Source organism: Streptomyces graminofaciens, from assembly GCF_030294945.1.
GTDB lineage: Bacteria > Actinomycetota > Actinomycetes > Streptomycetales > Streptomycetaceae > Streptomyces > Streptomyces graminofaciens.
Genome location: NZ_AP018448.1, coordinates 3,152,853 through 3,383,538, shown reverse-complemented (window position 1 = coordinate 3,383,538; position 230,686 = coordinate 3,152,853). Strand labels below are relative to the sequence as shown.

178 protein-coding genes, 1 tRNA gene and 5 pseudogenes (1 of these 184 running past the window's edge) are annotated in these 230,686 nt (G+C 70.8%); 101 read left to right on the top strand and 83 right to left on the bottom strand.

The window, feature by feature from the left end; all coding sequences use genetic code 11:
• The 3 genes from SGFS_RS14505 to SGFS_RS14495 form a co-directional block, all read left to right on the top strand.
• Positions 1 to 85, top strand: the 3' end of a protein-coding gene (locus SGFS_RS14505) for a gas vesicle protein (RefSeq protein WP_434027059.1). The gene continues 275 nt to the left of window position 1, outside the view; the window shows 85 of its 360 coding nt (coding positions 276–360); its start codon lies beyond the left edge, outside the window; it ends in the stop codon at positions 83 to 85.
• Positions 63 to 470, top strand: a complete 408-nt coding sequence (locus tag SGFS_RS14500) for a gas vesicle protein K (RefSeq protein ID WP_286250482.1) — start codon at positions 63 to 65, stop codon at positions 468 to 470. Before SGFS_RS14505 ends, SGFS_RS14500 begins: the two co-directional genes overlap by 23 nt.
• A 116-nt stretch (positions 471 to 586) precedes the next feature.
• The gene (locus tag SGFS_RS14495) at positions 587 to 1,063 is read left to right on the top strand and encodes an SRPBCC family protein (RefSeq protein WP_286250481.1); all 477 of its coding nucleotides are present in this window, start codon (positions 587 to 589) and stop codon (positions 1,061 to 1,063) included.
• Between the two features lie 265 nt (positions 1,064 to 1,328).
• Here the strand turns inward: SGFS_RS14495 and SGFS_RS14490 are convergent, their stop codons facing one another.
• Entirely contained in the window at positions 1,329 to 1,799 is a 471-nt protein-coding gene (locus tag SGFS_RS14490; RefSeq protein WP_286250479.1) for an Lrp/AsnC family transcriptional regulator, read from the bottom strand.
• A 125-nt stretch (positions 1,800 to 1,924) separates the two neighbouring features.
• On the opposite strand from SGFS_RS14490, the gene SGFS_RS14485 reads away from it, so the two are divergent.
• Complete coding sequence (locus tag SGFS_RS14485; protein ID WP_286250477.1) at positions 1,925 to 3,292, top strand: pyridoxal phosphate-dependent decarboxylase family protein; 1,368 nt, start codon at positions 1,925 to 1,927, stop codon at positions 3,290 to 3,292.
• A gap of 161 nt (positions 3,293 to 3,453) precedes the next feature.
• On the opposite strand, the gene SGFS_RS14480 is transcribed toward SGFS_RS14485, so the two are convergent.
• The gene (locus tag SGFS_RS14480) at positions 3,454 to 4,884 is read right to left on the bottom strand and encodes a glycoside hydrolase family 43 protein (RefSeq protein WP_286250475.1); all 1,431 of its coding nucleotides are present in this window, start codon (positions 4,882 to 4,884) and stop codon (positions 3,454 to 3,456) included.
• 793 nt (positions 4,885 to 5,677) lie between these two features.
• Here SGFS_RS14480 and SGFS_RS14475 point away from each other — a divergent pair.
• Positions 5,678 to 9,040, top strand: a complete 3,363-nt coding sequence (locus tag SGFS_RS14475; RefSeq protein ID WP_286250473.1) for an alpha-L-rhamnosidase-related protein — start codon at positions 5,678 to 5,680, stop codon at positions 9,038 to 9,040.
• A 298-nt stretch (positions 9,041 to 9,338) separates the two neighbouring features.
• Entirely contained in the window at positions 9,339 to 11,441 is a 2,103-nt protein-coding gene (locus tag SGFS_RS14470; protein ID WP_286250472.1) for a ricin-type beta-trefoil lectin domain protein, read from the top strand.
• Positions 11,442 to 11,538: 97 nt separating this feature from the next.
• On the opposite strand, the gene SGFS_RS14460 is transcribed toward SGFS_RS14470, so the two are convergent.
• Positions 11,539 to 13,845 (bottom strand): family 43 glycosylhydrolase, encoded by a 2,307-nt coding sequence (locus SGFS_RS14460; protein WP_434028194.1) that lies wholly within the window; start codon positions 13,843 to 13,845, stop codon positions 11,539 to 11,541.
• Between the two features lie 384 nt (positions 13,846 to 14,229).
• Between SGFS_RS14460 and SGFS_RS14455 the strand changes: the two genes are divergently transcribed.
• The 7 genes from SGFS_RS14455 to SGFS_RS14425 all read left to right on the top strand — a co-directional run bounded on the left by SGFS_RS14455 (position 14,230) and on the right by SGFS_RS14425 (position 23,790).
• Entirely contained in the window at positions 14,230 to 15,063 is an 834-nt protein-coding gene (locus SGFS_RS14455) for a M55 family metallopeptidase (protein WP_286250471.1), read from the top strand.
• Positions 15,056 to 16,375 carry a M20/M25/M40 family metallo-hydrolase gene (locus tag SGFS_RS14450; protein WP_286250470.1) on the top strand — a complete coding sequence of 440 codons (1,320 nt, stop codon included), beginning with the start codon at positions 15,056 to 15,058 and terminating at the stop codon, positions 16,373 to 16,375. The genes SGFS_RS14455 and SGFS_RS14450 overlap by 8 nt, the downstream gene beginning before the upstream one ends.
• Before the next feature lie 73 nt (positions 16,376 to 16,448).
• Positions 16,449 to 18,425: a S9 family peptidase gene (locus tag SGFS_RS14445; protein WP_286250469.1), complete on the top strand. Its 1,977-nt coding sequence runs from the start codon at positions 16,449 to 16,451 to the stop codon at positions 18,423 to 18,425.
• A complete protein-coding gene (locus SGFS_RS14440; RefSeq protein WP_286250468.1) occupies positions 18,422 to 19,372 on the top strand; it encodes a S66 peptidase family protein in 951 nt (316 codons plus the stop codon). Before SGFS_RS14445 ends, SGFS_RS14440 begins: the two co-directional genes overlap by 4 nt.
• 184 nt (positions 19,373 to 19,556) lie before the next feature.
• Positions 19,557 to 22,904 (top strand): NACHT domain-containing protein, encoded by a 3,348-nt coding sequence (locus SGFS_RS14435; RefSeq protein ID WP_286250467.1) that lies wholly within the window; start codon positions 19,557 to 19,559, stop codon positions 22,902 to 22,904.
• A 129-nt stretch (positions 22,905 to 23,033) separates the two neighbouring features.
• A complete protein-coding gene (locus SGFS_RS14430; protein ID WP_350283999.1) occupies positions 23,034 to 23,222 on the top strand; it encodes a LapA family protein in 189 nt (62 codons plus the stop codon).
• Between the two features lie 16 nt (positions 23,223 to 23,238).
• Positions 23,239 to 23,790, top strand: a complete 552-nt coding sequence (locus SGFS_RS14425) for a GNAT family N-acetyltransferase (RefSeq protein ID WP_286250464.1) — start codon at positions 23,239 to 23,241, stop codon at positions 23,788 to 23,790.
• 27 nt (positions 23,791 to 23,817) lie between these two features.
• Here the strand turns inward: SGFS_RS14425 and SGFS_RS14420 are convergent, their stop codons facing one another.
• A complete protein-coding gene (locus SGFS_RS14420; protein ID WP_286250462.1) occupies positions 23,818 to 24,171 on the bottom strand; it encodes a VOC family protein in 354 nt (117 codons plus the stop codon).
• Positions 24,172 to 24,615: 444 nt separating this feature from the next.
• Between SGFS_RS14420 and SGFS_RS14415 the strand changes: the two genes are divergently transcribed.
• Positions 24,616 to 26,463, top strand: coding sequence for a transketolase (locus SGFS_RS14415; protein WP_286250460.1), 1,848 nt, complete (start codon positions 24,616 to 24,618; stop codon positions 26,461 to 26,463).
• Between the two features lie 148 nt (positions 26,464 to 26,611).
• Here the strand turns inward: SGFS_RS14415 and SGFS_RS14410 are convergent, their stop codons facing one another.
• The 3 genes from SGFS_RS14410 to SGFS_RS14400 form a co-directional block, all read right to left on the bottom strand.
• The gene (locus SGFS_RS14410; protein WP_286250459.1) at positions 26,612 to 26,782 is read right to left on the bottom strand and encodes a hydrophobic protein; all 171 of its coding nucleotides are present in this window, start codon (positions 26,780 to 26,782) and stop codon (positions 26,612 to 26,614) included.
• Positions 26,783 to 26,825: 43 nt separating this feature from the next.
• On the bottom strand, positions 26,826 to 27,647 hold the full coding sequence (locus tag SGFS_RS14405; RefSeq protein WP_286250457.1) for a class I SAM-dependent methyltransferase: 822 nt from the start codon (positions 27,645 to 27,647) through the stop codon (positions 26,826 to 26,828).
• 97 nt (positions 27,648 to 27,744) lie between these two features.
• Positions 27,745 to 29,232 carry a bifunctional phosphatase PAP2/diacylglycerol kinase family protein gene (locus SGFS_RS14400; RefSeq protein WP_286250456.1) on the bottom strand — a complete coding sequence of 496 codons (1,488 nt, stop codon included), beginning with the start codon at positions 29,230 to 29,232 and terminating at the stop codon, positions 27,745 to 27,747.
• A 220-nt stretch (positions 29,233 to 29,452) separates the two neighbouring features.
• Between SGFS_RS14400 and SGFS_RS14395 the strand changes: the two genes are divergently transcribed.
• From SGFS_RS14395 to SGFS_RS14385, 3 genes are read left to right on the top strand one after another with little or no spacing between them, the layout of a single operon-like run.
• A complete protein-coding gene (locus SGFS_RS14395) occupies positions 29,453 to 31,072 on the top strand; it encodes an ABC-F family ATP-binding cassette domain-containing protein (RefSeq protein WP_286250455.1) in 1,620 nt (539 codons plus the stop codon).
• A 52-nt stretch (positions 31,073 to 31,124) separates the two neighbouring features.
• Positions 31,125 to 31,397, top strand: coding sequence for a DUF6158 family protein (locus SGFS_RS14390; RefSeq protein ID WP_434027050.1), 273 nt, complete (start codon positions 31,125 to 31,127; stop codon positions 31,395 to 31,397).
• A complete protein-coding gene (locus SGFS_RS14385) occupies positions 31,394 to 32,002 on the top strand; it encodes a TIGR03086 family metal-binding protein (protein ID WP_286250454.1) in 609 nt (202 codons plus the stop codon). The genes SGFS_RS14390 and SGFS_RS14385 overlap by 4 nt, the downstream gene beginning before the upstream one ends.
• Before the next feature lie 256 nt (positions 32,003 to 32,258).
• Here the strand turns inward: SGFS_RS14385 and SGFS_RS14380 are convergent, their stop codons facing one another.
• A complete protein-coding gene (locus tag SGFS_RS14380) occupies positions 32,259 to 32,807 on the bottom strand; it encodes a type 1 glutamine amidotransferase domain-containing protein (protein ID WP_286250453.1) in 549 nt (182 codons plus the stop codon).
• A gap of 88 nt (positions 32,808 to 32,895) precedes the next feature.
• A complete protein-coding gene (locus SGFS_RS14375; RefSeq protein ID WP_286250451.1) occupies positions 32,896 to 33,336 on the bottom strand; it encodes a CBS domain-containing protein in 441 nt (146 codons plus the stop codon).
• Between the two features lie 270 nt (positions 33,337 to 33,606).
• Here SGFS_RS14375 and SGFS_RS51825 point away from each other — a divergent pair.
• The 3 genes and pseudogenes from SGFS_RS51825 to SGFS_RS14360 form a co-directional block, all read left to right on the top strand.
• Positions 33,607 to 33,699: pseudogene (locus SGFS_RS51825) on the top strand (SGNH/GDSL hydrolase family protein); the annotation flags it as partial.
• Between the two features lie 322 nt (positions 33,700 to 34,021).
• A complete protein-coding gene (locus SGFS_RS14365; RefSeq protein ID WP_286250450.1) occupies positions 34,022 to 34,981 on the top strand; it encodes an expansin EXLX1 family cellulose-binding protein in 960 nt (319 codons plus the stop codon).
• 334 nt (positions 34,982 to 35,315) lie between these two features.
• Positions 35,316 to 36,116, top strand: a complete 801-nt coding sequence (locus SGFS_RS14360) for an RNA polymerase sigma factor SigF (RefSeq protein ID WP_286250449.1) — start codon at positions 35,316 to 35,318, stop codon at positions 36,114 to 36,116.
• Positions 36,117 to 36,209: 93 nt separating this feature from the next.
• Here the strand turns inward: SGFS_RS14360 and SGFS_RS14355 are convergent, their stop codons facing one another.
• Positions 36,210 to 37,319, bottom strand: coding sequence for a GAF domain-containing protein (locus SGFS_RS14355; RefSeq protein WP_286250447.1), 1,110 nt, complete (start codon positions 37,317 to 37,319; stop codon positions 36,210 to 36,212).
• A gap of 112 nt (positions 37,320 to 37,431) precedes the next feature.
• Here SGFS_RS14355 and SGFS_RS14350 point away from each other — a divergent pair, with 112 nt between their 5' ends.
• From SGFS_RS14350 to SGFS_RS14340, 3 genes are all read left to right on the top strand, one after another.
• Positions 37,432 to 38,238, top strand: a complete 807-nt coding sequence (locus SGFS_RS14350) for an ANTAR domain-containing response regulator (protein WP_286250445.1) — start codon at positions 37,432 to 37,434, stop codon at positions 38,236 to 38,238.
• Between the two features lie 246 nt (positions 38,239 to 38,484).
• Entirely contained in the window at positions 38,485 to 39,441 is a 957-nt protein-coding gene (locus SGFS_RS14345) for a chromosomal replication initiator protein DnaA (protein ID WP_286260459.1), read from the top strand.
• Positions 39,442 to 39,797: 356 nt separating this feature from the next.
• Complete coding sequence (locus SGFS_RS14340; protein WP_286250444.1) at positions 39,798 to 41,096, top strand: aminotransferase class I/II-fold pyridoxal phosphate-dependent enzyme; 1,299 nt, start codon at positions 39,798 to 39,800, stop codon at positions 41,094 to 41,096.
• A 97-nt stretch (positions 41,097 to 41,193) separates the two neighbouring features.
• On the opposite strand, the gene SGFS_RS14335 is transcribed toward SGFS_RS14340, so the two are convergent.
• Both SGFS_RS14335 and SGFS_RS14330 read right to left on the bottom strand, forming a co-directional pair.
• Positions 41,194 to 41,811 carry a DedA family protein gene (locus tag SGFS_RS14335; RefSeq protein ID WP_286259928.1) on the bottom strand — a complete coding sequence of 206 codons (618 nt, stop codon included), beginning with the start codon at positions 41,809 to 41,811 and terminating at the stop codon, positions 41,194 to 41,196.
• Positions 41,812 to 41,848: 37 nt separating this feature from the next.
• Entirely contained in the window at positions 41,849 to 42,622 is a 774-nt protein-coding gene (locus SGFS_RS14330) for an MBL fold metallo-hydrolase (RefSeq protein WP_286250442.1), read from the bottom strand.
• 119 nt (positions 42,623 to 42,741) lie between these two features.
• Here SGFS_RS14330 and SGFS_RS14325 point away from each other — a divergent pair, with 119 nt between their 5' ends.
• The 6 genes from SGFS_RS14325 (at position 42,742) to dnaK (ending at position 50,948) form a co-directional block, all read left to right on the top strand.
• Entirely contained in the window at positions 42,742 to 43,194 is a 453-nt protein-coding gene (locus SGFS_RS14325) for a hypothetical protein (protein ID WP_286250441.1), read from the top strand.
• A gap of 111 nt (positions 43,195 to 43,305) precedes the next feature.
• Positions 43,306 to 45,357 carry a phage holin family protein gene (locus SGFS_RS14320; RefSeq protein WP_286259925.1) on the top strand — a complete coding sequence of 684 codons (2,052 nt, stop codon included), beginning with the start codon at positions 43,306 to 43,308 and terminating at the stop codon, positions 45,355 to 45,357.
• A gap of 162 nt (positions 45,358 to 45,519) precedes the next feature.
• Entirely contained in the window at positions 45,520 to 46,581 is a 1,062-nt protein-coding gene (locus SGFS_RS14315; RefSeq protein ID WP_286250439.1) for an ATP-binding protein, read from the top strand.
• Between the two features lie 25 nt (positions 46,582 to 46,606).
• Positions 46,607 to 48,421, top strand: a complete 1,815-nt coding sequence (locus SGFS_RS14310) for a vWA domain-containing protein (RefSeq protein ID WP_286250438.1) — start codon at positions 46,607 to 46,609, stop codon at positions 48,419 to 48,421.
• 73 nt (positions 48,422 to 48,494) lie between these two features.
• Positions 48,495 to 48,920: an OsmC family protein gene (locus SGFS_RS14305; RefSeq protein ID WP_286250436.1), complete on the top strand. Its 426-nt coding sequence runs from the start codon at positions 48,495 to 48,497 to the stop codon at positions 48,918 to 48,920.
• Between the two features lie 171 nt (positions 48,921 to 49,091).
• The gene (dnaK, locus tag SGFS_RS14300) at positions 49,092 to 50,948 is read left to right on the top strand and encodes a molecular chaperone DnaK (RefSeq protein WP_286250435.1); all 1,857 of its coding nucleotides are present in this window, start codon (positions 49,092 to 49,094) and stop codon (positions 50,946 to 50,948) included.
• Between the two features lie 95 nt (positions 50,949 to 51,043).
• On the opposite strand, the gene SGFS_RS14295 is transcribed toward dnaK, so the two are convergent.
• Entirely contained in the window at positions 51,044 to 51,907 is an 864-nt protein-coding gene (locus SGFS_RS14295) for a helix-turn-helix domain-containing protein (protein ID WP_286250433.1), read from the bottom strand.
• A 304-nt stretch (positions 51,908 to 52,211) separates the two neighbouring features.
• Here SGFS_RS14295 and SGFS_RS14290 point away from each other — a divergent pair, with 304 nt between their 5' ends.
• Positions 52,212 to 52,628: a hypothetical protein gene (locus SGFS_RS14290; protein WP_286250431.1), complete on the top strand. Its 417-nt coding sequence runs from the start codon at positions 52,212 to 52,214 to the stop codon at positions 52,626 to 52,628.
• Between the two features lie 7 nt (positions 52,629 to 52,635).
• Here the strand turns inward: SGFS_RS14290 and SGFS_RS14285 are convergent, their stop codons facing one another.
• Complete coding sequence (locus SGFS_RS14285; protein WP_286250429.1) at positions 52,636 to 53,478, bottom strand: helix-turn-helix domain-containing protein; 843 nt, start codon at positions 53,476 to 53,478, stop codon at positions 52,636 to 52,638.
• A 261-nt stretch (positions 53,479 to 53,739) separates the two neighbouring features.
• Here SGFS_RS14285 and SGFS_RS14280 point away from each other — a divergent pair, with 261 nt between their 5' ends.
• The 3 genes from SGFS_RS14280 to SGFS_RS14270 all read left to right on the top strand — a co-directional run bounded on the left by SGFS_RS14280 (position 53,740) and on the right by SGFS_RS14270 (position 56,795).
• The gene (locus tag SGFS_RS14280; RefSeq protein WP_286250427.1) at positions 53,740 to 54,045 is read left to right on the top strand and encodes a 4a-hydroxytetrahydrobiopterin dehydratase; all 306 of its coding nucleotides are present in this window, start codon (positions 53,740 to 53,742) and stop codon (positions 54,043 to 54,045) included.
• 5 nt (positions 54,046 to 54,050) lie between these two features.
• Positions 54,051 to 54,791 carry a class I SAM-dependent methyltransferase gene (locus tag SGFS_RS14275; protein WP_286250425.1) on the top strand — a complete coding sequence of 247 codons (741 nt, stop codon included), beginning with the start codon at positions 54,051 to 54,053 and terminating at the stop codon, positions 54,789 to 54,791.
• 138 nt (positions 54,792 to 54,929) lie between these two features.
• On the top strand, positions 54,930 to 56,795 hold the full coding sequence (locus SGFS_RS14270) for a rhamnogalacturonan lyase (RefSeq protein ID WP_286250424.1): 1,866 nt from the start codon (positions 54,930 to 54,932) through the stop codon (positions 56,793 to 56,795).
• Positions 56,796 to 56,867: 72 nt separating this feature from the next.
• Here the strand turns inward: SGFS_RS14270 and SGFS_RS14265 are convergent, their stop codons facing one another.
• Both SGFS_RS14265 and SGFS_RS14260 read right to left on the bottom strand, forming a co-directional pair.
• Positions 56,868 to 59,531: a cellulose binding domain-containing protein gene (locus SGFS_RS14265; RefSeq protein WP_286250422.1), complete on the bottom strand. Its 2,664-nt coding sequence runs from the start codon at positions 59,529 to 59,531 to the stop codon at positions 56,868 to 56,870.
• Positions 59,532 to 59,690: 159 nt separating this feature from the next.
• A complete protein-coding gene (locus SGFS_RS14260; protein ID WP_286250420.1) occupies positions 59,691 to 62,606 on the bottom strand; it encodes a glycoside hydrolase family 48 protein in 2,916 nt (971 codons plus the stop codon).
• A gap of 286 nt (positions 62,607 to 62,892) precedes the next feature.
• Between SGFS_RS14260 and SGFS_RS14255 the strand changes: the two genes are divergently transcribed.
• The 4 genes from SGFS_RS14255 (at position 62,893) to SGFS_RS14240 (ending at position 67,964) form a co-directional block, all read left to right on the top strand.
• Positions 62,893 to 64,401, top strand: coding sequence for a cellulase family glycosylhydrolase (locus SGFS_RS14255; protein ID WP_286250419.1), 1,509 nt, complete (start codon positions 62,893 to 62,895; stop codon positions 64,399 to 64,401).
• Positions 64,402 to 64,441: 40 nt separating this feature from the next.
• Entirely contained in the window at positions 64,442 to 66,187 is a 1,746-nt protein-coding gene (locus SGFS_RS14250) for a glycoside hydrolase family 6 protein (protein ID WP_286250418.1), read from the top strand.
• 173 nt (positions 66,188 to 66,360) lie between these two features.
• Positions 66,361 to 66,957: a dihydrofolate reductase family protein gene (locus SGFS_RS14245; RefSeq protein WP_286250416.1), complete on the top strand. Its 597-nt coding sequence runs from the start codon at positions 66,361 to 66,363 to the stop codon at positions 66,955 to 66,957.
• Positions 66,958 to 67,061: 104 nt separating this feature from the next.
• Positions 67,062 to 67,964: a class I SAM-dependent methyltransferase gene (locus SGFS_RS14240; protein WP_286250414.1), complete on the top strand. Its 903-nt coding sequence runs from the start codon at positions 67,062 to 67,064 to the stop codon at positions 67,962 to 67,964.
• Positions 67,965 to 68,064: 100 nt separating this feature from the next.
• Here the strand turns inward: SGFS_RS14240 and SGFS_RS14235 are convergent, their stop codons facing one another.
• The 6 genes from SGFS_RS14235 to SGFS_RS14210 all read right to left on the bottom strand — a co-directional run bounded on the left by SGFS_RS14235 (position 68,065) and on the right by SGFS_RS14210 (position 77,311).
• Positions 68,065 to 68,901, bottom strand: coding sequence for an aldo/keto reductase (locus tag SGFS_RS14235; protein ID WP_286250413.1), 837 nt, complete (start codon positions 68,899 to 68,901; stop codon positions 68,065 to 68,067).
• Between the two features lie 172 nt (positions 68,902 to 69,073).
• Entirely contained in the window at positions 69,074 to 69,853 is a 780-nt protein-coding gene (locus SGFS_RS14230; RefSeq protein ID WP_286250412.1) for an ABC transporter ATP-binding protein, read from the bottom strand.
• On the bottom strand, positions 69,850 to 72,774 hold the full coding sequence (locus SGFS_RS14225; protein ID WP_286250410.1) for an ABC transporter permease subunit: 2,925 nt from the start codon (positions 72,772 to 72,774) through the stop codon (positions 69,850 to 69,852). The genes SGFS_RS14230 and SGFS_RS14225 overlap by 4 nt, the downstream gene beginning before the upstream one ends.
• 30 nt (positions 72,775 to 72,804) lie before the next feature.
• The gene (locus tag SGFS_RS14220) at positions 72,805 to 74,058 is read right to left on the bottom strand and encodes an ABC transporter substrate-binding protein (protein ID WP_286250408.1); all 1,254 of its coding nucleotides are present in this window, start codon (positions 74,056 to 74,058) and stop codon (positions 72,805 to 72,807) included.
• A gap of 142 nt (positions 74,059 to 74,200) precedes the next feature.
• Positions 74,201 to 76,027: an AMP-dependent synthetase/ligase gene (locus SGFS_RS14215; RefSeq protein WP_286250407.1), complete on the bottom strand. Its 1,827-nt coding sequence runs from the start codon at positions 76,025 to 76,027 to the stop codon at positions 74,201 to 74,203.
• A gap of 408 nt (positions 76,028 to 76,435) precedes the next feature.
• On the bottom strand, positions 76,436 to 77,311 hold the full coding sequence (locus SGFS_RS14210) for a LysR substrate-binding domain-containing protein (RefSeq protein WP_286250406.1): 876 nt from the start codon (positions 77,309 to 77,311) through the stop codon (positions 76,436 to 76,438).
• Between the two features lie 140 nt (positions 77,312 to 77,451).
• Here SGFS_RS14210 and SGFS_RS14205 point away from each other — a divergent pair, with 140 nt between their 5' ends.
• On the top strand, positions 77,452 to 78,492 hold the full coding sequence (locus SGFS_RS14205; protein WP_286250404.1) for a bile acid:sodium symporter family protein: 1,041 nt from the start codon (positions 77,452 to 77,454) through the stop codon (positions 78,490 to 78,492).
• Between the two features lie 274 nt (positions 78,493 to 78,766).
• Here the strand turns inward: SGFS_RS14205 and fdhD are convergent, their stop codons facing one another.
• Genes fdhD through SGFS_RS14180 form a run of 5 tightly spaced genes read right to left on the bottom strand, consistent with a single transcriptional unit; the run spans position 78,767 to position 85,590 of the window.
• Entirely contained in the window at positions 78,767 to 79,630 is an 864-nt protein-coding gene (fdhD, locus tag SGFS_RS14200) for a formate dehydrogenase accessory sulfurtransferase FdhD (RefSeq protein ID WP_286250402.1), read from the bottom strand.
• Between the two features lie 56 nt (positions 79,631 to 79,686).
• Positions 79,687 to 80,547: a 2Fe-2S iron-sulfur cluster-binding protein gene (locus SGFS_RS14195; protein WP_286250400.1), complete on the bottom strand. Its 861-nt coding sequence runs from the start codon at positions 80,545 to 80,547 to the stop codon at positions 79,687 to 79,689.
• Positions 80,544 to 82,670, bottom strand: coding sequence for an NAD(P)H-dependent oxidoreductase subunit E (locus SGFS_RS14190; protein WP_286250398.1), 2,127 nt, complete (start codon positions 82,668 to 82,670; stop codon positions 80,544 to 80,546). Before SGFS_RS14190 ends, SGFS_RS14195 begins: the two co-directional genes overlap by 4 nt.
• Before the next feature lie 8 nt (positions 82,671 to 82,678).
• On the bottom strand, positions 82,679 to 84,622 hold the full coding sequence (locus SGFS_RS14185; protein ID WP_286250397.1) for a molybdopterin oxidoreductase family protein: 1,944 nt from the start codon (positions 84,620 to 84,622) through the stop codon (positions 82,679 to 82,681).
• Positions 84,619 to 85,590: a 2-dehydropantoate 2-reductase gene (locus SGFS_RS14180; RefSeq protein WP_286250396.1), complete on the bottom strand. Its 972-nt coding sequence runs from the start codon at positions 85,588 to 85,590 to the stop codon at positions 84,619 to 84,621. The genes SGFS_RS14185 and SGFS_RS14180 overlap by 4 nt, the downstream gene beginning before the upstream one ends.
• Before the next feature lie 246 nt (positions 85,591 to 85,836).
• On the opposite strand from SGFS_RS14180, the gene SGFS_RS14175 reads away from it, so the two are divergent.
• From SGFS_RS14175 to SGFS_RS14085, 19 genes and pseudogenes are all read left to right on the top strand, one after another.
• Positions 85,837 to 87,177 (top strand): OFA family MFS transporter, encoded by a 1,341-nt coding sequence (locus tag SGFS_RS14175; RefSeq protein ID WP_286250395.1) that lies wholly within the window; start codon positions 85,837 to 85,839, stop codon positions 87,175 to 87,177.
• A complete protein-coding gene (locus tag SGFS_RS14170) occupies positions 87,143 to 87,280 on the top strand; it encodes an MFS transporter small subunit (protein ID WP_286250394.1) in 138 nt (45 codons plus the stop codon). The genes SGFS_RS14175 and SGFS_RS14170 overlap by 35 nt, the downstream gene beginning before the upstream one ends.
• A gap of 153 nt (positions 87,281 to 87,433) precedes the next feature.
• Positions 87,434 to 88,378 (top strand): beta-ketoacyl-ACP synthase III, encoded by a 945-nt coding sequence (locus tag SGFS_RS14165; protein ID WP_286250393.1) that lies wholly within the window; start codon positions 87,434 to 87,436, stop codon positions 88,376 to 88,378.
• Positions 88,379 to 88,550: 172 nt separating this feature from the next.
• Positions 88,551 to 89,225, top strand: coding sequence for a GntR family transcriptional regulator (locus SGFS_RS14160; protein ID WP_286250392.1), 675 nt, complete (start codon positions 88,551 to 88,553; stop codon positions 89,223 to 89,225).
• A gap of 274 nt (positions 89,226 to 89,499) precedes the next feature.
• Positions 89,500 to 90,681 (top strand): ROK family transcriptional regulator, encoded by a 1,182-nt coding sequence (locus SGFS_RS14155; protein WP_286250390.1) that lies wholly within the window; start codon positions 89,500 to 89,502, stop codon positions 90,679 to 90,681.
• Between the two features lie 160 nt (positions 90,682 to 90,841).
• A complete protein-coding gene (locus tag SGFS_RS14150) occupies positions 90,842 to 92,383 on the top strand; it encodes a sugar ABC transporter ATP-binding protein (protein WP_286250388.1) in 1,542 nt (513 codons plus the stop codon).
• A complete protein-coding gene (locus SGFS_RS14145) occupies positions 92,380 to 93,399 on the top strand; it encodes an ABC transporter permease (RefSeq protein WP_286250387.1) in 1,020 nt (339 codons plus the stop codon). The genes SGFS_RS14150 and SGFS_RS14145 overlap by 4 nt, the downstream gene beginning before the upstream one ends.
• Before the next feature lie 45 nt (positions 93,400 to 93,444).
• Positions 93,445 to 94,485, top strand: a complete 1,041-nt coding sequence (locus SGFS_RS14140) for a substrate-binding domain-containing protein (RefSeq protein WP_286250386.1) — start codon at positions 93,445 to 93,447, stop codon at positions 94,483 to 94,485.
• A gap of 772 nt (positions 94,486 to 95,257) precedes the next feature.
• Entirely contained in the window at positions 95,258 to 96,409 is a 1,152-nt protein-coding gene (locus SGFS_RS14135) for a Gfo/Idh/MocA family protein (protein ID WP_286259923.1), read from the top strand.
• 15 nt (positions 96,410 to 96,424) lie between these two features.
• Positions 96,425 to 97,429, top strand: coding sequence for a sugar phosphate isomerase/epimerase family protein (locus SGFS_RS14130; RefSeq protein ID WP_286250385.1), 1,005 nt, complete (start codon positions 96,425 to 96,427; stop codon positions 97,427 to 97,429).
• 140 nt (positions 97,430 to 97,569) lie between these two features.
• Positions 97,570 to 100,104 (top strand): PQQ-dependent sugar dehydrogenase, encoded by a 2,535-nt coding sequence (locus tag SGFS_RS14125; protein ID WP_286259921.1) that lies wholly within the window; start codon positions 97,570 to 97,572, stop codon positions 100,102 to 100,104.
• A gap of 19 nt (positions 100,105 to 100,123) precedes the next feature.
• Positions 100,124 to 101,536 (top strand): ThuA domain-containing protein, encoded by a 1,413-nt coding sequence (locus tag SGFS_RS14120; RefSeq protein ID WP_434027026.1) that lies wholly within the window; start codon positions 100,124 to 100,126, stop codon positions 101,534 to 101,536.
• Positions 101,537 to 101,702: 166 nt separating this feature from the next.
• Positions 101,703 to 102,860, top strand: coding sequence for an inositol-3-phosphate synthase (locus SGFS_RS14115; RefSeq protein ID WP_286250383.1), 1,158 nt, complete (start codon positions 101,703 to 101,705; stop codon positions 102,858 to 102,860).
• A gap of 559 nt (positions 102,861 to 103,419) precedes the next feature.
• Positions 103,420 to 104,370: pseudogene (locus SGFS_RS14110) on the top strand (sugar phosphate isomerase/epimerase family protein); the annotation flags it as partial.
• Between the two features lie 111 nt (positions 104,371 to 104,481).
• Entirely contained in the window at positions 104,482 to 105,405 is a 924-nt protein-coding gene (locus SGFS_RS14105) for an EboA domain-containing protein (RefSeq protein ID WP_286259919.1), read from the top strand.
• A complete protein-coding gene (locus SGFS_RS14100; RefSeq protein ID WP_286250382.1) occupies positions 105,405 to 106,253 on the top strand; it encodes a TatD family hydrolase in 849 nt (282 codons plus the stop codon). The genes SGFS_RS14105 and SGFS_RS14100 overlap by 1 nt, the downstream gene beginning before the upstream one ends.
• Positions 106,254 to 106,256: 3 nt before the next feature.
• Positions 106,257 to 107,426 (top strand): metabolite traffic protein EboE, encoded by a 1,170-nt coding sequence (gene eboE / locus SGFS_RS14095; protein WP_286250381.1) that lies wholly within the window; start codon positions 106,257 to 106,259, stop codon positions 107,424 to 107,426.
• Between the two features lie 85 nt (positions 107,427 to 107,511).
• Positions 107,512 to 108,900 (top strand): annotated as a pseudogene (locus tag SGFS_RS14090) (alkaline phosphatase family protein); the annotation flags it as partial.
• 121 nt (positions 108,901 to 109,021) lie between these two features.
• The gene (locus tag SGFS_RS14085) at positions 109,022 to 110,074 is read left to right on the top strand and encodes a sugar phosphate isomerase/epimerase family protein (RefSeq protein WP_286250377.1); all 1,053 of its coding nucleotides are present in this window, start codon (positions 109,022 to 109,024) and stop codon (positions 110,072 to 110,074) included.
• Between the two features lie 82 nt (positions 110,075 to 110,156).
• Here the strand turns inward: SGFS_RS14085 and SGFS_RS14080 are convergent, their stop codons facing one another.
• The 4 genes from SGFS_RS14080 to SGFS_RS14065 all read right to left on the bottom strand — a co-directional run bounded on the left by SGFS_RS14080 (position 110,157) and on the right by SGFS_RS14065 (position 116,841).
• Entirely contained in the window at positions 110,157 to 111,545 is a 1,389-nt protein-coding gene (locus SGFS_RS14080; RefSeq protein WP_286250375.1) for an OFA family MFS transporter, read from the bottom strand.
• Between the two features lie 123 nt (positions 111,546 to 111,668).
• Positions 111,669 to 113,864 (bottom strand): acetate--CoA ligase family protein, encoded by a 2,196-nt coding sequence (locus SGFS_RS14075; protein ID WP_286250374.1) that lies wholly within the window; start codon positions 113,862 to 113,864, stop codon positions 111,669 to 111,671.
• A gap of 3 nt (positions 113,865 to 113,867) precedes the next feature.
• Complete coding sequence (gene frc / locus SGFS_RS14070) at positions 113,868 to 115,145, bottom strand: formyl-CoA transferase (RefSeq protein ID WP_286250373.1); 1,278 nt, start codon at positions 115,143 to 115,145, stop codon at positions 113,868 to 113,870.
• Positions 115,146 to 115,155: 10 nt separating this feature from the next.
• A complete protein-coding gene (locus SGFS_RS14065; protein ID WP_286250372.1) occupies positions 115,156 to 116,841 on the bottom strand; it encodes a thiamine pyrophosphate-binding protein in 1,686 nt (561 codons plus the stop codon).
• Positions 116,842 to 116,984: 143 nt separating this feature from the next.
• Here SGFS_RS14065 and sucC point away from each other — a divergent pair, with 143 nt between their 5' ends.
• The 6 genes from sucC (at position 116,985) to fusA (ending at position 125,852) form a co-directional block, all read left to right on the top strand.
• Complete coding sequence (gene sucC, locus SGFS_RS14060; protein WP_286250371.1) at positions 116,985 to 118,115, top strand: ADP-forming succinate--CoA ligase subunit beta; 1,131 nt, start codon at positions 116,985 to 116,987, stop codon at positions 118,113 to 118,115.
• Positions 118,116 to 118,126: 11 nt separating this feature from the next.
• The gene (sucD, locus tag SGFS_RS14055; RefSeq protein ID WP_286250370.1) at positions 118,127 to 119,044 is read left to right on the top strand and encodes a succinate--CoA ligase subunit alpha; all 918 of its coding nucleotides are present in this window, start codon (positions 118,127 to 118,129) and stop codon (positions 119,042 to 119,044) included.
• Between the two features lie 107 nt (positions 119,045 to 119,151).
• Positions 119,152 to 120,747: an aldehyde dehydrogenase family protein gene (locus tag SGFS_RS14050; protein ID WP_286250368.1), complete on the top strand. Its 1,596-nt coding sequence runs from the start codon at positions 119,152 to 119,154 to the stop codon at positions 120,745 to 120,747.
• 175 nt (positions 120,748 to 120,922) lie between these two features.
• Positions 120,923 to 121,007 (top strand) — tRNA-Leu (locus tag SGFS_RS14045).
• Positions 121,008 to 121,175: 168 nt separating this feature from the next.
• The gene (locus tag SGFS_RS14040) at positions 121,176 to 123,365 is read left to right on the top strand and encodes an alpha-galactosidase (protein ID WP_286250365.1); all 2,190 of its coding nucleotides are present in this window, start codon (positions 121,176 to 121,178) and stop codon (positions 123,363 to 123,365) included.
• Between the two features lie 405 nt (positions 123,366 to 123,770).
• Entirely contained in the window at positions 123,771 to 125,852 is a 2,082-nt protein-coding gene (gene fusA / locus SGFS_RS14035) for an elongation factor G (RefSeq protein ID WP_286250363.1), read from the top strand.
• Positions 125,853 to 126,159: 307 nt separating this feature from the next.
• On the opposite strand, the gene SGFS_RS14030 is transcribed toward fusA, so the two are convergent.
• Positions 126,160 to 127,530, bottom strand: a complete 1,371-nt coding sequence (locus SGFS_RS14030) for a glycoside hydrolase family 43 protein (protein WP_286250362.1) — start codon at positions 127,528 to 127,530, stop codon at positions 126,160 to 126,162.
• A gap of 377 nt (positions 127,531 to 127,907) precedes the next feature.
• On the opposite strand from SGFS_RS14030, the gene SGFS_RS14025 reads away from it, so the two are divergent.
• The 5 genes from SGFS_RS14025 to SGFS_RS14005 all read left to right on the top strand — a co-directional run bounded on the left by SGFS_RS14025 (position 127,908) and on the right by SGFS_RS14005 (position 135,238).
• On the top strand, positions 127,908 to 128,843 hold the full coding sequence (locus tag SGFS_RS14025; RefSeq protein WP_286250361.1) for a DUF2169 family type VI secretion system accessory protein: 936 nt from the start codon (positions 127,908 to 127,910) through the stop codon (positions 128,841 to 128,843).
• Positions 128,844 to 128,960: 117 nt separating this feature from the next.
• Positions 128,961 to 129,410 (top strand): hypothetical protein, encoded by a 450-nt coding sequence (locus tag SGFS_RS14020; RefSeq protein WP_286250359.1) that lies wholly within the window; start codon positions 128,961 to 128,963, stop codon positions 129,408 to 129,410.
• A gap of 98 nt (positions 129,411 to 129,508) precedes the next feature.
• Positions 129,509 to 129,952 carry a hypothetical protein gene (locus SGFS_RS14015; protein WP_286250357.1) on the top strand — a complete coding sequence of 148 codons (444 nt, stop codon included), beginning with the start codon at positions 129,509 to 129,511 and terminating at the stop codon, positions 129,950 to 129,952.
• 140 nt (positions 129,953 to 130,092) lie between these two features.
• Positions 130,093 to 133,995 carry an nSTAND1 domain-containing NTPase gene (locus SGFS_RS14010; RefSeq protein ID WP_286250355.1) on the top strand — a complete coding sequence of 1,301 codons (3,903 nt, stop codon included), beginning with the start codon at positions 130,093 to 130,095 and terminating at the stop codon, positions 133,993 to 133,995.
• A 355-nt stretch (positions 133,996 to 134,350) separates the two neighbouring features.
• Positions 134,351 to 135,238, top strand: coding sequence for a C40 family peptidase (locus SGFS_RS14005; RefSeq protein WP_286250354.1), 888 nt, complete (start codon positions 134,351 to 134,353; stop codon positions 135,236 to 135,238).
• A 100-nt stretch (positions 135,239 to 135,338) separates the two neighbouring features.
• Here SGFS_RS14005 and SGFS_RS14000 read toward each other — a convergent pair whose 3' ends face one another.
• The 3 genes from SGFS_RS14000 to SGFS_RS13990 form a co-directional block, all read right to left on the bottom strand.
• On the bottom strand, positions 135,339 to 136,352 hold the full coding sequence (locus SGFS_RS14000) for a Gfo/Idh/MocA family protein (protein WP_286250353.1): 1,014 nt from the start codon (positions 136,350 to 136,352) through the stop codon (positions 135,339 to 135,341).
• A gap of 60 nt (positions 136,353 to 136,412) precedes the next feature.
• On the bottom strand, positions 136,413 to 137,174 hold the full coding sequence (locus tag SGFS_RS13995) for an SDR family oxidoreductase (protein WP_286250352.1): 762 nt from the start codon (positions 137,172 to 137,174) through the stop codon (positions 136,413 to 136,415).
• Between the two features lie 77 nt (positions 137,175 to 137,251).
• Positions 137,252 to 138,418: a phytanoyl-CoA dioxygenase family protein gene (locus SGFS_RS13990; RefSeq protein ID WP_286250346.1), complete on the bottom strand. Its 1,167-nt coding sequence runs from the start codon at positions 138,416 to 138,418 to the stop codon at positions 137,252 to 137,254.
• 122 nt (positions 138,419 to 138,540) lie between these two features.
• Here SGFS_RS13990 and SGFS_RS13985 point away from each other — a divergent pair, with 122 nt between their 5' ends.
• Complete coding sequence (locus SGFS_RS13985) at positions 138,541 to 139,572, top strand: LacI family DNA-binding transcriptional regulator (protein WP_286250345.1); 1,032 nt, start codon at positions 138,541 to 138,543, stop codon at positions 139,570 to 139,572.
• 8 nt (positions 139,573 to 139,580) lie between these two features.
• Here the strand turns inward: SGFS_RS13985 and SGFS_RS13980 are convergent, their stop codons facing one another.
• On the bottom strand, positions 139,581 to 140,585 hold the full coding sequence (locus tag SGFS_RS13980) for a GlxA family transcriptional regulator (protein ID WP_286250344.1): 1,005 nt from the start codon (positions 140,583 to 140,585) through the stop codon (positions 139,581 to 139,583).
• A gap of 43 nt (positions 140,586 to 140,628) precedes the next feature.
• Between SGFS_RS13980 and SGFS_RS13975 the strand changes: the two genes are divergently transcribed.
• Complete coding sequence (locus SGFS_RS13975) at positions 140,629 to 141,603, top strand: NADP-dependent oxidoreductase (protein ID WP_286250342.1); 975 nt, start codon at positions 140,629 to 140,631, stop codon at positions 141,601 to 141,603.
• Positions 141,604 to 141,606: 3 nt separating this feature from the next.
• On the opposite strand, the gene SGFS_RS13970 is transcribed toward SGFS_RS13975, so the two are convergent.
• Positions 141,607 to 142,428 (bottom strand): CDP-alcohol phosphatidyltransferase family protein, encoded by an 822-nt coding sequence (locus SGFS_RS13970; protein WP_286250340.1) that lies wholly within the window; start codon positions 142,426 to 142,428, stop codon positions 141,607 to 141,609.
• A gap of 107 nt (positions 142,429 to 142,535) precedes the next feature.
• On the opposite strand from SGFS_RS13970, the gene SGFS_RS13965 reads away from it, so the two are divergent.
• The 5 genes and pseudogenes from SGFS_RS13965 to SGFS_RS13945 form a co-directional block, all read left to right on the top strand.
• The gene (locus SGFS_RS13965; protein ID WP_286250339.1) at positions 142,536 to 143,516 is read left to right on the top strand and encodes a zinc-dependent alcohol dehydrogenase; all 981 of its coding nucleotides are present in this window, start codon (positions 142,536 to 142,538) and stop codon (positions 143,514 to 143,516) included.
• A gap of 168 nt (positions 143,517 to 143,684) precedes the next feature.
• Positions 143,685 to 144,083: a 6-pyruvoyl trahydropterin synthase family protein gene (locus SGFS_RS13960; RefSeq protein ID WP_286250338.1), complete on the top strand. Its 399-nt coding sequence runs from the start codon at positions 143,685 to 143,687 to the stop codon at positions 144,081 to 144,083.
• Complete coding sequence (locus tag SGFS_RS13955) at positions 144,080 to 145,303, top strand: glycosyltransferase family 4 protein (RefSeq protein ID WP_286250337.1); 1,224 nt, start codon at positions 144,080 to 144,082, stop codon at positions 145,301 to 145,303. Before SGFS_RS13960 ends, SGFS_RS13955 begins: the two co-directional genes overlap by 4 nt.
• Positions 145,300 to 146,208, top strand: a complete 909-nt coding sequence (locus tag SGFS_RS13950) for a class I SAM-dependent methyltransferase (RefSeq protein ID WP_286250336.1) — start codon at positions 145,300 to 145,302, stop codon at positions 146,206 to 146,208. Before SGFS_RS13955 ends, SGFS_RS13950 begins: the two co-directional genes overlap by 4 nt.
• A pseudogene (locus SGFS_RS13945) lies at positions 146,205 to 147,245 on the top strand (lysylphosphatidylglycerol synthase transmembrane domain-containing protein); the annotation flags it as partial. The gene SGFS_RS13950 and the pseudogene SGFS_RS13945, both read left to right, overlap by 4 nt.
• Positions 147,246 to 147,310: 65 nt before the next feature.
• Here the strand turns inward: SGFS_RS13945 and SGFS_RS13940 are convergent.
• A complete protein-coding gene (locus SGFS_RS13940) occupies positions 147,311 to 148,072 on the bottom strand; it encodes a creatininase family protein (RefSeq protein ID WP_350283998.1) in 762 nt (253 codons plus the stop codon).
• Between the two features lie 78 nt (positions 148,073 to 148,150).
• Between SGFS_RS13940 and ribA the strand changes: the two genes are divergently transcribed.
• The 4 genes from ribA (at position 148,151) to SGFS_RS13920 (ending at position 152,380) form a co-directional block, all read left to right on the top strand.
• Positions 148,151 to 148,813, top strand: coding sequence for a GTP cyclohydrolase II (gene ribA, locus SGFS_RS13935; RefSeq protein WP_286250333.1), 663 nt, complete (start codon positions 148,151 to 148,153; stop codon positions 148,811 to 148,813).
• Between the two features lie 225 nt (positions 148,814 to 149,038).
• The gene (locus SGFS_RS13930; protein WP_286250331.1) at positions 149,039 to 150,184 is read left to right on the top strand and encodes an NAD(P)/FAD-dependent oxidoreductase; all 1,146 of its coding nucleotides are present in this window, start codon (positions 149,039 to 149,041) and stop codon (positions 150,182 to 150,184) included.
• Entirely contained in the window at positions 150,181 to 151,236 is a 1,056-nt protein-coding gene (locus SGFS_RS13925) for a saccharopine dehydrogenase (RefSeq protein ID WP_286250328.1), read from the top strand. The genes SGFS_RS13930 and SGFS_RS13925 overlap by 4 nt, the downstream gene beginning before the upstream one ends.
• On the top strand, positions 151,229 to 152,380 hold the full coding sequence (locus SGFS_RS13920) for a saccharopine dehydrogenase family protein (protein WP_286250327.1): 1,152 nt from the start codon (positions 151,229 to 151,231) through the stop codon (positions 152,378 to 152,380). Before SGFS_RS13925 ends, SGFS_RS13920 begins: the two co-directional genes overlap by 8 nt.
• Before the next feature lie 52 nt (positions 152,381 to 152,432).
• Here the strand turns inward: SGFS_RS13920 and SGFS_RS13915 are convergent, their stop codons facing one another.
• From SGFS_RS13915 to SGFS_RS13905, 3 genes are read right to left on the bottom strand one after another with little or no spacing between them, the layout of a single operon-like run.
• A complete protein-coding gene (locus SGFS_RS13915) occupies positions 152,433 to 153,659 on the bottom strand; it encodes a serine hydrolase domain-containing protein (protein ID WP_286250326.1) in 1,227 nt (408 codons plus the stop codon).
• A gap of 27 nt (positions 153,660 to 153,686) precedes the next feature.
• On the bottom strand, positions 153,687 to 155,123 hold the full coding sequence (locus SGFS_RS13910) for an MFS transporter (RefSeq protein WP_286259917.1): 1,437 nt from the start codon (positions 155,121 to 155,123) through the stop codon (positions 153,687 to 153,689).
• A gap of 8 nt (positions 155,124 to 155,131) precedes the next feature.
• Positions 155,132 to 155,713: a TetR/AcrR family transcriptional regulator gene (locus SGFS_RS13905; RefSeq protein WP_286250325.1), complete on the bottom strand. Its 582-nt coding sequence runs from the start codon at positions 155,711 to 155,713 to the stop codon at positions 155,132 to 155,134.
• Positions 155,714 to 155,771: 58 nt separating this feature from the next.
• On the opposite strand from SGFS_RS13905, the gene SGFS_RS13900 reads away from it, so the two are divergent.
• The gene (locus tag SGFS_RS13900) at positions 155,772 to 156,263 is read left to right on the top strand and encodes a PPOX class F420-dependent oxidoreductase (protein WP_286250324.1); all 492 of its coding nucleotides are present in this window, start codon (positions 155,772 to 155,774) and stop codon (positions 156,261 to 156,263) included.
• 27 nt (positions 156,264 to 156,290) lie between these two features.
• Here the strand turns inward: SGFS_RS13900 and SGFS_RS13895 are convergent, their stop codons facing one another.
• The 5 genes from SGFS_RS13895 to SGFS_RS13875 form a co-directional block, all read right to left on the bottom strand.
• Positions 156,291 to 156,854: a hypothetical protein gene (locus SGFS_RS13895; protein WP_286250323.1), complete on the bottom strand. Its 564-nt coding sequence runs from the start codon at positions 156,852 to 156,854 to the stop codon at positions 156,291 to 156,293.
• A 117-nt stretch (positions 156,855 to 156,971) separates the two neighbouring features.
• Entirely contained in the window at positions 156,972 to 158,675 is a 1,704-nt protein-coding gene (locus tag SGFS_RS13890) for a hypothetical protein (RefSeq protein ID WP_286250322.1), read from the bottom strand.
• Between the two features lie 279 nt (positions 158,676 to 158,954).
• Entirely contained in the window at positions 158,955 to 159,317 is a 363-nt protein-coding gene (locus tag SGFS_RS13885) for a hypothetical protein (RefSeq protein WP_286250321.1), read from the bottom strand.
• A 196-nt stretch (positions 159,318 to 159,513) separates the two neighbouring features.
• Complete coding sequence (locus SGFS_RS13880) at positions 159,514 to 160,857, bottom strand: MFS transporter (RefSeq protein WP_286250319.1); 1,344 nt, start codon at positions 160,855 to 160,857, stop codon at positions 159,514 to 159,516.
• Between the two features lie 307 nt (positions 160,858 to 161,164).
• Positions 161,165 to 161,830 carry a TetR/AcrR family transcriptional regulator gene (locus SGFS_RS13875; protein WP_286250318.1) on the bottom strand — a complete coding sequence of 222 codons (666 nt, stop codon included), beginning with the start codon at positions 161,828 to 161,830 and terminating at the stop codon, positions 161,165 to 161,167.
• A 159-nt stretch (positions 161,831 to 161,989) separates the two neighbouring features.
• On the opposite strand from SGFS_RS13875, the gene SGFS_RS13870 reads away from it, so the two are divergent.
• Both SGFS_RS13870 and SGFS_RS13865 read left to right on the top strand, forming a co-directional pair.
• Positions 161,990 to 162,865 carry a shikimate dehydrogenase gene (locus tag SGFS_RS13870; RefSeq protein ID WP_286250316.1) on the top strand — a complete coding sequence of 292 codons (876 nt, stop codon included), beginning with the start codon at positions 161,990 to 161,992 and terminating at the stop codon, positions 162,863 to 162,865.
• 115 nt (positions 162,866 to 162,980) lie between these two features.
• Positions 162,981 to 164,774, top strand: coding sequence for a bifunctional sugar phosphate isomerase/epimerase/4-hydroxyphenylpyruvate dioxygenase family protein (locus tag SGFS_RS13865; protein WP_286250315.1), 1,794 nt, complete (start codon positions 162,981 to 162,983; stop codon positions 164,772 to 164,774).
• 19 nt (positions 164,775 to 164,793) lie between these two features.
• Here the strand turns inward: SGFS_RS13865 and SGFS_RS13860 are convergent, their stop codons facing one another.
• The 3 genes from SGFS_RS13860 to SGFS_RS13850 form a co-directional block, all read right to left on the bottom strand.
• Positions 164,794 to 166,257, bottom strand: a complete 1,464-nt coding sequence (locus SGFS_RS13860; RefSeq protein WP_286250314.1) for a membrane-associated oxidoreductase — start codon at positions 166,255 to 166,257, stop codon at positions 164,794 to 164,796.
• A gap of 302 nt (positions 166,258 to 166,559) precedes the next feature.
• A complete protein-coding gene (locus tag SGFS_RS13855) occupies positions 166,560 to 167,966 on the bottom strand; it encodes a hypothetical protein (RefSeq protein ID WP_286250313.1) in 1,407 nt (468 codons plus the stop codon).
• A 43-nt stretch (positions 167,967 to 168,009) separates the two neighbouring features.
• Positions 168,010 to 170,886: a peroxidase family protein gene (locus SGFS_RS13850; protein ID WP_286250312.1), complete on the bottom strand. Its 2,877-nt coding sequence runs from the start codon at positions 170,884 to 170,886 to the stop codon at positions 168,010 to 168,012.
• 259 nt (positions 170,887 to 171,145) lie between these two features.
• Here SGFS_RS13850 and SGFS_RS13845 point away from each other — a divergent pair, with 259 nt between their 5' ends.
• Positions 171,146 to 171,994, top strand: a complete 849-nt coding sequence (locus SGFS_RS13845) for a phosphotransferase (protein WP_286250311.1) — start codon at positions 171,146 to 171,148, stop codon at positions 171,992 to 171,994.
• On the opposite strand, the gene SGFS_RS13840 is transcribed toward SGFS_RS13845, so the two are convergent.
• From SGFS_RS13840 to tkt, 7 genes are all read right to left on the bottom strand, one after another.
• A complete protein-coding gene (locus tag SGFS_RS13840) occupies positions 171,942 to 172,334 on the bottom strand; it encodes a hypothetical protein (protein WP_286250310.1) in 393 nt (130 codons plus the stop codon). The two genes, SGFS_RS13845 and SGFS_RS13840, sit on opposite strands and share 53 nt — an antisense overlap.
• Positions 172,335 to 172,683: 349 nt before the next feature.
• Positions 172,684 to 173,562 (bottom strand): phosphogluconate dehydrogenase (NAD(+)-dependent, decarboxylating), encoded by an 879-nt coding sequence (gnd, locus tag SGFS_RS13835; protein WP_286250309.1) that lies wholly within the window; start codon positions 173,560 to 173,562, stop codon positions 172,684 to 172,686.
• A 1-nt stretch (position 173,563) separates the two neighbouring features.
• Complete coding sequence (gene pgi / locus SGFS_RS13830) at positions 173,564 to 175,213, bottom strand: glucose-6-phosphate isomerase (protein WP_286250308.1); 1,650 nt, start codon at positions 175,211 to 175,213, stop codon at positions 173,564 to 173,566.
• Positions 175,206 to 176,144 carry a glucose-6-phosphate dehydrogenase assembly protein OpcA gene (gene opcA, locus SGFS_RS13825; RefSeq protein ID WP_286250307.1) on the bottom strand — a complete coding sequence of 313 codons (939 nt, stop codon included), beginning with the start codon at positions 176,142 to 176,144 and terminating at the stop codon, positions 175,206 to 175,208. The genes pgi and opcA overlap by 8 nt, the downstream gene beginning before the upstream one ends.
• On the bottom strand, positions 176,141 to 177,688 hold the full coding sequence (zwf, locus tag SGFS_RS13820) for a glucose-6-phosphate dehydrogenase (protein WP_286250306.1): 1,548 nt from the start codon (positions 177,686 to 177,688) through the stop codon (positions 176,141 to 176,143). The genes opcA and zwf overlap by 4 nt, the downstream gene beginning before the upstream one ends.
• Complete coding sequence (tal, locus tag SGFS_RS13815) at positions 177,685 to 178,833, bottom strand: transaldolase (protein ID WP_286250305.1); 1,149 nt, start codon at positions 178,831 to 178,833, stop codon at positions 177,685 to 177,687. Before tal ends, zwf begins: the two co-directional genes overlap by 4 nt.
• Positions 178,834 to 178,852: 19 nt before the next feature.
• Positions 178,853 to 180,904, bottom strand: a complete 2,052-nt coding sequence (tkt, locus tag SGFS_RS13810) for a transketolase (RefSeq protein WP_286250304.1) — start codon at positions 180,902 to 180,904, stop codon at positions 178,853 to 178,855.
• A gap of 143 nt (positions 180,905 to 181,047) precedes the next feature.
• Between tkt and SGFS_RS13805 the strand changes: the two genes are divergently transcribed.
• Positions 181,048 to 181,947 carry a helix-turn-helix domain-containing protein gene (locus SGFS_RS13805; protein WP_286250303.1) on the top strand — a complete coding sequence of 300 codons (900 nt, stop codon included), beginning with the start codon at positions 181,048 to 181,050 and terminating at the stop codon, positions 181,945 to 181,947.
• A gap of 75 nt (positions 181,948 to 182,022) precedes the next feature.
• Here SGFS_RS13805 and SGFS_RS13800 read toward each other — a convergent pair whose 3' ends face one another.
• Positions 182,023 to 183,420 (bottom strand): glycoside hydrolase family 16 protein, encoded by a 1,398-nt coding sequence (locus SGFS_RS13800; protein ID WP_286250302.1) that lies wholly within the window; start codon positions 183,418 to 183,420, stop codon positions 182,023 to 182,025.
• A gap of 216 nt (positions 183,421 to 183,636) precedes the next feature.
• Positions 183,637 to 185,826, bottom strand: coding sequence for a serine/threonine-protein kinase (locus SGFS_RS13795; RefSeq protein WP_286250301.1), 2,190 nt, complete (start codon positions 185,824 to 185,826; stop codon positions 183,637 to 183,639).
• Between the two features lie 331 nt (positions 185,827 to 186,157).
• Between SGFS_RS13795 and SGFS_RS13790 the strand changes: the two genes are divergently transcribed.
• The 3 genes from SGFS_RS13790 to SGFS_RS13780 all read left to right on the top strand — a co-directional run bounded on the left by SGFS_RS13790 (position 186,158) and on the right by SGFS_RS13780 (position 189,433).
• Positions 186,158 to 187,852, top strand: coding sequence for a hypothetical protein (locus SGFS_RS13790; RefSeq protein WP_286250299.1), 1,695 nt, complete (start codon positions 186,158 to 186,160; stop codon positions 187,850 to 187,852).
• A complete protein-coding gene (locus tag SGFS_RS13785; RefSeq protein WP_286250298.1) occupies positions 187,849 to 188,241 on the top strand; it encodes a DUF5955 family protein in 393 nt (130 codons plus the stop codon). The genes SGFS_RS13790 and SGFS_RS13785 overlap by 4 nt, the downstream gene beginning before the upstream one ends.
• A 91-nt stretch (positions 188,242 to 188,332) precedes the next feature.
• Entirely contained in the window at positions 188,333 to 189,433 is a 1,101-nt protein-coding gene (locus SGFS_RS13780) for a serine hydrolase domain-containing protein (RefSeq protein WP_286250297.1), read from the top strand.
• Positions 189,434 to 189,615: 182 nt separating this feature from the next.
• Here SGFS_RS13780 and SGFS_RS13775 read toward each other — a convergent pair whose 3' ends face one another.
• Together SGFS_RS13775 and SGFS_RS13770 are read right to left on the bottom strand one after the other, a co-directional pair.
• Positions 189,616 to 190,431, bottom strand: coding sequence for an IclR family transcriptional regulator (locus SGFS_RS13775; RefSeq protein WP_286250295.1), 816 nt, complete (start codon positions 190,429 to 190,431; stop codon positions 189,616 to 189,618).
• Between the two features lie 25 nt (positions 190,432 to 190,456).
• Positions 190,457 to 190,882, bottom strand: coding sequence for a MarR family winged helix-turn-helix transcriptional regulator (locus SGFS_RS13770; RefSeq protein WP_286259916.1), 426 nt, complete (start codon positions 190,880 to 190,882; stop codon positions 190,457 to 190,459).
• Positions 190,883 to 191,089: 207 nt separating this feature from the next.
• Between SGFS_RS13770 and SGFS_RS13765 the strand changes: the two genes are divergently transcribed.
• From SGFS_RS13765 to SGFS_RS13750, 4 genes are read left to right on the top strand one after another with little or no spacing between them, the layout of a single operon-like run.
• Positions 191,090 to 192,007, top strand: coding sequence for an SDR family NAD(P)-dependent oxidoreductase (locus tag SGFS_RS13765; RefSeq protein ID WP_286250293.1), 918 nt, complete (start codon positions 191,090 to 191,092; stop codon positions 192,005 to 192,007).
• Between the two features lie 20 nt (positions 192,008 to 192,027).
• A complete protein-coding gene (locus tag SGFS_RS13760) occupies positions 192,028 to 192,903 on the top strand; it encodes an amidohydrolase family protein (RefSeq protein WP_286259915.1) in 876 nt (291 codons plus the stop codon).
• A 40-nt stretch (positions 192,904 to 192,943) separates the two neighbouring features.
• Positions 192,944 to 194,446 carry an o-succinylbenzoate--CoA ligase gene (menE, locus tag SGFS_RS13755; protein WP_286250291.1) on the top strand — a complete coding sequence of 501 codons (1,503 nt, stop codon included), beginning with the start codon at positions 192,944 to 192,946 and terminating at the stop codon, positions 194,444 to 194,446.
• 32 nt (positions 194,447 to 194,478) lie between these two features.
• Positions 194,479 to 194,934: a MaoC family dehydratase gene (locus SGFS_RS13750; protein ID WP_286250289.1), complete on the top strand. Its 456-nt coding sequence runs from the start codon at positions 194,479 to 194,481 to the stop codon at positions 194,932 to 194,934.
• A 72-nt stretch (positions 194,935 to 195,006) separates the two neighbouring features.
• Here the strand turns inward: SGFS_RS13750 and SGFS_RS13745 are convergent, their stop codons facing one another.
• The 8 genes from SGFS_RS13745 to SGFS_RS13710 all read right to left on the bottom strand — a co-directional run bounded on the left by SGFS_RS13745 (position 195,007) and on the right by SGFS_RS13710 (position 206,741).
• Complete coding sequence (locus SGFS_RS13745; RefSeq protein WP_286250287.1) at positions 195,007 to 196,674, bottom strand: PHP domain-containing protein; 1,668 nt, start codon at positions 196,672 to 196,674, stop codon at positions 195,007 to 195,009.
• Between the two features lie 30 nt (positions 196,675 to 196,704).
• Positions 196,705 to 198,564: a LamG-like jellyroll fold domain-containing protein gene (locus SGFS_RS13740; protein WP_286250285.1), complete on the bottom strand. Its 1,860-nt coding sequence runs from the start codon at positions 198,562 to 198,564 to the stop codon at positions 196,705 to 196,707.
• Between the two features lie 45 nt (positions 198,565 to 198,609).
• Entirely contained in the window at positions 198,610 to 201,561 is a 2,952-nt protein-coding gene (locus SGFS_RS13735) for a glycoside hydrolase family 2 TIM barrel-domain containing protein (RefSeq protein WP_286250283.1), read from the bottom strand.
• Positions 201,561 to 202,481, bottom strand: a complete 921-nt coding sequence (locus SGFS_RS13730; RefSeq protein WP_286250282.1) for an alkaline phosphatase family protein — start codon at positions 202,479 to 202,481, stop codon at positions 201,561 to 201,563. The genes SGFS_RS13735 and SGFS_RS13730 overlap by 1 nt, the downstream gene beginning before the upstream one ends.
• 30 nt (positions 202,482 to 202,511) lie before the next feature.
• Positions 202,512 to 203,381, bottom strand: a complete 870-nt coding sequence (locus SGFS_RS13725; RefSeq protein ID WP_286250281.1) for a carbohydrate ABC transporter permease — start codon at positions 203,379 to 203,381, stop codon at positions 202,512 to 202,514.
• Positions 203,378 to 204,262: a carbohydrate ABC transporter permease gene (locus SGFS_RS13720; protein WP_286259914.1), complete on the bottom strand. Its 885-nt coding sequence runs from the start codon at positions 204,260 to 204,262 to the stop codon at positions 203,378 to 203,380. Before SGFS_RS13720 ends, SGFS_RS13725 begins: the two co-directional genes overlap by 4 nt.
• 123 nt (positions 204,263 to 204,385) lie before the next feature.
• On the bottom strand, positions 204,386 to 205,666 hold the full coding sequence (locus tag SGFS_RS13715; protein WP_286250280.1) for an ABC transporter substrate-binding protein: 1,281 nt from the start codon (positions 205,664 to 205,666) through the stop codon (positions 204,386 to 204,388).
• Positions 205,667 to 205,721: 55 nt separating this feature from the next.
• Complete coding sequence (locus SGFS_RS13710; RefSeq protein ID WP_286250278.1) at positions 205,722 to 206,741, bottom strand: carbohydrate kinase family protein; 1,020 nt, start codon at positions 206,739 to 206,741, stop codon at positions 205,722 to 205,724.
• 127 nt (positions 206,742 to 206,868) lie between these two features.
• Between SGFS_RS13710 and SGFS_RS13705 the strand changes: the two genes are divergently transcribed.
• From SGFS_RS13705 to SGFS_RS13690, 4 genes are all read left to right on the top strand, one after another.
• On the top strand, positions 206,869 to 207,627 hold the full coding sequence (locus SGFS_RS13705; RefSeq protein WP_286259912.1) for a DeoR/GlpR family DNA-binding transcription regulator: 759 nt from the start codon (positions 206,869 to 206,871) through the stop codon (positions 207,625 to 207,627).
• A 98-nt stretch (positions 207,628 to 207,725) separates the two neighbouring features.
• On the top strand, positions 207,726 to 209,063 hold the full coding sequence (locus tag SGFS_RS13700; protein ID WP_286250277.1) for a 6-phospho-beta-glucosidase: 1,338 nt from the start codon (positions 207,726 to 207,728) through the stop codon (positions 209,061 to 209,063).
• Positions 209,064 to 209,150: 87 nt separating this feature from the next.
• Entirely contained in the window at positions 209,151 to 212,198 is a 3,048-nt protein-coding gene (locus SGFS_RS13695) for an alpha-mannosidase (protein ID WP_286250276.1), read from the top strand.
• Positions 212,199 to 212,352: 154 nt separating this feature from the next.
• Positions 212,353 to 212,568, top strand: a complete 216-nt coding sequence (locus SGFS_RS13690; RefSeq protein WP_286250275.1) for a hypothetical protein — start codon at positions 212,353 to 212,355, stop codon at positions 212,566 to 212,568.
• Between the two features lie 273 nt (positions 212,569 to 212,841).
• On the opposite strand, the gene SGFS_RS13685 is transcribed toward SGFS_RS13690, so the two are convergent.
• Positions 212,842 to 214,023, bottom strand: coding sequence for an ATP-grasp domain-containing protein (locus SGFS_RS13685; protein WP_286259910.1), 1,182 nt, complete (start codon positions 214,021 to 214,023; stop codon positions 212,842 to 212,844).
• A gap of 309 nt (positions 214,024 to 214,332) precedes the next feature.
• Here SGFS_RS13685 and SGFS_RS13680 point away from each other — a divergent pair, with 309 nt between their 5' ends.
• From SGFS_RS13680 to SGFS_RS13670, 3 genes are all read left to right on the top strand, one after another.
• On the top strand, positions 214,333 to 215,241 hold the full coding sequence (locus SGFS_RS13680; protein WP_286250274.1) for a metallophosphoesterase family protein: 909 nt from the start codon (positions 214,333 to 214,335) through the stop codon (positions 215,239 to 215,241).
• The gene (locus tag SGFS_RS13675; RefSeq protein ID WP_286250273.1) at positions 215,189 to 215,881 is read left to right on the top strand and encodes a 4'-phosphopantetheinyl transferase family protein; all 693 of its coding nucleotides are present in this window, start codon (positions 215,189 to 215,191) and stop codon (positions 215,879 to 215,881) included. The genes SGFS_RS13680 and SGFS_RS13675 overlap by 53 nt, the downstream gene beginning before the upstream one ends.
• Positions 215,882 to 216,094: 213 nt before the next feature.
• The gene (locus SGFS_RS13670) at positions 216,095 to 216,958 is read left to right on the top strand and encodes a polyprenyl synthetase family protein (protein ID WP_286250271.1); all 864 of its coding nucleotides are present in this window, start codon (positions 216,095 to 216,097) and stop codon (positions 216,956 to 216,958) included.
• 90 nt (positions 216,959 to 217,048) lie between these two features.
• Here the strand turns inward: SGFS_RS13670 and SGFS_RS13665 are convergent, their stop codons facing one another.
• The 5 genes from SGFS_RS13665 to SGFS_RS13645 form a co-directional block, all read right to left on the bottom strand.
• Positions 217,049 to 217,276 (bottom strand): hypothetical protein, encoded by a 228-nt coding sequence (locus SGFS_RS13665; RefSeq protein WP_286250270.1) that lies wholly within the window; start codon positions 217,274 to 217,276, stop codon positions 217,049 to 217,051.
• 179 nt (positions 217,277 to 217,455) lie between these two features.
• Positions 217,456 to 218,877 (bottom strand): FAD-dependent monooxygenase, encoded by a 1,422-nt coding sequence (locus tag SGFS_RS13660; RefSeq protein ID WP_286250268.1) that lies wholly within the window; start codon positions 218,875 to 218,877, stop codon positions 217,456 to 217,458.
• The gene (locus tag SGFS_RS13655; protein WP_286250266.1) at positions 218,861 to 220,069 is read right to left on the bottom strand and encodes an MAB_1171c family putative transporter; all 1,209 of its coding nucleotides are present in this window, start codon (positions 220,067 to 220,069) and stop codon (positions 218,861 to 218,863) included. Before SGFS_RS13655 ends, SGFS_RS13660 begins: the two co-directional genes overlap by 17 nt.
• A 19-nt stretch (positions 220,070 to 220,088) precedes the next feature.
• On the bottom strand, positions 220,089 to 220,619 hold the full coding sequence (locus SGFS_RS13650; RefSeq protein WP_286259909.1) for a toxin-antitoxin system, toxin component: 531 nt from the start codon (positions 220,617 to 220,619) through the stop codon (positions 220,089 to 220,091).
• A gap of 31 nt (positions 220,620 to 220,650) precedes the next feature.
• The gene (locus SGFS_RS13645; RefSeq protein ID WP_286250265.1) at positions 220,651 to 221,307 is read right to left on the bottom strand and encodes a helix-turn-helix domain-containing protein; all 657 of its coding nucleotides are present in this window, start codon (positions 221,305 to 221,307) and stop codon (positions 220,651 to 220,653) included.
• A 274-nt stretch (positions 221,308 to 221,581) separates the two neighbouring features.
• Between SGFS_RS13645 and SGFS_RS13640 the strand changes: the two genes are divergently transcribed.
• On the top strand, positions 221,582 to 222,265 hold the full coding sequence (locus SGFS_RS13640) for an MmyB family transcriptional regulator (RefSeq protein WP_286250264.1): 684 nt from the start codon (positions 221,582 to 221,584) through the stop codon (positions 222,263 to 222,265).
• Positions 222,266 to 222,337: 72 nt separating this feature from the next.
• Here SGFS_RS13640 and SGFS_RS13635 read toward each other — a convergent pair whose 3' ends face one another.
• From SGFS_RS13635 to SGFS_RS13620, 4 genes are read right to left on the bottom strand one after another with little or no spacing between them, the layout of a single operon-like run.
• On the bottom strand, positions 222,338 to 223,129 hold the full coding sequence (locus SGFS_RS13635; RefSeq protein WP_286250263.1) for an ABC transporter ATP-binding protein: 792 nt from the start codon (positions 223,127 to 223,129) through the stop codon (positions 222,338 to 222,340).
• Between the two features lie 24 nt (positions 223,130 to 223,153).
• Positions 223,154 to 223,930: an ABC transporter permease gene (locus SGFS_RS13630; RefSeq protein WP_286250262.1), complete on the bottom strand. Its 777-nt coding sequence runs from the start codon at positions 223,928 to 223,930 to the stop codon at positions 223,154 to 223,156.
• Positions 223,927 to 224,700 (bottom strand): ABC transporter permease, encoded by a 774-nt coding sequence (locus tag SGFS_RS13625; protein WP_286250261.1) that lies wholly within the window; start codon positions 224,698 to 224,700, stop codon positions 223,927 to 223,929. The genes SGFS_RS13630 and SGFS_RS13625 overlap by 4 nt, the downstream gene beginning before the upstream one ends.
• Entirely contained in the window at positions 224,697 to 225,656 is a 960-nt protein-coding gene (locus SGFS_RS13620; protein WP_286250259.1) for an ABC transporter substrate-binding protein, read from the bottom strand. The genes SGFS_RS13625 and SGFS_RS13620 overlap by 4 nt, the downstream gene beginning before the upstream one ends.
• Positions 225,657 to 225,885: 229 nt before the next feature.
• Here SGFS_RS13620 and SGFS_RS13615 point away from each other — a divergent pair, with 229 nt between their 5' ends.
• Entirely contained in the window at positions 225,886 to 226,773 is an 888-nt protein-coding gene (locus SGFS_RS13615; protein WP_286250258.1) for an IclR family transcriptional regulator domain-containing protein, read from the top strand.
• Here SGFS_RS13615 and SGFS_RS13610 read toward each other — a convergent pair.
• The 3 genes from SGFS_RS13610 to SGFS_RS13600 are packed head-to-tail and all read right to left on the bottom strand — an operon-like array spanning position 226,724 to position 228,893.
• Complete coding sequence (locus tag SGFS_RS13610; protein ID WP_286250255.1) at positions 226,724 to 227,665, bottom strand: PDR/VanB family oxidoreductase; 942 nt, start codon at positions 227,663 to 227,665, stop codon at positions 226,724 to 226,726. The two genes, SGFS_RS13615 and SGFS_RS13610, sit on opposite strands and share 50 nt — an antisense overlap.
• On the bottom strand, positions 227,662 to 227,832 hold the full coding sequence (locus SGFS_RS13605; RefSeq protein WP_286250253.1) for a hypothetical protein: 171 nt from the start codon (positions 227,830 to 227,832) through the stop codon (positions 227,662 to 227,664). The genes SGFS_RS13610 and SGFS_RS13605 overlap by 4 nt, the downstream gene beginning before the upstream one ends.
• A complete protein-coding gene (locus tag SGFS_RS13600) occupies positions 227,829 to 228,893 on the bottom strand; it encodes an aromatic ring-hydroxylating dioxygenase subunit alpha (protein ID WP_286250252.1) in 1,065 nt (354 codons plus the stop codon). The genes SGFS_RS13605 and SGFS_RS13600 overlap by 4 nt, the downstream gene beginning before the upstream one ends.
• Positions 228,894 to 229,600: 707 nt before the next feature.
• Between SGFS_RS13600 and SGFS_RS13595 the strand changes: the two genes are divergently transcribed.
• Complete coding sequence (locus SGFS_RS13595; protein ID WP_286250251.1) at positions 229,601 to 229,945, top strand: winged helix-turn-helix transcriptional regulator; 345 nt, start codon at positions 229,601 to 229,603, stop codon at positions 229,943 to 229,945.
• 127 nt (positions 229,946 to 230,072) lie between these two features.
• On the opposite strand, the gene SGFS_RS13590 is transcribed toward SGFS_RS13595, so the two are convergent.
• On the bottom strand, positions 230,073 to 230,282 hold the full coding sequence (locus tag SGFS_RS13590) for a VOC family protein (protein WP_286260458.1): 210 nt from the start codon (positions 230,280 to 230,282) through the stop codon (positions 230,073 to 230,075).
• A gap of 184 nt (positions 230,283 to 230,466) precedes the next feature.
• Positions 230,467 to 230,664, bottom strand: a pseudogene (locus SGFS_RS13585) (luciferase domain-containing protein); the annotation flags it as partial.
• Positions 230,665 to 230,686 lie beyond the last annotated feature (22 nt).

Below are 230,686 nucleotides of genomic sequence, written 5' to 3'. Positions count from 1 at the left end.
TGTGCTTCCTGGCCTGGCGGCGCCCGAGCTTCCCGGGCGGGCCTCCGGGAGAGGGGTCGACCATGGTGACGAGCAACCCCTCTGACCGGCCGCACGCCGACCGGCTGAGCGAGGTGTCGGAGGCCGCGGCCCGCGCGTTCTCGCTGCTCCCCGCCGGGCCGGACGACGTCGCCCCGCCGCCCACCGGCCGACTCGGGGCCGCGCGGCGCCTGCACACGGATCCCGACACGGTGGAGCGGGACCTCGTCAGGCTGGTCCTCACCATTGTCGAGTTGTTGCGTCAGCTGATGGAGCGGCAGGCCCTGCACCGGGTCGACCAGGGCGATCTGAGCGAGGAGCAGGAGGAACGACTCGGCCTGACCCTGATGATCCTCCACGACCGGATGACCGAACTGTGCGACCGCTACGGCCTGACCATGGAGGACCTCAACCTCGACCTCGGCCCGCTGGGGACGCTGCTGCCACCCTGATGCCGCTTCCACTGCCGGAATGGTCTTCATATGGCTCCACCCGGGTACTCGGTGTCACACGGACAGAAAGTGACCAACTAGGACGAAACGGACGACGCTGAGTAAGGGAGTATGCGATGAGCACGGTGCAGGATGCGGTGGAGGTCGAGGTTCCCCTCCACACGGCCTACAACCAGTGGACGCAGTTCGAGGAGTTCCCGAAGTTCATGGAGGGCGTCGAGGAAGTGAGGCAGCTCGACGACCGCCACAACCACTGGGTCACCAAGATCGGTGGGGTGCGGCGCGAGTTCGACACGGAGATCGTCGACCAGCTGCCGGACGACCGGATCACCTGGCGGGCCGTCGGAGGCGACACCCGCCAACGGGGATCGGTCAGGTTCGAGCGGCTGGACGACACGCACACCCGGGTGGAGCTCACGATGGACCTCGAGCCCTCCGGCATGGCCGAGAAGGGCGCGGACGCGCTTGGCATGATCGACCGTCAGGTCAAGGGAGATCTGCACCGCTTCAAGGAGTACATCGAACACCGTGGTGGCGAGACGGGCTCCTGGCGCGGACGCATCCGGCCGGAGAACCCTGGTTCGCCCCTCTGACGCCCGCAGAGCGGAAGCACGTCTGACGCCCGGAGAGCGGAAACACGTCGCGGACCCGCGCCTGCCCACCGGTGCGGGTCCGCCGGCATGGACCCTCGCGAACCGGGACGACGGACTCGGACCTCCACGAGATCATTCACCGGGGCTGGACCGAGCCGACTGCATCGCTGGCTTCGACGGACTGCGGGAACAGGTCGAACTGTGCACACCGCGATGGGCCGCGCGCAGCCACCGGTTGCTGAACGAGCTGAGTCAAGGAGCGAGGTCAGGGTCCGGCGTGGCGCTCCAGCAGGGGCCGCACGCTGAGCGGTTGGACCTCCAGCAGGACGATGGTGGTGTTGGACCGGACGACACCGGGCACCTCCAGCAGGCTGTTCGTGATGCGATGCAGATCCTCCGTGTCCCGGGCGACGACACGGGCGAGCATGTCGGCCTCGCCGGTGGTCACGAGCAGTTCCACCACCTCCGGGATGCGCAGGATCCCCTCGCGGGTGGCCAGCCCCACCCGCTGACTGACAGAGAGAGTGATCAGGGCCAGCAGCGGATAACCGAGGGCGGCAGGGTCCACGCGCCGACTGGGTTCCCTCAGTCGGCCGCTTTCCTCGAGCCTCCTCAGTCGGCTCTGCACGGTGTTGCGGGCGAGACCGAGTCGGTCGGCCAGCGCGACGGTCGTGGCCTGTGGGTCTGCGTCGAGGGCCAGGAGGATTCGGGCGTCGACGGCGTCCACGTTTCGCATGATGCTCAGTATGACATGCCCCCCAGGGATGGAATTGAGCATTCTGCTCATTAATTCTTCTCGATATTGCGCATATCAATGGGTGTTTCTACCTTCTCGCCATGCAGAAAGCCCAATGCAATGGCATGCCAGTGAAGAGCGTTCCTCCTGCCGACCTCCACGTGTGGGGCGACGAGGACGAGGTCGTGGCAGCCGCCGTGCACTACGCGTGGCGGCGCCTCAAGGAGGAACCGGACCCGAAGACGGGCGCCCGCCCCGCCGCTGACCTCGCGGCCGCGGCCGCTACGGCCGTCAGCCCGCAGGGCATCGGTGGCGCCGCGGCCCTCACCCTGTTCGACCGGGTCCTGTCACCCGCCACCCGTGCCCAGAACGGGCCGATGAACCTCGCGTACATTCCCGCGGCCCCCACCCGTGCCGCACTCGCCTTCGAAGCGGTCACCGGCGCGGCGAACATCTTCGCCGGAACCTGGGAGTCCGGAGCCGGTGCCATCCACGCCGAGAACGAGGCGCTCGCGTGGCTCACCCGGCTCCTCGGCTGGCCCGGCACCGCGGCGGGTTGTTTCGTCAGCGGCGGCACGATCGGCAACCTCTCGGCCCTCGTCGCGGCCCGCGCCGCCGCGGCCACCACCGGGCCCCGGCCGGCGGACGGCTGGAAGGTCGTGTGCGCCGACAGCGCCCACTCCTCGATCAAGTCCGCGGCACGGGCCATGGACGTCGAGGTCGTCACCGCACCGGTGGACGCGCGGGGACACCTCACCGGGGCCGCCGTGAACGAGGTCCTCGACTCCACCCCTGGAGTCTTCGCCGTGGTGGCGACCGCCGGCACCACCAACGCCGGCCTGATCGACGACCTCGACGACATCGCCGACGCCTGCGAACGTCACGGCGTATGGCTGCACGTCGACGGCGCCTACGGTGGTGCCGGCCTGGCGGCAGCCAGTGTGCGGCACCGCTACAACGGCATCGAGCGGGCCGACAGCTTCATCGTCGACCCGCACAAATGGCTCTTCGCACCGTACGACTGCTGCGCACTGCTCTACCGGGACCCCGCACCCGCACGCGCCGCGCACAGCCAGTCGGCGCACTACCTCGACGCCATCGACCGCGCCGTCCACAACCCGGCTGACCTGGCCCTCCACCTCAGCCGACGCGCCCGCGGCCTGCCCTTCTGGTTCAGCCTGGCCGTCCACGGCACCGACCGGTACACGCAAGCCGTGGAGCAGACGCTGACGACCAGCCGACAGGTCGCCGACGCCATACGCGCCAGCGACCACCTCCGCCTGGTGACCGAACCCGAGCTGTCCGTCGTCCTCTTCGAACGGCCGGGCTGGACCGCGCAGGACTACGCGAAGTGGTCCGCGCGAGCCGCGGAAACGGGTGCCATGCTGTGCGTGCCCACCCAGTGGAACGGCGCGACAGTCCTGCGCATGGCCTTCGTCAACCCCGACACCCGCGCGGACGACGTGATCGACGTACTGCGCACCCTCAGCTAGCAGTTCGTCGGGTCACTGACAACCGCTGGACCCCACTGTGACCCATGGCGGCAGGCGTCACGTTGTTGGTCACCGGGACAGCTCGCGCCTGCCGCCGGCACCTCGCTAGAGGGCGGGCAGCAGGCGCGAGATCGGCTGAAGGCGCCGGCATCCCTGTCCGGTCAGCTCGTCACGCGGAAGGTGGCGTCGCTGCGTCCTGTCGCTGTGGTGATGGGGTCGAGCTGCAGTTGGTACGCGTAGTGGCGGATGTATCGGTCCGGGTAGTTGTACGACTGGAACGAGGACCAGGACGAGTCGGCGAGACCGGCGACCTGCCGGAACGTGGCGTCCGCGGCGAACTGGGCGGTGCCGTCGTTGTAGACGAGCTGGAAGTCGAACCCGGCGTGCCGCAGGTAGTAGCCGGGGAAGTTCACCGACTCGAAGGAGACGGTGCCGGAGCCCGCGAGGCCCGGGCGCAGCCGGAACTGGGCGTCCTGGCTGGTGACGTTCTGATCGATGCGCACGTCGAAGTTGGCGTGCCGTACGTAGCGGTCCTGGAAGTTGAAGGACTGAAGCCGCTTGCCCGGGACGTTGGCCCAGCGTGCCTGGATCCGGGCGTCCTCGGCGGCCGTCAGGTTCAGGATCGAGCCGTGGCGCTTCTTGTTGCCGCCCAGGGAGTAGGTGCCCGACGTCGGGAGCTTGAAGGTGCTGGGGGCGGACGGGTTGGTCGTCGAGACCGGCATGTATCCCTTACCGGCCGCGTACTGGTCGAGGTAGAGGGTCCACTCGTTGCGGTCGCGGAACTTCATCCACATCGGACCCTCGACCTGGGAGCCGGTCAGACCGATGCCGGAGAGGTTGCCGAGGTTGGTCCAGGTGCCGAGGATCGAGTTGCTGCCCTCGAGCGTGATCTGGCCGTCACCGGAGGCCCGTACGTAGCGGTAGTTGCCGACGCCGGAGGGCACCTCGACGATCTGGGTGTCGATGATTTCCTGGGTGCCGGGGCGGTCGATGTAGATCTGCGGGGTGGTGATGGAGCGGAAGTCGCTGGTGTGGGCGTAGTAGATGCGGTGCTTCGTCGCGCCGTTGAGGGGCTTGTTCGTCGCCCAGTACAGGACGTAGTCGTTGCTGGCCGGGTCCCAGATCGCTTCCGGCGCCCACGCGTTGCGCCCGTCGGGGATCGCGCCGGCGACATTGAGCAGCCACGGCGCGGACCAGGTGACCAGGTCCGTCGACTCCCACACCACAAGACTGCGGCTGCCGTCGTTGATGGACTGACTCCACGTCTGCCCGCAGTCGATGCACAGGTCGGTCGCGATGATCCAGTACTTGCTGCCGTCGGGTGAACGGACCAGTGCGGGGTCGCGCACCCCGCGCGTGCCGACGGTGGAGCGCAGGGTCATCCCGCCGCCGTTGAGATCGGTCCAGTTCAGACCGTCCGCGCTGTACGAGAAGTACATCTGCTGGCCGGTCGACCCCTCCCCGATGAAGTGCGTCATCAGGTAGCCCGGGTCGGCCGCTGCGGCCCGCTGGGGTGTGGTCAAGGCCTGGCCTGTGAAGAGCAGGCAGGCGGCGACCAATATCGCCGCCAGCCGGGAGAGAACCGCGGACATGTGCGTTCCTGTCTTTCTGCAAGTGCCATGATCGGGTGAAAGTGAGGGGGAGGCTTGCCTCCGTGCCATCGGGGCAGGACCGGCTCCCGCGCGACGTGGGATGTCATGTAATGCCGGTCAGCGGCCGGGGAGCCGCGGTTTCCGCACGGGCGTGCCGGCGACCGGAGACCCCGCGGTGGCGGGCCGGGTGACGAAGGCAGTGGAAAGGGCCGACAGAGCTGTCTCAGGAGTGAGCCAGTGACGGGTGCGGAACACAGGCTGTCCCCTTCGACGACCATGGTTCGAAAATTCGAACAGCGTTCGCAAGTTCGAGCAGAAGATAGATGTCAGCCAAGACCACGTCAATGGAACTGGCCGGTTCGATCCCCGAATCGGCGCACCGGGCGCGACGGTCCGAGGTGGGGCGGGTCGGACCGGCTCCGGTAGTCGAGGTCCTCTGCCTGAATGCCCAGCCGTTGGTCGAGGTCGCTCGCCCATTGCCGCGCCGCGCAGAGGCAAGACCAATAGCGCGGTCATGATCGGCCGCGGCGCTCGCGTTCGTGGGCGCTCATGGTGAGGGTGCGCCCCACGCTTTACTCTCCTGAACTGCAAAGGCTCCCTACGAGCTCGGGCCGCTCGTGAGAAACCCGACTGCGCAACCATTGGCACGGCGCTGCGCCAGGACCAGGATCTCGCCTGCAAACATGCGAGTGAAACGATTCAAAATGCCCCGGATCCGGCAATTGCCTTCCCTCTCCCTCCGGGATGCCATCGCGTTTGCCTACCCTCAACGCACGTCTCCTAGGAGCCCGCGATGCACGACGTAACGCGCCGGTCCGCCCTGTGCTCGGCCATAGCCGTAGCCCTCGCTCCCACTCTGGGATCCCTGATACTGCCCGGGCTGGCGCCTGCGGCGTCCGCGGCGGTCTCGTGGACCGCGAAGTGGATCTGGGCGCCGTCCAGCTCGATCAACCAGTGGGTGGCCTTCCGTAGATCGTTCACCCTGGGCTCCGCGCCATCGAAGGCCGTGACGCAGATCGCGGCCGACTCGAAGTACTGGCTGTGGGTCAACGGCACACTCGTGGTGTTCGAGGGCGGGCTCAAGCGCGGTCCGAACCGTACGGACACGTACTACGACGAGATCGACCTCGCCCAGTACCTGACCAGCGGCACCAACACCGTCGCGCTGCTGGTGCGGTACTTCGGCAAGCAGGGCTTCTCGCACAGCAGCAGCGGCAAGGGCGGTCTGCTGTTCCAGTCGGACATCGAGACCGGTTCCACCACCACCCGGCTGGTCAGCGACACCGGCTGGAAGCACAAGGTCCACCCGGGCTACTCCCACAACACCGGTGGCACCCAGACCAACTTCCGGCTGCCCGAGTCCAATGTCTACTACGACGCCCGCAACGCCACCGCCATGGCCGACTGGCAGTCCTCCGGCTTCGACGACAGCTCCTGGAGCGCGCCCACCGACTTCGGCGCCGCCGGAGCCGCTCCCTGGAACGGCCTGGTCGAGCGGCCGATCCCGCAGTTCCGGTACTCCGGCCTGAAGTCCTACACCAACGCCGCCTCGTTCCCGAGCGTCGGCCAGGGCTCCACGGCCATCTCGGCCACCCTGCCGTCCAACATCCAGGTCACGCCGTACCTGAAGGTCGACGCTCCGGTCGGCACCGTGATCGGCATCCAGACCGACCACTACGACGACGGCAAGGGCCTGGTGGGCATCGACCAGGCCACCATCTTCAACGTCCGCGCCACCTACGTCTGCACCGGCGGGGTCCAGGAGTTCGAGGCGCTGGGCTGGATGAGCGGTACCGCCGTGCGGTACACCATCCCCGCGGGTGTGACGATCGTGGAGCTGAAGTACCGGGAGTCGGGGTACGACACGGACTTCGACGGGGCGTTCAGCAGCAGTGACGCCTTCTTCGACACCTTGTGGACCAAGGCCGCCCGCACCATGTACGTCAACATGCGGGACAACTACATGGACTGCCCGACCCGCGAGCGTGCCCAGTGGTGGGGCGATGTGGTCAACCAGCTGAAGGAAGGTTTCTACACCTTCGACACCAAGTCCTACGACCTCGGCAAGAAGGCCATCGCGCAGCTGGCATCCTGGCAGGAGTCCGGCGGCGTGCTGTACTCCCCGATGCCCTCGACCATCTGGACCGCCGAGCTGCCCAACCAGATGCTCGCCTCGGTGTGGTCGTTCTGGACGTTCCACCTCTACACCGGCGACACGAGCACGGTCACCGGCGCCTACCCGGCGGTGAAGAAGTACCTGGACCTGTGGGGCCTGGGCAGCGACGGCCTGGTGGCCCACCGCACCGGGGACTGGGACTGGCAGGACTGGGGCAGCAACATCGACGCCCGGGTCCTGAACAACTGCTGGTACTACCTGGCCCTGGACACCGCCGCCAAGCTCGCCGACCTCAGTGGCAACACCGGCGACGTCGCCGGATGGCAGGCCCAGCGCGACAGCATCAAGTCCAACTTCGACACCCTGCTGTGGAACTCCACGAAGAACGAGTACCGCTCGCCCGGCTACAACGGCGACACCGACGACCGGGCCAACGCCCTCGCCGTCGTCACGGGCCTGGCCCCCGCCTCCCGCCACCGGGCCGTGACGGAGGTGCTGCGCACCCACCTCAACGCCAGCCCCTACATGGAGTTCTACGTCCTGGAAGCGCTGTATCTGATGGGCGCGGCCACCGTCGCCGAGGAGCGGATGCGCAACCGCTTCGCCGCCCAGGTCGCCGACCCCGCCTGCCACACGCTGTGGGAGGTCTGGGTCAAGTCGGAGGGCACCGACAACCACGCCTGGAACGGCGGCCCCCTGTACGCGCTGTCGGCCTACGCCGCCGGTGTCCGCCCCACCAAGGCGGGCTGGGAGACGTACGAGGTCATCCCGCAGACCGGTACCCTCACGAAGATCAACACGGTGACGCCGACCATCGAGGGTGAGATCCGCTTCGGCATCACACGCGACGGCACCCAGGTGACCCTGACGCTCACCTCGCCGAGCGGAACGACCGCCCGGGTGGGCGTGCCCACCTACGGCGGTTCCCAGCCCGTCATCAAGGCGAACGGCACCACCGTCTTCACCGGCGGCTCCTCCACCGGCGGCGTCAGCGGTCTGAGCTATGACGGCAAGGACTCCTCGTACGTCTACTTCAAGGTCCAGCCGGGCACGTGGACGTTCACGGCGACGGGCACCGGCCGCCTCGACAACCTGGCCCTGGGCCGGACGGTCACCAGCAACAACAGCCTGGAGAACAGCAACTGGGGCAAGAACCGGCTCACCGACGGCAAGCTCACCAGCGTCACCGGAGCCAAGGGGTACACCAGCAACGACTTCGCCTCCGCCGATGTCGGCGCGAACCCGGTGTGGGTGGAGATCGACCTCGGCGCGGACACCGACCTCGACGCCGTACGCCTCTTCCCGCGCACCGACACCGGGGGAGCGGGCGGCGGTACGGCGGGCTTCCCCGTCGACTTCAAGATCCAGACGCGCCCCGACGGATCCGGCGCCTACACCACCGTCCGCACCGTCACCGGCCAGGCCAACCCCGACGGCAAGGTCCAGACGTACGGATTCAAGACCACCACCGCCCGCTATGTCCGCCTCGAGGCCACCAAGCTGGGCACCCCCGCGTCCGACGAGTCCACCAAGTTCCGCCTGCAACTCGCCGAACTCACCGTCCCGACCGCCGCGACGGCCGTGACGGCCAACTACACGCTGGAGAACAGCGACTGGGGCAAGACCCGGATCCTGGAGGGCACCACCACGAGCGTCAGCGGCGCCAAGGGCTTCACCAGCATCAACTTCCCCGCCGCCGATGTCAGTGACACACCCGTGTGGATCGAGGTCGACCTCGGCGCCGACCGGTCCATCGGCTCGGTCACCCTCCACCCGCGCACCGACGCCGGTGGAGCCGGCGGCGGCTCGGCGGGCTTCCCCGTCGACTTCACGCTGCAGACCCGCCCCGAGGGGTCCAGCACCTACACCACCGCCCGTACCGTCACCGGCCAGGCCAACCCGAGCGGAGCCGCCCAGACCTACACCCTCACCTCCACCACCGGCCGCTACCTGCGCCTGACGGCGACCAAACTCGGTACTCCGGCCTCCGACGAGTCCACCAAGTTCCGCCTGCAGCTGGCCGAGATCGGCATCAAGTAGCACGCCACGGCCGCAGTGGCCCGCCCAGCACGCACCCGCGTGCCGGGCGGGCCGCCGGGGCAGGCGGCGGATGACGTGGCCGAGCCGGGCGTGGGTGAAGCGCATGCGGTGCACCGCGCGCCGCCCGTCGTGGTCTGTGTGGTTGCTGTGAATTCAGTGGTGACGATCCGTTGACTTTCGTGTAGCGGGCGTTCTAGCTTCAGCGCCGGTCGATCGGTTCGACGGTTCGTTCATCGTTCGGTATATCGGCCAATTCTTGCGCGTGTTCGCGTTGCCGCGCCTTCCGGAAGGAACCCCTATGCCCCTTCAGCAGTTCGTCCCTCGGGCAAGACGCCTGGGCAGAGCAGTCCTCGTCCGTGCGGCGGTGCTCGCGACGGCCGCAGGTGCGCTGGTCGCCCTCCAGCACCCGCAGGCCACCGAACTCGACCGGGCGCAACCCGTCGCGGTGACGTCCAACCAGATCGCGGTGGACCCGGCGCCGATGGGCTGGGCCTCGTGGAACACGTTCGCCGCGAAGATCGACTACAACGTGATCAAGTCGCAGGTCGACGCGTTCGTCGCGGCCGGACTGCCGGAGGCCGGGTACAAGTACATCAACCTCGACGAGGGCTGGTGGCAGGGCACCCGCGACAGCCAGGGCAACATCACCATCGACGAGTCCGAGTGGCCCGGCGGTATGAGCGCGATCGCCGACTACATCCACAGCAAGGGCCTCAAGGCCGGCATCTACACCGACGCGGGCAAGGACGGCTGCGGCTACTACTTCCCGACCGGCCGCCCGGCCGCGCCCGGCAGCGGCAGCGAGGGCCACTACGAGCGGGACATGCTCCAGTTCTCGCAGTGGGGCTTCGACTACGTCAAGGTCGACTGGTGCGGCGGCGATGTCGAGGGCCTCGACGCGAAGGCCACCTACCAGGCCATCAGCGACGCCGCCGCCAAGGCGACCGCCACCACCGGCCGTGAGCTGAAACTGTCCATCTGCAACTGGGGCAAGCAGAACCCGTGGAACTGGGGCGCCGGCATGGCCGCCCTGTGGCGCACCAACACCGACATCATCTTCCACGGCAACTCGCCGTCGTGGAACAGCATGCTCGCCAACTTCGACACGAACGTGCACCCCTCGGCCCAGCACACCGGCTACTACAACGACCCGGACATGCTCATGGTCGGCCTGGACGGCTTCACCGCCGCCCAGAACCGCAGCCACATGAACCTGTGGGCCATCTCGGGTGCCCCGCTCCTCGCCGGCAACAACCTGACCACCATGTCCACGCAGACGCGTGACATCCTCACCAACCCCGAGGTCATCGCGGTCGACCAGGACCCGCGCGGCCTCCAGGGCGTCAAGGTCGCCGAGGACACCAGCGGACTGCAGGTCTACAACAAGGTCCTGTCCGGCTCCGGCAAGCGGGCCGTCGTCCTGCTCAACCGCACCTCCAGCACGCAGAACATGACCGTCCGCTGGTCCGACCTCGGACTGACAGGCGCCTCCGCCACGGTCCGCAACCTCTGGACGCGCTCCAACGTGGGCAGCTTCGCAACCAGCTACACCGTCTCCGTCCCCGCCAGGGACTCGGTGATGCTCACGGTCACCGGCGGCACCGAGGCCGCGAGCTCGACGTACGAGGCCGAGGCCACCGCCAACACCAAGGGCGGCTCCGCGGCCAACGCGACCTGCGCCAACTGCTCCGGCGGCACCAAGGTCGGCAATGTCGGCAACGGCTCCGCCAACACCCTCCGCTTCAACAACGTGACGGCCGGCGCCACGGGCACCAAGGTCGTCGACATCGCCTACACCAACGGCAGCAACGCGGCCCGTAAGGCCGTCCTCCGGGTCAACGGACAGCAGGCCACGACGGTCCTTTTCCCGCCGACCGGCTCCTGGACCACGCCCGGCACCGTCTCGGTCGAGGTCTCCCTGGCGAAGGGCTCGTCGAACACGCTGACGTTCTCCAACTCCTCCGCCTGGACACCGGACTTCGACGCCATCGAGGTCCGCCCGCTGCCCGGAGCGAACGGCGCCCAGGTGGTCGGACAGCAGTCGAACCGCTGCCTCGACATCAACAACAACACCATCACCAACGGCACCGACGCGCAGCTGTGGGACTGCCACGGCGGCGAGAACCAGTCCTGGAACAACACCTCCCGCAAGCAGCTCGTGGTCTACGGCAACAAGTGCCTGGACGCCTACAACCGCGGCACGACCAACGGCACCCGGGTCGTCATCTGGGACTGCAACGGCCAGACCAACCAGCAGTGGAACGTCAACGCGGACGGCACTATCACCAACGTGAACGGCGGCCTCTGCCTGGCCCCCACCAACGCGGGGACCGCCAACGGCACCAAGCTGGTCCTGTGGACCTGCAACGGTGGCAACGACCAGAAGTGGACCCTGTCGTAGTCCGCACGGCGGCGTGAAGCACGAGGGCCCGATCCGAACCTGGATCGGGCCCTTCGCCGAGGAGGAGCGGGGTCACCTGTCGAGCGAGAGGAGGTGATCAGGCCCAGGGGCTGACCGCCTTGAAGGAACTGTCGGCACGGAAGGTGGCGTTGTCCTGGTAGGGGTCGATGCGCAGCTCGTAGTTGTAGTGGCGCAGGTAGCGGCCGGGGTAGTTGTACGACTCCAGGCTGACCGAGCCGGTGGCCGAACCAGGCCGGGCGCAGTAGGTGGCGTCCTTGTTGAAGGTCGCCGTGCCGTTGCTCGCGTCGAAGCGGATCCGGTAGTCCTTGTGGCGCAGGTAGCGGCCGGACGAGTCACGGAACGAGTAGCAGGTGGGCTCCGCCAGGCCGGGGACCACGGTGAAGGTGGCGCTCTGCTTGACGGCCGTGGTGCTCGAGGAGGTCACCGGGTCGAGGTAGCCGAGGCTGTCGGAGCGGACGGCGACGTAGCGGCCGGGGAAGTTGACCGACTGGAGCGAGCGGGTGGTGTTCGTCGGCAGGGTGGGGATCGGGTCGATGCTGCTCAGGGTGGGGACGACCTTCTTGATCAGGCCGCCTGAGTCGAACTCCAGCTTGTCGATGGTGGTTTCGCGGTGGGTGCCGTCACCGCCGGGGATGGCGAAGCGGTGGTAGGCGATGTACCAGTCGTCGGTGTTCGGGACGTGGACCACCGAGTGGTGGCCGGGGCCCTTGATGCCGAGGGCGAGGTCCTTCTCCAGGATCACGCCTCGCTTGGTCCAGGGGCCGGTGGGCGAGGAGCCGGTGGCGTAGGCGACGCGGTAGTTCTCGTCCCGGGTGTCGTTCTCCGACCACATGAAGTAGTAGGTGCCGTTGCGCTTGATGACGAAGGTGCCCTCGTTGTAGCCGCTGGGGGTGATGTTGGTGACCTTGGAGGCGTCGAAGGAGACCATGTCGTCGTTCAGCGGGACGACGTACGCCCGGCCGTTGCCCCAGTAGAGGTACTGCTTGCCGTCGTCGTCGGTGAAGACCGCCGGGTCGATCATCTGGCCGGTGTAGGCGCCGCGGGCGATCAGCGGCTTGCCCAGGGGGTCGCTGAACGGGCCGGTGGGCGAGTCGGAGACCGCGACGCCGATGTTCGTGTCGGCGGAGTAGTAGAAGTAGTACTTCCCGTTCTTCTCGGCCATTGTCGGCGCCCAGGCCCGGGTGTCGGCCCAGCTGACGTCGGGTCCGAGGTCGAGGATGACGCCGTGGTCCTGCCAGTGGACCAGGTCCTTGGAGGAGTACGCCTTGAACTGCGTGCCGCTCCAGCCCGCGAAGCCGTCGGTGGTCGGGTACATGTAGTAGGTGTCGCCGAACCGGACGATGTTCGGGTCGGCGGTGAGCCCCGGCAGGACCGGGCTCCGCATGACCAGCGCCTCGACGGTCCAGGTGCGCTTCTGGCCGTCGGAGCCGGTCACCTCGTACGTGAGCGGCTTGGTGAAGTCGCGCGGGGTACCTGAGGCCGGGCTGATGGACGCGCCGCTGACGAGGGTGAACTGCGGGGCGAGGGCGGTGAGGTCGGTGCCCTCGGTCACCGGGAGGGTGACCTTGCTGTTGGCGTCGTCGACGATGGCGTCGATCTTCAGTGCGGGGTGGGTGACCTTCGCGATGCCCGTGGTGTTCCCGCTGAGTTCGACGACTTCGCCGGGCGCCAGCGCGCGGTTGTAGACGCGGAAGTCGCGGATCTTGCCCTTGAAGAGCTTGTCACTGTTGTAGACCGACTTGCCGATGTAGTTGGCCGTGGTGATGCCGGACCCGATGGAACCGGGGGTGGTGGTGACCGACGTGTTACGGGCCACCTCCACGCCGTCCTGGTAGAGGACGCCCGTGTTGCCGGTCTGGGTGTAGGTGACGTGCTTCCAGACCGAGCGCTGCAACGCGGCGGAGGTCCGGGTGTTCTGCTCGGTGGTGAAGCCCCCGGAGGTGATGGCGGTCCGGAAGGAATCGCCGGTGGTGAACAGGTACCCGTTGCCGTTGCCGTTGGTGGTGTTGCCGAAGCCGTAGATGAAGTACGGCGTGGTCTGGGTGGCGTCGATCTGCACGTCCATCGAGACGGTGATCGAGTTCATGCCGCTCATGATGTTGTCCGGCACCTTGATGTAGGTGCTCGACCCGTTGAAGGTGAGTCCTTCCCCGGTACCCGACCAGTTCGCGGTGCCGTTGACGGTGCCGTTCCTGCCGTTGCCCGAGGCGTCCGCCGCCACGGTGCCCGAGGTGGCGTCGAGTTTGTACCAGAGAGCCAGGCCGTCGGTGATCTCCGCCGCCTGGGCGGGGGCCGCCGGGCCGACGACGCCCATCAGGAGCGAGGCGGCGGCCACGGCGGCCAGAGCGCCCGGCCGGAATCTTCGGCGGCCCTGAGGTCTCACGCTGTGCATGGGGTTCACATCCCTGAAGAAGACATGCCTGAGGCGGGGTGTGCGAGGCCTCGGCCGAGGTGCTGGGGATCTTCGCCCGCTGACATCGCGTTGGTGAGTGTGAATTGGGGCACGATCGGCGTCAATAGTTTTCGAACAACGTCCGACAGGTCGGACATCCTCCTTCCGGCTCGGCTACTCGTCGCCACCGCAAAGACCGGCCCGGTGCCGAGGTGCCGAGGCCGGGAGCGGCTCAAGTTCCTCCGCCTGTGGGAGGTTCCCTCGCCGACGCGTGACGTCAAGCAGCTTGAAGATCCCCGTCACCGCTGCATGCTGTCGCAAACTGGTGTCACCAGCCGGACGACGAGCCTCTGACCTGTGAGGGAATGGACCCGCATGAAAATCCTCATCAGCGCCGACATGGAAGGCGCCACGGGTGTGACCTGGCCGGCCGATGTGCTGCCGGGAACACCGCAGTGGGAGCGGTGCCGGGGAATGTTCACGTCGGACGTGAACGCCGCCGTGCTCGGGTTCTTCGACGGCGGCGCCGACGAGGTGCTCATCAACGAGGCGCACTGGACGATGCGCAATCTGCTGCTCGAACAGCTCGACGAGCGGGCGCAGATGCTCACCGGCCGCCACAAGGCGCTGTCCATGGTCGAGGGCGTGCAGCACGGTGACGTGGACGGCATCGCGTTCCTCGGCTATCACGCGGGCGCCGGCATGGAGGGCGTCCTCGCCCACACCTATCTGGCGAACTCCATCACCGGGGTGTGGGTCGGCGGCGTACGCGCCGGCGAGGGGTTGTTGAATTCGCATGTCGTCGCCGAGTACGGGGTGCCGATCGTGCTGGTCACGGGCGACGACGTGGCCTGCGAGGACGCCCTCGGGTACGCGCCAGGGGCGCTGAAGGTGGCGGTCAAGGACCATGTGTCGCGGTACGCGGCCGTGTGCCGTACGCCGGCCAGGACCGCCGCCGACATCCGCGCGGCGGCGAAGGAGGCCGCGTCGCTCGCGGTGCGTCACGAACCGGTCCGGGGCGGGCCGTTCACCGTGGCGCTGGAGTTCGACGCCGAGCATCTGGCGATGGCCGCGACGGTCGTGCCGGGTGTGACGCGCGTCGGAGAGCGGAAGGTCTCCTACACCAGCCCGACCATGTACGAGGGAATCCGCACCTTCAAGGCGGTCACCACGCTCGTATCGGCCGCAGTGGAGGAGCAGTATGGCTGAGCAGCAGCACATCGACGAGCAGGCCCTGGACGAAGTCGTCCGCTTCACCTCCGATCTCATCCGGATCGACACCACCAACCGCGGCGGGGGCGACTGCCGGGAGCGTCCGGCCGCCGAGTACGCCGCCGAGCGGCTCGCGGGGGCAGGGCTGGCACCCACCCTCCTGGAGCGCACCGAGGGCCGTACGAACGTCGTCGCGCGTGTCGAGGGCACCGACCCCTCGGCCGACGCGCTGCTGCTCCACGGCCATCTGGACGTGGTGCCCGCGCGGGCCGAGGACTGGAGCGTGCACCCGTTCTCCGGGGAGATCCGCGACGGCGTCGTGTGGGGGCGCGGCGCGGTCGACATGAAGAACATGGACGCGATGATCCTCGCGGTCGTCCGGAACTGGGCCCGGCTCGGCGTACGGCCCCGCAGGGACATCGTCATCGCGTTCACCGCCGACGAGGAGGCGAGCGCGGAGGACGGCTCCGGGTTTCTCGCCGACGCCCACCCCGGCCTCTTCGAGGGCTGCACCGAGGGCGTCAGCGAGGCGGGGGCGTTCACGTTCCACGACGGGAGCGGCCGGGAGATCTACCCGATCGCCGCCGGTGAGCGCGGCACGGCCTGGCTGAAGCTCACCGCGCGCGGCCGGGCCGGCCACGGCTCCAAGCCGAACGGGGAGAACGCGGTGACCCGCCTCGCCAAGGCCATCACCCGGATCGGCGGACACGAGTGGCCCACCCGGCTCACCCCGACCGTACGCGCGGCCCTCACCGAACTCGCCGCGCTGTACGGGGTCGAGGCCGATCTGGACGACGTGGACGGCCTGCTCGGCAAGCTCGGCTCCGCCGCCGCCCTCGTCGAGCCGACGGTCAGGAACAGCGCCAACCCGACGATGCTCGAAGCCGGTTACAAAATCAACGTGGTCCCGGCAGAGGCCGTCGCGTTTGTGGACGGCCGGTTCCTGCCGGGCGGCGAGGACGAGTTCCGGGCCACTCTCGACCGGCTCACCGGGCCGGACGTGGAGTGGGAGTTCCACCACCGGGAGGTGGCCCTGCAGGCGCCGGTCGACTCGGTGACGTACGCGCGGATGCGGGCCGCCGTGGAGGAGTTCGCGCCCGAGGGGCATGTGGTGCCGTTCTGCATGTCGGGCGGCACGGACGCCAAGCAGTTCTCCCGACTCGGCATCACCGGCTACGGCTTCACCCCGCTGAAGCTCCCCGAGGGCTTCGACTACGCGGCCCTCTTCCACGGCGTCGACGAGCGCGTCCCCGTCGAGGCACTCCACTTCGGCGTCCGCGTCCTCGACCGTTTCCTGCGCACGGCCTGACGCGCGCCCCGCCGGGGAAGCAAGTTACAGAGAGCATCAGAACAACAGGTACAACGAACCAATGGGGGACTAGGTGCAGACCTTGGCGTACGGTTCATGGCCATCGCCCATCGACGCGTCACTCGCCGCCGCGCACGACGGATTCCCCGATTTCGTGGGTTTCGTCGGCGACGAGGCCTGGTGGACCGAGCCGAGGCCCACCGAGGGCGGCCGACGCACACTCGTCCGGCGTACGGCCGACGGCACCGAGGAGTCGGTGCTGCCCGCGCCGTGGAACGTGCGCAGCCGCGTCATGGAGTACGGCGGCCACCCCTGGGCCGGGACGATGCGGGACGACGGGCCCCTCGTGGTGTTCGTGAACTTCGCCGACCAGCGGCTCTACCGCTGCGAGCCGGGCGGCGAGCCCCGTCCGCTCACCCCCGTGTCGCCGGTCGGCGGCGGTCTGCGGTGGGTGGACCCGCGGCTGCGCCCGGAGCGGGACGAGGTGTGGTGCGTCCTGGAGGAGTTCACCGGGGACCGGCCCACCGATCTACGGCGCGTGCTGGTCGCCGTTCCGCTGGACGGCTCGGCGGCCGAGGACCGCTCGGCGGTGCGCGAACTCACCGCCGAACGGCACCGGTTCGTCACCGGCGCCCGGCTCTCGCCCGACGGCGGGCAGGCCGTCTGGCTCGCCTGGGACCATCCGCGCATGCCCTGGGACGGCACCTCGCTGATGATCGCCGAGGTCGGCGACGACGGTCTGCTGCACGGGGCGCGCGAGTTCGCGGGCGGCCCGGACGAGTCCATCGCCCAGGCCGAGTGGACCCCCGACGGGGCGCTCGTCTATTCGAGTGACCGTACCGGCTGGTGGAACCTGTACCGCGTCGACCGCATCGACGGCGACGGCGAGGCCAGGGCCCTGTGCGGGCGGGACGAGGAGTTCGGCGGGCCGCTGTGGAAGGTCGGCGCACGCTGGTTCGCTCCCCTGGAGAGCGGGCAGATCGCCGTGGTCCACGGCCGGGGCGCCACATCGCTGGGCATCCTCGACCCCGACACCGGCCAGATCGTCGACACGGCGGGCCCGTGGACCGAGTTCTCCTCGACGCTCGCCGCGCACGGCGACCGCGTCGTCGCCGTCGGGGCCAGCCCCCGCAGCGCCTGCGAGGTGGTCGAACTGGACGCCCGTACCGGCCGGGCACGCGTCGTCGGGGCGACGCACGACGACCCGGTGGACCCCGCGTACTACCCGGAACCCCAGATCCGCACCTTCCACGGCCCCGCCGGGCGCGAGATCCACGCCCATGTCTACCCGCCGCACCACCCCGGCTGTATGGCCCCCGGCACCGAGCTGCCGCCCTACGTCGTCTGGGCGCACGGCGGCCCCACCAGCAGGGCGCCCCTCGTCCTGAACCTGGCGATCGCGTACTTCACCTCGCGCGGCATCGGCGTCGCCGAGGTCAACTACGGCGGGTCCACGGGATACGGACGGGAGTACCGGGGCCGGCTGCGCGAGCAGTGGGGCGTCGTCGACGTCGAGGACTGCGCGGCCGTCGCCCTCGCGCTCGCCGACGAGGGCACCGCCGACCGTCGACGGCTCGCCGTCCGGGGCGGCAGCGCCGGCGGCTGGACGTCGGTCGTGTCCCTCACCACGACCGACGTCTACGCCTGCGGAACCATCCTCTATCCGGTGCTGGACCTCACCACCTGGGGCTCCGACGAGACCCACGACTTCGAATCCCGGTATCTGGAGAGTCTGGTCGGGCCGTTCGCCGAGGTGCCGGCCCGGTACGCGGAGCGCTCGCCCACCGAGCACGCCGACCGGATCACCGCGCCCTTCCTGCTGCTCCAGGGCCTCGACGACGTGATCTGCCCGCCCGTGCAGTGCGAGCGGTTCCTCGCCCGGCTGGACGGACGCGGGGTGCCGCACGCCTACATCGCGTTCGAGGGAGAAGGGCACGGATTCCGGCGGGCGGAGACGATGGTGCGGGCACTGGAGGCCGAGCTTTCGCTCTATGCGCAGGTCTTCGGGTTGAATCCTCCCGGAATCCCTACTCTGGAGCTCGCCAAGTGACGTCGTCCTCGCCCACCAGCCCCACGTCCCTGACCAGACCCGCCCGGCTCGCCCGCGGCGCCCGGGTCGCCGTCGTCGCACCCAGCGGGCCGGTGCCCGAGGAACGGCTCGTCGCGGGGCTCGACATCCTGCGCGGCTGGGACCTCGACCCCGTCGTCGCACCCCATGTGCTCGACCGGCATCCCACCTTCGACTACCTCGCGGGCACGGACGCCGACCGTGCCGCCGACCTCCAGGCCGCCTGGTGCGACCCGTCCGTGTCCGCCGTGGTGTGCGCCCGCGGCGGCTACGGCGTACAGCGGATCGTCGACCTGCTCGACTGGGACGCGATACGGGCGGCCGGGCCCAAGGCGTTCGTCGGGTTCAGCGACATCACCGCGCTCCACGAGGCGTTCGCGACCCGCGCCGGCTTCACCACCCTGCACGGCCCGATGGCCGCCGCCGTCGACTTCATCAAGAACGAGCGGGCGCGGGAGCACCTGCGGGCCACCCTGTTCGAGCCCGACACCGTGCGCACGATCACGGCCCCGCAGAGCACGGCCCTGATACCCGGCCGGGCCCGCGGCGTCGTCATCGGCGGCTGCCTGTGCCTGCTCGCCGCCGACCTCGGCAGCCCGTACGCCCGGCCGTCCGCCCGCGGCGCGCTGCTCTGCCTGGAGGACGTCGGCGAGGAGACGTACCGCCTCGACCGCTACCTCACCCAGCTCCTGCGCGCCGGCTGGTTCGACGGGGTCGCGGGCGTCCTCCTCGGCTCCTGGGCGGAGTGCGCCCCCTACGGGGAGGTCCGCGCCCTGCTCGTGGACCGGATCGGCGGGCTCGGGGTGCCGATCGTGGAGGAGTTCGGATTCGGGCACGGGGAGGGGGCGTTGACGATCCCCTTCGGTGTGACGGCCGAACTCGACGCGGACGCGGGCACGTTGACGCTCGACGAACCGGCGCTGAGGTGAGCGACGGGGCGTGCGGCACCGCAAGGCACTGACCCGAACCACGGTTCCCTTCGCTGCCGTTGGGAATCAAGGGATCGAACGGGTCACGATCGCCGGCGGTCCCGCACGAGCGGGTGAGGCCCGACCGCCGGGCGCGGCCTGCTCGGCGGGCTGAACACGCGAGGGGTCGTCGGGGGGCGATGGGATGCGGCTTCCGGGGTGGGTGGAGTCGCCCGCGGTCAGGAACGAGTTCTCGGGCGGGTCCGCCGAGTACGTCGTGATGACGGGGTCCGTGCAGGGCGGCATCCATGTGCATCTGCACCCCCGGGAGGCGGCCGGGCGGACGAGGTGGCGCGGGCTGCTCCTGCCCCTCGCCCTCGTCGTGGCGGCGCTCACCCTGCTCGTCCGCGTCGATGTGACCATGGCCCGGGTCACAGGCGTGCTGCTGCTGGTCGGCGCCCTCTGGCGGGGGTTCGTCGCACTGCGCGGCGCCAAGGCGGGCGACGTGTTCCTGCCCGACACCCGGCTCGACGCGGCCCAGTCCGCGCTCGCCTCCGGGCTGCGCGCCGTCTACGACCGGGAGGAACGCCTCTCCCGCATCCACGACCCGGTGCCGCTGCGCGTGCGCTGGGCAGGGGGCGACCCGCTGCTCGCCGACCACTGGATCAACATCCGGGACGGTGAGGGCGAGCCGCTCGACCTCACCGGCGAACTGGCCGACGTGGCGGCCGAGTTCGAGGGGCTGCCGATGCGCAGACTGGTCGTGCTCGGCGCGGCCGGAGCCGGAAAGTCCGTCCTCGCCCTGCGCCTCGCACGGACCCTGCTCGACCGAGGCCGGGACCCGGACCCGGATCCGGACTCCGGTGCGTCCCGCAGGGCCGCCCCCGTCCCCGTCGTGCTGCCCCTGGCCGCCTGGGACGCCGCGCGCAGCGGGCCCTGGGAGTGGGCCGCCCGCCAACTCGCCGCACTGCACCCGACGATCGCGGCCACCGACCTCGAACGCCATCTGCTGGCACGCGCGTTGCTGGACACGGGACGCGTCCTGCCCGTGCTGGACGGCTTCGACGAACTGCCCGACGGTGCCCGCGCCACCGCACTGGACCGGCTCAACGCGGGGCTCGGCCCCGGTCGCGGACTCGTCCTCACCAGCCGCCCCGAGGCGTACGCGAAGGCCGTGGACTCCAGCGACGTACTCACCGGCGCGGCCGTCGTCGAACTTCAGCCGCTCACCGTGGAGCAGTTGGCCGAGTTCCTGCCGCGCACCACCCGGCCGACCGGACGCGGGGACACGACGGTGACCAAGTGGGACCCGGTGCTGCGGCGGCTCGGCGACACCACCGGCGGCGACGTCCAGGCCAAGCGGTTGCGGGCAGCGCTCTCCACGCCCCTCATGGTGGGGCTGGCCCGGGCCGCGTACAGCGACACGGACGCCGATCCCATGGATCTGCTGGACGCCGACCGCTTCCCGGACCAGCGGGCGGTGCAGCGGCATCTGCTCGACGCGTACGTCCCCGCCGTGTACCGGATTCCGCTGGACGACCGGGCCGCGCGCGGGCCCTGGAACGGGGAGCAGGCCGGGCTGTGGCTGGGGTTCCTGGCGCGGCATTCGCGGGCCGACGGGATCCAGGCACTGGCGTGGTGGCGACTGCACCTGGCGACCTGGGGGGTCATCGGGGCGGTTCCCTCGGTGCTGGCGGCCGGGGCGCTGTCGGCGGCTCTGTACTGGACCGGCGCCGGGCGCGGGGTGGCCGATACACCGTGGGTGGGCGGGCCCATGTGGCTCGACCTCGGATCCCTGGCAGCCGTCGCCGCGCTCCTGTGGTGGGCGACGCAGCAGCGGACCAAGCTGCCCGGTCCGAGAAAGCTGGCCTCGCCCCGGGCCTGGCGGCCCTGGCAGCCGGTGGAGTCGCTCACCAACCCGGCGGACACCAGAGTCGTACCCGGACCGCGCACGGTTCTGCGCGACGACAGGAAGGCCGCCTTGACGGCCGGCGGCCTGTGGTTCTTCCAGGGGCACAGCCGCGCGTGGGCACAGCTGGCGGCGCTGGGCGCGATGATCGTCGTAGGCATGGTCTGGTGGGCCCGCGCAGGCCGGCTCCGGGGGTACCCGGCCGCTCCGACGGACGTATTGCTGTTCATCGGCGGCTGCGTCGTCGCCGTGATCCTGTACGGCTGGGGCACCACCGCGTGGGTGCGCTACACCCAGGCTCGCGTATGGCTCGCGCTGCGCGGGCGGTTGCCCTGGCGGCTCCAGGGCTTCCTGGAGGACGCTCACCGGCGCGGGGTGCTGCGGCAGAGCGGAGGGGTGTACCAGTTCCGCCACCTGGAGCTGCGCGATCGGCTCGCGGGGGAGGAGAACGAGGAGGAACGGCGGGATTTCGCCCCGCGACCGGCCGTCCGGGTCGCCGGATCCGTGGGCCAGATCGTGCTCGCCGTCCTGCTGGTCGGGACCGCGTTGGTGCCCAGGGTCTGGTCGCCGCCGCCCGGCCCGTACGCCTCCCCACATGACGTCTGCGCCCTGCTCACCAAGGCCTGGCTGCGTCCCCTCATGTCCCGGCCGCAGATGGACCGTCCGAGTGCCGACCAGTGCCGATGGGCCGAATCGGGGCCGGGGCGTGACGCCGAGCTGCGACTGGGAGTCGCCGCGGCCGAACCGGAACAGGGCTACGCCGGCGCGATCGTGGCCGACTCCTGGCTGGGGTCCGCCGGCAGTCGGCGGTCCGCGCCCCTGCCGGGCGTCGGCGACCGGGCCATGCAGCAGGTGCAGGGCGCGGCCGGCACCCTCTACGGGGACCGCGCCTTCGTCGAGGACGGCCGCAGGGCGGTCGTCCGCGCCCGCGTGGGCAACCTGTACGTCGAGCTCAGCTACCAGGAGGAACTCGCCGACGCCGGACGCGTCCTGACCCTTGCCGTGGCACTCACCCGGGAGGTACTGCACAACGCGGCCGGCACCCCGCCGCCCGCGGGCTCCCTGGCCGACGTACCGACCCCCACGATCCCCGACGACTCCCGGTTCGCCCGTCACCGCACGGTCACCACCGCCTCGGCCGTTCTGGGCGGTGAGACGTGGGGGCCCGGCGAGCGGTCCGAGCTGCACGATCTGCCCGGGTTCCCCTTCGTCTTCCGCGGCCCGAGACTGCTGTGCGGCGAACCGACCGAGTCCGGTGTGCTGCTCTGCCAGCCGGCCGAAGGCCCGGGCGATCCGGGCTACGCCGGTCTCCGGGCAGTGATCGAGCGGTGCGGCAGCACACCGTGCTCCAAGAAGCGGGCCGACCGCCTCAGCCGTCCGTCGGAGTGGTACTTGGAGTCCCCCTCGGACTTCCAGCGCCTCGACGGAGCGACCCGGTACAACGACGTCGAGTTCGGCGTGGAGCCGCTCGACGGGTGGCCGGACGTACACCGCCTGTACGCCGCGCAGCTGCTGCGGCACATCAAGGCGGACGGCGTGTACTACCTCCTCGCCCTCCAGATCTACACCGAGGTCGACCAGGCGGCGCTGGCCCGCAAGACCCTCAACGACGTCCTGGCCCAGAGCGTCCCGGCGGCCCCCTGACCCCCATCGCCCTCATCCGGAGGAACCTCCCGCCGGGCGCCCCGCACGCCTGTGACGCATCCTGATTCCATGAGCCCGAAGAAGTCCGAAGGCGGCCGGAGGCGCGGGGGACGGAGCTGGAGAGAGGTGATGACGCCCGGCAACGTGGCCGTGACCGTGGTCGTCGTGCTCGCACTCGTGTTCATCTTCGAGAACACCCAGAGCACCAAGATCCGGCTGCTGATCTCCGAGGTCACCATGCCGCTGTGGATGGCCCTGCTGGGCATGGGCGTGGTCGGGGCGCTGTGCGGGATCTTCTTGGGGCGAAGGCGGGGCTGACGCGTACGGTGACGTGGTGTCCGACACCATTCGCTTTCTCGCCGAAGGCCCCCGCGTGGGCATACGGCACTTCACCCTCGACGACAGTGCCGAGTTCACCGCCCGGGTGCGGGAGAGCAGGGAACTGCACCACCCGTGGCTGTCGCCGCCGGCCAACGCGACCGCCTATGCCTCGTACGCCGGTCGGCTGATCGAGGATCCGGCGAAGGCCGGGTTCCTGGTGTGCGAGAAGGACGGCGGAGGGATCGCCGGGTTCGTCAACATCAACAACATCGTCGAGGGCGCGTTCCAGTGCGGAGCCCTCGGGTACGGCGCGTTCGCGCACGGCGCCGGGCGGGGCCTGATGCGCGAAGGGCTCGGGCTCGTCGTCGCGTACGCGTTCGGGGCCATGGGGCTGCACCGGCTGGAGATCAACGTGCAGCCCGGGAACGCCGCCTCCATCGCACTGGCCAAGCGCTGCGGGTTCCGGCTGGAGGGGTTCTCCCCGAACTTCCTGTTCATCGACGGGGCCTGGCGGGACCACGAGAGGTGGGCCGTCACCGCCGAGATGATCGCCGCACGTACATGACCCCGACTCCGACCCCGGACGGCCTGGTCACCCGGCCGCGCGGCGGTCCGCGTACTCGTACACCGAGCCGTCCGGATGCATCGCGATCAGGTTGCGGCCCACCGGGGTGGGCACCGGGCCCGCCAGGACGTGGGCGCCGGAGGCCGTGAGGACCTGGTGGGCCTCGTCGACGTCCTTGACCGCGATGGTGGCGGTGACCTTGCGCAGGACCTCCAGTTCCGACTCGGGGCCGCTCATCAGCAGGAAGCAGCCGACGGCGGCGACCCGGACGCCACCGCGTTCGAAACGCTGGGCCGGTCCGCCCGCGAGTCTCTCGTAGAACGGGACCGTGGCCTCCAGGGCGTCGACGCAGATACGGAGCGTGGTGCCGAGAATCTCCATACGGACGAGCCTAGTTGGGGTCGAGGGGGAGAGCAGATCGTTTCGGACGGTTCGGGCCGATCTCTCGCCGTTGTCGCCGGCCCACGGCAGGAACGACGCGAAGAAAGGTGGCTACTGCATCTGTCCGATCGTGCCGCGGTTCCCCTGACGGGCGGGTACGGCCCGGGGGTCCGGTGGTGGCCGGGTCGCGGTCCCGGTGGCCGGGGGTCACAGTGGAAGGCGGACGTCCGAGCCCGGGGAGCCCGGGACCTCGGAGTCCGAGGACCCATGGACGTTTGGGTGCGGTGACCAGGGGGACGCGGTAGGCCCGTATCCGCGACCCCGTCGGAGGCGAACCGTGAGTCGAGCCCGCATCGTGACCGCCGGTGTCCGCGTCACCCCGCTCGACCCGACCGACCACTTCCCGTGTCCGCCCAAACCCGGCAAGGGTTCGGAAGGAGCCTCATGAACACCCGCCAACTCACCGAACTCGCACAGCAGTTGCGCGTCGACAGCGTCCGCGCCTCGGCCGCCGCCGGGTCCGGGCATCCCACGTCCTCCATGTCGGCCGCCGAACTGATGGCGGTGCTGCTCGCCCGTCACCTCCACTACGACTTCGAACGCCCCCAGCACCCCGCCAACGACCGCTTCGTGCTCTCCAAGGGCCATGCCTCGCCGCTGCTGTACTCCATGTACAAGGCGGCCGGCGCGATCAACGACACCGAGCTGCTGACCTTCCGGCGGCTCGGCAGCCGTCTGGAGGGCCATCCGACGCCGCGGCGGCTGCCCTGGGTCGAGACGGCCACCGGCTCGCTCGGCCAGGGGCTGCCCGTCGGCGTCGGCATCGCCATGGCGGGGAAGCGGATCGACCGCACCGGGTACCGGGTGTGGGTGCTGTGCGGCGACAGCGAACTCGCCGAGGGCTCCATCTGGGAGGCCGCCGAGCACGCAGCGTACGAGCATCTCGACAACCTCACCGCGGTCGTCGACGTCAACCGGCTCGGCCAGCGCGGGCCCACCCGGCACGGGCACGATCTCGGCGCATACGCCCGCCGCTTCGCGGCCTTCGGCTGGCACACCATCGTGATCGACGGGCACGACGTGGACGCCGTCGACCGCGCCTACGCCGAGGCCGGGTCCACCAGGGGCCAGCCCACGGTGATCCTCGCCCGCACCCTCAAGGGCAAGGGCGTCGAGGCCGCCCAGGACCGCGAGGGCCTGCACGGCAAGCCCCTCAAGGACCCCGAGGCGGCCGTCGAGGAACTCGGCGGCGTACGGGACATCCGTGTCGAGGTCCAACCGCCGCCCGCCGCCCGGATGTTGCACGCCGTACGGACCGGGCATCTGGAACTGCCGCGCTACGAGACCGGCGAACGGGCAGCCACCCGGGACGCGTTCGGGCAGGCGCTCGCCGCGCTCGGCACCGCACGCGGTGACGTCGTCGCCCTCGACGGCGAGGTCGGCGACTCGACTCGCGCCGAACTGTTCGCCAAGGAGCACCCCGACCGGTACTTCGAGTGCTACATCGCCGAGCAGCAACTGGTGGCCGCGGCCGTCGGGTTCGCGTCCCGCGGCTGGGTGCCGTACGCGGCCACGTTCGCCGCGTTCCTCACCCGCGCCCACGACTTCATCCGCATGGCCTCGGTCAGCGGCGCCGGGATCAACCTCGTCGGCTCGCACGCGGGCGTCTCCATCGGCCAGGACGGGCCCTCGCAGATGGGCCTGGAGGACCTCGCGATGATGCGCGCGGTGCACGGCTCGACCGTGCTGTACCCGTGCGACGCCAACCAGACAGCCAAGCTGGTCGGCGCCATGGCGGGCCGCGACGGCGTCCGGTATCTGCGGACCACGCGCGGCGAGACCCCGGTCCTCTACAGCCCGACGGAGGAGTTCCCCATCGGCGGCAGCAAGGTGCTGCGCGCCTCGGACACCGACCGGCTCACCGTCGTCGCGGCCGGGATCACCGTCCACGAGGCGCTGAAGGCCGCCGACGCGCTGGACGCGGAGGGCATCCAGGTCCGGGTGATCGACCTGTACTCGGTCAAGCCCGTCGACCGCCGCACCCTGCGCGAGGCCGCCGAACGCACCGGGTGCCTGCTCACCGTGGAGGACCACCACGAGGAGGGCGGCCTCGGCGACGCCGTGCTCGACGCCTTCCTCGACGGGCGTCCACTGCCCCGCCTGGTCCGCCTCGCCGTCCGTACGATGCCGGGCTCGGCCACTCCGGACGAGCAGCTGCACGCCGCGGGCATCGACGCCGAGGCGATCGCGGCCGCCGGCCGACTGCTGGTGGAGACAGCCATCGTGCACTGAGCCTTATCGGCACGACCTTTCGACCATTTCCACGAACGCAGAAACGCAAAACACCGATAAACGCAAAACGCGGAAAAAAGCAAAACACAGACACAAGCAAAGGGGATTCCGGGTCCCATTCGCAGGACCCGGAATCCCCTGATTCAATTCACCACCTGTACCAGCGGCCGCGGCCCCCGGTGGCGTTCGTCCCGCGGAGCAGGAAGCCGAGAAGCCACAGGACGAGGACGGCCAGCGCGAGCCACCAAAGAATTTTTACTGCGAATCCGGCACCGAAGAGAATCAGAACCAGCAGCAGCACCAGCAGGATGGCAATCATATTGTGAACCTCCTAATGGTGCGAGTTTCCAGAATCGTCGCAATCAGGCCGGCAAACGACAGAGAATTTCTCCGTGCAGGACGGCGAACCAGCCGTCCTGCCGCAGCCCCCACTCCCGCCACGCCCCGGCGATCGCCTCCAACTGCTCGCCGGTCGCGTGACCGCCCTCGGTGGCCCGGTCGGCGTACGCGGAGGCGACCGTGCGGTCCGCCCACAGGCCGCTCCACCAGGCCCGCTCCTCCGCCGTGGCGTAGGTCCAGGTGGCGGAGGTGGCCGTGATGTCCGTGAGGCCGGCCCGCAGCGCCCATGACTTCAGCCGGCGACCGGCGTCCGGCTCGCCGCCGTTGCCGCGGGCCACCCGCCGGTACAGGTCCAGCCAGTCGTCCATGCCCGGCGAGGCCGGGAACCAGGTCATCGCCGCGTAGTCCGAATCCCGGACGGCGACGAGACCGCCGGGCCTGGTCACCCGGCGCATCTCGCGCAGCGCCTGCACGGGATCGCCCACGTGTTGGAGCACCTGATGCGCGTGGACCACGCAGAACGTGTCGTCCGGGTAGTCCAGCGCGTGGACGTCCGCGACCGCGAAGTCGACGTTCTCCAGGCCGCGTTCGGCGGCCGTGGCCCTGGCCTGGTCCAGGATGCCGGGCGCGTGGTCGACGCCGGTCACATGGCCGTCCGGGACCAGGGCGGCCAGGTCGGCGGTGATGGTGCCCGGGCCGCAGCCGATGTCCAGGATCTTCATGTGCGGCCTCAGCGAACCGAGGAGGTAGGCCGCCGAGTTGGCGGCCGTCCGCCAGGTGTGCGAGCGCAGCACCGACTCGTGGTGCCCGTGCGTGTAGACGGCCGTCTCCCGTGCCTTCGCCATGACCGTTCCCCTTCCGCGAGGTTCCGTGACGTACTCGAACCGTACGCGGTCATGTCGAATATTGAGACCCACGTCTTGAATTGTGGACAGTCCGGAGTCAGTGGCGGGGGCGGTAGACCGTGAGCGCCTCCGGGAGCTTTCGGAGTGTCAGATCGCCTGCCACGCGGGTGACTTCGCCGTCGTACGCGAGGGGCGTGCCCGGTGCGATCCCTGTCACCCGCAGCCGTCGCACATGGACGGCCTTGTGGGCCGGGGAGCGCGTCAGCGGGCCGGCGACCGCGGCGGCCAGCAGGCGCAGAGCCGGGCGCCGGCCACCGTGCACGACACGGACGTCCAGCAATCCGTCGGCGAGGTCGTAGCGGCGGGCCGGGGAGAGGCCGAGCCGGTGGTAGGTGCCGTTGCCCGCGAAGAGCAGCCACAGCGGGTGCGAGCGCTCCTGGAAGCGGGCCTGGAGCGGATGGTGGTCGGCACGCAGGACGCGCAGCGCCGCGAGCACCCCGGCCGGCCAGGCCCCGAACTTCCGTTCCCAGCGCTCGCGTTCCCGCACCAGCTCGGGGTAGACGCCGAGGCTGCACGTGTTGAGGAAGTGGCCCTCGGTGTCGCCGGAGGCGAAGTGTCCGACGTCCACGCGGACCGCCTCGCCCTGGCGAAGGGCACGGGTCAGACCGAGTACGTCCTCGACGCCGAGGTCCTGCGCGAAGTGGTTGAGGGTGCCGCCGGGGAGTACGGCGAGGGGGATGCCGTGGCGCAGGGCGACCTCGGCGGCCGTGTTCACCGTGCCGTCGCCGCCGCACACGCCGAGCACCCGGGCGCGGGTCGCGGCCTTCTCCAACTCGGCCCGGACGTCCTCCGGTTCGCACTCCACGGTCTCGGTGCGGGGGAGGAAGTCCGTCAGGACGCGTACGCGGTCGGCGGTGCCCGCGGCCGTGTTGGCGACGACGACCAGGCCGTCGCCGTCGGGCAGCGCGGGCGCGTCGGCGTGGGGGTGGCCGGGGAACGGGAGCTGGTCGCGGGTGGGGACGAGGCCCCGTACGGCGTAGGCGGCGCCCGCGCCGAGGGCGGCGCCCACGACGACGTCGCTCGGGAAGTGCACACCGGTGTAGACACGGGACAGGGCGACCGCGGCCGCCAGCGGGGCGATCGCCGCGCCCCAGCCGCGGGACTCCAGGGCGACGCCGGTCGCGAAGGCGGCGGCCGAGGCGGAGTGCCCCGAGGGGAACGACGTGGTGATCGGCTGGCGCTTGAGCTGCCGGACCAGCGGGACGTTGTCGAGGAGCGGGCGGGGGCGGCGGACCGTGCGCTTGCCGAGGGTGTTGATGGTCGCTGAGGCGACGGCGAGGGAGGCGATGCCGCGGGCGGCGGCCCGGCGGGCCCTGGGGCTGCGGGTCGCGGCGAGGGCGGCGGCCGTGGCGAACCACAGGACGCCGTGGTTGGCGGCGCGGCTCAGGCGGGGGAGGAAGGGGTGGGCGCCGGGCCAGTGGCGGGTGGCCACGGCCTCGAACAGGCGGCTGTCGGCGGCGAGGAACTTGTCCCGGAGGATGTGGTGGCCCGGGGGGCGGACGGTGAGGTCGACATCTGGGGTCATGGTCCACGAGTACCCCATGGGAGGCGATGGGTGTCGGGCGGGTCTGTGGTCCGGTCACCCGGCGCCGGGGCTGGGCGGGGGAGGTTCCGCGACTCGGCGGTCACGAGGTGCCGCCGCGCCCGCCCGTGCCGCCCCGGCGGCACGAATGCCCGCAGCCGAGCGTGACCGTCGGCGGATATCGATTTGCTCCCCGCTTCCCGGGGCTCGCACAATGCCGCCCATGGGACACCTCGAAGCCGCTCATCTGGAGTACTACCTGCCGGACGGGAGGGCGCTGCTCGGTGATGTGTCCTTTCGGGTGGGGGAGGGGTCCGTGGTGGCCCTCGTCGGGCCCAACGGGGCCGGGAAGACCACCCTGCTGCGATTGATCTCGGGGGAGCTCAAGCCGCACGGCGGATCGGTCACCGTCACCGGCGGCCTCGGGGTGATGCGGCAGTTCGTGGGGTCCGTGCGGGACGAGTCGACCGTGCGGGACCTGCTCGTGTCCGTGGCGCAGCCCCGGATCCGGGAGGCGGCGCAGGCCGTCGACGCCGCCGAGCACGGGATCATGACCGTGGACGACGAGGCCGCCCAGCTCCGGTACGCGCAGGCCCTCGCCGACTGGGCCGAGGTGCGCGGCTACGAGGCCGAGACGCTGTGGGACATCTGCACCATGGCCGCGCTCGGCGTCTCGTACGAGAAGGCGCAGTGGCGGCAGGTGCGCACGCTGTCCGGCGGTGAGCAGAAGCGGCTGGTGCTGGAGGCCCTGCTGCGCGGCACCGACCAGGTGCTGCTGCTCGACGAGCCCGACAACTACCTCGACGTGCCCGGCAAGCGGTGGCTGGAGGAGCGGCTCAAGGAGACCCGCAAGACCGTGTTGTTCGTCTCGCACGACCGGGAACTGCTCTCCCGCGCCGCCGAGAAGATCGTGAGCGTGGAGCCGGGCCCGGCGGGCGCCGACGCCTGGGTGCACGGCGGAGGCTTCGACACCTACCACGAGGCCCGACGGCAGCGTTTCGAGCGTTTCGAGGAACTGCGGCGCCGCTGGGACGAGAAGCACGCCCAGCTGAAGAAGCTGGTGCTGACGCTCCGTCAAGCCGCTGCGGTCAGCCATGAGATGGCCTCGCGGTACGCCGCCGCCCAGACCCGGCTGCGCAAGTTCGAGGAGGCCGGCCCGCCGCCGGAGCCGCCGCGCGAGCAGGACATCACCATGCGGCTCAAGGGCGGCCGTACCGGAGTAAGGGCCGTCACCTGCAAGGGACTTGAGCTGACGGGGCTGATGAAGCCCTTCGACCTGGAGGTCTTCTACGGCGAAAGGGTCGCCGTCCTCGGCTCCAACGGTTCCGGCAAGTCCCACTTCCTGCGCCTGCTCGCCGGTGACACGGTGGCCCACACGGGGGAGTGGAAGCTCGGCGCCAGAGTCGTACCCGGACACTTCGCGCAGACGCACGCCCACCCGGAGCTGGAGGGCCGGACACTGCTCGACATCCTGTGGACCGAGCACGCCCAGGACCGGGGCGCCGCGATGTCACGACTGCGGCGGTACGAGCTGACCAAGCAGGCCGAGCAGCCCTTCGACCGGCTCTCCGGCGGCCAGCAGGCCCGTTTCCAGATCCTCCTGCTGGAGCTCCAGGGCGTGACGGCCCTGCTGCTCGACGAGCCCACCGACAACCTCGACCTGGAGTCCGCCGAGGCCCTCCAGGAGGGTTTGGAGGCCTTCGACGGTACGGTCCTCGCCGTCACCCACGACCGCTGGTTCGCTCGTTCGTTCGATCGCTATCTGGTCTTCGGTTCCGACGGGCGGGTACGCGAGACTCCGGAGCCGGTCTGGGACGAACGGCGGGTCGAGCGCGTCCGCTGATCCCCGGATCCGGCGGCGGTGAGGCCGGGGACCTCGGATCTTCGTACAGTGGATGGAGACGAGCGAGCTCACCGACGATCGGGGTACGACCATGACCGGAGTCGACCCGGGCCTGCTGGACGACCAGCAGCTGATGAAAGAGCTGGAGTCGATCCACCGCACGCGCCACGACACCCTGCTGCACGGCTCCACCGAGGCGCTGCGTACGCACAACGAACGCATGGCGCAGCTGGAGGGTGAGTACCTGCGCCGCCATCCACGCCGCCCGGTCGTGCCGGGCCGGACGCGTGAGGGGGCCCGGGAGCGAGGACCGGCGACGCCATGACCCATACGCGTATCACCCACAGCCGTATCGCCGGAGCGAATCCGCTGCTCGACCGGCACGCCGAGGCCCTCGATCTGTTCGGCGCCCGGGTCCACGCCGTCCGCGACGACCAGTGGGGGGCGGGCACGCCCTGCGTCGAGTGGACGGTCCGTGACCTCGTCAACCACCTCGTCTCCGAGCAGCTCTGGGTGCCGTCGCTGGTCCGGGACGGCTGCATGATCGAGGAGGTCGGCGGCACGTTCGACGGGGACCTGCTGGGCACCGACCCCGCGGCCTCCTGGGACACGGCGGCCCGCTCGGCGCACGACGCGTTCGCCGCGCCGGGGGCGTTGCACCGGATCGTCCACCTGTCGTACGGGGACACCGCGGCGACCGCGTACTGCGCGCAGATGGTCACCGATCTCGTCGTCCACGCGTGGGATCTGGCGCGGGCGATCGGGGCGGACGAGCGGTTGCCGGGTGTGCTGGTGGAGTTCGCCGTGCGTGAGGTCACGCCCTATGCGGCCGATCTGGAGAAGAGCGGGTTGTTCGGGGCGCCGGTGGAGCCTCCGGCCGGGGCGGATGCGCAGACCGCGTTGTTGTGTCTGCTGGGGCGGCGGCCGTAGTCAGGATCCGTAGAGCTCGGAGAAGTCCTGGAGGAACGCGGCGCAGGTGGTCCCCCCGTCGGCGTCGGCCCGCGCTCGCCCGTCGCCAGGGAGTCGCCGGTGTGGTCGACCGTCACGCCCCGGTCGGTGGTGAACCGTCATGCCCCGGTCGGTGGTGAACCGTCACGCCCCGGTCGGTGGTGAGCGGACCCGACGCCGGGTCCGGCGCGTGGAACGCCTCTCTTCCCTCGCTCCTGTTTGCTGTCGGCTGGCGTGATCACCCGCCCGCCTCCTCGGAGAACACGTCCAGGAACGCCTCGCAGAACGCCTTGAGGTCGTCCGGCCTGCGGCTGGTGATCAGCTTGCTCGGGGCGTGGTCGCAGACTCGCACCTGCTCGTCGACCCAGGTGCCGCCCGCGTTGCGGATGTCCGTGCGCAGACTGGGCCACGAGGTCAGCACGCGCCCCCGTACGACATCGGCCTCCACCAGTGTCCACGGGGCGTGACAGATCGCGGCGACCGGCCGGCCCCGATCGAAGAAGTCCCGTACGAACGACACGGCCTTCTCGTCCATCCGCAGGAAGTCCGGGTTGGCCACCCCGCCCGGCAGGACGAGCGCGTCGAACGACTCGGCGTCGTGGACGTGCGACACGACCTCGTCCACCGGGAACGTGTCCGCCTTGTCGAGATGGTCGAAGGCCCGCACATGACCGGGCTTCGTCGACACCAGCACGGGGTCGTGACCGGCGTCCTTCACCGCCTGCCAGGGGTCGGTCAACTCGATCTGCTCGACACCCTCGGGGGCGGTCAGGAATGCGATACGCATGGCTTCTCGGTCTCCTTGTCTCGGCCTGGGCCGAACCGCCGCCTCGCGACGGCGACCCGACCCGGGCGGCACGGTCTGCTTCGGGGGGTCAGTCCGGGGGCGTTCCCGGCCAGGTGCCGGGCCCCATGCGGTCGATGAAGGCGGGCGCCGGGCGCGAAACCGGGGAGACGGCCAGGTCGCCGAGGCTCACCATGCCCACCAAATGCCCGTTCTCCAGCACCGGCAGGCGCCGCACCGCGTGGTCCCGCATCAGCTCGGCCGCCGCCGACACGGTGTCGTCGGGGCCGACCACCACGGGGTTCGGGGTGCAGACGGCCTGGGCGCTGACCGTGAGCGGATCGGCGCCGTCCGCCACGGCGCGCAGGGTGATGTCCCGGTCGGTCAGGACCCCGAGGACCTGCCCGTCCACGGCGACGAGGACATCGCCGATGCCCTGCGCGCGCATCAACTGGGCCGCTTCCACGAGCGAGGCGTCCGGGCGGACCGCGACGACGCCGGGCGTCATGACTTCCCTGACGAAATCAGCCATGCTCTGGGCCTTTCCTTGCTCCTGCCCGGCTACGGGGCACGAGGGCGACGAACGACGTCGCCCGCAGTACCCCGGGGCGGCTCGACCATGCGCACCGCGCCGGTCACGTCGCCGCAGATCTTCGTGGCCACCGCGTACCCGAAGACCCGGCACCGACACGTCACGACAGGGGGAGCGCGCCTAGGCATGGCTAGGATAGTCAACAATGCGAGTAGGGTATTAGTTGTCTATCTACAGGGAGATCAGATGACCGAGCTGCGCTAAGTCGCCCTGGGCGACAGCCAGACCGAAGGCGTCGGTGACGGTGACGACACCCGGGGACTGCGCGGGTGGGCCGACCGCCTCGCCGAGCGGATGGCCCGGGCCGCGGTCGTGGAACGCGTGGAGCGGGCCGCCGTGAAACTGGCCCGAGAAGCCGACCGGCGCGCGGCGGCGCTCGGCAGCCGGTAAACCGGTCGGTTCGGAACGGGTGGCCCTTGGGGGGACGCGACCTCACCACCCTCGCCGCCGCCGTCGGCGTGCGTTGATCGAGGCGACATCGTCAGCTCGTCCTCGGCAACCATTTCCGCCCCCGGCGGCAACGGGAAGTGGGAGGCTTCCGTCACTGGAGTCTCGTACGCGACACGTGTTTGTTCGGTTCGTCGGACGAACACGTGTTCTTCGGACAACGTAAGGACCTTGACCCGTGGCGTCCTCTTCCCGTCGCCGTCCGCCCCGCGGGCGACGCGTTGTTCTCGTGTCGGCCGCCGTGGCGGCCGTCGTGCTCGTCGTGTCCCTGGTCGTGGCGTTCCTGCCCGGTCACGAGTCCGACGACGGGAAGGGGACGGTCGCCTCGGGTGCCGACCGTCAGGCGTCCGAGTCACCCACGCCCTCGGCCACGGAGTCGGCGCCCGAGCAGTCCAGTGCGTCCCCGACCGCGACGCCCACCGAGACCACCGCCAAGGCCACCCCGAGCGCCCCTGAGGAGACCCCGGCGGCGCGGTCGTCGGCGCCTCGCGCCCCGCAGACGGCTTCCGGCGCGGCACCGCTCGCCGGACGGATACGGCCCGGCGCCGCCCGCCAGGGCGTCGCCACCTCCTACGACGCCGGGAACGGTGACGGCGCCTGCTCGTACGGCCCCAGTGACGACCTCATGATCGCGGCGATGAACACCGCCGACTACGAGACGTCCAAGGCGTGCGGGGCGTACGTCCTCGTCCGTGCGGCGGGCGGAGCCTCCGTCACGGTCCGGATCGTCAACGAATGCCCGGCGCCCTGCGCGGCGGGCCAACTGGACCTCAGCACCCAGGCCTTCGCCAAGCTCGCCCCGCTCTCGGCCGGCCGGATCCCGATCACCTGGAGCCTGCTCAGCCCCCAGAAGTCCGACACGCTCTCGATCCGCTACAAGACCGGGTCCAGCCGATACTGGTGCGGCATCCAGGTGATCGGCCACCGCAATCCACTGGCGCGGCTGGAGGTGCGCACGGGCAGCGGCTGGACCGGCCTGGCGCGTACCGAGTACAACTACTTCCTCTCCGAGCAGGGCGCGGGGTGCGGCGGCGCGCTCAGGATCACCGACATCTACGGCGAGCGGCTGACCGTCGACGGGATCGCGGTACGGCCGGACACAGTGCAGCCGACGCGCGTCCAGTTCGCCGCACGCTGAGGATGTGAAGGGCGGCATTTGCGCCCATACTGGACATCCGGGGGTGGCCCACCACCCCCCGAGTCACCCACCAGACACAGGGGAAACCCACTAGGCGCAGGGAAACCTGAAAAGCGGCAACAGCGCACGGCGCGTTCGCCCGCGAGCATGCTCCGTGGGTGTTTGCCGTGTGTGGTCCGGGGCAGGCGAGACACAGTGCTTCGGACAGGAGGCACGTCCGTGGGACCGGCCATGCGCCGATCGACGGGTGTGCCCCAGTACCCCCTGTGCAGGGCCCGACTCTCCCACGGTGACCGTCCATCCCAAGAGCACCACCTAGGGAGTTGCTCGCACCATGCGTACTCAGGCAAGGGCCAGCGCGAAGCACCACCCTCACGACGACGCCCCCGACACCGCGGAGGCGTTCAGGACACTCGCCAAGCTGCCTCCGGGGCAGGAGCGCGACACATTGCGTGAACAGATCGTGGAGGCCTGGCTCCCGATGGCCGAGCGGCTCGCGGGCCGCTTCCGCAGCCGCGGCGAGAGCTACGAGGACCTGCGCCAGGTCGCCGCGCTCGGCCTCGTCAAGGCCGTCGACCGGTACGACCCGGAGCTCGGCAACGCGTTCGAGAGTTATGCCGTGCCCACCGTCACCGGTGAGATCAAGCGGCACTTCCGCGACCACATGTGGACCCTGCACGTACCGCGCCGTGTGCAGGACCTGCGCAACCGGGTGCGGTTCGCCAGCCAGGACCTGTCCCAGACCGTGTCGGGCCGCAGGCCCACCGTCGCGGAGATCGCCGAGCACGCCGACATGAGCGAGGCGGACGTCAAGGCCGGCCTGGAGGCCCTGGAGAGCTTCACCGCGCTGTCTCTCGACGCGGAGCTGCCGGGGAGCGAGGACGGGTACTCCCTCAGCGACGCGCTGGGGGCGCCCGACCCCGCCCTCGACACGGTGGTGGACCGCGAGGCCGTCAAGTCCCGGCTCGCCGCGCTGCCGGAGCGGGAGCGGACGATTCTGTACATGCGGTTCTTCGGGGACATGACGCAGAGCCGGATCGCCGATGAGCTGGGGATCTCGCAGATGCATGTGTCCCGGTTGATCAGCCGGTGCTGCGATCGGGTGCGGGATCAAGTCATGCGGGATGTGGCGTAGCGCCGTCGGGGCGCGGGGATCCGGCGACTGCGGGTTGCTCGCTGTTGCTCGCGCCCACGCGGCGCCGCCGTGACCGACACAGCCCCGCGTTCCTCAGGGAGCGCTGCTCATCGCCACGGCTATGTGGCGGGCCATCGTGTCCATCACCCGGGCCTCCGCCATGGAGAACGCCAGTCTGGCGCCTGAGCGGAAAAGGGTCAGGACGGCCCTGACGCGGCCGTCGGCCGTGGTGAGAGGCACGGACAGCAGGGATGTCACGTCCGCCCGTACGAGTACGGGCGCGCCCGTCGAGTCGTGGCCGAAGGCGTCCGGGTTCTGGGGGCGGATCTGGAGGGACGTCGAGCCGCCGCGGGCCGCCTCGACCACGAGGGGGCAGGTGGTGGGGTCCTGGGTCGCCAGGAGCTTCGCCTCCTGCTCCGAGGGGGCCAGTACGGTCGTACGAGCCAGTGCGGGGGCGGCGGCGTCGGCGATCACCCAGTCCGCGAAACGGTCGTGCAGCACATGGGCCGCGCGGTCCAGCGCCTCGGCGGCGGGCGCCGTCAGCAGGGCCGTGGTCATCGCGTCCACCAGGTCCATGAGCGCCGCGTGCCGGGTCGCCTCGGTGAGGTCGGGGAGCGGGCGGGACGGGGGCTCGACCGCGGGGACCCGGGTGCCCGTCGGCTGCAGGACGACGAGGACGGTGTTGCGCGGCTCGCCGCTGGGGCGCAGCGCGGTGAGCGTCGCGCGCACCGGTGTCGCGGGGCGCTGCTGGAGATGGACGGTGAGGCTGCGATCGCCGTCACCACGCGCCACGGCCGCCGCCTGGGTACGGAACGCGACCCGGTCGGCATGCGCGAGGAACCCGGTCAGCGGTCTGCCGGTCGCATAGCCCGCGCGTACGCCGGTGAAGGCGGTCGCCGACGGATTGAGCCTGCGCACCACGGTCTCGCGGTCCACCAGCACCACCGGCAGCGGCAGACACTGGAAGACGGCCTTCAGCAGCTGGTTCTCCTGGGCGGTGGGGGAGCCGGTACGGGCCGGCCCCGAGGTGCTGAGCCGTTCGTACTGTGGCCACAACTGGTCGGCCACATGGTCGAGTTCGAAGATCGCGGCGTCCAGCACGGTCGGCAGATCGTCGGCCGGCATCGAACGGGCCGCCTTGAGTTCCGCGACGCGGCGCACGAAGTCCGCAAGTTCCTCACCGAATTCGTCCGTCAGGGTCATACGACGAACGTAACCCGTGCACGGGAGCGAGGGAGTGGAGCATACGGAACCGGCCATGTTCGTTTTCCGCCCGGGTGAGCGGGAAGGCGACCTGAGAGAGGAGGCGTGAAGCATGCCGGATACCGAACACCTCGGCCTACTGGGCGCGGAGTCACCGGAGTCGGCCCTGCCGGGCAGAAGGCTGTCGGAACTCGCCGAGCAGGCCGCCCGCTGCACCAACGACTGCTGCGGCGCCAGCAGCATGGTGTCCGAGAGCGGTTCCGAGGGCGCGTTCGGGGTCGACCGCGGGAGTGACAGGGAGAGCGGGGGCGGTCTCGGAAGCAGTTTAGGAAGCGGGTTCGGGGCAGGCGCGGAACGGCCCGCCGCCGTCACCCATCCCGATCTCGCCGGGCTCGTCTCGGTGCAACTGTGTTCGGGGGACGGGCCGATCCCCACCGCGCTGGAACGCGGCGAACCCGTCGACTCGACGGACCTGCTGCACGAGGAACGCTGGCCGGAGTACCGGGCCGTGGCCCTCGACGCGGGCGTACGGTCCAGTGTCACGATCCCCTTCCGGCGTTCGGGCCTGACCGTCACCCTCAGCCTCTACAGCTTCCGGCCCGGTGCACTCGAGGACGCCCCGCACGGACCCGCCCGCGCACTGGGCGACCTCGCCGCCACCTGTCTGGTGCGCGACCGCTCCTACCGCGCCGCGCTCACCGAGCTCGACCAGCTGGGCACCGCGCTGCGCACCCGGCCGGTCGTCGACCAGGCCTGCGGCATCGTCATGCACGTACTGGCCTGCGACGCGGACGCCGCGTTCACGGTCCTGCGCCGCATCTCCCAGACCACGAACCGCAAGCTGTCCGACGTAGCCGCGGCTGTGGTGGACAGGAGGGGCAGGGGTTTGGAGCGTGAGCTGGCGTCCGTGGCCGATTGACTCCCGGCGGCGTCGAACGACCTCAAGGGCGCGGGAACTGCGTGATCAGCCACGATGAACCCGCACCCCGCGATGAACAGCGGGCCCCCGAGCTCTCGACGGTTCACCCCGACCGTCGCAAGGTCACCCACACGGCCGCCCCCCATCCCGCGAATGGTGCCCGGCCGCGCGCGCAGCGCGCGGTACGGGGCTCTGATGGACCCGCGGGGCGAACTCGCCCCGCAGTCGGCCGAAGGAGCCCCACTCATGCCCCGCAGTGCCCGTGTCCTGTCCGCCACCGTGCTCATCGGTGCCGCCCTGGGCGCCGCCGCGCCGCTCGCGGCGGCGGAATCGGGCGTGGAGGTCAACCCGCACTCCGTCGAGCCCGGCGGCACGATCACCATCTCCGTCGCCTGCGACCCGACGGGCGGCCCCGTACCCGAGACGATCGAAGCCGGATCCGAGGCCTTCGAACAGGGCAGCGTCCAACTGCGACGGGTCCCCGCCAACGACGACGAGGGAGAGCAGGGCGGCCCCTCCTACAACGGCACCGCCCGCCTCGCGCCGGCCGCCGACCTCGAGACCGGCGCCGACGCGAGCGCCGACTCCACCGAGTGGGGCGTCGACGGCACCTGCCCGGCGGCGCCCGGCGGCGCGGGCAAGGAGTGGAGCGGGACCTTCACCGTGCCCCTCGGCGGCTCCGCCCACCACCCGGCAGACGATCAGCCCACCGACCCGGCAGACCCGCAGGCCGATCAACCGGCAGATCTACAGGCCGATCAACCGGCCGACCAGCACACCGATTATCAGGCCGATCAGCAAGCCGTCGAGCAGGCCGATCAGCAGGCCGTCGAGCAGCCCGGTCAGCAGGCAGACCAGCAGCCCACCCACCCGGCAGACCCACAGGCCGACCACCCGGCCGATCAGCAGCCTGCCCACCCGGTGGACCCGCAGGCCGACCACCCGGCCGATCAGCAGCCTGCCCACCCGGTGGATCCTCAGGCCGACCACCCGGCCGATCAGCAGCCTGCCCACCCGGTCGATCCTCAGGCCGATCACCAGGCCGACCGTCAGCCCACCCACCACCCCGCCGTGATCCCGCAGGGCGTCCACGCGGGTGGTGGCGGAGCCTTCACCGACTCCGTGCCCGCGCTCGTCGCCGGCGGACTCCTCATCGTGGGCGCGCTCGGCGCCGCCGTGCACCGGCTGCGCCGCCGGGAGTGAGCCGGCAGAGGGGCGACCGGTTCCCTGGCCCCGGCACAGCCCGGTTGTGTACGTCTCGGCCGGTACGACCGCGATCGTTTCCCCTCGCATGGCGCGACCGCGCCCCTTCCCCCGCGTCCACTTCGACAGCGCCCCTTCCCCCGCGTCCACTTCGACTGCGGCTTCGACTGCGGTCGACCCAACCCGTCCGGGTGCCCATGGCGGCGCGTACGTCTGGGTACTGGCAGGGTGGAGGTGCTCCGTGGCACCCCCCGAGGCGTCACGGAGCACAATCGGCGCACAGCCAAGTCGTCTCGAAGCTCCCCCGGAGTCACTCCGAGCGCCGGACGACCCGACCTCACTGCGCGGAGGCACACATGCGGCGGACGGATCCCGAAGGTCACGGTCCCGTTCGCTACGGGCCGCCCCCACCCGATCAGGGCCTGCCGGTCCTGCCCGAACTCGCCGCCGTACTCGCGGCCGCCGCGGACCGCTCCGACGCCGTACCCCCCGGTGGCCCTCCCGCGCTCCTCGACGCCGCCTGCGGCTACTGGGAGCGGCGCGGTCTGCCCACCGAACCCGACCGGGTCGCCGCCGCCCCCGGCGGCCCCGTCCTGCTGCTGGCGCTGACCGCCGCGCTCGGCGGTGACGTCCTGCTCCCGCGGCCGTGCGCCGCCTGGTGGGAGCCCGAGGCGAGGGCGCTCGGCAGATCCGTCTTCCATGTGGGCACCCCGGCCGACTGCGGGGGCGTCCCGGACCCGTACGCCCTGCTGGAGACCGTGCGGCGGATCCGTGCCGAAGGCGGTGATCCGCGGCTGCTCGTGCTGTGCGTCGCCGACGACCCGACCGCCACCGTGGCGCCGCCCGAGCTGGTGCACGAGACCATGGAGGCCGCCGCGGGCGAGGGGCTGCACCTGGTCAGCGACGAGACCTGGCGCGACACCCTGCACGAGCCGCGGGAGACCGTGCTGCTCAGCCCCGCCGAGATGATGCCCGACCGGGTCACCGTCGTCACCGACCTGGCCGGTGCCCAGCTGCCGCCCGGCTGGCCCGCCGCCGTCGCCCGCTTCCCGGCGAACGCGGCCGGAGCGGAGCTGCACGCCCGCGTCCTCGACGTCCTCACCGCGCTCGGCGCCCGGATCGCCACCCCGGTCGCGGTGGCCGCCGGGTACGCGCTCGACGAGCCCGCCCCCGTCACCGAGCGGCTCGCCGCCGCCGTACGGCTGCACGCGCGCGTGGCCACCGCCGCGCACCGCGCCGTGACGACCGCCGGGGCGCTCGCCCTCCCCCCGCGCGCCGGGCGGCACCTCTATGCCGACCTCAGCCCGCTGCGCTCCGCGCTCACCGCGCACGGTGTCGGCGACGCCCAGGAACTGGAGGACTTCCTCACCGCCCGGCTCGGCATGCCCGCCCCCGGCGGCCACCGCTTCGGCGACGACCTCGGGGCGCTGCGGGTCCGCCTGTCGACGGGCCCGCTGCTCGGCGCGACGGCCGCCGAGCGCATGGCGGCGCTCACGGCACCCGACCCGCTGGAACTCCCGCACGTGGAACGAGCGTTGATCTCCTTCGGAACGGCCTTCGAGGATCTTCGGCAAGACGAACGAGACGAACGAGACGGGCGAGACGAACTAGACGAACGAGACGAGCAGGACGGGCGAGACGGGCGAGACGGATAAGAGGGGCGGCGGGGATGAAGAGACCATGACGCAACAGTCCGAGTGGAGCCGCTGACCCGCGATCAGCCACAACGGAGCCGCACTCCACGATGCACCGTCACCCGGCAGACCGAACCCGCCGCCACACACCGGGCGCCACGCTGATCACCAGGGTCAGCGCGACCGCCGCGACCACACCCTCCCAAGGCTCGCTGAACAGCGACCCGCCCACAATGCCGATCAGCTGATACGTCACCGCCCACGCCAAGCAGGCCGGCAGGTTCCCTCGTGCGAAGCGCCGCATCGGCATCTTCGCCAGCAGACACGCCAGCATTACCGGAATCCGCCCGGCCGGCACCAGCCGGGACAGCACCAGGACGGTCACCCCGTGGTCGTCGAGCCGCTCCTGGGCGCGGGCGAGCCGGTCCTCCGGCGCCCGGCGGCGGATCGCCTCCAGCCACCGGGAGCCGTTCTTCGAGCCCATGCCGCGCCGGCCGAGCCAGTACAGCGCGATGTCCCCGAGGAACGCGGCCAGCGACGCCGTCACGAACACCAGCAGCAGCGAGAACGGCGCCGTCTGGTGGAAGGCCACCACGGCCGCCGAACTGACCAGCGCGCCCGTCGGCACCACCGGCACGAGCGCGCCGATCAGCACCAGCATGAACAGCGTCGGATAGCCGACCGCCTGCTGGGTGGACTCGTGCGGCAGGGTGGTGCCCGCCGCGGACAGGACCATCACCGGGTGCCCTCCGCGACCGCGCTCCGCCGACGCCTCACCGCGTCACCTCCGGCCGCACGGACTCCCCGTGCCCCAGCCGGTGCACGGCCACCTCGGGGGCGTGCGTGGCGGCCAGGCGCACGAACTCCTCGCCGGGGGAGTGGAATTCATGGGGGCGCACGGCGTCCAGGCCGATCGGCCAGTACGTCCCGTAGTGCACCGGCACGGCGCTTCGGGGCGCGAGGAGCGCAAGGGCCTGAGCCGCGCGCCCCGCGTCCAGATGCCCCTCGCCGAGATACGGTCCCCAGCCGCCGACCGGCAGCAGCGCCACGTCGATCCGCCCGACGTCCTCGGCCATCGATTCGAACAGCCCGGTGTCCCCGGCGAAGTACGTCCGCGCCTCGCCCTCGATCACATACCCGAGCGCGGGCGACCGGTGCGGGCCGACCGGGAGGCGCCGCCCGTCGTGCCGCGCGGGCACGGCACGAACGACCAGGTCACCGACCTGGACCTCGTCCCCGGGCGCCACCTCGACGAGTCGTAGACGCGTGAGTCTGCGCAGCCCCGGCACCTGGCGGGGGGCGCCCCTCGGCACCAGCAGACGGGTGCCCGGGGCGAGCCGGGCCAGCGACGGGACGTGTAGATGGTCGGCGTGCAGATGCGACACGAGCGCCACGTCCGCGACCGTCGCCTGCGCCGGGGGCGGCACCCCACGACGCCGGCGCAGATGGGCGAGCCGACGCGCGAAAAGGGGGTCGGTGAGCACGCGAACCCCCGAGTCCTCGACGGTACAGGTGGCATGACCCCACCAGGTGATGTCCACCGGCACTCCGTTCGCCTCCTTCGCGCTACTCCCCCGAGCCTACGGGCTGGAGTAGGGTCTGCGGCCAGGGCTCGTCCGGCATGATCCGGTGGCCCGGCGCTGAACCCGGAGGTGAGGGGGACACCATGGGAGACACGAGTGGCGCCTCTGTCGATGTCGACGCCGATGTCGACTCCGATGTCGTACGGGTCGCGGCCATAGCCAGCCTGACGCCGCTGGAGGAACTCGACGAGGAGCCCTTCCTCGTCGACTCCCGCAGCCAGCACGCGATGTGCGCCCGCTGGGCCGCCGAGCGCGGCTATGTGGTGACCCGCGAACTGCTCGTGGGCGGTCTGCGCTCCGACCACTGCGCCCTGTGGGGCGACGTCGACGCCGGCCTCGTGGACCTGTTCGTCGCCCCCAGCCGCCGCGTCCTCGAACGCGCCCTCACCTCCGTGGACGACTTCACCGCCGAGTGTGCCCGGCGCGGCGTCCGCGTCGAGACCGTGGGTCGCGCGGAACCCGCGTACGACGCCCAGATGAAGGCCAGCGTCCACCGACGTCTGTCGATGCCGACGGCGGGCTACGACGGCCGCTGATCCAGAGCCTCGTCCCCGCCCGTTGTGACAGGCTGGTCCGAGGACCGGGACGTGAGGTGGACGGGCGTGGGCGGCGGGCGTTGGCGGAGGGTGTTGAGCGGGGTCTGGCGGATGCTGGCCGTGTGGGCCGTCTCCGCCGTGACGATGCTGGTGCTCGCGGGGGCGCTGCCCGACTTCCGGCTGCAGTCCGTCGACGGTGACAGCGCGACCCGGATCGCCGTCACCGCCGCCGTGGGCGCCGGCGTCTTCGGTCTGCTGTCCTCCCTCGTGTGGCCCCTGCTCGTACGGGCGTTGCTGCTCGTGCCCGCTCTCGTGCTCGGGCTGCTCGTCTTCTTCCTGAACGGGTCGCTGCTGCTCGTCGCGCTGTGGGTCAACCCCGTCGGGCACGGTGAGGCCGCACCGGAGACCGCCGTGGTCGTCGCCGCCGCGATGTCCGCCGTCGCGTCCGCCACCGGCGGCGCCCTCGCCGTGCGGGACGACGACGCGTACCGACGGCGGCTCTACCGGCTCGCCGACCGTCGCCGCAGGCGCGCCGACGGCGGTCCGGGGCCGGTCGGTCCCGGCATCGTCTTCCTCCAACTCGACGGCGTCGGCCACGAATCACTGCGGCAGGCCGTGGCCGACGGCCTCATGCCGACCGTCGCCCGCTGGCTCGGCGACGTGGTGGACGGACGCCCCACCCACCGCCCCACCCACCGGCTCACCCCGTGGCGCACCGACTGGTCCAGCCAGACCGGCGCCAGCCAGCTCGGCATCCTGCACGGCTCCAACCACGATGTGCCGGCCTTCCGCTGGTACGAGAAGGAGAGCCGGGAGGTGATGGTCTGCAACCGGCCCTCAAGCGCCGCCGAACTCCAGCGCCGGGCCATCGAGCGCACCGGCGACGGCGGCCTCCTCACCGTCGACGGCGCCAGCCGCGGCAACCTCTTCAGCGGCGGCGCCGACCAGCTCGCCCTGGTCCTGTCCATCGCGGCCCGCCGAGGCCGGCGCAACCGCTCCCGCGCCGGGTACTTCGCCTACTTCAGCGACCCCGCCAACGCCGTGCGTACGGCCATGTCGTTCGTCGCCGATGTGCTGCGGGAGATCGGGCAGTCCACCCGGGCCCGGATCGGCAAGCAGCGGCCCCGCGTCAAGCGCGGCGGGCTCTACCCGTTCATCCGGGCCTTCGCGACCGTCGTCGAACGCGATGTCGTCGTCGCCGCGGTCATCGGCGACATGCTCGCGGGCCGCTCCGCCGTCTACGCGGACCTGGTGGCCTACGACGAGGTCGCGCACCACTCCGGGCCGGGCAGCCGGGACGCCGCCCAGGTCCTCGAACGCCTCGACCGTTCCCTCGCGCTGATCGCCCAGGTCGCCGAACACGCCCCGCGCGCCTACCGCATCGTCCTGCTCTCCGACCACGGCCAGAGCCCCGGCGAGACCTTCCTCGGCCGCTACGGCCTCAGCCTCGGCAACCTGGTCCGAGCCGGCTGCGGACTGCCCGTACCGCGCAAGGCGCAGCGCACCCACAGCGGCGCCGAGGCCCGGGCCGCCGTACGGGCCGCGCTGCGCCTGCGCGTCGAGGAGGGCGCCGAACAGCACCGGCCCTCGCGCCGCTCGGAACCCATCGTGCTGGCCTCAGGGAACCTCGGCCTCGTCTCCTTCCCGGACGTACCGCACCGGATGAGCAAGGAGGAGATCGACGCCCGGCACCCCGCGCTGCTGTCCACCCTCGCCAACCACCCGGGCATCGGCTTCGTCCTCGTGCGCAGCGCGGAGCACGGCGGGCTCGTCCTCGGTGCGCACGGTGCCGAGATCCCCGTCGACGAGCTGAGCGACGAACAACCGGGCCCGCTCGCCGACTTCGGGCCGGGCGCCGCCGACGCCGTACGCCGCACGCACACGTTCCCGCATGTCGCCGACATCATGGTCAACTCCTGGTTCGACCCCGCCGACGGCGAAGTCCTCGCGTTCGAGGAGCAGATCGGCTCGCACGGCGGGCTCGGCGGCGCCCAGGGCCGCCCCTTCCTGCTGTCGCCGCTCGCGCTGTCCGAGCCGGTCGGGGACGGCACCGAACTGGTCGGCGCCGAGCACGTCCACCGCGTACTGCGGCGCTGGCTGCGCGAGTCGGACGGGCCGCAGGTGCCGCTGACGGCCCGCGAGGAGGACCGGCGGGCCGCCTGAGCCGGACCCGGTTCAGGTGGGGCCGCGAAAAATGGGCTGCGGTGCGCGGGCCCGGCCGCACACACTGTCGAGGCCGGGCTCGGGCGCATGCGCGCGCCCCGCCTCCGTACCGTCGCCGCGCGTCCGCGCTTTTCTTCTCGCCACCCTCCAGGAGCTGCTGCCTTGCAGGCTGCCACCGCTGTCACGCCTTCCCGTATCCCGGAACTGCTGCTCGGCCTCGCCACCGTGCGGCCCGTCTTCATCTGGGGCGCCCCCGGCATCGGAAAGTCCTCCCTGGTCAGGGAGTTCGCCGAGTCGCTGGGCCTGGAGTGCGTGAGTCTGCTGGGGACGCAGCTCGCCCCGGAGGATCTCATCGGCGTACCCCAGATCCGCGACGGGCGGTCCGTGTTCTGCCCGCCGGAGGCGATCGCCCGCGACGAGCCGTACTGCCTCTTCCTCGACGAGCTGAACGCGGCCACCCCGGACGTCCAGAAGGCCTTCTACTCGCTCATCCTCGACCGCCGTATCGGCAACTACGAGCTGCCGAAGGGCTCGATCGTCATCGGCGCCGGAAACCGGGCGACCGACAACGCGCTCGCCCGCCCCATCGCCTCCGCGCTGGTCAACCGGCTCGCCCACGTCCATCTGGAGGCCTCCCCGAAGGACTGGCTGGTCTGGGCGGCGGGCAACGGCATCCACCCGTGGATCCTCGACCACCTCACCGACCGCCCCGACCACCTGTGGTCGAAACCGCCGAAGACCGAGGAGCCGTTCTCCACGCCCCGCTCGTGGCACATGCTCTCCGACGCGCTGCACTCCTTCGGGCGCGCGCTCGACGAGCAGACCCTGAAGGTCCTCGCCCACGGCACGCTGACGCCCGCGCACGCGGTCGCCTTCTGCGGCTACGTCAAGATCGTGCGCAGCCAGTACGGCATCGAGGCCATCATCAAGGGCGACGCCCGCTGGCCCCACCGCATGGAGGACCGCGACCTGCTGTACTACCTCGCCGAGTCCTTCCGCGGCCGTCTCATCAAGGAGTTGCCCGCCGGCAAGGGGCATCTGTCGGCGAACGGGCGGCAGACCGCGTACCGCGCCAAGTCCCTGCTCGTGCAGCTCGCCGAGATCTCCGTCGAGGTCGCCCAGAGCGTCATCGCCTCCGACGCCGACGGCAACCCCGTCCTGCCCGCCTGGTTCCTGGTCGAGGCGGCGCGGGACATGCCCCGGCTGGTCGAGGCCCGCCGGTGATCACGGCGCTGGGGGAGGGGGCGCGATGAGCGGGCGTACGCGCAAGAAGGCCGCCGACGAGCAGGCAAAGCCGGACCCGGCCACCGAGGCGTTCACGGGCGGGCTGGCGCTCGTGTCGGCCAACTCCGCGCTCGCCGCGCTGAACGCGACGATGTGCCGGAGCAAGGACACCTGTGCCCACGCGCCGGACGCCGGCCTCGTCCGCGTCGACTCCGACGGCGTGCTGCACGCCCACCCGACCCGCCTCGCCGACCCGAAGGAATGGGCCTGGGCCGTCGCGCACGCCCTCATCCACCTCGGCTTCGGCCATGTCCCCGCCGCGACCGGCCGCCGAGTGCAGCCCGACCGCTTCGACCTCGCGGCCCGTTGCGTCGTCGTCAACCGCTTCCTGCTCACCTTCCAGGTCGGCCGCGCCCCGGAGCACCTCCCGGACTCCTATCCCGACGGCGACGAGGAGCGGCTCGCCGCGCGCTGGCGACGCGACGGCATCCCGGCCGCGTACGAGCGCTGCGGCACGGCGGGCGACGAGCCGGACCAGCTCCTGATGCCCTGGAGCAAGTGGATGGGGAACCCGCCGGACCACCAGCTCGCGTTCGCGCACGCCCTGACCCGCGCGATGGCCACGGCGATGGACATGGCGGGCGGCCGCCGGGACTCCATGAGCGGCGAGGCGCTGCCCAGGCAGCCCTGGGACCGGGCGCTGGAGTGGTTCGTCTCCTCGTATCCGCTGCTCGGCGGTCTCGCGGCCGGCATCACCATCGTCGCCGACCTCGAACTCGCCCACGCCTACCGCATCGACATCGCCGCGGTGAACGCCGAGGCCGGGGAGATCTACATCAACCCGTTGTGCCGCTTCGACGACGAGGAGTGGCGGTTCGTCCTCGCCCACGAGATGCTGCACGCCGCCCTGCGCCACGGCGACCGCTGCGGCCCCCGCGATCCGTTCCTGTTCAACATCGCCGCCGACTACGTCATCAACGGCTGGCTGCGCGAGATGCAGGTCGGCACGATGCCCGAGGGGCTGCTCCACGACCCGGCGCTCGCCGGGTTGTCCGCCGAGGAGGTCTACGACCGGATCGCCGCCGACCTGCGGCGGACACGGCGGCTGGCCACCCTGCGCGGCAAGGGCGCCGGCGACATCCTCGGCGGCCCCCTCGGCCCGCCCCGCGACTACGTCGACCTCGACGAGTTCTACCGCCGCGGCCTCGGCCAGGGCCTCGACCTGCACCAGCGGCAGGAGCGCGGCTACCTCCCCGGCGGCCTGGTCGAGGAGATCCGCGCGCTGGTCCACCCTCCGCTGCCCTGGGACGCCCAACTCGCCCGCTGGTTCGACGAGTTCGTGCCCCGCCCCGAACCGCTGCGGACCTACGCGCGCCCCTCGCGCCGCCAGGCGTCCACCCCGGACATCCCGCGCGCCGGACGGTACTTCCCGCCCGAGGAGATCGCCCGCTGCACCTTCGGCGTCGTCCTGGACACCTCCGGCTCCATGGACCGCACGCTGCTCGGCAAGGCGCTGGGCGCGATCGCCTCGTACGCGGAGGCCCGTGACGTACCGGCCGCGCGGGTCGTGTTCTGCGACGCGGCCCCGCACGACGCGGGCTTCGTGCCGGTCACCGAGATCGCAGGGCGGGTACGGGTGCACGGGCGCGGCGGCACGGTGCTGCAGCCCGGGATCGACCTGCTGCAACGGGCGGACGACTTCCCGCCGGGCGCGCCGGTGCTCGTCATCACGGACGGCTGGTGCGATGTGCTGCGGGTGCGGCGCGAGCACGCCTACCTCGTTCCGCAGGGCGCGCGGCTGCCGTTCACGGCGCGTGGGCCGGTGTTCCGTGTGCGATGAGCAGGAGTGCGCCGGAGTGTGATCGGATAGGGTCCGCAACCCGGAAACGGGCCCCCTTGCGAAAGGAATGACCGTGGCTACCACGCGCACCGCACACACCGTCTGGGAAGGCAACCTCCTCGCCGGCAGCGGTAACGTCACCTTCGACTCCTCCGGTATCGGGACGCAGCCGGTGTCGTGGCCGTCGCGCGCCGAGGAGGCGAACGGCAAGACCAGCCCGGAGGAGCTGATCGCCGCCGCCCACTCCAGCTGTTTCTCCATGGCGCTGTCGCACGGTCTGGCCGGTGCGGGCACCCCGCCCACCCGGCTGGAGACCAAGGCCGACGTGACCTTCCAGCCCGGTGAGGGCATCACCGGCATCCACCTCACCGTGCGTGGCGAGGTGCCCGGCCTGGACGCCGACGCCTTCGCCTCGGCCGCCGAGGACGCCAAGAAGAACTGCCCGGTCAGCCAGGCCCTCACGGGTACGACGATCACGCTGACGGCCGAGCTGGCCTGACGCCCGTACGCCGTCCTCCGGTGCCGCGGTCCGTTCCCACGGGCCGCGGCACCGCTGTGTTTCCGCCCCCTGTGCACCCATGCTCCCTTGACAAGAGGGCACTCAAGTTTTGTGCTGGAGTGTGGGACCCCCGGGTGGATTCCTCGCGGGACCGGCGGAAGGGGACAGACGATGGCACGTGCGGTCGGGATCGACCTCGGTACGACGAACTCGGTGGTGGCCGTCCTGGAGGGCGGTGATCCGGCCGTCGTCGCCAACGCGGAGGGCCAGCGCACCACACCCTCGGTGGTGGCCTTCGCGAAGAACGGCGAGGTGCTCGTCGGCGAGGTCGCGAAGCGGCAGGCCGTGACGAATGTGGAGCGGACCGCGCGTTCCGCCAAACGGCACATGGGCGAAGGGAGTTGGCGCTTCCCCGAGCAGGGCGACATCGACGGCACCCGCTACCGGGCGCAGGAACTGTCCGCACGCGTTCTGCAGAAGCTGAGGCGGGACGCGGAGGCCTATCTCGGCGAGGACGTCACCGACGCCGTGATCACCGTGCCCGCGTACTTCGACGACGCCCAGCGGCAGGCGACGAAGGAGGCCGGGGAGATCGCGGGCCTGAAGGTCCTGCGGATCATCAACGAGCCGACGGCAGCGGCCCTCGCCTACGGCCTCGACCGCGGCGAGGAGCAGACCGTCCTCGTCTTCGACCTCGGGGGCGGCACGTTCGACGTCTCGCTGCTCGAGATCGGCGACGGGGTCATCGAGGTCAAGGCGACGAACGGCGACACGCATCTCGGCGGCGACGACTGGGACCAGCGGGTCGTCGAGTACCTCACGAAGAAGTTCAGGGGGCAGCACGGCATCGACCTCGGCAAGGACAAGATGGCCGTGCAACGGCTGCGTGAGGGCGCCGAGAAGGCCAAGATCGAGCTGTCGAGCTCGTCGGAGACGACGATCAACCTCCCCTACGTCACGGCGTCCGCCGAGGGCCCGCTCCACCTGGAGGAGAGGCTGACCCGTGCCCAGTTCCAGGAGCTGACCGCCGATCTGCTCGACCGCTGCCGGACGCCGTTCCACCAGGCCGTCAAGGACGCCAAGGTGAAGGTGTCCGTGATCGACCATGTCATCCTCGTCGGCGGCTCGACCCGGATGCCCGCGGTCACCGACCTGGTGCGGGAGCTGACCGGCAAGGACCCGCACAAGGGGGTGAACCCCGACGAGGTGGTGGCCGTGGGCGCCGCGCTCCAGGCGGGTGTCATCCGCGGCGACGTCAAGGACGTCCTCCTCCTCGATGTCACCCCGCTGTCCCTGGGCATCGAGACCAAGGGCGGCATCATGACGAAGCTCATCGAACGCAACACCACGATCCCCACCCGCCGTTCGGAGATCTTCACCACCGCGGACGACAACCAGGCCTCGGTCGGCATCCAGGTCTACCAGGGCGAGAGGGAGATCGCCGCGTACAACAAGAAGCTCGGCGTCTTCGACCTGACGGGGCTGCCGCCCTCCCCGCGCGGGGTGCCGCAGATCGAGGTGGCCTTCGACATCGACGCGAACGGCATCATGCACGTCTCGGCGAAGGACCTCGCCACGGGACGGGAACAGAAGATGACGGTCACGGGCGGCTCCGCCCTCCCGAAGGACGACATCGACCGCATGATGCGGGAGGCCGAGCAGTACGCCGAGGAGGACCGCAAACGCCGGGAGGCCGCCGAGACCCGCAACCAGGCCGAGCAACTCGTCTACCAGACCACGAAGTTCCTGCGGGACAACGAGGAGCGGGTGCCCGCCGACACCAAGGCCGAGGTCGAGGCGGCGGTGACCGACCTGAAGCGACTGCTCAACGAACCGACGGACACGGCAGTGCTCCGCGCCGGTGTGGACAAGCTGGCGACGGTGAGCCAGCGGATGGGCCAGGCGATGTACGCGCAGGCGTCCACCGGAGCGACCGACGAACCGAGCACCACCCCCGCCGACGAGGAGGGCGTGGTGGACGCGGAGATCGTGGACGACGAGAGGGACGCGAAGGGGGGAGCGGCGTAAGGAGCGTGGTCGCGGCCGGGTCGGTGGTGCCGAACCGGCCGCGAGCCTGTTCCTGCCCGCCGTGAGCCCGTGTTCCCTGCGCGGCAGCCCCGCGGTCAGTACCTGTCGCGGTAGCCGCGCAGGATCTCCCGCGTCCGCTCGGCGGACGCCGCGTGCGCCGCCATGTGGTCCAGCACCTCCAGGTGCATGGAGACCTCGTGGCGTGAGTCGAGGTAGAGAGCGCCGGTGAGGTACTCGCTGTAGACCATGTCGGGCAGCTCGGGCTCACCGAACCGGAACAGGCAGAAGGGCCCGTACGTGCCCGGATGCGGGCCGGCGGCGAACTCGGCGACCTGGAGCGTGACGTGGTCCTTCTCCGTCACCTCCAGCAGCCGGTCGAGCTGGTCCCGCATCACCTCGGAGCGGATGCTCACCGGCCGCTTCAGCGCCGTCTCGTCCATCACGACCCACAGATGCGGAGGATCCTCCCGGGCGAGCAGCTTCTGCCGGGCCATCCGCAGCGACACATGCCGCTCGATCGTCTCCGCCCCCGCCTGCCCGACGGTCCCCGCCTCCATCACGGCGCGCGCGTAGTCCTCGGTCTGGAGCAGCCCCGGCACGAAGTGCGGCTCGTACTGCCGGATCAGCCGCGCGGCCCCCTCCAGGCTGACGTACATGCTGAACCACTCGGGCAGCACGTCGTGGAAGCGCTGCCACCAGCCGGGCCGGTTCGCCTCCTCGGCGAGCCTCACGAACGCGGCCACGTCCGTCTCGGCCACGCCGTACGTCGTCAGCAGCACCTGTACGTACGGGATCTTGAGCGCGACCTCGGCGGTCTCCATGCGCCGTACGGTCGCCGGGGCGACCCGCAGGACACGGGCGGCCTCCTCGCGCCGGAGCCCGGAGGTCTCCCTCAGCTCCTGCAGCCGCCTGCCCAGTACCACCTGGCCCACGGTGGGCGCGGCCCGCCGCTCACTCACGCCACGCCTCCCCACGCGCCGATATGCCAACAGTCTGTCATGTTCCGGTGGACCTCTCACGGAGTCGGTCCACGGGGTCGGCCGGAATCCGACGCCCAGGGTGCCCCGCCGGGCGACGCGCCCATCCTGACTTATTGCTGACACGACGACCACAGAGGGTACGGGGTGGCATGACCTCAGAGGTAATCGACCGTGACGGGGCGTGCGCGGCAAGGTGGTGTCCACCGGTTCCCGGACCGGCGTGAAGGCCCGGGAACCGGTCAACCCACCCCTGCACCCCGACCTCGACGGAGGCTGATCCGCCATGTCCGCAGCCCAGTTCGCCACCCTCGCCCGGACGACCGACCCCCGGACCATGCTGCGCCGCTTCCTCGCCCTGGACGCCGTTGTGACCGGCGCGAACGGCCTCGCCTATCTCGTCGCCTCCGGCCCGCTCGGCCGGTTCCTCGGGGTCGGCTCCGGGCTGCTGCTCGCCCTCGGCGCGTTCCTCACGGTGTACGCCGGCGCCGTCGCCCTGCTGGCCTCGCGCGGCCGCCCGCCGGCGCCGGCCGTGCGGGCCGTCGTCGAGGCGAACCTCGCCTGGGCGGTCCTCAGCCTGGTCGCCCTCGCGCTGTGGCTGACGCCGAGCACGGCCGGCGCGGTGTGGACCGTGCTCCAGGCGCTGACCGTCGCCGGGTTCGCGGCGGCGCAGTACGTGTCCCTGCGCTCGACCAGGGGCTGAGCACAGGTCAACTCGGCAGAGACTGCAAGTACTTGACCGTCGCCGGGTCGGCCGGGAGGAACGTCTCGATGGCCAGCTCGGCGACGGTCACGTCCATGGGGGTGTTGAACGTGGAGATCGACGAGATGAACGACAGCACCCGGCCCTCGTGCTCGATCCGCATCGGCAGCGCGAAGTACGTGGCCGCCGTGCCGTCCTCCTCGTCGGGGTCCTCGTCCGACGCGTCCGCCGGCACCGGATACGCCGCGACCTCCTCGTACAGCGCGCGCAGCGGCTCGGAGCGGCGCAGGGCGATCTGGCGTTCCATCTGCCCCAGCAGATGGCCGCGCCAGGCCCGCAGGTTGCGGATGCGCGGGGCCAGGCCCTCGGGGTGGAGGGCCAGCCGCATCGCGTTGAGCGGAGGAGCGAGCAGGGCCTCGGGAACGCCGTCCAGCAGCATGGCGATGCCCCGGTTCGCGGCCAGCACGTTGTACGTGGCGTCGACCACCACCGCCGGGTACGGCTCGTAACCCTGGATGAGCCGCTCCATGCCCTCCCGCAGCGAGGCCATCGTCGGGTCGTCGAGCGGTGTCTCCGGGTAGCGCGGGGCATAACCGGCGGCGAGGAGCAGCGCGTTGCGCTCCCGCACGGGGACGTCCAGGTGCTCGGCGAGCCTCAGCACCATGTCCTCGCTGGGGCGTGACCGGCCGGTCTCGACGAAGCTGATGTGCCGGGCCGAGGACCCGGCTCTGATTGCCAACTCCAGTTGACTGACCCGGCGTTGCTCCCGCCAGGCCCTCAGCAGGGGGCCGATGCGCTGGTCGGGCGGGGGTTTCGGCGAGACGCCGGTGGTGGTCGGGGAGACGGTCATACGGAGAACGTAGTCGAGGTGCTCGGGGAGCGGCGCGTTCGACGGAGGCCGACGTCCGCCCGAGAGCTCGGGGAGAGCGGTTGTCGGGCGGTCTGCGGTCTGTGCGCGGCTTGTCGCACGCCCACGCGGCGGAGCCGCACATGTCGCAGCCCCGCGCCTCTTCAGGGGCGCAGGCCCTGACCAGCGAACGCGGCGGCTCTCCCTGTGGCACGCTGGGAGGGACCGGGTGTCAGCGAGGGGACGTCGCGGAAGGAGTGCGTCATGCCTGTCGAACCCTTGTCGCCGAAGGAGATCCAGGACCGGCTCGCGGAGCTGCCCGGCTGGTCGCTCGACGGGGACCGGATCGCCCGTTCCTACCGGCTCGCCTCGCACCTCGCGGCGACCGCGCTGGTGGTGCACATCGCCCAGGTGCAGGAGGAACTCGGCCACCACTCCGACCTCACCCTCGGCTACAACACCGTCTCGCTCACCGTGAACACCCACAGCGCGGGCGGCGCGGTCACCGAGCAGGACTTCGAGCTGGCCCGCAGGGTTCAGGCGCTCGCGCCCGGCCACGGGGCGAGCTGAGCTAGGTGCTGGACTACGACAAGGAGGCGGTCGAGTACGACGCCCTGCGCGGCGGCGAGCCCCGGGCCGAGGCCGCCGCCGAGGCCGTGCTCGAACTCGTCCCCGAGGCCACCCGCAGCCTCCTCGACGTGGCCTGCGGCACCGGCATCGTCACCCGCCGGTTTGCCGCCGCACGACAGGGGACGCGGGTGACCGGCGTCGACCTGACGCACGGGATGGCGAGCCGGGCCGCCGCCCGGCTGCCGGGCGCGATCGTGCTCGCCGACAGCCGCCGACTCCCCTTCCGGGACGGCGAGTTCGACGCGGTCACCAGCGTCTGGCTGCTGCATCTGCTCGCCGGACCCGAGGACGTCCGGGCCGCCGTCGGCGAGTGCGCGCGGGTGCTGCGCCCGGGCGGCGTCTACGTCACCACCGTCGACAAGGCCGCCTCCCACAATGTCGGCAGCGACATCGACGCGGTTCTCGCCCCGCGCCCACGCCTGACGCCCCTGGACGCGGCGGCGACCGTCGAGGCGTACGCCGCCGAGCACGGCCTCGCCCCGGCGGGCCGAACCCGCTTCCGGGGGCGCGGCCAGGGCCGCAGCCCCCGCCGCGCCCTCACCGACCTGCGACGCGGCTGGTTCGTCACGCTCCCGCCCGGCCATCCGCTGGCCGACGGTTTCGCGGCCCGCCTCGAGGCCCTCCCCGACCAGGACCGTCCGCGCCCGGACCCGGAGTTCGAGCTGCGGGCGTTCCGCAAGAGCTGAGCTGCGAGGCGATCGCCCGTACCGTGGCCGAACTGGCTGAAAAATACTCTGACTTGGCCGACAGTGGCGGCAACGTGGCCGGGTCCGGTGGCGACTGAGTGTGCGGAATCCGTCCGTCCTCATCTGGAGGTTCGTCACGTGCAGCACCCGCACAGGCACCGCAGACGCCAGGTCCTCCGCTCGGCGGTGACAGCGGCCCTCGTCGCCGCCGGACTCACCACCCTCACCGGCACCCCCGCCCATGCCGCCACCGCCCGCCAGGTCGAGAAGCTCGACCGAGGTGTGGTCAGTGTGCACACCGACAGCGGCAACCTGGTCAGCTGGCGCTGGCTCGGCACCGACCCGAACGACGTGTCGTTCAACGTCTACCGCGCCGGCACGAAGGTCAACTCGACCCCGGTCACCGGCTCCACCAACTACTTCCACTCCGGCGCCCCGGCCCAGGCCGACTACACGGTCCGGGCGGTGGTGGGGGGCGTCGAGCAGGGCGACTCCGTCCACGCGGTCCAGCTCCGCACCGGGTACAAGGACGTCCCGATCAGCGCGCCCGCCGGCGGTACGACCCCCGACGGCGTGGCGTACACGTACGACGCCAATGACGCCTCCGTCGCCGACCTGGACGGCGACGGCGCCCTGGACTTCGTCCTCAAGTGGCAGCCGACCAACGCCAAGGACAACTCCCAGTCCGGCTACACCGGCAACACGATCATCGACGGCGTCAAGCTCGACGGCACCCGTCTGTGGCGTGTCGACCTCGGCCGGAACATCCGCTCGGGCGCCCACTACACCCAGTTCCAGGCGTACGACTACGACGGCGACGGCAAGGCCGAGATCGCCATGAAGACGGCGGACGGCACGGTCGACGGCACGGGCGCGGTCATCGGCAGCTCGTCCGCCGACCACCGCAACTCCAGCGGCTACGTGCTGTCCGGCCCCGAGTACCTGACCATGTTCAACGGGCAGACCGGCAAGGCCATGCAGAGCGTGGACTACGTCCCGGCGCGCGGCACGGTCTCGTCATGGGGCGACTCGTACGGCAACCGGGTCGACCGCTTCCTCGCCGGCACGGCGTATCTGGACGGCGCCCGCCCCTCGCTGATCATGGCGCGCGGCTACTACACCCGTACCGTCATCGCCGCCTGGGACTGGCGCAACGGCTCCTTCACCCGGCGCTGGACCTTCGACACCAGTTCGTCCACCAACTCCGGCAAGGGGTACGACGGCCAGGGCTCGCACAGTCTGTCCGTCGGTGACGTGGACGGCGACGGCAAGGACGAGATCGTGTACGGCGCGATGGCCGTGGACGACAACGGCAACGGGCTGTGGACCACCAGGACCGGCCACGGGGACGCACAGCATCTGGGCGACCTCGACCCGTCCACGTCAGGACTGGAGTACTTCAAGGTCTCCGAGTCCACCTCCCAGCCCGCCGAGCTGTACATCAACCCCGCGAACGGCGCGATCCGCTGGCAGCTCGCCGCCTGCTGCGACAACGGGCGGGGCGTGGCCGGTGACATCTACGCCGGCAACGACGGCCCCGAGATGTGGTCCGCCTCCGACTCCTCCATCCGCGACGAGGCGGGCGCGACGAAGGGCCGCGAGCCCTCCTCCGTCAACTTCCTGTCCTGGTGGGACGGCGACCCGGTCCGCGAACTCCTCGACGGCACCCGCATCGACAAGTACGGCACCTCCTCCGACACCCGCCTCCTGACCGGCTCCGGCGTCTCCTCCAACAACGGCACCAAGTCGACCCCGGCCCTCTCCGGCGACATCCTCGGCGACTGGCGCGAGGAGGTCGTCTGGCGCACCAGCGACAACACGGCCCTCAGGATCTACTCGACGCCGGTCGAGACCGGCACGAAGATCACCACCCTGCTCCACGACACGATGTACCGCACGGGCCTGGCCTGGCAGAACACCGCCTACAACCAGCCCCCGCACACCAGCTTCTTCATCGGCGCCGGCATGCCGACGGCGCCCCGCCCGACGGTGTACACGCCCTGACCTGACCGAGTACGGCGAAGGGCGGCACGTGGCCCAGGGCACGTGCCGCCCTTCTTCGTCCCGCGCGGGTTGTCAGGTCACCGTGCAGGACTGGTCACCCAGCTTGAAGGCGGCCGGTTTGCCGTTCGTGCCCGACCAGCTGCCCGTGAAGCCGAAGCTCACGGACGAGCCCGCCGCCACGTTCCCGTTCCAGTTCACGTTCTTCGCCGTCACCGACGAACCCGACTGGGTGAAGTCGGCGTTCCAGATCTGCGAGACGGCCTGGCCGTTGGGGAACGACCAGCCCAGCGACCAGCCGGTCCAGGCGCTCGTGCCCGTGTTGGCGAGCTGCACGTCCGCCTGGAAGCCGCCCGACCACTCGCTGGTGATCTTGTACGTCACCGCGCACGCGCCGGTCGGTGTCGGGGTCGGATCGGTGCCGCCACCTCCACCGCCCCCGGTGTCCGAGGAATCGCCGTAGATGACACCCCGGCCGTTCGTCGCGACGTACACCCGCCCGTAGACACGCGGGTCACCCGTGATCGCCGAGCCCGTCCAACCCCACTGATGGGCGTCGTCGTTGATTCGGGTCCAGGTCGCGCCCTTGTCCGTCGAGCGGAAGATGCCGCGTACGCCGCCGATCTTGGCGCTGGTGTAGAGGGTCTGGTACGAGGCGCCGGACGCCGCCTTGCCGAAGCCGATCGTGTCGGCCTGCTCGACGTTCGAGAGCTTGGTGAAGGTGGCCCCGCTGTCCGTCGAGTGCCAGAGGCCGTACGCGCCGTCGGTCGCACCGCCCGCCAGCCACACATCGCCCTTCCCCCCGGGCAGCGCCTTGAAGCGCACACTGTCGCCGCTCGGCAGACCGCTCGCGTTCGACGCGGTGAAGGTCGCGCCACCGTCCGTGCTGACGTAGAACTTCCCGGACTTGAAGCCGTAGAAGGTCTTCGGGTCGACCCGGTCGGACTCGACGATCGCGCCGGACGGTATCCCGCTCGACGCCTGCCACGACGTACCGAAGCCCGTCGTGTACTGCACGCCCGTGCCCGCCGGGCTCCACACGAACCGGCTGCCGTCCGAGGCCGCCGCGACCGTGCCGCCGCCGCTGACACCCGACGGGTCGGTCCCGGCGAACCAGTTGGCGCCGTTGTCCGTGGAGAACGCGATGTGCGGACCCGAGTCCAGATTGCCGACCCGGACGACCGTGCCGGGGCTGGTCTCCGCGTAGTCCAGGCTCGTGCTCGTCGTGAAGTTCGGGGAGGTGAACATCATCGACGGGACCTTCGTCAGATCCGTGTGACGGAAGCCGCCGACATCACCGAGCGCGCTCAGCAGCGGGGCACCGGACGGGGGCGAGGCCAGGTCGTTGACCGCCGTCTCCTCCAGGCCCTGCACCATCGGTCTGATGCTGAACTGGCCGCCGCTGTCCCAGTTTCCGAGGTTCTCGGTGCCGTAGATCGTCGCGCCCGTCCCGTACATCATCCGGTTCGAGTCGAACGGATCGATCTCCAGCGCCTCCGTCATCCAGCCGAGCTTGGGTGTCTGCTCGGGCGGTGACGGGTTCGCGCCCCACGTCAGCCACGGGGAGGACGAGACGTCCATGGTGTAGCGGTTGGAGCGATTCGGATACGACGTGTAGTCCCACGCCTTGGTCCAGGTGGCGCCACTGTTCGTCGACCGGAAGATCTGGGTGTCCGGCCACCAGGAGCTGTACGCCGTCGCCATGACCGTACCCGGCTTCTGCCGGTCGATCGTCAGCCCGCTGAAGCCGTAGTACGTGTCGGCCTCCGCCACCGGGCTGATGTTCGTCCAGGTGCCCGTCGCCGTCGCGTACCGCCACAGCTGGCCCTTGCCGCCGTCGTACGGCCCGCCCTTGTCGCTGTACGGCACATACAGATAGCCGTTCGTCGCGTCCAGGACGCCCTTGTGGGCCAGATAGCCCGTCGGCTGGCCCCCGACCCGCGACCACGTCGCGCCCGCGTCCGTCGAGCGGTACACGGCGTTGTCCTTGTCGGCGACCCCGATGTAGATCGTCTTCGTGGCGTTCCCGGAGGTGCCAGTCGACTCGTCGAAGGTGACCCAGACGATGCCCTGGTTGTCGGACGCGTAGCCGGACGTGTCGCTCGCGTCCTGCACGTAGTTGCCGACGTTCGGGAAGTTCGTCACCTGCGACCAGCTGACGCCCGAGTCCGTCGACCGCCACAGGCCCTTGCCGCTGGGCGCGCCCAGATACAGCACGCTGTTCTTGTTCGGGTCGACCGCCAGACGCTCGCCCATGCCCCGGCCCGGCATGTTCCCGCCCAGCTTGAACGGCAGATTGGTCTTCGCCCAGCTGGCGCCCCGGTCGGACGACCTCAGGATCGCCCCGTTCCCCGGGTCCCAGCTGTTCGTGTACGTGCCGGCCGCCACGTACACCTTGTTCGGGTCGACGGAGTCGGAGGCGAGGCTCACGACGCCCGTGTGCCCCCAGCTGTCCCAGCCGACCGAGTCGAGCAGCGGGGTCCAGGTCTTCGACGACTGCACCCAGCGGTAGGCGCCGCCGATGTCCGTGCGGGCGTACGCGAGGTTCTTCTCCTTGCGGTTGAAGACGATGCCCGGCACGAAGCCGCCGCCGTCGATACGGGCGTTCTTCCAGGTGTAGGTGTCGGCGGCGATCGACACGGTTTTCTCGGCCTTCTGGGCGGCCAACACGGGTGGGGAGCCCGCGAGGAGACCGGCCGAGAGGGCCAGCACGGCGGTAAGGACGCGGGTTCTTCGCACGGTGGGTCCTCTCCTTCAAGGTGGGGGGAAAGGCAGGGGGACATGGCACAGAACCCGCGCCCCAGTTCTTTGAGGGGCGCGGGGCCGTGTCGATCTGCGGCTACCGCCGCTTGGGCGTGACCAGCCACGGACTACCCGCGGCCGATCTGCGACCGGGAGCTACTCCAACAACTCCGCGTAAGAACCCATGGCCAAGGCGATATCCGCCTGAGCCCAGAACCGGTGATACGTGAACGACGGCGCCGCGCCCCCGGCGAGATACGCCTCGATCTTCGACCAGGCCGGATCGTCCTCGTAGAACGAGCGGATCGAATCGAAGGTCGACGTCGAGTTGATCGCGTCACCGTTCGGCATCGTGCCCGTCCACCCGCTCGGGACGTACACCCGGTCGTCGAACCGGTTGTAGTCCGCGCGGGTCTCCGGTACGGCGATGCCGAGCCCGTCCTGGTGGTGGTCCCACATGCCGTCGAGCAGTGCCTTGGCGACCCGGGCCGCGTCGGCGTCCCCCGAGCGGTCGGCGTAGTACGTCAGGGTCTTGGCGTACGCGGCCGCCACGCCCACGTCGTCGGTGTAGTCGGCGACGGTGACGTGAAGTCCCGCGTTGGAGCCGGGACTCGAGGCGTTCCAGGTGTCCGGGGTGCCCGACCACTGGAGCGTGGAGGGAATCCGGTACGTGCCGTCCGGGTTGATCGTGGTCTTGGACAGCGCCCAGTCGACCCACTTGTCGAGGACCGTCTTCGCGGCGGCGTTCCCCGTCTGCTGGTAGTACTCGGCGACCCGCTCCATGGACCACGCCTGGAAGCCGAACCACTGGTTGGACGGCGGGTCGTGGTACACCGGCTTCTCGTCGTAGAACATGCCGTAGAAGGTCGGCGTACCGGTCGGGGGAGTGGCGTAGCGACCCGCCCAGCTGTTGGTCGCGCCGCCCGCGATACCGCCCTCGTTGGACTGCAGCCAGCGGTAGAACTCGATCTGCCGGTCGAGCGACTTGGCCCAGTCCGCCTGCCCGGTGGTGGACTTGGGCTTCAGCGGGGCGTAGTTGGCCAGCGCGTACGCGGCCAGCGGGTTCTGGTAGCCGCCGTGCGTGTGGCTGGAGCCGATGCGCCAGGCCCAGCCCGCGCTGCTGTCGGTGGCGCCGCCCCACGCGTAGTACCAGGAGAGCAGATAGTGGGAGGCGTCCTTGCCGGTACCGGCCGGGCAGGAGGTGGCCCCGACACAGTTGCCGATCTTCTTGAAGTACTTGTCGTACATGGCGTAGCGCAGGTAGTCGCCCATCTTCGCGGCCTTGCCGACGGTCGCGGAGACGTCCGAGCCCTTGCCCTGCTGCTTCGCCCAGATGTCCGCCCAGTACGCGGCCTGCACGGCCCGCGCGTCGGCGTCCGGCGCGTTGGTGAACTTCCACTGCTTCGCGTACGAGGCGTCACCCGTGAACAGGTCCAGATAGCCGTTCCTGCCACCGTACTTGAACTGGTCGCAGGTGGGCTGCGGGACGGTCTCCCACACCGACTCCTGCGGACCGCGCTGGAAGGTGTTGATGTACGACGGGCCGGTGTCGGCCGGGCCCGCCTCGCACTTGCCGGGCGAGTTGCCGTAGCCGTAGACGTTGTCGACGTCCTGCAGCCAGTGCATGCCGTAGACGTCGTCCGTGCCGTACGCGCTCTTCAGCTCGGCGGCGATCGGGTCCGGACCGACCGAGACCCCGGTGTTCAGCTGCGCAGGGTACTCGTTGGGGGTGTCGTGTTCGGGCGCGTAGGTCGCCGGCTTGCTCGCCGTGTAGAAGGAGTTGGTCGGCTGGTCGGCGTGGGTCGGGATCATGTACTTCTCCATGATCTCCCAGGCGCCGTTGAACTTGGTCCAGTCGCCCGTGACCTTGCCGTACATCGCCTGGAGCCACAGGAGGTAGCTGTACGCCTCCGAGGTGGTCTCATGGCCGTGGTCCGGCGCCTCGACGATCAGCGTCTCCACCGAGTGGTACGGGATGCCCTCGGGGGAGAAGTAGCCGTTCGCCGGGTTGGTGATCTTGCCGTACAGCTCCAGGAAGCGCGCGTCGTACGTCTTGGACGCGGCCAGCTGGGTCACGGTCACCGCGGCCTTGGCGTGTCCGGTGGCCGTCGACTCGAAGACCGCCGAGCCGGTGCCGGAGGAGGCGGCCGTGATGGTCACCTTCTGGGCGGTGCTCCAGTTCTGCGGGGTGAAGGTGAGCGAGGCGCCGCCGGTGACGGAGAGGCCGGAGTTGCCGCTCGCCCGCGCGGTCGTCACGGTCACGTTGCCCGAGGGCTGGGTCGAGAGTTTCACGTCGTACGTGCCGGTCTTGCCCTGCTGTACCCCCAGCTGGGTCGGCGTGGCCACCACGGCGGGACCCGAGGCGACGGTGATGCCGACCGGCGCGGAGTCCGCCGACGCGCCCAGGCTGTCGTACGCCTTGGCCACCAGTGAATGACTGCCCACGGACAGACCGGTGGCCGAGAAGGTGTACGGCGACGTCGTGTCCGTGCCCAGCAGCGTGGTGTCGTCGTAGAACTCGACCTTCGTGACGGTCGCGCTGTCCGCCGCGGCGGCCGTCGCGGCGAGCGGCACCGCGTCGCCCTGCGAGTACGTGGCGCCCGCGGTCGGGCTGGTCAGCACGGTGATCGGCGGCTGATGGGCGCCCACGCACGCGGTGCCGTTGATCGCGAAGCTCGTCGGCGCCGCGTTCGTGCCGCTGTACGTGAACTGCGCGCCGGTGGTCACCGCGGCCCCGACGGCGATCGTGCCGTTCCAGGACGCGTTCTTCGCCGTGACCGTCTTCCCGGACTGCGACCAGGTGCCGTTCCAGCCGTTGGAGAGCGTCTGGTTGCCCGCGTAGGCGTATGTCAGGGTCCAGCCGCTGATGGCGTCGGTACCGCGGTTGGTGATCGTGAGGTCGGCGGTGAAGCCCGAACCCCAGTCGTTGGTCTTGTAGTCGACATTGCAGGCGACGGCCGCCGCGCTGGCGGGGGTCGAGCCGGTCGAGAGCATCGTCAAGGGGAGTGCCATGGCCGCCACTACGGCGGTCCAAAGACGCCGAATGGCACGGCGTCTCCGTCTGGGGTGCATGCTCTGGTTCCTTCCGTGCGGCTCTTGCGAAGGTGGGGGGGGCGGAGCAGCAACAACAAGCCTTGAACCAGTGGGAGCGCTCCCATATTGAGGAGACGGGTGCAAGCGGTCAAGGTGCTTGAAGAGTCGAAAAGATTCGACGAGGGCGAAAAAGATTCGAGGCGTGCAATAACGCAACACCTCTGTCTTTTACCGATACTTGGCGCTACCTTCACCAGCACCAGTGGGAGCGGTTCCAACAGTCGACGCGTCCGTCCCGGACCGTCCGATCTGTAAGGAGTCGCTCATGCGACACCCCGCGCGTTCAGGTCTTTTATTCGCCGGGGCGGCCGGGCTGGCCCTCGTGGCCACCGCGATCGTCCCGGTGGTCACCGCTTCGGGAGCCGCACCCGCCTGCACGGTGGAGTACTCCGTCACCAGCCAGTGGGCGGACGGCTTCCAGGGCGGCGTGAAGATCACCAACAACCAGGCGGCGCTCAGCGGTTGGTCCCTGACCTTCGCCTTCGCCGGCGGTCAGAAGGTCAGCCAGGGCTGGAACGCCCGATGGTCCCAGTCCGGTACGACGGTCACCGCGGCCAACGAGAGCTGGAACGGCTCGCTGGGCACCGGCGCGAGCCTCAGCGCCGGGTTCATCGCGTCGTGGTCGGGGAGCAACGCCGTCCCCACGGCGTTCAAGCTCAACGGCACGACGTGCAATGTGGACAGCGGGCCGACGGATCCGGGGCCGACCGACCCGGGACCGACCTACCCTGGGCCGACGGATCCGCCGCCGAGCGGTGACGGGCCGCCGGTGCTCAAGGTGTCCGGGAACAAGCTCGTCGACGAGACCGGCGCGACCCGCAGGCTGCTCGGCGTCAACCGCTCGGGCGGCGAGTTCGCGTGCGTCCAGGGCAACGGCATCTGGGACGGGCCGGTCGACGACGCCTCGGTCAAGGCGATCGCGGACTGGAACGTCAACACCGTACGCATCCCGCTCAACGAGGAGTGCTGGCTCGGGCTGTCCAACATCAGGCCCGAGTACGCGGGCGCCAACTACATCAACGCCGTCAAGGACCTGGTGGCGAAGGTGGAGGCGCACGGCATGACGCCGATGGTCGAACTGCACTGGTCCTGGGGCCAGTACACGGGCAACTCGGCCGGCTGCTCCGACGTGCACGCCAGCTGCCAGAAACCGATGCCCAACATGGAGTACACCCCCTCCTTCTGGACCTCGGTGGCGAACACCTTCAAGAACGACAGGCACGTGGTGTTCGACCTGTTCAACGAGCCCTACCCGGACCGCGCGACCTCCACGGCCACCCAGGCCTGGACCTGCTGGCGGGACGGCGGCAGCTGCCCCGGCATCACCTACCAGGTCGCCGGGATGCAGGACCTGATCGACGCGATCCGCGGCACGGGCGCGGAGAACGTGATCCTGGCCGGCGGGCTCGCGTACTCGAACGACCTCAGCCAGTGGCTCCAGTACAAGCCCACCGACCCCAAGGGCAATCTGGCCGCCGCCTGGCACGTCTACAACTTCAACACCTGTTCGAACGAGAGCTGCTGGGACTCCACACTCGCACCGGTCGCAGCTCAGGTCCCGCTGGTCGCGGGCGAGATCGGCGAGAACACCTGCGCCCACTCTTTCATCGACCGCGTGATGACGTGGTTCGACGCCCGCAAGCTCTCCTATCTGGGCTGGACCTGGAACACATGGAACTGCGGCTCCGGGCCCGCCCTGATCTCCCACTACGACGGAACTCCCACGTCGTTCGGTATCGGGCTGCGCGATCACCTGCGCTCCCTCAACGGCTAGTCCCCATCTGGCCGTCCCCACGGAGAGGAAACCCGCACAGATGAGCCGTACCGCAAGCCGTACCAGAAGTAGCACGCGCACGAAGACGGCGACCACGCTCGCCGCGCTGTCGCTCGTCGCCGGCGCCGCCGGGACCGCCGTCGCGGCGGATCCGGACGCGAGCGGCGTCAAGGCGATCCCCTGCACGGTCGACTACAAGATCCAGAACCAGTGGGACACCGGCTTCACCGTCGCCGTCACGATCACCAACAACAGCGCGGCCAAGTCGTCCTGGGCCGCGAAGTGGTCGTACGCCGGGAACCAGAAGGTCACCAGCGGCTGGAACGCGAAGATCACCCAGAGCGGGACGGCCGTGACGGCCGCCAACGAGACGTACAACGGGTCGCTCCCCACGGGCGGTTCGGTGAGCTTCGGCTTCAACGGCTCGTACAGCGGCACCAACGCCGTCCCGACGACCTTCACGCTCGACGGTGTGACCTGCAACGTCGACGACGGCGGTGGCGGTCCCACCAACCCGGGCCCGGGCACGCCGGGTACCAAGGTCGACAACCCGTACTCCGGCGCCAAGGTGTACGTGAACCCGGAGTGGTCCGCGAAGGCCGCCGCCGAGACGGGCGGCAGCCGGATCGCCAACCAGCCCACGGGCGTCTGGCTGGACCGGATCGCCGCCATCGAGGGTGTCGGCAGCGGCATGGGGCTGCGCGACCACCTCGACGAGGCGCTGCGGCAGAAGGGCTCCGACCAGCTCGTCGTCCAGCTGGTGATCTACAACCTGCCCGGCCGTGACTGCGCGGCCCTCGCGTCCAACGGTGAGCTGGGCCCGACGGAGATCGACAAGTACAAGTCACAGTACATCGACCCGATCGCGGCCATCCTCGCCGACTCGAAGTACGCCTCGCTGCGGATCGTCACGACCGTCGAGATCGACTCGCTGCCCAACCTCGTCACCAACACCGGCAGCCGTCCGACGGCCACCCCGCAGTGCGATGTGATGAAGGCCAACGGCAACTACGTCAAGGGCGTCGGCTACGCGCTCAACAAGCTCGGTGACGTCGCCAACGTCTACAACTACATCGACGCCGGCCACCACGGCTGGATCGGCTGGGACGACAACTTCGGGGCCTCCGCCAACACGTTCAAGGAGGCGGCGACCGCCGAGGGCGCCACGGTCAACGACGTCCACGGCTTCATCACCAACACGGCGAACTACAGCGCCCTGAAGGAGAACAACTACACCATCAACGACAACGTGGCCGGCAAGTCGGTCCGTGAGTCGAAGTGGGTGGACTGGAACCGGTACGTCGACGAGCTGTCCTTCGCCCAGGCCTTCCGCAACCAGCTGGTCTCGGTCGGGTTCAACTCGAACATCGGCATGCTGATCGACACCTCCCGCAACGGCTGGGGCGGCTCCGCGCGGCCGTCCGGCCCCGGTGCCACGACCAGCGTCGACACCTATGTCAACGGTGGCCGCTACGACCGCCGCATCCACATCGGCAACTGGTGCAACCAGGCCGGTGCCGGGCTCGGCGAGCGTCCGCAGGCGGCGCCCGCGACCGGGATCGACGCCTATGTGTGGATGAAGCCCCCGGGTGAGTCCGACGGGTCCAGCTCCGCCATCGCGAACGACGAGGGCAAGGGCTTCGACCGCATGTGCGACCCGACCTACACGGGCAACCCGCGCAACGGCAACAGCATGTCCGGCTCCCTGCCGAACGCTCCGCTGTCCGGGCACTGGTTCTCCGCCCAGTTCCAGCAGCTGATGCAGAACGCCTACCCGGCGCTCTGACGCGTCCCCGGCAGATCTGGCCGCCCCTCTCCAGCCGGAGCGGGGCGGCCGTTTCGGTAGCGGGCTTGTGTGACCCACGTCACGATGATGGAGGTGGATGAATGCGATGAGTTCCGGGCGGCGCGGCGGTCTGTCTTGCCGTAAAGCCTGTGAACGGAACGAGGAGTGACCCCATGCGCATCGTGATCTGCGAGTTCATCAGCCTGGACGGCGTCGTGCAGGCGCCCGGCGGTCCCGAGGAGGACACCGACGGCGGCTTCGCCCACGGCGGCTGGACGCACCCCTTCTTCGACCCGGAGGTGGTGGGCGGCGCCTGGGACGGCGCGCTGCGCAAGGCGGACGCGCTGCTGTTCGGGCGGCGCACCTGGAAGGCGATGGCCGGGGCCTGGCCCGAGCGGGCGGGCGACCCCTTCGCGGACCGGATGAACGCCATCCCCAAGTACGTCGTCTCCACCACCCTCGGCGACTCCGACCTGACCTGGGACAACACCACCCGCATCCCCGGCGAGGAGGCCGTCGCCCACCTCCGCAAGCTGCGCGAGGCGGACGGCGGCGACCTGCTGGTCATGGGTAGCCCGACGCTCGCGCGCACACTCATCGGCGAGGGCCTGGTCGACGAGCTGGTGCTGATCGTGATGCCGGTGATCCTCGGCGGCGGCAAGACGATCTTCCCCGGTGACGGCGCCGAGCACACGCTGGAGCTGCTCTCCACGGTCACCAACGAAGCGGGCGCGAACGTGTGCACGTATCGGGTGACCGCGAGCGAGTAGCCCCGGGTCCCGCCGTCGCGGATTTTGCCGTTACGGCAACGGAAGTGGCCCCCGTCCGGTGCGTCGGCGCAGGCTGGCGGCATCCGGAAGAGAGGCTCGTTCCCATGGCACACGACCACCAGCACGGTCATCACCACCACGGCGACCATCAGAACCGCACGGACATCGACTGGGCCGACATGGCCGAACACCTGGAGGAGCAGGCGGAGCTGTTCGCGCCGCTGTACCGCAAGGCCGCCGCCTGGGTCGCCACGCAGCAGCCCGAGCCGGGGCTGGTCGTCGACGTGGGCAGCGGCCCGGGCGTGGTGAGCTGTCTGCTGGCCGACGAGTTCCCCGGCGCCCGGGTGGTCGCCGTCGACGGCTCGGGCCCCCTGCTGGAACGGGCCCGGGACCGCGCCGAACGCCTTGGCCTCGCCGACCGGTTCGGCACGCTCGAAGTCGAACTTCCCTCGGGGCTGGCCGATTTGGAGTACCCGGCGGATCTGCTCTGGGCGGGACGCAGCCTGCACCATCTCGGGGACCAGCGGGCCGGCCTCGCCGCCTTCGCCGAACGGCTCGCGCCCGGCGGTGTGGTGGCGCTCGTGGAGGGCGGTCTGCCCGCGCGTTTCCTGCCGCGCGACATCGGCATCGGCCGCCCCGGGTTGCAGTCCCGGCTCGACGCGGCCGAGGAGGCGTGGTTCGGCGAGATGCGGGCCGCGCTGCCCGGAAGCGTCGGGGAGGCGGAGGACTGGGCCGCGCTGCTCACCGGAGTGGGCCTGCGGCACGCCACGTCACGCACCTTCCTGCTCGACCTTCCGGCCCCGGTGGGGGAAGCGGCCCGCGCCTACGCCGTGGCCACGTTCCGGCGCCGCAGGGAGAGCTTCGAGGACCTCCTCGACGCCGGCGACCTCGCCACCCTGGACCAACTCCTCGACCCCGACGACAAGTCGAGCCTGCACCACCGCCCGGACGTCTTCGTCCTCGCGGCCCACACGGTGCATACGGGGCAGGCGCGGCCGGTGGGGTGAGCGGGCACAGCCCGACCGAGGTGCCGGAGACGCGGCGCACACGTGAACCGCCCGCCGGAGCGCGCCGGGGCGGGCGGTTCGCGGCCGTTCGGGGCGGCCCTCAGACCACGTCGAAGGCGGCAGGGTCGGGGCCGATGCGACGGTCCTCGTTCAGCGCGCTGATCGCGGCGATGTCCTCGGTGTCCAGGGTGAAGTCGAAGACCTCGATGTTCTCCTTGATCCGGGCCGGGGTCACGGACTTCGGGATGACCACGTTGCCCAGCTGGAGATGCCAGCGCAGCACGATCTGGGCCGGCGTACGGCCGTGCTTCTGGGCGATGGCGATGATCGCCGGGACCTCCAGCAGGCCCTTGCCCTGGCCGAGCGGCGACCAGGCCTCGGTGGCGATGCCCTGCTCCGCGTGGTACTCACGGGCCGCGCGCTGCTGGAGGTGCGGGTGCAGCTCGATCTGGTTGACGGCCGGGATGACGTTCGTGGCCTCGATCAGCGTCTCCAGGTGCTCCGGGAGGAAGTTGGAGACACCGATGGACTTCGCGCGGCCGTCCGCGTACAGCTTCTCGAACGCCTTGTACGAGTCGACGAACGTGCCCCGGGCCGGCAGCGGCCAGTGGATCAGATACAGGTCCACGTACTCCAGGCCGAGCTTGTCCAGGGACGCGTCGAAGGCGCGGAGCGTGGAGTCGTACCCCTGGTCGCTGTTCCAGAGCTTGGTGGTGACGAAGAGGTCCTTGCGGGGGACGCCGGAGGCGGCGATGGCCTTGCCGGTGCCCGCTTCGTTGCCGTAGATCGCGGCTGTGTCGATGCTGCGGTAGCCGGCCTCCAGGGCGGTGGTGACCGCCTGCTCGGCCTCGTCGTCCGGCACCTGCCACACGCCGAAGCCCAGCTGGGGCATCTCGACGCCGTTGTTCAGGATGATCGGGGGGACCTTGCTGCTCACGAGCTCTCGATCCTTCAGTCGTCGGGTGGTACCTCCCATCGTCAACGATCAGAACCCCTCGTGCATTCCTGAACGCCTTCCCGGGCACGCGTCCCGGCCGCCGATCCACAGAATGGCCGGAAATGGAGCGTTGGCGTCCGCCTGTCGGACCGCGCCGCAGTCCCGTTCCGCGCTACACCCTCGCGCCGAGATAGGCCTCCCGCACCCTCGGATCCGCCCGGACCTCGGCCGCCGCTCCCGTGGCGAGCACCCGGCCCAGGTCGAGGACGGTGACACGGGCGCAGAGGTCCATGACGAAGGCGACGTCATGCTCCACAAGGAGTACGGAACAGCCGTGTTCCGCTGTCAGCCGGCGGATGACGGACGACAGCTGCCGGTGCTCGTCGGCCGTCATCCCGGCCGCGGGCTCGTCCAGCAGCAGCACCTCCGCCCCGTCCACCACCGCCCGCGCCAGCTCCAGCATCCGCGCCCGCCCGACGGGCAGGGCCCCCGCGTACACCTCGGCCACCGTGTCCAGGCCGCACATCCGCAGCACCTCCGCCGCCCGCTCCCGACGCGCCCTCTCGTATCCGCGCCGGGTCGGCGCCGCCAGCAGATCGGCCACGAGGACGCCTCCGCCGCCCCGCCACTCCTGGGCGACGAGCAGGTTGTCGGCCACCGTCAACTGGCCGAAGAGCTGCTGCCGTTGGAAGGTGCGCCGCATCCCGTGGCGGGAGCGCCAGACGGGGGAGCGGCGGGTGACGTCCGCGCCGCCGAGCAGCACACGGCCCGTGTCGGGGCGGCGGATACCGGACAGTACGTCGAACAGGGTCGTCTTGCCGGCCCCGTTCGGGCCGATCAGCCCGCACACCTCACCCGGGCGCAGGGCCAGATCCACCCCGTCGAGGGCGCGCACCCCGCCGAAGCGGACACCGACGCCGACGGCCTCCAGCACGGGGGCGGCTCCGCTCACGGCCGGGTCACCCCTTTGGCGTGTCGCTCCCGGTCAGCGGGGTGGGGGTTCCCCTTGCCGCCGATCCCCAGGTACGCCTCCGTGAGCCGGTCCTGCGCCACCTCGGCACGTGGCCCGCACCATCTGACCCGCCCCTGGGCGAGATAGGCGACCGTGTCCGCGACGCCGAGGACCTCGGCCGCCTTTTCCTCGACGAGCAGCAACGCGGTACCGGCGGTCCGGAGTTCGGTGAGCAGCGCGAAGACCTCGTCGACCACCCGGGGCGCGAGCCCCAGGGACGGCTCGTCGGCGATCAGCACGGCGGGCGGTCGCTGGAGCAGCGGGGCGAGCGCCAGCAGCTGCTGCTCGCCGCCCGACAGCGAACCGGCGACGACCCCGCGCCGCGCGGCGAGCCCCGGGAAGCGGGCGTACACGGCCTCGCGTTCGGGACGGGAGCGCAGCCGCAGGGCGAGGTTCTCCTCGATGGTGAGCGAGGGGAAGATCCCGCGTCCCTCGGGTGCCAGCACCACCCCGGCCCGCGACCGCCCGACGGCACCCTGCCGGGTGGCGTCCCGCCCGGCCACGTACACCTGCCCGTCCAGCGGCGCCAGCAGCCCGGCGGCGACCCCGCACACTGTCGACTTCCCGGCCCCGTTCGGCCCGAGCAGGGCGAGGATCTCACCGGGGCGCACGGCGAGGTCGACACCGTGCACGACCGGTGCGCCGTCGTATCCGGCACGCACGGCACGCAGGTCGAGGGCGGCGCCGGGGGTGGTCTTGAGGGGCGAGCCGGGGGTGGTCTTGAGGGCGGCGCCGCGGGCAGCTTCGACGGTGGTCTTCGAGGCGGCTTCGGGGACGGCGGCTTCGGGGACGGCGGCGTCGGCGGCCGCGCGGGTGGCCCCGGTGGTGGTCTTCAGGGCGGCTTCGGGTGCGGCCCCGGCAGCGTTCTTCAGGGCAGCGCCGGTGCCTCCCCCGACGACGGCCTCACCCGCCGGCGACCCCGACGGCGCCCGCACCTCCGCCACCGCACCCCGCCCCAACCCCCTCCGCTGCCACCGCACCGGCAGTGCCGCGCAGTACCCGTCCGGGTCGTTCGCCAGGGCCAGCCCCGCCAGCCCGAACAGGATCACCGGCAGCTGCGCCGACTCGGTGACGTAGTCCGCCACGACATGCGGCACCACCGCGTACACCAGCCCCGCCACCACGGCGTACTGCGGTCGGCGCAGCCCGGCCGCCACGACCACCGCGAGCCACACCAGCCCCGTCATCGCGGTGAAGTCGGTGGCCGTGATCCGGGTGCTGTACGAGGCGTAGAGCACGCCCCCGAAACCGGCGAGCCCGGCGGACAGCGTGAAGAGCGTCAGCTTGGTCCGGACGACCGAGACACCCGAGGCCATGGCCGCAGCCGGAGCCGACCGCACGGCGAGCATGGCGCGTCCGGAGGGCGAGTCGCGCAGCGCGCCGAGGGCCGCCACGAACAGCGTGACGAGCACGAGCACGGCCACGCCCATCGCCCGGTCGTCGTTCAGGTCCACCGGGCCGAACACGGGCCGCGGGACCGCCCAGCCGGTGTCGCCGTTCCGCAGCCAGCCCATCTGGAACAGCACTTGGTCGGCGAGGAAGGCCAGTGCCAGCGTCGCGAGGGCCAGCGTACGGCCGCCGAGCCGCAGCGCGGGCAGCGCCACCAGCGCGCCCAGCACCGCCGCCCCGCACGTCCCGACCAGCGCGGCGGCCACGAACGGCCAGCCGTGGCTCATCAACAGCCCCGCCACCAGCGCGGCCCCGGTCACAAAGGTCGCCTGCGCCAGCGACACCATCGCGCCCAGCCCCGTGACGACGGTGAACGAGAGGAACACCAGGGAGATCGCGAGCCCTTGCGCGAGCACTCCGCTCCAGAAGGGCGTGGTGACCGTGTAGAAGGCCACCGCCAGTAGTACGGCCGCCGCCGCCCACGGGCCCCAGCGCCTGGCCCAGGACCGCCCGGCCAGATAGTCGACCGGCGGCGCGTCGACCGCGGCCGTGCCCGCCGTCCGCCGCCGCCGGGTCAGCACCAGCAGCCCGGCGAAGAGGATCAGGAACGGCACCGCCGTACGGAAGCCGGTGATCCGCTCGGCGAAGGACGCGTATCCGGCGACCAGGTTCTGCAGCACGCCGAGCCCCAGCCCGCCCGCGAAGGCCAGCGGCACGGAGGCGAAGCGGCCGAGCACGGCGGCCGTCGCCGAGACGAACAGGAACAGGGTGAAGTCATGGGCGGACAGTCCGAGCAGGGGAGTCGCGAGGACACCGGCCAGCCCCGCGAGGCCGCTCGACAGCATCCACGCGATCGACGACAGCCGGTCCGCGCTCATCCCGCGCAGCTCGACCAGCGTCCGGTTGTCCACGGTCGCCCGCAGCCGCAGCCCGAGCGGGGTGTGCCGCATCAGCACCCACAGCCCGCCCGCCACCACCGCGGTCGCCACCCAGGTGATCACCTGGTCGGAGTCGACGCCGACCCCGGCCACCGGCTGCCAGGACACCGCCGGACTCGGCCCGACGCCCGGCAGCCCGAACTGGTTCTCGGCGGGCTTCACCGACGCCCCCGCGTCCGCCAGCAGCTCCACCACCCACAGGCCCAGCGCGGGCAGCGCCACCAGCAGCCCGATCGTGGCCACGATCTGAGCCGTCTCCCCGACCCGCGCCAGCTTCCGGAACATCAGCCGGTCAAGACCCCAGCCCAGTGCGGGCGCCATCCCGCACACCAGCAGCACGGCGGTCGGCACGGCGGGCCAGCCGAAGCCCGAGTGCAGCTCGTAGAAGGCGAGCGCGCACAGGTAGGCGGTGGCGCCGTGCGCGAAGTTGAACAGGCCCGAGGCCGAGTACGACAGCACCAGCCCGGTCGCCAGCAGCGCGTACAGCGCGCCCGAGACCAGCCCGCTCAGCACGAACCCCAACAGATCGGCCATCTCCAGCCCCCAAGTCCCCTTGCCCGTCGGCTACTTGAAGGGGATGGGCGGATAGCACGCGAAGGGTGCCGACACCACGTACTTCCCGCCCTTGAGCTGCACGAGCGCCCCGCACCCGAACGATTCCTTCTGTCCCCGGGGCTCGGCCCGGTCCCCGACCAGCGTCCCCTTGTCCGAGAAGCCCTTCGCCGCCTTCTGGAAGGAGGCCACGGTCAGGTCCTCGCCCGCCTTCTCGGCAATGGCCAGGAACAGATCGGCAGACATGTACCCGGTGACCATGTGCATGTTCAAGGCGACGCCCTTCCCCGCCGCCTTCCGGATGTCCTCCTCGAACTGCCGCATCTCCGCGCTTGCCTGCTCGAACGGCTGGAACGACAGCAGGATGTGCACCCCGTCCAGCGCCTGCCTGGTCGCGTCCTTGGCGAGCAGCGCCGGGTCGTAGTCCGTGGGATCGGTGAGGACACCGTCGTAGCCGGTCCGCTTGAGCGCCGTGAACAGGCCGATGTTGTACGGCGTCTGCATCACGGAGACGACCGCGTCGGGCGCCTTCCCGCCGTCGCTGCGCAGGAGCGCCTTCGTGTACGCCGACCAGTCGCTCGGCACCGAACCTGCGGGCACGGCGGGTTTGGCGTACGCGACCTCGAAGCCCGCCGCCTCGAAGCTCTGGCTGTAGGTGCGGACGGCGAACGTACCGGCCTCGCTGTCGTTGGCGAGGATCGCGACCGACCTGCCCTTCGCGCCGCCCATCACCTGCTTCAGCCCCTCCGGCCAGGTCTGGGAGATGGTGCCGCCGGGGGAGGGGACCATACAGCCGCCGAAGCCGTAGATGTAGGCCGGGCCGCAGAAGGAGGGGAGGGTGCCCCAGCCGAAGGTCGGTACCTTCTGCTGCTGGAGGAAGTCGGCGCCCGAGAAGGTCGTGGAGCTCATCGGCACCACCGCGAACACCTCGTCGCGCTGCACCAGCTTGCGGGCCGCCGCGAGGTTCTTCGCCGGGTCCTGTCCGTCGTCCTCCGCGCCCAGATACTCGATCCGACGCCCGTTGACCCCGCCCTCGGCGTTGGCCCGGTCGAACCGTGCCTTCGCCCCGAGGTCGGTGTCCTTCTTCGAGTACCCCGTACTGGTCGTCATCGAGACGATGCCGCCGACCTTGATCGAGTCGTCGCTCACCCCGCGCACCGCGTTGCCCGGCTTGTCCGAACTCCCGGCGGTGGAGGCGGAGTTGCAGGCGGTGGCGAGGACGAGGGCGGCCACGGCGGCGGTGATGACGCGGATCGGGCGCGACACGGTCGGTCCCCCTTCGTCGGGTGACCGAAAGACTGCGGCAGATCTGACGGATCGTCAATAACCGCCGTCAAGGATGTGATGAACCGTCAGTTCCGAGGAGATGGCGGCTCGGGCCCGCTCCCCGCCCGGTACGCGGGCGGACTCAGGCCCGGTAGAGAGCCTCCACCTCCTTCGCGTACGTCTTCTCGATCGCCTTCCGCTTCAGCTTCAGCGAGGGCGTGAGCAGCCCGTGCTCCTCGGTGAACTGATGGGCCAGGATGCGGAACGTGCGGATCGACTCGGCCTGCGACACCAGCGTGTTCGCGGCGACCACGGCCCGCCGGACCTCGGTCTCCAGTTCGGGGTCGCGCACCAGCTCGGCCGGGGAAAGTTTCTGCTTGTCGTGCATCTGGAGCCAGTGCTCGACGGCCTCGCCGTCCAGGGTGACGAGGGCCGCGATGTACGGCCGGTCGTTGCCGACGACGATGCACTGGGCGACCAGCGGATGGTCGCGCACCCGTTCCTCCAGGATCGCGGGCGAGACGCTCTTGCCGCCGGAGGTCACCAGGATCTCCTTCTTGCGCCCGGTGATCGTGAGGTAGCCGTCCTCGTCGAGTGAGCCCAGGTCGCCGGTGGCGAGCCAGCCGTCCTGGAGGGTCTCGTCGGTGGCCTTGGGGTTGTTGAGGTAGCCCTGGAAGACGTTGGGGCCGCGCAGCCAGATCTCGCCGTCGTCCGCGATGTGCACGGTCATACCGGGGATGGCCTGGCCGACCGTGCCGTAACGGGTGCGCTCGGGCGGGTTGGCGGTCGCGGCCGCCGTGCACTCGGTGAGGCCGTACCCCTCGAAGATGTGGACGCCGGCGCCCGCGAAGAACAGTCCGAGCCGGCGGTCCATCGCGGAGCCGCCGGACATCGCGTACTTGATCCGGCCGCCCATCGCCTCCCGGATCTTGGCGTAGACGACCTTGTCGAAGAACTGGTGCTGCATCCGCAGCCCCGCCGACGGGCCGGGCCCGATGCCCCAGGCCTTGGCCTCCATCGCGTCCGCGTACTTCACCGCGACCTCGACGGCCTTCTCGAACGGCCCCGCCCTGCCCTCCCGCTCGGCCTTGCGCCGGGCCGCGTTGAACACCTTCTCGAAGATGTACGGCACGGCCAGGAAGAACGTCGGCTGGAAGGCGGCGAGGTCCGGCAGCAGCACGGCCGCGTTGAGCTGTGGCTGGTGTCCGAACTTGACCTTGCCGCGGATCCCGGCGACCTGCACCATCCGCCCGAAGACATGCGCGAGGGGCAGAAACAGCAGGGTCGCCGCCTCGTCGCCCCTGCGGGACTTGAACAGCGGCGACCAGCGTTCGATGACGGTCTCCGCCTCGAACATGAAGCTGCCGTGCGAGATCACACAGCCCTTGGGGCGGCCCGTGGTGCCGGACGTGTAGATGATCGTCGCAATCGAGTCGGGCGTGACCGCCTTGCGGTGGCGGTGCACCACGTCGTCGTCGAGATGCGCCCCCGACTCGTACAGCTCCTGCACCGCGCCCACGTCCAGCTGCCACAGCCGCTGCAACTGGGGCAGGCGGTCGATGACCGTCGCGATGGTCATCGCGTGGTCCTCGTGCTCGACCATGGCCGCCGTGCACTGCGCGTCGTACAGCATCCAGAAGACCTGCTCGGCCGACGACGTGGGGTATATCGGGACGACCTGCGCGCCGATGGTCCACAGGGCGTAGTCGAAGAGGGTCCACTCGTAGCGTGTACGGCACATGATGGCGACCCGGTCGCCGAACCGGATGCCCTGCGACAGCAGCCCCTTGGCCAGCGCCAGCACCTCGTCACGGAACTCGGCACAGGTCACATCGCGCCACTCGCCGTGCTCGTCCTTGCGGCCGAGGGCGATGTACAGGGGGTCGTCCTGGGCGTGCTCGAAGACGACGTCGGCCAGGCCGCCCACCGGCGGCGCCGACGCCAACGAAGGGTTGGTGAACTCGCGCAAACCCGCTCCTCGTGGCGCTCCGCACAGCGCGTGAAAGCTACCTCACCACGAGATCGGGCGGGAGGGGGTGCGGAGGGGACGAACCAGCACCGAACAGTATCGACGGCACGGCGTGGCGCCGGAAAATCTACGTGGACAGGGAGGTATCCGACGCAATTACTGACGCCTCAGTAAGTTTCGGCACCGTAATCTCCACCGAATCTGTACGTCCCGATTGCGGTGCGCGTCCCCTCAATAGACCTGATCCGGGTGAACGCGAACAAATTTCGCGTTCGGGCCCCGGTGGGGCCGGGGCGCGCCGCTTCATGCCGGCCCCAGCGATACCGGTCGGGGGTGTCGGGGGTCGATGCCTGTTCCAGCGGCCTAACCGGTTATACCGGTTACAACTCGGCTGTCGTACCCCGGCTCTCAGACGCCCCGGGCGCCGCCGTGCAGCCGGTCCCCGCCGGAGAGGATCGCGGCGGCGAGGGCGTCGGCCGCGCTCGACGCCGCTCCCGGCCGCCGCCCGTGGACCAGCACGAAGTCGACCTCGCCCAGCTCCGGCAGCCCGGCCCGCTCCGGCATCCGCACCAGCCCCGGCGGCACCAGGCGCCGCGAGTGGGCCATGACGCCGAGCCCGGCGCGGGCGGCGGCGATCAGGCCGTTGAGGCTGCCGCTGGTGCAGGCGATGCGCCAGGCGCGGCCCTCGCGCTCCAGGGCCTCCAGGGCGAGGGCACGGGTGATGCCGGGCGGCGGGAAGACGATCAGCGGCACCGGGCGGTCGGCGTCCAGCCGGAGCCGTTCGGCGCCGATCCACACCAGACGGTCGTGCCAGACGAGCTCACCGCGCGGCTCCTCAGGGCGCCGCTTGGCCAGCACCAGATCGAGCTTGCCCGCCGCGAGCTGCTCGTGCAGCGTGCCCGACAGCTCGACCGTCAGCTCCAGGTCCACCTCGGGATGGTCGAGCCGGAAGCCCTCCAGGATCTCCGGCAGCCGGGTCAGCACGAAGTCCTCCGAGGCGCCGAAGCGCAGCCGCCCGCGCAGCCGGGTCCCCGTGAAGAACGCCGTCGCCTGCTCGTGCACCTCCAGGAGTCGGCGCGCGAAGCCCAGCATGGCCTCGCCGTCCTCCGTCAGCTCCACCGAGTGCGTGTCCCGGGAGAACAGCTGCCGCCCGGTCGCGTCCTCCAGCCGGCGCACATGCTGGCTGACCGTGGACTGGCGCAGCCCGAGCCGCCGGGCCGCCTGGGTGAAGCTCAGGGTCTGGGACACGGCGAGGAAGGTCCGCAACTGCGAGGGGTCATACATACCGACACCGTATCCAGTTATCGCGATGTGCGATCGCAGTCAGAACGGTATGACGGATTCCCGATCACGGGCCGGGAGAGGACGATGGAGAGGGGCTCTCCGGCCCCCGACGCACCCCCATCGAACGTACGTGGAGCACCGTGAAACGCCTGCAGTGGCCCGGTTGGATGCCGATCGACCCGTACATCCTGCTGTTGCTCGCGACGGTCGGTCTCGCGGCACTCCTGCCGGCGCGGGGCGTCACCGCCGACGTCGCCTCGGGCGCCTCCACGGCCGCGATCGCCTTCCTCTTCTTCCTCTACGGCGCCCGGCTCTCCACCCGCGAGGCCGTGGACGGTCTCAAGCACTGGCGCCTCCATATCACCGTCCTGGCCTGCACGTTCGTCGTCTTCCCGCTGCTCGGCCTGGCCGCCCGGGCCCTCGAACCGGTGTTCCTGACGCACTCCATCTACACCGGTCTGCTCTTCCTCACCCTCGTCCCGTCGACCATCCAGTCCTCGATCGCCTTCACCTCGATGGCCCGCGGCAACGTCCCCGCCGCGATCTGCGCGGGCTCCTTCTCCTCCCTCGCGGGCATCGTCATCACTCCACTGCTCGCCGCGACCCTGCTCGGCGGCAGCGTGGGCGGCTTCTCCGCCGACGCGCTCGTCAAGATCGTGTTCCAACTGCTGGTGCCGTTCCTCGCCGGGCAGATCGCCCGCCGCTGGATCGGCGACTTCCTCACCCGCCACAAGCAGGTCCTCGGCCTCGTCGACCGCGGCTCGATCCTCCTCGTCGTCTACGTCGCCTTCAGCGAGGGCATGATCCGCGGCATCTGGAGCCAGGTCAGCCCCCTGCGGCTCGTCGGGCTGCTGGGCGTCGAGGCCGTCCTCCTCGCCGTGATGCTGGCGCTCACCTGGTACGGCGCGAAGGCGCTCCGCTTCGACCGGGCCGACCGGATCGCGATCCAGTTCGCCGGCTCGAAGAAGTCCCTCGCCTCCGGGCTGCCCATGGCGAGCGTCCTGTTCGGCGCCGAGGCCTCCCTCGCCGTACTGCCGCTGATGCTGTTCCACCAGATGCAGCTCATGGTCTGCGCGGTCATCGCCAAGCGCCGCTCCCTCGATCCACTGGAGCCCGAGACCACCCAGGAGCGGGACGAAGCGATACGAACCGCGGTCGGTACAGGCACACCTTCCGCGTGATGTTCAGCTGCGCCGAGGCCCCGCCGGCGTACGTGACCGGGGAGGGCTTCGAGGGGCGCGGGGAACTGCGCGACAAGCCCCCACCTGGGCCGCGGCCGACGCACATGCCCGGGTGCCTGGGTGCGGAGCCCCCAGCTTGTGGATGGGATGGGCAGGGGCGGCGGGGGCGAAAAGGCACCCGGCCGTCCGGGCGGAGCTAGAGGCGGAGCCCCTGCGCGGCGCAGGGGGCGCTCCCCGCCGGTCGGGGCCCCGCCGCCGTGTCGCGGGGAGCCGGTCAGCCCTGGGCGGCCGCGGCCCGCAGTGCGACCCGATGCTCACCCGCGTACACGTTCATGGAGGTGCCCCGAAGGAACCCGACCAGCGTCAGCCCGGTCTCGACCGCGAGGTCCACCGCCAGCGACGACGGCGCCGACACCGCCGCCAGCACCGGTATCCCCGCCATCACCGCCTTCTGCGCCAGCTCGAACGAGGCCCGCCCCGAGACCAGCAGCAGCACACGGGACAGCGGCAGATCGCCGCTCTGCAGAGCCCGTCCCACCAGCTTGTCCACCGCGTTGTGCCGCCCCACGTCCTCCCGTACGTCGAGCAGCTCCCCCTCCTCGCTGAACAGGGCCGCCGCATGCAGACCCCCGGTCCGGTCGAAGACCCGCTGGGCCGCGCGCAGCCGGTCGGGGAGGCCGGCGAGCAGTTCGGGGTCCACCCGCACCGGGGGAGTGTCACCGCCGTGCGTGTCGTCGATCGCCCAGCGGGCCGTCGTACGGACCGCGTCCAGCGAGGCCTTGCCGCACAGACCGCACGACGAGGTCGTGTACACGTTCCGCTCCAGCGTGATGTCCGGGATCACCACCCCCGGCGCGGTCCTCACATCCACCACGTTGTACGTGTTCGAGCCGTCGACCGTGGCGCCCGCGCAGTACACGATGTTCTGCAGATCGGCCTGCGCGCCGAGCACACCCTCACTCACCAGGAACCCGGCGGCGAGCGCGAAGTCGTCACCGGGGGTGCGCATGGTGATCGCGAGGGGCTTGCCGTTGAGCCGGATCTCCATGGGTTCCTCGGCGACGAGGGTGTCCGGGCGGGTGGAGACAGCCCCGTCCCGGATACGGATCACCTTCCGTCGTTCCGTGACTCGTCCCATGCGTCCCTACCCCTCTTTCCGTCCTCGTCCCCATCGGCCCCGGTCGGCCGTCCCGATCAGTCCCGGTTCTGTACGTGCTGGTAGCCGAAGCGGCCCTTGATGCACAGGTTGCCGTGGGTCACCGGATTGTCGTGCGGAGAGGTGACCTTCACGATCTCATTGTCCTGCACGTGCAGAGTGAGATTGCAGCCCACACCGCAGTACGCGCACACCGTGGTCGTCTCGGTCTGCGCCGACTCGTCCCACGTACCGGCAGCCCGCATGTCGAACTCCGACTTGAACGACAGCGCCCCCGTCGGGCACACCTCGATGCAGTTCCCGCAGTACACGCACGCGGAGTCGGTGAGCGGGGCGTCGTGCTCGACGGCGATCCGGGCGTCGAAACCGCGTCCGGTGACGGAGATCGCGAAGGTGTTCTGCCACTGGTCACCGCACGCGTCGACGCACTTGTAGCAGAGGATGCACTTGTCGTAGTCGCGGACGTAGAGGTCGTTGTCGATCTTCGGTTGCTCGTTGAGGCGGGCCGCGTCCGGGCCGAAACGGTCCGGTTTGGCCTCGTACTCCTTGAGCCATTCCGCGACTCTCGGTGTGGTCGACAGATCGACCGACGAGGCGAGCAGTTCGAGCACGACCTTGCGGCTGTGCCGGGCCCGCTCGGTGTCGGTCCTCACCTCCATACCGGGCTCGGCCTTGCGTGAGCAGGCCGGGACCAGGGTCCGGGCCCCCTCGACCTCGACGACACAGACCCGGCAGGCGTTCTTGGGGGTGAGGGTGTCGCCCTGGCAGAGCGTCGGTATGTCCTTCCCGGCCGCCCGGCAGGCGTCGAGGATGGTCGAGCCCTCGGGGACCCGGGCCTCGTCGCCGTCGATGGTGAACTCCAGGAGGCGGCGCGGCACTCCCAGCGGTATCACGGTCATTCGTACGCCCCCAGACGGTCGATGGCGGATTCCACGGCGTTCCACGCGGTCTGGCCGAGACCGCAGATCGAGGCGTCCCGCATCGCCCGGCCGACCTCCCTGAGCAGGGTGATGTCCTCGGCGGCCGCCGCACCCGTCCGCTCCACGATCCGGTGCAGCGCCTCCTCCTGCCGTACGGTCCCGACCCGGCACGGCACGCACTGCCCGCAGGACTCGTCCCGGAAGAACTCCGCGATGCGCAGCAGCAGCCGGGGCAGCGGAACCGTGTCGTCGAAGGCCATGACCACCCCCGAGCCGAGCGTGGTGCCCGCCTCCCGGGTGCCCTCGAAGGTGAGGGGAATGTCCAGCTCGTCGGGCCGTACGAAGCCGCCGGCCGCGCCACCGAGAAGCACGGCCCGCAGCCGGCCGCGCACCCCGGCCAGTTCCAGCAGCTCGCCCAGCGTCGCGCCGAACGGCAGCTCGTAGATGCCGGGCCGGTCCACGCTGCCCGACACACAGAACAGCTTCGGCCCGGTGGAGCGGCCGGTTCCGATCGTCGCGTACGCCGGGGCGCCCAGGGTGAGGATCGGCAGGACGTTGACGAGGGTCTCGACGTTGTTCTCGACGGTCGGCTTGCCGAACAGGCCCTTCTCCACGGGGAAGGGCGGCTTCGAGCGTGGCTCGCCGCGATACCCCTCGATGGAGTTGAAGAGAGCCGTCTCCTCGCCGCAGATGTAGGCGCCGGCCCCCCGGCGGATCTCGATGTCGAAGGCGTACCCCTGGCCGAGGATGTCGTCGCCGAGCAGTCCGCGGGCGCGGGCCTGTGAGATGGCGTGCTCCATGCGCCGCAGGGCCCTCGGGTACTCGCCCCGCAGATACAGATACCCCTGGTGGGCGCCGGTCGCGTACGCCGCGATCGTCATCGCCTCCACGAGGGCGTACGGGTCGCCCTCCATCACCACCCGGTCCTTGAAGGTGCCGGGCTCCGACTCGTCGGCGTTGCACACGAGGTAGTGCGGATGGTCGGGCTGCGACGCCGTGGCCTGCCATTTCCGCCCGGTGGGGAAGGCGGCGCCGCCGCGGCCGACGAGGCCCGAGTCGGTGACCTCGCGGATGACTCCGGCGGGGCCCAGGGCGAAGGCGTGGCGGAGGGCCGTGTAGCCGCCGTGGGCGCGGTAGTCGTCGAGAGAGGCGGGGTCGACGACGCCGACGCGGCGCAGCAGGATCAGCGAGGGGGCGCCCGCCTGGGGCACGGCCATGGCGGCCGGGGGTTCGGCAGCAGCCATTTCCGGGAGCGTGGCGGTGACGACGGTCGTGTCGACGGTGGCCGGTGCGACGACGGCCGTCACCCGGGAGGGAATTCGCCCCCGCCGCCCCTTCCCATCCCCGAGCCCTGGGGGCTGCGCCCCCAGACCCCCCTCATCGGCCTGAACGGCCTCGTCCGCAAACGCCGGACGGGCTGGTGGTGCCTGGCCCGGGCGATCGTCCAAGCCAGGTCCAGGGAATGTCAGCCCCCCCGGCGTTTGAGGAGCGGGGGGCCGGGGGTCGGCCCCCGAAACGGGGTCCGGGGCGGAGCCCCGTGGCGGGTCGAAGGGGCGCGGCCCCTGGCGGACGGGACGGGTAGGGGAGGCGGTGTCGACATCCCCGTCCGGCGCGGAGCCCCCCGCCCGCACCACCAACGCCGCGGGCGCCCGCTCGCACAACCCCAGACACGGACTCCGCTCGACCCGCACCCCACTCCCGAGCCCCAGCCGCGCCTCGACCCCCGCGCACAGCTCAGCCGCGCCCGCCGCCGCGCACGCCAGATCCGTGCACACCTGCAGCACGGTCGCCGGCCGGGGCTTCACCGAGAACATCGCATAGAACGTGGCGACCCCGTACGCCTCCGCCGGCGGCACCGTCAGCCGACGGCACAGATAGTCCAGCGCACCCTCGCTGATCCACCCCACCCGGTCGTTGATCGCGTGCAGCCCCGGCAACAGCAGATCGCGGCGCTCCCGGGCCGCCCGCCCGCCCCGCGCCCAGCGAAGGTCCGCGTCGGAGCGGTCCGCGCCCTCCCAGGAGGATTCCGGCGGGCCGAGCAGCGCGTCGACGGCCGCCTTCTCCTTGTCCGTGGGCTTGCTGTCGCCGAAGTGCAGATCCATGTCCTGTCTCAGCTCCTCACGGCCGTGGCGGGCGATTTCTCGGCCAGCTTCTCGACCAGCTTCTCGATCCGGATCGCCGACGCCTTGAACTCCGCCGTCCCCGCGATCGGGCAGTTCGCCTCGATCGTCAGCTGGTTGGTGTCCACCTCGTCGGGAAAGTGCATGGTCATGAAGGCGAGGCCCGGCCGCAGGGCCAGGTCGATCCACACCGGCGCCACCACCGACCCGCGCCGCGAGGACACCCGAACCTCCTCGCCGACCACGACCCCGTAGCGCTCCGCGTCCTCCGGGCACAGCTCGATGTACTCCCCGCGCCGCAGCGGGGACGCGTAACCCCCGCTCTGCACACCGGTGTTGTACGAGTCGAGCCGCCGCCCGGTGGTCAGCCGGACCGGGTACTCCTCGTCCGTCAGATCGACCGGCGGATCGTGCTGGACGATCCCGAACGGGGCGAGCCTGCCCCGCTTCGCCGGGTCGGGGTCCCACAACCGGCCGTGCAGATAGGTCGGTTCCAACTGCTCCGTGCTCGGGCACGGCCACTGGATGCCCTGGTGCTCCTGAAGACGCTCGTACGTCATCCCGTAGTGGTCCGGCGACACCGACCGCAGCTCGTTCCAGACGGCCTCGGCGTCGGCGTACTTCCACTCGTGCCCGAGCCGGGAGGCCAGGTCGCAGATGATGTCGATGTCCTCGCGCGCCTCGCCGGGCGGGGTGACCGCCCTGCGCACCCGCTGAACGCGGCGCTCGCTGTTGGTCGTCGTACCGTCCGTCTCCGCCCACCCGGCGGTCGCGGGCAGCACGACGTCCGCCAGCTCCGCCGTCTTGGTCAGGAAGATGTCCTGCACGACGAGGAAGTCCAGCTGCCGCATGCGCCGTACCGCCTGCTCGCTGTCCGCCTCCGACTGCGCCGGGTTCTCCCCGATGCAGTACACGGCCTTCAACGAGCCCTTCTCCATGGCCTCGAACATCTCCGTCAGGTTCAGCCCGTAGTGCGGCTGGATGACGGTGTCCCACGCCGACTCGAACCTCAGCCGGCTGTCGGGGTCGAGGATGTCCTGGAAGCCGGGCAGCCGGTTGGGGATCGCGCCCATGTCGCCGCCGCCCTGCACGTTGTTCTGGCCGCGCAGGGGCTGCAATCCCGAGGCCCAACGCCCCACATGGCCCGTCAACAGCGACAGATTGATCAGCGCGCGTACGTTGTCCGTGCCGTTGTGGTGCTCGGTGATGCCGAGCGTCCAGCACAGCTGGGCGCGCTCGGCACGGGCGTACGCGTGCGCCAGCTGCCGTATGGCGGCGGCCGGTACGCCCGTCACCTTCTCGGCGAGGGACAGCGTCCATGGCTCGACGAGGGCCCTGTACTCGTCGAAGCCGCTGGTCGCCCGCTCGATGAACGCCTCGTTGGCGAGCCCGGCGTGGATGATCTCGCGGCCGATCGCGTGGGCCATCGGGATGTCGGTGCCGACGTTCAGCCCCAGCCAGCTCTCCGCCCACTCGGCGGTGGACGTCCGCCTCGGGTCGACCGCGTACATGCGGGCCCCGTTCCTTATCCCCTTCAGCACGTGCTGGAAGAAGATCGGGTGGGCGAAGCGGGCGTTGGAGCCCCACATCACGATGACGTCGGTGTGCTCGATCTCCTCGTACGAGGAGGTGCCGCCGCCGGATCCGAAGGCAGCGGTCAGACCGGCGACGCTCGGTGCGTGGCAGGTCCGGTTGCAGGAGTCGACGTTGTTGGTGCCCATGACCACCCGGGCGAACTTCTGCGCCACGTAGTTCATCTCGTTGGTGGCACGGGCGCACGAGAACATGCCGAACGCACCCCGTGCGGCTGCCAGGCCCCGGGCGGCGCGGTCCAGGGCCTCGTCCCAGCCGGCCTGCCGGAAGGGTTCGTCGCGGGAGTCCCGCACCAACGGGTGGGTGAGACGGGTGTAGGTCTTCGGTTGACGTTTCCTCATGCGGCGCTCCTCAGTGCGAGCAGGTCCGAGATGGCGTGCACGGTGCGGAGCGTGGGCACCTCGACACCGGTGATGTCCGCCAGCTCGACGACGGCGGCGAGGAGTACGTCGAGTTCCAGCGGTTTGCCGCGCTCCAGGTCCTGGAGCGTGGAGGTGCGGTGGTCGCCGACGCGCTCGGCGCCCGCCATCCGCCGCTCGATGGAGACACCGACCTCGCAGCCCAATGCCTCGGCGACGGCCAGCGTCTCGGCCATCATCGTCTCGATGACCTTGCGGGTGCCGCCGTGCAGACACATCTGCCGCATGGTCGCGCGGGCCAGGGCGCTGATCGGGTTGAACGAGATGTTGCCGAGCAGCTTGATCCAGATGTCGCCCCGGATGTCGGGCTCGACCGGGCACTTCAGGCCACCCGCCACCATGGCCTCGCTGAACGCCCGGCAGCGCGCCGAGACCGTGCGGTCCGGTTCCCCGATGGAGAACCGGGTGCCTTCCAAGTGCCTTACGACACCAGGGCCTTCGAGTTCGGTCGCCGCGTAGACGACACAGCCGACGGCCCGTTCGGGCGCGAGCACCGCACTGACCGCGCCGCCGGGGTCCACGCTCTCGACACGGTGGCCGTCGTGGGGGCCGCCGTGCCGGTGGAAGTACCACCAGGGGATGCCGTTCTGGGCGGCGATCACCGCCGTGGTGCTGTGCAGCAAGGGCTCGATCAGCGGCCCGCACGCCGCGTACGAGTTGGCCTTGAGGCCCAGGAGGACGAAGTCGACCGGGCCGATCTCGGCCGGGTCGTCGGTCGAGTGGGCGCGGGCGGTGAAGTCCCCGCGCGAGCTGAGCACACGCACCCCGTCCCGCCTCATGGCCGCCAGATGCGGTCCACGGGCGACGAGATGCACGTCCGCGCCGGCGCGGTGGAGCGCGGCGCCGACATAGGCGCCGATCGCACCGGCGCCGAGAACTGCGACTTTCATGGTGAGGGAGCTCCGTTCGGTCGAGGGATACCGCGGAGATGGCGCACTGCCGAACACTGTCGACGAAATATTGTCTACAGTATGGAAGTTGGCTCGACAAGGGTTCACGCACGGGCCGGACAAGGCATTACCCGGACATGAAGGTGGCCGGGCCGCGACCGTTCGGCGCGCGGTGGATACCGCTCATCGGACACGGTCGACGCGCCGCCTTCTCAACTCCCCTGTCACTGCCTACCGTCCGGGATCATGAGTCCCCCCGTCGCCCCTCCGGGCTGGAGCCGATGGCTCGTCCCCCCGGCCGCCCTCTCCGTCCACCTCTCCATCGGACAGGCCTACGCCTGGAGCGTGTTCAAGCCGCCGCTCGAAGCCGCCCTCGGCCTGAGCGGCACCCAGAGCGCGCTGCCCTTCCAGCTAGGCATCGTCATGCTCGGTCTGTCCGCCGCGTTCGGCGGGACGCTCGTGGAGCGCAACGGCCCGCGCTGGGCCATGACCGTGGCCCTGATCTGCTTCTCCTCCGGCTTCCTGCTCGCCTCGCTCGGCGCGGCCACCGAGCAGTACTGGCTGATCGTCTTCGGCTACGGCTTCGTCGGCGGCATCGGCCTGGGCATCGGCTACATCTCGCCCGTCTCGACCCTGATCAAGTGGTTCCCGGACAGGCCCGGCATGGCCACCGGCATCGCGATCATGGGCTTCGGCGGCGGTGCGCTGATCGCCTCGCCCTGGTCCGCGCAGATGCTGGAGTCCTTCGGCGCCGACTCCTCCGGCATCGCCCTCGCCTTCCTCGTGCACGGACTGTCGTACGCCGTGTTCATGATGCTCGGCGTGCTGCTGGTGCGGGTTCCGCGCGGCGAGGCCCCTGTGAGCACTGACAGCGGACCGAGCGTCCTGGAGGGCCCGCAGGTCTCCGCCCGCAACGCCATCCGCACCCCGCAGTTCTGGTGTCTGTGGGTCATCCTCTGTATGAACGTCTCCGCGGGCATCGGCATCCTGGAGAAGGCCGCCCCGATGATCACGGACTTCTTCGCCAAGTCCGCCACCCCGGTCTCCGTCACCGCCGCAGCCGGTTTCGTCGCGCTGCTCTCCGCGGCCAACATGACCGGCCGTATCGTCTGGTCGTCCACCTCCGACCTGATCGGGCGGAAGAACATCTACCGCGTCTACCTGGGCGTCGGCGCGCTGATGTATCTGCTGATCGCGCTGTTCGGCGACTCCTCCAAGCCGCTGTTCATCGTATGCGCCCTGGTGATCCTCTCCTTCTACGGCGGCGGTTTCGCCACCATCCCCGCCTATCTGAAGGACCTCTTCGGCACCTACCAGGTCGGCGCGATCCACGGCCGGCTGCTCACCGCCTGGTCCACGGCCGGTGTCCTCGGGCCGCTGATCGTCAACTGGATCGCCGACCGACAGGAGGAGGCGGGCAAGGACGGCCCCGACCTCTACGGCCTCTCCTTCTTCATCATGATCGGCCTGCTCGCCATCGGCTTCGTCGCCAACGAGCTGGTCCGGCCGGTCCACCCCCGTTTCCACATCCCGTCCCCGAGGGAGGCAGCCGATGTCGTCGAGCGAAAGCAGTCCGAATCCGCCTGACCGGCGGCCACTGATCGTCCTGGCCTGGCTCTGGGTGGGGATTCCACTCGGGTACGGCCTGTACGAACTGGTCCGCAAGGCCACGCAACTGTTCACCGGGTGAGCGTTCGTCCTTCCGAGGTCTGACAGAAGCCCACAACCTGAGCTGCTCTTTCCTGTCGCCTCACCCGCCCTCGTACCCGTGAGTCACTGATCAGACTGGTGAATCCCGCTGACCGCTGACCGCTGACCTTAGGCAAAACGAGGGGATCCACCCATGAACGGCTCGCGCATCGCCGCCGTCGGCCACTACCAGCCCGCCAAGGTTCTCACCAACGAGGACCTGGCGGGCCTGGTCGACACCAGTGACGAGTGGATCAGGAGCCGTGTCGGAATCAACACCCGGCACATCGCCGGACCCGACGAACCCGTCGACGAACTGGCCGCGCACGCCGCGGCCAAGGCACTCGCCACCGCCGGCCTCGGCGCCGACAGCGTCGACCTGGTCGTCGTCGCCACCTCCACGGCCGTCGACCGCTCCCCGAACATGGCCGCCCGGGTCGCGCACCGGCTCGGCATCCCGTCCCCGGCCGCCATGGACGTCAATGTCGTCTGTGCCGGGTTCACCCACGCCCTCGCCACCGCCGACCACGCCGTGCGCGCCGGGGCCGCCACTCGCGCCCTCGTCATCGGCGCCGACAAGATGTCCGAGGTCACGGACTGGACCGACCGTACGACCTGCGTCCTCGTCGGGGACGGGGCGGGCGCCGCGGTCGTCGAGGCCGCCGACTCCGATGTGCCCGGCATCGGCCCGGTGCTGTGGGGCTCGGTGCCCGAGATGGGGCACGCCGTACGCATCGAGGGCACGCCCGCGCGGTTCGCCCAGGAGGGGCAGAGCGTCTACCGCTGGGCCACCACCAAGCTGCCGCCCATCGCCCGCGCGGCCTGCGAGAAGGCCGGGCTCGCGCCCGCCGACCTCGCCGCGGTCGTCCTGCACCAGGCCAACCTGCGCATCATCGAGCCCCTCGCGGAGAAGATCGGCGCGGTGAACGCCGTGGTCGCCCGCGATGTCACCGAGTCCGGCAACACCTCGGCCGCCAGCATCCCGCTCGCCTTCTCCAAGCTGGTCGAACGCGGCGAGATCTCCACGGGCGACCCCGTCCTGCTCTTCGGCTTCGGCGGCAACCTCTCCTACGCGGGCCAGGTCGTCCGCTGCCCGTGAGCCGCGGCCGTTCGTGGCGATGTGACGAGGCATACGCGTCGGCTCCCTGGCCAACACGAGTCGTAGACTGTAGACGAAAGACAATCCATACTGGCTGTTGACTTCGACTTTCCAGTACGGGCCGTTGACTTTCCGTGTGCAGTACACCCGGTGGTGCTCTGGAGGGGATCCGATGTTGTCGACAGGACTTCCGCAAGGGGCGGTGCCCAAGCTCGAACGTCCCGGTCCGCTCCGCGACCGCGTCTACGAGGCCCTGCTCGAACTCATCACCACGCGCGCCCTGCGCCCCGGCCAGCACCTGGTCGAGAGCGAGCTGGCCGGGCACCTCGGGGTGTCCCGCCAGCCCGTGCGCGAGGCACTTCAGCGGTTGAACACCGAGGGCTGGGTCGATCTGCGGCCCGCCCAGGGCGCGTTCGTGCATGAGCCGACGGAGGAGGAGGCCGACCAACTCCTCACCGTACGCACGCTGTTGGAGGCAGAGGCCGCCCGGCTCGCCGCCGCCAACGCGGGCACCGCCGGGATCACCGTCCTGGAGGAGCTGTGCGCCGAGGGCGAGCGCGCGGTGGCCGCCGACGACGTGGACGGCGCGGTCGCGATGAACGCCCGCTTCCACGCCAAGATCATGGAGCTGGCGGGCAACGCGGTCCTCGCCGAACTCGCCGCCCAGGTCGACCGCCGCGTCCGCTGGTACTACACCCCGGTCGCCCGCCGGCGAGGCCACCAGTCCTGGGTGGAGCACCGCGACCTGATCGCCGCGATCTCGGCCCGCGACGAACAGCGGGCCACCGAGGTGATGCGCGCGCACACGGAACACACGCGGAAGACGTACCACGAGCGCGAGAAGTAGCCGCGCTCATCTCGGCGGCGGCCGCGCCCGAGGTGGCCGCCGCTTTCGCGTGTTCCGGCGCGGACACCGCTCCCACCCGTGAAGGTTCGTCCTCGCGCCTGACCGTGGGTCGCCCTTTGTCCTGTGAGTGGAGAAAGTCGGCGGCAATCTCTGCGTAACTTCTTCCCAGACTCGGCGGTCACTGCTACGTTCCCTGCGAAAGCAAGCCACACACAGGTGGCCGGAACCCAGTGGACACAGGCCGGTTGAGGCATGGGAGGGGCTCGTGAGACGTATGACGGCTCGACCTGCGAACGCCCACCAGGCCCGGCTGCTACGGCTGTTGCGTGACGGCGGCCCCAACTCCCGTGCCCAACTGGGCGATCAGATCGACCTCTCCCGTTCGAAGCTGGCCGTCGAGGTGGACCGACTGCTGGAGACGGGCCTGGTCGTGGCCGACGGACTCGCCGCCTCGCGCGGCGGTCGCCGCTCGCACAACATCCGACTCGCCCCCGCACTCCGCTTCCTCGGCGTCGACATCGGCGCGACCTCCATCGACGTCGCCGTCACCAACGCGGAGTTGGAGATCCTCGGACACATCAACCAACCCACCGATGTCCGGGACGGCCCCGTCGCCGTCTTCGAACAAGTCCTCGCCATGGCCGCCAAGCTGAAGGCCTCCGGGCTCGCGGAAGGGTTCGACGGCGCCGGCATCGGCGTACCCGGACCGGTCCGCTTCCCCGAAGGCGTCCCCGTGGCCCCGCCGATCATGCCCGGCTGGGACGGCTTCCCGGTCCGTGAGGCGCTCAGCCAGGAACTCGGCTGCCCGGTCATGGTCGACAACGACGTGAACCTGATGGCGATGGGGGAGCAGCACGCGGGCGTCGCCCGTTCCGTGGGTGACTTCCTCTGCGTCAAGATCGGCACCGGCATCGGCTGCGGCATCGTCGTCGGCGGCGAGGTCCACCGCGGTACGACGGGCAGCGCCGGCGACATCGGGCACATCCTCGCCGTACCCGACGGCCGCCCCTGCGCCTGCGGCAACCGGGGCTGCCTGGAGGCCCACTTCAGCGGCGCCGCGCTCGCCCGCGACGCCAAGGACGCCGCCCAGCAGGGCCTCTCGGCGCAACTCGCCTCCCGCCTGGAGGCCAACGGCACCCTGACCGGTGTCGACGTCGCCGCGGCCGCCGCCGCCGGTGACGCCACCGCGCTCGACCTGATACGCGAGGGCGGCAATCGCACCGGCCAGGTCATCGCCGGACTCGTCAGCTTCTTCAACCCCGGCCTGGTGGTGATCGGCGGCGGGGTGACCGGCCTCGGCCACACGCTGCTCGCCGCGATCCGCACCCAGGTCTACCGCCAGTCACTTCCCCTCGCGACCGGCAACCTGCCCATCGTCCTGGGGGAGTTGGGCCCCACCGCCGGAGTCATCGGCGCCGCCCGGCTCATCAGCGACCACCTGTTCTCGCCCGCGTAAGCCACTCGCCCGCGTAAGCCACTCGTCAGCAGAGACCACCAGTTCAGCGCCCCACTTCGCTCTGCTCTGCTCTCTTCTTCACCCTGCCCTGCCCTGAACCCGCCTGCCCACGCACGCGCATAGCCCTGAAACCGGCCCGCACGCCCGCCAAGGGGACCTCATGGCACCAGAACCACCGCTGCTCACCATGTCCGGCATCACCAAGTCGTTCCCCGGAGTCCGGGCCCTCGACGGCGTCGACCTCGACGTCCAGGCCGGAGAAGTGCACTGCCTGTTAGGCCAGAACGGCGCCGGCAAGTCCACGCTCATCAAGGTCCTGGCCGGCGCCCACCAGCCCGACGGCGGCACGATCACCTGGCGGGGCGAGCCCGTCACCCTCAAGTCCCCGATCGCCGCCATGCGCCTCGGCATCGCCACCATCTACCAGGAACTCGACCTGGTGGAAGGCCTGTCGGTGGCCGAGAACGTCCACCTCGGGCACGAACCCACGGCCGCCGGCTTCGTCGTACGGGGAAAGGCGGCGCGCTCCTCAACTGCCGCACTGCTCAGGCGACTCGGGCATCCTGAGATCGATGCGGCCCGGCTGGTCGGAGAGTTGCCGGCCGCCCAGCAGCAGATCGTGTCGATGGCCCGGGCGCTCTCCCACGACGTACGGCTCATCGTCATGGACGAGCCGTCCGCCGCGCTCGACCCGGACGAGGTCGACAACCTGTTCAGGATCGTCGGGGACCTGACCGCCGACGGGGTCGCCGTCGTCTACATCTCGCACCGCCTGGAGGAGATCCGCCGCATCGGCGACCGGGTGACCGTGCTGAAGGACGGCCGGGCCGTGGCCGGTGGGCTGCCCGCGAAGTCGACGCCGACGCGCGAGGTGGTGGCGCTGATGACCGGCCGGAACGTCGAGTACGTCTTCCCGGACCGCCCGCTTGCGCCACCCACGGCCGGCGCCCCTGTGCTGGAGGTACGGGGGCTGGCCCGCGACGGCGAGTTCGAGCCCTTCGACCTGGAGGTCCGGCCCGGTGAGATCGTGGGCCTCGCCGGACTCGTCGGTTCGGGGCGGTCGGAGATCTTGGAGACCATCTACGGCGCCCGCAAGCCGACTTCCGGTCAAGTATCGGTAGCGGGGCGGCAGTTGAGGCTCGGCAGCGTACCGGCCGCCGTACGCGCCGGGCTCGGGCTCGCCCCCGAGGAGCGCAAGGCGCAGGCGCTGCTGATGCTGGAGTCCGTCACCAGAAACGTCTCCGTGTCGTCCATGTCCCGCTTCGCACGCGGCGGCTGGATCGACCGGGGAGCGGAGCTGAAGGGCGCACGGGCCGCCACCCGGGAACTGTCGCTGCGCCCCGACAACCCGTCCGTACCGGTACGCACCCTCTCCGGCGGCAACCAGCAGAAGGCGGTCCTCGCCCGCTGGCTGCTGCGCGGCTGCCGGGTGCTGCTGCTCGACGAGCCGACCCGGGGCGTCGACGTGGGCGCCCGCGCCGAGCTGTACGCGGTCGTGCGGCGCCTCGCCGACGAGGGCCTGGCCGTCCTGCTGGTCTCCAGCGAGGTCCCCGAGGTGCTCGGCCTCGCCGACCGGGTGCTCGTACTGCGCGAGGGCCGCGTCGTGCACACCGCGCCCGCCCGTGAACTCGACGAGCACCGCGTGCTCGACCTCGTGATGGAAGGAAGCCCCGTGACTGTTGAAGGGAGCCCTGCGTCATGACGCAGCCCGTGTCCCCGCCCCGGGGCGGCACCGACAAGGTGACACCCGTCAGCGCACCACCCGCCTGGCGCACCCTCGTGTTCCGCGCCGACGTCCGCACCCTCTCGCTGCTCGGCGTCCTCGCCGCCCTGATCGTCATCGGCGGCATCACCAAACCGGACGAGTTCCTCGACACCCGCAATCTCCAACTCGTCCTCACCCAGGCCTCGGTGATCGGTGTCGTCACCGTCGGCATGACCTTCGTCATCACCTCCGGCGGCATCGACCTCTCCGTCGGCGCGATCGTCGCACTGGCCTCGGTCTGGGCGACCACGGTCGCCACCCAGGAGTACGGCTTCGCGGGCATCCTCTTCACCGCCGTGATCGTGGGCGTCGGGTGCGGCCTGGTGAACGGACTGCTCATCGCGTACGGCGGGATCGTCCCCTTCATCGCCACGCTCGCCATGCTCGCCTCGGCCCGGGGGCTCGCCCTCCAGATCACCGACGGCAGCACGCAGATCGTCAGCGTCGACACGATCCTGGACCTCGGCGAACGCGACGCGTATGTCCTCGGCGTCCCGCCGCTCGTTCTCGTCTTCGCGGTCGTGACCGCCATCGGCTGGCTGTTGCTGAACCGCACGACCTTCGGGCGGCGCACGGTCGCCGTCGGTGGCAACGCGGAGGCGGCGCGGCTGGCGGGCATCGACGTCCGACGGCAGCGGCTGTATCTGTACCTGCTCTCCGGGCTGTGCTGCGGCATCGCCGCGTTCCTGCTGATCGTGCTCTCCGGTTCCGGCCAGAACACCAACGGCAACCTCTACGAACTCGACGCCATCGCCGCAGCGATCATCGGCGGCACCCTGCTCAGCGGCGGCCGGGGAACCATCACCGGCTCCGTGCTCGGCGTCCTGATCTTCACGACGATCACCAACATCTTCGCGCTGAACAACCTACAGAGCGACGTCCAGCAGATCGCCAAGGGCGCGATCATCGTCGCGGCCGTGCTGGTCCAGCGGCGCACGGCGACCACCACCTGAGACGCCTGATCACTTCTGTACGCCCGACACGGAAGGCCCATCGCCATGGCACACCTCACGAGCCGTAGAGGACTGCTCTTCGGGACCGCCGCCGTCTCGGCCGGCGCCCTCCTCGCCGGTTGCACCAGCAACGAGTCCGACAGTGACGACGCGGCGGCGAACGACCGGCCGGCCGCCGACGACAAGCCCGGCAAGAAGGTCACCATCGGCTTCGCGGGGCCGCAGGCCGACCACGGCTGGCTCAACGCCATCAACGAGAACGCCAAGAGCCGCGCGGGCAGCTACGAGGACGTCACCCTGGAGATCACCGAGGGGTCCAATGACACCGCCCAGCAGATCGGTCAGATCGAGACTCTCATCAACAAGAAGGTCGATGTGCTGGTCGTCCTGCCGGCCGATGGCAAGGCCCTCACCCAGGTCGGCCTGAAGGCGATGCGCGCGGGCATCCCCGTGGTGAATCTGGACCGGATCTTCAACTCCCCGCAGGCGTACCGCTGCTGGATCGGCGGCGACAACTACGGCATGGGCCTCAACGCCGGTCACTACATCGGCGAGCAGCTCAAGGACAAGAAGAACGCCCGGGTCATCGAACTCGCCGGGCTGGACAACCTGGAGCTGACCAAGCAGCGGACCAAGGGCTTCGACGACGCCCTGAAGAACTACCCGAACATCGAGAAGGTGGCACGGCAGGCCGCCGAGTTCACGGTGGAGTCCGGGCAGGCCAAGATGGCCCAGCTCCTCCAGGCCCAGTCGAAGTTCGACGCGCTGTGGAACCACGACGACGACCAGGGCGTGGGCGCGCTGCGCGCCATCGAACAGTCCGGGCGCGACGACTTCCTGATGGTCGGCGGCGCGGGCGCGCTGTCCGCCTTCCAGGCCATCAAGAAGGACGACGGAGTGCTGAAGGCGACCGTCCTCTACCCGCCGACCATGGCGGCCTCCGCGATCGACCTCGCCCGGGCACTCGGCCAGGGCAAGGGAGTGAGCGGCCTCGCCGAGTTCGAGATCCCGTCGTCACTCACGCTCTACTCGGCGGTCGTCGACAAGGCCAACGTCGACCAGTACATGTCCACCGGCTTCAAGTGACGGACCCTGCCGGAGTCCTCCCGGACCGGCCTGACCGAGCTAACCGGTTAAACCGGTTACACCGGGCCGGTCGGGTCGGCCGGGGGACCCGAGGCAGACCCCACTCCACCGCGACCACGAGGAGGACACACGCATGGGACACCCGCAGCAGCCCGACCAGGCCGAGGCGGAGCCGGACACACGAGCCGCGGGGCTCACCGCCGGGGCCGGCAGCGGAGCCGGGGATACCTCTCTTGCCGGAGGCTCGGCGGCCGGGGCCACCGGCGTGGGGAGGGAGGCCCTGGCCGGGGCGTTGGCCGGGGTCGGGGGTGGGGGTTATGACAGGGCTGGAAGTGAGAGCGGCATCGGTGCGGGGGGTGCGGCCGGTGCCGCGGGCTTGGTGGCCGGCGGCCGAGGGCGTGGGGCCCCGGTCGGGGCGGTGGCCGGGGCCAGGGACGGGTTCGATGCCGGGGGAGAGGGCGGGGCTGGGGGCGGGGCGAGGCCTGGCACCGGAGCCGGGATCGTGTCTGCTGCCGAAGGCTCGCCGGCCGAGGCCGAGGGCGGCGTCGGGACCGAGTCCGAAGCTGGGCGGACGCCCGGGGCCACGAGTTCGTCGACCAGGGGCGGGACCGACGCAGGAAGCGGCTCCGGGAGCGCTGCCGAGCCCGGGCCCGAAGCTGGAGGCTCCGTGGCCGGGCTCGACGCGGGAACGGCGCCCAGGACCGTCACCCACCCCGGAATCACACCCACCCCCGCGGGCACCGGCCCCCGGAAACCGCCGCTGCGCGTCGGCATGGTCGGCTACTCCTTCATGGGGGCCGCCCACTCCCAGGGCTGGCGCACCGCGGGCAGGGTCTTCGAGCTGCCGCTCACCCCGGTCCTCGCCGCCGTCTGCGGCCGGGACGGCGAGGCCGTACGTGCCATGGCCGACCGGCACGGCTGGGCGACGACCGAGACCGACTGGCGGGACCTGATCGCCCGGGACGACATCGACCTCGTCGACATCTGCACCCCCGGCGACAGCCACGCCGAGATCGCGCTCGCCGCGCTCGCCGCCGGCAAGCACGTGCTCTGCGAGAAACCCCTCGCCAACACCGTCGAGGAGGCGGAGTCGATGACGGCGGCTGCCGAAGCGGCCCGCGCGCGCGGCCAGTTGGCGATGGTCGGCTTCAACTACCGCCGGGTGCCCGCCACCGCGCTCGCCCGCCGCATGATCGCCGAGGGACGGCTCGGCGCCCTGCGGCACGTACGGGTGACGTACCTTCAGGACTGGCTCGTGGACCCCCGGTTCCCACTGACCTGGCGACTGCGCAAGGAACTGGCCGGATCGGGGGCGCTCGGCGACCTGGGCGCGCATATCGTCGACCTCGCCCAGTACCTGGCCGGGGAGCCGGTCGTCGGGGTGTCGGCGATGACCGAGACCTTCGTACGCGAACGGCCACTGCCCGCCGGGGCGTCGAGCGGCCTCACCTCGTCCGGCTCCACACCCGGGCGGGCGGCCGTCACGGTCGACGACGCGGCCCTGTTCACGGGAAGGTTCGCCTCCGGCGCCCTCGCCTCCTTCGAGGCGACCCGCTTCGCCACCGGCCGCAAGAACTCCCTGCGCATCGAACTCAACGGCGAACGCGGCTCGTTGGCCTTCGACCTGGAGCGCCTCAACGAACTCGCCTACCACGACCACACCGAACCCGGCACCCACGCCGGCTTCCGCCGCATCCTCGTCACCGAACCCGACCACCCCTACCTGGACGCCTGGTGGCCGCCGGGCCACGGCCTCGGCTACGAGCACACCTTCGTCCACCAGGCCCGCGACCTCGTGCACGCGATCGCCGAGCACCGCGAGCCGAAGCCCTCCTTCGCCGACGGACTCCAGGTCCAGCGCGTACTCGCGGCCGTCGAGGAGAGCGCCGAGAAGAACTCCGTCTACACGCCCATCGCGGTCTGAGGAGGCCGAGACAGAATGCCGCGCACCTTCACGCTCTTCACCGGTCAGTGGGCCGACCTGCCCCTCGAAGAAGTCTGCCGCCTCGCCCGCGACTTCGGCTACGACGGACTCGAACTCGCCTGCTGGGGCGACCACTTCGAGGTCGACAAGGCCCTCGCCGACCCCTCGTACCTCGACTCCCGCCACCAACTCCTCGACAAGTACGGCCTGAAGTGCTGGGCGATCTCCAACCACCTGGTCGGCCAGGCCGTCTGCGACGCCATCATCGACGAACGCCACCGGGCCATCCTCCCCGCCCGCATCTGGGCCGACGGCGAGCCCGAGGGCGTACGACAGCGGGCCGCGGCCGAGATCGCCGACACCGCGCGGGCGGCGGCGGCCTTCGGCGTCGACACCGTCATCGGCTTCACCGGCTCCGCCATCTGGCACCTCGTCGCCATGTTCCCGCCCGCCCCCGAGTCGATGATCGAACGCGGCTACGAGGACTTCGCGACCCGCTGGAACCCGATCCTGGACGTCTTCGACGCCGAGGGCGTGCGGTTCGCGCACGAGGTCCACCCGAGCGAGATCGCGTACGACTACTGGACGACCCAGCGCGCGCTGGAGGCGGTCGACCGGCGCCCGGCCTTCGGCCTGAACTTCGACCCGAGTCACTTCGTGTGGCAGGACCTCGACCCCGTCGGCTTCCTGTGGGACTTCCGCGACCGGATCTACCACGTCGACTGCAAGGAGGCCCGCAAACGCCTCGACGGCCGCAACGGCCGCCTCGGCTCCCACCTCCCCTGGGGCGACCCGCGCCGCGGCTGGGACTTCGTCTCCGCAGGCCACGGCGACGTCCCCTGGGAGGACGTCTTCCGCATGCTGCGCTCCATCGGCTACCGGGGCCCCATCTCCGTGGAGTGGGAGGACGCCGGCATGGACCGGCTCCAGGGCGCCCCCGAGGCCCTGACCCGCCTCAAGGCGTACGACTTCGACCCGCCGTCGGCCTCGTTCGACGCGGCGTTCGGCGGCAACGACTAGGGCACAGGGCCCACCCAGCTCTCCCTCTGTCTCCGGGGTGACGGCGCACCCCGGCGTACCGCACACACCCGTACACCTCCGTACGACCGGCCCCTCCCTGGAGGCATTTCGTGCACCCGTACGACGACAACAGACGCCACATAGGCCGAACAGGCCACACCAGCCCCTTCGTACGCCGGAAAGTCCGAGGGACCCTCGCACTGCTGACCGGTCTGCTGCTCGCGGGCGCCTCGCTCGCGCTCACCTCGCCCTCTGCGGGCGCGGCCGAAGCGGCCCCGCAGGCCGCCGCGGCCGAGGACTTCCAGCAGGTCACCCTCGCCAAGGGCGAGCCCGAGGTCGGCGAGCCGATGTCGCTCGCCGTCCTCCCCGACCGCTCGGTGCTCCACACCTCCCGCGACGGCGAACTGCGCCTGACCGACGCGGCGGGCAACACCCGCCTCGCGGGCAAACTCGACGTCTACAGCCACGACGAGGAGGGCCTGCAGGGCATCGGCGTCGACCCCGGCTTCGCCGACAACCGCTTCATCTACCTCTACTACGCGCCGCCACTGAACACCCCGGCCGGCGACGCCCCCGAGACCGGAACCGCCGCCGCCTTCGCGCCCTTCGACGGCGTCAACCGCCTCTCCCGGTTCGTCCTGAAGACCGACGGCACGCTCGACACCGCCAGCGAGAAGAAGATCCTCGACGTCCCCGCCTCCCGGGGCATCTGCTGCCATGTCGGCGGCGACATCGACTTCGACGCGGCGGGCAACCTGTACCTGTCGACCGGCGACGACAGCAACCCGTTCCAGTCCGACGGCTTCACCCCCATCGACGAGCGGGCGAACCGCAACCCCGCCTTCGACGCCCAGCGCACCTCCGGCAACACCAACGACCTGCGCGGCAAGATCCTTCGCATCAAGGTGAACGCCGACGGCTCGTACGCCGTCCCCGACGGCAACCTCTTCGCACCCGGCACGGACAAGACCCGCCCCGAGATCTACGCGATGGGCTTCCGCAACCCGTTCCGCTTCAGCGTCGACAAGAAGACCGGCATCCTCTACGTCGGCGAATACGGCCCCGACGCGGGCGCCGCCAACCCCTCGCGCGGCCCGGCCGGCCAGGTCGAGTTCGCCCGTGTGACCAAGCCCGGCAACTTCGGCTGGCCGTACTGCACCGGCAAGAACGACGCCTACGTCGACTACGACTTCGCCACCGGCACCTCCGGCGCGGCCTTCGACTGCTCGGCCCCGAAGAACACCTCGCCGAACAACACCGGCCTCACCGACCTCCCGCCCGCCCAGCCCGCCTGGATCCCGTACGACGGAGGTTCCCTCCCGGAGTTCGGCGACGGCTCCGAGTCCCCGATGGGCGGCCCGGTCTACCACTACGACGCCTCGCTCGACTCCCCGGTGAAGTTCCCGGAGGCGTACGACGGGGACTTCTTCGCCGGTGAGTTCGGCCGCCGCTGGATCAAGCGGATCGACTCGGACGCGGACGGTACGGTCCAGTCCATCAACGACATCCCCTGGACCGGCACGCAGGTCATGGACATGGCCTTCGGCCCCGACGGCGCGCTGTACGTCCTCGACTACGGCATCTCCTGGTTCGGCGGCGACGAACACTCCGCCCTCTACCGCATCGAGAACGCCACCGACGGCCACTCCCCGGTCGCCCAGGCCACGGCCGACCGTACCTCCGGCCAGGCGAAGCTGAAGGTCCGCTTCTCCTCGGCGGGCTCGACGGACGCGGACGGCGACGCGCTGACGTACAGCTGGGACTTCGGCGACGGCGGTACGTCGACGGCGGCGAACCCGACGCACAAGTACAGGACGAACGGCACCTACACCGCGACCGTGACCGCGAAGGACGCCTCCGGCCGCACCGGCGGCGCCAGCGTGCAGATCGTGGTCGGCAACACCGCACCCGAGGTGACCCTCCAACTCCCGGGCGACGGGGAGCTGTTCAGCTTCGGAGAAGCCATCCCGTTCAAGGTGAAGGTCTCCGACCCCGAGGACGGCAGGCCGATCGACTGCGCGAAGGTCAAGGTCACGTTCATCCTCGGCCACGACAGCCACGGCCACCCGGTGACCTCCGCCAACGGCTGCACCGGCACCATCCAGACCAGCGCCGACGGCGGCCATGACGAGAACGCCAACATCTTCGGGGTCTTCGACGCCGAGTACACGGACGGCGGAGGCGGCGGCCAGGCCCCGCTGACCACCCACGACCAGAACGTGGTCCAGCCCAAGCACCGCCAGGCCGAGCACTACGGCGACTCGTCGGGCATCACCGTCCAGAACAAGGCCACCGCACACGGCGGAAAGACGGTCGGTGACATCTCGGGCGGCGACTGGATCTCCTTCGAGCCGTACGTCCTCTCGAACGCCACGAAGCTCACCGCACGGATCGCCTCGGGCGGCACCGGCGGAAAGCTGGAGGTCCGCGCCGGTTCGGCGACCGGCCGACTGCTCGGCTCCGCGACCGTACCCGTGACCGGAGGCTGGGAGAACTTCCAGGACGTCACCGCGAACCTGTCCCGCGCCCCGCGCGGCACCACCAAGCTCTTCCTGGTCTTCAAGGGCAGCGGCAGCGGCGGTCTGTTCGACGTGGACGACTTCACCTTCACCACGTCCTCGACTGCTTCGAAGTCATCGACGGTTTCGAAGTACTCGACGGCTTCGACGGACTGAGGTGGATGCCATGCGGCCGATGACGAGAACGGGAACGGCTGTCGCGGGTGCCGCCCTGCTGATCGGGTGCGTGTCGGCACCGGCGGCCTCGCAGAGCTCCGGCTCGGGCCCGGATGCCCGGGTGCTGGTCTTCTCCAAGACCGCGGGCTTTCGCCACGACTCGATCCCCGAGGGGATCGCGGCCGTACGGGAGTTGGGAGCCGGCCATGGCTTCGCGGTGGACGCCACCGAGGACGCGGGCGCCTTCACCGCCCGCAACCTCGCCCGCTACGACGCCGTCGTGTTCCTCTCCACGACGGGTGACGTCCTGAACGACACCCAACAGAGCGCGTTCGAGCGGTACATCACGCGGGGCGGCGGCTATGTGGGCGTCCACGCGGCCGCCGACACCGAGTACGACTGGGCCTTCTACGGCGGCCTCGCAGGGGCGTACTTCCAGTCGCACCCGGCGATCCAGCCGGCGACGGTGACCGTGGAGGACCGCTCCCACCCGGCGACCTCCGGCCTGGACGAGTCCTGGACCCGCGTGGACGAGTGGTACAACTACCGCTCCAATCCACGGGAAAAGGTGCACGTCCTCGCCTCCCTCGACGAGTCGTCGTACACCGGCGGCACCATGAACGGCGACCACCCCATCGCCTGGTGCCACGACTACCAAGGCGGCCGCGCCTTCTACACCGGCGTCGGCCACACCAAGGAGTCGTACGCCGAACCCGCCCTCCGGCAGCACCTGCTGGGCGGCATCCGCTGGGCCATCGGCGAGGCCCGGGCCGACTGCCGCCCGGAGAACGGCTACCGACCGCTGTTCGACGGCACCGCCGAGTCCTTGTCGGCGTGGCGCCAGGCAGGGCCGGGCTCCTTCGAACTCGACGGTGACGGGACCCTGACGTCGTCCGGCGGCATGGGCATGCTCTGGTACGCCGCCTCGGAATACCGGTCGTACTCGTTGAAGCTCGACTGGAGAATGGCGAGCGCCTCCGGCGACGACAACTCCGGAGTCTTCGTCGGCTTCCCGCCCTCCGACGACCCGTGGTCGGCCGTGAACAACGGCTACGAGATCCAGATCGACGCCACGGACGTCCCCGAGCGCACCACCGGCTCGGTGTACGGCTTCCGCTCCGCCGACCTCAGGAAACGCGACCGCGCCCTGAACCCGGCGGGGGAGTGGAACACGTACGAGATCCGTGTCGAGGGCGAACGCCTCCGCGTCTGGCTCAACGGCGTGAAGATCAACGACTTCACGAACACGGATCCGGCCCGAAGCCTGCGAGACGGTCACGTCGGCATCCAGAACCACGGCGCCGACGACCGGGTGTCCTTCCGCGACATCCGCATCAAGGAACTGCCCGAGCGATCGGTCGGGACGATGCCCCCGGCTCCGAGTGCCGCCCCGGCTCCGGCTGGGGTCCCGGCTCCGGCTCCGGGCGACTGAACGGCGGCGGGCGGGGACGCCGGACCCCGCCCGCCGTCTCACCCGACGTCTTCCGCAGAGGCCCGTGTACGTCTGCGCGTGCCTGAGTACGTCCGGGCGCATCGATGTACGGCCCTTTATGCCCACTTGCATCCGCTGGTGTCCGTGTGTGACGAGGAGGCTTCCCATGCCCGTGTCCACGTCCGTGCCCCGTTCCGAACCCCGGGTGGGGGTCTGGCTGATCGGAGCGCGTGGTTCCGTCGCCACCACCGTGGTCGCGGGCTGCGCGGCCGTGGCAGCGGGCCTCCACGACCCGACGGGCATGGTCACGGCCACGCCACTCTTCGCCGACACCGGCCTCCCGGAACTGTCCTCACTGGTCTTCGGCGGCCACGACACGGTCGACTGCCCCCTGCCCAAACGGGCGGAAGCCCTCGCGGCAGGAGGCGTCCTCCCGCACGGTCTGCCGGCGGCGGTGGCGTCCGAACTGGCGGCAGCGGACCGGGAGATCAGGCCAGGCGGTCCCCTGCCCGGCGACACGAGGCACCCGGACGAGTTGATCGCCTCCTTCACGACCGACATCCAGGACTTCGTACGACGACGGGGCCTGACCCGGGCCGTGGTGGTGAACGTGGCCTCGACGGAACCCGGGCCCACCGGCACCGCCCTCCCGCCGAGCTCCCTGTACGCGGCAGCCGCCCTCCGAGCGGGCTGCCCCTACGCCAACTTCACCCCCTCGACAGGCCTGAACCACCCGGCACTGGCCCCGCTCGCCTCCGCATCAGGCCTCCCGTACGCGGGCCGCGACGGCAAAACGGGCCAGACCCTTCTGCGCTCGGTCCTGGGCCCGATGTTCGCCCAGCGGGCGCTGACCGTCCGGGCCTGGTCCGGCACGAACCTGCTGGGCGGTGGCGACGGCGCGGCCCTCGCCGACCCGGCCGCCGCCGCGGCCAAGAACGCCGGCAAGGAACGCGTCCTCACCGACACCCTGGGCACCACCCCCGAGGGCGAGACCCACATCGACGACGTCCCCGCCCTCGGCGACTGGAAGACCGCCTGGGACCACATCTCCTTCGAGGGCTTCCTAGGCACCCGCATGACCCTCCAGACCACCTGGCAGGGCTGCGACTCCGCCCTCGCCGCCCCCTTGATCCTCGACCTCACCCGCCTTCTCACCCGCGCCCACGAGGCAGGCGCCACGGGTCCCCTGCCCGAACTGGGCTTCTATTTCAAGGACCCTGCCGGCGACGGCCCGTCGTCCTTGGGGGAGCAGTACGCGGCACTGGCGGGGCTCGCGGAGCGATTGCGGGAGCGGGAGCCGGGTCGGCCGGGGGAGGGGCGGTGAGCCGGGGCCAGGGCCCGGGTCGGGCGTGGCGCCATGGCTGGGACCGGGGTCGGAGCTCAGGACCGGCGGGTGGGCGCGACTGGGACTGCGACTACGACGGGAATCGGAGTCGGCGCCGGGACCGGAGCCTGAGTCGGGACCGGAGGCCAGGCTGGGTGTGGGGCCGCAACCGGGGCCGGCACCGGAGCTCGGACCCGACACGTGGACGTGGCTGGGACTGGGACTGGGACTGGAGCCCAGCCCAAGGCCCGGACGCGAGGTGGCACGGAGGTCTGGCCGCAGGACGAGACCACCGACACCGCAGCCGGGGTGAGGGACTCGACGGCCGTCGACAACCTCGACGAGGCGGCCCGGCCCCCGCGCGGGCCGGAGACCGGTGCCGGCGCTGGGCCCGCATGGAGCGAGACGGCGGCCTGAGCAGGGCCCCGGCCCGCCCGGGCCAGGTCGGCTGCCGGGACCGATGCCCGCGCGGCAGCACCCGCAGCGCGTGCCCCAACCCGCTCCCCACCCCTCCACCCTCGCCCACCCAGATCCTCGGCGGCAGGAAGGCGCGCACCTCATGAACACACGCCCGCCCCTTCCGACGAACGCCGATGGATCCTGTGGATCCACGCAACTCCCGCCCCCAGCAGCCAAGTCGCCCCACTCGTGGACTCGGAGCACCACCCCACAGGCGCCCCCGAGGACAACACGCCTGTCCTTCGGCTACGGCACCAACGGCCTCACCGACCTCCGTCTCGACGACGCCCTCGCCCTCCTCGCCGACCTCGGCTACGACGGCGTCGGCCTGACCCTCGACCACATGCACCTCGACCCACTTGCCCCGGACCTCGTGACCCGGACCCGGCGTCTCGCCCGGCGGCTGGCCACGCTCGGCCTGACCGCAACCGTGGAGACAGGCGCCCGCTACGTACTCGACCCGCGCCGCAAGCACGGCCCCACCCTCCTGGACACCGACCCCGACGACAGGGCCCGCCGAGCCGACCTGCTCGTCCGCGCGGTACGGGTCGCCGCCGACCTGGGCGCCCACGCCGTGCACTGCTTCAGCGGAGTCACCCCACCCGGCACGGACGAGGCCACCGCCTGGAAACGGCTCCCCGACGCGCTCACCCCGGTCCTGGAGGCCGCCACCACCGCCGGCATCCCCCTCGCCGTCGAACCCGAGCCCGGCCATCTGCTCGCCACGCTCACCGACTTCCACCGCCTCCGCGAGTCCCTGGACAGCCCGGCCGCGCTGGGCCTCACCCTCGACATCGGCCACTGCCAGTGCCTCGAACCCCTCCCTCCCGCCGACTGCGTACGCGCCGCCGCCCCTTGGCTGCGCCACGTCCAGATCGAGGACATGCGCCGAGGCGTCCATGAACACCTGCCGCTGGGCGACGGCGAGATCGACTTCCCACCCGTACTCGAAGCCCTCTCCGACATCGGCTACCAGGCCCTGACAGTCGTCGAACTACCCCGCCACTCCCACGCCGGCCCCCACTACGCCGAACAGTCCCTCTCCTTCCTGCACGCCCCGCCCTACCACCCCGCTCCCATCCCCGCCCGTGCTCCCGGCCCAGAAGCCTCTCTCAAAGCCGACGCCCGCCCTACCCGTCCCGCCGACCGGGGGCCTGCTCCCATGCCCGCCCCTGCTCCCGGCCCAGCGGCCTCTCGCAAGGCGGACGCCCGCCCCGCCGACCGGGGCCCCGCCCCTGCCCCCACCCCCACCCCCGAGCCGGCCCTCCCCGACCACCCCCACACCCCACCCAGCCCGACCCACCCGGACGGCCCCCGCGACACCACCACCGCCCGCCCCGAACGGGAGCACAAAGTGACCCACCCCCGCACCTCGGCCACCCCGGCGGCCCAGCCGACCCGCTCCGCGCACCCCCAGCCGCCCCACTCCGCGCACCCCCACCCGTCCCTGGCCACCCCCGCCGAGCTACGCAGCCACCTCACCCCCCGGCTCACCGGCGCAGCCCGCTCATGGCTGAATCGAGCCCTCGGTGACGCCGCCGCGCATCCAGGAAGCCACGGCCCCATCTCCGTCTGGGAGTTGCGCCTCGCCGAGGCGGGCCGACGCTGTGGTGCGGAGCACGCCGACGCCGTCCGCGTCCTGATACTGGACGCGGCCCGCGCCGACACGGACGCGCTCACCCGGGTCTACCGCCAGGGCACCGCCGCCGAACGCCGCGCCGTCCTGCACGCCCTGCCCCACCTCGTACCCGGCCCCGACGCGCTGCCGCTCGTCGAGGACGCCCTACGCACCAACGACACCCGCCTCGTCGCCGCAGCCCTCGGCCCGTACGCCGCCCGCCACCTGGCCCCGCACAGCTGGCGGCACGCCGTCCTCAAGTGCCTCTTCACCGGCGTGCCCGTCGACGAGATCACCGATCTGCCCCGCCGCGCCCGGGCCGACGCCGAACTGGCCCGCATGCTCGGCGACTACGCCGAGGAACGCACCGCCGCGGGCCGTCCCGTACCCGAGGACCTGTACCGCGTCCTGACCCTGACCGCGCCCCCGCCCGTCGACGACAGCGGTCTCGACGGCAAGGAGTCCTGATGCGCATCTTCGACCCCCACATCCACATGACGTCACGCACCACCGACGACTACGAGGCGATGCAAGAGGCGGGCGTCCGCGCGGTCGTCGAACCGGCCTTCTGGCTGGGCCAGCCCCGAACCTCCCCCGCCTCGTTCTTCGACTACTTCGACTCCCTCCTCGGTTGGGAACCCTTCCGCGCCGCCCAGTACGGCATCGCCCACCACTGCACCCTCGCACTGAACCCCAAGGAGGCGAACGACCCGCGCTGCACCCCCGTTCTCGACCAGCTGCCCCGCTATCTGGTCAAGGACCACGTCGTGGCCGTCGGTGAGATCGGCTACGACTCCATGACACCGGCCGAGGACCGCGCCCTCGAACACCAGCTGCAACTCGCCGCCGACCACGGCCTCCCCGCCCTGGTGCACACCCCGCACCGCGACAAGCTCACCGGCCTGCGCCGCACCCTCGACGCAGTACGGGCCTCCGAACTCCCCACCGAGCGTGTGCTGGTGGACCACCTCAACGAGACCACCGTCAAGGAGGCCAAGGACAGCGGCTGCTGGCTCGGCTTCTCCGTCTATCCGGACACCAAGATGGACGAGGAGCGGATGGTCGCCGTCATCAAGGAGTTCGGCCCCGAGAAGGTGCTGGTCAACTCCGCCGCCGACTGGGGCAGAAGCGATCCCCTCAAGACCCGCAAGGTCGGTGACGCCCTGCTCGCCGCAGGGTTCGACGAGGACGACGTCGATCTGCTGCTGTGGGCCAACCCGGTCGCCTTCTACGAGCTCAGCGGCCGCCTCGCCCTCGACGTCACCCCGACCGGCGCCGTCCACGAGGGCAACAGCATCCTGCGCGGCGGGGAGTGACAGATGCGGTTTCGCCACCCCGACGGCAGTACCGTCCACCTCGCCTACTGCACCAACGTCCACCCGGCCGAGACCCTCGACGGAGTCCTCGCCCAACTGCGCGACCACTGCGAACCCGTGCGCCGACGCCTCGGCCGCGACCGGCTCGGCATCGGCCTGTGGCTTGCCCGCGACGCCGCCCACACCCTGGCCACCGACCCCTCCGCCCTGCGCGGCCTGCGCACCGAACTCGACCGGCGCGGCCTCGAAGTGGTCACCCTCAACGGCTTCCCGTACCAGGGCTTCGGCGCCGAGGAGGTCAAGTACCGCGTCTACCGGCCAGACTGGGCCGACCCCGAACGCCTCGAGCACACCACCTCCCTCGCCCGCGTCCTCGCCCAGCTCCTCCCCGACGACGTCACCGAGGGCAGCATCTCCACCCTCCCCCTGGCCTGGCGGACGGCCTACGACGACACCCGCGCCGCCCGGGCCCGCACGGCACTGCGCACCCTCGGCGAACGCCTCGACGCCCTCGCCGAACTGACCGGCCGCTCCCTGCGCGTCGGCCTCGAACCCGAACCGGGCTGCACCGTCGAGACCACCGCCGACGCCATCGGCCCTCTCACCGCCATCGACCACGACCGCATCGGCATCTGCGTCGACACCTGTCACCTCGCCACCTCCTTCGAAGATGCGCACACCGCCCTGCAGGCGCTCGCCCAGGCCCGTGTCCCCATCGTGAAATCCCAGCTCTCCGCCGCCCTGCACGCCGAACACCCCCACCTCCCCGACGTCCGCGAAGCCCTCGCCGCCTTCGACGAGCCCCGCTTCCTGCACCAGACCCGCACAGCCACCGCCGCCGGCCTGCGCGGCACCGACGACCTCGGCGAAGCCCTCAAGAGCGATGCCCTCCCCGACGCCTCACCGTGGCGATCCCACTTCCACGTTCCGCTGCACGCGGCCCCCGCCGCGCCCCTCACCTCCACGCTCCCCGTACTGAAGGACGCCCTGACCCACCTTGTCGGCGGCGCCCACCCGCTCACCCGCCATCTGGAGGTCGAGACCTACACCTGGCAGGCCCTCCCACCCGCACTGCGCCCCCGCGGCCGCACCCAGCTCGCCGACGGCATCGCCGCCGAACTCACCCTCGCCCGCGACCTGCTGACGCACCTCGGCCTCAAGGAACTGCCATGACCATGACCCGACAACGAGCCTCCACGCCCCGGCACACAGCCGCCTCGCCCCGACCGGCCGACACCCCGGCCAGCAGGCACCTGTCATGACCGGCCAAGCCCCAGCAGGGCCCACCCCCCTCCTCGTCCTGGACGTCGTCGGCCTCACCCCCCGTCTCCTCGACCACATGCCCCACCTCAAGGCCCTCGGCCAGTCCGGCTCCCTCGCCGCTCTCGGCACCGTCCTGCCCGCCGTCACCTGCGCCGCACAGTCCACCTTCCTCACCGGCGCGCTCCCCGCCGAGCACGGCATCGTCGGCAACGGCTGGTACTTCCGCGAACTCGGCGACGTACTGCTGTGGCGCCAGCACAACGGCCTCGTCGCCGGAGACGAACTGTGGGACGCCGCCCGCCGCGCCCACCCCGGCTACACGGTCGCCAATATCTGCTGGTGGTACGCCATGGGCGCCGACACCGACATCACCGTCACCCCCCGCCCGATCTACTACTCCGACGGCCGCAAGGAACCCGACTGCTACACCCGGCCCCCGGCCCTGCACGACGAACTCACCGCGAAACTAGGCACGTTCCCCCTCTTCCACTTCTGGGGGCCGGGCGCCGACCTCGTCTCCAGCCGCTGGATCATCGACGCGACCCGCCACATCATCCGCACCCGCCACCCCGACCTGGCCCTGTGCTACCTCCCTCACCTCGACTACGACCTGCAGCGCCACGGCCCCGACGACCCGCGCTCCCTGAAGGCGGCCACCGATCTGGACGCCGCGCTCGCCCCGCTGCTCGACGACGCCCGCGCCGAGGGCCGTACCGTCGTCGCACTCTCCGAGTACGGCATCACCCGGGTGAACCGACCCGTCGACATCAACCGCGCCCTGCGCCGCGCCGGCCTGCTCGAAGTGCACACGCAGGACGGCATGGAGTACCTCGACCCGATGGCCTCACAGGCCTTCGCGGTCGCCGACCACCAGATCGCCCATGTCTACGTACGCAGGCCGGAGGACCTGGAAGCGACCAGGGCGGCGCTCACGGACCTCCCCGGCATCGAGCAACTCCTCGACGGCGAGGGCAAGAAGGCCCACCATCTCGACCATCCGCGCTCCGGCGAACTCGTCGCCGTCGCGGAGCCGGACGCCTGGTTCACGTACTACTACTGGCTCGACGACGCCCGCGCGCCCGACTTCGCGCGACTCGTCGAGATCCACCGCAAACCCGGCTACGACCCGGTCGAGCTGTTCATGGACCCGCTCGATCCGTACGTGAAACTCAAGGCGGCCACGGCACTGGCCCGCAAGAAACTCGGCATGCGCTACCGCATGGCGGTCGTGCCTCTGGACCCCGCGCCTATTCGCGGCAGCCACGGCCGCCTGCCCATGAGCGACGACGACGGTCCGCTCATCATCTGCTCCACCCCCCGCGCTGTCGGCGACCGCCTCGCGGCCACCGATGTGAAAGCACTACTGCTCCAACTGGCCGGTCTCGACCGACCGGAGCCGTCGGGCACGCATGGCCCGCCGGTCCCACCCGACCTGTCTGTTCCGACTGGTCACAAGTGAAGCACTCGACACTGACAACGCCCTTCGATCCCGAGGAGTTCCAGGCATGAGCCGCATCGACCGCACGGATCCCGAACTCACCCACCGCCTCAGCAGAAGAGGCATGCTCGGCGTGGCCGCGGGCGCCACCGCCGCCGCACTGCTCGGTACAGCCACCGGCACCGCACAGGCCGCCACCGCCACAGCCACCGCCGCCGGGACCTCGACCGCCGGCCGGGGCCGCCCCGTCCTCCCGCCCGGCCGACTCGGCATCCAGCTCTACAGCCTCCGCGACAAGGTCTCCACCCTCGGCTTCGCGCCCGTCTTCGCCGAGCTGGAGAAGTACGGCTACGACGAGGTCGAGTTCGCCGGCTACACCCAGGGATCAGCGGGCCCCATCAGCCTCGCCCAGCTCAAGCGCCTGGCCCGCAACCACGGCCTCACCCCGATAGGCAGCCACGTCGGCTACTACGCCGCCGACCCGAACGCGTACACCTTCGCGCAGAACCTCACCAAGGTCCTCGACGACGCCCAGGCTCTCGGCCTCAAGCACATCGGCACCGCAGCCGGACCCTTCCGCTACGGCACCACCGTCGACGCGATGAAACGGGCCGCCGAGGAGTTCAACACCTACGGCGCGGCGGCCAGGGCACGCGGCATGAAGTTCTACCAGCACAACCACTCCGAGGAGTTCTCCTTCGCCACCGACAACCCCAGGGTCCGCCTCTACGACGTGCTGCTCCGCGAGACCGACCCGAACCTCGTCTACCTGGAGATGGACATCTTCTGGGCGTACGTCGCCCAGTTCCGCTTCTCGAAGCGGCCCGACGGCACATCTGCGCCGTTCGAGCCCCTCGACTACGTCCTCAGGCGCCCGGACCGCTACCCGCTCTTCCATGTGAAGGACGGCGAGAGCGATCCGTCGAACCCGTACGGCTACCGCATGGTGGACGTCGGCGACGGGGACATCGACTACAAGAAGTTCATCTCCGCCGTGACGAGCCTCAGGGGCCACCGCCTCGCCCACCACTGGCAGGCCGAACACGACAACCCCACCGAGTCCTTCACCTTCGCCCGCCGCTCCAGCGAGCACCTGCACTCCCTGCGGGAGAAGTGCTGACCCCACACGCGGACCTGGCAGCAGGCGGCCTCCCCGTGGTGCGAGACCACAGGGCGGCCGCCTGCTGCCGTGTGCGAGAGCGTCAGGCCATTTCCTCACCCAGCGGCTGCGGGTTGGCGACCACCCGCCGCGCACTCGGCTTGTTCGGCGATTTCAGGAACAGCGCGAGCACCGCCGACCCCAGACCGATGCACCCGGCCAGGACGAACGCGCCCTCGTAGTCCCACGCGCTCACCACGACCTTGCCCACCCCTGCGCCCACAAGACCCGAGATGAGCTTCGAGCTGTAGACCATGCCGTAGTTGGAGGCGTTGTTGTTCTCTCCGAAGTAGTCCGCCGTCATCGCCGCGAACAACGGGAAGATCGCGCCGCCGCCGAAGCCGGAGACCATGGAGCAGAACAGGAAGAACGGCATACTGCCCATCTGGCCGGAGACCAGCACACCGAACTGGGCGGTGCCCAGCACGAGACACACGATGATCAGCGTGTTGCGGCGCCCGAACCTGTCCGAGATCCAGCCGATGACACCGCGGCCCGTGCCGTTGACGATGGCCTTCAGGGACATCGCCGTGGCGACGATCCCCCCGGCGAAGCCCATGTCCTTGCCGAACGGCACCTGGAAGGCGATGCCGAAGATGTTGATCCCGGCCGTGCACAGCAGACAGAACCACATCATCCACAGGACGGGCGTACGAGCGGCCTCCCTGGGTGTGTACTGCTTCATCGCCGGGGGGTTCTTCTCCAGGGCCCGCCGGATCTTCGGGTCGTCGGTGACCCTCAACGGGTCGACGTGCGGCGGCCACCAGTTCTTCGGCGGGTCCTTGAAGAACCAGCCCGCGAACGCCACGACCGAGCAGCAGATGAGGCCCACCATCACCAGCACGCCCTGGTAGTTGCTCAGATCCATGTACGAGGTGAACAGGAACACGAAGGGCACCGAGCCGTAGGCGAAACCGCCGTTGACCATGCCGGTCTTGCCGCCCTTGCGTTCCGGATACCACTTGCCGACCATGTTCACGCAGGTCGCGTAGACGAGACCGGCACCGATGCCGCTGAACATGCCGAAGCCGATGTAGGCCACGATCACATGCGGCGCGAACGCGAGCGACAGATAGCCGCAGACGGTGCCGACCGCGCCGAGCATCATCGCGTACCGCGCGGGCAGCTTCCCGCTCTCGCGCAGCTGCCCGGCCGGGAAGGCGACGGCGGCCTGGAAGAACACCCAGACACCCATCAGCCAGAAGATGTGCCCACTGTTCCACAGGTGGGCCTCGTGCAGCGTGTCCTCGGCGGATGTGAACGCGTACTCCGAGGAACTGATGCCCAGCATCCCCATCCAGGGGAAGAGCACCATGGTCCAGCGGGGTCGCCCCATGATGTCCCGGTCGGTCTCCCCGATCCGGTACAGGCGGCCGTTGCGGTCCGTCACCTCCCTGTAGGGGACGGACGTCGTGAGGTCGGTGGTTGTCATGTCGCGAAGCACCCCTTGCGTCGAAAGCTCTGGCCAGCGCCCCCTGTCCAATGCCTTTCGTGTGCGCACGGGTCCCGGGGCGGGCCGACGCGCACCGTCGGCCCACCCCCGCACTCGGTCACCTCATGAACCGCCCCCCAACATCCCGCCCGTCTCCCGCCACCGCCCTACCGGAGGGTCTTCGGCCCGCAGCTTTGCTGCCGCCCGAGCCCACCGATACTTGGCGCCCAGCACGGCCACCGGCTTCTCGGTCGTGTACGGGTACGCCACGACCCCCCGCTCGAAGAGGTACTGACAGGCCTCCTCGACCTCGACATCGCCCGCGAGAGACGCCACCACGGGCTTCTCGATGCCGCGCTCCCGGAACTCGGCCACCACGCGCGCGGTGAGCTCGGCGAACACCATGGGAGGCGTGACGATCGTGTGCCAGTAGCCCAGCACGAGCGCGTGGATCCGCGGGTCCTCGAGCCCCAGCCGGATCGTCGCCTCGTACGTCGACGGCGGCTCGCCCCCGGTGATGTCCACCGGGTTGCCCGCGGCCCCGAAGGGTGGGATGAACCTCCTGAAGGACGCGTCCAGGTCCGCCGGGATCTCCATCAGGGACAGCCCGTTGTCCGTCACCGCGTCCGACAGCAGTACGCCACTGCCGCCGGCCCCGGTGATGATCACGACGTTGTCGCCCTGCGGAGCCGGAAGCACCGGCAACGCGCGCGCGTATTCCAGCATTTCGTTCAGCCCGGGCGCCCTGATGACACCGGCCTGCTTCAGGATGTCGTCGTACACGGCGTCGTCGCCCGCCAGCGCACCCGTGTGCGAGCCCGCCGCCTTCGCCCCGGCCGCAGTACGGCCCGCCTTGAGGACCACGACCGGCTTCTTCGGGACGGTCGCCCGGGCCGCCTCCACGAAGGCACGCCCGTCCTTGAGGTCCTCCAGGTGCATCGCGATGCACTCGGTGTGCGGGTCCTCGCCGAACCAGGTCAGCAGGTCGTCCTCGTCCAGGTCCGACTTGTTGCCGAGCCCGACGATCGCCGACACACCCGTCTTCGTGGTGCGTGCGAAGCCCAGGACGGCCATGCCGATGCCGCCGGACTGCGAGGTCAGCGCGACACCGCCCTTCACGTCGTACGGCGTGCAGAACGTGGCGCACAGGTCCTGCCACGTCGAGTAGTAGCCGTAGATGTTAGGCCCGAGCAGCCGGATGCCGTGCCGCTCGGCGATCGCCACGATCTCTTCCTGGAGCGCGTGCTCCCCGGTCTCCGCGAACCCCGACGGGATCAGTACGGCGTTGGGGATGCCCTTGCGACCCACCTCCTCCAGCGCCGCTGCCACGAACTTCGCGGGGATCGCGAAGACCGCCACATCCACCTCTCCGGGAACGTCCGTGACACTCTTGTACGCCTTGCGGCCCAGAATGTCATCGGCCTTGGGGTTCACCGGATGGATCTCGCCCGCGAAACCGCCGTCGATGAGGTTCCGCATCACCGAGTTGCCGATCTTGCCCTGCTCGTTGGAGGCCCCGATCACGGCCACCGAGGAGGGCTGCATCAGGCGGCGCATGGAGGTGAGGATCTCCTCGCGCGTGTATGTGCGCCGTGGCTTCGGCACCGACTCCGCGAGGATCACCCGGATGTCCGCCGCGACCGCGCCCTCCGGAGTGGCGATCACCGGGTTGAGGTCCACCTCCGCGATCTCCGGGAAGTCCGCGACGAGTTCGGAGACCCGGCGGATCTGCTCGGCGATCGCCCACCGGTCCACGGCCGCGGCGCCGCGCACCCCGTGCAGGATTTCCGCCGCGCGGATCGAGTCCAGCATGGAGAGCGCCTCGTCCGCGTCGACCGGCGCGAGCCGGAACGTCACGTCCTTGAGGACCTCCACCAGCACCCCGCCGAGGCCGAAGGCGACGACCTTCCCGAACGTCGGGTCCGTCACCGCGCCGACGATGACCTCCTGCCCCTTCGGCAGCAACTCCTGCACCTGGACGCCGTCTATCCGGGCATCAGGCGCGTACGCGCGCGCGTTGTCGACGATCTGGTGGAACGCGGCCCGTACGTCGGCCGCGCCCTCCACCCCGACGATCACCCCGCCCGCGTCGGTCTTGTGCAGGATGTCCGGCGAGACGATCTTCATCACCACCGGCCCGCCGAACCGCGCCGCGAACGCCACGGCCTCGTCGACGTCCCGCGCCAACTCCTCACCGGGTACGGCGATCCCGTACGCGTCGGCGATCACCTTGCCCTCGGGAGCGGTCAGCGCGCTTCGGCCCTCGGCCCGCACGGTGTCGAGGAGTGCGCGCACCCTCAGCACCCGGTCTTCGGCCATCAATCAGATCACCCCGTTCGACTTCAGCAGGCGTAGCTCCTCGTCGCCGAGGCCCAGCTCGCCGACATACACCTCTTCGTTGTGCTCGCCGAGCAGCGGCGAACTGGTCACGTCCACGGGGGAGTCGGAGAGCTTCAGCGGGCTGCCCACGGTCACGAACTCGCCGCGCTCGGGGTGCGGCACGGTGACGACCATCTCGTTGGCGACCAGCGAGGCGTCCTCGACGATCTCCTTGGTGGAGAGGATCGGCCCGCACGGGATGTTGTGGGCGTTGAGCTTCTCCAGCACCTCCCACTTGGGGAGCGTGGACGACCACTCCTCGATCAGCTGGAACATCTTGCCGAGCTTGGGCAGGCGTGCCTCGGGCGTCGCCCACTCGGGGTCGGCCGCCAGTTCGGGCCGGCCGATGAGCTCGCTGAGCGGCTGCCAGCCGACGGGCTGCACGATGACGTAGACGTAGTCGTTCGGGCCGCCAGGCGCGCACTTGACCGCCCAGCCGGGCTGGCCGCCCCCGGACGCGTTTCCCGAACGGGGAACTTCGACGCCGAAGTCGTCGTTCGGATATTCACGGAGCGGCCCATGTGCCAGGCGCTGCTGGTCCCTCAGCTTCACCCGACAGAGGTTGAGGACCGCGTGCTGCATGGCCACGTTGACCCGCTGCCCGCGCCCGGTGTGCTCCCGCTGGAACAGAGCGGCGAGTATCCCCGCGACGGCGTGCACACCCGTCCCCGAGTCCCCGATCTGGGCTCCCGTCGCCAGCGGCGGCCCGTCCTCGAAACCGGTGGTCGACATCGACCCGCCCATGGCCTGCGCGACGACCTCGTACGCCTTGAAGTTGGTGTACGGGCCCTCGCCGAACCCCTTGATGGAGGCATAGACGATACGCGGATTGATCTCCTGGATGCGGTCCCAGGTGAAGCCCATGCGGTCGACCGCGCCGGGTCCGAAGTTCTCGACCATGACGTCGGAGCGCCGGATCAGCTCGGTGAGGATCTCCTTGCCGCGCTCGGTCTTGGTGTTGAGGGTGATGCTCCGCTTGTTGCAGTTGAGCATCGTGAAGTAGAGGGAGTCGACGTCCGGGAGGTCGCGCAGCTGCTTGCGTGTGATGTCCCCGCTCGGCGCCTCCAGCTTCACCACGTCCGCGCCGAGCCACGCCAGCAGCTGGGTGGCGGAGGGACCGGACTGGACGTGCGTCATGTCGAGGACACGGATGCCCGCGAGCGCCTTGCCGGGCGGCGAGGGCTGGGCGGTGGCGTCTGTCGTGGCGGTCTCGGTGGTCACCGGGGTCACCTCACTTGTACATCGTCTGGTTCATGGTTCCGGGGGCGTACGCGTCCGGGTCGACCCAGACGTTGATCAGCGACGGCTTGCCCGACTCGCGAGCACGCCGCAGCGCGGGGCCGATGTCGGCGGGGTCGCGGACCTCTTCGCCGTAACCGCCCAGCATCTGAGCGAACTTGTCGTAGTGGACGTCGCCGAGGGTGTTGCCGACCCGCTCGCGCTCCAGGCCGTACTTGGCGGCCTGGCCGTAGCGGATCTGGTTCATGGAGGAGTTGTTGCCGACGATGCCGACGAAGGGGAGGTCGTAGCGGACGAGGGTCTCGAAGTCCCAGCCGGTGAGGGAGAAGGCGCCGTCACCGAAGAGGGCCACCACTTCCTTGTCGGGCCGTGCCTTCTTGGCGGCGAGCACGAAGGGGACGCCGACGCCGAGCGTGCCGAGGGGGCCAGGGTCCATCCAGTGCCCGGGTGACTTGGGCTGCACGACCTGACCGGAGAAGGTGACGATGTCGCCGCCGTCGCCGATGTAGACGGAGTCCTCGGTGAGGAAGTCGTTGATCTCGCTGACCAGCCGGTACGGGTGGATCGGCGAGGCGTCGGACTTCAGGCTGGGCAGCCGCTTCTCGATGGCGGTCTGCTCGGCGGCGCGCAGCTCGTCGAGCCACTCCTTGCGTTTCGACGCGCCCCCGTTGATGCGCCCGGAGGCCGCCTCGGTCACCGACTTCAGGACCAGCCCGGCGTCGCCCACGATCCCGAGGTCGATGTCGCGGTTCTTGCCGACGGTCCGGTAGTCGAGGTCGATCTGTACGACGGTCGCGTCCGGCGACAGCCGCTTGCCGTAGCCCATGCGGAAGTCGAAGGGCGTACCGACGATGACGATGACGTCGGCGCCTGAGAAGGCGTAGCGGCGGGAGAGCTGGAAGTGGTGCGGGTCGCCGGGCGGGAGCGTGCCGCGGCCGGCGCCGTTCATGTACGCAGGGATGTTCAACGTACGCACCAGTTCGATGGCGGACTCGGTGCCGCGGGTCGTCCACACCTGGCTGCCCAGCAGGATCGCGGGCTTCTCGGCGTGCACCAGCAGGTCGGCGAGCTTCTCTATGGCCTCGGGGTCGCCGGCCGAGCGGGTCGAGGCCCGGTAGGCGCCCGCCTTCGGTACCCGTGCCTTCTCCACGGGCACCTTGGCGTCCAGGACGTCGCGCGGGATCTCCAGGAAGGAGGGGCCGGGCGCGCCGTGGTAGCACTCGCGGAACGCCATCGACACCATGTCGGCGGCGCGCGCCGTGTCCGGCACGGTCGCCGCGAACTTGGTGATCGGCGTCATCATGTCGACGTGCGGCAGGTCCTGCAGGGACCCCATCTTGTGTTGCGTGTGCGCGCCCTGGCCGCCGATCAGCAGCATGGGGGACTCGGCGCGGAAGGCGTTGGCGACACCGGTCACGGCGTCGGTCGTACCCGGACCCGCGGTGACGACCGCGCAGCCGGGCTTGCCGGTGATGCGTGCGTAGCCGTCGGCCGCGTGCGCGGCCACCTGCTCGTGGCGTACGTCGACGACCTCGATGCCCTCGTCGACGCAGCCGTCGTAGATGTCGATGATGTGGCCGCCGCACAAGGTGTAGATGACCTCCACACCCTCCGCTTTGAGTGCCTTGGCGACGAGGTGACCACCGGAAATGAGGTCCTGGCTGTTGCCGTCGGGCATGGCGAAGTCCTGTCCCTTCGTAGGGGTTGGAACGCTCTCGCGGTTGATTGCATACAGTCGACGAATACTGTATGAAGCTTGTTATCCCGCATCCGATGGGTGGTGTCCAGGGGGCGTGCGGCACTTTTGAGTCAGGAGCCGGAATGGACCTGTACGAACACCAGGCAAGGGAACTCTTCGAGGAACACGGCATCTCCGTGCCACGGGCCGAGGTCACCGACTCGCCCAAGGAAGCACGCGAAATAGCCCGCAGGCTGGGCGGACGCGTCGTCGTCAAGGCCCAGGTGAAGACCGGCGGGCGGGGCAAGGCCGGCGGAGTGAAGCTCGCCGCCGACCCCGCCGCCACCGAACTGACCGCACGGCAGATCCTCGGCATGGACATCAAGGGCCACACCGTCCACAAGGTGATGGTGGCCGAACCCGTCGCGATCGACAGCGAGTTCTACGTCTCGTACGTCCTCGACCGCGCGGCCGGCCGCTTCCTCGCGATCGCCTCGGCCGAGGGCGGCATGGAGATCGAGGAGGTGGCGGCGACCAGGCCGGAGGCCGTGGCCCGCATTCCCATCGACCCCGTCGAGGGTGTGACCTCGGCGAAGGCGGCCGAGATCGCCGAAGCGGCGGGCCTGCCGCCGACGACCGTCGACGTCCTCGTGCGGCTCTGGCAGGTACTGATCCGCGAGGACGCCCTTCTCGTCGAGGTCAACCCGCTCGTCCGCACGGAACAGGGCCGGATCCTCGCCCTCGACGGCAAGGTCACCCTCGACGACAACGCGGGCTTCCGACAGGCCCGTTGGGGAGACGAGGGCTTCGCCCGCGACGACCCGCTGGAGGCGGCCGCCGCCGCGAAGGGCCTCAACTACGTGAAGCTGGACGGCGAGGTCGGCATCATCGGCAACGGCGCCGGTCTCGTCATGTCCACCCTCGACGTCGTCGCGGGCTGCGGCGCCCGCCCCGCCAACTTCCTCGACATCGGCGGCGGAGCGTCGGCCCAGATCATGGCCGACGGGCTCTCCGTCATCCTCTCCGACCCGGCCGTGAAGTCCGTCCTCGTCAACGTCTTCGGCGGCATCACCGCCTGCGACGCGGTCGCCGACGGCATCGTGCGGGCCCTGGAAGCCGTCCAGTTGACCAAACCGCTCGTCGTCCGCCTCGACGGCAACAACGCCGTACGCGGTCGCGCGATCCTCGACGAGCGCGCACACCCGCTGGTCCAGCAGGCCGCCACGATGGACGGCGCCGCGCGCCGGGCCGCCGAACTCGCCGACACAGCCTGAGGAGACCGGACATGGCCATTTACCTCACCCGGGAGAGCAAGGTCCTCGTCCAGGGCATGACCGGTGGCGAGGGCATGAAGCACACCCGCCGCATGCTCGCCGCCGGCACGAACGTCGTCGGCGGTGTCAACCCCCGCAAGGCCGGGCAGACGGTCGACTTCGATGTCCCCCACTGCCTTGAGGGCCTGGGAGGCGCCCCCATCGCCGTGCCCGTCTTCGGCTCCGTCGGCGAGGGTATGGAGGCGACCGGTGCCGACACGACCGTCGTCTTCGTCCCGCCCGCCTTCGCCAAGGGCGCGGTCGTCGAGGCCGCCGACGCCGGTATCGGCCTCGCGGTCGTCATCACCGAGGGCATCCCCGTCCACGACTCCGTCGCCTTCACCGCGTACGCGCAGGCCAGGGGCGTCCGCGTCGTCGGCCCCAACTGCCCTGGACTGATCAGCCCCGGCCAGTCCAACGCGGGCATCATCCCCGCCGACATCACCAAACCGGGACGCATCGGCCTGGTCTCCAAGTCCGGCACGCTCACCTACCAACTCATGTACGAACTTCGCGACATCGGCTTCTCCACCTGCGTCGGCATCGGCGGCGACCCCGTCGTCGGCACCACCCACATCGACTGCCTGGCCGCCTTCCAGGACGACCCCGACACCGAACTCATCGTCCTCATCGGCGAGATCGGCGGTGACGCCGAGGAACGGGCCGCCGCGTACATCCGCGACCACGTCACCAAACCGGTCGTCGGCTACATCGCCGGCTTCACCGCTCCCGAGGGCAAGACCATGGGCCACGCGGGCGCCATCGTCTCCGGCTCCTCCGGCACCGCGCAGGCGAAGAAGGATGCGCTGGAGGCGGCAGGCGTACGCGTGGGCGGCACGCCGACCGAGACCGCTCGCCTCGCACTCGCCGCGCTGGACGAGGAGGCGTGACCTCATTCGTCGGCGAGACGCGGTGACTTGACGCTGCGTCTCGCCGACGTGCTCAACAGCCATGCACGACCCCGCCCCCGACTGTGCACCGAGAGCGGAGCAACCCGATGGCAACCACCCCAGCCACCCCAGCCACCCCAGCCACCCCGACCACCCCGACCACCCTCACCCTCAAATCAGGCACATCCTGGAACGACGCCTGGCAACGCTGCCTCGCGGTCGCCCCCGAGGCCTTCCGGGACGACCGCGTCCTCAACCTCTGGAACGGCTCCTGGCAGGCCGACGGCCGCGTCCTGCCCGCCACCAGCCCCGTCGACGGCCGCCCCATAGCGGGCCCGCCCCGTCTGGACGGCCCCACCGCCCACCACGCCGTACGCGCCGCGCTCGACCAGCACCGCGCGTGGCGCCACGTCCCTCTCGACGAACGCCGCGCCAGGGTCGCCGCGACCCTCGACGCCCTCACCCAGCACCGTGAACTCCTCGCCCTCCTCCTCGTCTGGGAGATCGGCAAACCCTGGCGGCTCGCCCAGGCCGACGTGGACCGGGCCATCGACGGGGTGCGCTGGTACGTCGACGGCATCGAGCCCATGGTCGAGGGCCGGGTCCCGCTGGACGGTCCGGTGTCCAACATCGCCAGCTGGAACTACCCGATGAGCGTGCTCGTTCACGCAATGCTGGTACAGGCACTGGCAGGGAACGCGGTCATCGCCAAGACCCCGACCGACGGCGGCGTCTCCTGCCTCACCCTGGCCGGTGCGCTCGCCGCACGCGAAGGGATCCCCGTCACCCTTGTCAGCGGCAGCGGAGGCGAGCTGTCCGAGGCGCTCGTCCGCGCTCCCGAGATCGGCTGCGTCTCCTTCGTCGGCGGCCGCGACACCGGCGCCGCCGTGGCCACGGCAGTCGCCGACCTCGGCAAACGACACGTACTCGAACAGGAGGGACTGAACACCTGGGGCATCTGGAACCACACCGACTGGGACGCGCTCACCGCGGTCGTCCCCAAACTCTTCGACTACGGCAAACAGCGCTGCACGGCGTACCCGCGCTTCGTCGTCCAGCGTGAGCTGTTCGACGAGTTCCTGGCGGCGTACCTCCCGGCGGTCCGCACCCTCAGGGTCGGCCACCCCCTGGCGGTGGAGCACCCCGACGACCCGTACCCGCGGTTGGACTTCGGTCCCGTCATCAACGCGGCCAAGGCCAAGGAACTGACCGACCAGGTCACCGAGGCCATCGACCGCGGGGCCGTCCCGCTGCACCGGGGCAGGTCGGCCGAGGCGCGCTTCCTGCCGGGTCAGGACACGGGGGCGTACGTCCAGCCCGTCACGCTCCTGAACCCGCCGCCGTCCTCACCGCTGCACCACGCGGAACCCTTCGGCCCGGTCGACACGATCGTGCTGGTCGACACCGAGGCCGAGCTGCTCGCCGCCATGAACGCCTCGAACGGCGCGCTCGTCGCCACCCTGTCCACCGACGACCGGGCGACCTACGAGCGGCTCGCCCCGCAGATCCGCGCGTTCAAGGTCGGCCATGGCGCCCCCCGCTCGCGCGGGGACCGCGAGGAGCTGTTCGGCGGCTTCGGCGCGTCCTGGCGCGGGGCCTTCGTCGGTGGCGAGCTACTGGTGAAGGCGGTCACGCAGGGCCCCGCGGGGGAGCGGCTCCCAGGGAATTTCCCCGAGTACCACCTCATGCCCTCCGTGGCCTGACATGGCCGGTTCGTGATCGCCCGATCACCCCCGGTGAGGTCGCGCGCGCCTGCCCGTGAGAGGTGCGCGCGGCCCCGCCAGAGGCCCGGATATGCAGGTGAAAGGCACTCCGAAAGCTTGGTATTGTTGTCCATGTCGCCGCGGGGAACACCCCTGGCAAGGCGGCAGACACCTAGTCCGGGTGGCGGAATGGCAGACGCGCTAGCTTGAGGTGCTAGTGCCCTTTATCGGGCGTGGGGGTTCAAGTCCCCCCTCGGACACTTTCACCGCACTGACCGATTCCCGGTCGGTGCGGTTTTTTGTGTTCCCTTCCGTCGTTTGTGTTCCCTTCCCTCGCCCTCCCTTGCGATCCATCGGGTCGGGGGCTACGGTCACCCTCGTCAGTAAACGTTTTCTGCTCCCTGTTCTGACTCTGGAGTGCCCCACCCATGTCCACGTCCCACCTTCGCTGGGGATCCGACGCGCTGTCCTTGCTCATCGACCTCGGCCAGGAGGGCCCCGCGCGGCTGCTGGCCGCCGGTGACGTGGCCTCGATGCCCGACCCCGTGCGCGAACCCGACGTATGCGCGTGGCTGACGCACCGGGCGTTGCCGCTGGTCGAGGTGCAGACCACGGGCGGGGGCCGGCTGGGGACCTCCGGCAAACGGCATGTGGACGGCGCCGCCGCGAGGGCGCTGCGTTACGTCGGGCACGAGGAGGGCTCGGGCGACGGCGGCGCGGTGCGGACTCTGCGGGTCCGTATGTCCGACGCAGTCGGGGGACTGAGTGTCACGGCCCTGTACACCCTGCGCGGTGACGTGCCCGTGCTGCATGCGGAGGCGCAGGTGGAGAACGTCGGTGACCAGCCCGTCACCCTGGAGTACGTCTCCTCCTTCGTTCTCTCCAACCTCGCCCGTCGGCTGCCCGAGGACGAGCGCTGGGAGGACGGGCTGGCGTTGTGGCTGGCCGCCAATCCGTGGAGCGGGGAGTTCCGGTGGGCGCGGGCCACGCTCGCCGAGCGAGGGCTGTACGACGTCGGGATGGTGCCGTTCGGACAGACCGGGTCGAAGAACCGGGTCGCCGTGACCAGCACCGGGTCATGGTCCTCCTCCGAGCACCTGCCGATGGGCTGCGTTCAGGAGACGGCGACCGGCCGCGCCCTGATGTGGCAGATCGAGCACAACGGCTCCTGGCACGCCGAACTCGGCGACCGCTTCGACGACGTGTATCTCGCCCTGTCCGGGCCCACGGACCGCGAACACCAGTGGCGCCGCCGTCTCGCGCCCGGTGAGTCGTTCCGAACCGTCCCCGTCGCGGTCGCCCTCGTACCGTCCGGAGGCTTCGAGGCCGCGCTCGCGGCGCTCACCGAGCACCGCCGCGCCACCCGCCGTCCGCACCCCGACCACGAGCGGTTGCCCGTCGTCTTCAACGACTTCATGAACAGCCTCATGGGCGAACCCACCACCAAGGCCTTGCTGCCGCTGGTGGACGCGGCGGCCGCCACCGGTGCCGAGGTGTTCTGTATCGACGCCGGCTGGTACGACGCCGAGCCGCCCGGCACCGTCGGCCCCGGCGGCGTGCCCGGCTGGTGGGACGCGGTCGGTGCGTGGGAGGAGTCGGCGTCCCGCTTCCCCGGGGGACTCGGTGAGGTGCTGGACCGGATCCGGGCGGCGGGCATGGTGCCAGGTCTGTGGCTGGAGCCGGAGGTCGTCGGCGTACGCAGCCCGATCGCCGCCGCGCTCCCCGACGAGGCGTTCTTCCGCGGGGACGGCGTACGGGTCGTGGAGTGGGGCCGTCACCAGCTCGACCTTCGGCACCCGGCCGCCCGCGCCCATCTCGACGGGGTCGTGGACCGCCTCGTACGGGAGTACGGGGTCGGTTATCTCAAGCTCGACTACAACATCGACATCGGCGCGGGGACCGACGGTGTGGTGGGGCAGAGCGTCGGCGACGGGCTGCTCGGTCACAACCGCGCCTACCTCGACTGGCTCGACGGCGTCCTCGACCGCCATCCCACCCTGGTCCTGGAGAGCTGCGCGGCAGGCGGCAGCCGCACGGACCAGGCCATGCTGTCCCGACTGCCCATCCACTCCGTCACCGATCAGCAGGACTTCCGGCTTCTGCCCGCCATCGCCGCCGCCGCGCCCACGGCCGTCACCCCGGAGCAGGGTGCCGTCTGGGCGTACCCGCTGCCGGAGCACACCGACGCCGAGCTGGGCATGGTGCTGGTGTCCGCGATGCTCGGCCGGGTGCACCTGAGCGGACGTCCGGATCTGCTGACTGAGGCCCAACTGGACCTCGTACGACGTGCGTTGGAGACGTACAAGAGCTATCGGCAGCTGCTCCCGGGGGCTCGTCCGCGCTGGCCCCTGGGGTTGCCGGGGTGGCGTGACGGGCTGCTCGCCCTCGCGCTCACGGCCGTCGACGGTACGACCCTGCTGGCGCTGTGGCGTCGGGACGGGGCGCCGGAGCAGGTGACCGTGCCGCTGCCGTGGGTCGGGGGTGGGCGACGGCCGCGGGTGCTGTTCGAGGCGGGGGCGGCTACGACGCTGGACTGGGACGAGGGCGGGCGTGTCCTGCGGGTGGGGTTGCCGGAGGAGCGGTCGGCGGTGCTCGTCGCCATCGATCCGGGCCGGTGAGGGAAGCTGACTCGGTGAAGGCATCGGGGCCGGTGAGGGCATCCGGGCCGGAGGAATAAATAGCGTGCTCCGTCGGCGTCGGCTTCCCTAGACTCGCTGCACATCGCGCGCCGCACGAGTATGCGGCGCGCTCTTCGTGACGAGTGACGAACACTGACTGAGGGGAGCCCGGCCGTGTGTGACCGCACCGCTGTCGTCGTTCCCCGTTCCCAGTACGAGGTGATCCTCGTGTCCTCGTCGGTCCGGTGCCCGCTGCGCGGCCGGTACCGGATGCCCGTGACGCATCTCTGACCTTCCTCGACTTCGACTCCCGTCCCCGTGACGGAGCGACAGGTCGTCCGGTCCGTCCCGGGAATCGCGCTGCCCGAACTGCCCTGACGCAGAGCACTCGAAAGGCCATGGGCCATGCGCAACGACCTCAACCCCACCCGCGTCCTGAACGCCGTCCGCAACCTGGGCATCCTCGCCCACGTCGACGCCGGGAAGACCACCGTCACCGAACGGATCCTGTACCTCACCGGGACCACGCACAAGCGTGGCGAGGTCCATGACGGCACGACCATCACGGACTTCGATCCTCAGGAACGCGACCGCGGGATCACCATCTTCGCGGCCGCCGTCAGCTGTGACTGGGACGGTCACCGGATCAATCTGATCGACACCCCCGGGCATGTCGACTTCGCCGACGAGGTGGAGCGTTCGCTTCGGGTGCTCGACGGCGCGATCGCGGTGTTCGACGCGGTCGCCGGCGTCGAGCCGCAGAGCGAGTCGGTTTGGCGGCAGGCGGACCGGCACGGCGTACCCCGGATCGCGTTCGTCAACAAGCTGGACCGCGCCGGTGCCGACCTCGACGCGGCGGTCGAGTCCATCCGGCAGCGGCTGCATCCGGCCCCGCTGGTCGTGCAGTTGCCGATCGGCACGGAGGACGGGTTCACCGGTGTCGTGGATCTGCTGCGGATGCGGGCGCTGGTCTGGGCCGACGGCAGTGACGTGGTCGAGGAGCAGCCGGTGCCGGACGACCTGCGGGACGAGGCGCACCGGCGGCGACGGCGGCTGGAGGAGACCGTGGCGGAACTCCATCCCGTGGCACTGGACGAGTTCTGCGCGGAGCACACGCTCTCCGCGGACACGCTGGCCTCGGCGCTGCGCGACCTGACCCGTACCGGCGACGGTGTGGTCGTGCTGTGCGGCTCCGCCTACCGCAACCGCGGTATCGAACCGCTGCTCGACGCGGTCGTGGCCTATCTGCCCTCGCCGGTCGACGTGCCCGCCGTACGCGGTACGCACGCCGGAGTGGAGCAGGAGCGGGACGCCGACCCGCAGGCGCCGTTCGCGGCCCTGGCGTTCAAGGTGAACGCGACGGCCACTGGGCGGCTGACCTATGTACGGGTGTACTCGGGGACGATCCGGAAGGGAGACGTGGTGATGGACGCGGGTACGCGGCGCGGTGAGCGGATCGGCCGGATCCTGCGGGTCCAGGCGGACCGGCACGCCGAGCTGGACCGGGCCGTGGCCGGCGACATCGTCGCCCTGGTCGGGCTGAAGACCGCCCGCGCGGGGACGACGCTGTGCGCACCGACGGCGCCGCTGCTCCTCGAACCGCCGTCCGTCGCCGAACCGGTCGTGTCCGTGGCGGTCGAGGCGCGCCGGAGTACGGACACCGAGCGGCTGGCGTCGGCGCTGGTACGGCTGGTCGAGGAGGACCCCTCGCTGGTCGTCCGGACCGATCCCGAGACCGGGCAGACCGTGCTGTCGGGCATGGGCGAACTTCATCTGGAGGTCGCGGTGGAGAAGGTCCGGCAGACACATGGGCTGGAGGTCGGGGTGGGGCGGCCTCGGGTGGCCTATCGCGAGACGATGGTCCGAGGGGTGTCCGGGCTGGTTTACCGGCACGTCAAACAGGACGGTGGGGCGGGGCAGTTCGCGCATGTCGTCCTCGACGTGGCGCCCCTGGCGGCGGATGTCGACGGTGTCGGCGGTGCGGCCACCGGGTTCGCCTTCCGGTCCACCGTCGTCGGTGGGCGTGTGCCGCAGGAGTTCGTTCGTGCGGTGGAGGCCGGGTGTCGTGACGCGCTCGCTGAGGGGCCGCTCGGGGGGCACCCCGTGACCGGGGTGAGCGTCACGCTGACCGATGGCGCGACTCACTCCAAGGACTCCTCGGAGATGGCGTTCCGTGCGGCCGGGCGGTTCGGGTTGCGGGAGGCCATGCGTGTCGGTGCGATGGCGGTGCTGGAGCCTGTTGCCGAGGTGACGGTCAGTGTGCCTGCGGATGCCGTGGGCGGGGTGATCGGTGATCTGGCGGCTCGGCGTGGGCGGGTGTCGGAGTCGGTTGCGCGGGCGGGGGCCGTGGTGGTCACCGCGACTGTGCCGCTGGCTGAGCTGTTCGGATACGCGACCCGTTTGCGGAGTCGGACGCAGGGGCGGGGGACGTTCACGGCTCGGCCTGCGGGGTATGTGCCGGCGCCTGGCGCGGTGGCGACGCGGTAGTCGGTAGTCGGTACCGTCCCGTTCGGCGTTCGGCGTTCGGCGTCCGGCTGGCGGCGGGGGATTTTCTCGCCCCCGCCGCCCCTACCCGTCCCATCCCTGGGGGCTGCCGCCCCCAGCCCCCCGCTTCGGCCTGAACGGCCTCGTCCTCAAACGCCGGACGGGCTGGGGGCATCCGGTTTCCAGCGTCGGACGGGGTGGGTGTGGTGGGCTCGGCTTCCGAGTGCCGAGCGGTGTTGATCGAGCGCCGGGCGGGCCGGAATGTCCGGCCCGCCCGGCGCTCGTGGGTGCTCTCAGGAAGGCAGGGCCGTCATGCCCAGGGGTTCACCGCCGTGAAGGAGCTGTCGGCGCGGAACGTGTCCGTGGCCTGGTACTGGTCCACACGCAGCTCGTAGTTGTAGTGGCGGATGTAGCGGCCGGGGTAGTTGTACGACTCCAGGCGGACCGAGCCGGAGGTCGTGCCCGGGCGGGCGCAGTACGTGGCGTCCTTGTCGAACACGGTCGTGCCGTCGTCCGCGTCGAAGCGGACCCGGAAGTCCCAGTGCCGGAGGTAGCGGCCGGAGGAGTTGCGGAACGAGTAGCAGTTGGAGTCCGCGAGACCGGGCACGATCGTGAACGTCGCGCTCTGCTTGACGGCCGTGGTGCTGGAGGACGTCACCGGGTCGACGTAGCCGAGGTTGTCGGAGCGGGCCACGGCGTAGCGGCTCGTGTAGTTGACGGACTGGAGGGACCGGGTGGTGTTCGTCGGCAGGGTGACGCCGCCGGAGACGGTCTCCTTCAGCACGGTCAGATGGCGTACGAAGCCCGTGAGACCCGGCAGTTCGGTCGGGGTCGACCAGGTGGCGAAGTTGTCGTAGCTGTCGCTGTACCAGTACTTCCCGGCGCCGTAGGCGTCGTAGTAGATCCGCCAGCCACCGTTGTCGAGCTGGACGAGCGCCGGGCCCTCCATTCCGGAGCCGAATCCCGCCCAGTTGCCCGTCTTCTGGATGGTGTACGGGCCGGTGAGGCTGGAGGAGGTCGCGTACTCGATGTACTTCGTCGTCTCGTTCTTGGTGAACGCGTGGTACGTCGAGCCGATCTTGACGATGAAGGTGTCGATGTAGTTCGGGCCGATGCCCGACAGGAGGGTCGGCGTGGACCAGGCGGTGAGGGAGGAGTTCGTCGCCGTCAGCTTGTACGGCTTGAAGATCCACTCACCGTCGGCCGCGATCGACGCCGACAGGATGATGTTGACGCTGCCGTTGCTGTCGACGAACCACTCCGGCGCCCAGGCGCGCTGCAGACCGCTGATCGGGACCGTGTAGTCGTACAGGAAGGTCCAGTTGACACGGTCGGTGGAGCGGGCGAAGCCGATGGTGGTCGACAGCGCGGACCAGGTGCGGGTGGTGTACGTCAGGTAGTAGTAGCCGTCCGTGTGCTTGAAGATGCTGGGGTCGCGGATCAGGCCGGAGGGCGGGGTGTACGCCGGGCCCTTCTGGAGGGTGAAGCCGGTCGCGTCGGGCGAGTCGTAGACGTACATGTTCGACTCGCTGCTGTTGGTGAACGCGGTCATGGTGTACCGCGTCGCCTGCCCGGCGGGCGGGGCCGCGGCCGTGGCCGAGCCGCCGAGGGCGGTGGTGAGGCCCAGCAGGGCGGCCACCGAGGTGAGCAGGGCGAGGACCGCCCTGAGGGTTCTGTTCAACGCTCGTCCCATTTCTGCGTGAACTGCCCTGAGGCGTGAGGTTGTTGTTCGAAATTTCGTCTCTTGTACGGAACTTCGGTCAGAAGATAAGAGGGAGGCATGTGCGCGTCAATGGATTGCGCAGGGCTTTCTGCAAGACAGGGTTCCGCTTTGAGTCCGCCATGTGCCCGCCATGACTCCGCTGTGGCGCTCGCCCGCCTTCGCGTACGACTCCGGCGTTGCCTCCAACCCCGTGTTTCCCCTGGTCACTACCTGTTTCCCGGCCGCCCGCCCGGCGGGCAACAGGAAACCCGTCGACCCCGGTGAGCGGCGGGGCAACTCTGGATTCGTCAGCACGCAGCAGGACGGACCACTGAGGCCAAAGGGGGGCTGGACCCATGAGACGCACGCTCATGTCGCTGTGCGCAGTCGTGACGGCCGTGACGGCCACCGCGACCGGATGCACCGAAGACACCGGTGCCGCAAGGTCGGGCCCGGCCACCACGGCCGCCCGTCAGGCCCGGCCCGAGCCGCTGACCTGGCAGCAGGAGCTGCGCGTCAGCGACGCCCAGCAGCGCCTGACGAAGCGGTGCATGAAACGCCACGGCTTCGAATACTGGGAGGACCGCACACTGACCCTGCGCGAGAGCCGCCCGGTGCGCTACGTCCAGGACGACGTGGCGTGGGCCCGTACGTACGGCTACGGCGGCCGGATCGACGCGAAGAGCGAGCGCGTCCATGAGCGCAACCCCATCGGCACCTACCGCCAGGGCCTCTCCGCGTCCAGGCGCGCCGCCTTCGACACCGCGCTCGACGGCGGCGAAAGCGCCCGCATGCTCACGGCACCGCTGCCGGGCGGCGGGGAGATCCGCAAACAGCTCGGCGGCTGCACGGAAGAGGCCGAGCGCAAGCTCTACGGCGACCCGGCCGAGTGGTTCCGCACGAGCAAGGTCGCCATGGGCCTCAACGCCCTCTACGCCGATGAGCTCATGAAGGACCGCCGGCTCACCTCGGCGCTGGCGGCGTGGTCCCGGTGCATGAAGAAGGCCGGACAGCCCTACAAGGACCCCCAGGCGGCCCGCGACGCCGCCCGGGTCAACACCAGTCGGCTGGGCGCCGCCCGCGCCGACGAGGCGTTCGCCGCCGAGCGGAAGACCGCCGTCGCGGACGCGACCTGCGCCCGTGAGACGTCCCTCCGAGCCGTGGCGTCGGCCCGGGAGACGTACTACCAGGACCGCCTGCGCGACCGGTTCGGCAAGGACGTCGACACCTACCGCGACCTCGGTCGGCAGGCCTACGACCGGGCGGTGCGCATCGTTCCGGAGCGCGACTGACCACCTCGTGCCCCGGACGCACACCGCCCACCGGTGACGGCACACGGGCCACCGCCCGACGTGCCGCCACCGGCGCACCACCACCCACGCATCACCAACGAAACGAGGGGAAACACCATGCGCAAGTTCACCGTCACGGCAGCGCTTCTCGGGCTCACCGCCCTGGGTGTCGTCGTACCCGCCACCACCTCGCAGGCGGCCGACAGTGCCGTCCGCGGCCCCGGCTGTGACAGCAAGTGGGGGGCGCGCAACGGCAACATGTACGCCTGGGACTTCCAGGACTGCCAGGGCGACCCGATCATCGTCGACGCGGGGAACAGCGACAACTGGGGCAACGCCAGCAACAGGGCCTCGTCCGTCATGAACCGCGGCTTCACCGGCAACAACGCGATCGTCAAGTTCTACTACCTGACGGGCCGCGGCGGAGGCCACACCTGCCTCCTGCCGGGCGAGCTGTACGCCGACAACCTGACCGACAACACGTTCACCAACAACATCACGGTGGACAACAACATCATGTCGCACCAGTGGGTGAACCGCGACGCCTGCGGAACCCTGCTGACCTGATCAGTCCGGCCGGCACGGGCGGCCCGGGACCGACCACCCCGGGCCGCCCGGCCCCTGCCCGAGCCGCACGTCACACCAACGCGAGGGGGGAACACACGATGCGCAGGCTCACCACCACAGCGACGCTCCTCGGGCTCACCGTGCTCGGCGTCGCCGTTCCCACCACGGCCGCGCAGGCGGCCGAAAGCGTCGTCGCGGGCTGCGCCGACAAGGTCGGTCCGCGCGACGGCAGGATCTACGCCTGGGACGCCCCGAACTGCCTGGGCAACCCTCTGCCGGGCATCCCGGTGAGCGGCGACTGGGGACCCGACGCCGACGACAGGGCGTCGGCGGTCATGAACCGTGGATATCCCGGCGGCCCGGACGTCGCCAAGTTCTACGAGAACTCCGACGTCAGCGGCGGCCACGTCTGCCTCCTGCCGGGGGAGCTGTACGCAGACGACCTGTCCGACAGCCGGTTCAGCAACGGCGCCCCGGTGAACGACAACATCAGCTCGCACCAGTGGGTGAACAGAAACTCCTGTGCGGTCTTTCTGACCTGACCGTCCGACGAACGTCCGGAACCGACTGCCCGCGGTTCCGGACGTTCGTGTTTTCGCCACTCCGAGTGAAAGGCTTGGTTGCCCCGACCGCCCCCGCAGTAACCTGGGCCCCCGCCGTCTCACGGCTTGGGCACACTGCCATGGGGGACGCCTTGGGCGAGCCGCTGTACGGAGATAGAACAGACCACCGGAACGAACGGGACCAGGCCGCGCCGACCACGCGGTCCTTCCCCGCCCAACTGAGAAGACTGAGGCAGGAACGCGGGCTGTCGCTCACCGACCTGGCCCGTCAGACGCACTACAGCAAGGGCTACCTCAGCAAGATCGAGACCGGTACGAAGCGCGCGACCGTCGACGTCGCCCGGCTCTGCGACCAAGTGCTGTGCGCCGACGGCGAGTTGCTGCGGCTGGTGCAGCAGCAGCCGTCGTCGCCGGAAGACGTCGGCCGGGCCGAGTCCGGCGGCCCCGAAGGGCAGGCCGACGTCGCCTGTCCGTACCGCGGTCTGTCGGCGTTCACCCCGCAGGACGCGGAGTGGTTCTTCGGACGGGAGCGGGCGACGGCCGCACTCGTCGAGCGGGTCTTCGCCCGGGTCGGGAGCGGACCGCTGATGCTGGTCGCCCCCTCGGGCGCGGGAAAGTCGTCCCTGCTCAACGCCGGTCTCGTCACCGCCCTGCGGCGCGGCGACTTCCCCATGCCCGGGGCCGACCGCTGGCCGGTGGTGCCCCTCACGCCCACCTCGCGCCCGCTGGACGAACTGCTGGAACGCACCGCGAAGGCGGTGGGCGGCGACCTCGGCATCACCGTGGACGACGTGCGGCGCAACCCTGACGCGCTGCTCGACGCCGTACGCGCGATGGCGGACGATCCGTCACCCGCGACCGCCGGGGACCGGCGGCCGCCGCCCCCGCGACCCGTCCTGATCGTCGATCAGTTCGAGGAGCTGTTCACCCTGTGCACCGACGCGGAGGAGCGGCGCGCCTTCGTCCGGGTGCTCTGTACGCTCGCGACCGCGCGATCGGCGGAGCGCGCGCACGACCCCGCCGTGGTGGTGCTCGGCATGCGGGCCGACTTCACCGGCAACTGTCTGGACCACCCCGAACTCACCCCGGTCCTCACCGACGGACTCTTCGTCCTCTCCCCGATGACCGTGGCGGAACTGCGAGAATCGATCACACGTCCGGCGGAACTCGCCGGAGTCACCCTCGAAGCGGGCCTCGTGCCCCTGCTGTTGCGCGACGCCGGCCTGAGCGACGAGCCCGGTACGACGGCGCACAGCGACGACACCCCCTCCGGCGCCCTTCCTCTCATCTCCCACGCCCTGCTCGCCACCTGGCAGCGCCGCGACAAGTCCGCGCTGACCGTCGCCGGGTACGAGCGGGCCGGCGGCATCCGGGGCGCCATCGCCCGCACCGCCGAAAGCGTGTTCGCCCAGCTGTACCCGGCCGAGCAGAAGACCATCCGGCGCGTCCTGTCCCGGCTGGTCCATGTCGCCGACGGCACCGGCGCGACCCGGCGCCGGATGAGCCGCGCCGCCCTGATGGCACAGCTCGCCGACGCGGACGGCGCCGCCGCCGCGCTCGACGCCTTCGTACGGGCCCGGCTGATCACCCTCGACAGCGACACCGTGGAGATCACCCACGAGGCCCTGCTGCACGCCTGGCCCCGACTGCGCGACTGGATCCACGCCGACCGGGCAGGCCTGCTGCTCCACCAGCAACTCGCCCACGCCGCCGCCGAATGGGAGCGCGAGAACCGCGACCCGTCCGCCCTCTACCGGGGCACCCGACTGGACACCGCACGGGCGTGGGCCGACGAGCTGGAGGGCTGGAGCCGGCTCAGTTCCGGTGAGGAGGAGTTCCTGCGGGCCGGGCAGGCGGAGGAGGACGGCCGCAGGGCCCAGGCCAGACGCCAGGTCCGGCTGCGCCAAGGCATGCTGGCCACGCTCGCCGTTTTGTTGGGCCTCGCCCTGACCGCCGGCGCCCTTGCCTACCAGCAGCGCGCGGGCGCCCTCGACCAGGAACGGATCGCCCGCTCCCAGGCCCTCGCCGTACGCTCCGCGTCCCTCGCCGGGGGCCGGCCGGAGGCGTCGATGCTGCTCGCCGAGGAGGCCTACCGCGCCGGAGCCACCGCCGAGGCGCGCGGCGCCCTGCTCAGCACCCAGTCGCAGCCCTTCTCCGCCCGGCTCGGCGGACACACCGGGCCGGTCAACGCGGTTGCCTTCGCGCCGGACAACCGTTCGCTGGCGACGGCCAGTTCGGACGGCACGGTCACCCTGCGGCGCGTCTCCGACCACCGCAGGACCGCCACGTTCCCCATCCCCGGACGCGTCCGCTCGGTCGCCTTCAGCCCCGACGGCCGTACGCTCGCGGCGACCTCCACGGACGGGCCCGTGAGCCTGTGGGACATCGCGAGCCACCGCAGGAAGGCGCTGCTCTCCGCGAGTACGAAGGGGTCCCGGGCGGTCGCCTTCGACCCGCGCGGACGCCGGCTCGCCGTCGCGACCGCCGACGGCACGGTCCAGCTGTGGGACACCGGCCGGACCACCCGGCTCGCCGCCTCCCGGACCGGTCACAAGGGCACCCTCAACGCGCTGGCGTACGCGAAGAACGGCCGGGCCCTCGTCTCGGCGGGCGCCGACCGGACCGTACGGGTCTGGGACAGTGCCCGACTCCGCCGACTCGCCGTCCTAGAGGGACACTCCGACGAGGTGCTGGGCGCGGCGCTCTCACCGGACGGCCGCCAGGTCGCCTCCGGGGGCATCGACCGGACCGTACGGCTGTGGGACGTGCGCAGCGGGCGGCAGACGGCGACGTTCACGGGGAGCAGCGACGACATCAACGCCGTCACGTACACGCCCGACGGCAGCACGGTCGTCGGCGCGGTCGGCGACGGCACGACCCGGCTGTGGGACGTGCGCAGCGGCCGGCAGACCGCCACGCTCGCCGGTCACACCGACTACGTCCAGGGCGTGGCCGTGTCCTCCGACGGCGCGTTGCTGGCGACGGCCGGCTTCGACCAGTCCGTCGTCCTGTGGAAGCTGGGCGGACCGGTACTGACGGCCCGTCCGTTCACCGAGGTCTGGCAGGTCGCGTACAGCCCCGACGGCAAACTGCTGGCCACCGCCGACGCCGACCACGCCGTACGGCTGTGGGACGCGAGGACGCACAAGCTCCTCAAGTCGCTGCAGGGCCACACCGAGACCGTCTTCTCGGTGGCTTTCTCGCCCGACGGGCGGACCCTGGCGTCGGCGGGCTCGGACGGCACGGTCCGGCTGTGGGACGTGCCCGGACGCAAGCCGCTCGACACGCTGACCGGCCACGCAGGGGAGGTCTTCTCCGTCGCGTTCTCGCCCGACGGCCGGACCCTCGCCTCCGCGGGCGCCGACCGTACGGTCCGGCTGTGGGACGTGGCCGGGCGCACCCAGCTGGCGAAGCTGACCGGCCACAAGGACTTCGTCAACGACGTCGCCTTCAGCCGCGACGGCCGGACCCTCGCCAGCGCGAGCGACGACCTGACCGTACGGCTGTGGGACGTCTCCGAGCGCCGCCGGTCGGCCACGCTCAGGGGTCACACGGGCGCGGTCCGCGGCGTCGCCTTCAGCCCCGACGGCCGCACCCTCGCCACCAGCGGCAACGACGGCACGGTCCGCCTGTGGGACGTCCGCGCACACCGCTTCGAGGCGGCCCTGACCGGCCACACCGGCTCCGCGCGCGGCATCGCGTTCTCCCCCGACGGCCGTACGCTCGCCAGCAGCGGCAACGACCGTACGGTCCGCCTGTGGGACGTGCCCGGGCGCCGGCTGTGGGCCACCCTGACCGGTCACACGAACGCGGTGTGGGGCGTGGACTTCGCCCCCGACGGGCGCACGGTGGCCAGCAGCAGCACCGACGGCACGGTACGGCTGTGGGACCTCGACCCCCGCGCCCGGCTGACGGTGATCTGTCGGCTGCGTGCGGGCATGGGGGCGCGGGAACGCGAGGCGCTGCTGCCGGATCTGCCGGTGTCGCCGGAGGGGGCATGTGGGTCAGGCAGTAGGGGCTAGGGCGTGTTTCGAAAGTCCCGTCTGCCCCGCGGCGTCTGGCACGGCACCTCGCCGCGTTGTCGGGGTCGTCCGCGTACGCCCAGTACGCGGACGACCCTCCGCCTTGCGATGCACCGCACCAGACGCCGCGGGCCCCGCCCTCCGGGCGGACGACGTCACTTTCGAAACACGCCCTAGACGGCCGACTGCCCTGCTGGGAGGGGGTTTCCCGGGTGTTTCCCGTTGCCCGTCCGTACGGGCAACGGGAAAGTCCTCGACGACCACGGCTCCGCACCGGCAGGCTGCTGTGCGACCACTCCAGACACGGCACCCGACACGAGCTTCGTCCGAGCCAACACGAAACGGGGGTTCCGGCATGGTGCGCCGGACCGGTCTCATCCGCACACTGATCGTCCTACTGTCCGTTCTCTTCTGGGCGCCACTGACCACGGCCGCCGCGAGCACGGCGACTTCCTCCGCTCCGGCTTCGGCGAAGGCGGCCGCCGCCGATTGCCGGGTGCTCGCGCCCGGCGGCTCCGCGGCGGCCGAGCGCGCGATCGCCGCCGCCTGCGCCGAGGTCGCGGCCGGCACCTGGTACACATGGGGCGGCGGCCACGGCTCCCAGCCCGGAGCCACGTACGGGTACGTCGACCCCACCGACCCGGAGGACAGCAAGCACGACCCGGAGCGGCGCGGCTTCGACTGCTCGGGCCTGGTCCGCCACGCCTACGCCCAGGCCACCGGCTCGGACATCCTCGACGGCGTGGCCAGCCAGCAGTACTACACGCACCGCGCCGCCGATCGCTTCACCGCCGCCCAGGGCCTCGCCCCGCTCGTCCCCGGCGACCTGCTGGCCTACGGCACCTCGAAGAACCTGCACCACATCGCCATCTACCTCGGCGCGGGCAAGATGGTCGAGGCCAAGGAGTCCGGCACCAAGCTGATGGTCAGCGACGTCCGCCTGGGCGGCAACTACTTCGGCGCGGTCCGTGTCAACACCGGTGAGGTGACCGGCCACATCCACCAGACCTGGGGCACCGACGTCTGGACCAAGGCCGAGCCGGCCCTCAACGCCGACCGCGTCTACGCCTTCCCCTACTCCACGACCATCCGCGTCGAGTGCCAGAAGCACGCCGAGAAGGTGACGTCCGACGGCTACACGAACGACGTGTGGTCGTACCTCCCGGACTACAAGGCCTGGATGACCAACATCTACATCAAGGGACCGGCGTGGCTGGAAGGGGTACCCGAGTGCAAGTTCTGACACCCACGCCGTGAGGACTCTCGTGCCGGTGACCGCCAGGGGGACGGTCGCCGGCACGAGCGCGTTTGTAGCCCTCCAGGGCCTGTCGTGACGACAGGCCCTAGGCGGACGCCGCCTTGCGCACCTCCTCCAGCCGCACCGGCCGTCCCTCCGCCACCGACAAGGTCGCCGCCTCCGCGATCCAGCTCGCCTCGATCGCGTCGGCGACCGTGCAGGGGGATGTGCGGGTGCCGGCGACGACCTCGGTGAAGGCGGTGAGTTCGGCGCGGTAGGCGGGGGCGAAGCGGTCCATGAAGAAGTTGTGCGGGGGGCCCGAGGGGAACGTGACGCCCGGCTCGGCGGAGCGGAGCGGGAGCTGGGTGTCGAGGCCCGCGGCGATGCTGTCCTTCATGCCGTGCACCTCCAGACGGACGTCGTAACCGCGCGCGTTGTGACGGGTGTTGGAGACGACACCGATCGTGCCGTCGTCGAAGGTGAGGAGGGCGGACGCCGTGTCGACGTCACCGGCCTCCTTGATGTAGTCCGCGCCCTTGTTGCCACCCGTCGCGTACACCTCGACGACCTCCCGGCCCGTCACCCAGCGCACGATGTCGAAGTCGTGCACCGCGCAGTCCCGGAAGATGCCGCCCGACACCGCCACGTAGGCCGCCGGCGGCGGGGCCGGGTCCAGAGTCGTCGACCGCACGGTGTGCAGTTGGCCCAGCTCGCCCGACAGGAAGGCGTCGCGCGCGGCCACACAGCCCGCGTCGAAGCGGCGGTTGAAGCCGATCTGGACCTGCACGTCACTGTTCTCGACGGCGCGCAGGACCGCGAGGCTCTCCTCGATGGTCTTCGCCACCGGCTTCTCGCAGAACACCGGGATGCCCGCCTCGACCGCGGCGAGGATCAGCCCGGGGTGCGCGTCCGTCGCCGCCGTCACCACGACGCCGTCGATACCGGAGGCGAACACCGCCTCGGGGGAGTCGGCCACCGTCGCGCCGAACTTCTCCGCGGCGGCCTCGGCGGCAGCGGCCACCGGGTCGGAGACCACCAACTGCTCGACCACGTCGAGGCCCGCGAGCGTCCCGGCGTGGAAGGCGCCGATACGGCCCAGCCCCAAGATGCCAATGCGCATGAACTTGTCCCTTTCAGATGTGCAAAACAGGAGGGTCCGTATGGACGACGGGTGCGGCTGTCAGTCCGTCGTGCCCATCACGTTCTGGTCCCAGTCGATCACCGAACCCGTCACCACGCCGCTCCGCTCCGAGAGCAGGAAGACCACGAAGTCCGCGATCTCGTCGACCTGGCCGAGCTTGCCCATGGGCAGCGCATCGGCAGCCTTCTCGCGCCAGTCGTCGCCCGCCCCGTGGAACTCCCGCTGGATGGCGTCCTCGCCCTCGGTCTCCGTCCAGCCGATGTTGAGGTCGTTGATGCGGATCCGGTCCCAGCGGTGGGCGTGGGCCGCGTTGCGGGTCAGGCCCGCGAGACCGGCCTTGGCGGCGGAGTACGGTGCCAGGTGGGGCGGGCCGCCGTGCGCGCAGTTCGAGCCGATGTTGACGATCGTGCCGGGCGCCTTGCGGGCGACGAGGTGTTCCACCGTCGCCTGCATCGCGAAGAACGGGGCCCGCAGATTGATCGCGATGTGCGCGTCGAACACCTCGGGTGTCGTGTCGAGCAGCGAGCCACGGGAGGTCAGACCGGCCGCGTTCACCAGGGAGTCGATCCGGCCGTGTACGCCGATGACGCGCTCGACGCTCGCCCGCACCTGCGCCGGGTCCGAGAGGTCCGCCTGCACGAAGGTGGCGCCGGTGTCGGCCGCCAGTTTCTCGCCGAGCTCCGCGCGGCGGCCCGTGAAGGCGACGGTCGCGCCCTCGCGCAGGGCCGCCCGCACGATGCCGGCGCCCACGCCCTGGCTGCCGCCGTTGACGAGGACGACCTTGTCCTCCAGGAGTGCCATCGGTACGTGCTTCCTTCCAGGTTCGAGCAGGTACGTGTCGGGCCGGCTCGGGTTCGAGTAGTTCGAGTAGGTACGCGTCAGGACCGGCGGCGTTCCGCGCCCGCCCGCAGCGCCTCGCGCAGCCGCTCCGGGCTCCAGCCCGCCGTCAGCGACTGCCACACGGTGTCCGCCTGGGACGGCGGGGCCAGGCCGCCGACCGGCGGGTCGAGGTCCAGGTCGGTCGGGAAGGCGTAGCCCTCGGCGGTCGTGGCCACCACGCGCCGCAGCCAGTCCTCGTCGGCGCCCGCGTCCCGGCGCGCGGCCAGCACCGGGAACACCGCGTTCGCCATCGCCTCGCGGTCCACGGTCTCCATGGCCCGGCCGAACGCGGAGGAGATCTGGAGCAGGTTCGCCATCCGCCTGATGTCGGTCGAGCGGTTGTGCCCCGCGGCGTGGAACAGCGCGGGGTTGAAGAAGACCGCGTCGCCCTTCTCCAGAGGAAGCTGGACGTGGTGGGCGTCGAAGTGGTCGATGAACCGCGGCAGGCGCCAGGCCAGATAGCCGGGCTCGAACTTCTGAGAGTGCGGCAGGAACAGCGTCGGCCCCGACTCCACGGGCATGTCGCAGTGGGCCACCGCGCCCTGCAAAGTCAGCACGGGGGAGAGACGGTGGACGTGCGCCGGGTACCCGGCCGCCTGCTCCTGGCTCAGGAACCCCAGGTGGTAGTCGCGGTGCGCGCTCTGCGCCGCGCCGCCCGGGTTGACCACGTTGACCTGCGAGGTCACTTGGTAACCGGGGCCGAGCCACGCCTCGGAGACCAGCGCCAGCATGTCGTTGGCGTAGTAGTCGACGAACGCCTCCGGGGCGCGTACGGCCGCCTTCTCCTGGGCGTTCCACACCCGGTCGTTGGCGCCGGGCTTCGCGAAGTGGTCGCCGCGGGCCGTACCCGCCGCGCGCTCCTCCTCGATCAGGGTGCGGAAGGCGTCCGACATGGCGTCCACGACACCGGGGTCCGGGAAGGCCCGCTTGAGGACCACCACACCGGGGCCGTCGAGGAGCGCCCGGACGAGGTCCGCCTGGACCTCCCGGCGGTCCGGCTCGGCGCGCAGCCGCTCACTGTCGTACACGAGGACGTTCTGCTCGACACCTTCCGCGTACGGGTGGTCCCGGGGCTCGGTGGCGGTCTCGACCAGGGTGCGGAACGCGTCGAGGTCGCAGTCCGCCTCGCAGAGCCACGTCTGCGTGCCCGCCGCGTTGAGGGCCATGGCCGTCCTTTCGTCCCGCCGTCGTCTCTGCCAGTCTTGAGGCGCGGGGCCCCTCAATCAACCCGCAGTGAACCATCAAAAACCCTTCAAACCGCATCCGGCCCCGACCACAGGACTCCACCATGGGACACCCGTACACGATCCGCGAGATCGCCCGGCAGGCCGGTTTGAGCCAGGCCACGGTCGACCGGGTCCTCAACGGCAGGGGCGGGGTACGGGCGAGCACCGCCCGCGAGGTCGAGCAGGCGGTCAAGGACCTGGACCGGCAGCGGACCCAGGTGCGCATCGGCGGCCGTACGTTCATGGTCGACATCGTGATGCAGAGCCCCGACCGGTTCTCGACCGCCGTCCGGGAGGCGCTGGAGGCGGAGCTGCCGTCGCTGCACCCGGCGGTCCTGCGCTCACGGTTCCACTTCCGGGAGACCGGCTCCGCCGCGGACATGGTCAAGGTCCTCGACCGGATCGCCCGGCGCGGCTCGCAGGGCGTGATCCTCAAGGCGCCCGACGTGCCCGAGGTCAGCGCCGCCGTCGAACGGCTCGTCGCGGCCGGCATCCCCGTGGTCACCTTCGTCACCGACCTGCCGAGCAGCCCGCGTTGCGCGTACGTCGGCATCGACAACCGGGCCGCCGGGACGACCGCCGCGTATCTGCTCAGGGAGTGGCTCGGCGGCCGGCCCGGTGCCGTGCTCGTGACGATCAGCCGCGGCTTCTACCGCAACGAGGAGGAGCGCGAGATGGGCTTCCGCAGCGCCATGCGGGCCGCCGAGCCGGGGCGCGCCCTCGTCGAGGTCACCGACAGCGACGGACTCGATGCCACCCAGCGGGACCTCGTCCTCGACGCGCTGAGGAGGGAGCGGGACATCGGCGCCGTGTACTCCATCGGCGGTGGCAACACCGCGACCCTCGACGCCTTCACCGCGCTCGGCCGCCGGCCGCAGGTCTTCGTCGCGCACGACCTGGACCAGGACAACACCCGGCTGCTGCGCGAGCACCGCCTCTCCGCGGTGCTCCACCACGACCTGCGCCAGGACGTGCGCCGCGCCTGCCAGACCATCATGCGCGCCCACCACGCCCTGCCGGACGAGGGCCCGTTCCTGCCCTCGGCCATCCAGGTGGTGACGCCGTACAACATGCCGCCCGGGATGATGTCGTAGCCGTCGGCTCAGTGTTCGGCGGCCCGGAAGGTGCGCCGGTACGTCAGCGGCGACACCCCGATCGCCGCGTGCAGGTGCTGGCGCAGGGACGTGCCCGTGCCGAAGCCGACGCGGCCGGCGATCTCGTCGACCGGGAGATCGCTGGACTCCAGGAGGTGCCGGGCGCGGGCCACCCGCTGCTGGACGATCCAGCGGCCGGGGCTCATGCCGACCTCGTCGTTGAAGCGGCGGGCGAACGTGCGCAGGCTCATCCGGGCGTGCCCGGCGAGGTCCGCGAGGGTGAGGGGCGCGTCGAGGTGTTCGAGCGCCCACTGCCGGGTGGCCGCCGTGCCCTGCTCCGGGGTCTGCGGCACCGGCTGCTCGATGTACTGGGCCTGGCCGCCCTCCCGCCACGGCGGGACCACGCACCGCCGGGCCACCCGGTTGGCGATCTCGCTGCCGTGGTCCCTGCGGACGAGGTGCAGGCACACGTCGATGCCGGAGGCGGCGCCGGCAGAGGTGAGGATGTCGCCGTCGTCGACGAACAGTACGTCCGGGTCCAGCTCGACCTTCGGGAAACGGCGGCGGAACTGCTCGGCCACGCCCCAGTGCGTGGTGGCTGGTCGGCCGTCCAGCAGACCCGCCGCGGCCAGCACCAGCGCGCCGGTGCAGATGGACACCAGCCGCGTGCCCGGCCGGATCGACGCGAGCGCCGCCGCCACGGGCTCCGGCAGCTCGGGCGTGACGTACTCGACCGCCGTGAGGGCCGGGCCGAACGACACGATCACCACCGTGTCGGCCGTGGCCAGCACCTCGGGGCCGTGGTCGACCGCGACCGCGAAGTCGGCGGACGTACGCGCCGGGCGGCCGTCGACCGTGCACGTCAGCACCTCGTACAGTCCGTCGGTCGCGCCGAAGATCCGGCTCGGCATGCCCAGTTCGAAGGGGTACACGCCGTCGAGGGCGAGGACGGCCACGCGATGCGGAGAGGTCACGAAAGCCAGTGTGGCACGATCCCATCGAATGATGGCCATCCTGCCATTGTCGTGATCGTCGGCCCTCGGCAGGCTGGACGTCATGACCGAGACCAGCGAAGACAAGACCACCGGCATGCGAGCGATGACCCAGGACGCCTTCGGCGGCCCCGACGTCCTGCGCGAGGCCGAACTGCCGCGTCCCGTCCCCGGTATGAGCGAGATCCTCGTCCGGGTCCACGCGGCCGGAGTGAACCCCACCGACTGGAAGAACCGCGCCTTCGGACTGTGGCACTCCGAGCCCCTGCCCGTGCTCGGCTGGGACGTCTCCGGTGTCGTCGAGGCGGTCGGCCTCGGGGTCACCCTGTTCAAGCCGGGCGACGAGGTGTTCGGGATGCTGCCGTATCCGCACTTCGCGGGCGCGTACGCCGAGTACGCCAAGGCCCCGGCCCGGTCCTTCGCCCACAAGCCGGCAGCCATCGACCACATCCAGGGCGGCGCGCTGCCGCTGGCCGCGCTCACCGCGTACCAGGCGCTCGTCGACACCGCCGATGTACGGCCGGGGCAGCGGGTGCTGATCCACGCGGCCGCCGGGGGAGTGGGGCACCTGGCCGTGCAGATCGCCAAGGCGCGCGGCGCGTACGTCATCGGTACGGCCAGTGCCGGCAAGCACGAGCTGCTGCGGGAGCTCGGCGCCGACGAGCTGATCGACTACCGGACCACGGACTTCACCGAGGCGGTCGCGGACGTCGACGTCGTCCTGGACACCCTCGCGGGCGAGGTCCGCAGCCGTTCCCTCGACGTCCTGCGCGAGGGCGGCACCCTCGTCACGATCCTGCCGATGGGCCTGGAGGAGGACGCGAAGCGCGCCGTCGAACTGGGCGTACGGCTGGAGGCGTTGCTCGTCGAGGCCGACCACGCGGGGATGCGGGCCGTCGCGGACCTGGCCGGACAGGGGCGCCTGCGGGCCCACATCGACGCGACGTTCCCGCTCGCCGAGGCGGCCAAGGCGCACGCCCACGGGGAGAGCGACCGGACCACCGGGAAGCTGGTCCTGGTCGTCCGCGACGCCGACTGACGCTCAGCTGCGGACGAGTTCCGCCTCGCGCGGGTCGGCCGTCTCCAGGGCGGCCACGGCCGCGGTCACCGTCTCCTCCACGGTCACCGTGGCCGCCCACTCGCTCCTGCGCTGTTCCCGCGTCCGGAACAGCCAGGCGATGTCCCGGCCGAAGGACCACAGCAGCGAGCCCAGCGCCAGCGCGACCAGGCCGAAACCCGCCGTGTACGGCAGCAGACCGGAGGCGGCGACCAGCAGGAACACACCCTGGACGGCCGCGACCGTCTTGCGGGCCATGCTGTGCGGGAGGGAACCGTTCAGCCACGGCATGACCTTGGCGGCGGCGACGAAGACGTACCGCATGAGACCGATCAGCAGCACCCACGGGCCCATCGACATGGAGACGTACACGCTCAGCACCAGGATCAGGAACGCGTCGACCTCCATGTCGAAGCGGGCGCCCAGCGCGGTCGAGGTGCCGGTGCGGCGGGCCACCTTGCCGTCGACGCCGTCGAGTATCAGGGCCACGGCGGTCAGGCCGACGAAGAGCGAGACGGGCGGCGAGCTCTGGAAGGAGTCGGCGACCAGGGCGGTGACGGCGCCGACGAGTATCGCCCGGCCGAGGGTGACGCGGTTGGCGGGGCCGAAGGTGCGGGTCCGGGTGCGCAGCAGGGCGCGGTTGAGGACGGCCCAGGTGGCGAGCCCGAAGGCCAGCCCGGTCAGCCAGCCCGCCGGGCCCAGTCCGATCGCCGTGCCCAGGAAGGCGAGGAGCAGCACCTGGGCACCGGCGCCCACGGTCGTCTCCGAGAGCAACAGCCGGCCGTCGTATGTGTTGATCAGGGCCACCGCATACCTTCCGAACGTGTGACAGAGTCGATCTTCGCCGCGTACCGTGTGCGCGACTCCCACCGCTGCGTACGTGGCAAATCGCCGGACCGTTCACGGAGACGCATATGAAACACACAGCGCTCGCCTTCTGGCTCGCTGCCCCCGGCCGGGGCGAGATCCGCGAGGAGTCGTTCACCGGACCCGCCGACGGAGAGGTCCTCGTCCGCGCCCTGTACTCGGGGGTCAGCCGGGGCACCGAGACGCTCGTCTTCCGAGGTGGGGTGCCCGAGAACCAGTACGCCACCATGCGCGCGCCCTTCCAGGAGGGCGAGTTCCCCGGCCCCGTGAAGTACGGCTATCTGAATGTCGGCCGGGTGGAGGAGGGGCCGGACGCGCTCGTCGGCCGGACCGTCTTCTGCCTGTACCCGCACCAGAGCCGGTACGTCGTCCCGGCGAGCGCGGTCACCGTCGTCCCCGACTCCGTGCCCGCCGCGCGGGCGATGCTGGCCGGCACCGTCGAGACCGCCGTCAACGCGCTGTGGGACGCCCGGCCCCTCATCGGCGACCGGATCGCCGTCGTCGGCGGCGGCATGATCGGCTGCTCGGTCGCCGCGCTGCTCGCCCGCCACCCCGGCGTACGCGTCCAACTCGTCGACGCCGACCCCGCGCGCGCCGACCTCGCCCGCGCCCTGGGCGTCGACTTCGCGCTGCCCGGCGACGCGCTCGGCGAGTGCGACCTCGTCGTGCACGCCAGCGCCACCGAACAGGGACTGCAGCGCTCGCTCGAACTGCTGGCCGCCGAGGGCACGGTGATCGAGCTGAGCTGGTACGGCGACCGGCGCGTCGCCCTGCCGCTCGGCGAGGCCTTCCACTCGCGCCGGCTCACCGTCCGCAGCAGCCAGGTGGGCACCGTCTCCCCGTCCGCCCGCCCCGGCCGTACCTACGCCGACCGGCTCGCCCTCTCCCTCGAACTCCTCGCCGACGACCGCTTCGACGCGCTCATCACCGGCGAGTGCGCCTTCGGGGAACTCCCGGACGTGATGCCACGACTCGCCTCGGGCGAGCTGCCGGCGCTGTGCCACCGGGTCCGCTACGACGCCGAGTGAGCCGACACTTACACAACCGAGGTCGTCCCTCCCGCCCCTGAACTGCCCGAACGGAACCCTGACCTCCAAAGAAACCGCAAAACTCGGCTGAACAACGGGTAGGGACCAGCCGTACTACACGGCATGCCCCGGCCCGGGGGCAGACGTACCGCACTGGAGGGTCGTCCGTTGTTCAGCATCACCGTCCGCGATCACATCATGATCGCCCACAGTTTTCGCGGCGAGGTCTTCGGTCCCGCGCAGCGCCTGCACGGGGCCACGTTCCTCGTGGACGCCACCTTCCGCCGCGCCGAGCTGGACGACGACAACATCGTCGTAGACATCGGACTGGCCACGCAGGAGCTCGGGGCCGTGGTGAGCGAGTTGAACTACCGCAACCTCGACAACGAGCCCGACTTCGCGAACACCAACACCTCGACGGAGTTCCTGGCCAAGGTCGTAGCCGACCGGCTCGCCGAGCGCATCCACAAGGGCGCCCTCGGCGAGAACGCCAAGGGCATCGCCTCCCTCACCGTCACCCTGCACGAGTCGCACATCGCCTGGGCGAGTTACGAGCGTGCCCTGTGACCGACACGACCATCGACCGGGCGGCCATCGACACCGCCACCCAGGCAAACGGGGGTGAGCAGTTGAGGCTCGGCTATGTGCCCGTGCAGAACGCGGCGCTGCGGAACGCCGCGATCATCCCCATGTCCCTGCGCTCGGCGCACTTCGTGATGCCGGGCGGCGTCGACGACCTGGCCCGGCCGAGCGGCGGCAACGCCTACGACCGCCGGATCTGCCTCGACCTGCCCGGCTTCGGCTGGCAGGTCCACAAGCACACCGTCGCCGGCAGCTGGCCGAGCCCCGGCGAGACGGACCGCGCCGAACTCGCCCGTACGCTGCGGGAACTGCCCGACGGCACGGTCGTCCTCCTCGACGGCCTGGTCGCCTGCGGGGTCCCCGAGATCATCGTCCCCGAGGCCGAACGGCTCTGCCTCGCCGTGCTGGTGCATCTGCCGCTCGGCGACGAGACGGGCCTGGAACCGCAGGTCGCCGCCGAACTCGACGCCAAGGAGCGCACGGTCCTGCGGGCCGTCTCCGCCGTGGTCGCCACCAGTGAATGGGCGGTGCGCCGGCTCGTCTCCCACCACGGGCTCGCCCCCGAGCGCGTCCATGTCGCCGCCCCCGGCGCCGACATCGCCCCGCTCGCCTCCGGCACCGACGGCGTCTCCCGGCTGCTGTGCGTCGCCGCCGTCACCCCGCGCAAGGGGCAGCACCGGCTGGTCGAGGCCCTCGCGACCGTCACCGACCTGCCGTGGAGCTGCGTCCTGGTCGGCGGGATCGACCAGGAGCCCGAGTACGTCGCCCACATCCGCTCCCTCGTCGAGAAGTTCGGCCTCCAGGACCGGCTGCACCTCGCCGGGGCCCAGGCCGGCGCCGCACTCGACGCCAGCTACGCCGCCGCCGACCTCATGGTCCTCACCTCCTACGCCGAGACCTACGGCATGGCGGTCACCGAGGCCCTCGCGCGCGGCATCCCCGTGCTGGCCACCGACGTCGGCGGTCTCCCCGAGGCCGTCGGCCGCGCCCCCGACGGCGGCGTGCCCGGCATCCTCGTCCCGCCGGAGAACCCCGCGGCCATCGCGGTGGAACTGCGCGGCTGGTTCGAGGAGGCCGACGTACGTCGCCGGCTGAAGGCGGCGGCGCGGGGCCGCCGCGCCGCGCTGGACGGATGGGCGACCACGGCCCGCAGCCTCGCCGGTGTCCTCGGCCGGCTGCGGCACGAACCTCGGAGGGCCGCATGAGTACGACCACTTCCTCCGCGTCCGGCGCGGGCCTGAGCCTCGCCGGCCGCGGCGCCGACACACAGGAGCCCGACGCCCAGGGGTACGCCCCGCAGTGGCTTGAGCTGCGCGAACCCGTCGACGCCGACGCCCGCGCGGTGGAGCTGCTCGACCCGCTGCGGATCCGGCTCGCCAATCTGCCGGGCCGTCACCACGGTGTGGTCGTGCACGACCTCGGCTGCGGCACCGGCTCGATGGGCCGCTGGCTCGCCCCCCGCCTCGACGGCGCCCAGCAGTGGGTGCTGCACGACCACGACCCCGCCCTGCTGCGCCTGGCCACCGCGCGGGCCCCCCGCGCGGGCGCCGACGGCAGCCCCGTCACGGTCACCACACGCCGCGGCGACATCGGCCGGCTGACGGCGGCCGACCTGGCCGACGCCTCCCTGGTGACGGCGTCCGCGCTTCTCGACGTACTGACCCGCGAGGAGATCGAGACGCTCGCCGCGGCCTGCGCCACCGCAGGAGTCCCGGCCCTGCTGACCCTCTCCGTCGTGGGCCGGGTGGACCTGATCCCGGCCCACCCCCTGGACGCCGAGATGGCCGAGGCCTTCAACGCCCACCAGCGCGCCGCCGAACTGCTCGGCCCCGACGCGATCACCGTGGCCTGCGAGGCCTTCGCCCAGCACGGCGCCACGGTCCGGGTCCACCCGAGCCCCTGGCACCTCGACGAACGCCACATCGCGCTCACCGAGGAGTGGCTGCGCGGCTGGGTCGCCGCCGCCTGCGAACAGCGCCCGGACCTCGCCCGGCACGCCGAGGCCTACCTCCGCGACCGCCTGGAGGCCTGCGCCGCGGGCGAACTGCGCGTCACGGTCCACCACAGCGACCTGCTGGCCCTGCCCCGGCCGACGGGCGGAGCGTCATGACGGCGCGGGTGGAGGAGGCGGTCGTACGTCCCCTGGCGGTCGACACCCGGATACGGCCGGTGCGAGCGACTTCGGTGACGGTGACCCCCGAGGCCGTGACGGCTCCCGGCGAGGCGTCGTACGACATCGACCGGCCGACAGCCGAGGCCGCGCCCCGCCGCCGCTCCGCCCTCACCTTCCTGCGCACCCACTTCGGCACCCTCGCCGGGACCGCCATCGTCGCCGTGCTCTTCTGGCGGCTCGGCACCGGCGTGTTCCTGGACGGGCTGCGGCGGATCGACGGCGTGACGCTGCTGGCCGGCGTCGGGATCGGCGCGCTGACCACGGTGTTCAGCGCCTGGCGCTGGTGTGTCGTGGCGCGGGCGCTGAACGTCGGGGTGCCGCTCGGCCCGGCCGTCGCGGACTACTACCGCGCGCTGTTCCTCAACGCGGCACTGCCCGGCGGTGTCCTCGGCGATGTGCATCGCGCGGTGCGGCACGGGCAGAGCTCCGGCGACATGGGGCGCGGGGTGCGGGCCGTGGTGCTGGAGCGCACCGCCGGGCAACTCGCCCTCGCCGTCGTAGGCGTAACGGTCCTGCTGACCATGGACTCCCCGGTGCTGGCGCAGACCCGGCACACGGCGGCCGTGCTGGCGCCGGCCGCGCTGGGCGCGCTCGCCATCTGGGCGGCGGTACGGATGGGCCGGGCGCGGAGCGCGTCGACGGGCGGCCGGGGCGGGCGCCTGAAGGCCCTCCTCGCCGAGGCGCGCGGCGCGCTGCTGGCCCGCGGCAGCTGGCCGGCCGTGCTGATCTCGTCGGTGGTGGTGCTCGCCGGGTACGTGGCGATGTTCCTGCTCGCCGCGCGGGTCGCCGGTGCCACCGCGTCCCCGCTCCAACTGCTGCCGCTGGCGATGCTCGCCCTGATCGCCATGGGCCTGCCGCTGAACGTCGGCGGCTGGGGCCCCCGGGAGGGCGTCACCGCCTGGTCCTTCGGCGCCGCGGGCCTCGGCGCCTCCCAGGGGCTGACCGTGGCCGTCGTCTACGGCGTGCTCAGCTTCGCGGCGAGCCTGCCGGGCGCCCTCGTCCTCGTAGGGCGCCGGTACGGCTCGCTGCGGGCCCGGCGTCAGACACCCGACGGCGGCGCCGAGCCCCAGTCCTTCGAGGTGACCACGGAGAAGTACGCCCCGAAGGACTCGACGAACCCCGCAAGCAGTTCCCTCCCCTTCTCGGCGGAGGCCAGGGACGGACGGCCGATGACACCGGAATCGGTGTAGGCCGACATACCGAGGGAGAGGAGATGACGGCGGTCGTCGGCAAGGAAATCGGTGGTCTCGTGACCCGGCCGGACCAATTCGGGATGGCAATGCAGAAGTATGGAGGTCTCAATTTCTCCCGCATGCATATCACTGAGCAACGAGGTCTGTACGCCCGCCCGTTCACGGGCGGCGTCCCAGTCCTCCATCGCCGGGAAAAGAGCCATTCGATGTCCCTCCGCGGTGGATTCCTGGACGACATTGCCCAGGACGTAATTCCCGCCGTGGCCGTTGACCACCACCAGTGCCTCGACGCCCGACCGGCGCAGGGAGGCGGCGATGTCCCGCACGACGGCGTGCAGGGTCGTCGCGGAGATGCTGACCGTGCCCGGCCAGGCCGCGTGCTCGTGCGAGCAGGCGATCGTCACCGGCGGCAGCAGGTGCACCGGGTACGCGGCGGCGATCTCCGAGGCGATCGCGCAGGCCACGAGCGTGTCGGTGGCCAGCGGCAGATACGGTCCGTGCTGCTCGTAACTGCCCACCGGAAGCACCGCGACCTGCCGCTCGATGCCGGCCCCGCGCGCGCGTACGTCCGCGGTGGTGTCCGTCGGTACAAGACTCGAACCGCTCATCTTTTCCCGGCCTTTCGTCTCTGCTGATGTTCCGTCATTTTCGCATGACGTCAGGGCTTACCAGATAGGAACCAGATCATGACAGAAACTGTTGGTGTACTCGGCGCCAGTTCCCAGTCCTCCGGTGCCGTGCGCGTGGTGAATGCACCGCTGCCCACGACCTATGGCGACTTCGAGGCCGTAGGCTATCTCGACCAGGACCGGGGCGAGGAACAAGTGGCGCTGGTGTACGGCGACATCAGCGGTGGCGAGGAAATCCTCATTCGCCTGCACTCCGAGTGCCTGACCGGTGACGCGTTCGGCTCGCAGCACTGCGAGTGCGGCGAACAGCTCGACAGCGCGCTCAGGGCGATAGTGGCCGAGGGCCGGGGCGTCCTCGTCTACCTCCGCGGCCACGAGGGCCGGGGCATCGGCCTGCTCGCCAAGCTCCAGGCGATGAAGCTCCAGTCGGAGGGCCTGGACACGGTCGAGGCGAACATCGCGCTCGGCCTGCCCGTCGACGCCCGCGACTACCGGGTGGCGGCCGAGATGCTGCACGACCTCGGCGTACGGTCGGTGCGGCTGATGTCGAACAACCCGCGCAAGCGGGAGGCGCTGCTGCGCCACGGCATCCAGGTCGCCGAGCAGGTCCCCCTGCTGATCACGCCCTGCGAGGACAACATCACGTACCTGCGTACCAAGCGGGAGCGGCTCGACCACTACCTGCCGCACCTCGACGCGGCGGCGGTCAGCTCCTCCTGACCTGCTCGGTTCCCGAGCGCGGGGCCCGCGCGGCGGCCGACACGGGGGCGACCCCGACACCGGCCGCCGCGCCCGCCGGGCTGCCCCGCGCGGCCGGTGATCGTGCCGCCTCCGACCGAGTCGGCCACTGTGCCGCATGAACGTTCGCCAGTCGTGGAAGACCTGACTGAAGTCGGGCGATGCGTTCACCCCAGTCGTCGAGGCCCGGCGGAGGGAGCCGCGTTCGTGATCCGCAGCGCACGAGTCGTCGTCATCGGCGGTGGTGTCATGGGCACGAGCATCGCCTACCACCTGGCCCTGGCCGGAGTGGAGGACGTCGTCCTCGTCGAACGCGACGAACTGGCCTCCGGCTCGACCTCACGGGCCGCCGGCGGTGTACGGGCCCAGTTCTCCGACGAACTCAACATCCAGCTCGGCGCCCGCAGCCTGGAGGCCTTCGCCCGGTTCAAGCAGGAGCCAGGGCGCGACATCGACCTGCACCGGGTCGGCTATCTCTTCCTGCTGTCCACCCCCGAGGACGTCGCCCGGTTCGAGGCGAGCGTCCAGCTCCAGAACGACCTCGGGGTGCCCAGCCGCATGATGGACCCCGCCGAGGCCCAGCGGCTCTCCCCGCTCATCAGCACCGACGGACTGCTCGCCGCCGCGTACTCGCCCGACGACGGGCACTGCACCCCCGAGTCCGTCGTGCACGGCTACGCGGCCGCCGCCCGCCGCCACGGGGCGACCGTGCTGCGCAACTGCGCGGTCACGGGCATCGAGACCTGGCGGGACACGATCACGGCAGTGGTCACCAACCAGGGCCGGATCGTCACCGACACGGTCGTCTGCGCGGCCGGCGCCTGGTCCCGGTCGGTCGGGGCCATGGTGGGCGTGGACCTCCCGGTCGAACCCCTGCGCCGCCAGATCGCGGTCACGGAAGCGGTCCCCGACCTGCCGCCCAAGCTGCCCATGACGATCGACTTCAGCAGCAGCCTGTACTTCCACGGTGAAGGCCCCGGTCTGCTCCTCGGCATGTCCGACCCCGACGAGCGCCCGGGCTTCGCCACCGACACCCACGACCGCTGGATACCCCGGCTGTACGAGGCCATGGAGCGCCGCGCCCCGGCCCTGCTCGACCTGCGCCGCACGGGCGGCTGGGCGGGCCTGTACGAGATCACGCCGGACCACAACGCGCTGATCGGCGAGGCCTCTTCCTGCTCCCGCTTCCTCTACGCCACCGGCTTCTCCGGCCACGGGTTCCTGCAGGGCCCGGCGGTCGGCGAGGTGGTCCGCGACCTGTACCTGGGGCGCGTACCCTTCGTCGACATCAGCCCCCTGAGCGTCGACCGCTTCTCGGCCGACGCCCTGCGCCCGGAGGTCAACCTCGTATGAACCGGCTCCACTTGTGGCTCCGCCACGAGACCCGCACCACCGAACGCCGCACCCCGATCGTGCCGTCCGACGCGCGGCGGCTCATCGAGAGCGGTGTGACGCTGACGGTCGAGGAGTCCCCACAGCGGATCTTCCCCGTCGAGGCGTACGAGGAGGCCGGGTGCCAGGTCGCGGCGGCGGGCTCCTGGGTGTCGGCGCCGCAGGACGCCGTGATCGTGGGTCTGAAGGAACTCCCCGACGAGCCCACTGAATTGACGCATCGTCATATCTTCTTCGGGCACGCCTACAAGGGGCAGCCGGGTGCCGAGGCGCTGCTGCGCAGGTTCGCGGCCGGGGGCGGGGAGCTGCTCGACCTGGAGTACCTGGTGGACGAGCACGGCCGCAGGCTCGCCGCCTTCGGCTTCTGGGCCGGATACCTGGGCGCGGCCCTCGCGGTGCTCCACCACCGGGGCGGTCTGCGCACCCCGCTCGTCCCCACGACCCGGGAGGAGATGCAGGCCGAACTGCGGTCCGGCAAGGGCGAGTTGAGTGCCCTGGTGATCGGCGCCCTCGGCCGCAGCGGCCGGGGAGCGTGTACGGCGCTGGAGGAGGCCGGTGTCGAGCCGACCTGCTGGGACGTGGCCGAGACCCGCGATCTGGACCGGCGGGCGCTGCTGGCCCATGAGCTGATGGTCAACACCGTGCTGACGACGAGCCCGGTCCCGCCCTTCCTGACCGACAAGGACCTCGACGGCCCGGACCGCCGGCTGCGGACCCTCGCGGACGTCACCGTCGACGTCGGCTCGCCCATGAACGTCCTGCCGATCTACGACACGACCACCGACTGGGAGCACCCCGTACGACGGCTGCGCGAGCAGCCCCCGCTCGACCTGATCGCCATCGACAATCTGCCCTCCCTGCTGCCCCGGGAGGCGAGCACGGACTTCTCGGCCGCGCTCCTGCCCCAGTTGGAGGCGTTCGGGACCGACGGGCCGTGGGGGCGCTGTCTTGCGAGGTTCCACGACGCGAACCGTGAACTCGGTATCGACAAAAGGGAGTTGCCCGATGGCTGACGCGGTTCCCGCGAGCGGCACCGTCCACTGGATCGGCGCGGGCCTGTCCACGGGCAGCGGCCTTGCGTCCCTGTGCGGCGCCGCCGCACGGGTTCGGGTGTGGCACCGCACCGAGGAGCGCGCCGGGGAGGCCCTGGCCGCGCTGGGCCTGAGCGGGCGCGCCGAGCCACGTGCGTACACGCCCGAGGCGCTCGCGGCCGAGCTGGCCCCGGGTGACGTCGTCGTGTCGATGCTCCCGGCGCCGGAACACGGCCCGCTGCTGGCCGTCTGTGTCGCGGCGCGGGCCCACTTCGCCTGCTCCAGCTATGTGTCGGACGCGGTCCTCGACCAGGTGCCGGCGGCCGAGGCGGCCGGGGTCACCGTCCTCACCGAGGCGGGCCTCGACCCGGGCATCGACCACCTCTTCGCGCACAGCCTGATCGCGCGGGCGAGCGAGGCGATCGGCCCCGAGACCGCCGCCTCGTACACCCTCACCTCGTACTGCGGCGGCGTCCCGGCCGTCCCGAACGACTTCAGGTACCGCTTCAGCTGGGCCCCCGCAGGCGTGCTCAACGCCCTGCGCTCACCGGCCCGTTACCTCGCGGACGGGGCCGAGACGACGGCCGCCCGCCCCTGGGAGGCCACCCGCCCGCACGTGATCGACGGCGAGACCTTCGAGGCGTACCCCAACCGGGACAGCGTCCCCTTCGTCGACCAGTACGCCCCGCCGCCCTCGTGGAAACCGCTGACGTTCGTGCGCGGCACCCTCCGCCTCGACGGCTGGCTGACCGCCTGGGCCCCGGTCTTCGAGGAACTCCGGGGCGGTGACGACGCACGCATCGCCGCGCTGGCCCGGGAGCTGGCGGCGCGTCATCCGACCACGGAGGCCGACCGCGACCGGGTCGTACTCGAAGTCGCGCTCGACGTCCGGGCGGGGTCGGGCGAGAGCTGGACCGGCCGCTATCTGCTCGACCTGGTCGGTACGGCGGAGGAGAGCGCCATGGCCCGCCTGGTGTCCCGGCCGCTCGCCCTGGGCGTCCGGCACATCCTCGACGGCTCGCTGCCGGCCGGACTGAACCGGGCGGCGGAGACGGGGGAGCGCTCGGAGGCGTGGCTGGCCGAACTGGCGGAGGAGGGCGTCGAGTTCACCTTGCGCGTCGGATAGCGGGCCGGGGCGAAGGCGGCCCCGGCTCACTGCGGGGGCCGTACGCGGCCCGTCAGTTCCGTATCGCCTCGTGCACCAGCCGCTTCAGCTCCGGGTAGACGGAGAAGGACGTCCGCCGCCGGACCTGCGTCAGGAACTGGACCGTCAGATCACGGCGCGGGTCCACCCAGAAGATGGTGGTGGCGGCCCCGGTCCAGCCGAACGTGCCCAGGGAGGACGGACATTCGGTCACCTCGGGGTCGACGACCACCGACACACCGAGGCCGAAGCCGATGCCCACATTGCCCGGGCCCCGGTGGGCCGGGCTGCCGTGGGAGTGGATGTCGACGCCCCCGGGCAGCTGGTTGGTGGCCATGGCGTCGACGGACTCGGGGGTCAGCAGACGGACCCCGTCGAGTTCGCCGCGGCGGCGCAGGAACTCGCTGAAGCGGTGGTAGTCCCGGGCGGTGGCGGCCAGGCCGCCGCTGCCGGACAGGAACCGCGGGCGCCCGCGCAGGGGAAGTCCCGGGACCGGGGCGATCGAGCCGTCGTCCTGCTCCCCGTACAACTCGCCGAGTCGGCCGACCTGTTCGGGGGTGACCTGGAAGCCCGCGTCCGTCATCCCGAGCGGGCCGAGGATCCGCTCGGCGAAGAACTCGTCGAGCGCCTGCCCGGACACCACCTCGACGATCCGGCCGAGGACGTTGGTGGCGACCGAGTAGTTCCACTGGGTGCCCGGCTCGAACTGCAGGGGCAGACGCGCGTACTCGTCACAGGTCTGGGCCAGAGTCGCGCCCGGCCGCACGGAGTTCTCCAGACCCGCGTCGCGATAGAGGGCGTCCACCGGGTGGTCGTAGTAGAAGCCGAAGGTCAGGCCCGAGGTGTGGGTCATGAGGTGACGGACCAGGATGGGCCGCTCGGCCGGGCGGGTGCGGGTGTCCGCGCCCTCACCGGACTCGTACACCCGGGGTTCGGCGAAGGCGGGGATGTACCGCGCCACCGGGTCGTCGAGGGAGAGGCGGCCCTCCTCGATCAGTATCAGTGCGGCGACGGATGTGACGGGCTTCGTCATGGAGTACATCCGCCACAACGTGTCCGTCTCGACGGGCAGTCGGGACCTGAGGTCCCGGTGCCCGTACGTGGTCAGGTGCGCGACGCGGCCGTGCCGGGCGAGGGACAGGAGGTAGCCGGGCAGCCGGCCGTCGTCGACCTGGTGGGAGAGGTACTCGTCCAGGTGGGCCAGGACCTTCGGGTCGAGTCCGGCCTCGCGCGGCTCGACCTCTTGGCGCAGTCGTTCCATGGTGCTTCTCCTCCCCGGTGAGCCAGGTCACGGCTCCCGTACGTCCTTGTCTTCATGGTTCCGTACCGGCGGACTTCCATCCCTCGCGGGGCTGTCGTGTCGGGGCATTCGCGCAGCGAGGAGCGCCCCCAGCGCGGACATGGCGGCGAGCGACAGCAGCGAGGGGCCCGCCGCGACACCGCCCGGAGCGTCGGACAGCGGCAGCAGCGTGGTCGCCGCCGCCACACCCAGCGTGGGGCCGACGTTCAACGCGGTCTGCTGGAGCCCGCCCACGACCCCGGCCGCCTCGGGCGGGGCATGCCGTACGACCACGGCGGTCGCGGTGACCATCACAGCGCCGAACCCGGCGCCCAGCAGCAGGAATCCGCCGCCGATCGCCACCGCCGACGAGCCCGGCCCGATCCGCGACAGCGCCAGGATCCCGGCGGTGAGCAGCACCGCCCCGGTGACGGTCGTCGGCCGGGCACCCCACCGGCGCAGCAGCACACCGGCGACCGGCGCGACCACCGCCATCGCCAAACCGCCGGGCAGCGCGGTCAGGCTCGTGCGCAACGGGTCCATACCGAGCGCGCCTTGGAGGACGTAACTGCCCACGAACATCGCTCCGAGCATCGCAGCCGAGGCGGCGACCAGCACCCCGAGGGCCGCACCGACCGCCGACGACCGCAGCACGGCGGGCGGCAACAGCGGGCTCGGGGCACGCCGTTCATGCCATACGAAGGTGGCGGCCGCGGCGGCGGTCGACAGCAGGACCAGTACGCCGGTCGCCGTCCAGCCGTGCTCCGGTATGCCGACGAGGGTGTGCACAAGACCCGCCAAGGCAGCGGCGAGCAGGGCGGCGCCCGCCAGATCGAGCCCGCCGACCGGGGCCCCGCGAACCTCCGGGGCACGGACGGCCAATGCGGCCAGGCCCATCACCAGCGCCGGTAGGACGTTGAGGAAGAACACCGACCGCCAGCCCAGCTGGGTCACCAGCACACCGCCGACGAGCGGACCGGCCACGACCGCCAGGCCGATGGCGCTCGTCCGCAGCGCGATGGGCATCGCCAGCCGGTCCGGCGGGAAGGCCGCGCGCAGCATGCCGAGCGTGGCCGGCTGCAACAGCGCGCCGAACACGCCCTGCGCGACCCGCAACCCGATCACCCAGCCGACGCCGGGCGCGAACCCGATGCCGGCGGAGGCGGCGCCGAACCCCAACATCCCGCAGGCGAACACCCGTTGATGGCCGTAGCGGTCACCGAGCCGTCCCGCGAAGACCAGCAGACTCGCCACCGCGATCAGATACCCGGTGCCGGTCCACTGCACCTCGGCGAAGGACGCGCCCAGATCGCGCTGCAGGGTGGGCTGGGCGATGGTGAGCACGGTTCCGTCGAGGGCGACGATCGCGGCGCCGAGCACACTGCCCGCGAGGGTGAGCCGACGGTGGGGCGCGGGTGCGACCGCCGGGGCGCCCTTCTCCGCCATGGCGGCCCTCACGGCTCGTCCCTCCCGAGGTGCGCGTCCAGCGCGGTCCGCAGCAGTGGGGCGAAGTCGACTGCGCCCGTGGTGAGTTGGAGGCTGCCCCAGGTCCACAGCTGGGCGATGCCGTAGAGGTTGGCGAGGAGCGCGCCCGCGACATGCCGGGCGTCGACGTCGGGCCGGGCCCGCCCGACCAGGTCCACGAGCAGTCCGAAGACCGGCAGACTCGCCTCGCGCAGCCCCAACCTGCCGCTGTCCAGCAGATCATGACGGAACATCAGCTCGTGCATGCCACGGTTGGTGAACGCGAAGTCGAGGTACACGCGCCCCAGCGTCGCGAGCTGCTCGCGCGGGCTTGCCGAACCGTCGCCGATCGCGGCGGCACCCCTCGCCGCCAGGTCTTCGAACCCCCGGCGGGCGATGGCCGACAGCAGCTCCAGATGGGTCGGGAAATGGCGGCGCGGCGCCCCGTGCGAGACGCCCGCCCGCCGCGCGATCTCTCGCAGGGACAGCGCCTGCACCCCCTCGCTCGTCACCAGCTCCACACCGACGTCGACCAGCCGGGACCGCAGCCCGGCACTCCGCTCATCGCTCATAGACACTGTCTACCAGGCGAGAGTAGACAGTGTCTACAGCTGGGGTCGCGGATGCGGAATGACAGACCCCTCCCGGGCTGTTGACGAAGGTGTGACCCAGGACACGAACGACACCGACGCCGACGCCACGCGGGACGCCCTGCTGAAGCTGCTCTCCGAGCACGACGGCGGGGTGCTCGTCACCCTCAAGGCCGACGGCCGCCCCCAGCTGTCGAACGTCAACCACGCGTACGACCCCGACGAACGGATCCTCCGCGTCTCCATCACGGACGACCGCGCCAAGACCCGCAACATGCGCCGCGATTCCCGGGTGTCGTACCACGTGACCAGCGACGACCGATGGTCGTACACGGTCGTCGAAGGCACGGCCGACCTCACGCCGGTGGCCCGGGACCCGCACGACGAGACGGTCGAGGAGCTGATCCGCCTCTACCGGGACGTGCGCGGCGAGCACCCGGACTGGGACGACTACCGCGCGGCGATGGTCCGCGACCGCCGGCTGGTGCTGCGGCTGCGGGTGGAGCGGGCGTACGGGATCGCGGGGCGCTGAGCCCCTGGGGGGCGTTCACCACGCCCCCTACTTGCCCGCCCTCTCCAGTACGCAGAGCTTCCCCTCGTCGGGGTCTCCGATGTACTGCCACAGGACGGGGTCCTTCGACGTGCCCCGGGCCTCGTACTGGGTCCACACCTCGTCGGGGGTGAACGCCAGGTGGACCTCCGACACGGTGTCGTCCGTGTTCGGGTCGTCCCCGGTGCGGTGCTCCCACGTGCCCGCGCCGAGGTCCGGCGCGACCGGATCCCCGAGGTTCTTGTCGGAGAAGTCGCCGCAGATCCCGTCCGAGGTGAACGTCCCGTCCGCCTTCAGCACCAGGCGCCCGCCCTGCTCGTCCACCCAGGTGCCGTGGACCTCGGCCGCGCTCAGGACGAGGGGCTCGCCGTCGGGGATCGGGACCGACAGCCGGGACACGATGAGCAGGACGCCCATCAGACCCACCCCCAGCAGGAGGACCAGGCCGCACCCCATCGCCCCGATGATCGGAATGCTCAGCCCGATCGCCCAGCGCCGCCGACTGGTCTCGTGGGACGGCCAGCCCTCCCACGGAGGCGGAGTGGCTCTGTACGGGTCCTCGCCGCGCTTCATATGTCCCCCCTGACGATGAAGGCCTGATGACGATGAAGGCCTGACGGCCGCGCGGGTGCGGCCGCGCGGCCATCATGCCTCCGACCTGCGCGGCCCCCTCCACCGGGGGCGCCCCGCTCAGACCCGGCGCTGTGTGAACTCGACCCGCAGAACCCGCTCGCCGGTGCGGACGCGCAGCCCCGAGCCGACCGCGTCGGCGACCGGGTCCCGGGACGTCTCGGCCAGCCACCAGAGGTTCACGGCGCAGCCGAGAAGCAGGGCGTCCAGGCGCGGGCGGGGGTGACCCCAGGGACGTACGGCATGGGCCTCCAGGAGGTGGCCGCCGCGCAGCCGCACCAGGCAGCGGTCGTCGTCGAGGGGCGCGACGACGATGTTCAGATCCGGGAACTCCTCGGCGGCACGCGCGACCCATTCCACCGGCGGCAGCTCGGCGTCGACGACCGTACGCGCCAGGACCTCCACGCTCTTGGGCGGCAGCCCGGCCGGCCCGTGGTCCGCGCGCGCGAAGAAGCCCCGCGCCTCACCCAGGCCCGACACGACCGGCCGACGCGTCACCCGGACCGTGCCGTCGGGCTCCGGCCCGCCCGTCACGTCGTACGTCGCCGGGGCGGGGTGTCGGCGCAGCTCGGGGTCGGGCACGGGCACCGGGCGCGGCGGTCCAGGGGGCGGATCGATCCCGAGCCGGCCGTAGATCCACCTCCGCAGGATCGTGCCGGCCTCCCCGCGCACCCCGAGCTGTCGGTCGACGATCGGGCGCAGCCGCTCCGGGGAGTGCTGACGCGCCGCCTGCCGCAGCTGCTCGTACAGGTCGCCGTCGGGGTCGAGGCGCGGGGCGGTGCGGGCGAAGTCGGCGGTGGGGGAGGCCGGGTCGAGTTCGTCGAGGCCGGTGGCCGCGAGGAGGGTCACGCGGTCGGCCGCCGCGGAGTAGAACGAGGTGCTGCCGTGGTCGCCGACGACCCAGTCGCCGGCGACGACCGCCGCCCGCCAGCCCTCGTGCGGCGGGATCACCATCAGGCCCGCGTCCATGGCCGTGGCCAGCCGCTGGTACACGCTGTGCGGGCGATGCCAGGCCCAGACATTGGGGTGCAGTACGGCGGCCACCGCGAACTCGTCCACCGGCAGCGCGGCGACCAGCCGCAGCGGCAGGTCGGGGCAGCGCCCGAGCAGGGAGTGCTCGCCCCACGTCGAGTGCAGCACGACCAGCCGCCGGCCGGCGCCGACCCCGAGCCGGGCGCGGTAGACGTCGCGCCGCTCCAAGCTGGCCCGGATCCGGTCGAAGCACCAGTCGCCGACGACCAGCGCGCGCGGGGCCGCCGGCGGGCAGACCTGGGCGAGCCGCTCGATCTGCTCCTCGTGCGAGACCCCGATCGCCGCCGGTACGACCCGTCCCCAGTGCATGAGTTCACGCCGGGAGAGCCCGGCGGGGGAGACGGCGTCACCGGTGGTCTCGGGGACCAGTCGGTTGTAGCCGGCGCCGTGCGGCAGCACGATCAGCGGACAGCCCAAGCGCCGCATCGACGCGTTCACCGTGCACGACACCGCGAGGTCGAACCGCCTGCGCGTGGCCTCCCGCCACGGCACGAACTCCGCCCCGACACCGACCAGATACTCCTCAAGACCGGCGGCGAAGGCCGAACCCGGATTGACCGTGTAGGCGACCTCGATACCGTCCTCCGGCCGCAGCAGCGCCAACACGTCCAGCAGCCGCGTCGCCGAGGTCAGGGTCCGCGCGACACCCAGCACCCGCGCCCTCGGCTCAGGCCAGGTACCACGACGCCTCGGCAGCGGACGACGCTGGACGACGCGGGGCAGCAGGGGCACGGCCACTCTCCGGCGGGACGGGGGAGGTGAGGGACGGGCAGGACGGAACGGGGTGATCGTACTGAACAAGGGGCGCCGACCCGACGAGATCCGAGCCGCGCCCACGGGTGCGGCGACGCACGCCCATCAGCGGTACGCCGAGCCGCGCCCATCAGCGATACGGCGAGGCGAACCCATCAGCGATACGGCGAGCCGCGCCCACCGGCGATAAGGCGAGCCGCGCCACCAGCAATACGCCGAGGACGCCGACCGGCACCCGCTCACCTGCGGGCGCCCGGCTCAGCCGTCCTCCCCGGCACTCTCCTCCGCCGCTGCCGCGACACCGGCCGAGCGCTCCAGGTCGGCGTACAACTCCCCGTCCGGAAAGTGCTCCGCGCCGGTCGTGGACGCCCAGCGGGTCACCAGCTGGGTCTTGCCGACGCCGCCGAGCCCACTGACCGAGATCAGCCGACTGGACGTCAGCGCGTCGGTGAGCGCGCCGAGTTCTGCGGCGCGGTTGACGAACAGGTGGTTGGACGAGGGCAGTTGGCGCGGTACCGGCGGCCGGTAGCCCTGCGGGGCGGCGAACGTCAGCGACTCGATCACCTGCGCCTGCACGGAGTGCCCGTGCACCACGGCGTCCCCCGAGACGGAGTTCCGCACGGCCCCGTCCTCACCCGCGTACCCGCCCACTCGTCCCCCTTCGACACCGTCCCGCTGGTCCGTGGGGGCTCAGCGTATTCCCTGCGGTACGGAGAACGGCAGCCGCGCGGCCGGGAGGTGAGTCCGGCCGGGAAGCGGGTGGGTCCCCGGACACCCTGAGGCGTCCGGGGACCCGGTCGGTCCGGGGTTCGGTGGCTCAGGCCGCGACCCGCTCCCGGTCCGCGTCCGTGCGTGCGGCGTGCTCGCCGAGCCGCTCCGTCGGGATCTTGTGGGTCTCGCGGGCGGTGAGGACCGCGATGACCGGCGGGACGCACAGGCAGGCGGTGAAGAGGGCGACGGCGGACCAGTTGTCGCCGTCGGGGCCGGCGATCTCCGCGGCGAAGGTCACGGCGAAACCGGCGACCGCGAAGCCGATCTGGGTGCCGATGGCCATGCCGGACAGCCGGACCTTGGTGGAGAACATCTCGCCGTAGAAGGAGGGCCAGACGCCGTTCGCCGCGCTGTAGACGACACCGAAGGTGAGGATGCCGAGGGGCAGGATCAGCGCGTAGGTGCCGGTGGAGATCGACCACAGGTAGGCGAACATCAGCACCGCGCTGCCGGCCGCGCCGATCAGGTACACCGGGCGGCGGCCGATGCGGTCGGAGAGCGAGGCCCACAGCGGGATCGCGGCGAGCGCGACCAGGTTGGCGAGCGCGCCCACCCACAGCATGGCCGAGCGGGACAGGCCGACCGCGTCGCTCGTGCCGTACGCCAGCGCCCACACGGTGAAGATCGTGGAGACCGAGGCGATCAGCGCGCCCGCGATCACCCGCAGCACATCCACCCAGTGGTCGCGGAGCAGCACGGCGAGCGGCAGCTTGGCGACGCCCTCGGAGGCGGTCTGCTGCTGGGTGAAGGCCGGGGTCTCCTCCAGCGTGCGGCGGATGACGTAGCCGACGACGGCGACCGCGATGCTCAGCCAGAACGGCACCCGCCAGCCCCAGGACAGCAGCTGCTCCTCGGGGAGCGCGGCGATCGGGATGAAGACCAGGGTGGCGAGCAGCTGGCCGCCCTGCGTGCCGCTGAGGGTGAAGCTGGTGAAGAAGCCGCGGCGCTCGGACGGCGCGTGTTCCAGCGTCATGGAGTTGGCGCTGGCCTGCTCACCGGCGGCCGAGATGCCCTGCAGCACCCGGCAGAGCACGAGCAGGACCGGGGCGAGGGTGCCGACCTGGTCGCGGGTGGGCAGGCAGCCGATGAGGAACGTCGACAGGCCCATCAGGATCAGCGTGAAGACCATGATCTTCTTGCGGCCGAGCCGGTCCCCGAAGTGACCGAGGAAGAGCGCGCCGATCGGCCGCGCCGCGTACGCCACACCGAACGTGCCCAGCGACAGCAGCGTGGCCGTGGCCGGGTCGGACTCGTCGAAGAAGACCTTCGGGAAGATCAGGGCGGCGGCACTGCCGTAGATGAAGAAGTCGTAGTACTCCAGTGCGCTGCCGATCCAGGCGGCTGTGGCGGCCTTCTTCGGCTGGCCGGGCGGTGCGGCGGGGACGGACACGGCGGTGCTCCTTCGTGGGTTCTCCACCGTAGGCGGAGTGAAGCGGCGGAAGACAGGGAGGGAATGGGGGGAGGGGAGCCGGTCCCTGGGGGTGACTGGGCGGCCGTGCCGGGTGCTACCCGGCTAATTAACCCACTGGGTAGTTAGTAGCGGTTGGCTACGGATGTTGCGCCCACGTTTCCCGGGTGTCAAGAGGTCATGCCGAAGGATCTTTCCGCGATCCCGGTCCGTTGTGCCCCGATCTCGGTCCGCCGCGCCTCGGCCCCGGTCCGCCGTGCGCCCCGCGTCAGTCCGCCGTGCGCCCGCGTCAGTCCGTCGCGCGGTCCGCCGTCAGATAGGCGATCACCATGTCGCCGAGCATCTTCCGGTAGTGCTCGCGTCGGCCCGGTTCGACCAGGTCGCGGCCGAAGAGCGCGCCGAAGGTGTGCCGGTTGGAGACCCGGAAGAAGCAGAAGGAGCTGATCATCGCGTGCAGGTCGACGGCGTCGACGTCCGCCGTGAACAGGCCGGACTTCTGGCCCGACTCCAGGATCCGGCGGATCACGTCCAGGGCCGGCGAGCCGATCGTGCCGAGCATCTCGGAGGAGGCGATGTGCTCGGCCTCGTGGATGTTCTCGATGCCGACCAGGCGGATGAAGTCGGGGTGCGCCTCGTGGTGGTCGAAGGTCACCTCGGCGAGCCGGCGGATCGCCGCCACCGGGTCCAGGTGTTCGACGTCCAGTTCCTGCTCCTGCTGCCGGATCACGGAGTACGCCCGCTCCAGCACGGCGGTGAACAGTTGCGCCTTGCCGCCGAAGTAGTAGTAGATCATCCGCTTGGTGGTGCGGGTGCGGGCGGCGATCTCGTCGACACGGGCCCCGGCGAACCCCGAGCGGGCGAACTCCTTGGTCGCGACATCGAGGATCTCGGCCTTGGTCCGGGCGGCGTCACGGATGCGCCCGTTGGGTCGTGCCGGTTCTTCGGCGCTGGTCATCGGGTTCCTTCGGGCGTAGGGCGCGTTTCAGGTCGCGTGCCGCAGATTCTAGAAGCCCAGGCGTGGCGGGTGCCGGGAGCGGGCTTCCCAAGCCGGGGGTCCGGCTGCTATGACTAACTCACCAGTTCGTACATTAGTGAGCCGCTCAGGAGGTCCGTCGTGGCCAAGGACACGTATCTCGTCGGACTGATCGGCGCGGGCATCGGCCCCTCGCTCAGCCCGGCGCTGCACGAGCGGGAGGCCGACCGCCAGGGCCTGCGCTATCTGTACCGGCTCATCGACATCGACGTGCTCGGCGGCCGGCCGGAGGCGGTCGGTGACCTGCTGCGCGCCGCCCGCGACCTCGGCTTCGACGGGCTCAACATCACACACCCGTGCAAGCAGCTCGTCATCGAACACCTCGATGAGCTCTCCCCGCAGGCCGAGGCGCTCGGCGCGGTCAACACCGTCGTCTTCGATGACGGCCGCGCCGTCGGCCACAACACGGACGTCACCGGCTTCGCCGCGTCCTTCGCACGCGGGCTGCCCGACGCCCCGCTGGAGAAGGTGGTGCAGGTGGGCGCCGGAGGCGCGGGCGCCGCCGTCGCCCACGCCACGCTCACCCTCGGCGCGGGGCACGTCACCGTCGTCGACGCGATGCCCGACCGCGCCGCCGACCTCGCCGTCGCCCTCAACCGGCACTTCGGGGTGGGCCGCGCCGCCGCCGCGACCCTCGACATGCTGCCCGCGCTGCTCGCCGAGGCCGACGGTGTCGTCCATGCGACGCCGACCGGGATGGCCGCGCACCCCGGGCTGCCCTTCGGCGCGGAGTTGCTGCGGCCCGGGCTGTGGGTCGCCGAGGTGGTGTACCGGCCGTTGGAGACGGAGCTGCTGCGGACCGCTCGGGCGGTCGGCTGCGCCGTGCTGGACGGGGGTGGGATGGCGGTGTTCCAGGCGGTGGACGCGTTTCGGCTGTTCACGGGGCGTGAGCCGGACGCTGCCGCCATGCTCGCCGATATTGCCGAGTTGGCCGGTGTCGTGGGTGTCCGTAACTAGGCGCCGTACGGGCCGCCCAGTGTGTCGGCCGCGGGTTGTCCGTGGCTTGTCGCGCCGTTCCCCGCGCCCCTTGAGGCCTACTGCCGGAAACCCGAAGCGTTGAAGGAGCACCCCCATGCGCACGTCCATCGCCACCGTCTCCCTCAGTGGATCCCTCACCGAGAAGCTCACGGCGGCCGCCCGGGCCGGCTTCGACGGGGTCGAGATCTTCGAGAACGATCTGCTCGCCAGCCCCCTCACCCCCGAGGACATCCGCGCCCGCTGCGCCGACCTGGGCCTGAGCATCGATCTCTACCAGCCGATGCGGGACATCGAGGCCGTCCCGGACGAGGAGTTCGCCCGCAATCTGCGCCGAGCCCGGCACAAGTTCGAGCTGATGCGCCGCCTCGGCACCGACACCGTGCTCGTCTGCTCCAGCGTCCATCCGCTCGCCGAGGACGACGACGCGCTCGCCGCGTACCATCTGCGCCAACTGGCCGATCTGGCGCAGGAGTTCGGCATCAAGGTCGCGTACGAGGCGCTGGCCTGGGGGCGGCACGTCAGCACGTACGACCACGCCTGGCGCATCGTCGAGGCCGCCGACCATCCCGCGCTCGGCACCTGCCTCGACAGCTTCCACATCCTGGCCCGTGGTTCCGATCCCAAGGGCATCGCCGACATCCCCGGCGAGAAGATCTTCTTCCTCCAGCTGGCCGACGCCCCGCTGATGGCGATGGACGTACTCCAGTGGAGCCGCCACTACCGCTGCTTCCCCGGTCAGGGCGGCCTCGACGTCACGGGCCTGCTGCGGCACGTCATCGCCGCCGGTTACCGAGGTCCCCTCTCCCTGGAGGTCTTCAACGACGTCTTCCGGCAGGCCGAGGCCGGGCCCACCGCAGTCGACGCCCACCGTTCGCTGTTGATGCTCCAGGAGTCGGCCGGGCTCGCCGCGCTCCCGGCCCCCGTCGTGCCCACGCAGGTCGCCTTCGCGGAGCTGGTCACGCCCGACGCCGAGCCCGTCTCGGCGCTCCTCGGCGCCCTCGGCTTCGCCCGCACCGCACGGCACCGCAGCAAGCCGGTCGACCTGTGGCAGCAGGGCGAGGCGCGGATCCTGGTCAACACCGGCCCGGCCGCGCGCCGGGACGGCACCCAGCTCGCCGCGATCGGCCTGGAGTCACCGGACCCCGACGGCGCCGCGCGTCGCGCCGAGTCGCTCCTCGCCCCGGTGCTGCCCCGCCGCCGCGCCGCCGAGGACGCGCCGCTCGACGCAGTGGCCGCGCCCGACGGCACGGAACTCTTCTTCTGCGCGACGGACCGCCCCGAACTCCCGAGCTGGACCACCGACTTCCACCCGGTCCCGTCGCCCGGGCAACCCGCGCGGCACGTCCACCGCGTCGACCATCTAGCCCTCACCCAGCCCTGGCACCAGTTCGACGAGGCTGCCCTCTTCCACCGCACCGTGCTCGGCCTGGACGCCCGCGAGAGCGTCGACGTCGCCGACCCCTACGGCCTGTTCCGCAGCCGACCGGTCGCGAACGCCGACGGCAGTGTCCGCATCGCCCTCAGCGTCGGCCCCGCCCCGACCGACGACACCGCGCGCGCCCAGCACATCGCGCTCGCCACGGACGACGTGGTGGCCGCCGCCCGCGCCTTCCGCGCCGCTGGCGGCCGACTGCTCGCGGTACCCGCGAACTACTACGACGACCTGGCCGCCCGGTACGAGTTCACCGAGGCCGAGCTGGAGACGTACCGCGACCTCGGCATCCTCTACGACCGCGACGCCGACGGCGAGTTCCGCCACTGCTACACGGAGACCATCGGCCGCGTCTTCTTCGAACTGGTCCAGCGCGACGCCGACTACCGGGGCTACGGCGCCCAGAACGCCCCCGTACGCCTCGCCGCCCAGCACGTCCAACGCCCGGGCAGATGACGGGAGTCGGGGACGGCGCCTACTGGCGGCTGACCGTACGGGTCACGCCCGTGACGACCGTCGTCGCCAGGATCCAGCCGGTGATGACGAGCACGTACGACAGCCACTGCCCCCAGCCCACGGGCGCGTACGCCCGCTCCTGACCGAAGTCGATGATCGGCAGGAGCAGGTCGAGACTGTAGAAGACGGCGTTGAACGTGGGGGCCTCGCCCGCCTTGATCGGCGGCGGATGGTGCAGCCCGTACGCCACCGAGCCCACGGCCAGCAGCGACAGCAGCCAGACGGCGGCGCGCAGCGGGCGGAAGCCGTAGCCGACGGTGGCGTCCTGGACATGGCCCCACAGTCGGCCGTACCAGGCGAGGGTGGCGCGATGGCGGCGCTGCTTGGCGAGCTGGACGCGCCGGGCCGCGTCGTCGTCACCGATCCTGCGGTACGCCTCCGTCAACTGCTCGTAGCTGTACGGGACATAGCCGTCGCCGTCCCGCTCCACCATGGGCAGTCGCTGCTCGGCCGGCTCGTGCGGCATGAGCGCGGTGTACGTGAGGTTGTTCAGCAGCACCTCGTCCGGGAGCATCTCCGGCTCCAGGAACAGGACTTCTATCTGCGACCGGCGGAGATTGAGCACCCCCTCCATCCGGGACCCCTCACGCAGCCAGAGTTCGCTCACGACGCCGCTGCTCACGCGCAGTGCCGTACCGCCCGGGTTCGACAGACGGGCGTACGACATCTCCAGGCGCCCCTCGACGCGGGCGCCCCGCAGGTCGATCCGGCCCCGGACCCGGGTGTGCCGCATGAGGACGTCGGAGGTCGCCTTGAGTCGCTCCCCGCGGAGCGCGGTGCCGCCCGGGTGGCTCAGGTCGGCGTCCGTGAGCTTGATCGTCCCGTTGACGGTGGCGTCGCTCAGCCGTACCTCGCCCCGCGCACGCATTCCGGGAGCGCACAGGTCGTCGCCGATCTCGGTCTGGCCCAGCTGGAGCACGGGCTCGTCGGCGTCCGGCGCGGTCAGCTCGGCCCGCTCCAGGTACAGCGCCCCGGAGATCTGCGATCCGCCGAGCCTGAGCGGCCCCCGGAACCGGCAGTCGGTCATCCGCAGGCTGCCGTCCACGCGCATCCTCGGCGCCCGCAGCCCCGGGAACACCGACTTGTTGAGCTTGACGTAGTGCAGTTGGGCGCCGGACCAGTCGGGCTCGCGCTCGAAGAAGCAGTGGCTGAGGCGGACGACGCTGTCGGCGTTGGCGTACCGCAGATCCAGCACGCCCGTGATCCGCGCTCCCGACACCTTCAACGCGGCTATCTCGCCGTCCTCCTGAGGTGCCGTCAGCAACAGCGTCCGCAGCACGCTCGCCCGTACGGTCCGCTCCGGCCCCCACGACTCCCCGTCCGCGGCGTCCTCGTCCCCATCCGCACGGAAGTCCACGGCCACTCCCCGAGGGAAGGCGTCCCACACCCGCCGCTCGGCCACCGTCAGCTCGTCGATCATCATCACTCGGGACTGTCACCCGACACGCTTGTACCTGTCAACTATCAGGACAGGGCCCGCTGTTCTTTCGCCCCCGCCGCCCCTACCCGTCCCATCCCTGGGGGCTGCGCCCCCAGACCCCCGGCATGTGTGTCGGCTGTGGATGAGTGGGGGCTTGTCGCGCAGTTCCCCGCGCCCCTGAGAGCCGGGGCTGTGCCCCGCGCTTTTCAGGGGCGCGGGGCACAGCGCGCGCAACCACGACGATCCCGCACCCGCCAACGCACCCGGTACCCCCGAGCTCGCAGGCGTGGGCGGACAGACTGTGTCTAGGCCCTGCCGTCCCACACCTCGTCGTGCCTGCGATGCGCCTCCGTCAACCCGTTCACGAAGAACCGGTCGTAGTACTCCTTCTCGACGTGATGCACCTGAAGCCAGACCCCGGGAACATGGATCGCATCCGTGTGCGCCGGAAAACGCCGATGCGTACGAAGCACGTACTCGCACACATCCCGCGCACAGTCGATCACCCGCTCCTCGTACTCACTCGCCTCGGCGAGATACCGCTGCCCGTAGTCCTCTCTGTAGATCCGCGAGAAGACGTCCTTGTCCCCGTACACACCCCCCGCCCCGAACTTCTCCCGGATGATCGCGTCCACGGCGTCCGACATCGACCCGTACGAGGGCGGACACGCGGCCGCGATCAGCACCTCACCGTCGGGCGCACGCAGCCCGACCGGATGCGAGCGCACATTCGTGTACTTCGGCAGCGGAATGTGCCAGCGCCAGATGTCCGCCGGCTGCCAGCGCGGAGTGACGAAGGTGAAACCGAGCATCCTGCCGTACGCACGGGAGAACTTGGGGTCGCCGAGCGCGATCTGCGGATTGATCGCGGCGTGGATCCACGCACCCAGCCCCATCGCCTCGGCGGTGAGCATCAGGTTCTGGAGAAGCAGATCCGCTTCGATCTGCGTCCGCATCGGCCCCAGCGCCCCCAGCGGCAGCTTCAGGTCCTTGTTGAGAAAGCCGTTCCTCACCCACTTCTTCACCCCGGCCGGACGGTAGAAGTTCCGGTCGTCCACCAGGGTCGGCCGGGCCCCGTCCGGCTGGGTGAGCAGATACATCAGCGCGTTCACGTACTGGTGGGAGAGGTCGACCACCGGGAACAGCACGGTGGTCCCGGGCAGGTTGGACAGGAACCGGTTCGAGTCGAGGTACGCCGGGAAGTCCCGTTTCCCCGGCGCCACGTCGAGCCGGTGGTCCAGGACCTTCACCTTGGCCCGCCGCGCCCGCGCGATGAGCGTCTCGGCGTCGAACGGCTCCTGCGGCGCGGGCTCCAGCTTCCGCAGGAAGTACGTGCCGGTGTCGTTGATGAGGAAGAAGTGCGTGCCCTGCGCGTTGTCCGGACTGCCCGCCGTACGTCCCGTCATGGTGAGGTTCGGCTTGGACATGATGGGCGTGCCGTTCTCCGGGTCCTCGAAGGGTCGGTCGGGCATGGTCAGCCCCGTGGAGCCGGTGATGGCGATCAGCATCGCCTCCTCCAGCTCCGACAGAGGCCGTGGTTCATTGCCGGAGGTGTAGGTCATGGAGCCCGCGGGCACCTTGGCGCCCCGGCTCACGCGGTGCGTACGCCGCCGCCACACGGTCTGCAGCAGCGGTCGCCGGAACAGGTCCGTCAGCCCGGGGTGACCGGAGGGGCCGGTCACCTCCGACGGCTCGTCGTCGATGGTCGTCATGTGCGATCCCCCGTACGTCGTTCAGTTCGCTGTCAGTTCACGGTCATTGAGAACCGCTGCCGTCGCCATTGGCTGTCGGCCGTACCGTCCGCCATGGCGCGAACGCGCTCGCGTCACGCGGCAGCAGCGGCGCCAGATCCGGGCAGTGGCGCAGAAGCACGGAGTTCATCCCGCTCTTCTCCACCCAGTCGATGCCGAGCGGGGTGTAGACCTCGGGCCGGTAGTCGACCGTCAGGAATCGGTCGCTCTGTAGCCGTCGGCTGGCCATCAGGATGAAGATGCGGAACGCGGTGTCGCTGAAGCCGAAGCCCTCCGGCGGGTTCTCCGCGAACAGACCGACCACGGTGTCGATCTCGTCGACGTCGCGGTACACGTCCTTGAGGCGGGCCAGGGTCTCGGCGTTCCGCGTCAGGTCCTCGAAGGAGCGGATGCGCGGCTTGTGCAGCCCGGCGAGGAAGTCGTTGTAGCGCGGCACGCCCCGCCGCCGGGTCCGGACCAGGTCCACGACGGACAGGTCGATGATCTCGCCGTCCCGCTCGAAGCGTTGCAGCGCGCGCGGGAAGTTGTGCAGGGTGATCGCGCCCGGGTGGGCGATGCCGAACGAGTAGAGCGCGTTGGCGAGGCCCGTCTTGCGGATCTGTGACTCGGCGGCGCCGCCCTGGATGTCCATGAACCCGACCGTCTCCAGCCGGTGCCCGAACCGGTGGTCGCGCAGCTCGTAGTCGTCCGGGATCAGCGGATGCAGCCGGTAGACGGTGGTGAAGTCCTCGGTGAGGGAGTACGGCGCCGCGTGGTGGTCCGGCAGCGTCTTCGGGATGCCGGTCAGCGAGTGCGCCTCGAACAGCCACAGGCCCAGCTGGTTGAGCCAGTTCTTCGGCGGGCCCTCCCAGTTGGTGTGCAGGGCGACGTCGATCGCCTCGGTGGCGAGGATCGCCGGAGTCCACTCCACGGTGTGGATCTTCGCGATCAGCGCGGAGACCACCAGCCGGGCCGTGTGGTAGATCTTCTCCTCGCTCATCGTCGGATACTCGGCCCGCAGCGCGTCGCACACCGCGTTGTGCTCGCGGGCGAACAGCGTGTGCAGCGAGCTGAGCCCCATCCACCAGCTCTCGTTGAAGCCGGTGAGCGGAACGCCGTTGCCGGTCAGCGGCAAGTGGCCTTCCTCCAGCCGGAGTTTCGCCCCGCCGTTCGGCTCGCGCAGGAACCGCGCGGTCTGCTCGTCGGCGCCGTACACCTCGGAGCCGTCCCACCAGTGCGAGGCCGAGTTGGCGAACAACAGCGGCGGTTGCCCCGGCTGCTCGACGGCCTCGTTCTCCGCGAACCGCATCACGTGCTCGGCCGGGCCGCCCGGCGTGTTCTGCCAGCCACCGGCGTGCCCGGGCGGCAGCGGCACCTCCACACTGCGCTCACCGGGCTTGTAGCGCCGGTGGTTCACCCAGTCGTGCACCTGGAACTGGATCCAAGCCGCCGCCAGCACGTTCAGCGAGGTCGCGGGCACGAAGCTCTCGCGGTACAGCAGCTCCCGGCTGACCGTCACCGGGTTCGGCGTGTCGAAGAGGTCCGGCCGGTAGTCCGGCTTCAGATTCCGGCCGAACGTGGCACCGACCGAGCCCATCCTCGGCTCCGACAGATCGTTGTACGTCCCGTCGTACGACCGCTCCGTGCGCAGCCGTTCCGGGATCGGCTCCGGCGCGGGCTGGGCCTTGGGCGGTGCCTCACGCAGCTCGGAGTCGATCAGGTTCAGCCGTCGGAGCACCTTCCGCAGGAACACCAGGTTCAGCAGGCTCAGGGACAGCGGCAGCCGGTGCCACGGCACGACCCGGTTCAGCAGCTCGAAGGCGGCACCCACGGGACGCCCGAGCACCCGGTTGCGCAGCGGTTCCTCGCTCACGAACCGCCGCCCGAGCCGATGGGCGCCGCTCGCCTGATAGCCGGCCTTCCGGGCCCGGTTGATATTGCCCAGTGGCCGGAATTCGTCGGTGGTGTACCAGGGGTTGAACGTCAGATCCTCGATCCGCCGTGCCGTCGCCCGCGCCTCGGCACTGTCCAGCTCCTGCGCGGGGATGGTGAGCCGAGCGATCGGCACCGCCGGAGCCACCGCGTCCTTCCACTCCACCGACGCGTCCTCGACCGGAGTGCGCCGCTCGTCCACGTACCGCTGCACACACAGATCGAACGCCACGTCCGCCTGACCGAGCCGACGGGCGAACTCCCGGTGCAGAAAGTCGGGGTCCCGCCGATCGGGCGCCGGCGCGGAGGGCGTACCGGGCGCGGGCCGCAGCAGGTACCGCACCGGCCCGGCCTCGCCCCACAGCATCGCCCCGCGGCTCCAGTACGTCTCGTTGGCGAGGGAGTCGACGGTGTGCCGGGTGGCCGCTTGCACATTGCGTCGCATCCGGTCGGCCGTACGGAGCCCCACCGACAGCGGCAGCTTCACGAACAGCGCGAACGCCTTCTGCACGGGGCTGCGCGCTCCCGCCATGGCCTTGGCGAACGCCACGAACTCCCGCGCGTCGCGCGCGTGCGACACCGGGAAACTGGTGGCCAGCAGGTCGTGGCTCACACCCTCCGACACCTGCACGCGCACGGCCACGCCCCGCAGATCGGGGGAGCCGTCGCCCTGCCGGATGCCGCTCGCGTTGGACAGCCGCACGACCGCCGGATAGTCCGCGCCGGGCTGCGCGAAGCCGACCCGCAGGGCCGCGGGCAGATCGTCGTGGAAGCGCAGCCGCGCGTTCTCCACGGCAACCGGCGCCTTGGCGTGGAACGCCCGGACGATCCCACCGCCACCGGCCCGCCGATTGCGGACCTGAACCTCCATGAGCACCCGTGCCAACCGCTCGAAGACGAGCCGCTCAGCCTCCGGGCTGCCACCGTCGTACCGCTCGAACCGCTCGTCGTGCTGCCCGGCCTCGGCCATTCGGTCGTTCCCTTCGTACGGACGCGTACGGCATGGGGGCCAGCACGCTACCGGCGGCACCGTCCGGCACACAGCGACAGTTCACGCCATATGCGCATCTAATAACAATGCGGATGGTCATCGCATTTCGGAACGTCATGGGAGCATTCGAACGGATGTGTGGATCTCCGGTGGGTTGGGCCGCCGTACGGGGCTGCCGGTGGTCGACGCTCCCGGACCTCGACCACCTTTTCGGAGCAATCCCATTAGGGTGCCCGGCATGACAACCCAAGAGGCGGCGGACGCGGGCCGTGAGGCGCTGGTCGGCGGGATGGAGAACGCGGGGGCGGTCTTCCGCCGGGGCTCACTGGTGGAACGCCCGGCGCCGCCCAACGCACCCGCCCTCCACGCCCACCTCCGGGCTCTGGCGGCGCACGGGTTCGTCGGGGCTCCGACGCCGGTCGGCCCGGTCGTGGGCGGCCGGGAACAACTGACGTTCATCCCGGGTGACGTGGCGCTGCCGCCGTTCCCGGAGTGGGCGATGACGGAGACGGCGCTGGAATCGCTGGGCGGCCTGCTGCGGCGGCTGCACGAGGCGGGTGCGGCCGTCGGGGTCGAGGACGGGGTGGAGTGGCCGACGCACCTGGCCGACCCGGAGGGCGGGACGGTCCTCTGCCACAACGACGTCTGCCCCGACAACGTCGTCTTCCGCGACGGCCGCGCGACGGCCTTCATCGACTTCGACCTGTCGGCCCCGGGCCGCCCCCTCTGGGACCTGGCCATGGCCGCGCGCTACTGGGTGCCGATGCTCGACCCGGAGTCCGCCGCCGTGCTGTACCCGCCCGGTCTGGACGTACCGGCCCGTCTCCGTCTCCTGGCCGACGGCTACGGGCTCTCGCGACGGGAGCGCGTGGAGCTGCCCGGCGTCGTGGAGCAGGCCACGGAGGTCTGCCGGGCCTTCGTGGCCCGCCGGGTCGCCGAGGGCGACGCCTCGTATGTCCGGGCCGTGGCCGAGCGGGGTGGATGGGAGCGGTGGGACCGGGTGCGGGGGTGGCTCGCGGCGCAGCGCGAGACGTTCACAGCAGCGTTGCTTCGGGAGGGGTCCACAGGGCGTCCAGTGCCTCGATGACCTTGCCCAGTTGGCGGGCGGCGGGTGGGGGGAGGGCCTGGACGAGGTCGGCGAGGAAGGCTCTGGCTTCGAGCGGGTCGGTGCAGCAGTACTCGTGCGTGTCGCCGAACTCGAAAGTGCGCCACTGCTCGCGGTGCGTGCCGTGCACGGCGTGGGCCCACGCGCGGACGGCGTCGCCGACCTCTCCCGTGATCAGGTAGTTGCGGGTGCGTTCGAGGTGGCGGATCTCGGACAGGGTTCGCTGGGAGAGGCCGTCGATGACGGGTGGGGTGGGGGCGTTCCGGGAGACGGGCCGACGTGCCTGTCCGGTCCGGACGTGCCCCGGGCGCCTACGCGGCATGGGCCTCATGATTCGTCGTCATACGGCGGATGCTGCCACACGACTGACCGCCGGGACGAGCAATTTTCCGCCCCCGCCGCCCCTACCCGTCCCATCTCCAGGGGCGCTGCCCCTTCGACCCCGGTCGGCTGCGGGGTAAGGGGTGGGGGGAGTGGGCTCGTGCGGGTTGTTTGTGGCTGGTCGCGCAGTTCCCCGCGCCCCTGGAAGCCGGGGCTGCGCCCCGCGCTTTTCAGGGGCGCGGGGAACTGCGCGAGCAACCACGACGATCCCGCCCCCGCCGACCCACCCCATCATCCGAGCTCTCATGCGCGTCGGGGTCGAAGAGGGCCAGGCCCCTACTGCACTTCCCTCACTTTGCAGACTCCACCGCATGCCCACCGAACTGATTCCGCAACGCCGCGATCATCTTCATCTGCGGAGAGTCGTCCTGCCGCGACGCGAACCGTGCGAAGAGCGACGCCGTGATCGCGGGCAGCGGCACCGAGTTGTCGACAGCCGCCTCCACCGTCCACCGCCCCTCCCCGGAGTCCTGCGCGAACCCCTTCAACTTCTGCAGATGCTCGTCCTCGTCCAGCGCGTTCACGGCGAGGTCCAGCAGCCAGGACCGGATCACCGTCCCGTCCTGCCAGGACCGGAACACCTCACGGACGTTCTCCACGGAGTCGACCTTCTCGAGCAGCTCCCAGCCCTCGGCATACGCCTGCATCATGGCGTACTCGATACCGTTGTGAACCATCTTGGAGAAGTGCCCGGCCCCCACCTTGCCCGCGTGGACATACCCGTACGGCCCCTCCGGCTTCAGCGCCTCGAAGATCGGCTGGAGCCGCTCGACGTGCTCCTTGTCGCCGCCGACCATCAGGGCGTAGCCGTTCTGAAGGCCCCAGACTCCGCCGGAGACGCCCGCGTCGACGAAGCCGACGCCCTTCGCGCCGAGCTCCTCCGCGTGCTTCTCGTCGTCGGTCCAGCGGGAGTTCCCGCCGTCGACGACCGTGTCACCGGCCGCCAGCAGCTCACCCAGCTCGTCGATGACGGACTGCGTGGCAGCCCCGGCCGGGACCATCACCCAGACGACCCGAGGCCCGTCGAGGCCCTGGACCAGCTCGGCCAGGCTGCCCACGTCCGAGACCTCGGGGTTGCGGTCGTAGCCGATGACGGTGTGGCCCGCGCGGCGGATCCGCTCGCGCATGTTGCCGCCCATCTTGCCGAGACCAATCAGACCGATCTGCATGTCAGTTCTCTACTTCCTTCAGTTCGCGGTAGGTGGCGACGAGAGCGGTGGTGGAGGGATCGAGACCGGGGACGTGCGCGCCCTCGGTGAGTGCGGGTTCGAGGCGCTTGGCCAGGACCTTGCCCAGCTCCACGCCCCACTGGTCGAAGGAGTCGATGTCCCAGATCGCGCCCTGCGCGAACACCTTGTGCTCGTAGAGGGCGATGAGCTGGCCGAGGACCGACGGGGTCAGCGCGGTCGCGAGGATCGTGGTCGTGGGGTGGTCGCCTCTGAAGGTGCGGTGCGTGACCTGCTCCTCGGGCACCCCCTCCGCCCGGACCTCGTCCGCCGTCTTGCCGAAGGCGAGGGCCTGCCCCTGCGCGAACAGGTTGGCCATCAACAGGTCGTGCTGCGCCTCGAGCGCCTCGCTCAGCCCGGCCACCGGACGGGCGAACCCGATCAGGTCGGCCGGGATCAGCTTCGTACCCTGGTGGATGAGCTGGTAGTACGCGTGCTGCCCGTTCGTCCCCGGCGTGCCCCACACCACCGGACCGGTCTGCCACTGAACGGGCCGGCCCGCGCGGTCCACCGACTTGCCGTTGGACTCCATGTCCAACTGCTGGAGGTACGCCGTGAACTTCGACAGATAGTGCGAGTACGGCAGGACGGCGTGCGACTGGGCGTCGAAGAAGTTGCCGTACCAGATGCCCAACAGGGCGAGCAGCAAGGGCGCGTTGGCCTCGGCGGGGGCGCTCCTGAAGTGCTCGTCGACCAGGGCGAAACCGTCGAGCATCTCCCGGAAGCGGTCCGGGCCGATCGCGATCATCAGGGACAGGCCGATCGCCGAGTCGTACGAGTAGCGGCCGCCGACCCAGTCCCAGAACTCGAACATGTTGATCGTGTCGATGCCGAAGTCCGACACCTTCTCGGCGTTCGTCGACAGCGTCACGAAGTGCCTGGCGACCGCCTTCTCCTCACCGCCCAGGCCCTGGAGCAGCCAGGAGCGGGCCGAGGTCGCGTTGGTGATCGTCTCGATCGTGGTGAACGTCTTGGAGGCGACGATGAACAGCGTCTCCGCCGGATCCAGGTCCCGTACGGCCTCGTGCAGGTCCGCGCCGTCGACGTTGGACACGAAACGGAACGTCAGATCCCGTGCCGTGTAAGCCCGCAGCGCCTCGTACGCCATCGCCGGGCCCAGGTCGGAGCCGCCGATGCCGATGTTGACGACGTTCCTGATCCGCCGGCCGGTGTGGCCGGTCCACTCGCCGGAGCGGACCCGCTCGGCGAAGTCGCTCATCTGGTCGAGCACGGCGTGGACCCGGGGGACGACGTTCTCGCCGTCGACCTCGACGACCGCGTCCGCCGGGGCGCGCAGCGCGGTGTGCAGGACGGCCCGGCGCTCGGTGACGTTGATCCTCTCGCCCCGGAACATGGCGTCCCGCAGCCCGAACACGCCGGTGGCGGTGGCCAGTTCCTGGAGCAGGGCCAGGGTCTCGTCGGTGATCAGATGCTTGGAGTAGTCGATGCGCAGATCGCCGACGCGCACCACATACCGCTCCGCCCGCCCGGGGTCGGCCGCGAACAGCTCCCGCAACCGCCCGTGCCACCGGGCACGGTGATCCTCCAGCGCGGTCCACTCCGGCCGCCGCGTGAGCCTCGGGGTGTCACTCACGGCCGGAGGCCTCCTCGTTCCCCTCGCCACCCCGCAGGGCGACGGCGTACATCTCGTCCGCGTCGAGGCGCCGCAGCTCCTCGGCGATCAGCTCGGAGGTGGCCCGCACCTTCAGCGCGAGGGTGCGCGACGGCTGGTTCGGCAGGCTGAGCGTGGCGAGCGGGCCCTCGGGGCGGTCGATGACGATCTCGCCGCGCGCGGTGCCGAGGCGCACGCCCGTCACCACCGGCCCGGCGGTGAGGACCCGGTCGACGGTGACGTGCAACCGTGCCTCCAGCCAGCGGGCCAGCAGTTCGGCGCTCGGGTTGTCGGCCTCGCTCTCGACGGCCGCCGAGGTGATCTCGGCCTTGGCCTGGTCGAGCGCGGCGGCGAGCATCGACCGCCACGGGGTGAGCCGCGTCCAGGCGAGATCGGTGTCGCCGGGGGTGTACGACTTCACCCGCTGCTCCAGCGCGGCCAGCGGGGCGTCCACCGCGTACATGTCGGTGATCCGGCGCTGCGCGAGCGCGCCCAGCGGGTCCTTCGCGGGGTGCTCCGGCGCGTCCACGGGCCACCACACCACCACCGGGGCGTCCGGCAGCAGCAGTGGCAGGACCACGGAGTCGGCGTGGTCGGACACCTCGCCGTACGTCCGCAGCACGACCGTCTCGCCGGTACCCGCGTCGGCGCCCACCCGGACCTCCGCGTCCAGGTGCGACCTCGTACGGTCGCGGGGCGTGCGGGCGTGGCGCTTGATGACGACCAGGGTGCGCGAGGGGTGCTCGTGCGAGGCCTCCTCGGCCGCCTTGATCGAGTCGTAAGCGTTCTCCTCGTCCGTCACGATCACCATCGTGAGGACCATGCCCACGGCGGGCGTGCCGATGGCCCGGCGGCCCTGTACCAGAGCCTTGTTGATCTTGCTTGCCGTGGTGTCGGTGAGGTCGAGTTTCATGGCCTGCGCCAGCTCCGTCCGTCTCGTGCGAGCATCTCGTCGGCTTCCTCGGGACCCCAACTGCCCGAGGCGTACTGCGCGGGCCTGCCGTGCGTGGCCCAGTACTCCTCGATCGGGTCCAGGATCTTCCAGGACTCCTCGACCTCCTGGTGGCGGGGGAAGAGGTTGGCGTCGCCGAGCAGCACATCAAGAATCAGCCGTTCGTACGCCTCCGGGCTGGACTCGGTGAACGACTCGCCGTACGCGAAGTCCATGGTGACGTCCCGGATCTCCATCGAGGTACCCGGCACCTTCGAACCGAAGCGCACGGTCATTCCCTCGTCCGGCTGCACCCGGATGACGATCGCGTTCTGCCCCAGCTCCTCCGTGGCGGTGGAGTCGAACGGGGAGTGCGGCGCCCGCTGGAACACGACCGCGATCTCGGTGACCCGGCGGCCCAGCCGCTTGCCGGTCCGCAGATAGAACGGCACGCCCGCCCAGCGGCGGTTGTCCACGCCCAGCTTGATCGCCGCGTACGTGTCCGTCGTCGAGGACGGGTCGATGCCCTCCTCCTCCAGATAGCCGCGCACCTTCTCGCCGCCCTGCCAGCCGGACGCGTACTGGCCGCGCACGGTGTGCTCGCCCAGCTCCTCCGGCACCCGGACCGCCTTGAGCACCTTCAGCTTCTCGGTGAGCAGCGACGCGGCGTCGAACGAGGCCGGCTCCTCCATCGCGGTCAGCGCCATCAGCTGAAGGAGGTGGTTCTGGATGACGTCACGGGCCGAGCCGATGCCGTCGTAGTACCCGGCGCGCCCGCCGATGCCGATGTCCTCGGCCATCGTGATCTGGACATGGTCGACGTAACTGCGGTTCCAGATGGGCTCGTACATCTGGTTGGCGAAGCGCAGCGCCAGTATGTTCTGGACGGTCTCCTTGCCGAGGTAGTGGTCGATCCGGAACACCTGCTCCGGGTCGAACACCTCATGCAGAACCGCGTTGAGATCCTCGGCCGACCGCAGGTCGTGGCCGAACGGTTTCTCGATCACCGCGCGCCGCCAGGAACCCTCGGGCGGGTGCGCGAGGCCGTGCTTCTTCAGCTGCTGGACGACCTTCGGGAAGGACTTCGGCGGCACGGAGAGATAGAAAGCGAAGTTGCCGCTCGTCCCCCGGGACGCGTTCAACTCCTCGACCGCGGACTTGAGTTGCTTGAAGGCCTCGTCGTCGTCGAAGTCGCCCGGGATGAACCGCATCCCCTCGGCGAGCTGCTGCCAGACCTCCTCTCGGAACTCGGTGCGCGCGTGCTCACGGACCGAGTCGTGCACGATCTGCGCGAAGTCCTCGTCCTCCCAGTCCCGCCGGGCGAAGCCCACGAGCGAGAAACCCGGCGGCAGCATCCCCCGGTTGGCCAGGTCGTACACGGCCGGCATCAGCTTCTTGCGGGACAGGTCACCGGTGACCCCGAAGATGACCAGGCCGGACGGGCCCGCGACCCGGGGCAGCCGGCGGTCACGTGGGTCCTGGAGCGGATTGGTCCACTCGGCCGTCTCCGTATCGATCGTGCTCATTCCCCGTCAACTCCCTTGCTCTCCAAGGACTTCGTCACCGCGGCCAGCAGCTCCCGCCACGCCGCCTCGAACTTGGCCACACCCTCGGCCTCCAGCAGCCGGACCACCTCGTCGTACGGGATGCCGAGGGCTTCCACGGCGTCGAGATCGGCGCGGGCCCGGGCGTACCCGCCGGTCACGGTGTCCCCGGTGATCCGCCCGTGGTCGGCGGTGGCGTTCAGCGTCGCCTCCGGCATGGTGTTGACCGTGCCCGGCGCGACCAGCTCGTCCACGTACAGGGTGTCCTTGTACGCGGGGTCCTTCACACCGGTCGACGCCCACAGCGGACGCTGCCGGTTGGCGCCGGCGTTCTCCAGCGCGTCCCAGCGGTCGCCGACGAAGACCTTCGCGTACGCCTCGTAGGCGAGCCGCGCGTTGGCGAGAGCCGCCTTCCCCTTCAGGGAGAGGGCCGTGTCCGTGCCCAGCAGTGTCAGCCGCTTGTCGATCTCGCTGTCGACGCGGGAGACGAAGAAGGAGGCGACCGAGTGGATGGAGGAGAGGTCCAGGCCCGCCGCGCGCGCCCGCTCCAGGCCCGCGAGGTAGGCGTCCATGACCTCGCGGTAGCGCTCCAGCGAGAAGATCAGCGTGACATTGACGCTGATACCGAGGCCGATGACCTCGGTGATCGCGGGCAGGCCCGCCTTCGTCGCCGGGATCTTGATCATCACGTTGGGGCGGTCCACCAGCCAGGCCAGCTGCCTGGCCTCGGCGACGGTGGCCCGTGTGTCATGGGCCAGCCGGGGGTCGACCTCGATGGAGACCCGGCCGTCGCGCCCGGCCGTGGCGTCGTACACCGGTCGCAGGACGTCCGCGGCGGCGCGCACGTCCGCCGTCGTCATCATCCGTACGGCCTCGTCGACCGTCACCCCGCGCACGGCCAGGTCGGCGAGCTGCTCCTCGTAGCCCGCGCCCGAACCGATCGCGGCCTGGAAGATGGACGGGTTGGTCGTCACGCCGACCACATGCCTGTCCTTGACGAGGTCGGCGAGGTTGCCGGAGGCGATGCGCTCGCGGGAGAGGTCGTCGAGCCAGATGGAGACGCCCTCGGAGGAGAGGAGTTTCAGGGGCTCCGTACTTGCTGTCGCTTCGGTGGTCACAGTGATCATCTTCCTTCAGGCGCTCGCATCAACCGCGGACAGCGCGGAGTGATTCCCGCGCGGCGGCGACGACGTTCTCGGGGGTGAAACCGAACTCGGCGAACAGGGTCTTGGCGTCGGCGGAGGCGCCGAAGTGCTCCAGGGAGACGATGCGGCCGTGGTCACCGACGTACCGGTACCAGGTCAGACCGATACCCGCCTCGACCGCAACGCGGGCCTTCACCGACGGCGGCAGCACCCGCTCGCGATACGCGGCCGGCTGCTCCTCGAACCACTCCACGGACGGCATCGACACCACCCGCGTCCCGACCCCCTCGGCCTCCAGCCGCTCCCGCGCGGCCACGGCCAGCTGCACCTCGGACCCGGTGGCGATCAGGATCACCTCCGGCGTCCCGGTCGAGGACTCCATCAGGACGTAACCCCCCGTCGCGGCCTCGGAGTTGAACGCGTACGTGGGCACGCCCTGGCGGGTGAGGGCCAGCCCGTGCGGGGCCGGGTTCGTGGCATGCCGCTTCAGGATCTCGGCCCAGGCGACCGCCGTCTCGTTGGCGTCGGCGGGGCGGACGATGTTCAGGCCCGGTATCGCCCGCAGGGACGCCAGGTGTTCGACCGGCTGGTGCGTCGGGCCGTCCTCGCCGAGGCCGATGGAGTCGTGCGTCCAGACGTACGTCACCGGCAGTTGCATCAGCGCGGAGAGGCGGACGGCGTTGCGCATGTAGTCGGAGAAGACCAGGAACGTGCCGCCGTAGATACGGGTGTTGCCGTGCAGCGCGATCCCGTTCATCGCCGCGGCCATGGAGTGCTCGCGGATACCGAAGTGGATCGTACGGCCGTACGGGTCGGCCTCGGGAAGCGGGTTGTCCGCCGGGAGGAACGACGACGTCCTGTCGATGGTGGTGTTGTTCGAACCGGCGAGGTCGGCGGAGCCGCCCCACAGCTCGGGAATGACGGCACCCAGCGACTGGAGCACCTTGCCGGAGGCGGCACGGGTCGCCACGGACGTGCCCTCCTCGAAGACGGGCAGCGCCCGCTCCCAGCCCTCGGGCAGCCGGCCGGCCACCACCCGGTCGAACAGCCGGGCCCGCTCGGGCTCGGCGCCCCGCCACTCGGCGATCCGCTTGTCCCAGGCGGCGTGCGCCTCGGCGCCCCGGTCCAGGGCCCGGCGGGTGTGCGCGAGGACGTCGTCGGCGACGGCGAAGGTCTTGTTCGCGTCGAAGCCGAGGACGCGCTTGGTGGCCGCGACCTCGTCCTCACCGAGCGCCGAGCCGTGCGAGGCCTCCGTGTTCTGGGCGTTGGGCGCGGGCCAGGCGATGATCGTGCGCATGGCGATGATCGAGGGGCGTCCGGTCTCCTCCCGCGCGGCCAACAGCGCGTCGTACAGGGCGTCGACGTCGACATTGCCGTTGAAGGCCGGCTCGATCCGTTGCACATGCCAGCCGTACGCCTCGTACCGCTTCAACACGTCCTCGGAGAACGCGGTGGCCGTGTCGCCCTCGATGGAGATGTGGTTGTCGTCGTACAGGAAGACGAGGTTGCCCAGCTTCTGGTGGCCCGCGAGCGAGGACGCCTCGGCGGAGATGCCCTCCTCCAGGTCGCCGTCGGAGACGATCGCCCAGATGGTGTGGTCGAACGGCGACTCGCCCTCGGCGGCGTCCGGGTCGAACAGACCGCGCTCGTAACGGGCGGCCATCGCCATGCCGACGGCGTTCGCGACACCCTGGCCCAGCGGCCCGGTCGTCGTCTCGACCCCCGCCGTGTGCCCGTACTCGGGGTGGCCCGGCGTCTTCGAACCATGCGTCCGGAACGCCTTCAGGTCGTCCAGCTCCAGCTCGTACCCGGCGAGAAACAGCTGGGTGTAGAGGGTGAGCGAGGTGTGGCCGGGGGAGAGGACGAAGCGGTCGCGGCCGGTCCACTCGGGGTCGGCGGGATCATGCCGCATCACCTTCTGAAAGAGGGTGTACGCGGCCGGGGCGAGACTCATCGCCGTTCCGGGGTGTCCGTTGCCCACCTTCTGCACGGCGTCGGCGGCCAGCAGGCGGGCGGTGTCGACGGCGCGCCGGTCGAGTTCTGTCCAGTTCATCTTCAAGAAGTCCTCGATAGCTACGGCGGAACTGCTCTGTTGCCTTCAAATCTAAAAGTCATACTTTTCTTGGGGAAGGGTGCGGTGTGCCAGCCTTCGGTGAAACTGGGACACCGACGACGGGGCGACGAGGACAAGAGGGCATGAGGGACAGAGACTTCCGGGACGGCGACGGCGACGGCGACCAGATCAGAACCTTCCCCTTCCCCGTCGACCTCAGCCTCTCCGGCGTCGGCATGCGGGTCGGCCCGATCGACGCCCGGCGCACGTGGCACGCGGACGCGCCCCTGGAGCGGGTGCACCGCATCGACTTCCATGTGGTGATGCTGCTCGGCGGCGGCCCGGTCACCCACATGATCGACTTCACCGAGTACGAGGCCGACGCGGGCGACCTGCTCTGGATCCGCCCCGGCCAGGTGCACCGGTTCTCCCGCACCACCGGGTACCGCGGCACCGTCCTCGCCATGCAACCGGGTTTCCTGCCCCGCGCCACCGTCGAGGCGACCGGCCTGTACCGCTACGACCTGCCCCCGCTGCTGCGCCCCGACGCCGCCCAACTCGCGGGCCTGCGCGACTCCCTGGGCCAGCTGGAACGCGAGTACGCCGACACGACCACCCTCCCGCTCGGCGCCCACACCGCGGTGCTTCGGCACTCCCTCACCGCGTTCCTGCTGCGTCTCGCCCATCTCGCGGCCGGCTCCGCCGAGGCCGCCCGCCGTCCCGACGACTCGACCTTCACCCGCTTCCGGGACGCCGTCGAGCTGGACTTCGCCACCAACCACAGCGTCAGCGCCTACGCCGACGCCCTCGGTTACTCCCGCCGCACCCTCGTCCGCGCGGTCCGCGCCGCGACCGGCGAGACCCCCAAGGGCTTCATCGACAAGCGGGTCGTCCTGGAGGCCAAGCGGCTGCTGGCCCACACGGACCTGCCGATCGGCCGTGTCGGCGCGGCCGTCGGCTTCCCGGACTCGGCGAACTTCTCCAAGTTCTTCCAGCTGCACACCGGTACGACACCGGTGGCGTTCCGCGCCGAGATGCGCTGACCCTTCCGGGAGGGGGCACGCGGAAAGGGGCCCCGCCGCCCGGGCGGAGCCCCTCCGGTGTGCTCGACCCACCACTCAGCGGCCGAAGTTGAACCAGTTCACGTTCACGAAGTCCTGAGACTGGCCACTGGTGAAGGTCAGATACACGTCATGGGTGCCGGTGACCCCGCTGATGTTCGCGGGTACCGTCCGCCACGACTGCCAGCCCCCGGTGTTGGCGATCGAGAAACTGCCGATCGGCGTACTCGTACGGCTGTCGAGCCGGACCTCGACCAGCCCGCTCACGCCCGAGTTCGCCCCGCTCGCGACCCGGGCGACGAACTGGGTCGCGGCCGTGGAACCGAAGTTGACGTTCTGGTAGAGCGCCCAGTCGCCATTGGCGAGCGAGCCGATGTTCTGGCCGCCGCCCGTGTCCGTCGTCGTCTCGGTGGCGGTGCCGCTCTGGCTGTTGTACGACTCTGCCTGGATCGCGCTGTACGCGTCACGCGTGCCGGACGGCGGTGTGGTCGTGCCTCCGGCGGCCGACAGCACCTGCACGTAGTCGACGACCATGGGCACCCCGGAGCGGGTGTCGCCGTCGAGGCCGCCGCCGAACGCGTCGGGGAAGGCGCCGCCCATCGCCACGTTGAGGATGATGAAGAAGCCGTGGTTCGTGGCGTTGGTCCAGGTCGTCGCGTCCACCTGGTTCGCCGTGACCGTGTGGAAGTTGACGCCGTCGACGGAGAACCGGATCGCCTCCGGGGTCACCGAGCGGTCCCACTCCATGGTGTAGGTGTGGAAGCCGGACTGGCAGGTGGTGCTGGGGCACGAGGTGGAGTTGCCGATGCCGGTCGTCTCGTTGCACGGGCCGCCCGGGTTGGTGCCGCAGTGCATCGTGGCCCACACGGTGTTGCGGCCCTGCACGTTCTCCATGATGTCCAGCTCGCCGACGCTCGGCCAGTTCTGGTAGTTGCCCCGGTAGGGCGCGCCCAGCATCCAGAACGCGGGCCAGTAGCCCTCGGCGGCCGTGCCGGTGACGTTCGGCATCTGGAGCCTGGCCTCCACCCGCAGCTTCCCGCCCGACGGGGGCTGGAAGTCGGTGCGGTTGGTCTCGATCCGGCCGGAGGTCCAGTTCCCGGCAGAGTCGCGGATCGGGGTGATGCGCAGATTGCCGTTGCCGTCGAGCGAGACGTTGCTGGTGCTGTTGGTCATCGTCTCGACCTCGCCGGTGCCCCAGTTGGCGGGGCCGCCGGGGTACGAAGTCCCGGTCGCGTACTGCCAGTTGGAGGTGCTGACGCCGGTCCCGGCCGTGCCGTTGAAGTCGTCCACGAAGACCTGGGTCCAGCCGGAGGGCGGCGTCGGCGCGGCGCCCTGCGCGGCGGTCGCCCCGGCCGTGGCCAGCGTCAACGCGCTGACGAAGGCGAGGAGTACGCGCCGGAGGGGGCGGCGTCCGGGGGAACGCTGCCCGATGGGTATGCCGGAGGTTTCACTCATAGCGGCCTCTTAGGGGTGTACGGAGTGAAATGCGCGGGTGGAGAGCGCTCGTCCGGGTCCCGTCCTGAGAGCGCTCTCACAGTAGAGCGTGCGGACAATGTGCGCTCCGGCACTGCGGTCGTCAAGAGTTAAAGCGGAGAAAGTCCTTGCGTGGAGGGAGAGTTCACGATGTGAAGATCACCTCGACTGTGCCCCGTGCGCGACCTCATGTACGGGTCAGTCACCGGGGGCGGCGGAGGCCGTCCGTTCCGTCGGCTGGTCCGGGCTGACGGAGAACGCGGTGTCGCCGGCCGTCGCCACGATCGCGTCCTCGACGAGCAGCACGGTCGGCGGGGCCTCGGCCGCGATGTCGCCCGGGTCGTCGATCGCCTCCGTACGCCACAACTCGCTGCCCGTGGCGCGGTCGAGGCCCAGCAGCCGCCCGAAGCGGTTGGCGAAGTACACCTCGTCGCGCTCGGCCGACACCGCCGGGGCGGACAGGCTCTCGGTGTCCGTCGACTCCTTCCACAGCTCCTTGCCGCTGGTCGCCGACACTGCGGTGACGGTCCCGTCGGTCCGCACGAAGTAGACGACACCGCCGACGAGCGTGGCACTGCCGCGCACCGCCGACTTCAGCGCCACCCGCGTTATTTTCCCGCTGCCCGGGTCCACCCGCAGCAACGCGTTGTACGGCCGCTCGTACCCGTCCTGGTACACGTTCTCGGTGGTCTCCGCCGCGAGGAACAGCGGCTGCTCGTCGACCGTTCCGAGGGCCAGGGACTTCTTGGGCAGCGTGGCGAGTTCGCGCCGCGTGCCGTCGGCCGGATCGAGTCGTACGAGGGTGAAGCGGCTGTTCTCGAGGAGGTCGTCGCCCTTCCAGCACAACGCGTACGGCGCCTCGTCGAGCGAGGTGGGCACACAGTTCACAGCGCTCGGCACGGACGAGCGCCACAGCTTCTCACCGGCCGTGGAGTACGCGACGAAGTGCCGGTTGTCGGCCGTCAGGGTCAGCAGGCCGCCGCTGAAGAGGTGGGACGTCTCGTTCGGGCTCACGGCCGTGGTCCAGCGCCGCTTGCCGGTGCCGGTGTCCAGGGCCACCAGCCGCCGACTGTCGGTGTCGGGCTCCTCGTAGACATAGACCAGACCGTCCCGTACGCCGACGGGCCGCGAGGTCTGCGGCAGGGTGCCGTACCGCCAGCCCATCTCGCCGCTCGCGGCGTCCACCCGGGTGACGACGAAGCCCGAGCCGCCGCAGTACAGATCGGTGCCGTCCGAGGCGCAGCCCGGTCTCTTGTAGCCGGACGAGATGTACTCGGCGGGGAGGCCGTTGTCGTGCCGCAGTGGCGTGCGCCAGGGCTGCCAGCCCTCGGGGAGGGAAACGGAACGCGCGCGGGAGTCGTACGCCGGCTCCGTGTTCTCCGTGTCCGTCGCGTAGACGAGGAGTACGCCGCTGAGCACGGCGACGGTCACGGCGGCGCCGAGACCGACGGCGAACAGTTGCCGCCTGGCCCGGCGGAGGCGGCCGGCCGTCCGCCGGGTCGGGGCCTGCGTGGGTGCGGAGCCGGAGGCGGCGCCGGGGGTGTCCGGGGCATACGGGTGCGGGCCGGCCGGGGTGTACGGGGCTTCCGGCAACTCCCTGAGCAGGCGGTGCAGTTCGGTGAGGTCGGGGCGGGCCGCCGGGTCCTTGTCGAGACAGCGCTCGGCGACGGCCCGCAGCGGCTGCGGGACCGAGTCCAGCTCGGGCTTCTCGTACATCACCTGATAGCCCGCCATGTACGGGCTCTCCGCCTCGAACGGGCTGTTCCCGCTGGCCGCGAAGACCAGCAGCGAGCCGAGCGAGAAGACGTCCGAGGCGGCGGTGACGTCCCGGGGCGAGCGCAGCTGCTCCGGCGACATGAAGGGCGGTGTGCCGATGACCCGGCCGGTCATGGTCAGGGCCTGGTTGTCGCCGGCACGCGAGATACCGAAGTCGATGACGCGCGGGCCGTCCTCGGCGATCAGCACGTTCGCCGGTTTGAGGTCCCGGTGCACGACACCCGCCTGATGGATGTCCCGCAGCGCCTCGGTGAGCCCGAGCGCGAGGAACCGGACCCGGGCGGTGTCCAGCGGGCCCTCCTTGCGGACCAGTTCGGAGAGGGTCGGCCCGGGCACGTACAGCGTGGCCATCCAGGGCCGGTCGGCCTCGGGGTCGGCGTCCACGACCGGCGCGGTGAACGCGCCGCTCACCCGGCGGGCCGCCGCGATTTCCTGCCGGAACCGGGAACGGAACTCCTCGCCCTCGCAGAACTGCGCGTGCACCAGCTTCACCGCGACCAGCCGCCCCGACGCGGATCGGCCGAGATAGACGACGCCCATGCCACCGGAACCGAGCCGGTCCAACAGGGCGTAGCCGCCTATGACGGCGGGATCGTCGTCCCTCAGCGGCATGGATCCACCACGTTCTTTCGCGCTGCTTCTTACGTACGGCCGTTGTGGCGGATCAGCCTAGGGGATGGGATTTCATGGTTCGCTCCCGGCCTTCCACTCCTCCCACGACAGGTTCCAGCAGTTGGGGAATCGAGAGGGGCATGCGGTCGCATCGTGCGACCCGTACCTGGGTGGGTTCTTCTTCGAGCAGGGGGTCCGGTGCCTGAGATTCAGGTGAGGACCCATAGGGCTCTCGCTTCCCATCCATCCCAATTCGGGGGAAATCGCAGCAATTTCCTGGGGAACGTGGCATGCTCCTTCCCCTGGTCCGTCATGGGATGAGCGGGGAGACATGGCGAATCCACCCCAACCGAACCGGCCCGAGCGCGTCGAAGCCGACTGGCGGCAGTCCGGCGGTTCCGACGGACAGCTGCGGTGGCTGATCGAGGAGCAGGCGGGGCCGTCCCGGGGCGACGCAACCTCATATCTGCGGGCCGCGGCCCACATCGACCCGTACTTCCGGTCCCGGGCCATCGACGAGCTCGCGGTGAACCGCCACCGTGTCCCCGCTCCCTCTTTCGGCTTCGACCTCAGCGCGGTCCTGCGCGAGTGTTTCGCCGTACGCAGACGGATCGCGTCACAGGCCTGGGCGGTGCTGCCCGCACTGGCGGTGGCGCTGATCCTCTCGCCGACCGGTGTGGTCCTGGGGGTGGCCCTCGGCCTGCTGGCTTCGCTGCTCCCGTCCGGCGGCCGGCTGAGCACGGGCAAGCCCGGCAAGGGATCGATGATCGCCACCGTTGCCGCGGCCGGGATCGCCGCCGTCCTGGTGCTGCCGTCCCTGTTCGGGATGCTGGGCGGCTTCTCCGGGAAAGCGCTCCTTGCCATGCTCGTAGTGCTGGTTGTAACCGGTATCACCGGTTACAACCTCCGGCTCTGGACCCTGCGTGCCCTGACCGGCAAACGAGGCAGGCCCGGGCCCGGCTCCCAGGTGTCCGGGCGCCATGCCGCGCTGTGCGACGGGCTCGCCAGGAAACAGTCCGACCGTGATGTCGTCTACTCGTCCTTCGGGCCGTTCGTCGGCACCGGGCCCCGGATCTCGGAGTGGTCCTTCGCGATCGAACTGAAGCCGTCGGCCCAGCACGAGGCCGACGGACGGCAGCCCCGCCCGCTGAGCGTTCCCGTGATCCACGCGGCGATACGGAACCGGCTGCGCGACCTGGGCGCGGGCCACGAGTATCCGGGCGACCGGCTGCACCGCATCGACGTCCAGGACTATGTGTTCAAGCCGGGGGTCCGTCCGGATTCCGAGAGCGCCTGGCTCAGCGGGTGGGAACGCCTCGCCCAGACGGGCACCCCCAGGGGCGAGGCCGGATGGCCGGCCGAGGTGGACCTGGCGGCCAACGAGCGACTGCGTCACTTCGTGGTCACCCGCCTGGGCCTGTGGGCGGACGAGGTCGTGCTGACCCAGTTCTTCCGGGTGAGCGTCCAGGGCGGACAGTTACAGGTGGAGAGCCAGAGCTTCGTCCTGCCGCCGATAGCCGAACGCTTCCACGCGGTGGACGAACTCGTACCGCCGGACAGCCCCGGGGAGCAACTGGCCGTCGCCTGGTACGCCGTCACACACATCGGCCAGGTGCTGACGCAGAGCTTCGCGGAACCCCTGCGCATCGCCCTGACCGCCTGGAACATGCGCAGCCAGGAGGACTGGTACCGGAAGATGCGCCAGGAGCGGCGCCCGATCGACCACAGCCCCCGGCTGTCGGTACGGGAGCTGGCCGCCTCCGCCGCCTACGCCCAGCCGTTCCAGGAGATGGACGTGTCCCGGCTGACCGCCATGGTCGAGCGGCGGGTGCACACCGCCGTCCTGGACTGTCTGCGCGACCACGGCTACGCGCTCGGCGAGTACGAGGCACGACAGGACATCCAGATCAACAACGGAATCCAGATCAGCGGCGGCACGGTCGTCGGCCCGATGGCGGCGGGGCGTCACGCCCGTGCCGCACAGACGGGCAAGCGGAACGCCGGGGTGACGGGGGAGACGAAATGACATCGGGCGGGCCGGAACGGCCGGGCGACAACCACGGCGTGCAGATCTTCGGGGGCACCGTCTCCGGTCCCGTGGCGGCGGGTGACCACGCGCAGGCCGTACAGCACAACCAGCACGCCGCTGTCACACCGCACGCGGCACAGGTGCTGGAACTCCTGCGGTCGCTGCGTGAACGCCTCGACGAAGCGGACCTGGACCCCGCCGACCGGGAGGCCGCCAGGGACGCCATCGCGGAGGCTGAGACGGAGGCCGGGGCGGCCGACCCCCAGCCCGGACCACTGCGGCGCGCGGCACTGGTGATCGCGGGCGCGGTGGCAGGCGTGAACGAACTCGCCACGTATGTGGAGTCGCTGCGGCGGATCATCGGAGCGTGGTTCGCGACGGGGTGATCCGCCGCGGCGGCCAGGGCGGTCCGGTCGGACGGGCCGCCGCGTCCAATATTCGGTGGCCCCCTGCGGCACGCACCGACAGACTGCCCGCATGGCGGACCTTCATGGCACCTGCACGGACCGATTCTCCGCAGTACGCGAAGCGCTGGCCGCTTCGCTGGACAACAAGGACGTGGGCGCCTCGGTCGCCGTGTACGTCGACGGCGAGCCGGTGGTCGACCTGTGGGGCGGACACGCGGACGCGGACCGCACCACACCCTGGGAGCGGGACACCATCACCCACACCTGGTCGACCACCAAGACGATGGCCGCGCTGTGCGCGCTCGTCCTCGCCGACCGGGGCGCCCTGGACCTGACCGCGCCGGTGGCCACGTACTGGCCCGAGTTCGCCGCAGCGGGCAAGGAGGGCGTACGCGTCAGCCATGTGCTCTCGCACACGGCCGGTCTGCCCGCTTTCGACGCGCCGATAACGGTCGAGGACCTGTACGACTGGCAGGTCCCCACCGCCCGACTCGCCGCGCAGCCCCCGGCCTGGGAGCCGGGCACCGAGGCCGGGTACCACGCGCTCACCCAGGGCTATCTGGTCGGCGAGATCGTGCGCCGTGTCACCGGCCGCAGCCTGGGGACGTTCTTCGCCGAGGAGATCGCGGGCCCGTTGGGCGCGGACTACCACATCGGCCTCCCGGCCGAGCACGACCACCGGGTCGCGCCGATCATCCCGCCGACCTCCTCCCCGCAGCGCGGCGGCCCGCCGCCCAACCCGGACCTGCCGCTGGACGTCGCCAACACGACCGCCTGGCGGCGCGCCGAGATCCCCTCGGTGAACGGCCACGGCAACGCCCGCTCGGTCGCCGCCGTGCAGTCGCTGCTGGCCTGCGGCGGCGAGGCCAGGGGCGTACGGCTGCTGTCGGAGAAGGGATGCGAGCGGGCGCTGGAGGAGCAGTTCAGCGGGACGGACCACGTCCTGGGCGTGCCGATGCGCTATGGCATGGGCTACGGCCTCAACGGCGGCCAGCTCCCCAACCCCCGCACCTGCTTCTGGGGCGGCTGGGGCGGCTCCCTCGCCCTGGTCGACCTCGACGCCCGGACGAGCGTGGCGTATGTGATGAACCGGATGATCGACGACGGCGGAATCGGCGACGACCGGGGGTTCATGATCCTCGCGGCCGTCTACGAGGGCCTGGCGGCCTGACTCACCTGCCGGGGGACTGCTTCCGTGCATGCGGGTACGTCAGTCATGCGTGCGGCCCGGGCTGCTGTGTTCCAGAGCTCGGGCCGACAGGTTGCTCTCGGGTGCGGGCCGGTGGGGGCCTGTCGCGGCCACACGGCGGAGCCGCATAACGATCCGGCCCCGCGCCCCGAAGGGGTGCGGGATCACGGCTGCCAGCCCAGCGCCCGTGAGATGCCTCGCGCCGCCACCCGTACCGCCGGGGTCAACACCGGTACCTGGGCACTCAGTTGGGGAACCACCACCGACACCGCCGCGACCACCGACCCGTCCTGGCCGCGCACCGGCGCCGCCACCGACAGGGCGTCGTCCGTCACCTGACGGGCGCTCACCGCCACACCCGTACGCCGTACTTCGGCGAGGACCCGCCGCAGCCGAGCGCCCTCGCCGATGGTGTACGGGGTGAAGACGGCCAACGGGGTCTCGCAGTACGCCTCCTGGGACTCCGGTTCGGCGTGTGCGAGGAGTGCCAGGCCCACGCCCGTGGCGTGCAGGGGCCAGCGGGCACCCACTCGGATGTGGACGCCGACCGCCGAGCGCCCGGAGAGCCACTCGATGTAGACGACCTCGTCGCCGTCCCGGACCGCGAGCTGCACGTTCTCGTGCGTGGCCTCGTACAGGTCCTCCAGATAGGGCAGTGCGATCTGCCGCAGCGCGAGTCCGCGCGGGGCGAGGGCCGCGACCTCCCAGAGCCTGAGCCCCACGTGGTAGACCCCCGAGGCGTCCCGCTCCAGGGCGCCCCACTCGGTGAGCGCGCCCACCAGCCGATGGGCCGTGGTGAGCGTCAGCCCCGCCCGGCGGCTGATGTCGGTGAGGGAGAGCGCCGGATGCGCGTGGTCGAAGGCGGCGAGCACGGCGAGAAGCCGGTCCGGCGCGGACCGAGCGGCCCCCGACGGCGACGGTGACACCGGGGTCCGTGCCGGTGACGCCGACGTCGGCACGGCGTCGGCGGTCATCGACATGGCATCACCCTCACCACTCCCGTCCTCACCCGAGCCCGGCTTCCACGACCTTCTGCAGCAGCACGTGCAGCGCCGCGCGCTCGTCGGCGTCGAGGGGCTCGAGCAGTTCGTTCGTCACCCGCTGCCCGGCCTCGTCCGTGTCGCGCAGAAAGGCCCGGCCGTCCTTGGTGAGGACGATGATCCGGCTGCGCCGGTCGTCCGGGGAGGGGCGCCGCTCGGCGAAGCCCAGCTTCTCCAGGTCGTCGACCAGGCCGACGATCGCGCTCGGGTCGTAGCCGAGCGACGCGCTCAGCTCGCGCTGGAGCGCGCCCGGCGAGGTGGCGAGGAAGCGCAGCAGCGCGTAGTGGCGCAGGCGCAGGCCCGACTCCTGGAGCGAGACGTTGAACAACTGCCCGGAGCGCAGACCGAGGCGGTACAGCAGATAGCCCGTGTCCGCGTGCAGTCCGCGCATCCACGGCTCCTGGGCGTCGGCCGAGGCGGGGTTCTGCGTCTGCTGGCGGGCGATGGCGGGCTCCCTTCGAGGCCCCGGGTGGGGCAGCGCGATCGTACTGCGGTCAAGCATGACGCAAAGGCCGAGCAACAACAACTATTGACGTCAACAACTATTGCTCTTAACTTCGATTTCGAAGCCGCACCGCCATCCGAAGGGACCCCACTCGTGCCCAGCATCGATCTCACCGGCAAGGTCGCCGTCGTCACCGGCAGTGGCCGTGGCCTCGGCCTCGCCTACGCTCAGGCCCTCGCCGCCGCCGGCGCCTCAGTGGTCGTCAACGACATCGACGAGGCCGTGGCGGAAGCGGCCGTGAAGTCCATCACCGAGGCGGGTGGCAAGGCCGTGGCCGAGGTCGTCCCGGTCGGTACGACCGAGGCGGCCGACCGGCTGGTGAACCGCGCGGTCGAGGAGTTCGGGCGGCTCGACATCCTCGTCACCAACGCGGGCATCCTGCGCGACAAGGTGCTGTGGAAGATGTCCGACGACGACTTCGACGCCGTGATCTCCACCCACCTCAAGGGCACCTTCACCTGCGCCCGCGCCGCGGCGATCCGGATGCGCGAGCAGGGCGAGGGCGGCTCGCTGATCCTCGTCGGCTCCCCGGCCGGCCAGCGCGGCAACTTCGGCCAGACGAACTACGCCGCCGCCAAGGCCGGCATCGCCGCCTTCGCCCGCACGTGGTCGATGGAGCTGGGCCGCGCCGGCATCACCGTCAACGCGATCGTCCCGGTCGCCGCCACCGCCATGACCGAGACCATCCCGGTCTTCGCCCCGTACGTGGAGGCCCTGCGCGAGGGCAAGCCGTTCCCGGAGTTCCTGCGCAAGGGCGAGGGCTTCGGCACCCCCGAGGACTGCGCGGCGCTGGTCCCGTTCCTCGCCTCAGAGGCCGCGCGCGGTGTCACCGGCCAGGCCATCGGCATCGGCGGCGACAAGGTGGCACTCTGGTCGCATCCGCAGGAGATCAAGACGGCGTACGCGAACGGCGGCTGGACCCCCGAGGCCCTGGCCGACGTCTGGCCGACCTCGCTGGGCGCCGAGCCGCAGACCGTGGGCATCCCCGCCCCGAAGATCCCGGAGGCGTGATGACACCCGGCAACCCCGCCATGAACGTGGAAGAACTCGTCGCGATCGACGTCCACACCCACGCGGAGGTGTCCTCCAAGGGCAACGCCTCCCTTGACGACGAGCTGCACGACGCCTCGTCCGCCTACTTCAAGGTCGAGGGCAAGCGGAAGCCGACCCTGGAGGAGACGGCCGCCTACTACCGCGAGCGGAAGATGGCCGCCGTGATCTTCACGGTGGACGCCGAGTCCGCGACCGGTACCGAGCCCGTCCCGAACGAGGAGGTCGCCGAGGCGGCCGCCGCCAACGCGGACGTGCTGATCCCCTTCGCCTCCATCGACCCCTTCCGCGGCAAGGCGGGTGTGAAGCAGGCCCGCCGCCTGGTCGAGGAGTACGGGGTGAAGGGCTTCAAGTTCCACCCCAGCGTCCAGGGCTTCTTCCCCAACGACCGCGCGGTGGCGTACGCCCTGTACGAGGTCATCGAGGAGACGGGCACGATCGCCCTCTTCCACAGCGGCCAGACGGGCATCGGCGCGGGCGTCCCCGGCGGCGGTGGCATCCGGCTGAAGTACTCGAACCCGCTGCACGTGGACGACGTGGCCGCCGACTTCCCGCACCTCAAGATCATCCTGGCGCACCCGTCCTTCCCCTGGCAGGACGAGGCGCTCGCGGTGGCCACGCACAAGCCGGGCGTGCACATCGACCTGTCGGGCTGGTCGCCGAAGTACTTCCCGCCGCAGCTGGTGCAGTACGCCAACACGCTGCTCAAGGACAAGGTGCTCTTCGGCTCCGACTACCCCGTCCTCACCCCCGACCGCTGGCTCGCCGACTTCGAGAAGCTGCCGATCAAGGACGAGGTCAGGCCGAAGATCCTCAAGGAGAACGCCGCCCGTTTGCTGGGCCTGACGAAACCGTGAGGGACACCCCCCATGTGCAATGACGGACAGGGGCACAGAGATGCGCAATGAGGGACTGGGGTCGTGGCCCGCCCGCCGGGCCCGCAAGACCCCGCAGCGCACCGCGCTGATCCACGGCGACACGAGCATCACCTACGGGGAGCTGTACGAGCGCACCACGCGCCTCGCCCACGCCCTGCGCGCCTCCGGCGTGCGCCGCGGCGACCGGATCGCCTACCTGGGGCCCAACCACCCCTCGTACCTGGAGACCCTCTTCGCCGCGGGCACCCTCGGCGCGGTCTTCGTCCCGCTCAACACCCGCCTCGCCGGCCCTGAGATCGCCTACCAGCTGGCGGACTCCGGGGCGAAGGCGCTGGTGTACGCGTCCGGGTTCACCGGGCTCGTCGCGGGACTGCCGGGCAGCAGCGACGTCCGTACGTACGTCGAGGTCGGCACCGAGTACGAGGCGCTGCTCGCCGGGGCCGCCGACGAGCCGATCGACCAGCCCGTCACCGCCGACGACACCTGCATCATCATGTACACCTCGGGGACGACCGGCCGTCCCAAGGGCGCGATGCTCACGCACGGCAACATCATCTGGAACGCCGTCAACGTGCTCGTCGACCAGGACATCATCACCGACGAACGCGCGCTGGTCTCCGCCCCGCTGTTCCACACCGCCGGGCTCAACATGCTCACCCTGCCCGTGCTGCTCAAGGGCGGCACGTGCGTCCTGGTCGAGGCCTTCGTGCCGGAGGCCACCTTCGACCTGATCGAACGGCACCGGATCACGTTCATGTTCGGCGTGCCGACCATGTTCGACCAGATCGGCCGGCATCCGCGCTGGGCGGACGCCGACCTGTCGTCGCTGCGGATGCTGTCCTGCGGCGGCTCCCCGGTGCCGACCCCGCTCATCGCCAAATTCCAGGAGCGCGGGCTGACCTTCCTCCAGGGCTACGGCATGACGGAGGCGGCCCCCGGCACGCTCTTCCTCGACGCCGAGCACGCCGTGAGCAAGGCCGGTTCGGCGGGCGTACCGCACTTCTTCAGCGATGTGCGGGTCGTACGGCCGGACATGACACCGGTCGACGTCGACGAGCCCGGCGAGGTCGTGGTCCGCGGTCCGCACGTCATGCCCGGCTACTGGGGGCTGCCCGAGGAGACGGCCGCGGTCTTCGCCGACGGCTGGTTCCGCAGCGGGGACGCCGCCCGGGTCGACGAGGACGGCTACGTCTTCATCGTCGACCGCATCAAGGACATGATCATCTCCGGGGGCGAGAACATCTACCCCGCCGAGATCGAGGACCAGCTCCTCGCCCACCCCGACATCGTCGAGTGCGCCGTCATAGGTGTGGCGGACGAGAAGTGGGGCGAGGTGCCGCGCGCGGTGGTCGTCCCCAGGGAGGGCTCCGCCCTGGACGCCGACGAGGTGCTGGCCTCCCTCGCCGGGCGACTGGCCAAGTACAAGATCCCCAAGTCGATCGTGATCGCCGACGAACTGCCGCGCACGGCCTCCGGCAAGTTGCTGAAGGCGCGGGTGCGCAAGCGCTTCGGAAACGGCTGACTCACCGTCAAACACATTGGAAAGCAGGCAACATGAGCATCACCGTCAACGGCATCGACGAGCTCAAGAAGCTCGAGGGCAGTGACCTCGGCACCAGTGAGTGGATCGAGGTCACGCAGGAGCGGATCAACACGTTCGCCGATGCCACGGGTGACCACCAGTGGATCCACGTCGACCCGGAGAAGGCGGCGGAGGGCCCCTTCGGCGCGCCGATCGCCCACGGGTACCTGACCCTTTCGCTGTTCATCCCGCTCTTCACCGAGCTGCTGGATGTCGAGGGTGTGTCGACGAAGGTGAACTACGGGCTGAACAAGGTGCGGTTCCCCTCGCCGGTCAAGGTCGGCTCCAAGATCCGGCTGGTGGGCAAGCTCGCTTCGGTCGAGGACGTACCGGGTGGGGTGCAGATCACCGTGGACGGCACGATCGAGATCGAGGGTGCGCCGAAGCCGGCGGCCGTTCTGCAGAGTCTGTCCCGGTTCTACGCCTGAGCCTTGTGGGGAACTGCGGGACCGTCGTGGCTGGTCGCGCAGTTCCCCGCGCTCGTCAAGGTTCGCTGCCGCTCAACTCACGTCCACGAACACGGGGTTCGAGTAGAACCAGGTGTCCTCCCACGGGTCTCCGTCGCCCGGGGTGTGGGGGATCGGGCCGTGCGGGTCCGTGGACGCGCCCAGGTAACCCGTTCCGTTCCGCTTGCCGTCGCTGCCGCGCAGGCGGACGTAGAAGGACTCCTCGCCCGCTGTGAGCGGGATGCGCAGGGTGTAGGTGCCCTTGCGGCCGGTCACGTCCTTGGTGTGGGTGACCTTTGTGTCGGGAGCCTTCCAGGCGTCGCGGTCGGTCACCGGGCCCCGCACCGCGCCCCGGATGACGTCCACATGGGCCAACTCCGGGAGGATTCCCCGGGGGTTGGCGCGCGAGGCGGTCGTCACCGTCACGGTCAGGGTGAGCCGCTCGCCCTTGCGGACGCGCAGTCGGCCGCCCAGGGTCACGCCTCGGCCGTGGTCGCGGTCCCGCTTCAGTCGCACGTCGAGGCCGTCCAGCAGATGGCCGTGATCCAGCCAGACCCGGCCCGCGCGCAGGCCCGCCATCACCGCCCGGTAGCCGTACCGCGTGACGCCCACATGGGTGCGGCTGAACTGGCCGGGCCAGAAGTCGCTGCCGGGCTGCGGGGTGGTCGTGTTCACCGGGTCCGGCAGCTTGCCGGTGTTGTCGAAGTTCTGCCCGGCGGCCCAGTCCCCGTTCCTCCAGGTGTCGAACACGATGCGGTGCGCGTCCGAGTTGGTGGTGATCGAGAACGGCTTGCCCTCGGCGAGCATCGCGTCCCAGAGGCCGCCGACCGTCGCCGTCGACCAGTCGAAGCCGCCGTGGGTGAGGTACGCCTCCGCCGGGTAGCCCGGCCAGGAGTTGGCGGACGGCTTGTTCTCGTACTCGCCCCGGATCGAGGCCGTGCCGCGCCAGCCCGGGATGGCCGCGCCCTGGGCGCCGGGCGCGCCCTCCATGCCGATCACGATCTCGGGGGCCGCGTCCCGCCAGTTGCGCAGCTCGTGCGGGGAGTCGATGCCGAGGCGCAGCGGGTGGTTGGCCAGCACCAGCACGTCGTCGACGTATCCGGTGCGGCGCTGCTCCGCCAGCCACTGGATCGCCTTGACGGCGTGCGCCTCGTTGCGGGCCGTGTTGGCGTTGTCGGGGGCGCCGTCGGTGTAGCCAAGCAGCTTTCCGTCGTACGCGCTCTCGAACTCGGTGAGGACGTCGACCTCGTGCGGGCCGGGCGCGGTGAACACGGTGCAGTGCTCGGCGGCCGGGATGTACCACTCCAGGCCCTGGAAGATCAGCTGACGCGGGTTGTCGGCCCGGGCCTTCAGGATCTCCTTGTGCTCCAGGGCGGCCCCGAAGTCGGCGTGACCGAAGTTGGAGTGCTCGGTGAACACCATCCAGTCGAGCCCGTACTTCGCGCCGGCGGCGGCCAGTTGGGAGAACGTGTACTTGGCGTCGTGGCTGTACACGGAGTGGATGTGGTGGTCGCCGACGAGGTAGGCGAGGCGCGGGTCCTCGCCGCCGAAGCGCCGGGAGCCGGGGGCGGCCACGGCCGGGGTCGCCATGGAGCCCAGGGCGAAGGCGGCGCCGAAGAGGCCCGCGCCGCGCAGGAGGCCACGGCGTGACACTCCCTGCGCGTCGAGGTCGGCGGGGGAGACGGACGGGTCGGCCCAGGCGGGCAGTCGCTGCTCGGACATGATCGGTTCCTCAAGGCCTTTCGCTGAGGCTCAGTGGTTCATGAACGACTTGACGGGCAGAGCCCGTTCGACGATGCGGACGTCACCGAGGCGGCCGTGCAGGATCTGGTCGATCTCGCCCGCGTACTCGTAGCCGCCGAGGATCCACGGGAGCCCGACCGAGGTGAGGCCGACGGCCGCCGCCTTCGGGTTGCGGACGACGGGGCAGCCCTGGACGTAGAGCGTGGTGTGCTCGCCGTCGTTGACGATCGCGAGGTGCCACCACGTCTCCAGCGGCGTCTCCTGGCCCCAGTTGGTCGCGATGCCCTGCTGGTTGAGCGGGCGCACGGCCCACTGCGGCTCGCGGTCGTTCGACAGCGACAGCGTGGCGAGCGGCTCGTCCGGGTCGTCCTGCGTCCTGCCCGCCGCGCCACCCGTGCCGGTCCGGCCGAGGATGCCCGCCCAGGCGTGGTTCGACGGGTTCCAGTCGGCGGGCAGGCGGTAGAACGCCTCGATGGTGTAACCGGTATTAAAGGTTACCGAGTTGAGAGGAGCCCCCTCGACCGTCCGCAGATACGCGCCCTTCAGCGGGGGCTTGCCGCCGTGGAACTCCAGGCTGCCGTGGCCGGGCTGGTCCGGGTGGTGGTCGGCGGAGTAGGTGAGTGTGCCGCCGCCCACGGTGACCAGGGTGAGGTCGTTGCCGCGTCCCGAGCGGTCGCGGACCGTGCCGCCGACGGCCGCCCCGTCCTCCTGGCCGTCGAACCGCCAGTACGCCACCGTGCCGGGCACCAGCATCTTCGACACGGGCCGCGCGGCCCGGGCGGGCACCGGCGCGAAGCCCGCGAAGCGGTCCGCGAAGTCGATGTCGACCGAGAACCGGTCGGCGTCGCCGGAGAGTTCGATCTCCTGCCGCTCCAACTCGTTGAGCCCCTTCGCGGCCCGGCCCAGAATCCACGGGGAGATCGTCTCCACGTCGATCGTGTTCCGGTCGAGGTCGAAACGGTAGAGACGGATCATCGCCGCGCCGCCGAAGTACCGGTTCTGGTAGTTCGTGAGGTGGAGGTGGACCTCGTTGCCCGCCGCGTTCCTGCGCGTGGCACGGGCCGCCGGCCAGTAGTGCCCGTTGAGGGTGAGGAAGATCTGGTCGTGGTCCTCGATCAACTGGTCCCACAGCTTCTGACCGTAGGAGGACAGGGAGTCGTCCTCGTCGACCAGTTCGTGCGTGGTGAGGACGACGGGCGTCTTCGGGTGCTGGGCCATGACCGCCTCGGCCCAGTCGAACCCCTTAGCCGACAGCCGCCAGTCCAGCGCCAGCACCATCCACTCCAGGCCGGCGGCCCTGAAGAGGTGGTACGTGTTGTAGCCGTCCGGGGAGGCGCCCCCGTACGTCTGGTGGCCCTTGAAGCGGTCCGGTCCGAAGACGTCCAGGTACGGGGTCGAGCCCCGCTGGTCGTCGGTGGAGGACCGCACGTCGTGGTTGCCCGCGAGGACGCTGTAGCCGACACCCTTGCGGTCGAGCAGCCGGAACGCCTCGCCGATGGCCGCGCACTCCTCCTTCGCGCCGTTCTGCGTGAGGTCGCCGAGGTGGGAGAGGAAGACGATGTTCTCCTCCCGGCCGTGTTCCAGCAGATGGCGCAGCGAGGCCTCGACGGGCGCTTTGTCGATGCTCGGGCCGTCGAACAGGTACTGCGTGTCGGGCATCACGGCCAGCGTGAACCGGCGGCTGTCCGGATCGGGCCGCCAACGCGCGGCGGACGAAGGGGACTCGGCGGCGGCCTGCGCGGTGCCGGCCGCCGCCGGGAGCACAGCGGCCGCCGCACCCATCAGCGCGGTCGCGCGCAGGAAGTTGCGCCGGCCGGCACCGGCCTGCGGGGCCGACTCGCCCTGGCCCTGCTCATGCGAAGTACACACACGTGCTCCATGGAAGGTCCGTGAAAAGGGAAGCGGGGGGTGGGGTCAGAGCGCCCGCAGCGTCCACGACCAGCGGTGGACACCCGACGGGACGAGATACGAGGACGCGGTGTCGGGCCCGCACGACGCCGTGCCCAGCCCCCGGTGCGCCGCGTCGAGATGCACCACGCACCCCGGCCGGGGCACCAGCTCGTCGTGGTGCGCCACGGCAGCGAGGTCCTCGGCGCGGAAGCGGGTCACGGAAACCTGGCGGGGCTCGTCCAGCCGTACGGCGACGGTGTGTTCGCCGCCGCTGAGGGAGAAGTGCCTCACGCCGTGGCGGCCCCCGCTCTCCTGCGGGCGCAGATACGGCGTGAACAGGTCGTCGACGGCGGCCGAGTGATGGCCGACGGGCGCCCCGACGGCCCGGTCCGGATAGCTCTCCCAGGGGCCCTGCCCGTACCAGCAGATGTCGTCGAGCCCGGCCACGGTCTCGAACACCGTGCCGACGCGGGCCACATCCGTCAGCTCCTCCGGCAGCACCGCCGTCTCCTCGACGAGGATCCGGCCGTCGACCAGCGCCGTGAACGACTGCTCGTGCTCCACCGGGCCGACGGCCGTGGTCCAGCGCGCACGCACCCGCACCGTCGAGCCCTTGCGTTCCACGGCCACCGGCTCGCGTCGCAGGCGGTCCAGGCCCAGCTCGCGCCAGCGTTCGGCCATGCCGCCGAGGACGTCGTTGTCGGTGGGGGCCCGCCACAGGGACAGCGTCGGCGGGGCGGTGAGCAGGGGGTGCAGCAGCAGGCCGTCCTCGTCCGTCGCCGGCGGGGGGACGTGGCCCACCGACGAGCCCTCGGCGCCGACGAGGAGTTCGTCCGCGTCGGCCTCGTACCAGCGCACCTGCGGATGGCACACCTCGGTGCCGCGCGGCGCCCAGGGCTCGTCGGCGGCCGTCGTCACGTTCAGGGTCAGCCAGATCTCGCCGGCCCCGTCGAGCACCTCGGGGCGGTCGATCACCGCGGAGTCACCGGGCGGTACGGCGGGCAGCCGCGCCGGGAGCGTCCAGCTGCCGCCGTCGGCCGCCGCGAACTCCCACTCGGCCGCGAGCCACGACAGATCGCGGAAGTGCTGCTTGTTGTGCACTCGCAGGACCCGCCAGGCGCCCTCGCCCTCCACGGAGAGCCGTACCGGGGCGGCGATCTCCCGGTGCTCGTACATCACGGGCTTGGGGGTGCGGTCGGGGAAGACCACCCCGTCGGCGATGAACGCGCCGTCGTGGATGCTCTCGCCGAAGTCGCCGCCGTACGCCCAGCGCAGACCGGGTGCGGCGACACCGTTGTCATACAGTCCGGCCCCCCCACTCCCGGCCGGTCGTCCGTCGTTCACACGCTGGAGAATGCCGTGGTCCCACAACTCCCAGATGAACCCGCCCTGAAGACCTGGGGTCGCCTCGATGGCGGCCCACATGTCGGCCAGTGTGCCGTTGCTGTTGCCCATGGCGTGCGAGTACTCGCACTGGATCAGCGGCCGGGTCTGCTCACCGGAGAGCGCGTGCGCGACACAGTCCTCGATCGGCGCGTACATCGGGCACGCGATGTCGGAGGCGTCGTCCGTGGCCCCCCAGTCCAGCTTGGCCGCGCCCTCGTACTGCACCGGCCGCGTCGGTTCGTGGCTGCGCAGCCAGCCCGCCGCCGCGTCGTGGTTCGCCCCGTAGTCGGACTCGTTGCCCAGCGACCAGATGATCACCGACGGGTGGTTCTTGTCGCGCAGGACCATACGGGAGACCCGGTCCACGAAGGCGCCCAGATAGCGAGGGTCCTCGGCGATCTCGTGGGCGTGGTCGTGCGACTCGATGTTCGCCTCGTCCACGACGTAGAAACCCAGCTCGTCGGCGAGGTCGTACAGGGCCGGGTCGCTCGGGTAGTGGGAGGTGCGGATCGCGTTGAAGCCGAAGCGTTTGAGGGTGACCAGGTCGGCACGCATGTCGGCGTACGACACCGTCCGGCCGGTCAGCGGGTGGAAGTCATGGCGGTTCACCCCGCGGAGATAGACCCGCTCCCCGTTGACCAGCAGATCGCGGCCGCGGATCTCGACCTCGCGGAAGCCGACCCGGTGGTGCGAGGTGTCGGCGACCGTGCCGTCGGCGCGGTGCAGCCGCACGGTCAGGTCGTACAGCTCGGGCGTCTCGGCGGTCCAGGTGCGCACCGTGCGGGCGGTGGCACGCAGCAGGACCTCGCCCAGGAAGTCGGAGACCCGCTCGTCCTCCTCGTTGACGCGGTCGAACTCGGCGTCCTGCGCGAAGCGGTCGCCGTCCAGCTCCCCGCTGACGTACCACCCGTCGGGCAGCGCCCCGGCCATGTGCCGTACCTGGCACCGCACCCGCAGATCCCCGTCGAGCCGCGCCCGCACGGTCACGTCCGCGAGATACAGCGGATCGGTGGCGTACAGCAGCACCGAGCGGGTGATCCCGCCGAGCCACCACTGGTCCTGGTCCTCGATGTGCGAGGCGTCGGACCACTTCACCACCGTGAGGCGCACGGTGGCGGGCTCGCCGGGGCGGACGGCCTCGGACAGGTCGAACTCGGCGGCCAGGTGGGAGTCCTTGGAGACGCCCACGGGCCGGCCGTCCACATGGACGAGCAGCACGCTCTCGGCGGCGCCGACCTGGAGCACGATCCGCCGCCCGGCCCAGTCGGCGGGAACGGTGACCTCGCGCTCGTACACACCGGTCGGGTTGGCGGCGGGGGAGTCCGGCGGGAACTCCGGCCACGGCATGCGGACGTTGGTGTACTGCGGCGGGTCCTCGGCCGCGTGCAACGCCCAGGAGCCCGGCAGTTCGGCCCAGGACCAGGCGGGGCCGGGTTCCCGCTCCGGCGACGGCAGCAGCTGGAACCGCCAGCGGCCGTCGAGGGAGAGCGCCCGGGCGCGCCGGTCGACGGCGTTCATGGGCAGCCGCCCCCAGGAGGTCACCTCAGGTGCCTCCCAGGGGCGCAGGGCGATCAGCGGATCGCGATGCATCAGCGAATGGCTCCCTTACTGAGGATGCGCCCCTGGAGGCCCCAGGCGGGGGCGACGGGGATGCCGAGACGGTCCAGGACCGTGGGGGCGATGTCGATGAGGCGGGGTGTGTCCAGCCGGGTGCCGCCGGGCATTCCGGGCTCGTGGAGCACGACGAAGACCTCCCGCTCGGCACGCGTGTCGCCCCCGTGGCCGCCGGTGTCGAGATGTCCGTGGTCCGTGGTGACCAGCACGGTCCAGCGCTCGTCCGCCCGGGCGGGGTCGGAGCGCCGGGCGTCGATGGCGTCCAGCAGCCGCCCCAGGTGGGCGTCCTGGGTGAGGAGGGCCTGGTCGTAGGCGGGGCTGAGGGGGCCCGTGGCGTGGCCGGCCTCGTCGGTGGCGCCGAAGTACACGAACACGACGTCCGGGTCGTCCTTGGTGAGCCAGCGCAGGGCGGTCCGGGCGACGAGGCGGTCCGCGGTCTCGTAGCCGCGACGCTCGCCGTTGTGGCGCACCCGCCGGCCGATGGCGCGGCCGAGGGCGCCGCGGCGGACCAGCGTCGGCCAGGACACCGCGGCCGCGGTGCGCAGACCGGGCCGCGCGGTGACGGCCCGGCTGAGGAAGTCGGGGTAGCGGGTGTAGTCGGACCCCTTGAAGTCGTTGCCGGTCACCCCGTGCCGGTCGGGCCACACCCCGGTCAGCACGCTCGACCAGCCGGGGCCGGAGTCGGTGTAGGCCATGCTCGTGGACGGTCCGTTCTCGGCCTGACCGTCCACCTCGCCGTAGGGCAGCAGGCTGGTGCCGTGGGCACCCGCGGCCATCAGGCCGTGCAGCACGGGGGCCGTGGACGGCGAGCGGGTCAGCCGGTCGAAGCGCAACCCGTCCATACCCACCACGAGCACCTTGCCGCGCCCCGGCCGTCCTCCGCCGACGGCATCCATCACTGTGCACCTCTCTCTCGCGACTCCGGTTCAGCTGCCCTGTACGGCGCCTTCGGTGGCGCCCGCGATGAACCCGCGCGCGAAGACGGCGAAGACCACGACCAGCGGGATGGACGCCATGAGCACCCCGGCCATGACCATGCTGTAGTCGGTGTTGTGGCCGACGTTGAGCTGGGCGAGCTCCAGCTGGAGCGTGACGTGGTCGGGGTTGGTGAGCACGATGAGCGGCCAGACGTAGTCGTTCCAGGCATTGACGAAGGCGTAGATGGCCAGGAAGGACAACGCGGGCCTGATCATCGGCAGTGCGATGTTCCAGTACTGACGGAAGAAACCGGCGCCGTCGATGCGCGCGGCGTCGAGCAGTTCGTCGGGCACACCGTTCTCGATGTACTGGCGCAGCCAGAAGATGCCGAAGGCGTTGGAGAGGGCGGGCCAGACCAGTGCCTTGAGCATGCCGACCCAGCCGATCTCGGACATGAGGATGAACTGCGGCAGGACGGCCAGCTGGAGCGGCAGCATCATGAACACCAGCAGCGTGCCGAAGAGCATTTTGCGCCCGGGGAAGTCGAACTTGGCGAAGGCGAAGGCCGCCAGGGAGTCGACGAACAGCACCAGGACGGTGGTGGCGCACGCCACGATGACCGTGTTGAGCATCGACCCGAAGAAGTCGATGGTGTCGAGCACATGCCGGATGTTCTCCAGCAGATGGGAGCCGAAGGTCAGCTTCGGTGGGCTCTTGTAGATGTCACTGGTGGTGTTGGTCGCCATCACGATCGTCCACACGAACGGGAAGACCGAGATCAGGACGGCCAGGATGAGGAAGATGTGCGCGGTGAGGCCCTTGGGGCGGCGCAGCCACCTCGCACCCGTGGCCGGCCGCGTCGTGGCCGCTGCCGTCATGACTTACTCCCTCGCTGCACGATGCGCCAGTTGATGACGACGAGCACGATGATCAGTACGAAGAAGGCCCACACGATGGCCGCACCGTAGCCGTAGTCGTTGTCGAGGAAGGACGACTGGTAGAAGTACAGCAGCGTGGTCAGGCCTGCCTGGCCCGGGCCGCCGAGGTTCGCGTTGGCGGCGTTGCTGGCGAAGAGCACCTGGGGTTCGCTGAAGCTCTGCAGGCCGTTGATGGTCGAGACGATGACGGTGAACAGGATGATCGGCCGCATGATCGGAATGGTGATCTGGAAGAAGGTCCGCACCGGTCCGGCGCCGTCCATCTTGGCAGCCTCGTAGACCGACTGGGGGATAGCCTGGAGTCCGGCCAGATAGATGATCATGTTGTAGCCGGTCCACATCCAGGTCATCAGCAGCCCGATGACCAGTTTGATCAGCCACGGATTGCTCAGCCACGGGACGGGTGAGATGCCGACCGTGCCCAGGATCGCGTTGACCAGGCCGAAGTTGTTGCTGAACACCGCGCCGAAGAAGATCGCCACGGCGACGATCGACGTCACGTTCGGCACATAGAGGGCGATGCGGTAGAAGCCCTTGAAGCGGCGCACCGAGTGCAGCAGCGTCGCCAGCACCAGGGCGCCGAACAGCGTGGGAACGGTGGACAGCACCCAGATCACCAGGGTGTTGCGGATCGACAGCCAGAAGACCGGGTCGTTCCAGAGGAACTCGAACTGCTGCAGACCGACGAACTGCTTGGTGCCCAGGCCGTCGTAGCGCTGGAAGGCCAGATACAGCGAATAGAAGACAGGGAAGAACGAGAAGGCGATGAAGATCAGGTAGAAGGGTGAGATCGCCAGGTACTGCCGCCAGTACGACAGCACCCCACGACGTGCGGGCCGCGCGACGCCCGCGGGCGGGGTGCGCCGCGGGCGGAAGCGGGCCGGGCCCGGCCCGCCACGGTGCTCCTGCACCGTGGCGGGGCCGGTGACCGGAGGTGACGACACTCAGCTCACCCCCTGTCGCCTGGCGATCTGCTTGGCCTGGGAGACCGCGTCCTTCCAGGCGTCGTCGGGCTTCTTGCCCTTGGCCTCGATGCTGCTCAGCTCGGCCATGAAGGGAGCCATGACCGCGGAGTCGGCGGGGGCCTCGTAGCTCACGGGTATGGCCTCGGCGGCGGGTCCGAAGACCTCGATGATCTTCTGTCCGCCGAAGAAGGCGTCGGGGCCCGTCATGGCGTCCATCGCGTACGAGGCCGGGGAGGCGGGGAAGATGGCGGCGTCGGTGAAGCTCTTGGCGTTGTTGTCCGGGCTGAGGATCCAGCTGATGATCTTGAATGCCTCTTCGGGGTTGCGGCACTGCTTGGGCAGGGCCAGGTAGGAGCCGCCCTGGTTGGCCGGTCCGCCGGGCGTCGCACAGACCCGCCACTTGCCCTTGGTGCCCGGGGCCGCCGACTCGATGTCCAGCGCGTGCCAGGCGGCGCCGAGTTCGGTGGTCAGGTTCTTGCCGATGGCGGCGTTCCAGGTGTTGTCGTTGATCTTGGCGTCGAGGCCGAGCGTGTAGGGGCGGATCGCCGTGGTCCACGCGGCGCGGATGTGGTCCTGGTCGCCGATGAAGTGGTTGTTCTCGTCGATGAACCGCTTGGTGCCCTGGCCCACCACGATGTTGAACACCGAGCTGATGTTGTTGACCAGGAAGGTGCCGGCCAGCGCCTTCTTCAACTCCGAGCCGAGCGCGAAGTAGTCGTCCCAGGTCTTGGCCTCGGCGGCGACCTTGGCCGGGTCGGTGGGCAGCCCCGCCTTGTCGAACAGGTCCGCGCGGTAGAAGAGCGCGGTGGGACCGATGTCGATCGGGAACCCGATCTGCTTGCCGTCCTTGGTCTGGGCGAGCTTGGTCTTCCACTCCAGGTACTGGGACGAGATCTTCTTGAAGCCCAGGTCGTTCAGGTCGAGGAAGCGGTCGGCGTTGGGCAGGAAGGAGGCGATGTCCTCGCCCTTGATGCCGGTGATGTCCGGCACGGAGCTGCCCCCCGCCGCGAGGGTGGTGGTGAGCTTCTGCTTGAAGTCGCCGCCGATGGAGGCGCTGGTCAGCTTGATCTTGCTGCTGAAGTGCGTCTTGGCCTCGGCGACCACCTTGTCGCTGAGGGCGCCGCCCCAGTACCACATGGTGAGGTTCTTGCCGTTCTTGGTACCGCCGGATCCCGAGTCGTCGCCACAGGCGACGGTCAGGCCGGAGGCTGCCGCGGTGAGTACGGCGGCCTGGAGGAAGCCTCTACGAGAAAGGTCCACGGGTCACTCCTGTTTGTTCCTGTTCGTGGTGCTGAGGGGCGTTTTTCTGGGGGGATCAGGGCAGCCGTACCGGCGGGGTGACCGGGGCGTGGTGCACCGGCGGGCCGACGTCGGCCGGGATGCGGTCCGCGAGGAAGCCGTAGGCCTTCTTCAGGCCGGGGTCGGTCAGCGAGCGCCACCAGCGGTCGACGCCGTACCAGCCGGGGGCGGCGAGCGCACCGCCGTGGTGCCGCACCGACAGACCTGCGGCCAGGACGGCGAACCGCAGCCGTTCCTCCAGCGGCCAGCCGCCGAGGGAGGCCGCGACGAAGCTCGCGCCGAACACGTCCCCGGCGCCCGTCGTGTCGAGGACATCGGTGTCGAGGGCGGGGACGTCAGCGTACTCGCCGGTCGTCTGGTCGACGCCGGCCGCGCCCTCGCCCCCGCGCGTGACCACGGCCACCGGCACCAGCTCGCTCAGCGTGCCGAGCGCGGCGACGGCGCTGTCGGTGCGGGTGTACGCCATCGCCTCGGTCTCGTTGGGGAGGAAGGCGTGGCACAGGGTCAGCTGGTCGAGGAGGTCACGGGACCACTGCTGGGTGGGGTCCCAGCCGACGTCCGCGTAGATGCGCGTGCCGTTCGCGGCGGCCTTGGCGAGCCAGTCGCGCGGCTCGGCCTCCAGATGCACGAGCGCCGTGCGCGCCTCGGGCGGGTCGCCCATCAGCGTGTCCTGCGAGTACGGGGGCTCCTGGCCGTGGGTGACCAGGGCCCGGTCGTGACCTTGCGCGAGAGAGACGGTGACCGGGGTGTGCCAGCCGTCCGCCGTACGGGACAGCGAGAGGTCGACGCCCTCCTGACCGGCGAGGACCTCACGGCAGTACGCGCCGTAGTAGTCGTCGCCGAAGACCGTGGCCAGAGAGGTGTTCAGGCCGAAACGGGCGGCGGCCACGGCGAGGTTCGCGATGCCGCCGGGGCCGCAGCCCATGCCGCCGGTCCAGATCTCCTCGCCGGGGGTGGGGGGCCTGCCGAGCCCCGTGAGGACGAGGTCGTAGAAGAGCAGCCCGGTCAGCACCACATCGGGCCGGTCGTGGTCCACGCGAGCACCTCTCGTCAGAACTCTTCAAATTCGATGCCCGGAATCGTGCGCTGATCCGGGAGATTGGTCAATACCCGAGCAGAAGTGAGCATGGAAATGATTGAAGATGACGAGTAGTGTGCAGCGCGTGCTGGCAGAACGACGACACCAACTCATCCTGCGGGCCCTGCGCTCCGGTGGCCCCGCAGCCGTGACCGATCTCTCCGAGCAGCTGGGTGTGAGCCCCGCCACCATCAGGCGTGACCTGGTCAGGCTGGAGGAGGAGGGGCTGCTCACGCGTGTCCACGGCGGCGCCGTGGTGGACGAGGGCGACCAGCCCTTCGCCGAGGTCGCCGAGGTACGGGTGGCCGAGAAGGACGCCATAGCGGCCACGGCCGCCTCGATGGTCCGCGACGGCCAGTCCGTGCTGCTCGACATCGGCACCACCGCCTACCGCCTGGCCCGGCAGCTGCACGGCCGCCGCCTCACCGTGATCACCAGCAACCTGGTGGTCTACGAGGAGCTGGCCGACGACGAGGGCATCGAGCTGGTGCTGCTCGGCGGTATGGTCCGCCGTGAGTACCGCTCCCTCGTCGGTTTCCTCACCGAGGACAACCTGCGCCAGTTGCACGCCGACTGGCTGTTCCTCGGCACCAGCGGAGTGCGGCCCGGCGGCCAGGTCATGGACACCACCGTCGTCGAGGTCCCCGTCAAACGCGCGATGATCAAGGCGAGCGACAGGGTCGTCCTGCTCGCCGACTCCGCGAAGTTCCCCGGCACGGGGATGGCACGGGTCTGCGGCCCCGGGGAACTCGACGTGCTGGTGACCAACGGGCCCGTGGACCAGTCGACGTGTTCGTCGTTGGAGGAGGCGGGGGTCGAGGTCGTCACCGCGCGAGGCGCGTGACCTCGAACAGGCGGGTCGGCGATCCGCGCACCCGTGACGGGATGACACGTGTCGGGGCGGCCCGCACGACAGGCACGATCGGCAAAGGTGGTAGTTGCGTGAAGCTGACGATTCTGGGCGGCGGAGGATTCCGGGTGCCGCTCGTGTACGGGGCGCTCCTCGGGGACAGGGCCGAGGGCCGGGTCACCCAGGTCGTGCTGCACGACCTGGACGGGGACCGGCTCTCCGCCGTGACCCGGGTCCTCGCCGAGCAGGCGGCGGGTGTGCCCGACGCCCCCGAGGTGACCGCCACGACCGACCTCGACGAGGCCCTCAAGGGTGCCGACTTCATCTTCTCCGCGATCCGCGTCGGCGGCCTGGAGGGCCGGGCGAACGACGAGCGCGTGGCCCTCGCCGAGGGCGTCCTCGGCCAGGAGACCGTCGGCGCCGGCGGCATCGCGTACGGCCTGCGCACGGTCCCCGTGGCCGTCGACATCGCCCGGCGCGTGGCCCGCCTCGCCCCCGACGCCTGGCTGATCAACTTCACCAACCCGGCCGGCCTGGTCACCGAGGCGATGTCCCGCCACCTCGGCGACCGCGTCATCGGCATCTGCGACTCACCCGTCGGCCTCGGCCGCCGTATCGCCCGGGTACTGGGAGCGAACCCGCGCGAGGCCTGGATCGACTACGTCGGCCTCAACCACCTCGGCTGGGTCCGCGGCCTGCGCGTCGCGGGCCGCGACGAACTCCCGCGCCTCCTCGCCGACCGCGACCTGCTCGGCTCCTTCGAGGAGGGCAAGCTCTTCGGCGTGGACTGGCTCCAGTCCCTCGGCGCCATCCCGAACGAATACCTGCACTACTACTACTTCAACCGTGAGGCCGTCCGCGCCTACCAGGCGGCCGACAAGACCCGCGGCGCCTTCCTCAAGGACCAGCAGGCCCACTTCTACGAGGAGATGCGCCGCCCGGACGCCCACGCCCTGAAGGCCTGGGACCGCACCCGCGCCGAGCGCGAGGCCACGTACATGTCGGAGAACCGGGAGACGGCAGGCGCGGGCGAACGCGACGCCGACGACCTCTCCGGCGGCTACGAGAAGGTCGCCCTCGCCCTGATGCGGGCCATCGCCCGCGACGAGCGCACCACCCTGATCCTCAACGTCCGCAACAAGGGCGCCCTCGCGGTCCTCGACGGCGAGGCCGTCATCGAGGTGCCCTGCCTCGTCGACGCCAACGGCGCCCACCCGGTCGCCGTCGACCCGCTGCCCGACCACGCCACCGGCCTGGTCTGCGCGGTGAAGGGCGTCGAGCGCGAGGTCCTGGCCGCCGCCGAGTCCGGCTCCCGCACGACCGCGGTCAAGGCCTTCGCCCTGCATCCGCTGGTGGACTCGGTGAACGTGGCCCGCAGGCTGGTGGAGGGCTACGCAGAGGTTCACCCCGGCCTGGCGTACCTTAGGTAGCACCCTCCGGAAAGCGCTTTCCCGCCGCGCGCTCCAATCCGCTCGGATTCGCTCCGATCCGCTTCTCTCCCTCTCTGGAGACCTTTCATGCACGACGAACGCCGCCGCATCGAGGAACGCGTCGAGCGCGTCCACACCCAGCGCATCCAGCCCGCGATCTACGCCGCCACCGTGCCCTTCGAGGTGGAGGCCTGGCAGGCGCCCGGCGAGCCCGTCCCCTTCGCGGAGGCCGCGGCCGCCTCGTACGCGCCCTTCGCGATGGACACCCCCTGGGGCCCGCCGTGGGGGACGACCTGGTTCCGGATGCGCGGCCGGGTGCCCGCCGAGTGGGCCGGGAAGCGCGTCGAGGCGGTCATCGACCTGGGCTTCACCGGCGACTGGCCCGGCAACCAGGCCGAGGCGCTCGTCCACCTCACCGACGGCACCCCGCTGAAGGCGGTCAACCCGCTCAACCAGTACGTGGCGATCGCCAACCCGGCCACCGGCGGCGAGGAGATCGACTACCTCGTCGAGGCGGCCTCCAACCCGGACATCCTCGCCGACAACTTCTCCAAGATCACCCACCTCGGCGACATCCTGACCGCCGGCGACAAGCCGATCTACGTCTTCAGGCGGGCCGACATCGCCGTCCTCGACGAGGAGGTCTGGCACCTCGACCTCGACCTCCAGGTGCTGCGCGAGCTGATGGTCCACCTCGGCGAGCACGACCCCCGCCGCCACGAGATCCTGCACGCCCTGGACCGGGCCATGGACGCCGTGGACCTGGACGACATCTCCGGCAGCGCGACGGCCGTCCGCGAGGTACTGGCCCCGGTGCTGGCGCGTCCCGCCCACGCCAGCGCCCACACGATCTCCGGCGTCGGCCACGCGCACATCGACTCGGCCTGGCTCTGGCCCATCCGCGAGACCAAGCGCAAGACGTCCCGCACCTTCTCGAACGTCACGTCGCTCGCCGACGAGTACGAGGACTTCATCTTCGCCTGCTCGCAGGCCCAGCAGTACGAATGGGTGCGCGACAACTACCCGCAGGTCTGGGCCCGGATCCAGCAGTCGGTGAAGAAGGGCCAGTGGGCGCCCGTCGGCGGCATGTGGGTCGAGGCCGACGGCAACCTGCCCGGCGGCGAGGCCATGGCGCGCCAGCTCATCCACGGCAAGCGGTTCTTCATCGAGCACTTCGGCATCGAGACCAAGGGTGTCTGGCTGCCGGACTCCTTCGGCTACACCGCCGCCTACCCGCAGCTCGCCAAGCTCGCCGGCAACGACTGGTTCCTCACCCAGAAGATCTCCTGGAACCAGACCAACAAGTTCCCCCACCACACCTTCTGGTGGGAGGGCATCGACGGCACCCGCATCTTCACCCACTTCCCGCCGATCGACACCTACAACGCCCGATTCAGCGGCGAGGAGATGGACCGCGCCGTCCGGAACTACTCGGAGAAGGGCGGTGGCACACGCTCGCTGGCCCCCTTCGGCTGGGGCGACGGCGGTGGCGGCCCCACCCGCGAGATCATGGAACGGGCCCGGCGCCTCGCCGACCTCGAAGGCTCCCCGAAGGTCGTCGTCGAACACCCCGACGACTTCTTCAAGGCCGCCCGCGACGAGTACGAGGACGCCCCGGTCTGGAACGGCGAGCTCTACCTGGAGCTGCACCGCGCCACTTACACCTCCCAGGCCCGCACCAAGCAGGGCAACCGCCGCTCCGAGCACAAGCTGCGCGAGGCCGAGCTGTGGGCGACGACGGCCGCGCTGCACGCCCCCGGCTACGCCTACCCCTACGAGAAGCTCGACCGGCTCTGGAAGACGGTCCTGCTCCACCAGTTCCACGACATCCTGCCCGGCTCCTCGATCGCCTGGGTGCACCGCGAGGCGGAGGCGGAGTACGCGCGCGTCGCGAAGGAACTGGAGGAGCTGACGGCCGAGGCGGTCGCCGCGCTGGGCGCCGGCGAGGCGCGGGTCTTCAACGCCGGCCCGTCCGACCGCTCCGAAGTCGTCCGCACGGCATCGGGAGCACCGGTGTACGTGCGGGTGCCCGCCAACGGCAGCGCACCCCTGACCGCCTCCGAGCCCCCGCACCCGGTGACGGTCTCCGGGCGTGTCCTGGACAACGGTCTGGTGAGGGTCGAGATCGCCGAGGACGGCACCCTGTCCTCCGTACGCGATCTGAAGGCCGGCCGGGAGGTCCTCGGCGACAAGGGCAACCTGCTGCGCCTGCACACCGACCTTCCCAACTACTGGGACGCCTGGGACATCGACAAGCACTACAAGAACCGCTACACGGACCTGCTGGAGCCCTCGTCCATCACGGTGGTGGAGGAGGACCCGCTGATCGGAGCGATCCGTGTGGAGCGGGCCTTCGGCAAGGGCTCACGCATCACCCAGACCATCACCCTCCGTGCCGGCAGCCCCCGCGTCGACTTCGAGACCGACATCGACTGGCACGAGGCCGAGAAGATCCTCAAGGCCGCCTTCCCGGTGGACGTCCGCGCCGCGCACTCCTCCGCCGAGATCCAGTTCGGCCACGTCCAGCGCCCCACGCACACCAACACCACGTGGGAGGCGGCCCGCTTCGAGGTCTCCGGCCACCGCTGGGTGCATGTCGGCGAGCCCGGCTACGGCGTCGCGGTCATCAACGACTCGACCTACGGCCACGACGTCTCCCGCACGGTCCGCGAGGACGGCGGTACGACCACCACGGTCCGCCTCAGCCTGGTCCGCGCCCCGCGCATCCCGGACCCGGAGGCCGACCAGGGCAGCCACCGCTTCACGTACTCCCTGCTTCCCGGTGCGACGATCGGCGACGCGGTGGCGGAGGGCTACGCGCTCAACCTGCCGCTGCGTGTCGCGGACGCGGCGGGCGCACCGGCGCCGGTGGTCTCGGTGGAGGGCGAGGGCGTGACGGTCGAGGCGGTCAAGCTGGCCGACGACGCCTCGGGCGATGTGGTGGTGCGCCTGTACGAATCGCGCGGCGGCCGGGCGTCGGGCGTGCTGCGCACGGGCTTCCCGCTGGCCGGGGCCCAGGTCACGGACCTGCTGGAACGCCCGCTGGCGGAGGCGGCGACCGACGGGGACGGTGTGCCGGTCACGCTGCGCCCCTTCGAGGTGCAGACGCTGAGGCTGGCCGTGGGCAGGAAGTGACCGTGTCTCCCACCAAGAAGTAGGGATGGAGTAGATCCGCTGGTCGCGGCGGGTACGTTGCCCGCCGCGACCACAGCCGGCTGTCTCCGTGACACCTGCGGTTCGCCTGCTGCCCCTGTGATACGGGACTACGCGAGAGTGCGAAGTGAGAGTGGTGAGGTGTCAACTGGCGGAGGGCCTGTCCACCGAGTGGGAGCCCGGGATGCTCGACTGCGGCGACAAGGACCACGGCACGTTCCGCCCCCAGCTCGGCGACTGGTCCGCCACGATCAAGTCCGGCCGAATCCAACCGGCCCGCGCGGCCGACCCCCACGCTCAACTGCCGCCTCGCTTGCGGGAGTTGGCAGAGCTGTGGGGCTGCGAATCGTAGCGGACTTTTCTCGCCCCCGCCGCCCCTACCCGTCCCATCCCTGAGGGCTGCGCCCCCAGGCCCCCTGGGCATGTGTGTCGGCTGCGGGTCGGTGGGGGCTTGTCGCACACTTCCCCGCGCCCCTGAAAGCACGGCCGCATGGAACTGCGCGAGCAACCCCGACGACCCCGCAGCCGCAGACGAACCCAACCCACCCGAGCTCTCAAGCGCAGCAGTCGGGGGTGAAGGGGCGGCGGGGGCGGCGGGGGCGAGAAAGGAAACCCTGAGGCGGGCTCAGACCGCCAACGGACGGTCGGCCGACGGCTTGCGCACGGCCGGGGCGCACGCGGGCGCATCCACAGGCCCCAGTTCCAGCGCCCGCACCTCAACACCCTCCGCCACAACCCCGGCGACGACCTCCGCCTCAACCCGCGGATGCGGCACCGGCGCCGAAACCGCCCGCAACGGCCGCGTCCCCGACACCACGGTGTAGTCCTGACCCAGCAGGGCCGGGACAACATCCCCCGGGTCCTCGCCGAGCGCCAACTGCACAGCCGCCCAAGGCGCGTTGACACCGCACAGCGCCAGCTGATGCAGCCCACCCGCCGGACGCGTGTTGACATCCATCAGTACGGGCTCGTCCCCGAACATCCGGAACTGGATGTTCGTCAGATAATGCAGCGCGAACTTCTCCGCGATGAGCCGCGCGGGCTCGATCCACGAGGGGTGCGACGTGAAGCCCCGCCGACGGCCGTTCTTCGTGCGGCCCACGGCCATACGGACCCGCCCGTCGGGCCCGGTCAGGCAGTCGACCGACACCTCCGGCTGCTCCAGACGGGGCATGACCAGCCAGTCCACCGGCTCCTCGGCCGCGAGCACCGCGTCGACGACCATGTCGAGCTGAACGTACGGGCTCGGGAAGCCGCTGAGGTGCGTGAGCGAGAAGGGGGCGCGCGTCACGACGCGGAAGCCCACACCGCCCGCCCCGGCCGCCGGCTTGAAGCACGCTCTGTGCCCGTCGGCCTCCAACTCGTCGACAGCCGCGACGAGTTCATCGGCCGTCCGCACCCGGAACCACGGCGGCACGGGCACCCCGAACGCCTGGACCGCCTCGTACGCGGTCACCTTGTCCTCGAAGACCTCGATGGACTCGGCGGGCGGCGCCAGGAGCGCCGTACCGACGGCGGCGAACTCCTCGCGGTGGGCGGCGATGACCGCCTGGTGCAGCCGGGGCACGAACACGTCGATGGAACGCTTGGCGCACTGGTCGAGGGCGTACTCGACGTACGCGGCGGGGGACAGGCCGTCCGGCTCCAGATCGGCGGTGTCGGCCGCGGCCAGTACGGGGGAGTCGGCGTCACCGTGCGTCGCATGGATGTCGACTGGTCGAGCATGCGGATTACTCCGCAGCTGATCCATGAAGAACACGTTCTCCGCGTACGTGCGGTTGAGCCAGACGCGTACGCGAGAGCCCATGCAGGCCGCCTTTCTACGGTTCGCGGGCACGGCGGAGCAGGCCGTGCCCGGCCAGGGGAGATGGAGGTACGCCGAACCGCCGACGCGAAGGACGGGCGTGGCGGTGGTGTTGTCGCCGATCATAAGGCCACCGGGACCCCTGTTTCTGTCACGCGCGTGTTAATCCTTCCGGCCTGGGTCCGTCGAGCCATGATCACGCCATGTGCGCATGGCCTGTCAGCCACTCGGCGGGGCTCTCAACAGGCCACTCTTGTCCATCGGCGCGCACGTGTGTTCTTGTGTTTCCATTCGGTCTCGGAAGGAGTACGGGTGGAGTCGACGGTCGGCCGTTCGGGGAACCTGCTGGCCATCAGCGATCTGCACATCGGCTATGCGGAGAACCGCGCCCTGGTCGAGCGGATGCGCCCGGAGACGGACGACGACTGGCTGCTGGTCGCCGGTGACGTCGCCGAGACGGCCGTCGACATCCGCTGGGCGCTCCAGACCCTCGCCGGCCGCTTCGCGAAGGTCGTCTGGGCGCCGGGCAACCACGAGCTGTGGACCCACCCGAAGGAGACCGTCCCGCATCGCGGAGTCGCCCGCTACGAGTATCTCGTCGGCCTCTGCCGGGAGTTGGGCGTCGTCACGCCCGAGGACCCCTACCCGGTGTGGGAGGGCCCGGGCGGACCCGCGATCGTCGCACCGCTCTTCCTCGGGTACGACTACTCGTTCCTGCCCAAGGGCTGCACGACGAAGGCCGAGGGGCTGGCGTACGCGCACGAGACGGGCATCGTCTGCACCGACGAGCACGTGCTGTTCCCCGACCCGTATCCGAGCCGCGACGCCTGGTGCCGCGCCCGGGTCGCCGAGACCGAGCGCCGGCTCGCCGCCCTCCCCGCCGACACGCCCACGGTGCTGGTCAACCACTACCCGCTGGACCGGCACCCGATGGACGTGCTGCGCTATCCCGAGTTCGCCATGTGGTGCGGCACGGAGCTGACCGCCGACTGGCACCGGCGCTTCCGCGTCGAGGTGATGGTCTACGGTCATCTGCACATCCCACGGACCACCTGGCTGGACGGGGTCCGCTTCGAAGAGGTGTCGGTGGGTTACCCCCGCGAATGGCGTCCGCGCCCGGTGCCGCCGGGACAGCTGCGCCGCATTCTGCCGATGGAGGTCGGAGCCGGTGATCGAGGAGCTGCTCCCGGAGTCGGTCGTGGCCGTGGAGGCGCACGGTAGCGACGGAGCGGGGGAGGCCGCGCTCTTCCCCGAGGAGGAGGCGGTCGTCGCCCGGGCGGTCGAGAAGCGGCGCCGGGAGTTCACCGTCGTACGCGCCTGCGCCCGGCGGGCCATGGAGAAGCTCGGCGTACCCGCGCAGCCCATCCTGCCCGGTGAGCGCGGCGCCCCCGGCTGGCCGGACGGGCTGATCGGCAGCATGACCCACTGCGAGGGGTACGCGGCGGCCGCCCTGGTCCGCGCCACCGACCTCGCCTCCCTCGGCATCGACGCCGAACCGCACGGCCCCCTGCCCGACGGCGTCCTGGAGGCGATAGCGCTCCCCACGGAGAACGCGCGCCTCGCCCGGCTGACCGCCGACCACCCCTCGGTCCACTGGGACAGGCTGCTGTTCAGCGCAAAGGAGTCGGTCTACAAGGCGTGGTTCCCGCTCACCGCCCAGTGGCTGGACTTCTCGGAGGCCGACATCGAGGTGGCCGTGGGACCCGACGGCCGCTCCGGCACCCTGCGCGCCCGACTGCTCGTGCCCGGACCGGTCGTGGAAGGCCGGCGTGTCGGGTTCTTCGACGGCCGCTGGACGGTGCGGCCGGGGCTGGTGGCGACGGCGGTTTCGGTGCCCTTTTCCCCTGGGGATTCTCTCTGAAGTCCTGCCGGGAATTCCGTTCGACAGGTCGATCGGGATGCGGGCGTGAAGACTTGATGACGAGGATGCCAAATGAACCAGCCGTCCTACTTCGACCTGTACAGACAGGTCTCCGCGGACATGGACGCGGAAATACGGGCCGCTCTGGAAAGACTCGGTCCGACGTCGGGATCGGTACGTGAAGCGATATCCGGACTTCTCCGTCATCAGCAGATGAAATATCCTTTGTCGGTATTGCCCTTGCTGGTGCACGGCGCCGAGACGGGTGTCCACGCACCGGCCGTGCCCCTGGCGGCCGTGCACGTCCTGTGGTGGACCTCGGCGTGCTACCTCGATGACCTGTTCGACGGTCATGGCGTGTACGCGCCCGCCGGACTCGGCTCGGACGAGGCCCTGTTGGCAGCCGTCATCGCCGGTCAGGCCCTCCCCATCCACGTGGTGCAGGCGCAGCGTGTCCCGGACGCGGTGCGCAACGCCCTGACCGGGGAGATCGTCACCTGCGTGATCAGCGCCTCGGAGGGACAGTTGAGGGATCTGCGGGGTGACACGGCGGGCGCCTCGCGGGATTCCGTCGTCGCGGCCTACCGGGGGAAATCCGGCGCCCCGTTCGGGATGATCACGGCGATGGCCGCGATTCTGTCGGGCGTCGGGAGTGAACGCACCCGGTCGTGGCGGGAGTTCGGCGACGTCTTCGGCATTCTGTGGCAGCTCTTCAACGACCAGGAAGACCTTCTGTCCGGCCGCGACGAGGACCTGCGCAACGGCACGGTCACCTATCTGCTCGCCTGCGCCCTCGACGAGGTGTCGCCCGGCTGCCGGGAGCACGTCCTGGAATTGAGCGCCGCCGCGCGGGGTTCCGCCGAGGCACGCACCGAACTCCTGACCGTGCTCCTCGCGCCCGCCGTTCTCCGGCGTTTCGAGAAGGATCTCGACGCATTCCGCGGCGAGGCCCATCGCCTGCTCGCTGAACTGGGCGGCGCCGAGCCCTATCTCTCGATGCTCCGCAACCTCGTCGACCAGTCCTCCGGCCTGTATCTCACACCGTCCCACCGGGTGCTCGGGAAGCAGCCGGCCTAGGGTTCCGAGCCGGTCCTGGCGCAAGCCGCACGCCCCCTGGCAGCGGTCCGCCGGTACGGGATCCGGCGGACCACCGGTCCGCGGGGCGGCTCACACCTGCGGACACCAGCCCTTCAGCAGCCGGAAGAGCTCCTCCTCATTGCCCGCGAGACCGGCCGCCGCCAGTGCCCGGTCCGCCTCGTCGAGCGCCGCCGTCGGCACCACGGGTGGTCGGCCACCCTCCGGCGGCCCGTCGAACGCCGCTCGTACGGTCTGCAGAAGCCGCAGATAGGCCTGCACGGCGGAGCGCTCGCGGTCGGTCAGTACGGCGGTCGGCATCGGTCGGCTCTCCCCTGGTCGGCTCAGCGATACGGCCCACGCGCCCCGCGGCCCAACGCCCACGGAGTCACACGGGTGGTGCACCCCCAGCTTGCCGTCCGCCACTGACAATCCCGTTGCCCTGCACATCGGTTCGCTCGGTCAGCGGAAGAGAAACCCCACGGAAATGCCCGCGAGGGCTACAACTGTGCCACCGCTCCCAGCGACGCCTCCCGCTCACGGCCCGTCAGCGGAGGCTCCGTCAGCGGGGGTCCGCCCGGGCCGCGCAGCACCGCCATGACGACCTTCGAATTGAGAAGGGAGCCGACGGGCCTGGAGAGGGTGATCACGCCGAGGAGGGCCTCACTGACCAGTGGGCGCCCGGCGGCGGCGCGGATCGACCGGTCGAGATAGCGGCCGAAGAGTGTCCGCAGCGCTCCCGGCCGCTTGCCCATCGCCTCCGGGTGGCGGATGTCCGTGCCCGTGGCCAGCTCCCAGGCGAGCGCCACCGGCCGCGCCACCGCCCGCTGCACCCGGCGCGCCAGCCCCGGTGCCGCGAGACCGTGCTCGGCGACCCGTTCCCGTAGCGCGAGGGCGCTCTGGGCGGCGACGGACATGCCATGGCCGTGGACCGGGTTGTACGTGGCCACCGCGTCGCCGATCACGACGAAACCCTCGGGCCAGTCGGACACCTTCTCGAAGAAGCGTCGCCGGTTGACCGTGCTGCGGGTGAGGGCCACGTCCGTCAGGGGCTCGGCGTGGGATATCAGTTCGCCGACGAACGGGTGCGGGAGGCCGCGCGCGAACTCCTCGAACGCGTCGGCAGCGCCGGCCGGTTGACCCCCTCGGGTGCCCCACAGCGTCACCAGCCAGCGACCGTCCTCGATGGGGAGGACCGTGGCGCCGCGCCCCGGCACGGGCCGCGCCGCGTCCGGCCGTACCTCGACCATCGGGTGCTCCTCGGTGCCGGCGGGCGCCCGGAAGACCCGGCTGGCGCACACGAGCCCGGCGTCGACCTCCTCCATCGGCGCCGGGGCGACCCCCAGCGCGTCGAGCCAGGCGGTGCCGCGCGAACCGCGCCCCGAGGAGTCCACGACCAGATCGGCGGCCAGTGCCCGGTGCCCACCCTCGGCCGTGCGGACCCGGACACCCGTCACCCGGGCGGCGTCACCCTCCAGACCGAGCATGTCGGTGCGCTCCAGCACGGTGACGCGGGGGTCGGCGACGAGCCGGGCGCGGACGACCGACTCCAGCAGATCGCGGCCGCACGCGATCAGGAACTCCGTCTCCGGCCCGCGCCGCGCCCAGCCCCCAGCCGAGAACGCGACCAGCCCGGTCGGCAGCGGGATCCGCCGCGCCCCGGCCGCCAGCCAGGCCTCCGTCACCCCCGGCAGCAGCTCCTCCGCGGCGCGGGCGCCGCCGGACCACAGCAGATGGCGGTGGCGGGCCTGGGGGACACCCCTGCGGGGCGCGGCCCCCTCGGGCAGCGCGTCGCGCTCGACGACGGTGACCTCGGCGTGGTCGCGCAGCGCGGCGGCGGCCAGCAGCCCGGCCAGGCCCGCGCCTATGACGACGGCACGCCCGGCGGCGCTGCCGAGGGGGCCTCTAACGGGTTCGCTCATGGAAGTCGCTCTCCGACCTGGTGACGGCGCCCCACTCCCGGGCGGCCGCGACAACGGGTGACTGACGCAGCGCGAGGGACATCCGCACAAGGTCGCGGTGACTCTCGGCGGACACGGTGGGCGCGTCGGCCACCGCCGAACAGATGAACCGGCCCTCGGGGTCGGCGGCCTTGGCCCGCACCGCCGCCGTCACCATCGCGGCGTCGGCCACGGCCCGCGCCTGCGCGGGACCGGAGCCCGCCGTGACGGCCGAGTCGTACGCCCGCGCCCGGACCTCGGAGTCGAAGTAGGGGTAAAGGCTCAGCATGCCGTCGTGGATGTCGGACTCCCGCTGGGTCACCTGGAGCTGGGCCGGCGCCCACCACGAGATCCGCACGTCGTGACCGGCCTGCGCCCGGACCGACCTCAGCTCCCGCCACAGCGGCCCGAGCCTGCGGTACGTCGTCCAGGTGGTCCAGGAGTCACCGATGCGCTGTCCGGCCAACGGGAGACAGAAGCCGAGCGCGCTGACCGCCGCGCCCACCGAGGCCAGCACGGGAGCCGCGTACGTGCTCAGGTCGTCCACGTTCCCGCCCCGCCAGCGGGTGACCACGGCGATCAGCTTCACCGCGGCGAAAGGGACGTTCACCAGGAAGCCCAGCGCGATGATCAGCAGCCCGGCGCGCAGCCAGCCGTGCACCTGGAGCGCCCAGCGCCAGCACATGGCGTTCATCGCGACGCCCGCGACGGTGAACCCGACGAGATAGAGCACGATCATCTCGCGCAGGAACGGCGTGTTCGCGTAGTACGTGTCGAAGTCCTGCAGCCGCTCCGAGGGAGCGTCCCCGAGCGCGAACAGCGTCACGATGGCCGCGCACATCGAACCGTACCCGGTGATCCAGCGGCGTGACAGCCGCCGTGTCACCTCGGGCGGGCCGCCCCGCCAGTTGGTGATCAGGACCATGCACGAGCAGCTGAAGGCGCTCAGCAGGCAGTAGACCAGGGGTGCCGAGATGTTGGCGACACCGATGAGACGGTTCAGCCAGCCGCTCGTCGGCGGGGCGGCGAAGCAGAACACCAGGGACCCCGTCGTCAGCAGCGCGCACACCGACCTCAGCAGCGGATCCCGCCAGTTGCGCAGCAGTTCCGGGGTCTTGAGCGCCAGGGCGACGGCCATCGCGAGGGCAGGGAGGTAGTAGCTGGGCCCGTCCATGTGTCAGCGTCTCGGAGTCTCAGCCCTGCGGACCGCGGTAGCCCAGGGAGGCCCCGATCCGGCCGGCCAGGTGGTCGCGGCGCACCGGGCCGCGCAGCGCCGAACCGGCGAGCCACGTACGGCACTTGCTCGCCAGCAGCAGCCCGAAGCTCTCCGCGTCCTGCTCGTCCGCCAGGTCGAAGCGGGTACGGGCGGCGACCTTCAGGACTGTCGCGCGTAGATCCGCCTCCGCGTGCAATAAGCGCGCGGCGACGGCGGCGCCCTCCACGTCGTGGCCGCAGTGCCCGGCGTGCATGTGCCACAGCTCATGGCCCAGGATCACCAACTGGTGGTCGGGGGCCGTGCGTTCCTCGATGACGACGAGGTCGTGCTCGGCCATGTCCAGCCACAGCCCGCTGGCCGTGCCGTGCGGGAACGAGGCCGTGCGGTAGCGCACGGGCCGGCCCCGGCGTCTGCTCATCGCGTCACACAGAGCCCCGTACAGGTCGGCGGGGTCCGCCGGCGCCGGGAGCGTGAGCTCGCCGACCAACTCGCCGCACAGACGGCGCATTTCCTTACCGATGCCCACAGTTCTCCCCCGGTCAGGACTCGGGCCGCTTGACGCTCTCCAGGAGCATGTCCAGCCACTCCGCCACCTTGTCGCGGTGCTGGTCGGTGGGCAACTGGGCTGCCCGCCAGGCGATGGAGCGCACCCCGTGGTTCTGCAGCAGCCGCTGCAGCGGGTCGTCGGCGGCCTGTGCCGCCGCCCGGTCACGGTCGGCGAGCTTCTGGAGGAGCTCCTGCTCGGTGCGCATCAGGGCACTGGCGAGTGCCTCGGGATCCTCCGCGGTGAGGAAACCGGCGTGCACTCTGAAGAATCGTTGGATCGCGTCGCAATGTTCCATCGTGGGGCGCCGGTCGCCGTTGATCAGGGCCCCCGCCTGCTGGCGCGACATGCCCGCGCCGTCGGCGATCTCCTGCTGGGTGTACTTGCGCCCGCCCGGCTTGAGCCGGGTGCGCCGCAGCAGCTGCAGTCGCTGCAGGAACCGGGCCTGGACGTCCGGCTCGCCGGCGCTCTGGCCGCTCAGCAGCGCCTTCACCACCGCGTCCGGCACCCCGGACGCCACCGACAGCCGCCGCACGTCGAAGACTTCCGCGTGCGCCACGCCCAGCTTGTCGGCCAGCGCGGTGACGCGGGCCACGACGGCCGGCAGCAGAACCGTCGCCGCGGCGTCCGGAACCTCGAAGCCATCCGTCACCGACAGATCTCCTACGTCTCTCTCAGGCCAATTTCGTGGTGCCGCGCAATCCGTGGAGCCAAGCCTGTCGCGAGACCTCGTTCCCGGCAAGTACACCGTGAACTGCGGGGAGACTAGCCGCTCGGGTGAAGTCTCAGCCAGGTCTCGCCACAACTGTGGCGAGATTCAGCCGTCGACCGTCGCCGAATGCCACGATAGTTGACACGACTGAGTCGCGGGCAGCAGGATCAAGGAGCCGCGTGAAGGCCGCATAGGCAAGAGGGGTGACCTCCCGATGGCGTATCAGGCAGGAGGGCAGTGGTCGGCACCGCGGCCCGTCCCCGACACTCTCGAATCCCAGGAAGCCCAGGCGTATCTCCAGGACTACGCCGCGCTGCTGGAGTCCGTTCCCTACCCGTCCGTCGTCCTCGACCACCGCTGGGACGTCGTCCTCGCCAACTCCGCCTTCGGGGCGCTCTTCCACACCGTGAGCCAGCATCCGACGGCCATGCCGGGCGACAACTTCCTGCGCTTCGTGCTCTTCCACCCCGACGCCGCCACCGTCCTCGGCGAGCACGAGTCGAGCTGGTGCCTGCCGATGCTGGCCCACTTCGCCGCCGCCGTGGAGCGGCACGGCCAGGACCGTGAACTGCTGTCCATCCGCCGGGACATCGCCCAGGACCCCATCATGGAGGCCGCCTACCGGCAGGGCCTGCCGCACTGGATCCGCACGGTCGGCGCGACCGCCGTCCAGCACGACGGCGCCGTACGCCCACTGTTCCACCCCGACCCTCGCTGGGGCCGGATCGACTGCCGGATCGTCGGTGAGACCCCCGAGACCCTCCGGGACATGGGCTACTCCCGTATGACACTGGTCCTGCGCGAGGCCCGCCGCACCTCCGACAGCCCCCGCAGAGCCCGCCGCGCCCGGCGCACCACCGCGAACCACCTCAGCGTGGTGCCCTCGTCCGACAGATGAGGAGCGCCCCCTCCGGCGCCGCCGGCGTTCAGGTCGCCGACGGCGCCGGGGGACAATGCCCGAGGCGGCGTCTCACAGGTCCCGCTTGTCCACCGGCCCACCCCGTTTCGCCGCCTGGATCTGCTCGTACACATGGGTCCGCAGCTCCGCGAACCGCGGTGCGACACGCGTGTGCAGCTGGTCGCGCTCGGTCGGCAGGTCGATCTTGAGCTGTTCCTGGACGACCGTGGGGGACGCGGAGAGGATCAGGACGCGCTCGCCGAGATAGACCGCCTCGTCGATGTCGTGGGTGACGAAGAGGACGGTGATGCCCCGCTCCCGCCAGAGGCCCCGCACGAGGTCCTCCAGCTCGGCGCGGGTCTGGGCGTCGACCGCCGCGAACGGCTCGTCCATCAGGAGCACTTCGGGCTCGTACGCCAGCGCCCGGGCGATGGCCGCCCGCTGCTGCATACCGCCGGACAGCTGCCAGGGGTACGCCCCCGCCGCGTCGGCGAGGCCGACCGAGGCCAGCGCGTCGGCGACCAGCTCGCGCCGCCGGTCCCGGCCCAACCGCTTCTGCTTCAGCGGGAGTTCGACGTTCTGGGCCACCCGCATCCAGGGGAACAGGCTGCGCCCGTACTCCTGGAAGACGACCGCCATGCCCGGCGGCGGCCCGCTCACGGGTCGTCCCCCGAGGAGGATCTCGCCGGAGGTGGGGTCCAGGAGCCCGGCCACGCATTTCAACAGGGTGGTCTTGCCGCAGCCCGAGGGGCCGACCAGACAGACGAGTTCGCCCGCGTCGACGGTGAAGGTGAGGTCCCGTACGGCCTCGACGCGCCGCCCGGAACCTTCGTAGACCTTCCTCAGGCCCCGTACGTCGAGCATCGACCGTCCTTTCTCGAGGTTCACCTAGGACCGCCTGGAGGACGCGCGCAGACCGTGGTACCAGGCGAGGACGCGCCGCTCGACCACGCGGAAGACGACGGACAGCGCGAAGCCCAGCAGACCGAGGACGAGGATGCCCGTCCACATCTCGGGGACGGCGAAACGGCGCTGGAACTGGACGATCGTGTAGCCCAGGCCGTTGCTGGCCGCGAACATCTCGCTGATGACCATCAGGATGATGCCGACGGACAGCGCCTGGCGCAGTCCCGCGAAGATCTGCGGGCCGGCGGAGCACAGGACGACCTCGCGGAGCCTTGCCACGCCCGTGATGCCGTAGGAGCGGGCCGTCTCGGCCATGACCGGGTCCACCGCCCGTACGCCCTCGACCGTGTTGAGGAGGATCGGCCAGACGCAGCCGCTCGCGATCACGGCGATCTTCATCGTGTCGCCGATGCCCGCGAACAGCGTGATGACCGGGACCAGCACCGGTGGCGGCACCGCCCGCAGGAACTCCAGCACCGGCTCGCACACCGCCCGGACCCGGCGGTAGGAGCCGATGACCGTGCCGAGGGCCACGCCCACCACGGCCGCCGCCGTGTAACCGGCCAGCAGGCGCAGCAGGCTGGGCACCACGTCGGCGCGCAGCCGCTCGCCGGTCCACACGTCCGGGAAGGTGGTCAGGATCGTGCGCAGGGGCGGCCAGTACACGTCCGTGCTGTCGTCCGACGCGAGCCACCAGACGGTGACCAGGACCAGGGGCAGCGCGACGACGAACAGCAGCCGGAGCAGCGCGAGTCTCACACCGTCACCTCCCCGCGCACCGACTGGTGCCAGGCCAGCGCCCGCCGCTCGACCGTCCGCGCGCCCACGTTGATCAGCAGCCCCAGCACTCCGGTCACCACCACCAGCGCGTACATCTCCGGCACCGCCTGCGAGGTCTGCGCGACCGCGATGCGCTGGCCCAACCCCGGTGCGCCGATGACCAGTTCGGCGGTCACGGCCAGGATGAGGGCCACGGCGGCGGCCAGCCGGACGCCCGTCATGACGTACGGCAGGGCGGTCGGCCACAGCACGTGCCGGACCCTGGCCCAGGGGCCGAGGCCGTAGGAGCGGGCCGTCTCCTCGGCGACCGGGTCGACGTCCTGGACCCCGTACAGCGTCTGGACGAGGATCTGCCAGAAGGACGCGTACACCACCAGCAGCAGCACCGAGCGCAGTTCGGTGCCGTAGAGGAGCACCGCGAGCGGGATCAGGGCGACCGAGGGGATCGGGCGCAGGAACTCGATCGTGGAGGCCGTCGCCGCACGCAGATGCGGCACGACCGCGATGACGACCCCCGCCAGGATTCCGGCCGTCACGGCGATGGCGAGGCCCACGGCCCAGCCGGTGAGGGTGTCGCCGAGAGCGGTCCAGAACGCCTCGTCGCCGAGTTCCGTGGCCAGGGCGCCGGCGACGCGGCTGACCGGCGGGAAGTAGTCGTCCTTGACGAGGCCGAGCCGCGGGACCGCCTCCCACAGCGCGAGGAAGCCCGCGAGCCCGGCCGCGCCCAGTGCGGTGTTCGCACCCCTCACGGCAGCAGCTTGTCCAGGTCCGGGGCCTTCTCGAACAGACCGTCCTGCTGCCCGAGTTCGGCGAGCCGTTCGATGGAGGCCCGGTCCGGCTCGGCGGGCCAGCGCGGCAGCACGAGCGTCTTCAGCAGGCTGTCCGGGATCTTGGTGTACGTGGTGATGATCTCGCGGACCTCGTCCGGATGGCTGTCGGCGTACTTCAGTGACTCGGCCGTGGCCTCCTGGAACTTCTTCACCAGCTCCGGGTTCTTCTGCGCGTACTGCTGCGAGGTGAAGTACATGGCGACGGTGAGATCCGGTGAGACGTCCACGAAGTTCGACGCGAGCACCGTGCCGCCCTGGGACTTGATGGTGGCGAGCGCGGGCTCCACGACACAGGCCGCGTCCACCTGGCCCTTGTCCAGCGCGGCCGGCATCTGGTCGAACGGCATCTCCACGTACTCCACCTTCGACGGGTCGCCGCCCGCCTTGCGCACCGACTCGTTGACCGAGGTGTCGCAGATGTTGCCCAGCGTGTTGGCGGCGACCTTCTTGCCCTCCAGGTCCTTGGCGGATTTCAGGGGGCTGCCCTTCTTCACGGCGATCTCCGCGAAGTCGGCGCCCTCCTTTCCGGTGGACGCGACCCCGTTCACCACGGCCTTGACCGGCATGTTCTTGGACCGGGCGACCAGCAGCGACGTCATGTTGCTGAAGCCGAAGTCGAACTGCCCGGAGATCACACCGGGCACGATCGCCGCCCCGCCCTGGGCGAGCGTGGGCTCCAGCTTCAGGCCCCGCTCGCTGTAGAAGCCCTTCTTCTGGCCCAGATACATGGGGGCGACGTCGACGATGGGGATGACGCCGATCTTGAGGGTGGTGGTGCCGGACGCGCTGTCCGTCCCGGAGGAGCCGGACGAACCGCAGGCCGTCGCGGCGACGAACAGGGTGCCGGCCGCGAGACCGATGAGCAGACGACGCATGACTCCCCCTGATGGGAAACGCTCTTCGACTGGCTGTGCGCACACCGCACAGAAGTGCTCAGCGGGAAGGTAGAACGCTGCCGGGTCGGGGTCAATGGCCTTGCGGTGCAAGGTCGTTGACAGTTCTGTGAGCGCGCTCCTAGCGTGCGCACAGCGCACTTGTGTGCGTATCGGGCGCGTCTGCTGTGCGTGGCGTGCGCATCGGCCGTGGGTTCTCGTGGAGGCGACGATGACTGATGGCACCGGGTCCGCCGACATCCGCGAGCCGCACTTCGTCCGCTCCTTCGAGCGCGGCCTCGCGGTCATCCGCGCCTTCGGCGCCGACCGTCCGTCGCTCACGCTGAGTGAGGCCGCCCGGACCTGCGGGCTGACCCGCGCGGCCGCCCGCCGCTTCCTGCTCACCCTCGTCGACCTCGGCTATGTCCACACCGACGGCCGGCTGTTCCGGCTGACCCCACGCGTCCTGGAACTCGGCTACGCGTATCTGTCGGGCTTCACGCTGCCGGAGCTGGCCGAGCCGCATCTGGAGCAACTCGTCGCCCAGGTGGGGGAGTCGTCCTCGCTCTGCGTGCTCGACGGCGACGACATCGTGTACGTGGCCAGGGTCCCGACCAGCCGCATCATGACGGCCGGCATCACCGTGGGCACCCGCTTCCCGGCCCACGTCACCTCGGTCGGCCGCGTGATGCTCGCGCAGCTGCCGGACGAGGAGATCGATGCGCGCCTCGCCCGTGTCGACCTCAGCCCCCTCACCGGCCGCACGCTGACCTCCGCCGACCGCATCAGGAGCGAACTGCGCCGGGTACGACGGCAGGGGTACGCCGTCGTCGACCAGGAACTGGAGGAGGGGCTGAGATCCGTCGCCGCCCCGGTCCGGGACCGGGCGGGCGAGGTGGTGGCGGCCGTGAACATCCCCGTCCCGGCCGGGCGTTACCCGGTCGAGTCCGTACGCCGGGACCTGCTGCCCCAGCTGCTGGCCACGGTCGCCCGGATCGAGGCCGACCTGGCGGTGGCAAGAACGGCGACCGGCCGGGCCGGAGCCATGGCCCCCGCCCGGCCCGAGGCCGCTACAGGTCGAGGACGAGCCGCGACCCCTGGCACCGGGACACACAGATGAGCATGGTCTCCCCGGCCTCGCGCTCCTCGTCGCTCAGCACCGAGTCCCGGTGGTCGGGCGTGCCGTCGAGGACGTCCGTCTCACAGGTGCCGCAGGTGCCCTCGGCGCAGGAGTAGAGCACCTCCACCCCGGCGGCCCGCACGGTGTCGAGCACGGAGACACCGACGGGGACGGTCAGCGTACGGCCGGTGCGCTCCAGCACGACCTCGAACTCGCTGTCGGGGCCGGTGTCCTGCTCCTTGGGCTGGAACCGCTCGACCCGCAGCGCCTTGCCGGGGCACCGCGCCTCGACCGCGTCCAGCAGCGGCCCGGGGCCGCAGCAGTAGACGAGGGTGCCCTCCGGGAGGTCGTCGAGGACGGAGGCGAGGTCGAGCAGCCCGGTCTCGTCCTGCGGAGCGACGGTGACCCGGTCCCCGTACGCGCCCAACTCCTCCTGGAACGCCATTGACTGCCGGGTGCGCCCGCCGTACAGCAGGGTCCACTCGGCACCCGCAGCCTCCGCCGCGGCCAGCATCGGCAGGACGGGAGTGATGCCGATGCCACCGGCGACGAACCGGTATCCGGGCGCCTGCTCCAGGGCGAAGTTGTTGCGCGGGCCGCGCACGCGGACCTTGTCGCCCTGCCGCAACTCCGTGTGCACATACGCCGATCCGCCGCGCCCGTCAGGCTCCTTCAGGACCCCGATGCGCCATGTGTGCCGGTCCGCCGGGTCGCCGCAGAGGCTGTACTGCCGCTCCAGATCGGGGCCCAGCAGGACGTCTATGTGGGCGCCGGGCTGCCAGGCCGGGAGTTCCTCACCCAGCGGGTGGCGGAGGGTGAGGGCGAGGACGCCGTCTGCGGCGAACTCACGTGTGGTGACGACGAGTTCGGCCTCGTAGGGGGTGGAGGTCATGAGGTGTTTCCTTGAGACTCGTGGCCCTGGGGGTGGGCGAGCATCCACTCCCACATCTCGATCGGGTCCTGGGAGGTGTGCTCCCGGCCGCAGTGACAGGTGCCGTGCAGGACGTCTGTGCCCGGCAGCCAGGCGATGCGGTAGATCTCGCCGGTCGGGCTTGTCACAGGACCTTCTCCACCGGCTTGTCGCCCTCCTCGACCAGCCGGGCGAGGATACGGCGGGCGGCGAGACCACCGGTGTCGATGTTGATGCTCAGCTCCTGGTAGCCGTGACGCTCGGTGCCGAGCGTCTTCTGGAGGAGGTTGAGCGCGTCGACGTCCTGCATGACGACCGTGTGGTTGTTGCCGCGCAGGAACTCGGTGACCTCGTCGTCCTCGGTCGCCCAGTCGCGCGAGACCATCCAGAAGTCGTACACCTTGCCGTCCGCCGACGGTGTGATCGCGTACGTGATCTCGGTGTGGAAGCCGTTGGGGTCGCTGCCGTCGGCCTCGGGGAGCATGCCGACCGGGGCGATGCGGCTGTGCAGCAGGTACAGGCACGGGGCGTGGTACTCGATGTCCTGCCAGCGGGTGATCCGGCCCTCGATGCCGGTCGACCTGGCGTAGAAGGGCGGGCACTCGGCGTCGTCCATGTGCCGGCTCACCCGCACGATGCCCGCGCCCTCGTCGACCTCGGTGGTGATCGGCGTCTCGGCGACCTCGGGGGTGCCGATGTAACCGCCGTGCAGATAGGTCTCGTGGGAGAGGTCGAGGAGGTTGTCGACGAGGAGGCCGTAGTCGGCGTCGATGGGCTCCATGCCGCGCACGGTGACCCAGCCGGGGGAGTCCAGGTGCTTGGCGCGCGGGATGGTCTGCGGGTCGGCGAGGGCCGGGTCGCCGATCCACACCCAGATCAGCGAGTCCTGCTCGACCACCGGGTACGAGGCGACGCGGGCGGTGCGCGGGATGCGCTTCTGCCCCGGCACATAGACGCAGGCGCCCGTGGTGTCGTACGTGAAGCCGTGGTAGCCGCACACGATCCGGTCCCCGTCGAGGCCGCTCTCGGACAGCGGGTAGCGGCGGTGCACACACCGGTCGTGCAGGGCGACGGGCGTGCCCTCCTCCTCGGTGCGGTAGAAGACGAGCGGCTCGCCCAGAATCGTCCGGCCGAGCAGCTCACGCCCGACCTCATGGGCGTAGGCCGCGACGTACCACTGGTTCCTGGCGAAGGCGGTCGTGTGAGGCATGGGGTTCCCGTCCCTGAGAGCGGGGCGCTCGCCCCGCGTGCCGTGGTTGGAATCAGGGTCCTGACGGCTGTTGTCGCCGCGCAAGACGGCTTCCGCCAGGCGGAAGCGTATCTACGAAAGAGCTGGTCAGAGCGTTGTCATGCGCCTTGCTCATCGCTGGCAGCGGCTGCGGGGTGTCGCCGCCGGGTTGATCACTCCTGAGGTGGCCGGTGATGGGCTCGGCGAACACATCCGATCGGGTCGAACTGGCCCGTCTTGGCCTACCTGGCGGGGTTATCGCAGGTCAGGGAGATGGCGGGCAAGAGTAATCCGTGTGGGGAGAGGGGCGGCCGCGCGGCCCAGCTGCTGGTGTCCTCGCGGAAGGGGGATGAGGCAGCAGGGCGGGGCAGGTTGAGGTGGTGAGGGCCGCCGTGAACGGATGGGCTCGCAGTCTGGGCCTGCTTTCGGAGGAGAGAGGCGAGGGCTGTTCGCGACTTCGAAGTGCGTTGCTGGCGATGTCGTCGTGCTTGAGCGGCAGGCCGCTGACTCCTCGGCTGTCGAGGTGTGACATGCGCAGGGCTGGGCGCTGCGCTTCTGGCACCGCTGCGGTGCAGGTGTGGGGCTGTGGTTGTCGGCCGATGTCCTACATGACGACGGACGCGACTGCCTTGATGCGCCGGTCGACCCCGGCGTCCGGGTGAGTCGCTTGGGGCTGTCCGATCGGTCCGGTGGTCGACCTGGTCTTCAGTCGGTGGTCCACGCCGATTCTGTGGGTTTTGCATCATCACGGGCGACTGCGTTTCAACCAGTTGCAGCGGCTGTTGGGGGACGTCACGCCGAAAGTTCTGACGGCGCGGCTGCGGCAGCTTGAACGGGACGGGCTGGTGATCCGCACTTACCATGCAGAGGTCCCACCGCGCGTGGAGTACGAGATCAGCGAGCTGGGCAATAGCCTCAGGCCGGTGTTTCGCACGTTGGACAAGTGGGGTGTGACCTATCTGCCGGAGATTGCCACCGCACGCGAGAAGTACGACAGGATCCAGGAAGAAGAGGCTGCCTGGGCGGAAGGCTGATCACATAGTTGTTGTGGTCGGCGGCGGCTGACGTCGGGCGCGCCCAGAGGGAATGTGGGGGAGTCGACCGGTACAGGCCAGGCGGGGTCATCGTCTGCAGCGACTGGTGCAGCCGCTTGTCGCGGCCCTAGACCAGCACCGTCTGGTCCTGGTTCCGGCCGTCGCAGCGCACGACCAGCTGATCGCCACGCTCGGCGAGATCGAGGCCGAGGTCCGTGAAGAAGTCTTTGCCCTGGGCCAGGGTGGACGGTTGCAGGCCGTAGTGCAGCAGGCCACTCACGCGCATGGTGTGTGCCTTCACCGAAAATTTCATCCCCTCGGCCGTGACTCCCACCATCCGCGGGCGGTTTCCTTGCACCATTCCAAGGCCTCGCCCATAAGCGGGACTTACGGGTGGGTGTTGGTGACGGCGCCCTCAACGTGCGGTAAAGCAGGGCGATGAGCGGCTTATGAACCCATCCGGTCGGAGCGATCTCGGTCGTCGCCGCATGGCCGGTCGCGTACTGGTAGGAAGCGGCGACGACCTTCTTCGCCACCTCCACCTCGGACTGGTCGCGGGGAGCGTAGAGCATCACGACATTGACGCCGCGGTCGTAGAACGGGTGCTTCTCGCCCCATCCGGAAGCCAGGAACGCGGCGTGGTCCGCAGGATCCAGAGACAGATGGAGGCTTCCGTCGGCGTGCAGATGCACGAACTCCGCGTTCCAGCGCGGTGGCATGAGGTGAACGTTCTCATCCGTT

Bases quoted from the DNA above. Each gene is read 5' to 3' on its own strand.
- SGFS_RS14500 (WP_286250482.1), top strand. From the start codon at position 63: ATGGTGACGAGCAACCCCTCTGACCGGCCGCACGCCGACCGGCTGAGC.
- SGFS_RS14495 (WP_286250481.1), top strand. From the start codon at position 587: ATGAGCACGGTGCAGGATGCGGTGGAGGTCGAGGTTCCCCTCCACACG.
- SGFS_RS14490 (WP_286250479.1), bottom strand. From the start codon at position 1,799: ATGCGAAACGTGGACGCCGTCGACGCCCGAATCCTCCTGGCCCTCGAC.
- SGFS_RS14485 (WP_286250477.1), top strand. From the start codon at position 1,925: ATGCCAGTGAAGAGCGTTCCTCCTGCCGACCTCCACGTGTGGGGCGAC.
- SGFS_RS14480 (WP_286250475.1), bottom strand. From the start codon at position 4,884: ATGTCCGCGGTTCTCTCCCGGCTGGCGGCGATATTGGTCGCCGCCTGC.
- SGFS_RS14475 (WP_286250473.1), top strand. From the start codon at position 5,678: ATGCACGACGTAACGCGCCGGTCCGCCCTGTGCTCGGCCATAGCCGTA.
- SGFS_RS14470 (WP_286250472.1), top strand. From the start codon at position 9,339: ATGCCCCTTCAGCAGTTCGTCCCTCGGGCAAGACGCCTGGGCAGAGCA.
- SGFS_RS14455 (WP_286250471.1), top strand. From the start codon at position 14,230: ATGAAAATCCTCATCAGCGCCGACATGGAAGGCGCCACGGGTGTGACC.
- SGFS_RS14450 (WP_286250470.1), top strand. From the start codon at position 15,056: ATGGCTGAGCAGCAGCACATCGACGAGCAGGCCCTGGACGAAGTCGTC.
- SGFS_RS14435 (WP_286250467.1), top strand. From the start codon at position 19,557: ATGCGGCTTCCGGGGTGGGTGGAGTCGCCCGCGGTCAGGAACGAGTTC.
- SGFS_RS14430 (WP_350283999.1), top strand. From the start codon at position 23,034: ATGACGCCCGGCAACGTGGCCGTGACCGTGGTCGTCGTGCTCGCACTC.
- SGFS_RS14420 (WP_286250462.1), bottom strand. From the start codon at position 24,171: ATGGAGATTCTCGGCACCACGCTCCGTATCTGCGTCGACGCCCTGGAG.
- SGFS_RS14415 (WP_286250460.1), top strand. From the start codon at position 24,616: ATGAACACCCGCCAACTCACCGAACTCGCACAGCAGTTGCGCGTCGAC.
- SGFS_RS14410 (WP_286250459.1), bottom strand. From the start codon at position 26,782: ATGATTGCCATCCTGCTGGTGCTGCTGCTGGTTCTGATTCTCTTCGGT.
- SGFS_RS14405 (WP_286250457.1), bottom strand. From the start codon at position 27,647: ATGGCGAAGGCACGGGAGACGGCCGTCTACACGCACGGGCACCACGAG.
- SGFS_RS14400 (WP_286250456.1), bottom strand. From the start codon at position 29,232: ATGACCCCAGATGTCGACCTCACCGTCCGCCCCCCGGGCCACCACATC.
- SGFS_RS14395 (WP_286250455.1), top strand. From the start codon at position 29,453: ATGGGACACCTCGAAGCCGCTCATCTGGAGTACTACCTGCCGGACGGG.
- SGFS_RS14390 (WP_434027050.1), top strand. From the start codon at position 31,125: ATGGAGACGAGCGAGCTCACCGACGATCGGGGTACGACCATGACCGGA.
- SGFS_RS14385 (WP_286250454.1), top strand. From the start codon at position 31,394: ATGACCCATACGCGTATCACCCACAGCCGTATCGCCGGAGCGAATCCG.
- SGFS_RS14380 (WP_286250453.1), bottom strand. From the start codon at position 32,807: ATGCGTATCGCATTCCTGACCGCCCCCGAGGGTGTCGAGCAGATCGAG.
- SGFS_RS14375 (WP_286250451.1), bottom strand. From the start codon at position 33,336: ATGGCTGATTTCGTCAGGGAAGTCATGACGCCCGGCGTCGTCGCGGTC.
- SGFS_RS14360 (WP_286250449.1), top strand. From the start codon at position 35,316: ATGCGTACTCAGGCAAGGGCCAGCGCGAAGCACCACCCTCACGACGAC.
- SGFS_RS14355 (WP_286250447.1), bottom strand. From the start codon at position 37,319: ATGACCCTGACGGACGAATTCGGTGAGGAACTTGCGGACTTCGTGCGC.
- SGFS_RS14350 (WP_286250445.1), top strand. From the start codon at position 37,432: ATGCCGGATACCGAACACCTCGGCCTACTGGGCGCGGAGTCACCGGAG.
- SGFS_RS14345 (WP_286260459.1), top strand. From the start codon at position 38,485: ATGCCCCGCAGTGCCCGTGTCCTGTCCGCCACCGTGCTCATCGGTGCC.
- SGFS_RS14340 (WP_286250444.1), top strand. From the start codon at position 39,798: ATGCGGCGGACGGATCCCGAAGGTCACGGTCCCGTTCGCTACGGGCCG.
- SGFS_RS14335 (WP_286259928.1), bottom strand. From the start codon at position 41,811: ATGGTCCTGTCCGCGGCGGGCACCACCCTGCCGCACGAGTCCACCCAG.
- SGFS_RS14325 (WP_286250441.1), top strand. From the start codon at position 42,742: ATGGGAGACACGAGTGGCGCCTCTGTCGATGTCGACGCCGATGTCGAC.
- SGFS_RS14320 (WP_286259925.1), top strand. From the start codon at position 43,306: ATGCTGGCCGTGTGGGCCGTCTCCGCCGTGACGATGCTGGTGCTCGCG.
- SGFS_RS14310 (WP_286250438.1), top strand. From the start codon at position 46,607: ATGAGCGGGCGTACGCGCAAGAAGGCCGCCGACGAGCAGGCAAAGCCG.
- dnaK (WP_286250435.1), top strand. From the start codon at position 49,092: ATGGCACGTGCGGTCGGGATCGACCTCGGTACGACGAACTCGGTGGTG.
- SGFS_RS14290 (WP_286250431.1), top strand. From the start codon at position 52,212: ATGTCCGCAGCCCAGTTCGCCACCCTCGCCCGGACGACCGACCCCCGG.
- SGFS_RS14285 (WP_286250429.1), bottom strand. From the start codon at position 53,478: ATGACCGTCTCCCCGACCACCACCGGCGTCTCGCCGAAACCCCCGCCC.
- SGFS_RS14280 (WP_286250427.1), top strand. From the start codon at position 53,740: ATGCCTGTCGAACCCTTGTCGCCGAAGGAGATCCAGGACCGGCTCGCG.
- SGFS_RS14260 (WP_286250420.1), bottom strand. From the start codon at position 62,606: ATGCACCCCAGACGGAGACGCCGTGCCATTCGGCGTCTTTGGACCGCC.
- SGFS_RS14255 (WP_286250419.1), top strand. From the start codon at position 62,893: ATGCGACACCCCGCGCGTTCAGGTCTTTTATTCGCCGGGGCGGCCGGG.
- SGFS_RS14250 (WP_286250418.1), top strand. From the start codon at position 64,442: ATGAGCCGTACCGCAAGCCGTACCAGAAGTAGCACGCGCACGAAGACG.
- SGFS_RS14245 (WP_286250416.1), top strand. From the start codon at position 66,361: ATGCGCATCGTGATCTGCGAGTTCATCAGCCTGGACGGCGTCGTGCAG.
- SGFS_RS14240 (WP_286250414.1), top strand. From the start codon at position 67,062: ATGGCACACGACCACCAGCACGGTCATCACCACCACGGCGACCATCAG.
- SGFS_RS14225 (WP_286250410.1), bottom strand. From the start codon at position 72,774: ATGGCCGATCTGTTGGGGTTCGTGCTGAGCGGGCTGGTCTCGGGCGCG.
- SGFS_RS14210 (WP_286250406.1), bottom strand. From the start codon at position 77,311: ATGTATGACCCCTCGCAGTTGCGGACCTTCCTCGCCGTGTCCCAGACC.
- fdhD (WP_286250402.1), bottom strand. From the start codon at position 79,630: ATGGGACGAGTCACGGAACGACGGAAGGTGATCCGTATCCGGGACGGG.
- SGFS_RS14195 (WP_286250400.1), bottom strand. From the start codon at position 80,547: ATGACCGTGATACCGCTGGGAGTGCCGCGCCGCCTCCTGGAGTTCACC.
- SGFS_RS14190 (WP_286250398.1), bottom strand. From the start codon at position 82,670: ATGGATCTGCACTTCGGCGACAGCAAGCCCACGGACAAGGAGAAGGCG.
- SGFS_RS14185 (WP_286250397.1), bottom strand. From the start codon at position 84,622: ATGAGGAAACGTCAACCGAAGACCTACACCCGTCTCACCCACCCGTTG.
- SGFS_RS14180 (WP_286250396.1), bottom strand. From the start codon at position 85,590: ATGAAAGTCGCAGTTCTCGGCGCCGGTGCGATCGGCGCCTATGTCGGC.
- SGFS_RS14175 (WP_286250395.1), top strand. From the start codon at position 85,837: ATGAGTCCCCCCGTCGCCCCTCCGGGCTGGAGCCGATGGCTCGTCCCC.
- SGFS_RS14170 (WP_286250394.1), top strand. From the start codon at position 87,143: ATGTCGTCGAGCGAAAGCAGTCCGAATCCGCCTGACCGGCGGCCACTG.
- SGFS_RS14165 (WP_286250393.1), top strand. From the start codon at position 87,434: ATGAACGGCTCGCGCATCGCCGCCGTCGGCCACTACCAGCCCGCCAAG.
- SGFS_RS14160 (WP_286250392.1), top strand. From the start codon at position 88,551: ATGTTGTCGACAGGACTTCCGCAAGGGGCGGTGCCCAAGCTCGAACGT.
- SGFS_RS14155 (WP_286250390.1), top strand. From the start codon at position 89,500: ATGACGGCTCGACCTGCGAACGCCCACCAGGCCCGGCTGCTACGGCTG.
- SGFS_RS14150 (WP_286250388.1), top strand. From the start codon at position 90,842: ATGGCACCAGAACCACCGCTGCTCACCATGTCCGGCATCACCAAGTCG.
- SGFS_RS14145 (WP_286250387.1), top strand. From the start codon at position 92,380: ATGACGCAGCCCGTGTCCCCGCCCCGGGGCGGCACCGACAAGGTGACA.
- SGFS_RS14140 (WP_286250386.1), top strand. From the start codon at position 93,445: ATGGCACACCTCACGAGCCGTAGAGGACTGCTCTTCGGGACCGCCGCC.
- SGFS_RS14135 (WP_286259923.1), top strand. From the start codon at position 95,258: ATGGTCGGCTACTCCTTCATGGGGGCCGCCCACTCCCAGGGCTGGCGC.
- SGFS_RS14130 (WP_286250385.1), top strand. From the start codon at position 96,425: ATGCCGCGCACCTTCACGCTCTTCACCGGTCAGTGGGCCGACCTGCCC.
- SGFS_RS14120 (WP_434027026.1), top strand. From the start codon at position 100,124: ATGACGAGAACGGGAACGGCTGTCGCGGGTGCCGCCCTGCTGATCGGG.
- SGFS_RS14115 (WP_286250383.1), top strand. From the start codon at position 101,703: ATGCCCGTGTCCACGTCCGTGCCCCGTTCCGAACCCCGGGTGGGGGTC.
- SGFS_RS14105 (WP_286259919.1), top strand. From the start codon at position 104,482: ATGCCCGCCCCTGCTCCCGGCCCAGCGGCCTCTCGCAAGGCGGACGCC.
- SGFS_RS14100 (WP_286250382.1), top strand. From the start codon at position 105,405: ATGCGCATCTTCGACCCCCACATCCACATGACGTCACGCACCACCGAC.
- eboE (WP_286250381.1), top strand. From the start codon at position 106,257: ATGCGGTTTCGCCACCCCGACGGCAGTACCGTCCACCTCGCCTACTGC.
- SGFS_RS14085 (WP_286250377.1), top strand. From the start codon at position 109,022: ATGAGCCGCATCGACCGCACGGATCCCGAACTCACCCACCGCCTCAGC.
- SGFS_RS14080 (WP_286250375.1), bottom strand. From the start codon at position 111,545: ATGACAACCACCGACCTCACGACGTCCGTCCCCTACAGGGAGGTGACG.
- SGFS_RS14075 (WP_286250374.1), bottom strand. From the start codon at position 113,864: ATGGCCGAAGACCGGGTGCTGAGGGTGCGCGCACTCCTCGACACCGTG.
- SGFS_RS14065 (WP_286250372.1), bottom strand. From the start codon at position 116,841: ATGCCCGACGGCAACAGCCAGGACCTCATTTCCGGTGGTCACCTCGTC.
- sucC (WP_286250371.1), top strand. From the start codon at position 116,985: ATGGACCTGTACGAACACCAGGCAAGGGAACTCTTCGAGGAACACGGC.
- sucD (WP_286250370.1), top strand. From the start codon at position 118,127: ATGGCCATTTACCTCACCCGGGAGAGCAAGGTCCTCGTCCAGGGCATG.
- SGFS_RS14050 (WP_286250368.1), top strand. From the start codon at position 119,152: ATGGCAACCACCCCAGCCACCCCAGCCACCCCAGCCACCCCGACCACC.
- SGFS_RS14040 (WP_286250365.1), top strand. From the start codon at position 121,176: ATGTCCACGTCCCACCTTCGCTGGGGATCCGACGCGCTGTCCTTGCTC.
- fusA (WP_286250363.1), top strand. From the start codon at position 123,771: ATGCGCAACGACCTCAACCCCACCCGCGTCCTGAACGCCGTCCGCAAC.
- SGFS_RS14025 (WP_286250361.1), top strand. From the start codon at position 127,908: ATGAGACGCACGCTCATGTCGCTGTGCGCAGTCGTGACGGCCGTGACG.
- SGFS_RS14020 (WP_286250359.1), top strand. From the start codon at position 128,961: ATGCGCAAGTTCACCGTCACGGCAGCGCTTCTCGGGCTCACCGCCCTG.
- SGFS_RS14015 (WP_286250357.1), top strand. From the start codon at position 129,509: ATGCGCAGGCTCACCACCACAGCGACGCTCCTCGGGCTCACCGTGCTC.
- SGFS_RS14010 (WP_286250355.1), top strand. From the start codon at position 130,093: ATGGGGGACGCCTTGGGCGAGCCGCTGTACGGAGATAGAACAGACCAC.
- SGFS_RS14005 (WP_286250354.1), top strand. From the start codon at position 134,351: ATGGTGCGCCGGACCGGTCTCATCCGCACACTGATCGTCCTACTGTCC.
- SGFS_RS14000 (WP_286250353.1), bottom strand. From the start codon at position 136,352: ATGCGCATTGGCATCTTGGGGCTGGGCCGTATCGGCGCCTTCCACGCC.
- SGFS_RS13995 (WP_286250352.1), bottom strand. From the start codon at position 137,174: ATGGCACTCCTGGAGGACAAGGTCGTCCTCGTCAACGGCGGCAGCCAG.
- SGFS_RS13990 (WP_286250346.1), bottom strand. From the start codon at position 138,418: ATGGCCCTCAACGCGGCGGGCACGCAGACGTGGCTCTGCGAGGCGGAC.
- SGFS_RS13985 (WP_286250345.1), top strand. From the start codon at position 138,541: ATGGGACACCCGTACACGATCCGCGAGATCGCCCGGCAGGCCGGTTTG.
- SGFS_RS13980 (WP_286250344.1), bottom strand. From the start codon at position 140,585: ATGGCCATCATTCGATGGGATCGTGCCACACTGGCTTTCGTGACCTCT.
- SGFS_RS13975 (WP_286250342.1), top strand. From the start codon at position 140,629: ATGACCGAGACCAGCGAAGACAAGACCACCGGCATGCGAGCGATGACC.
- SGFS_RS13965 (WP_286250339.1), top strand. From the start codon at position 142,536: ATGAAACACACAGCGCTCGCCTTCTGGCTCGCTGCCCCCGGCCGGGGC.
- SGFS_RS13950 (WP_286250336.1), top strand. From the start codon at position 145,300: ATGAGTACGACCACTTCCTCCGCGTCCGGCGCGGGCCTGAGCCTCGCC.
- SGFS_RS13940 (WP_350283998.1), bottom strand. From the start codon at position 148,072: ATGAGCGGTTCGAGTCTTGTACCGACGGACACCACCGCGGACGTACGC.
- ribA (WP_286250333.1), top strand. From the start codon at position 148,151: ATGACAGAAACTGTTGGTGTACTCGGCGCCAGTTCCCAGTCCTCCGGT.
- SGFS_RS13925 (WP_286250328.1), top strand. From the start codon at position 150,181: ATGAACCGGCTCCACTTGTGGCTCCGCCACGAGACCCGCACCACCGAA.
- SGFS_RS13920 (WP_286250327.1), top strand. From the start codon at position 151,229: ATGGCTGACGCGGTTCCCGCGAGCGGCACCGTCCACTGGATCGGCGCG.
- SGFS_RS13915 (WP_286250326.1), bottom strand. From the start codon at position 153,659: ATGGAACGACTGCGCCAAGAGGTCGAGCCGCGCGAGGCCGGACTCGAC.
- SGFS_RS13910 (WP_286259917.1), bottom strand. From the start codon at position 155,123: ATGGCGGAGAAGGGCGCCCCGGCGGTCGCACCCGCGCCCCACCGTCGG.
- SGFS_RS13905 (WP_286250325.1), bottom strand. From the start codon at position 155,713: ATGAGCGATGAGCGGAGTGCCGGGCTGCGGTCCCGGCTGGTCGACGTC.
- SGFS_RS13900 (WP_286250324.1), top strand. From the start codon at position 155,772: ATGACAGACCCCTCCCGGGCTGTTGACGAAGGTGTGACCCAGGACACG.
- SGFS_RS13895 (WP_286250323.1), bottom strand. From the start codon at position 156,854: ATGAAGCGCGGCGAGGACCCGTACAGAGCCACTCCGCCTCCGTGGGAG.
- SGFS_RS13875 (WP_286250318.1), bottom strand. From the start codon at position 161,830: ATGACCAGCGCCGAAGAACCGGCACGACCCAACGGGCGCATCCGTGAC.
- SGFS_RS13865 (WP_286250315.1), top strand. From the start codon at position 162,981: ATGCGCACGTCCATCGCCACCGTCTCCCTCAGTGGATCCCTCACCGAG.
- SGFS_RS13860 (WP_286250314.1), bottom strand. From the start codon at position 166,257: ATGATGATCGACGAGCTGACGGTGGCCGAGCGGCGGGTGTGGGACGCC.
- SGFS_RS13855 (WP_286250313.1), bottom strand. From the start codon at position 167,966: ATGACGACCATCGACGACGAGCCGTCGGAGGTGACCGGCCCCTCCGGT.
- SGFS_RS13850 (WP_286250312.1), bottom strand. From the start codon at position 170,886: ATGGCCGAGGCCGGGCAGCACGACGAGCGGTTCGAGCGGTACGACGGT.
- SGFS_RS13845 (WP_286250311.1), top strand. From the start codon at position 171,146: ATGACAACCCAAGAGGCGGCGGACGCGGGCCGTGAGGCGCTGGTCGGC.
- SGFS_RS13840 (WP_286250310.1), bottom strand. From the start codon at position 172,334: ATGCCGCGTAGGCGCCCGGGGCACGTCCGGACCGGACAGGCACGTCGG.
- gnd (WP_286250309.1), bottom strand. From the start codon at position 173,562: ATGCAGATCGGTCTGATTGGTCTCGGCAAGATGGGCGGCAACATGCGC.
- opcA (WP_286250307.1), bottom strand. From the start codon at position 176,144: ATGAAACTCGACCTCACCGACACCACGGCAAGCAAGATCAACAAGGCT.
- zwf (WP_286250306.1), bottom strand. From the start codon at position 177,688: ATGAGCACGATCGATACGGAGACGGCCGAGTGGACCAATCCGCTCCAG.
- tal (WP_286250305.1), bottom strand. From the start codon at position 178,833: ATGATCACTGTGACCACCGAAGCGACAGCAAGTACGGAGCCCCTGAAA.
- tkt (WP_286250304.1), bottom strand. From the start codon at position 180,904: ATGAACTGGACAGAACTCGACCGGCGCGCCGTCGACACCGCCCGCCTG.
- SGFS_RS13805 (WP_286250303.1), top strand. From the start codon at position 181,048: ATGAGGGACAGAGACTTCCGGGACGGCGACGGCGACGGCGACCAGATC.
- SGFS_RS13800 (WP_286250302.1), bottom strand. From the start codon at position 183,420: ATGAGTGAAACCTCCGGCATACCCATCGGGCAGCGTTCCCCCGGACGC.
- SGFS_RS13795 (WP_286250301.1), bottom strand. From the start codon at position 185,826: ATGCCGCTGAGGGACGACGATCCCGCCGTCATAGGCGGCTACGCCCTG.
- SGFS_RS13790 (WP_286250299.1), top strand. From the start codon at position 186,158: ATGGCGAATCCACCCCAACCGAACCGGCCCGAGCGCGTCGAAGCCGAC.
- SGFS_RS13785 (WP_286250298.1), top strand. From the start codon at position 187,849: ATGACATCGGGCGGGCCGGAACGGCCGGGCGACAACCACGGCGTGCAG.
- SGFS_RS13780 (WP_286250297.1), top strand. From the start codon at position 188,333: ATGGCGGACCTTCATGGCACCTGCACGGACCGATTCTCCGCAGTACGC.
- SGFS_RS13775 (WP_286250295.1), bottom strand. From the start codon at position 190,431: ATGTCGATGACCGCCGACGCCGTGCCGACGTCGGCGTCACCGGCACGG.
- SGFS_RS13770 (WP_286259916.1), bottom strand. From the start codon at position 190,882: ATGCGCGGACTGCACGCGGACACGGGCTATCTGCTGTACCGCCTCGGT.
- SGFS_RS13760 (WP_286259915.1), top strand. From the start codon at position 192,028: ATGAACGTGGAAGAACTCGTCGCGATCGACGTCCACACCCACGCGGAG.
- menE (WP_286250291.1), top strand. From the start codon at position 192,944: ATGCGCAATGAGGGACTGGGGTCGTGGCCCGCCCGCCGGGCCCGCAAG.
- SGFS_RS13750 (WP_286250289.1), top strand. From the start codon at position 194,479: ATGAGCATCACCGTCAACGGCATCGACGAGCTCAAGAAGCTCGAGGGC.
- SGFS_RS13745 (WP_286250287.1), bottom strand. From the start codon at position 196,674: ATGTCCGAGCAGCGACTGCCCGCCTGGGCCGACCCGTCCGTCTCCCCC.
- SGFS_RS13735 (WP_286250283.1), bottom strand. From the start codon at position 201,561: ATGCATCGCGATCCGCTGATCGCCCTGCGCCCCTGGGAGGCACCTGAG.
- SGFS_RS13730 (WP_286250282.1), bottom strand. From the start codon at position 202,481: ATGGATGCCGTCGGCGGAGGACGGCCGGGGCGCGGCAAGGTGCTCGTG.
- SGFS_RS13725 (WP_286250281.1), bottom strand. From the start codon at position 203,381: ATGACGGCAGCGGCCACGACGCGGCCGGCCACGGGTGCGAGGTGGCTG.
- SGFS_RS13695 (WP_286250276.1), top strand. From the start codon at position 209,151: ATGCACGACGAACGCCGCCGCATCGAGGAACGCGTCGAGCGCGTCCAC.
- SGFS_RS13685 (WP_286259910.1), bottom strand. From the start codon at position 214,023: ATGGGCTCTCGCGTACGCGTCTGGCTCAACCGCACGTACGCGGAGAAC.
- SGFS_RS13670 (WP_286250271.1), top strand. From the start codon at position 216,095: ATGAAATATCCTTTGTCGGTATTGCCCTTGCTGGTGCACGGCGCCGAG.
- SGFS_RS13665 (WP_286250270.1), bottom strand. From the start codon at position 217,276: ATGCCGACCGCCGTACTGACCGACCGCGAGCGCTCCGCCGTGCAGGCC.
- SGFS_RS13660 (WP_286250268.1), bottom strand. From the start codon at position 218,877: ATGAGCGAACCCGTTAGAGGCCCCCTCGGCAGCGCCGCCGGGCGTGCC.
- SGFS_RS13655 (WP_286250266.1), bottom strand. From the start codon at position 220,069: ATGGACGGGCCCAGCTACTACCTCCCTGCCCTCGCGATGGCCGTCGCC.
- SGFS_RS13650 (WP_286259909.1), bottom strand. From the start codon at position 220,619: ATGCGCCGTCTGTGCGGCGAGTTGGTCGGCGAGCTCACGCTCCCGGCG.
- SGFS_RS13640 (WP_286250264.1), top strand. From the start codon at position 221,582: ATGGCGTATCAGGCAGGAGGGCAGTGGTCGGCACCGCGGCCCGTCCCC.
- SGFS_RS13635 (WP_286250263.1), bottom strand. From the start codon at position 223,129: ATGCTCGACGTACGGGGCCTGAGGAAGGTCTACGAAGGTTCCGGGCGG.
- SGFS_RS13620 (WP_286250259.1), bottom strand. From the start codon at position 225,656: ATGCGTCGTCTGCTCATCGGTCTCGCGGCCGGCACCCTGTTCGTCGCC.
- SGFS_RS13615 (WP_286250258.1), top strand. From the start codon at position 225,886: ATGACTGATGGCACCGGGTCCGCCGACATCCGCGAGCCGCACTTCGTC.
- SGFS_RS13610 (WP_286250255.1), bottom strand. From the start codon at position 227,665: ATGACCTCCACCCCCTACGAGGCCGAACTCGTCGTCACCACACGTGAG.
- SGFS_RS13600 (WP_286250252.1), bottom strand. From the start codon at position 228,893: ATGCCTCACACGACCGCCTTCGCCAGGAACCAGTGGTACGTCGCGGCC.
- SGFS_RS13590 (WP_286260458.1), bottom strand. From the start codon at position 230,282: ATGGTGGGAGTCACGGCCGAGGGGATGAAATTTTCGGTGAAGGCACAC.